Source organism: Bradyrhizobium genosp. L (assembly GCF_015624485.1).
Lineage (GTDB): Bacteria > Pseudomonadota > Alphaproteobacteria > Rhizobiales > Xanthobacteraceae > Bradyrhizobium.
Map to the genome: position 1 here is coordinate 4,182,280 of NZ_CP061378.1, position 226,472 is coordinate 4,408,751.

Below are 226,472 nucleotides of genomic sequence, written 5' to 3' on the forward strand. Positions count from 1 at the left end.
CGCGCCGGCTTGCCGTCGCGCTCCCTGACTGCGACGTCGCGCACGACCGCGCCGGCATAGGCGACTGGATCGATCTTCATGGCAGGCTCCACAATTATATTAGCTACATCTAATATTAGTACCATCTAATATACGAAGGCAAGCCAAAACCCTGCGGCGAGATGCCGCCTGCGAATGGCTTTATAAGACGTTAGAGCGTTTTCGAGCGAAGTGGATTACCGGTTCGCGTGAAGAAAATGCGTCAAAACAAAACCTAGAGCCCCGTTCCGATCCCATTGGAACGGGAAAGGCTCTAGCCCAACGTTCCGCGCATCGTCGCCAGCACGATGTCGGCCGCGCGGACACTTGGCGGCTGATCGCCGGTCGACATTTTCGCGTCCAGCGTCCCGAACGCCACGAGCTGCCGCAGCCGCTCGGGCGTGTCAGCGATCACTTCGCCAAGCGCCGCCGCCAGCTTCTCCGGGGTGCAGTCCTCCTGCAGGAATTCGGGAATGATGTCGCTGCCGATCACGAGGTTGGCAAGGATCACCGACGACACCCGGATCGCGCGGCGCAGGATGAACGCCTCGGCCGCGCCGACGCGATAGGCCGTGACCATCGGAATGCCCGACAGCGCGAGCTCGAGCGTCACGGTGCCCGATTTCGCCAGTGCGGCGCGCGCGATGCGGAACGCGGCGCGCTTCTCGGTCTCGCCGACCGCGATCCGCGGGGCGATCGGCCAGGACGCCACGCCCTCGTGCACCATCACCTCGAGATGCGGCATGGTGGGCAGCACGAGCTCGAATTTGGTTTGCTGGCCAAGCCGGCCGAGCGCGGCACCGAACAGCGCCAGATGATGCCTGATCTCGCTGCGCCGGCTGCCTGGCAGCACCAGCAGCACCGGCCGCTCGCCATCGCGCCGCTGCCGCTCCTCCGCGTTCGGGCGCAGCACGTCCAGTTGCTCGATCAGGGGATGGCCGACATAGCTGCAGGGCGGACCCGCCAGCTTGCGATACTCCTCCGGCTCGAACGGCAATAGCGCCAGCACGTGGTCGACATAGCCCGTCATCGCGCGCGCCCGGCCCGGCCGCCACGCCCAGACCGATGGCGACACGTAGTCGACGACCGGGATCGCAGGATTGCGCGCACGGACCCGGCGGGCGACGCGATGGGTGAAATCGGGACTGTCGATGATGACGAGCATATCGGGCGCATCGTCGAGCACCGCCTCGGTGGTGCGGCGGATCAAGTGCAGGATCTTTGGCAATTGCTTCACGACGGCGGCAAGGCCCACGATCGACAATTCCTCGATCGGAAACAGCGGGACGATCCCCTCCTCGGTCATCGCGCGGCCGCCGACGCCGGAGAACCGCACGGCATCGCCGAGGCGCTGGCGCAGCACCTTCATCAAGGCGGCGCCGAGCCGGTCGCCGGACTCCTCGGTTGCGATGAGGAAGATCTTGCGGGCTCTGGTGGGGTTTTGGGCCTGCATCAGCCGGCCAGACCGATGACGAACAGCCCGCGCGCATCGGCGGCCTCGATCAGCGCCTGCGGCTCGGCGGCGAGCGTGTTGCCGGCGATCACGGCGATCCCCGCGATGCCTGCCGCCGCTGCGCCCTCGGCCGTGCGCGGGCCGATGGTCGGCAGGTCGAAGCGCAGGTCCTGTTTGCTCTTGGGCGCCTTCACCAGCACGCCGCGGCCGGCCCTAGCGCGGATCCGGCCCTCGGCGCGCAGCCGCGCCACGCGCGCGAGCAGCCCGTCGGTGCCTTCGATGTCCTCGACGGCGACCACGTGCCCGTCGATCACGACGGCCGCCTGCCCGATGTCGAACGGGCCGAGCGCGTCGAGCACGCTGCGTCCGCGCGCGATGTCGGCCTGTGCGCTGCTGTCGGGCACGGCGCGGGTGACGGCGCCCTCCGGCATCAAGAGATCGGGCGCGACGTCCCTGATTCCGACCATGCGGAAGCCCTGCTGCTCCAGGATGCGGCCGACGCTCGACAACAGGTGATCGTCGCCGCCGCGGAACGCGCGGACGACATGGCCGAGCAGGCGCAGCGTGCCCCAGTCGAGCCGGATCTCCGACAGCGCCGGACGCACCAGCGTGCCGATGAAGATCAGGTCGCGGCAACCTTCGTCACGGAACAGCCGTGTCGCCCGCCCGAGCTGGCCGACCGAGATCCACCGATGCCGAAACCGCTGTACCCGCGCCGAATCGCAGGCGCCGCGCAGCGCGAACAGCACCGGCGCGATGCCGCGCGCAACGAGCGAGTCCGCCACCGCGAACGGCATGGCGCCGCCGCCGGCGATCACGCCGACCGGCGAAGAGAGCGAGGGCGCCGCTGAAATCATGCTGGCGGCCATCCCATGCTCAGTTGGTGTTGGCGGGAAGACAGAGCGCGCGGTGCCTGGCGCCGTCGATGAAGGCCAGGATCTCGGCGATCGCGGGATCCTCGCCGGCCTGCGGCTGCGCTGCGGCGAGCCGTTCGGCGAAGATGCCGGGACCGTGGAACAGCTTCTGATAGAACGCGCGCACGGTCGCCAGCCGCTGCTTGGTGAACTGGCGACGCTTCATGCCGATCAGGTTGAGGCCGTCGAGCACCGCATGTTGGCCATTGGCGAGCCCGAACGGGATGATGTCGCCGCGCACGCCGCAGACGCCGCCGATCATCACCTGCGGGCCGACGCGGGTGAACTGATGCACCGCCGACAGGCCGCCGATATAGACGAAGTCGCCGATCTCGCAGTGGCCGCCGAGCGTCGCCGAGGTCGCGAAGATCACGTCGTTGCCGACCGTGCAGTCGTGGCCGACATGGGCGTTGTTCATGAAGAAGCCGCGAGCGCCGACCCGGGTCAGCCCGCCGCCCTTCTTGGTGCCGACGTTCATCGTCACGCCCTCGCGGATCGTGCAGGCCTCGCCGATCTCGAGCCGGGTCGGCTCGCCGCGATAGCTGAGATCCTGCGGCGGTCCGCCGAGGGCTGCAAATGGCGAGATGACGCAACCGGCGCCGATGCTGGTATGCCCGCTGACCGTGACATGCGCGACCAGCTTGCAGTTCTCGCCGATCACGGCATTGGGGCCGACGACGCAGTACGGACCGATCTCGGCGCCGGCGCCGATCACGGCGCCATCCGCTATCCGCGCGGTGGGATCGATCTTGCTCATGCAGTTACAGTCCGGAATTCGTTCGGGTTTCGCGGTCGTTAGCGCGACTTCGGCCGGCCTGTCCAGTGACGTATCATGACCACCTGTTGCAGCGGCATCCAACACACGATGTCGTCCCTGCGAAAGCAGAAACCCATAACCACAGGGTCGAGTTGTTGAAGCGTGCTGTGGCCCCAGCGACGCAAACCAATTGGCATTGGTGGCTATGGTTCACTGCTTTCGCAGGGACGACAGCGAATTTTTGCCTCAATCCGTCAGCATGGCGCCGACATCGGCCTCGGCCACCACCTGCCCGTTGACCTTGGCGTCGCCGTGAAACCACCACATCGTCTTGCGGCGGCCGAGCGAGCGCATGTGGTACTCGATGGTGTCGCCGGGCATCACCGGCTTCCTGAACTTGCACTTGTCGATGGTGAGGAAATACACCGCGCGCGGCTTCTCGGTGCCCTCGACCGATTTGATGCCGATCACGCCCGCGGTCTGCGCCATCGCCTCGATCATCATCACGCCGGGATAGACCGGGCGGTCCGGGAAATGGCCCTGGAACGGCGGCTCGTTGAAGGTGACGTTCTTGATGCCGATCCCGCTGTAGTCGGCGCGAATCCTGACGACCCGGTCGATCAGCAACATCGGAAAGCGATGCGGCAGCGTCTTCAGGATATCGTTGATATCCACGAGCTCGAACCTGACCGGCGACTCCTCCATCACTCCTGTTCCTTACCCTTCGCTTCGTTGTCGCCCACCAGGCGCTCCACCGCGATAATTTCCCTGAACCATTGCTTGGTCGGCTTGGCGAAGTGCCCGCCCCAACGGCCGCCGGCGGGGATGTCGTCCTTGACCGCGCTCATCGCCGTCACCTGGGCGCCGTCGCCGATCTTGAGGTGGTTGTTGATGCCCACCTTGGCGCCGAGCGCAACATTGTCGCCGATCGTCAGGCTGCCCGCGAGCCCGATCTGGGCCGCGAGCAGGCAGTGCCTGCCGATGATCACATTGTGGCCAATCTGGACCTGATTGTCGACTTTGGTGCCCTCCCCGATCACGGTGTCGCGCAGCGAGCCGCGATCGATGGTCGAGCCCGCGCCGACCTCGACATTGTTCTGGATCACCACGCGGCCGGTCTGCGGCACCTTGATGTGGCCTGCCGAGCTGAAGAAGATGAAGCCGTAGCCGTCCTGGCCGATATTGCAGCCGGGGTGGATCAGGACATTGTTGCCGATCAGGGCGAACTGGATCGTGGTCTTGGCGCCGACATTGCAGTCGCGGCCGATCTTGACGTCGGCCCCGATCACCGCGCCCGCCCCGACGATGGTGCCCGCGCCGATCTCGACCCGTGGGCCGATCACGACCAGCGGATCGACGATGACGCCGTCCTCGAGGCGCGCGGTGGGATCGATGATCGCGGACGGCGCGATGCCCTCGGTATCGAACCAGGACTGCGGCCGCAGCGCATCGGCGTGCCACTCCCGGGCGATCTGCACGAAGGCGTGGAACGGCTTGGTCGCCCGCAGCACGGCGACCCCCTTGGGCACACTGGCCTCGAACCGCGCGCTGACAAGCAAGGCGCCGGCCTTGGTCGCAGCCAGCTGATCGGCATATTTGAGATTGTCGAAGAAGGCGAGATGCATCGGGCCGGCCTCGTCGAGCGAAGCCAGTCCCCTGATCTGTTGCGCGCCCCTTTCGGGGTCGACCAATTGCGCCTTCGTCAGCGCGGCGATTTCAGCCAGCGTTGACGAAGGAGGACTCTTGAAGAAATTCGGCTGCGCCATTCCATCCGTCGCAGTCCGGGAGGCCAGCGGTCTTAGAACGTCGTACCGCCGCCGAACCGGAATTCTTGCACGCGGTCATACGCGCCCTTGGTGAGCGGAACCGCATAGTCGAAGCGCAGCGGGCCGAACGGCGACTGCCAGATCAGACCAACGCCGACCGAGGAGCGGACGATCTTGCTGTCGTCGTACTGCAGGCCAAGGCAGCTGCCCGGAGACGGCGGGTTCTGCGTCGGCGGCTTGCAGCCGGGCGTGTTGACTTCGCCCGTCGCCGCCCACGAGGTTGGTCCCTGGTAGTCGTAGAGGCCGCCAGCGTCGGCGTAGACCGCGCCCTTGAGCCCGACTTCCTTCGGCAGGAACCAGAACGGCATCTGCAATTCGGCCGACACGCCCCAATACTTGGTGCCGCCGATCGCGTCCTGGGTGCCGTAGGGATTGATGTCACGCGGACCGATGCCGTTCGGCGCGAAGCCGCGGACCAGGTTCGGGCCCATCTGGAAGTGATCCAGCATGCGCAGCTCGTCGCTGCCCAGCTTGTTGAGGATACCGCCCTGGGCGTGGATCACGCCGACGATGTCGGAGACCAGCGGGGTGTAGTACTTCGCATCGATCGCGGTCTTGATGTAGCTGACGTCGCCGCCGACACCCGCGAAGTCCTGCTTGAAGTCGATCAGCAGACCGTCGGTCGGGTTCTTGTTGTTGTCGAGGGTGTTGTAGTTCAGCGTGTAGCCCAGCGCCGAGGTCAGCGACGAGCCGCTAGCCAGCTCCTTGCGGACCGGCAGCGAGGCTTCGCCGTCGCTGTAGCACCACAGACCGAGGGCCGAGGCGTCGGTGGCGGTCTGGCCGTTGAGGGTCGCAGTGCCGCCCGCAGGGTAGCCGTTCGTCGACGCGAAGGCCGGCGTCGGATTGAACGCCAGCAACCCGTTCGAGGTGTTGTTGTTACAGTTCGCCAGCGTCGACGGCAGGGTGATTTCCTGCTGGTAGATCGAATAGCGCAGCTGCAGCGAGAGGTCTTCGCGGAGGCTGAAGCCGAGCCGCGGGCTAAAGCCCAGCGTCTTGGTGCCGTAGGCGATGTAGCTATTGGACAGTTGCTGGCGCTGATAGAAGTCGAGGCCGAGCGCGACGCGGTAGTCGAGCAGATAGGGCTCGACGAACGACAGCGAGTAGCCGCGCGCATACTGGCCGTAGGTCACGCTCGCCTTGGCGAACAGGCCGCGGCCCAAGAGGTTGCGCTCGGAGACCGAGACTTCGGCCAGCGCGCCGTCGGTGGTCGAGTAGCCGCCCGAGATCGAGAAGTCGCCGGTCGACTTCTCCTCGAGATCGACGATCAGGATGACGCGATCGCTCGACGAGCCGGGCTCGGTGGTGATCTTGACGGTCTTGAAGAAGTCGAGGTTCTTCAGCCGGCGCTCGGCACGGTCGACCAGCGCGCGGTTGTAGGCGTCGCCCTCGGAGATGTCGAACTCGCGGCGGATCACGTAGTCGCGGGTGCGGGTGTTGCCGCGGATGTTGATGCGCTCGATATAGGTGCGCGGGCCCTCGTCGATCGCAAAGGTGATCGACACCGTGTGATTGTCGAAATTGCGATCGCCGCGCGGCCGCACCACCGCGAACGCATAGCCGCGACGGGACGCCTCGATCTGCATCTCCTCGACCGACTTCTCCAGCGCTTCGGCATTGTAGAGCGAGCCGACATTGACGCGCGAGAACGAGCGCAGCGCGTTCGGGTCGAGGTTTGCGATCGACGACGTGAAGTTGACGGTCGCGACGCGATATTGCTGGCCTTCCTCGATCTTGAAGGTGACCAGGAAGCCCTTCTTGTCGGGATCGTATTCGGTCAGCGCGGCGACGACCTGGACGTCGGCGTAGCCGTTCTTGAGATAGAACCGGCGCAGCAGATCGCGGTCCGCCTCGACACGGTCGGGGTCGTAGACGTCGTTGCCACCGAGGAAGCTCAGGATGTTCGATTCGCGGGTCTTGATGACGTCGCGCAGGCGGGACGCCGAATAGGCGTTGTTGCCGATGAATTCGATCGAGCGGACGCCGGTCTTCACGCCTTCATCGACCACGAAGATCAGGTCGACGCGGTTGTTCGGCTGCTCGATGATCTGCGGATTGACCCGCACGTCATAGCGACCGGAATGGCGGTAGATGTCGGCGATTCGCAGCGCATCGGCCTGAACCATCGGGCGCGAGAACGTGCCGCGCGGCTTAGACTGGACCTCGGCGGTCAGCTGCTCATCCTTGACCTTCTTGTTGCCCTCGAAGGCGACGCGGCCAATCACGGGGTTCTCGACCACCACCACGACGATGCGGCCGCCGCGCTGCTCGATATGGACGTCCTGGAACAGGCCGGTCTCGATCAGCGCCTTCAGGCCGTCGTCGACATCGGCCTGGCTCAGCCGGCCGCCCGCGCTGGCGTGGAAATAGGAGCGGATGGTCTCCAGCTCGACCCGCCGATTCCCCTCCACGGAGATCGAATCGACGCTCTGAGCGAGCGCAGGCGCAGACATAGCAACGGCCGCCAAGGTGGCAGCCACCGGCACGGCGAACATGATTAGGGCAGCGAACAAGCCCCCCCTCACTCGCATTCCAAACATCATGCGCAACGCGCCCTTATCTTCCGATGCCGTCCCGTTCCCCAACGGTCCGACAGATTCCCAACCTTATGCCCAGCTTGTAACCAAAATTGCCACGGCGGCAAACTTAACAGCCGGCATATTTCCATTTCGTACCAAGACGTTGCCCTTCGGCAACGCCACAAAAAAGCCTACTTTAAGACGCCGCCAAATGCAGGATGTCGTTGTAGGTCGCAAACACCATTAGCATCAGCACCAAGCCCAATCCGATTCGGAACCCCATCTCCTGGGCCCGCTCCGAGAGCGGGCGGCCGCGGATGGCTTCCACCGCATAGAACAGCAGGTGCCCACCATCGAGCAGCGGAACCGGGAACAGGTTCAGCAGGCCGATGGAGATCGAGAGTACCGCAGCCAGGTGAATCAATGCTGCAACGCCGATGGTGGCGACCTGCCCCGAGATCTGGGCGATTCGGAGCGGGCCGCCGACCTGGTCGGCCGCCTCGCGGCCGGTGAAGATGCCGCCGATATAGGCCAGGGTCCGGTCGATCACGAACCAGGTTTCCTTGACGCCCAGCCCGAGCGCGGTGATGGGATCGACCCGCTCGGTGACGGTGTCACCGGGGGTGGTTGCCCGGGTGATGCCCAGCACGCCCTGCCGGTGGGCGTTGCCGAAGGGATCCTTGACCTCGCGCAGTTCCGGGGTGCCTTGCAGCTGGACGGTCGAATCGCCCCGCTTGACCGTGAAGGTGAGCTTGTCGCCGGCATGGACGCTGACGATGCGCTGCATGTCCGAGAAGCTGCCGATCGTGGAACCGTCGATCGCGGTGACGACGTCGCCGACCTGGAACCCGGCGGCCGCAGCGGCACTGTTGGCCTCGATCTTGTCGACCCGCGCCGTCGTGCTCGGCTTGCCGAAGAAGGTGAACAGGCAGGTGAAGATCACGATCGCCAGGATGAAATTGGCAAACGGGCCGGCGGCGACGATCGCGGCGCGCCTGGCGACACTCTTGTGGTGGAATGAGCCGGCGCGCTCCTCCGCGGTCATCGCGGCCAGCGTCTCCATCGCCGGCGTCGAGGCCTCGGTGTCGTCGCCGAAGAATTTCACGTAGCCGCCGAGCGGGATCGCGGAGATCTTCCAGCGTGTGCCATGGCGGTCATTGAAGCCGGCAAGCTCCGGCCCGAAGCCAAGCGAGAAGGTCAGCACCTTCACGCCGGCCCAGCGCGCGACCAGGAAATGGCCGAGCTCATGAAAGAAGACGACGATCGTCAGGACGAACAGGAAGGGAACGATGTAGCCGATGAGCCCATGGCTCAACCAATTGAAACTATGCAGAAAAAACTCAGACATCCGATTCCCCTCGACAAGAGCCGCAAGGCTCCGTCCCCAACCCTCTAGGTTGCCTTTAAGGCAATTTGAGGCAATAGGGCGGCAGCAACATTTCGCGCTTTATGGTCAACGGAAATCGTCTCGTCCGCCGATTCCAGCGGTGCCTGATTCCCCGACCGGATCCAATCGTTCATCGTCGCCTCGACCAGGCGGGCGATCGCGCCGAACTTGATCTTGCCGGCGATAAACGCCGCGACCGCGATTTCGTTCGCGGCGTTGTAGACCGTGGTCGCGCCATTGCCGGTGCGCAGCGCATCGTAGGCCAGCCGCAGCGCGGGGAAGCGGGCGAAATCCGGCGCCTCGAAGGTGAGCTGCCCGATCTTGGCGAGATCGAGCTTGGCCGACGGGCCGACGATACGGTCGGGCCAGCCGAGGCAATGGGCGATCGGAATCCGCATGTCGGGCGTGCCAAGCTGCGCCACCACCGAGCGATCGGAGAACTCGACCATGCCGTGGACGATCGATTGCGGGTGCACCAGCACGTCGATCTCGTCGGGCGCCAGCGCGAACAGATAGGACGCCTCGATCACCTCGAGACCCTTGTTCATCATCGAGGCGGAATCGATCGTGATCTTCTGCCCCATGCTCCAGTTCGGATGCTTCAGCGCCTGCTCCAGGGTCGCCTGCTCGATATCGGCGGGCGCCCAGGTGCGGAACGGGCCGCCGGAGGCGGTGATGATCACCCGCACCAGCTCTTCGCGGTTGCCTGAGCTCAGCGCCTGGAACAGCGCATTGTGCTCGGAGTCCGCCGGCAGGATGCAGGCCCCCGCCTTCTTGGCGCGCTCCATGAAGAAATCCCCGGCGCAGACCAGGCACTCCTTGTTGGCTAGGGCAACCGTGGCGCCGCGATCGACCGCGGCAAGCGCAGGCTTCAGTCCGGCGGCGCCGCTGACTGCGGCCATCACCCAGTCCGCCGGCCGCGCCGCGGCTTCGATGATCGCGCTCTCGCCTGCCCCGCATTCGGTGCGGGTGCCGGCCAGCGCATCCTTCAATTCGGACAGCTTCGCCGGATCGGCAATCGCGGCAAAACGGGCGCCGAATTCCCTGGCAAGCTTGGCAAGCGCTGCGACATTGCTGTTCGCGGTCAGCGCCTCGACGCGATAGCGCTCCCGCGCACCGCGCAGTAGGTCCATGGTGCTGTCGCCGATCGAGCCGGTGGCACCGAGGACCGTCACGGACCGCACGGCTGAGGCCGCGGCCTTGTTGCTACGCAATGGAACTGCGCTCATCTGATCACCAAACCATAAGACCGCGCCCGACGCCATCGGCACCGCCGCGCAGGAAGCCGAAAATCGCCGCCACAATGACGGCTGCGACAAATCCGTCCAGGCGGTCCAGGACGCCGCCATGGCCGGGAATGATGTGACTCGAATCCTTCACCCCGAACCGTCGCTTGACGGCGGATTCGAAGAGATCGCCGAGCTGCGAGACCACCGACAGCACGGCGCCGAGCACAAGCAGCGGCCCGGTCGAGCCGATCTCGAAGGCGGCAAAGCCAAGCGCCACGAGCAGGCTCGCCACGAAGCCGCCGATCGCACCGGCCCAGGTCTTCTTCGGTGAGATCCGCACCCAGAGTTTTGGGCCACCGATGCTGCGGCCGGCGAAGTAGCCGCCGATATCGGTGACCCAGACCACCAGCAGCACGAACATCAGCGCGGCAAATCCCTTGGCCGCATCGAGGCGCACCAGGACCGAGGCGATCTCGGCGCCCGCGGCATAGAGCAATCCCGCAACAGCCCAGTTCCGCTGCTGCCCGGACGTCAGCGCCACCGCGACCGCTCCGATCGCGGCAACGACGAGCGCCGCATCGATCCGCCCGGCCATCAGGCAGGCACCGGCGAGCAGCAGCGCGACAACGCCCGGCACCACGACACGAAGCTCGCGCGCGAGCCCCGTGATCATCAGCCATTCCGCGAACAATCCGATCGCCGCCACCATCACCAGCAGCGACCAGGCGATGCCGCCCGCATAAGCCAGTGCGATCGCAAGCGGCGCCAGCACCAGCGCGGCCACCACGCGCATCACCAGATTGCTGCGCGCGCCCTGCTCGCTTGCGGCTTCAGGCGCGGCTTCCGCTGCCTCAGGCGCGGCTTGCGCTGCCTCGGGCGCGGCTTGCGCTGCCGCCGGCGCGGCTTCGCCCTCGGTCACGAGCCGGTTTTCGCGGCGAGGCCGCCGAACCGGCGCTCGCGCCGGCTATACTCGGCGATCGCGCTTTCAAGTGCCGCCTTGTCGAAATCCGGCCAGTGGATCGGCACGAACACCAATTCGCTGTAGGCGGCCTGCCACATCAGGAAGTTCGACAGCCGCTGCTCGCCGCTGGTGCGGATGATCAGATCGGGATCGGGAATGTCGGGCGCATCGAGATAGTGACCGAGCGTATCGGCGTCGATCGTGTCGGGATCGCGCTTGCCTTCGGCGACCTCGCGCGCAAGCCGGCGCGCGGCCGAGGCGATCTCGGCCCGCGAGCCGTAATTGAAGGCGACGACGAGATTGAGCTTGGTGTTGGCCCTGGTCAGCTCCTCGGCCTCGTTGAGCAGCGCGCAGATGTCGGGCTCGAGCCCGTCGCGCTCGCCGATCACGCGCACCCGCACCCCGTCGCGGTGCAGCGTCGCCAGATCGTTGCGGATGAAGCGGCGCAACAGGCCGAACAGGTCGCCGATCTCGGTCGCAGGCCGCGACCAGTTCTCCGAGCTGAACGAGAAGATCGTCAGATAGAGCACGCCGAGCTCATTGGCCGCGCGCACCACACGCCGCAGCGCCTCGACGCCGCGGCGATGACCCTCGGCGCGCGGCAGTCCGCGCGCTGCGGCCCAACGTCCGTTTCCGTCCATGATAACAGCCACATGCAACGGACTGCCGGAGCGATCCGGTCCGTCGGTTGCGGGGGCGGCGGCATTTGACATGGTGTGTTCCTGGCGTCTCAGACGGTCAGGATTTCCTTTTCCTTGGCGGCCAGCAGCTGATCGATCTCAGTGATCACGCCGTCGGTCGCCTTCTGCACCTCGTTGGAGAGGCGCTCCTGATCGTCTTCGGAGATCTCGTGATTCTTCTCGAGCTTCTTGATGATGTCGAGGCCGTCGCGGCGCACGTGGCGCACCGCGACCTTGGCCGCTTCCGCGTATTTATGTGCGACCTTGACGAGTTCCTTGCGGCGGTCCGCGTTGAGCTCTGGAATCCGCAGGCGCAGCACCGTCCCTTCGGTCGCCGGCGACAGGCCGAGATTGGAATCGACAATCGCCTTCTCGACCGCCTTCACCATCGACTTGTCCCAGACCTGGACCGAGAGCAGCCGCGGCTCGGGCACGCTGATGGTCGCAACCTGGTTGAGCGGCATATGCGAGCCGTAGGCCTCGACCTGGACCGGCTCCAGCATGGAGGCGGCGGCACGGCCGGTGCGCAGGCCGCCGAGCTCGTGCTTCAGCGACTGGGTGGCGCCCTGCATGCGGCGCTTCACTTCGTTGATGTCAAAACCTGGTGCGGCCATGACGTTCTCCCTTCTCAAGAAGCCGGGTAGCTGCGCCCGGAGGCGCTGCAATCAGCCGGCGACAACCGTGCCGTGTCCGGACCCGCGCAGGATGGCTCCGATCGAACCGGGCTCCGCGATCGAGAACACGATGATAGGCAGCGACGTCTCGCGGGCAAGCGCGAAAGCGGTCGCGTCCATGACCTTGTAGCCGCCCTCGATCGCCTGCGAATGGGTCAGGCGGTCGAAGCGCTTGGCCTTGGGGTCCTTCTTCGGATCGGCGCTGTAGACGCCGTCGACATTGGTGGCCTTCAGCACCGCCTCCGCGCCGATCTCGGCCGCGCGCAGCACCGCGGTGGTGTCGGTGGTGAAGAACGGATTACCGGTTCCACCGCCGAGCAGCACGATCCGTCCCTCGGCAAGATATTTGTGCGCCGCAGTGCGGGTGAACAGCTCGGAAATCTCCGGCATCACGAACGCCGACAGCGTTCGCGCCGGCGTCCCCTTGCGCTCGATCGCCGCCTCCAGCGCCAGGCAGTTCATCATGGTGGCGAGCATGCCCATAGTGTCGCCGGTCGGCCGCGACACGCCGCGCGAGGACACTTCGACGCCGCGGACGATGTTGCCGCCGCCGATCACCACGGCGACCTCGATGCCGAGCTTTTGCGCCGCGATCAGGTCGTCGGCGATGCGGTCGATGGTCGGCTGGTCGATACCGAAAGCGTGGGAGCCGGCCAGGTATTCGCCGGACAGCTTGATCACCACGCGACGATAGACCGGCTCAGCCATGATGCGATCGCTTTCTCATCTCGCGCAGGCAAGCCTCTGGCGCACGCCAGAGGCCTGATCTCAACAGCGGTTACTTCTTGCCGCTGGCGGCAGCGACTTCGGCGGCGAAGTCGCTTTCCTGCTTCTCGATTCCCTCGCCGAGAGCATAGTTCACGAAGCCCGCGATCTTGATCGGACCGCCGACCTTACCCTCAGCTTCCTTCACGGCCTGGGCAACGGACTTGCCGCTGTCGTGGATGAAGGCCTGATCGAGCAAGCAGACCTCTTTGTAGTAGGTCTTCAGGCCGGAATCGACGATCTTCTCGATGACGTTCTCGGGCTTGCCGGCCTGACGGTACTTGTCGGCCAGCACGTCCTTCTCGCGCTTGACGGTCTCCGGATCGAGGCCGGCCGGATCGAGCGCCAGCGGCTTGGCGGCGGCGACGTGCATGGCGAGCTGGCGGCCGAGCACCGCGAGCTCGTCGGTCTTGCCAGTGGACTCCAGCGCCACGATCACGCCGATCTTGCCGGCGCCGTCGATGACCGCGTTATGGACATAGCTCGACACCACGCCGTTGCTGACCGCGAGCGAAGCGGCGCGGCGCAGCGACATGTTCTCGCCGATGGTCGCGATCGCGTCCGAGATCGCCCGCTCCACCGTGAACTCGCCGACCTTGGAGGCCTTGATGGTCTCGACGTCGGCGCCGTGCTTCAGCGCGACCTGGGCGATCATCTTGACCAGGCCCTGGAACTGCTCGTTGCGCGCGACGAAATCGGTCTCCGAATTGACCTCGACCAGCACGCCCTTGTTGCCGTGGGTCAGCGCGCCGATCAGGCCCTCGGCCGCGACGCGACCAGCCTTCTTGGCGGCCTTGGAGAGGCCTTTCTTGCGCAGCCAATCCTGCGCGGCCGTCATGTCGCCACTGGTTTCGGTCAGCGCCGCCTTGCAATCCATCATGCCCGCGCCGGTCGACTCGCGGAGCTCCTTGACCATCGCTGCAGAGATCGTTGCCATCGTTCAATGCCCTTCTTGCCTGTCAAGAAACCGCGCGCCCGTGGGCGCCGCCATCAGCGACAGGGAAATCGTTGTTCGTGGAATGGAAGCGGCGGCCGGATCGGATCCGGCCACGCCGCGTAACCTTTATTCCGCTTCGGCCAGCGTCTTGGCTTGGGCGACCCAGGCGTCGGCGCGGCTCGGCAGACCGACTTCTTCGCCGATCTTGTGCGCGGTGTCGTGGTCGAGCTCGGCGAGCTGCCAGTAGTGGAAGATGCCGAGGTCGTTGAGCTTCTTCTCGATCGTACCGGACACGCCGGTGAGCTTCTTGAGGTTGTCGGCGGTGCCGCGCGGACCGGCCAGGCCCTGGAAGCCCGACGGCGCAGCCGCCGGCAGCTCTTCCGGCACGGGAGCCGTGGACGCACCGACGTCGATGCCGGAATCGCCCTGGGCGCGCGAGATGCCGTCGATGGCGGCGCGCGCCACGAGGTCGCAATACAGCGAGATCGCACGGCCGGCATCGTCATTGCCCGGCACCACATAGGTGATGCCCTTGGGGTCCGAGTTGGTGTCGACGATCGCGGCGACCGGGATGTTGAGCCGGGTCGCTTCCTGGATCGCGATGTCTTCTTTGTTGGTGTCGATCACGAAGATCATGTCGGGCAAGCCGCCCATGTCCTTGATGCCGCCGAGCGAGCGATCGAGCTTGTCGCGCTCGCGCTGCAAGGTCAGCCGCTCCTTCTTGGTGTAGGAGGAGGCATCGCCCGAAGCGAGCACCTCGTCGAGGTGACGCAGACGCTTGATCGAGGCGGAGATCGTCTTCCAGTTGGTCAGCGTGCCGCCGAGCCAGCGCGAGTTGACGAAGTACTGCGCCGAGCGCTTGGCCGCGTCGGCAACGCCGTCCTGCGCCGAACGCTTGGTGCCGACGAACAGGATGCGGCCGCCCTTGGCGACGGTATCGCTGACCGCCTTCAGCGCGGTGTGCAGCATCGGCACGGTCTGCGCGAGGTCGATGATGTGGATGTTGTTGCGGGCGCCGAAGATGTAATTCTGCATCTTCGGGTTCCAGCGGTGAGACTGGTGACCAAAGTGAACGCCAGCTTCCAAAAGCTGACGCATGTTGAAGTCGGGTAGCGCCATAGTCGATGATTCTCCGGTTGGTTCCTCCGGAAACGTGTGAGCAAACGAGCCGACTGGCCCGGTTGCCACCGGACGGCCTTTGAGAGCCATGTTTCCGTGTGAGATGGCGCGGTATATAGCGCGATTTGCGCCAGAAGCAAGGAAATAAGGCCGGTTTCGCCGACCTGAACCGCGGAATTCCGGCCAAAACGGCCCGAATCCAGGCCAATCCGGCACCTGCCCTACAGCGTCTGCACGTCGACGACGCCGGCCACCGCCTTGATCGCGCCGGCGATCTGCGGCGAGACCTTGTAGCGGCCAGGCAGCTTCATCTCCACCTCGGTTTCGAGATCGAGCATCATCACCAGCGACACGTCGCCATCGGCGCCCGCAACCGGCGCGGTCGTGGGCGCGGGCTTCATGGCCGCCGGCATCCTCCCGCCGCCGCCAGGCGCGGGCGCGGCGTCCGGCATGTTGAGGCGGCGGGCGATCGAATCGAGCGGCTTGGTGTCGCGCACGAAGATGCGAAGGCCCTTTTGCGTCTTGGCCGCGGCGTGATCGAGCGGCTCGGCGTGCAGCACCCTCGCCCGCACGTCCTCGCCCTGCAGCTCGGCGCCGAGCTGGAGCAGCACGGCAGCGCCTGGCTCCAGCACGTCGCGATATTGCGCGAGCCCCTCGGAGAACAGCACCGCCTCGAAATGGCCGGTCGGATCCGACAGGCCCATGATGCCCATCTTGTTGCCGGTCTTGGTGCGCCGCTCCATGCGCGACACCACGGTCGCCGCGACCTTGCCCGCGGTCGCGCCGGTCTTCACCGCGCGAGAGAAATCCGCCCACGACTGCACGCGCAGCCGCTTCAGCGCGGTGGCGTAGTCGTCGAGCGGATGGCCGGACAGGAAGAAGCCGATCGCGTCGTATTCGCGGCGCAGCCGGTCCGCGGGCAGCCACGGCTCGACCTGCGGCAGCACGATGCTCGGCGCATCCGGCGCGCTGCCGAACATGTCGTTCTGGCCCGACGTGGCGGCCTCGTGGCTGCGCTGGCAGGCGGCGAGGATCGCATCGGCGCCGGCGAACACCCGTGCACGATTGGAATCGAGCGTGTCGAAAGCGCCCGCGGCGGCGAGGCTCTCGATGATCCGCTTGTTGATGGCGCGCGGGCTGACGCGCGCGGCGAAATCGGCGAGCGAGGTGAAGGCGCCCTTCTTGCGCTCCTCGATGATCTGCTCCACGGCCTGGATGCCGACGCCCTTCAGCGCGGCGAGCGCATAGTAGATCGTGTTCTCGCTGACCTCGAAGGTCGCCCCCGAGCGGTTGATGTTCGGGGCCTCGACCTTGATGCCGAGCCGCTGCGCCTCGGCGCGGAATTCTGACAGCTTGTCGGTATTGTTGAGTTCGAGCGTCATCGACGCCGCCAGGAACTCGACCGGGTAATGTGCCTTCATGTAGGCGGTGTGGAACGAGACCAGCGCGTAGGCCGCCGCATGGCTCTTATTGAAGCCGTAGTCGGCGAATTTGGCAAGCAGCTCGAAGATCGTCTCCGCCTGCGCCTTCGGCACGCCGTTCTTGGTCGCGCCGGCGACGAAGATATCGCGCTGCTTGTCCATCTCGGCGCGGATCTTCTTGCCCATCGCGCGGCGCAGCAGGTCGGCGTCGCCGAGCGAATAGCCGGCCATCACCTGCGCGATCTGCATCACCTGTTCCTGGTAGATGATGACGCCGAAGGTCTCCTTCAGGATCGGCTCCAGGATCGGATGTAGATATTCCGGCTCCTCGTCGCCGTGCTTGCGCGCGCAATAGGTCGGGATGTTGGCCATCGGGCCCGGGCGATACAGCGCCACCAGCGCGATGATGTCCTCGAAACGGTCCGGCCGCATGTCGATCAGCGCGCGCCGCATGCCCTGGCTTTCCACCTGGAACACGCCGACCACATCGCCGCGCGCCAGCATCTGGTAGCTTGCCGGATCTTCGATCGGCAGCGTGGCGAGGTCGACATGGACGTCGCGCTGCTTGAGCAGCTTGACCGCGACGTCGAGCACCGTCAGCGTCTTCAGGCCGAGGAAGTCGAACTTGACGAGGCCCGCGGGCTCGACCCACTTCATGTTGAACTGGGTCACCGGCATGTCCGATTTCGGATCGCGGTACATCGGCACCAGTTCGCTCAGCGGACGGTCGCCGATCACGATGCCGGCCGCGTGCGTCGACGCGTGCCGGGTCAGGCCTTCCAGGCGCTGCGCGATGTCGAAGGCGCGCGCCACCACCGGATCCTCGTCGCGGAACGCCTGCAGCTTGGGCTCGCCTTCGATCGCCTGCGCCAGTGTCACCGGCGCGGCCGGGTTCTGCGGCACCAGCTTGGTCAGCTTGTCGACCTGCCCATAGGGCATTTGCAGCACACGGCCGACGTCGCGCAGCACGCCGCGCGCCTGCAACGTACCGAAGGTGATGATCTGCGCCACCTGGTCGCGGCCGTAGCGCTGCTGCACATACTGGATCACCTCGCCGCGGCGATCCTGGCAGAAGTCGATGTCGAAGTCCGGCATCGAGACGCGCTCGGGATTGAGGAAGCGTTCGAACAGCAGCGCAAAGCGCATCGGATCGAGGTCGGTGATGGTGAGCACCCAGGCGACCAGCGATCCCGCGCCGGAGCCGCGGCCCGGGCCGACCGGAATGCCCTGCGCTTTGGCCCATTTGATGAAGTCCGAGACGATCAGGAAGTAGCCCGCATATTTCATGCGGGTGATGACGTCGAGCTCGAAGGCGAGCCGTTTGGCGTAGTCCTCCTCGGTCATTCCCGGCGACAGCCCGTGCACCTTGAGCCGGTTCGCCAGCCCTTCCTCGGCCTGGCGCTTCAGCTCGGCGGCCTCGTCGGCGGCGGCATCCGAGCTCTGCGCGGCACCGACGGTGAAGAACGGCAGGATCGGCTTGCGCGTCTTCGGCCGGAACGAGCAGCGTTCCGCAATCTCCACCGTCGAGGCCAGCGCTTCCGGAATATCGGCGAACAGCACCGCCATCTCGGCGCGGGTCTTGAAGCGGTGATCCGGCGTCAGCTGCTCGCGCTCGGTCTCGGCGATCAGATGGCCGCCGGCGATGCACAGCAGCGCATCGTGCGATTCATAGTCGTCGTTGGAGGCGAAATACGGCTCGTTGGTCGCAACCAGCGGCAGCCCTTTGGCGTAGGCGAGATCGATCAGGCCCGATTCGGTGCGCCGTTCCTTGTCCACGTTGTGGCGCTGCAATTCGACGTAGAGCCGATCGCCGAACAGGCCGGCCAAACGATCGCAGCGCGTCGCCGCCAGCGCGGCCTGATCGGCGCGCAGCGCCAGCGCGATCGGCCCGTCGGGTCCGCCGGTCAGCGCAATCAGGTCCTCGGCGTCATCGGTGAGCCACTCGAACTTGATGTGCGGGGTTTGGTTGACCGGCGTTTCCAGGAACGCCCGCGAGTTCAACCGCATCAGGCTGCGATAGCCACGCTCGCGCGCCGCCAGCAGCACGATGCGCGAGGGCCCCGCCGCCAGGATGCTGCGGGCGTTGGGATCGACGTCGCCGAAATCCACCGCAAGCTCGCAGCCGACGATCGGCTGGATGCCGTAGCCCGCCATCTTGTCGGAGAATTCCAGCGCACCGAACATGTTGTCGGTGTCGGTCAGCGCCAGCGCCGGCTGGCGGTCGGCCTTGGCGAGCTCGCCGAGCTTGGCGATCTTGATCGAGCCCTTCAGCAGCGAATAGGCCGAATGAACGTGAAGGTGGACGAATCCGGGATTCGACATGGCTGCTCGGGGAAACTCTGCGTCAGGGATGGCGCGAGCGGCATGACCGGAAGCCCGCATGCTTCAGACCCGACTCGCTTGCCTCATCGTGAGGCCTGCCCCCTGCCAAGTCCACGCCGAACGCGGCATGGCGGCGGGTCGTCCTGCTTATCCCCAGGGTGACCTACGGGCGGCCTATGCCCATGGTCCTGTTCGCACATTTCAGAACTGGCTGAACAGCTGGGCCCACACCGCGATCATCCCGACGAACAGCGTGATCGATGCCAGTGCTGCCGCCTCTTCCACGAAAACCTTCAACATGGCCGCCTCCCTTGAACTGGAACGTATGCAGAACATTGTTCCTTTTTTGTTCTAGGAGTCAAGCGCACCCAAAGACCGCGCCGCGACGATCGGGACCGATGGTTAACCCGCGTGCCGCAACAGACGAGCCCAACGAAAAAGCCCCGGGCCAAGGCCCGGGGCTTTCGATGTCGCTTGGGACGTTAAGCGAGCGATCAGTACTTCGCGATGATCGGGCCGCCGAACTTGTAGTTCAGACGAACCGTGACGAGGTCCGCATCCTGCTTGATGCTGTCGGTGCGGCTGTTGACGCCGGCCGGGGTGACCAGGGTGTAGCTCTGCGAGTCCATGAACAGATGGTCGTATTCGACCGCAGCCGACCAGTTCTGAGCGAACGCCCATTCCAGACCGACGCCGACCGTGCCACCCCAGCGGGTGTCGGAAGCGCTGTCGACCAGCGCGCCGGCAAAGGAGATGCCCTGGTAACGGTTATCGGTGACCGCAGCACCGCCCTTGACGTAGAGCAAGGTGGTGTTCCAGGCGTAGCCGACCTGGCCGGTGAACAGGCCGAAGGCGTCCATCTTGGTGCGGTTGTTCAGCAGGAACACCGCGCTGGTGTTGGAGCCCTTGAAGTCAGCCCAGTTGCCCTGAGCTTCGAGGCCGAACACCCAGTTGCCGGACTGCCAGCGGTAGCCGACCTGACCACCGACCGTGCCGCCATCCGCATCGTGGCTGCCTTCGCCGGCCGGCGCGAACGGAACGCCACCGATCGCGTTGTTGGTCCAGCTGTTGTGGCTGGAGCCCCAACCGCCGTTGATACCGATGTAGAACCCGCTCCAGTCATAGGCCGTCTGAATCATCGGCGGCGCCTTGGTGTAAGGGCGAGCCGCGAGATCAGCCGCGGAAGCCGGAGCAACCGCGCCCAGCGCGATCAGGCTAGCCGTAGCGAACAAAATCTTTTTCATTTTCCCGTTCCAACTTTTTCTACTGGCCCCCAAGGCCGCGAGACCAAGCTCATAGCAGCCCCGGTCGGAATTGCTGTAACCTCGCTGCAACAGACAGGTCCAAACGACTCCGTTCAAATTTTAAGTTAATGCTGTGTTACAGGCACTTTTTGAATTTTCCGCCACACCATTGCCGCACAAATTTCACAATTCAAATCCGCGTGTACAATTGCGCGTGATCGTGTTGACGGGAACCCGCTTGTCCGATTTGGATCAGTGCCGAAACTGGTCTTCGCAGCAAAGGAAATGCACATGCGGACAATGATTCTTGCTGCGGCGTCCGTGGTTACGCTGGCAGCTCTCGGCACGGTTCCCGCACATGCCGTCGGCGTGCGCTACCCGTTCTGCATTCAGGGCGACCGCTATCCCGGTCTCAGCAACTGCGCGTATCCTTCATATGAGGCGTGCCTGGCCACCGCATCGGGCATCGGGCAGCACTGCATCGCCAACCCCTATTATGTCGGCGACGATAATCCCCGCTCCTATCTCCACATCCCTCCGCGCCGGCGCGATGAGGGCAATTTCCTCGGGCTGTTCTTCAACAATTGACGGCCGAACTGCGGACGCGCGTGTTCGACCACAGGGCGGTTGCATATGGCCCGCCCAAGGCGCCGCACTTGACGATTTCGGAATAATGGAAGAGTACTGCTGAGTTGCCCGACGTGTCAAGTTGCCGTGTCGAAGGCCGGCCACCCGCAGCGGCACCTTTGCATGGGGTTGTTTTTCGATATTTTGGCAGAGCGCCCTGCGGCCGCAGGCGATCGACCGGGAGATACGCGATGCGCAGCCTGTTTCTGGCCACGGTGGCCCTTGGCATCCTGGTGAGCGCGCCGGCGAACGCCCAGAAGTATGATTCGACCTCGCCGGTCTGCAAACGCAACTACCGCTGGGGCGGCGAAGATACCGACTGCGGTTACACGTCGATGGCGCAGTGCCAGGCATCGGCATCGGGCCTCGGCGCGATGTGCATCGATAATCCCTATTACGCCGGACCGTCTCCCGCTCATCCGGGGAAGCCGGCCAGGCGGCACCGCCCTGCCTACTGAAGGCAGATCGTGAATGCGGCCTAATCCAGCTCGACAACCTGGCCGTTCGACAGCGACACCCGGCGATCCATCCGCGCGGCGAGATCCATGTTGTGGGTCGCGATCAGCATTGCGACCCGCGTTGCCTTCACGAGCTGCATCAGCGCGCTGAAGACGTGGTCGGCGGTGGCGGGATCGAGATTGCCGGTCGGCTCGTCCGCGAGCAGCGCCCGCGGCGCGTTGGCCACCGCGCGCGCGATCGCGACGCGCTGCTGCTCGCCGCCGGAGAGCTCGGAGGGGCGATGGGTGATGCGGTCGCCGAGCCCGAGATAGGCCAGGATTTCGGTCGCCCGCTTCACGGTCTCGGAGCGCTTCAGGCCGCGGATCATCTGCGGCAGCATGACGTTCTCGAGCGCGGTGAATTCCGGCAGCAGGCGGTGCTGTTGGTAGACGAAGCCGATGTCGGAGCGCCTGATCTGGGTGCGATCGGTGTCCGATAATTGCGAGGTCGGCGTTCCCGCGACATAGACCTCGCCGTCATCGGGGCTTTCCAGCAACCCCGCGATGTGCAGCAGCGTCGACTTGCCCGATCCGGACGGCGCCACCAGCGCCACCGATTGTCCGGGCCACAGCGCGAGCTTGGCGCCGTTCAGGATCGTCAGCGTCGCTTCGCCCTGCCTGTACTCCCGCTTGATGTCATGGAGATAGATGACCGGTACATCTTCCGCCCCCTCCGCCATCGGTCCCTCACTCGTACCGGAGCGCATCGACCGGATCGAGGCGCGCGGCGCGCCACGACGGGTAGAGCGTCGCGAGGAAGGACAGCGTCAGGGCCATGATCACCACGGCCAGCGTCTCGCCGAAATCGATCTCGGCCGGCAGCTTGGACAGGAAGTAGAGCGTCGGATCGAACACCTCGGTATTGGTGACCCAGGACACGAATTGCCGGATCGATTCGATGTTGAAGCAGATCGTCAACCCGACCAGGAGGCCGACCAGCGTACCGACCACGCCGATCGATGCGCCGGTGATCAGGAAGATGCGCATGATCGAGCCTTGCGACGCGCCCATGGTGCGCAGGATCGCGATGTCCTGCCCCTTGTCCTTCACCAGCATGATCAGGCCCGAGACGATGTTGAGGGCTGCGACCAGCACGATCATGGTCAGGATCAGGAACATGACGTTGCGCTCGACCTGCAACGCGTTGAAGAAGGTCGAATTGCGCTGTCGCCAGTCGACCAGGAACACCGGTCGCCCCGCCGCCTCCGTCACCAGCTTGCGGTAGGTGTCGATCTTGTCGGGGTTGGTGGTGAACACCTCGATCGAGGAGACGTCGTTGTTGCGGTTGAAATAGGCCTGCGCTTCGGCGAGCGGCATGAACACGAAGGTCGAATCGTATTCCGACATGCCGATCTCGAACACCGCAGTGATCTTGTAGGGCTTGATCCGCGGCGTGGTGCCCATCGGCGTCACCGCGCCCTTGGGCGAGACCAGCGTGATCATGTCGCCGGCATGCAGCGAGAGCTGGTCGGCAAGCCTTCGGCCGATGGCGACGCCCTGCCCCTCGTCAAATCCTTCCAGCGTGCCCTGCTTGATGTTGTTGGCGATCGAGGTGAGGTTGTTGAGGTCGTCGGCGCGGATGCCGCGGATGAACACGCCGGCCGCGTTGAACGGCGAGGAGCCGAGCCCCTGCCCGTCGACCACAGGCGCCGCCAGCCGGATACCGGGGACCTGGCTGATGCGGTCGGCGACGTCCTTCCAGTCGGTGAGCGGCGATTCCAGCGGCTGCACCAGCAGATGCCCGTTGAGACCGAGGATCTTGTCGAGCAGCTCCTTGCGGAAGCCATTCATGACCGCCATCACCACAATCAGCGTGGCGACACCGAGCATGATGCCGAGGAACGAAAAGCCGGCGATGACCGAGATGAAGCCTTCCTTGCGGCGTGCGCGCAGATAGCGTCCGGACAACAGCCATTCGAAGGCCGCAAACGGCGGGGTACGGGCTGGCTCGCTCATGGTCTCATCCATCTGTCGATAATCCCATGATTCGGGGCAAATGTGGCCGCATTACCCTGCGGATCAGCGCGTGGTGAATAAACTTTAGTTCGCCAGTTTCGCGACCACGTCAGCAGGGGTCATGTTGTCGCGCGAGCCGTCGCTGCGGCGCTTGACCTCGACCTTGCCGTCCGCAAGCCCCTTCGGGCCGACCAGGATCTGCCAGGGAATGCCGATCAGGTCGGCGGCTGCGAACTTCGCGCCGGCGCGCTGGTCGGTGTCGTCATAGAGCACGTCGACGCCCTTCGCGCTCAGGTCGCGATAGAGTGCCTCGCAGGCCGCATCGACCGCGGCATCGCCCTGCTTGAGATTGAGGATCGCGACGCGGAACGGCGCCACCGCCTCCGGCCATTTGATGCCGGCGTCGTCGTGACAGGCCTCGATGATCGCGCCGACCAGGCGCGATACGCCGACGCCGTAGGAGCCGCCATGGATCGGCACGTCGACGCCGTCGGGGCCCGCCACCAGCGCCTTCATGGTGTCGGAATATTTGGTGCCGAAATAGAAGATCTGGCCGACCTCGATGCCGCGGGTGTTGAGCCGCTTGGCCTCGGGCACCTCCTGCTCGAAGCGCGCGCCATCGTGGACGTCTTCGGTCGCTGCATAGACCGAGGTCCATTGCTTGATGATCGGGGTCAGGTCGCCGTCATAGTCGACGTCCTCGCCCGGCACCGGCAGATCGAGCACATCGCGGTTGATGTAGACGCCGGACTCGCCGGTCTCCGCCAGCACGATGAATTCATGGCTGAGATCGCCGCCGATCGGGCCGGTCTCGGCGCGCATCGGGATCGCCTTCAATCCCATCCGCGCGAAGGTGCGCAGGTAAGCGACGAACATCTTGTTGTAGGAGCGCCGCGCGGCGGCCTCGTCGAGATCGAACGAATAGGCGTCCTTCATCAGGAATTCGCGGCCGCGCATCACGCCGAAACGCGGACGCTGCTCGTCGCGGAATTTCCACTGGATGTGGTAGAGATTGAGCGGCAGGTTCTTGTACGACTTGACGTAGGCCCGGAAGATCTCGGTGATCATCTCCTCGTTGGTCGGCCCGTACAGCAGCTCACGCTTGTGACGGTCGGCGATCCGCAGCATCTCGGGACCATAGGCATCGTAGCGGCCGCTCTCGCGCCAGAGATCGGCGAGCTGCAAGGTCGGCATCAGAAGCTCGAGCGCGCCGGCGCGGTCCTGCTCCTCGCGGACGATCTGCTCGATCTTCTTCAGCACCCGGAAGCCGAGCGGCAGCCAGGCATAGATGCCGGCCGCCTCCTGCCGCATCATGCCCGCGCGCAGCATCAGCCGATGCGAGACGATCTCCGCCTCTTTCGGGTTCTCTTTCAGGATGGGCAGGAAAAACCGCGACAATCGCATGGGCTTACTCGGAGAATCAGTGGGAGCCTGGGAAGCGCTGCAGTGAAACCGGATCGGGTGCGAAAATACAAGGCCAGCACGACTGAAAAACCCGTCAAATCAGGCGAATTTCAGCCATCCCGGCGCATTGCGCCCGACATCACAGAGGCGTCGGCTCATCTGATCTCGAAATCGTCCTCCAATGTCACTTTCTTGAAATCGGTCACCAGGGCATCGATCTGCATGTGCCAGCGGCCGGGGAACGGCAGCGGCACCTTGTGCAGGTGCCAATAGCCGTCGGGACCGAGCGTGGCGCTGCGTTCCATCGGCTCGATGCCGCGATCCGGCAGGGTCAACGTCAATGTCGCCTCCTTGGCGGCGAACGGGCTGGCATCGCCGTTCATCAATTGCAGCGTGAAATCGTTCTGGCCGACCTTGCCGGGCCCGATCAGCACCTGGAACATCGCAGCATCGGTGTGGATGTGGACGGCGAGCGGAACGTCCGACGACATCGCCAGCGCGCGCGGCGGCGGCGTGAAACGCCAGAGCGCAACGAGGCCGAGGATGGCGATCATGAGCACGAATTCAAGCGCGATCGAGCGCTGCAGCGGTCGCGTCCGGTGCAATTCGCGCGCGACCGCTGGCGTGAACACCCATCGATTGAGCGCAGCCAGCCCCAACAGCAGCGACACCAGCACGAGTTTGGCCACCAGGATGTTGCCGTAGCTGGTATCGATCAGCGCGTGAAGGCTTTCGAGCTGAACGACGGCAAGCGCCAGGCCGGACAGCACGATCAACGCGACGACCGGCACCGCTAGTGTCGAGAATCTCCGGAGCACACGCGAGAGCGAATCCTTGCGCTGCCAGGCCAGGACGGCCAGCGGCGCGAGCGCGCCGATCCAGTAAGCCAGGCCAACGCCATGGATGAACAGCGCGGGCTGGGTCAGCCATTGCGGCTCGGCGGTTGCGGCATGGCCGCTGATTGCAAATGACAGCCCGACACAGACCATCGCGAGCGCAGTGCGTCGCCAGGACGCGCCGACCGACGGGCTGCGCCAGGCAATCGCCGCGATCAGCATCGCTGCGATCGCGAGCAACAAGGCCGGAAACAGGCTGGTGCCCATCGCGCTGGCCCACGCAGCCCATGTCAGGACGCCCGACGGCGGCAGGTTCAACAACTCGATGCCCTGCAGGCCGAGCGAGGCGATCGCGCCGATCATGCCGATCAGGAGCGACCACATGATCAGCCGCTCCCCTGCCGGCCCGTGCGAGATCCAGGCCGCGAAGAACACGCCGCCGACGCCGGCAAACAGCCCGAGATAGACACAGATCCGCGCCAGCCAGACCAGTATGTCGACCGTGTCATCGCCGGCCGGCACCGCCGAGCCGGTGACGACGCCGATCGAGAACAGCAGCGAGCCCGCGACGGGGTGGCCATCCTGCGACACGATGCGATAGCTGACCACCTGCGTCCCCTCAGGCAGATCGGCCGGCAGCGTCACCAGCACCGACTGATCGATGGCCTTGACCGCAACGTCGCGCGGCTTGCCTTTGGCGTCGAGCAGGCTGACCGCGGTCGGCGCCACCGCCTCGTTGAAGCGGAGCACCAACGTTTTCGGCGCCTGCTTCAACACGCTGCCGTCGGCCGGCTCGGCGCCGATCAGCACCGCATGCGCATGCGCTGCGGTCGCAAGGCACAGCGCCACGAGCAACGCGGCGAGACTTGCAACGACAGATCTTGCGACCAGCCGCACGGTCTTACGACTTCGGCAGCAGCTTGACGCCCGGCGCGGGCCACTTGCTGCCATGGTCGTGACCGCCCTCTCCGTCGGCTGGAATCTCGATCCAGCGGCTGACGCCCTGCTCGCATTCCTGGACGACCGGGAAATACAGCGTGGTGTTCGGCTTCAGCGCGTCGGTGAGGAAGGTATGCATCACGAACTCGTCGTAGTTCTGGTCGATGAGCTTGCCGCCGCTCCAGGCCACCTCCTTGACTCCCTCGGAGAACTTGCGGCCGTGATACTCATACTCGGTGGCATATTTGCCGGTGATGGACTCGACGTTCCAGCCCGCCTTCGGCATCGGCTTCACCGCGATCACGCCGTCCGGGATCTGCACGCGAAGCTTGATGGTCGCCGAGCCGGCACAGCCATGCGGCACCGCGAATACGGCCTTGTAGGACGCGCCAATGGTCGCCTGCTTTCCTTCCAGGGTGACGTGGGCGATAGCCGGCGACGTCGCGACGACTGCGATGGCGCCAGCGAGGAGCATGCGTTTCATCGTCGGCCTCACATCTTCTTCATCATCATGTGGCCGGAATGGTCGTCCCCGCCGGGAGCCTGCGCGCCGACCGCCTGCACGTCGAGCGAGACCGCGACCTTGCCGGCCTTCTCGAACTCCAGCGTGACCGGCACCTTGTCGCCCTGCTTCAGCGGGTTCTTCAGGTCGAACATCATCAGGTGGTAGCCGCCGGGTGCGAGCTTCACGGTCTTGCCGGGCTCGATGGTGAGGCCCTTGTCGAGCGCGCGCATCTTCATCACGCCGTTGTCCATCGACATCTCGTGGACCTCGACTTTGCCGGCAGCATCGGCCGAGCCGCCGACCAGCCGATCCGGCGCCGTCCCCTTGTTCTCGATCGTCAGGTAGCCGCCGCCGATCTTGGCGCCGTTCGGCGTGGCGCGGGTCCAGGCCTGCGTGATCACGAGGTCGCCGGCCTTGACCTCTTGCGCCACTGCAGGCGCGGCCAGCATGAGGGCAACGATCGCAGCAAGTCCGGCCAGTGTGTTTTTCATGATTGATGCTCCTTTTGTTGGTGCGGACGCCCGCCATTCAGAAGGTGTATTTCCCGGCCAGAACGAAGGTTCGGCCCGGGAACGGGTGGAACAGGAAGTATTGCTCGTTGAAGAGGTTATCGATGCCGAAATCGAACGCGAAATTCTTGGTCGCGTTGTAGTGGACCTTCATGTCGACGACGAAGAAATTGTCGAACGCGCCATAGACGTGGGAAATGCGATCGGTGTTGTCCAGCGTCGAATATTGCTTGCCGCTGTAACGCGCCGCGACCGTGTACGCCCAGCTCTCGTTCGGCCGATAGGTCATGCCAAGCTTGGCGCGCCAGTCCGGCACGTAGGGCACGCGCTTGCCGACCACGGTGGTCGGCACATTTGTCAGCGGATCGCGTCCGGTCCAGCTCGCATCGGCCAGGATTTTCGAATCGACGTAAGTGACGCTGCCGAACAGTTGCAGACCGGTGACGAGCACATTGTCCTTCTCGGCCGACAACTCAACTCCCTGCATCTGGATCGCATCGACATTGCTGACGACCGTGGTCGGTGTTTGCGCGCCGGTGACCGGATTGGTCACAGAATTGGTCTGCGAGATGATCGCATCGTTGGTTCGCTCCGAGAACAGCGTCAGGCGAACGCGGCCGTCGGTCCATTTGCGCTCGATGTTCAACTCGCCGGTAAAATCCTGCTCCGGCTTGAGGAATGGGTTGGCGAAGGTGGCGACGCCGCCGACCGTGACGTTCTGATAGAGCTCGGTCACGGTCGGATAGCGATAGGCCTCGCCGAAGTTCGCCGTGATGTTCCAGTCCTTGTTCGGATCGAACGACACCGATACCTTCGGCGAGAAGTTCGTCGCGTTGAGACTGGGCTGGTTGACCGCGGCGGTCGAGGTGATGACCCCCGCGCTCGTGGTCGTGGTGTTGAGATTGTAACCGTCGAGCGCCTGCCAGCTCTCCAGGCGACCGCCCAGCGTCAGCTTGAGATTCGGCGTGAGCTTCCAGGCATCCTGCAGCCATAGCGCGCCGGTGCGCGTCTCGCCGACACCGGTCGAATACAACGCGCCCGTACCGGTCGATGACGTCGCATTCCAGACCGAGGATGCATAGACCGGATTTTGCAGCTCGTAGCGATCGCCGTGGAGACCAAAACTGATCTCCTGCGGGCCGTCGAAGCCGAACGGCCGCCAGATGCCCTTGGCGTCGGCGTTCTGCCAGTTGGTGCCGTCCATCCGAGTGATCTTGCCGTTCGGCGAATAGCCGATCCCGGAGGCCGCGACCGTGAACGGATTGAGTTGGGTGTCCTGAAGGTAGTTGTAGCTCGAGGCCGAGATGTCGAAATCGTAGACGCCCTTGGTGTCGCTCTTCAGCGAGACCGCGTTGCTGAGATGGGTCTGGTCCCAGATGTACTTGCCGGTGGCGAAGCCCGAGATGCCGGCGAAGGTCGGCGCGCCGGTGGCCGTCGAGCGCAGATAGGTCTGCGGATCGGAGACCTGATGGTTGTTCCAGACGCCGAGCGAATAGGTCGCCTGCACCGGCGGCGACACGTCGTAAGCGAGACGGAGATTGGCAGAGGTCTGCTGCGAATGCGCGAGGATGCCGGTGCCGACGACGTCGGCCTCCTGCCCGACCTTGTTCTTAGCTGCGAACGCGCCAGTGGTGCCCGCGGGGATGCTGCCGTTCGTCGTGTACGTCAGCGGCTGCTGATAGCTGTCGAGATGGTTGGCGGTGACCAGCCACGATAGCTTGCCATCGCGATTGCCCGCCGCGGCGCTGGCCTGGCTGGTCGGATAGACGTCCTTGGTACCGTACTGGCTCCACGGCATCACCGAGACCGTCTCCTTGGCCACTGCGAACGGCTTGTCCGGCATTTTCGAGGAGATCAGCAGCACGCCGCCGATCGAGTTGCCGGGATAGGCGGCTGCGAACGGGCCGTTGAGGAAGTCGATCCGGCCGATCGCCTCCGGCGAGATCAGGTTCCATTTCGGCGACGCCGAGGTGTTGTTGTTGCCGATCAGCGCCGAGACCAGCAGGTCGTCGTAATAGATCAGCGTTCGCGCACTGGAATTGACGCCCCAGCTGCGGGTCGCCAGCACCGCCATGTTGTCGCCGTCGTTGCGCTTCCGCACGAACAGGCTCGGCATGTATTTGACGGCGTCCTCGGGGTCCTTGAGGTTGATGGTCTCGTCGATCTGCTTCGAGGTGACGCTGTAGGACCGTTGCGGCAGCTGGAACCGGGCCACCGCGGGCGGCGTCCCAAGCGCGGCATTGGTGCCCGCCCGCTCCGTGGTGACGACGACGACCGGCCGGTTCTGCCGGGGCGCCGCGACCGGCGCGGTCCGATGCCGGGCCACGGCCATCGGTTTGGCAGGCTTGTGGGCGGCCGGCTTCGGCGGCGGCGCTTCGACGGTGACCGGCGGCAGTTTCTGCTCGCCACCCTGGGCATGGGCGATCTCGGCGGACGCCAGCAGCGCAGCCTGGATGGCAACAACGCTCATGCCACCGACGGCATGATAACGGAACATGGGTGAATCCTGACACCGGCTGTTCGGCCGGCTTGCTCAAGGGCACTGGCCGATGCGCAAGGCGCGCTCCGGCCGCGAGAGACGTCGTCAGGACAAGGATGGCGGGCCGCGGGCCTGCGCGTGGGAGCCGGCATGCGACCGGTCGAGGCGTGAAGCGAAGCCGTGCCAGACGATCGCGCCCGGGACGCGTTCGACGGCGGCTGCTAAGGCTTGCGGGGCGTCGAGCGGCGCACCGGTCTGCAACACGCTGCAGGCGGCGCAGCAGCCATCGTGGGCCTGGTGCCCGGTCTGGTCGTCTTGTCCACTTCCGGGGTTTGCGCCGTGGCAGATGCTGGCTACGGCCAGCGGATCGGACAAAGCGAGGCTCATCGCCCAGCAGGCACCGATCGGTGCGAAAATCTGCACCAACAGGGCAACCAGGACGATTGGCAGGAAATTCTTCAGCCGCCGGCGCATCGCAAAACCCATCCGCAGAGGAACTAATCACCACAGACCTTGGAAGTCGAGACACCGTTCGGCTTCTGTCTATTCCAACGGCAGGAATTGCCCCGTCGTGGCGGTTGCGCCACGGACGTTCGCATCCGCCGTATCCCCTTACCCCACAGCGCGATTTCGGGACCGCACCTGCAACTGGCGGTGGCATCATCCCAATCATTTCGCAAACTGCTCGAAATTTGAACAATCGTTGCCGAAAATGGTGACAAGCCCAGAAAGATGGTCTACCAATTCGGGCTCAGGCCAGCCGTGAGGTGTGTCCTGGTGGTCCAAGTCTCGGGAGGAGCCCGGCGCGCACAAGCAGCGTCACCCCATCAATCAAGATCAAATCGCATTTTTGGGGCAAATAGGGTCGACACAATTTTTGGAGCAGGGCTTGGAGCCCTGCTCTTTTTTTGTGTGATGATCGCGATCGCCAATGACATCATCATCCAATCCGATCGAACAGAGCTTTGAGCTTGCCGCCGCGGTTTGCGATGATCTGACGCCGCTCGTCTATCAACGCCTGCATCGCGAATACCCCGAGACGCGCGCGATGTTTCGCAGCGAAGGCAGCGAACCTGTGAAGGGTTCGATGCTCTCGCTGACCATCGAAGCCATCCTCGATTTCGCAGGCGAACGGCGCGGACATTTTCGCCTGATCGAATGCGAGGTGTCGTCGCATGACGCCGCGTGATCAGCAAAAGTGGAAGCCGGTTTTGCGTCCGATCGCGCGCTAATCTTTAATCGGCGCATGATCTTATCGCCGAACCGCATACACTTCTGCGGATCATGCGCTGGCACGCCGCGCGAGCTGTTCATCGCGTTCTTCGCCGTGATCGCCGATACGCTGCGCGAGCTTCTCGCGGAGCAATGGTCCGACGAGATCGATGCTGCATGGCACAAGCTGTTGCGCGATGTCGAAGCCATCGTGCTGCAGCAGCAACATCTGGTCGGCGAGACACCGTAGCGTCGCCGTTCCGATTGTGACACACTCGCTTGATCCGCGGCGCGTGCAACTGACGCCGACGAGAAAAAACATGAGGGAGCCAACAACGATGCCAGGGATGGACAAGTCGTCGACGACAAGGCGCGACCTTTTGCAGATCGCGGCAGCCGGAGGAGCCGCCGCAGGCCTGTTCGGAATGGGGATGACCTCCGCGCTCGCGGCCGAGATGGGCCGCTCCGAGAAGCCGCTGAAAGCCGCCTTCTCCAACGCCGGATTGCAGGCCACCTGGTGTGCCCAGGGCAAGCAGGCCGCCGAGTTCTGGGGCAAGCTGTTCAATGTCGAGGTGACCTGGTTCGACGGCCAGCTCGATGCCGTCAAGCAGCGCGCCGCGATCGACAACATGGCCTCGCAGAAATGGGACTTCGTCGCGATCCAGGCCTTCGGCATCGGCACCCTCACCCAGCCGGTGCAGAAGATGATCGACGCCGGCACGCCGGTCATCGACATGGACACGCTGATTGCGCCGCTCGATCAGATCAACGTCCACTCCTTCCTCGCCCCCGACAACGAGTTCATGGGCGCCTCGGTGACGCAGGCGCTGTGCAACGCCATCGGCGGCAAGGGCAAGATGATCATGACCCAGGGCGCGCTCGGCCACACCGGCGCGCAGGGCCGCGCCAAGGGCTTCAACTCCGTCGTCAAGCAGTTCCCGAACATCGAGGTGCTGGACACCCAGCCCGGCGACTGGGACGTGTCGAAGACCGCCCGGCTCTGGGAAACCTACCTGACCAAGTATCCGCAGATCGACGCGGCGTTCTTCCACAATGACGACATGGCGCTGGCCGCCGCCAACATCATGAAGGCGCACAACCGCACCAACATCCTGATCGGCGGCGTCGACGCCATGCCGCCGGCGATCCAGGCGGTCAGCGAGGGCCGCATGTTCGCGACCGTCCGCAATCCCTCCTGCCGTATCCATGGCGGTGCGATCGTCGCGGGGGTCGCGGCGGTCGTGAACGGCGAAAAGACCGGCCAGGGCGGCATCCCGAAGAACGTCGTGACCGACGGTCCCGTCGTGACCAAGGCCAATGCCCCGGGCATGCAATGGATGGAGGATCACTTCCTGATTTGAGCGGCCCGCATGTCTGAGGGACGCTCCCCGATCCTCGAGTTGAACCAGATCACGAAGGCCTTCGGCGGTGTCGAAGCCCTTCGTGGGGTCGACTTCGCGCTGCGCGCCGGCGAGATCCACGGTCTCGTCGGCGAGAACGGCGCCGGCAAGAGCACGCTGATGAAGATCATCGCCGGCGTGCATCCGGAATTCTCCGGCCGCTTCATGCTGGACGGCAAGGAGACCCGCTTCCGCTCCACCCGCGACGCGCATGCCGCCGGCATCGGCATGGTGCATCAGGAGCTCAGCGTCGCCCCCGATCTCACCGTCGCCGAGAACGTCTTCCTCGGCAACCAGCCGACCAACAAGCTTGGCGTGGTGCAATGGCGGCGGATGGCGCGCGAGGCCGGCGAGCAGCTCGCTCGCTTCGGCATCGACGTCGATCCGATGAGCAGGCTCGGCGACCTGCCGATCGGGCTGCAGCAGCTGATCGAGATCGCCCGCGTGTTGTTCTCCGGCGCGCGCATCATCATCCTGGACGAGCCGACCTCGGCGCTGTCGCCGCCCGAGGTCGAACGTCTCTTCGCCACGCTCAGGAAGCTGCGTGGCGAAGGCACCAGCATCGTCTTCATCTCGCATTTCATCGAAGATATCCTGCGCGTCTCCGATCTCGTGACGGTGTTCCGCAACGGCCGCAAGGTCGCCGAGACCGCTTCCGCCGACACCAGCAAGGGCGCGCTGATCGAGGCCATGATCGGCCGCGGCGGCGAGGCGCTCGAGCACAGCTATACCGACGATCTGATGCTGCCTGCGCCGAACGCCGGCGCGGTGGTGCTGAAGGTCGACCAGCTCTCGCTCGGCCGCAGCCTGCAGGATGTCTCGTTCGAGGCGCGCTCCGGCGAGGTGCTCGGCGTCTACGGCTTCATGGGCTGCGGACAGCTCGAGCTGTCGCGCATCCTGTTCGGCAAGCTCAAGCCCGACGGCGGCACGCTCGCGGTCGACGGCGCGGCCCGCAGGTTCCGCAGCACTGCCGATGCACGGCGCGCCGGCGTCGCGCTGGTGCCGGAGAGCCGGCGCGCGATGCTGTTTCACCAGGAGCCGGTCTACAAGAACGTCTCGATCAGCATCCTCGACCGCATCTCCGCTTTGCTGCTCAAGCCGATGACCGAGCGCGCGATCGCCCAGCGCCAGGTCGAGCAGTTGCAGATCCGGCCGCCGGTGGTCGGCCTCGACCTCGGCATGCTCTCCGGCGGCAACCAGCAGAAGGTGGCGCTGGCGAAATGGCTGACCTACCCGCCGCGCCTGCTGGTGCTGTGCGAGCCGACCCGCGGCATGGATGTCGGGGCCAAGAACGACGTGATCAACATCGTCCGCGATCTCCGCGCCAAGGGACTGGCGATCATCGTGCTGTCGACCGAGCCGGAGACGGTGCTGTCGCTGGCCGACCGCATCCTGGTGCTGAAGCGCGGCGCGGTGGTGCGTGAATTCGCCGGCGAAGCGGTGAGTAAAGACAGGCTGCTGCAGGCGGCGTGATGGAGTGGCAAGATGGCAAGCAGTGACGGCGCGACGAGGCCGGCGGATCAGAAACGGCCGCGCGGGCTGGCGACCTTCCTGCGCTCGCAGATGCGCAACATCGCGCCGTTCCTCACCCTGATCTTCCTCAGCGCCTTCTTCGCGATCGCGAGCCCGTCGTTCGCGACCATCGACAATGTCGGCAACATCCTGACCCAGGTATCGGTCACCGGCATCATCGCCGTCGGCCTCACCTTCGTCATCCTGTGCGCGGAGATCGATCTGTCGGTCGCCAGCATCGCCAACGTCACCGGGATCGCGGTCGCCTATTTCACGATGCAGGAATCCTACGTCAACATCGCCAACGTCCCGATGCCCGGCTGGGCCGCGATCCTGCTGGCGCTGGCGCTGTGCGCGCTGCTCGGCCTGGTCAACGCGCTCGGGCTGACCATGATCGGCATCCCCTCCTTCATCATGACGCTGGCCATGATGCAGATCGCGGCCGGCGTCTCGGCGCTGCTGGTGCGCGGCCAGATCGCCTACAAGGTGCCGGACCTGATCACGACGCTCGGCTCGGGCTCGATCGGGGGCATCCCCTGGATCGTGATCGTCGCCGCCGTGATGCTGCTCGGCGGCCATCTGGTGCTGACCTACACGCGGTTCGGCCGCTACGTCTACATGGTCGGCGGCAACCGCGAGGCCGCCGAATTCTCCGGCCTCAACGTCAAGCTGATCCTCGGCAGCGTGATGGTGATCTCGGCAGTCTGCTGCGGCATCGGCGGCATGCTCGGCGTCGCGCATTTCGGCAGCGCGCAGCAGAACGAGTTCGATACCTATCTGCTCGACTCCATCGCGGCAGTGGTGGTCGGCGGCACCAGCCTGTTCGGCGGCCGCGGCGGCATCGGCAACACCATCGTCGGCCTGTTCGTGCTCGGCGTGCTCAACAACGGCCTCGACCATGTCAACATCGACAGCTTCCTCAAGATCCTGATCCGCGGCCTGATCCTGCTCGCCGCGCTGATCATCAACGTGTATGCGCAGCGGCTACGGGAGCAAGCGGCGGACTAGGGACGGCATTCGGATCGAATGCGTGCAAGCCGGCACGATGTCGTCCCGGCGAAAGCCGGGACCACCTTGCAACACATTGTACGTCTTCAAACAAACGAGCGCGGTTGGATTTGACGTTCGCCTCGCAGGTCGTCTTCAGCTATTCTCCGCGCCTCGGAACTTCCGGACTCCAATGGAGGGTACGGGAAATGAGGACGCGGGCGCTAGGTGCGATGGTTTCTGGTTCTGAGACTGGGTTTCCCAACCCGAAGATCCGGTCGGTGCCGGAGATCAATTTTATCAACGGCCCGAGCGTGCAATCCGTTCGAACGGGCGGATTGATTGCCCGATGTTTCCGCACGACCTGTCTGGAACCGAAGCCTGACGTTTTCCTCGGCTTTTGCGCCGAAGACACCTACATGGTCAGGCTGTTTCTGAAGGCACATCCGGCAAACACGTTGGTCCGGGGACGGCGACGCATTGACTTGCCTCCGCGGGGCTCGATGGAAAGTGCGATCAGGCACGTTTGCGAGCCCTTCTCCTGGAAGATGAGCCACGCGGTCGATGTCATCAATTTTGAGATTCCAACGATGACAATCCACGATTACCTGCCAAGCCGCCGCTCTCGTTCGGTCGCGCAATTGAAGGTCGATGAAAATTCCAGCCTTACCGATCCGACGATCGCGTCATTCGGCCTTGCAACGCTACAGGTCATCGACGCGGAGAAGGACTTCACTCAGTTCTTTGTCGATCATATCGTCGATGGCCTCTGCAAACACGTCGCGCTCCAATATTTCGGAGCTGACGATCTCGAGGCACGACGCGGCGGATTGGCTCCCTGGCAGGAACGCCGCGCGAAGGACCTGATGCATTCGGCGATCGGTCGAACCCTCTCTCTGCAGGAAGTTGCGGATTTATGCGGATTGTCAGTGGGGCATTTTTCGAAGGCTTTCAAGAAATCGACCGGCTGCTCGCCGCACAAATGGCTCATGGAGCAGCGGATCGAAATGGCGCTGTCCCTCCTGTCGGACGACACGTTGTCTCTGACGGATATCGCAGCACGGTGCGGCTTCGTCGACCAGAGCCACCTTACGAAAACGTGCAACCGCCGCGTCGGAGTGCCTCCGGGCGTCTATAGAAGGCGCGCGGCTTCGGCCTTGGCCGGGTAGCTCGAAAATTCCAGCATCGAAATATCCAAAACGCTCGGCCTCGTACAAGACGGTGACCGGCCAGCGGCCGATATTGCCCCAGGTGGCGGACGTGTTGGTTCCGACTGCCTCCGCCGAAGATTTGTAGGCGGTGTCAATCATCTGGTGTGGGCCTCCTGCGAATCCGGTGTCGGCGGTCAGACCGGGTCAACCTTTGAAAGGGATGGCGAGATGGCCTCGTTCACTGAAGGGACTCCTGCATCCCGCCGCGACTTGCTGCTTGCGAGCGCGGGAGGCCTGGCGCTGGCTTTGGCGAGCCCTTCCCGTGCAACACCGGACAAGCCGAGCATCGAGCCGCCGATGGCTTCGGACGTGCCATATACCGAGCATCGCATATCCAGCGGCGACGGCATGGTTTATGCGCGTGAGTATCCCGGCCAGGATCCCGCGTTCGTCATGATGCACGGATTCCCGGACAACCTTCACATCTACGATTACCTCGTCCCCTATCTGACGCGCGCCGGCAGGCGCGTCGCGGTGTTCGATTTCCTTGGATTCGGTCGGTCGGAGAAGGTCGCGGTCGAAGGCTATCGATACACGTTCAAGCAGCAGGTTGGGGACCTGGCCGCCGTCGTCGATACGCTCAAGATCGACAAGTTCGTACCAGTCGGTCACGACTCCGGTGGACCATGCGCTGCCAACTACGCCCTCGACAATCCCGACCGGGTGGCCTGGCTTTGCCTGATGAATTGCTACTATTCGGACTCTCCGACGTGGCGACTGCCTGAAATCATCGAAGTATTCGGCGACCCCTGGCTCAAGGAGCTTGCCCACGCGTTTCTGAGCGATCCCGACAAGATGGCTTGGCTGATCACGTTCCAGGACAAGCATTTTCAGGTCAACATGCCCGCGGACTTGAGAGAGCGCTTCGACGGCATCGTGCGACCGATCGTCAACGGCAACTTCTCAGGCGGGGCCGGTCCCGCCTTTGCGCAAATGACCGCACAGGTCCGCGACAGCGTGGCCTACAATACGTCACGGCTCCCCGACGTCCGTCGGTTCGGCAAGAAGGTCAACCTGATCTGGGGCGTCCAGGACCCTTATTTGACGTCCGCCACGGCGGCAGCGATCGCCGCGACCTATCCCCAAGGCGGCGTAAAGTCGGTCCAGGCCGGCCATTGGCTGATGATCGACAGACCGGCCGAGGTCGCGCAACTCCTGCTCACATCGAGCTGAGATCCCAGGCCATGCTCCCGCTGTTTCGGAGGTCTGGACTGAGCACACCCGCACGGCTGCGGGAATGGCCAGAGACGGCCATGCGGCGCTGGAAACGAGGTCTGCCATGGACGTAACGAACGCAACTGTCTTCATCACTGGCGCCAACCGCGGCTTGGGCCTGGCTTTTGCTCGGGAGGCAAGACTCCGTGGGGCAAAGAAGGTCTACGCCGGCGTGCGCAACACGGGCGGCTTTCAGGAGCCCGGCATTACCCCGATCAGGATCGATGTCACGGACAAGGCCTCGATCGCCGCAGCCGCCGAACTGGCCGCGGATACGACCCTGCTGATCAACAACGCCGGAATCGCCGCGCTGATCGACGGGCCACTGGCGCCGGATGTCGAAGCGCAGTCGATCCGGATGTTCGAGACGAACTACTATGGCGTCGTGCGCGTCACGCAGGCCTTCGAGCGGACCTTGCTGGCCAAGCCGCATGCCGCCATCATCAACGTGCTTTCCGATATCGTGTGGCTTCCGCGGCCCTATCTGACCCCCTATGCGGCGTCAAAGACGGCGGCATGGAGCTTCACCAACCAGCTTCGCTTTCACCTGCGGGAGCGAGGCGTGCAGGTCCTCGGCCTGCATGTCGGCTTCATGGATACCGACCTGACCAACGGCATCGACGTGGCGAAAGCCAGCCCGGAGGACGTGGTGCGACAGACCTATGATGCTCTCGCGGCCGGCAAGAGCGAGATCATGGCCGACAAGGGAACGGCGGTGCTGAAAGGCACGCTGGCGGCTGAGGTGCCCGGCTACATCACCCCGCCGCCAGGGCTTTGATCACGGGTCCGAAGACCCCAAGAGTGAATTCCAAGGAGAACACATGAAGGCGGCTGTCAGCATCGGGGGCGTTGTCGCTCCAGACTCGGATCTCGCGCGCAAGGCCGCGACGCTCGCGGAGCAGGCCCATTCCAAGGCGCTGCTCAACCACGTGCACCGGACGTGGTGGTTTGCCGAGTTCCTCGGCAGGAAGCGGGAGATGAAATATGATCGCGAGCTCGTCTACATCGCCTCGATGCTCCATGACCTCGGCCTTTCGCCTTTGCACATCGCCGACAAGCGGTTCGAGGTCGACGGCGCCGATGCGGCCAGCCGTTTCTTGCGCGAGAACGATTATCCAAAGTCGAAAACCGAGCTCGTTTGGGATGCAATCGCGCTTCACTCGGTCGTTGACATCGCCGATCGCAGGCAGCCGGAGGTCGCGCTTGTCCATTTCGGCGCTCACGTCGACGTCATGGGACTTCGGATAGAGGAGATCACTCCGTCCCTGATCGACGATACCCTTGCGCTCTACCCGAGGATTGGAATGAAGGCAGCGTTCACGGAAGCCTTGGCTGAAGTCGCCAGGAAGAAGCCGCATACTGCAATCGGGACCGGGCTGGCCGACATTGGCCGGCGCCTCGTGCATGGTCTCGAGATTCCGAACGTCTGCGATATCATTTACGCCGCCCCCTTCGACAGTTGAAGCGCAGCGCTACCCGGCAAATTCAGGCTGCCAGTTACGTACCTCGCGTGCTGCCTTTGTCACCGCTCCGATGGTTGCGAACGACGGCGTTTCCAGCATCATGTCGCGCGCGAGCTTGAGGCTCCTCGCCTCGCAGATCGCGCGCTGCTTCTCGTCGGCGATCCATTCGAAATCGATGTTGTGGGCGAGACCGAGGATGCGGCGGATGGTCTTTGCGGCCGCAAAGCCGACGGTGTCCTGGAACAGCCGAGCCATGTAGGCCTGCCGCTCCGCCTCCAGCCGCGCGGCGCCGGCTTCGCCTGGGAATAGCGAGGCCGGATAGCCGTCGCCCTTGGCTTCGCTGCGCCAGAGTGCCAGGAATTTTCGCGAGAACTCGATCCAGACGCCCTCGGTGATTTCCAGCAGCCAAGCCTCGAACGACGCCCGCTCGCCCGCCGTGCCCTCGTGCCCGGCCGAGGCCAGATAGGCCATCAAGAGATTGCCGATGACGGCGCCGATATCGAACCCCATCGGGCCGTAAAAGGCGAACTCGGGATCGATCACCTTGGTCTCTGTGGCGGTGACCATGATCGAGCCGGTGTGCAGATCGCCGTGCAGCAGCGCCTCCGGGCTCGCCATGAATTTCAGCTTCAGCCTGGAGATCGCGACATGGAGGTCGAGGTCGTCGCGGAAGGCGGCCGCCGTTTGGTCGAGCCAGGGCGCGGTCCAACGGTTCTGCTCGGCGATGCGATAGGGATCGGTGAAGATCAGATCCTCGGTGATCTTGCAGAGTGCATGATTGCCGGCGAAGGCCGCGATCCCCTCCTTCTTCTCCGCGGCCGTGCGTGCGAGGTCGGAGGAGAAGAACAGGGTTTGCGCCAGGAAGGTCGAGATATCCTCGACGAAGCGCGGATAGTGCGTCGCCGCGATTAGCCCCTTGCGCATGATGATGTGCGGCTCGAGCAGTTCCATCGCGGTGAGCGCGAGCGGGCTGTCATGATGCAGCACCGCCGGCACCAGCTTTGGCGCGAGATGCGCCTGATGGACCAGCGCCATGTGCTCGTAATGGGCGCGCGACAGCGGCAGCGGCCAGCTCTCGCCGACCAGCCGTACATAGGGCAGCGCCTGCTTGACCGCCAGCCCGCCGCTTATCCCCTTGACGATGAAGACGAGGTTGAGATTGCCGTCGCCGACCTCGCTGATCGACCAGTCGGCGGGCGCACCGCCGAGTCGCGCGGCGATGGCGGGCTGTGCGGCGAGATAATCCCTGAGGTCGGTCTCGCGCAGGATTCGATATGCACTTTGCCCGGAGGCCGGTTGCGCCTGCAGGTTCATCGTCGTCTCCTCCAGATAGTCCGGGGCGAGGTTCATCCCCACTCCCGCTTTCAGGCATCAATTGTGAAACTCGGGCACTCCCATCAGGCGCGACAACCGGTCGACCGAGAGATAGCCGGCATAATAGGCCCACATCCCGATCGCGAAGAACACCGCCGAGAGCAACGTGGTCCAGAGCAGCTTGCGGCCCATCCGCGCCAGGACCGGCGCGCCGGGGTCGGTGCCGGGGGCGCCGATGCCGTCCTCATGCTGGCTGCGCACGCCGAAGGGCAGCGTCAGGAACAGCACGAGCCACCACAGCACGAAGTAGATCGCAAACCCGGTGGAGATCTGGTAGGCCGAGATCTGGAAGGGCATGGCGGCTCAGGCCTGTTCGATCTCAACCAGCGCGCCGGAAAAGTCCTTCGGGTGGAAGAACAGCACCGGCTTGCCGTGGGCGCCGATCTTCGGCTGGCCGTCGCCGAGCACCCGTGCGCCCTCGGCGACCATGCGGTCGCGCGCCGCGATGATGTCGGGCACGTCGTAGCAGACATGGTGGATGCCGCCATCGGCATTGCGCTCGACGAATTTCGCGATCGGCGAGGCCTCGCCGAGCGGTTCGATGAACTCGATCTTGGTGTTCGGCAGCGTCACGAACACAGTGATGACGCCGTGCTCCGGCAGCGGCACGGCGTCGGACACCTCGGCATTGAAGGCGGCGCCGTAGATCTTCGCGGCCTGCCTGGCGTCCTTCACCGCGATCGCGACGTGATTGAGCCGACCCAGCATGTCTCTCTCCCTTGTCGTTTATACGCGCTCAGACCGTCAGCACGTGCACGAGGCAGATCGGCTTCTTGCCCCATTGCTCGTTCAGGGCGGACCGCACCGCGCGGCGCACCGATTCCGCCAGCGCATCCGGATCGCGCCGGCGCGGCTTCGGCAGGCCTTCGACAGTCGAGACCACCACGTCGAACACGATGTCGTCGAGTGCTTCGCCTGCTGCATTGTTCTCCGGCATGCCGACGAGTTCAACCTCGGGATCGTCGACCAGCTCGCCCTGCCCGGTCATCGCGATGGCGACGAAGGCACACCCGGCAAAGCCCATCCGCCGCCGCTCCACCACCGCGCGCGACTTGGAATCCTCCAGGATGGTTCCGTCCTTGTAGAGCCGGCCCGCCGGCACCTCGCCGATGATGCCGGGCTCGCCGGGACCGAGCTTGACCAGGTCGCCGTTGCGGCAGGTCAAGACCTTCGGCACGCCGGCGGCACGCGCCAGCTTGGCGTGCTCGGCGAGATGCAGCGCTTCGCCATGCACCGGGATCAAAAGCTGCGGCCGCACCCAGGAGATCATGTCGCGCAGCTCGTCGCGGCGCGGATGGCCGGAGACATGCACCAGATGCTCGCGGTCGGTGATGATCTCGACGCCCTGCTCGACCAGCCCGTTGATGATGCTGCCGACCGCCTTCTCGTTGCCGGGAATGGTGCGCGAGGAGAAGATCACGGTGTCGCCCTTGTTCAGCGTCACCTGCGGATGATCGTCATTGGCGATCCGCGCCAGCGCCGCGCGCGGCTCGCCCTGGCTGCCGGTGCACAGCGCCAGCACCTTGTCAGCGGGGAAATGGCCGTAATATTCGGGGCTGCGGAACTTGTGCGAGGCGTCGAGATAGCCGCACTCGCGCGCCACCTGCACGACGCGCTCCATGGCGCGGCCGACCACGACGACCTCGCGACCGACGGCGTTGGCAGCGTCCGCCACCGCCCTGACGCGGGCCACGTTGGAGGCGAAGGTGGTGACGGCGACCCGGCCCTTGGCCGCGCCGACCAGTTTCTTGATGGTGGCGGCAACCTCGGTCTCCGAGGGCGAACGGCCGTCACGCACCGCATTGGTGGAATCGCCGACCAGCGCCAGCACGCCCTCGTCACCGAGCTGGCGCAGCCGCCGCTCGTCGGTCGGCAGCCCGATGATCGGGGTCGGATCGATCTTCCAGTCGCCGGTGTGCAGCACCGTGCCGACGTCGGTCTTGATCGCCAGCGCATGCGATTCCGGAATCGAATGCGCGACCGGGATGAACTCGACATTGAACGGGCCGATGTCGATCCGGCTGCCCGACTGGATCACGGTGACCGGAATTCGCGGCGGGTTGCGCTCTGCGGCGCATTTGGCCTCGAACAGCGCGGCGCTGAACGGGGTCGCGTAGATCTTGCAGCCGAGTTTCGGCCAGAGATCGATGATGGCGCCGAAATGGTCCTCATGGGCGTGGGTCAGCACCAGGCCCATCAAATTGTTGCGTTCCTTCTCCAGGAAGCGGACATCCGGCATGATCAGGTCGATGCCGGGCAGATGCTCCTCGTCACCGAAGGAGACGCCGAGATCGACCGCGAGGAAGGAGCGCTGCTGGCGGTTGCCGAGGCCGTAGATCGACAGGTTCATGCCGATCTCGCCGACGCCGCCGAGCGGTGCAAAGGTCAATTCATCCGGCCGCGCCATCAAACCGCCCTCGCAGAGGCTGCATTGCCGAAATAGACCTCGCCGGCGGTGACCGGCATGCGGCGGCCGTCGGCGGTGCGCACGATCAGGCAGCCGGTATCGTCGATGGTGTCGAACGTGCCTTCCAGCAGCGCTGAGCCGGTCTGGACCGCGACCTTTTCGCCGAGGCCGGCGGCGCGCTCCAGCCAGAGCCGGCGGATCTCGGCAAAGCCGCGGCCATTGTCCCAGATACCGCGGAACTCGACCCAGGCGTCCGACAGCGCGGCAAACAGCTCCTCCGCCCCGATCTGGACGCCGAGCGCCGCGAGCGAGACGGCCGGCGTCGGCGTGCCCTCAGGCGCGGCCACGACATTGGTGCCGATACCGACCACCACGGCGAGCCGGTCGCCGACGGTCTCGGCCTCCAGCAGAATGCCGGAGAGCTTCTTGCCGTCGGCCAGCACGTCGTTCGGCCATTTCAACTGATAGTTCGGGCTGCCCGGGCCGAGCCGCAGCGCCGCCTCGATCGAGACCTTCTGCAGCGCAGCTTCGAGCGAAAGCCCGGCGGCAAAGCCGAGCGTCGCCGCAACCGCGGGCTGCACGTCCATGACCTCGAGGATGCTGCACGGGAGATTGCCGCGCGGCGCGACCCAGGCGCGCTGCCGGCGGCCGCGCCCCGCGGTCTGTTCCACGGTCGCCAACCAGATCGGACCGCGCTCGCCATCGCGGGCGCGCGCAAGCGCCTCAGCGTTGGTCGAGCCGATCCGGTCGAACGCAGCGAGCTGGTGGCCCGCCGCTATGGCTCGGGGTCCGAGCGTGAAGGTCATGCGGGAGTTATGCGCATGATCCGCCCCGAAAGCCAGCTTGTCTGGTTTGGAATCATGTGCGTCAGAACAGGGATTTCGCTGCCGCCGAGGCCGCGCTGACCAGCGGTCCCGGATAGGCCCAGTAGAACACGGTGAAGATGCCGGCGACCGCCAGCACGGTGCGCAGCTCGAAGCGCATCGGGTCGAGCTTGCCGAGCGGCTGGTCGAAATACATCACCTTGACGATCGACAGATAGTAGAACGCGCCCACCACGCTGGTCAGCACGCCGATCACCGCAAGCGTGAACAGGTTGGCCTTGATCGCGGCGACGAAGACGTACCATTTGCCGAAGAAGCCGGCGAGCGGCGGCACGCCGGCGAGCGAGAACAACAGCATCGCGAAGAAGAAGGCGAGCAGCGGATTGGTCCGGGACAGGCCGGCGAAATCGGAAATCTGCTCCACGGCCTGGCCGTTGCGCTTCATGGCGAGGATGATCGAGAAGGTGCCGAGCGTCATCGCGACATAGATCGCGATGTAGACCAGTACGCCCTGCGCGCCCTCGACCGTGCCGGCGGCGAGCCCAACCAGGGCGAAGCCCATATGGCCGATCGAGGAATAGGCCATCAGCCGCTTGATGTTGCTCTGGCCGATCGCCGCAAACGAGCCCAGCGCCATCGAGGCGATCGCCACGAACACCAGGATCTGCTGCCATTCGGTGACGATGCCGGGGAATGCGGTCAGCGTCGCCCGGGTGAACACTGCGAGGGCTGCGACCTTCGGCGCCGAGGCGAAGAACGCCGTCACCGGCGTCGGCGCGCCCTCGTAGACGTCGGGCGTCCACATGTGGAACGGCACCGCCGAGACCTTGAAGCAGAGGCCGGCGAGCAGGAACACCAGGCCGAACACGATGCCGAGGCTGCCCTTGGTCGCGGCCGCGGCGATACCGGCGAAGGAGACCGTGCCGGTGAAGCCGTAGATCAGCGAGGCGCCATAGAGCAGCATGCCCGACGACAGCGCGCCGAGCACGAAATATTTCAGGCCGGCTTCGCTGGACTTGGCGTTGTCGCGCTGGCTGGCGGCGACGACGTAAAGCGCAAGGCTCATCAGCTCGAGGCCGAGATAGAGCGCGATCAAATCGCCGGCCGAGATCAGCACCAGCATGCCGAGCGTCGACAGCAGCACCAGGATCGAGAACTCGAAGTTGCGGTTCGACGGCTGCGACAGGAATTCGGTCGCCAGGATCAACGTCGCGGCCGAGGCGATCAGGGCCAGGATCTTCAGGAAGCGGGCGAAGTCGTCGACGATGAAGCTGCCGCCGAAGGTGATGAGCTTGCCGGCCGGCAGCCACGCCTCCAGCACGCCGGTCAGGATCAGCAGGCAGACCGCGAGCGCGGTGACGAGCCGGGTCGTCCCCTGCCCGCGGAAGGCTCCGATCATCAACAGCACCATCGCACCGACCGCGAGCACCAGCTCCGGCAGCACCGGCTGCAACTGATAACCTGCACTGGAAAAGCTCATGGCATGGTCCTAATCGAGAACCCCGACTTCGATCGAGGTTCTGGCCTTTTTGTTTGGCGCGTTTTCTTCATGCGAACCGGGTCCCACTTCGCTTGAAAACGCTATGTTAATGGACGACCAGCGCAGCAGCCTTAACGGCTCCCACGGCGGTGTTGTAATTGTTGACGAGCTGCTGCACCGAGGCGGCCGACATGTCGAGCACCGGCTTCGGATAGACGCCGAACAGGATGGTCAGCACGATCAGCGGGACCAGCGTCACGCATTCGCGCAGCGTGAGGTCTTTCATCGACATCAGCGACGGCTTGACCAGCGCGCCGAACACCACCTTGCGGTAGAGCCACAGCGCGTAGCACGCCGACAGGATCACGCCCGTGGTGGCGAAGAACACCGTCGGCAGCGACACCTTGAAGGTGCCGAGCAGCGTCATGAACTCGCCGATGAATCCGCTCGTGCCGGGCAGACCGACATTGGCCATGGTGAAGACCATGAAGGTCAACGCGTAGAACGGCATCCGGTTGACCAGGCCGCCATAGGCGGCGATCTCGCGGGTGTGCATGCGGTCGTAGACCACGCCGACGCAGAGGAACAGCGCGCCGGAGACGATGCCGTGCGAGATCATCTGGAACATGCCGCCGGCGACGCCCTGCGTCGTCACCGCGAAGATGCCCATGGTGACGAAGCCCATATGCGCGACCGAGGAGTACGCGATCAGCTTCTTCATGTCCTCCTGCATCAGCGCCACCAGCGAGGTGTAGATGATGGCGATGACGGACAGCGTGAACACGAACGGCGCGAAGTCATGCGAGGCCAGCGGGAACATCGGCAGCGAGAAACGCAGGAAGCCGTAGCCGCCCATCTTCAGCAGGATTGCCGCCAGGATCACCGAGCCCGCGGTCGGCGCCTCGACGTGCGCGTCCGGCAGCCAGGTGTGCACCGGCCACATCGGCATCTTCACCGCGAACGAGGCGAAGAAGGCGAGCCAGGCCCAGGTCTGCAACGAGCGCGGCACCGCGGTGTGCATTAGCGTCGGAATGTCCGTGGTGCCGGCGTTCCAGTACAGTGCCATGATGGCGAGCAACATCAGGACCGAGCCGAGGAAGGTGTAGAGGAAGAACTTGAACGAGGCATAGACCCGGCGCGGGCCGCCCCAGACGCCGATGATCAGGAACATCGGGATCAGGCCGCCCTCGAAGAACAGATAGAACAGCATGAGATCGAGCGCCGAGAAGGTGCCGACCATCAGCGTTTCCAGGATCAGGAACGCCATCATGTATTCGCTGACGCGGCTCGTCACCGACTTCCAGCTCGCGATGATGCAGAGCGGCATGATCGCGGTGGTGAGGACGATCAGCGGCAGCGAGATGCCGTCGACACCCATGTGATAGGTGATGCCGGTGGCGAGCCAGGACGCCTTCTCGACGAACTGGAAGTCGCTCGAGGCCGGATCGAATCGCGCGACCAGGATCAGCGAGATCGCAAAGGTGATCAGCGTGGTCCACAGCGCAATCCAGCGCGCGGTGCGGTTGGCGGCCTCGTCGCCGCCCCTCGCGAGCAGATAGACCAGGATCGCGCCGACGGCCGGCAGGAAGGTGGTGACGGAAAGGATCGGCCAGGTGGTCATTTACTGGCCTCCAAAGCCGAACATGAACCAGGTGATCAATCCGGCAGCCCCGATCAGCATCGCGAAAGCGTAGTGATAGAGGTAGCCGGTCTGTAGCTTGACGACGTTGCGGGTGACGTCGAGCACGCGGGCGGAGACGCCGTCCGGCCCGAAGCCGTCGATGACGAAGCCGTCGCCCTTCTTCCACAGCGTGTAGCCGATCCACTTCGCGGGTCGCACGAAGATCAGGTCATACAGCTCGTCGAAGTACCATTTGTTGAGCAGGAACTGGTACAGCATCGGCTGCTGCTCGGCGAGCTCGACCGGCAGATATGGCCGCGCGATGTAGAAGATGTAAGACAGGATGAAGCCCAGAACCATCATGATGAACGGCAGCTGCCCCAGCAGGAATGGCATGTGCTCCATATCCTCGAGGATATGAGGGTTCATCTTCACGGACTCGCGGAAGAATTCCTCGACGCCATGAGGGCTCGCGAACAGCTCCTTGAAGGGGAAGCCCGCGAAAACCGATCCGACCGCAAGGACGCCGATCGGGATCAGCATCCACATCGGACTCTCGTGCGCCGCCTCGTAGTGCTCTTGATCGTGGGGTTCACCGAAGAACGTCTTCCAGATCAAGCGCCACGAATAGAAGGACGTGAGACCAGCCGCAGCGACGGTGAGCAGATAAGCATAAGTCGCGATCGGGTTATGCGAAGCATAGGCGGACTCGATGATGGCATCCTTAGAGAAGAAGCCTGCGAAGCCAGGCACGCCGGTCAGCGCCATCGTACCCACGGCCATCACCGCGAAGGTGTACGGAATCTTGCGCCACAGGCCGCCCATGTTGCGGATGTCCTGCTCGTGATGCATCGCGTAGATCACCGAGCCGGAGCCCAGGAACAGCAACGCCTTGAAGAAGGCGTGCGTGAACAGGTGGAACATGCCGACCGAATAGGCCCCCGCCCCCATCGCCACGAACATGTAGCCGAGCTGCGAACAGGTCGAGTAGGCGACGATGCGCTTGATGTCGTTCTGCACCAGGCCGATCGTGGCCGCGAAGAACGCCGTGGTCGCGCCGAAGAACATCACCACCGCCTGCGCGGTCGGTGACAGCTCGAACAGCGGCGACAACCGCGCGACCATGAAGACGCCGGCGGTGACCATGGTCGCGGCGTGGATCAGCGCCGACACCGGAGTCGGGCCTTCCATCGCATCCGGCAACCAGGTGTGCAGCAGGAACTGGGCCGACTTGCCCATCGCGCCCATGAACAGCAGGCAGCAGGTCAGGGTCATCGCGTCGACCGGGTGGCCGAAGAAGTCGATGGTCTTGCCGGTCAGGCCGGGTGCGGCGTGGAAGATGGTATCGAAGTCGGTCGAGCCGACCAGCGCGAAGATTGCGAAGATTCCGAGCGCAAAGCCGAAGTCGCCGACACGGTTGACCACGAAGGCCTTGATCGCCGCCGCGTTCGCGGACGGCTTCTGGTACCAGAACCCGATCAAGAGGTAGCTCGCCAGGCCGACGCCCTCCCAGCCGAAGAACAGCTGCACCAGGTTGTCTGCGGTCACCAGCATCAGCATCGCGAAGGTGAACAGGCTGAGATAGCCGAAGAAGCGCGGCCGGTTCGGATCCTCGTCCATGTAGCCGATGGAATAGAGGTGAACGAGCGCGGACACCGTGTTGACCACGACCAGCATCACCGCGGTCAGCGTGTCGACCCGCAGCGTCCAGAACACCTGAAGATCCCCGGACGTGATCCAGGGCAGCAGCTGGACGCGGGCGTCCTCGTGCATGAAGCCGACATTGACCAGCGTGATCCAGGACAGCGCCGCCGAGACGAACAAGAGCGTCGTCGTGATCAATTCGGCCGCCCGCGAACCGGCGGCCGGCGGCTCGGAGACGTGGTGATCGTCGTGGCCGTTGTCGTCATGGCCGTCGTGGCCGTGATCGTCGTGCGCAACAGCGGCATGGGCGTCGCCATGCGCATCGTCATGGTGATCGACGCTGTCGCCGCTCGGGTTGCGCGCATGCGCGCCCGTGAGCGCAATGATGCCTGCGAGGATGGCGCCCAGCAGAGGCAGGAAGACGATTGCCTGTATCATTTGGCGTTCTCTTTGCGCATGATCTTGCCGGAAAACCGGCGTCCACTTTTCCGGATCATGCGTCCTAGCCCTTCATCAGATTGACGTCTTCAACCGCGATCGAGCCGCGGTTGCGGAAATACGTGACCAGCACGGCAAGCCCGATCGCGGCTTCGGCGGCTGCGACCGTCAGCACCAGCAGCGCGAACACCTGGCCGACGATGTCGCCGAGGAAGGTCGAGAACGCCACCAGGTTGATGTTGACCGAGAGCAGGATCAGCTCGATCGACATCAGGATGATGATGATGTTCTTGCGGTTGAGGAAAATGCCGAGGATCCCGAGCGTGAACAGGATCGCGGCGACCGCGAGATAGTGCCCCAAACCGATCGTCATTTCACCCACTCCGCCGCATCGGCGTCCGAGAGCCCCTGCCCCGACGTCACCTTGCGCAGCGCCATCGCCATCTCGGGCGTGCGCGCGTTCTGGACATTGATGTTCTGCCGCTTGACGTTGGACTTGTGACGCAAGGTCAGCACGATGGCGCCGATCATCGCGACCAGCAGCACCATGCCGGCGAGCTGGAAGTAGTGGATGTACTTCGTATACAGCACGAGGCCGAGCGCCTCGGTGTTGCTGACATTGGTGGGGATCGCCGCCGTGATCGTCTTGGTCACGGACGGGTTGATCACCCAGGCACCGACCACCAGCAGCAGCTCGAACAGGAAGATGCCGCCGATCACGATGCCGATCGGCAGATACTGGATGAAGCCCTCGCGCAACTCGACGAAGTCGACGTCGAGCATCATGATCACGAACAGGAACAGCACCGCGACCGCGCCGACATAGACCACGATCAGCATCATGCCGAGGAACTCGGCGCCCATCAGGATGAACAGGCCGGAGGCGTTGACGAAGGCCAGGATCAGGAACAGCACGGAGTGCACGGGATTGCGCGAGACAATCACCATCACCGCCGAAGCCACGCAGATCGCGGCAAACAGATAGAAGAACAGCGCCGGAAGGATCATCGAGCAGCCCCCGTCATTCCGGGGCGCGGCCGCAGGCTGCGAACCCGGAATCCAGAAGTTGTGGCGCGAGATTCCGGGTTCACGCTGCGCGTGCCCCGGAATGACGGCGTGCGACTGGGAAGGATCATGCCCTCACCTCACCGGTACGGCGCGTCGAGCGCGATCGACTTAGCGAGATCGCGCTCCCAGCGGTCGCCATTGGCGAGCAGCTTGGCCTTGTCATAGTACAGCTCCTCGCGGGTCTCGGTCGCGAACTCGAAGTTCGGTCCCTCGACGATGGCGTCGACCGGGCAGGCCTCCTGGCACAGGCCGCAATAGATGCACTTCACCATGTCGATGTCGTAGCGCACCGTGCGGCGGGTGCCATCGTTGCGGCGCGGGCCGGCCTCGATCGTGATCGCCTGCGCCGGGCAGATCGCCTCGCACAGCTTGCAGGCGATGCAGCGCTCCTCGCCGTTCGGGTAGCGGCGCAGCGCATGCTCGCCGCGGAAGCGCGGCGAGATCGGGCCCTTCTCGAAGGGATAGTTCAGCGTCGGCTTCGGCTTGAAGAAATAGCGCATGGCGAGGACGAACGCCGAGACGAATTCAGAGAGCAGAAGCGAGCGGGCTGTTGCGTTGACGTTGACACTCATGACGGCCTCACTTCGGCGCGATGCCGGCGAATTGCAGCACGCCGGCCACAATCACCACCATCGCCAGCGACAGCGGCAGGAACACCTTCCAGCCGAGCCGCATCAGTTGATCGTAGCGGTAGCGCGGCACGATCGCCTTCGCCATCGCGAACATGAAGAACATGAAGAAGACTTTCAGCGCGAACCAGATGATGCCCGGGATCCAGGTGAAAGGCGGCAGGTTCACCGGCGGCAGCCAGCCGCCCAGGAACAGGATCGACGCCAGCGCGCACATCGTGGTGATCGCGACATACTCGCCGAGCATGAACAACAGATACGGCGTCGAGCCGTATTCGGTCATGAAGCCCGCCACGAGCTCGGATTCCGCTTCCACCAGGTCGAACGGCGGACGGTTGGTCTCAGCCAGCGCCGAGACGTAGAATACCACGAACATCGGGAACAGCGGCCACACATACCAGTTCAGGATGGTGAGCTGCGGCAGGCCGATCAGGCTGCCGAGCCCACGGGTGTTCTGCGCCTCCACCACGGCCGACAGGTTCAGCGAGCCTGCGCAGAGCAGCACGGTGATGATCACGAACCCGATCGAGACTTCATAGGACACCATCTGCGCCGCCGAGCGCAGCGCGGCCAGGAACGGATATTTCGAGTTCGACGACCAGCCGGCCATGATGACGCCGTAGACCGACAGCGACGAGATCGCGAAGATGTAGAGCACGCCGACATTGATGTCCGAGATCACCCAGCCGAGATTCATCGGGATCACGGCCCAGGCGGCCAGCGCCAGCACGCAGGAGACCAGCGGCGCCAGCAGGAACACGCCCTTGTTGGCGCTGTCGGGGATGATCGGCTCCTTCAGCACGAACTTCAGCAGGTCGGCGAAGGATTGCAGCAGGCCGAACGGCCCGACCACATTGGGGCCACGGCGGATCTGCACCGCCGCCCAGATCTTGCGGTCGGCGAGCAGGATATAGGCGATCGCGATCAGGAGCGCGACGAGCAGCAACAGGCTCTCCGCGACCATGATGATCGCGGGCCAGAGGAAGCCGGTCCAGAACGAGCTTGCGAAGAAATCAGCCATCAGGTCACGCTCACTCCGCTGCCGCCAGCACGTGCCCCGACGCGAGCCGCGAGCATTCCGCCATCACGGCCGAGGCCCGTGCGATCGGGTTGGTCAGGTAGAAATCCGCAACCGTCGGCTGGAACGCCGCCTTGTCGACGCTGCCGCCCTTCCCCGCCAGCGCCTTGACGCTGTCGGCGGTGCCGGCCTCGATCTGGTCGAGCCGCATCAGATGCGGGGTGGCCTTGAACATCGCCTGGCGCAGCGCCTGCAGCGAGTCGAACGGCAGCTTCTTGCCGAGCACATCCGACAGCGCGCGAATGATCGCCCAGTCTTCGCGGGCCTCGCCCGGCGGGAAGGCGGCGCGGTTGGCGATCTGGACCCGGCCCTCGGTGTTGACATAGATGCCGGACTTCTCGGTGTAGGCCGCGCCCGGCAGGATGACGTCGGCGCGATGCGCGCCGCGGTCACCATGGGTGCCGATATAGACCACGAAGGTGCCATCCGGCACCGTCACCTCGTCGGCGCCGAGCGAGAACAGCACGTCGAGCGTCCCGAACGTCGTCATCTGCGCCGCGGTCAGGCCGCCTGCCGCAGGCGAAAAGCCGATATCGAGCGCGCCGGTGCGCGACGCCGTGTCCTGCAGCACCGCAAAGCCGTTCCAGCCGTCCTTGAGCGCGCCGACATCGACGGCGAGTTTCGCCGCCTGCGCCAGCACCGCCGCGCCGTCATGCCTGGTGTAGGCGCCGGCGCCGACCAGGACGATCGGACGCTGCGCATTCTTCAGCACGTCGGCAAAGGCGTGCTTGCCGGCGGCGAGATCGGCAAGCGTGTCGCTGCCGGCGCCGAGATAGTCGTGCGGATAGGTGAAATCGGCCTTGCTGCCGATCAGGCCGACCTTGACCCCGCCGGCGCGCCAGCGCTTGCGGATCCGCGCGTTCAGCACCGCGGCTTCCTTGCGCGGATGCGAGCCGATGATCAGGATCGCATCGGCCTGGTCGATGCCGGCAATGCCCGGGTTGAAGATGTAGGCGCCGCGGCCGGCCTTGGCGTCGAAGGCGTCGCCGCCCTGCACCGCCAGATTGACCGAGCCGAACTTCGCCAGCAGCTCCTTCAGCGCATACATCTCGTCGACCGCGGCGAGATCGCCGGCGATGGCGCCGATCCGCTTGCCGTCGATGCGGCCGACCTTGGCCGCGATCGCCGCGAAGGCCTGCTGCCACGACGCCGGCTTGAGCTGGCCGTTCTCACGCACATAGGGACGGTCGAGGCGCTGGGTGCGCAGGCCGTCGACGACGTGTCGGGTCTTGTCGGAGATCCATTCCTCGTTCACCGCCTCATTGATGCGCGGCAGGATCCGCATCACCTCGCGGCCGCGGGTGTCGACGCGGATCGCCGAGCCGACGCCGTCCATGACGTCGACCGACTGGGTCTTGCCGAGCTCCCAGGGCCGCGCCGCGAACGCGTAAGGCTTCGAGGTCAGCGCACCGACCGGGCAGATATCGACCAGATTGCCCTGCAGCTCCGAGGAGAGCGCGGACTCCAGATAGGTCGTGATCTCCATGTCCTCGCCGCGGCCGGTCGCGCCCATCTCCGGCGCGCCGCAGACCTCGGCGGAGAAACGGACGCAGCGCGTGCACTGGATGCAGCGGTTCATCGAGGTCTTGACCAGCGCGCCGAGATACTTGTCCTCGACCGCGCGCTTGTTCTCGGCGAAACGGCTGGTGTCGACACCGTAGCCCATCGCCTGGTCCTGCAGGTCGCATTCGCCGCCCTGGTCGCAGATCGGGCAGTCCAGCGGATGGTTGATCAGCAGGAATTCCATCACGCCTTCGCGGGCCTTCTTGACCATCGGCGAACGCGTCGAAATCTCCGGAGGCTCGCCCTTCGGGCCGGGCCGGCAGTCGCGCACGGCCCAGGCGCAGCTCGCGACCGGCTTCGGGCCGCCCTTCACCTCGACCAGGCACATCCGGCAATTGCCGGCGATCGACAGCCGCTCGTGGTAGCAGAAGCGCGGGATCTCGGCGCCGGCCGCCTCGCACGCCTGCAACAGCGTGTACTCCGGCGGGACATCGATCTCTTTGCCATCGATGATGATCTTGCTCATGTCTGTCTCAGGTCTTTCCGAACTTGCAGTCGGGCGGTGCGACGCTGGCTGATGTCAGTGAGGTCTTCACCCATTGCTGGGTCTCAGTGCCGTAGGTCGCGAGATAGGCGGGCTGCGCCTGGTTCTTCTCGCAGAGGAACGGCAAATGCGGCTTCAAATCGTAGTCACAGGACGCCTGCCATTCGCGCTTGTCGGCGAACGCGGCGATGGTTTCCTCGCAGGCATAGAGGAAGTACGAGACGAAGCTCTCATACTGGGCCCGCTCCTCGCGGCTGCCGGCCTTGATCGCCTGATAGTCGGGCTGGGCGAATTTCGGGTTCTTGAAGGCGAGATCGGTGTAGCCCAAATACGCCGTGCGCGCGGCGGACGCGCGGTTCGACGACCGGACCTCGTTGATTTGCAGCAGGACGGCGCCAAAGCCGAGCAGCGCCACGGTCGCGTGCGCCATCTGCGCAAGCGTCCCGTATTTCTGCCACCACGCGGCCTGTTGCACCATTGCCGTCATTACTCCGCAGCCACCATGTGCACGGGATCGCGCACGCCCTGATCGTCGAGATCGGCCTTGCGCGAATACTGATCGATCCGCTCTTCAATCTCATGACGGAAATGCGCGATCAGGCCCTGGATCGGCCAGGCGGCGGCGTCGCCAAGCGCGCAGATGGTGTGGCCTTCGACCTGCTTCGTCACCTCGAGCAGCATGTCGATCTCGCGCTTGTGGGCGCGGCCCTCGGCCATCCGGGTCAGCACCCGCCACATCCAGCCGGTGCCCTCGCGGCACGGCGTGCACTGGCCGCAGCTCTCATGCTTGTAGAAATAGGAGATGCGGGCGATCGCGCGGATCAGGTCGGTCGACTTGTCCATCACGATCACGGCCGCGGTGCCGAGGCCCGAGCGCAGCTTGCTCAGTGAGTCGAAATCCATCGGCGTGTCGATGATCTGTTCGGCCGGCACCATGCGCACCGAGGAGCCGCCGGGGATCACCGCCTTCAGATTGTCCCAGCCGCCGCGGATGCCGCCGCAATGCTTCTCGATCAGCTCGCGGAACGGAATCCCCATCGCCTCTTCGACGTTGCAGGGCCGCTCGACATGGCCGGAGACACAAAACAGCTTGGTGCCGACATTGTTGGGCCGGCCGATAGCGGCGAACCAGGCCGCGCCGCGGCGCAGGATGTCGGGCGCGACCGCGATCGACTCGACGTTGTTGACGGTGGTCGGGCAGCCATAGAGGCCGACATTGGCCGGGAACGGCGGCTTCAGCCGCGGCTGGCCCTTCTTGCCCTCGAGGCTCTCGAGCAGCGCGGTCTCCTCGCCGCAGATATAGGCGCCGGCGCCGTGGGCGACGTAGATGTCGAACGGCCAGCCGTTGATATTGTCCTTGCCGACCAGCTTGGCGTCATAGGCCTGGTCGATCGCGGCCTGCAGATGCTCGCGCTCGCGGATGAACTCGCCGCGGATATAGATGTAGCAGGCATGCGCGCCCATCGCGAAGCTCGCCAGCAGGCAGCCCTCGACCAGGAGATGCGGATCGTGCCGCATGATCTCGCGGTCCTTGCAGGTGCCGGGCTCGGACTCGTCGGCGTTGACGACGAGATAGCTCGGGCGGCCGTCCTTGGACTCCTTCGGCATGAAGGACCACTTCATGCCGGTCGGAAAGCCGGCGCCGCCGCGGCCGCGCAGCCCGGACGCCTTCATCTCGTTGATGATCCAGTCGCGGCCCTTGTCGATGATCCCCTTGGTGCCGTCCCAGGCGCCCCTGCGGCGCGCGCCCTCGAGGCCCCAATCATGCAGGCCGTAGAGGTTCTTGAAGATGCGGTCCTTGTCGTCGAGCATGCTCAAAACTTTCCGAACATCACCGATTGGCTTGGGAATAGGCGACCGCCGCGGCGCAGCAGCCGAAAGCCGCGGCCCACAGCAGGCTGTTTTCCAGCGCGGCGTTCAGCCCGTAGCGTTGCAGCAGAAACATGAAGCAGGCGGCCGCCGCGGTATGCAGCGCGATCGTGCGCCAGGCTTTCATCGCAGCCGCTGCTCCCCGTTCCATTCGCCCGCATCTGAACGCCACCCATCAGGTGACCTCCTTCAGCGTGGTCGGGCCGCCGGCGGGGGCCGAGAACTGACGGTCAACCTGCGGACCGGGCTTCGGCGGATTGCCGGCGGCGAAGCCGTCGAGCACCTTGCCGAAGCTTTCCTTGGTCAGGTCCTCATAGGTGTCCTTCCAGATCAGCACCATCGGCGCGTTCACGCAGGCCCCGAGGCACTCGACTTCTTCCCACGAGAAGGCGCCGTCCTTGGAGAGCTGGAACGGATCGTGATGGATGCGATGCTGGCAGACCTCGATCAGGTCGGCGGCGCCGCGCAGCCGGCACGGCGTGGTGCCGCAGACCTGGACATGCGCCTTCTTGCCGACCGGCGAGAGCTGGAACATGGTGTAGAAGGTCGCGATCTCGAGCATGCGGATATGCGGCATCTCGAGCAGGTCGGCCACCGCACGGATCGCAGCTTCCGACACCCAGCCGTCATGCTGCTCCTGCACGCGCCACAGGATCGCGATCGCAGCCGAGGCCTGCCGACCCGGCGGATATTTCTCGATCTGCTTCTTCGCCCAGGCGAGATTCTCGTCCGTGAACGTGAAGCTCGCGGGCTGCAATTCCTTCGGGGCAAGGCGGCGGACGGACATCGATCAAACTCTCAATTAGCGCGCGGTGCGGATGCGGACATCATCACCGGTCGACCTCGCCGAACACGATGTCGAGCGAACCAAGGATGGCGGAAACGTCGGCCAGCAAATGGCCCTTGCAGATGTGATCCATCGCCTGCAGATGGGCAAAGCCGGGCGCGCGGATCTTGCACTTGTAGGGCTTGTTGGTGCCGTCGGCGACGAGGAAGACGCCGAATTCGCCCTTCGGCGCCTCGACCGCGGCATAGACCTCGCCGGCCGGCACGTGAACGCCTTCGGTGTAGAGCTTGAAGTGGTGGATGAGGGCTTCCATCGAGCGCTTCATCTCGCCACGGCGCGGTGGCGCGACCTTGTTGTCCTCGACGACAACGGGCCCCTGCCCGTCTGATGCCTTCAGCTTCTGGACGCACTGCTTCATGATGCGCACCGACTGGCGCATCTCTTCCATGCGGATCAGGTAGCGGTCGTAGCAGTCGCCGTTCTTGCCGATCGGAATGTCGAACTCCATCTCGGCGTAGCATTCATAGGGCTGCGACTTGCGCAGGTCCCAGGCCGCGCCGGAGCCGCGCACCATCACGCCGGAGAAGCCCCACTCCCAGGCTTCCTTCAGCGGCACCACGCCGATGTCGACGTTGCGCTGCTTGAAGATGCGGTTGCCGGTCAAGAGCGTGTCGAGATCATCGACCACCTTGAGGAACGGATCGCACCAGGCGTCGATGTCGTCGATCAGCTTCGGCGGCAGGTCCTGGTGCACGCCGCCGACGCGGAAGAAAGCCGCATGCATGCGCGAGCCGGAGGCGCGCTCGTAGAACACCATCAGCTTCTCGCGCTCTTCAAACCCCCACAGCGGCGGGGTCAAGGCGCCGACGTCCATCGCCTGCGTGGTGACGTTGAGCAGATGCGAGAGGATGCGGCCGATCTCGCAATAGAGCACGCGGATCAACTGGCCGCGGCGCGGCACCGTGATGCCGAGCAGCTTCTCGGCCGCGAGGCAGAACGCATGCTCCTGGTTCATCGGCGCGACGTAGTCGAGCCGATCGAAATACGGGATCGCCTGCAGATAGGTCTTGTGCTCGATCAGCTTCTCGGTGCCGCGATGAAGCAGTCCGATATGCGGATCGACGCGCTCGACCACTTCGCCGTCGAGCTCCAGCACGAGGCGGAGCACGCCGTGAGCGGCCGGATGCTGCGGTCCAAAGTTGATGGTGAAGTTGCGCAGGTTTTGCGGCTGTTCATTCATGGCTTCGGCTCCGCCTTGGCCTTCTCGTCGCCGGGCAGCGGATAATCAGCGCCTTCCCAGGGCGAGAGGAAATCGAACTTGCGGAATTCCTGGTTGAGCCTGACCGGCTCGTACAGCACCCGCTTCTCCTGGTCGTCGTAGCGGACCTCAACGAAGCCGGTGAGCGGAAAATCCTTGCGCAGCGGATGGCCATCGAAGCCGTAATCGGTGAGCAGGCGGCGCATGTCGGGATGGCCGATGAAGATCACGCCGTAGAGATCGTAGGTTTCGCGCTCGAACCAGTCGGCGCCCGGGAAGACGCTGATGATCGACGGCACCTGGGTGGTCTCGTCGGCCTGGCCGCGCAGCCGGATGCGGGCGTTCAGCACGGGCGACAGCAGATGGTAGACGACGTCGAAGCGCTTCTCGCGGCCGGGATGGTCGACCGCCGTGACGTCGGTGAAGTTGACGAAGCGGCAGTTGGCGTCATCCCGCAGGAATTTGACGACGTCGATGATCTTGCCGATCTCGACATCGATGGTGAGTTGGTTGAACGCGACCGAGTGCGCGGTGGCGGCGCCCGGGAGCGCGCTCACGATCGTCTGCCCAAGGGCGTCGAGCTTGCCGTCGTCCATGACGTAAAACCTTAGCGTTCGATGGTGCCGATGCGGCGAATCTTCTTTTGCAGCAAGAGCACGCCGTAGAGCAGCGCTTCCGCGGTGGGCGGGCAGCCCGGCACGTAGATGTCGATCGGCACGATGCGGTCGCAGCCGCGCACCACCGAGTAGGAATAGTGGTAGTACCCGCCGCCATTGGCGCAGGAGCCCATCGAGATGACGTAGCGCGGCTCCGGCATCTGGTCGTAGACCTTGCGCAGCGCCGGCGCCATCTTGTTGGTCAGGGTGCCGGCGACGATCATCACGTCGGACTGGCGCGGCGAGGCGCGCGGCGCGAAGCCGAAGCGCTCGACGTCGTAACGCGGCATCGAGACCTGCATCATCTCGACCGCGCAGCAGGCGAGACCGAAGGTCATCCACATCAAGGAGCCGGTCCGCGCCCAGGTGATCAGGTCGTCGGCGGCGGCGACGAAGAAGCCCTTGTCGGACAGCTCGTGATTGACCTCGAGGAAGAACGGGTCGTTGGCGCCGACCGGCTTGCCGGTCGACGGATCGAGGATGCCTTTCGGAGCTTGCGCGATCGCCGGCTGCGAAGAGGTAGCGGTGGGGCTCAATCCCATTCGAGCGCGCCTTTCTTCCATTCGTAGGCAAATCCGACGGTCAGCACGGCCAGGAACACCATCATCGACCAGAACCCGGTCGCGCCGAGCTTTCCGAACGCCACGGCCCACGGGAACAAGAAGGCTACTTCGAGGTCGAAGATGATGAAGAGGATGGCCACCAGGTAGAAGCGGACGTCGAACTTCATGCGGGCGTCGTCGAATGCGTTGAATCCGCATTCATAGGCCGAGAGCTTTTCGGGATCCGGCGACTGGAACGCGACCAGGAACGGCGCAATCAGCAGTGCCAAGCCGATCAGGCTGGCGACCCCGATAAAGACCACAAGTGGGAGATAATTCTGCAGGATGCCGGTCATCGGCGAGGCCTTTTTGCTGCGGCTCAGGGGTGCCGCAGATTCGTTGATTGGAATTGTTCTTGAGGCTTTAGCGCAGCGCAACAGGGGGCGCAAGACAAGCTATTTTGACGCTTTTACCGCCGTCTCCACGGGCGCTCGGCCCGATCAAGCGTCGCTGCCCGCCTCACTGGGGCAACGCGGTGACGGCGTCCGGGAGCCCTGCACTGCCCCCATATCAGTCCAGCTCTTTCTCCACGGCGAGCATTTCGGCGGCGGTCGCAGCCAGCTGCTCGATATGTCCAAGCAGAACCTCAAGATCCCGCGGACTGAACTGTTCCAGCAAGCGCCGGTTGCGCTGCTGCGCGCCGGCCACGATGGCATCATGCGCGGCGAGCCCGGCTTTGGTCAGAGAGATCAGTGTCTCACGATTGTCACGCGGATTGGGCGCCTTGGCGACCAGCTTGCGCGCGACGAGTTCGGCGAGCGCCCGGCTGATCTGTCCCTTGTCCATGCCCACGGCCTCCGCCAGCCGAACCACGCTCATCGGCGGCCGACGGCCGAGCGAGGCGACCAGGCCGAACTCGACCGAGGACAGCCCGGTGAGGCGCCTGTAGCGCAGGATGGCGCCGCGCTTGAGCAGGTTCGCCACCACCATCAGCCGCGACGACAGCATGGCGGTGATCGGCGCCAGCTCGGCGTCAATCACGGTGTCCTGCGGCAGGGCCCGCGCGTTCTTCAGCTTCTCGGTCATGACCAATCTCTGCCAACAAAGCCGTGCGCTGCCAAGCTAACCAAGATCGTTGACATTGTCATCGATATATCGTTGATTTGGTCAACGGACCGCGAGCAATGCGGCCGCGGCGGGAGGACACAGCATGACCATCACCCAGCGGGATCGCGATCTCGGGACCGCCTATGCGATGAAGCCGTCGACCAGCCGGACCGAGCTCACCGCGGTGGCGCGCGGCACGCCGATGGGCGAATTGCTCCGTCGCTACTGGCACCCGATTGGCCTCGTCAGCGACGCCACCGATATCCCCAGGAAAGTCCGCGCGCTCGGCGAAGACCTTGTCCTGTTTCGTGACCGGCATGGCCGGATCGGACTGTTGCATGCCCGCTGCTGCCATCGCGGCACCACGCTCTATTATGGCAAGGTCGAGGACGACGGCATCCGCTGCTGCTACCACGGCTGGAAATTCGACACCGAGGGCCATTGCCTGGAGCAGCCCTGCGAGCCCGAGGGCGGCCTGTTCAAGGACAAGGTGCGCCAGCCCTGGTATCCGGTGCAGGAACGCTATGGCCTGATCTTCGCGTACATGGGCCCGGCCGAGAAAATGCCGGTGCTGCCACGCTACGAGTGCCTCGAGACCATGGACGAGGCTGAAATCGTCGAGGCCGACGATTCCTCGATCGGCGGCGGGGGCCCGGCCGTGATCCCCTGCAACTGGTTGCAGCATTTCGAGAACGTGGTCGATCCCTACCACGTGCCCGTCCTGCACGGTTCGTTCTCAGGACCGCAATTCACCACCATGATGGCTTCGATGCCCGAGGTGAAGTTCGAGACGTCGCCGCGCGGCGTCTCGGTGCGCTCGATCCGCAAGCAGGATGACGGCCGCGTGTTCTACCGCGTCACCGAGGCCGCCCTGCCCACGCTGCGCGTCGTGCCCAATCCGCGGGTCGCGCAATTCGCCCGCGTGGAATCGATCGGCTGGACCTTGCCGATCGACGACACCTCGTTCCGGATCTACGTCGCCGGCCGGGTCAAGAATTCCGGCGACATCGGCCGCATGCGCTCGAAGTTCAACGGCAAGTTCTGGTGGGATATGACCGAGCGGGAGCACCAGCAATTCCCCGGCGATTACGAGGCGCAGGTCGGCCAGGGACCGATGACCGTTCATTCGGAGGAGCATTTCGGGCAGAGCGACCGCGGCATCCTGATGATCCGCCGCATGCTGACTGATCAGCTCGAAGCGATGGCCGCCGGCCGCGACCCGATCGGGATCTCGTTCGACGCCGATGCGAAGCCGGTGGAGTTCGAGGCTGGGAACTATATCCGCGAGGCGTAAAGCCCGCGCGACCAAACGACAATAAGGACATCAGGGGGAAGCCATGGTCGACGTCGCACCACAAGCGACTGTGCAAGCGGAGGCCGCGGCACGCCCCTCCGCCCGCCGCTACTATGTGCTCGGCCTACTCACGATCATCTATGCGCTGAACTTCCTCGACCGTACGATCTTCAACGTGCTGATCGAGCCGATCAAGAAGGAGTTTGCGCTCAGCGACACCACGATGGGACTGCTCGCAGGCTTCGGCTTCGTGCTGTTCTATTCGCTGCTCGGCATTCCCATCGCGCGGATGGCCGACCGCCTGAACCGCCGCAACATCGTCGCTTTGGCCTTCGCGTTCTGGAGCGCGATGACTTATCTTTGCGGCATGGCGTCCAGCGTCGGCACGCTGGCGCTGGCACGAATTGGTGTCGGCATCGGCGAGTCCGCCGGCACGCCGGCGTCGCAATCGATGATCGCCGATCTGTTCGACAAGAACGAGCGCCCGCGCGCGCTCGGCATCTATGCCATCGGCACCTATCTCGGCGTCTTCCTCGGCTATTTCATCGGCGGTTACGTCAACCAGCATTATGGCTGGCGGACGGCGTTCTTCACCGCGGGCCTGCCCGGCATCGCGCTCGCGGCGGTGCTGTGGCTGACGATCTCCGAGCCGCGGCGCGGCGCGATGGCCGAGACCTTCAAGGCGGAGCCGATCGGGCCGACGCTGCGCTTCCTTAGTCTCCAGCCGAGCTTCGTCATCGTGCTGATCGGTTTTTGCCTGACGACCTACACCAACTACGCCACCGCGGTCTGGATCCCGCCGTTCCTGGCGCGCATCCATCATCTCACGAGCGCCGAGATCGGCACCTATGCCGGCACCTTCAAGGGCCTCGCCGGGATGGCAGGCACCCTGGTCGGCGGCCTCGTGGTGGCGCAGATCAGCCGCCGCGACGATCGCTGGAAACTATGGGCACCCGCGATCATGTCCGGCCTCGCCGGCCCGGTGTTCGCGCTGTGCATGCTGACGCAGAGCTTCACATTGATGGTTGCGATGCTGGCGCTGACGTCGTTCATGGTCGGCTTCCATCTCGGCCCGATCTTCGCGATCGCCCAGACGGTGGCGAAGCCGAGCATGCGCGCGCTCGCCTCGGCGCTCGTCCTGCTTACCGCCACCTGCTTCGGCCAGGGTGTCGGCCCGCTCGCCGTCGGCATGATCAACGACGCGCTGAAGGGCAGTTACGGCGTCGATGCAGTGCGCTACTCGCTGCTGTCGGCCTCGGTGACGACGACGCTTGGCGCCGTCCTCTTCGTCTGGGCCGCGCGCTGGATCCGATCCGACATCGCGCGCGCGGCCTGATTGGCGACCTCAACTCGCCATGAAGGCGAGCATGTCTGACAGCAGCTGCTCGCTGTGCGTCAGCGGCAGCGCGTGCGGTGCATTCGCATAGACGGTGAGCTTGCTGTCCTTGATTAGCCTCGCCGTCTTGGTGCCGGTCAGGGCGAGCGGTGCGCTGGCGTCGTTGTCGCCGTGGACGATCAGGCTTGGGCGATCAATCTTCGCCGCTGCCGCGCGCAGATCGGCGAAGGAGATCGTCTTGCGGCAGGCCAGCGCGACCGGCAGCGGCACGCTCAGCATCATCTGCCTGATCCAGGCCCGCGTCACCTCCGGCGTATCGGGCATAAAGAACGGCGCTTCGTTGGCGGCGATCCATTTCGAAAAGTCCTGCGCCATGGCCGCGTTCTGCGCGTCGATCATCGGCTGCGGCACCGCGTCGGGATTGTCTTCGGTCTTGACCAGGAACGGCGTCGTCGGCGCCACCAGCACCAGCCGCGCGATGCGCTCCGAGCCGTGGCGCGCGAGGTAGTTCACCGCCTCGATCGATCCCATCGAATGCGCCACCAGCGTGACGTCGCGCAGGTCGCGCTGCTCGATCACGGCGGCGACATCGTCGGTCAACGTCTCCAGATCGTAGCCGGTCATCGGCATCTCGGAGCGGCCGTGCCCGCGCCGGTCAGGCGCGACGCAGCGATAGCCCTTGTCGTTGAGGGCAACGATATGGCTGCCCCAGACGCTGGAATTGAACGTCCAGGCGGCAAGCAACACGACAGGCTTGCCCGCGCCCCAATCCTGCACGAACAGCTTTGTGCCGTCCTTCGCGGTGGCGTGGAGCGGCCGGGTCGCCTGCTGCGCACTGGCCGGTTGCGCACCCGCGACCGACGCCGCCGCCAGCGCGGTGCCGGCCAACGTTGCTTCGAGGACAGTCCGACGGTTCATCTCGCATCTCCCTTGCAGGTCGATCGGCAGCGGCAGTGCCGCCTTCTTGTCGATCATCGCAAAGGAAGATCGTGCGTGCGATTACGCGTCAGGTAATCGCAGGCGCGAGGTCATGTCAGCTTGCCCGTATACTTCTCCAGCGTCGCCCAGGCATCCGCGCCGTAGGTCTTCTGCCACTGGGCATAGAAGCCGGCCTTCACCAGCGCCGCCCTGAACTGCACCGGATCGGGCGTGTTGAAGGTCATGCCCTTCGCCGTCAGTTCGGCCTGCAATGAGCGATCCATCTCGACCAGATCCGCCCGCTCCTTCACCGCCGCGGCGTCGAACGCCGCGTTGATGATCTCGAGCAGGTCGGGCGGCAGGCTCGCCATGGCGCGGCGGTTGCCGAGGATCCAGTAGCCGCTCCAGCAATGGTTCGACAGTGCGCAGTATTTCTGCACCTCGTAGAGCTTTCCAGTCGAGACCTGCGCCAAGGGATTCTCCTGGCCTTCGACGATATGGGTCTGCAACGCCGAATAGAGCTCGTTGTAACTGATACTCGAGGGCAGCGCGCCGAGGCCGGAGAACAACGAGGTCAGCAGCGCGGTCACCGGCACGCGGATCTTGAAGCCCTTGAAATCGTCGATGCTGTTCAGCTGCCGGTTCGACGACGAGGTGATCTGGCGGAAGCCGTTGTCCCAGACCTTGCGCAGCGGCGTCACACCGGTCTTGGTGATGGCGTCGCGCACGAAGTCGCCGACGCCGCCATCCATCGCCGCCCAGACCTGATCGTAGGATTGGAACGCAAAGCCGATGCTGGGCAGGCCCGACAGCGGCACCAGGATCGACAGGGTCAGGCTCGGCGCCGCCATCAATTCGATGCCGCCGGCGCGGACCTGCGACAGCATTTCGGGGTCGCCGCCAAGCTGGCTGTTGGGAAACACCGTGATGTTGACCCGGCCAGACGATTGCGCAGCCACCGCCTTGGCAGCCTCGACCAGGCGAATCGTCAGCGGATGGGTTTCCGGGGTGTCTACGCCAAGCTTAAAATCGAACTCGGCCGCGGCAAGAACCCGTTTGCCAAACATCGTGGCGGCGACCGCACCGGAGCCGCCTGCCAGCAGGCCCCTGCGGGTCATCTTCATTGTTTTCATTATTATTTTTCTCCCAGACGCCTTCCCGCGCCGGCGGCCAATTTCAGCCCTCCGCCTCTGTGACGCAAGACACGGAGAAACCAATCCGCCCGTGGGATGAAACCATTTCCGGGAACCCACGAAACGATCCGGAAACAGATGGGCCTTACGAGTATCTGCAACACATGGCGCATAGACGCCTGGGAGGCGATCATGAACCACTCGATCCATTCAGCGGACCGTTCGACCCACCTCAAGATCGTGGTCGTTGCCCTCGTGGCCGGCATCGCGGTCGCGGCTTTCGGCATTTCGGCCCGCAACGCGGACTTCACCCAGACCGCCCAGTCGACTCAGGTCATCAAGGCCGGCAAGCCGGTGGTGATCACCTCGTCGGGCACCTCGACCGTCCGCTAACGACTTTCCCGACCTCGGCAGACAAAACGGCCGCCTCTGGCGGCTTTTTTGTTGCCTGAACGTCATCCGCTGAATTGACACAGCTGTCTCATTCCGGCGCAGGCATCGATCGGTCATCGGCGGGATCGGCGTCCTCCGTCGGGCAATGAACCAAGCTGCCGCTGGCCGCACGGAGCCAAAAGCCGCCGACGGCCCCGCCTCCCCGCAAGCGTTAACCGCGTTGCGCGCCTTTCCCCCGACTGACCGCCGCTCCGCAAGCCGCGGCACGATCGCTGCCATTCCAAAGCGTCTCCCCCCGCACGCGCCCCGATGCGGGACAGGCAGAGTTTGGAGGAGTGCGATGTCCGTTACCAATCACGCCCAGCCGACCGCCGGGATCGCCGACTACATTGCGATCGCCAGGCCCGACCACTGGATCAAGCATGTGCTGATCATCCCCGGCATCGCCTTCGCGCTGATCATGTCGCAGACCGGGCCGATCGAGGTCACGACGCTCGCCGAGCGCATCATGATCTGCCTGTTCGTCGCGATGGCGCTGTCCTCGGCCAACTACACCATCAACGAATGGCTCGACGCGCCCTTCGACGCCATGCACCCGACCAAGCGTTCGCGGCCCGCGGTGCAGACTGCGATGTCGCCGACCATCGTGTTTGCCCAGTACATCCTGCTCACCGCGGCCGGCATCTGGGCCGCCAACAAGCTCGGCTACGCCTTCGCCACCACCGCCGTCGTCTTCGCGGTGTTCGGCGTGATCTATAATGTGCGTCCGATCCGCGCCAAGGACCGCGCCTTCCTCGACGTCATCGTGGAGTCCCTCAACAATCCGCTGCGCTTCCTGTTCGGCTGGTTCGCCGTGGTGCCGGCGATCGCCCCGCCAACCTCGATCCTGCTCGCCTACTGGTGCGGCGGCGCCTTCCTGATGGCCGCCAAGCGCGTCTCCGAGCATCGCGCCATCGTCGAGGCCGGCGGCACCGCCAACCTTGCCGCCTATCGCCCCTCGTTCGCGGTCTACACCCATTCGAGCCTGGTCACGAGTTGCCTCGTTTATGCCCAGGGCTTCGCCTTCATGATGGCGATCTTCCTGTTGAAGTACCGCATCGAATATCTCGTCGTCGTCCCGATGCTGATCGCGCTGTTCGCTGCCTATATGCGTCTGGCGCTGACGCCGGATTCCGCCGCGGCGCGGCCGGAAGAACTGATGCGGCAGCCGGCGATGCTGATCGCGGCTGCCGTCACGATGGCCTTGTTCGGCGTGCTCACGTTCATCGACCTGCCCTGGCTCAATACGCTGACCAGCTCGGACCTGATCCATCTCAGCGGGATCCGCTAAAATGTCGATCGCAGCCCCGTTCGAGACGTCGAAGACCAATGTCGGCATCGTCACAGCGGCCCTGTTGTTCACAGGGCTGCTCGTGCTGCTGGACGGTCCGATCTGGCTGGTGAAACTGGTGCCGACCCAGGACGGGCCGGTGCATCTCGCGCAGGCCGATCTGATCGCCCGGTTCGGCTGGGGCGGCGCGCTCGCCGAGCCGGCGGCGTCGTTCTATCAGTGGAATCCGCGCATCGAACCGAATTCGGCGATCTATCTGCTGCTCGCCGGCCTGATCCGGCTCACCGGCGATCCCCTGGTCGCGAACAGCCTGTTCCTCAGCCTCTACGGCCTGCTCTGGATCGTCGCAGCGTTCGTCGCAGGCCGAGCCGAGACCGATCGACCAATGTTGCCCGCGCTGCTGTTGCTGCCGATCGCCTTCGGCGTCTTCATCCATTGGGGCTTCTACAATTTCGCGCTCGGCGTCCCGCTGTTGCTGCTGTTCGCGAGCTTCTGGCGCAATCTGGGCGGACGCCGCGATGCGCTCGCCTTCGTCGCGACCGCGCTGTTTCTCGCTACGCTCTACCTCACCCACATCACCTCGGTCGTTGCCGCCTGTCTGCTGCTCGCCGCCGACGGCATCGCGCGGGCGATCGCGACATTGCAGCGGCAGGATGCAAGGGCGGCGATGCGGCGATTGCTGCTCGACGGCGCCTGGGCGGCGGCTGCGGCGTTGCCGATCCTGCTCCTGATCGCAAGCTTCCTGCTCGCCTACCAGAACATTCCCGGCGAGACGGCGAGCGCCGAGGGCGGCATCACCCAGATCATCCGCCGCATCGCGGGTGCGACCTATCTCTACACCTTCACCTGGTGGGAGGTGGTGGCGCTGGCGCCGGTGCTCGGCGCGATCGTCGTGGCTGGCTTTGTGGCGCTGCGGCGCTTTCGATCCGGCGATCTCTTGTGGCCGGCTTTCTTCATCCTCGTGGCCGCGCTCTCGCTGCTCAACCTGAAGACCGGCTCGGCGCTGCTGTCGGAACGGCTTGCCCCCTATAGCGGGATTGCGATCGTGCTCACGATCGCAAGCCGCCAGGCCGCGCCTCGCCTGGTCCGCCTGCTCTGCCTTGCGGCACTGTCCGGCCTGGTCGGACAGACGGCGGTGCGCGCCATCGCCTACAAGAGCTGGGCGCCGGTGCTGGAGAGCGAGCTTGCCGCCGGCCGCGCCAATCCCGGCCAGACTTTTGCCAATGCCGACCTGATCGCCCAGCGCGACAGCCATTTGTTCGCCTGGCGCATCCGCCCGACGTTGCATGCGGCGCAGACCGCGGCACTCGCGGGCGGTGGCGTCAGCCTGTCGTCGACGCTGCCGTCGACGCGGTATTTCGGCTACTTTCCGCTGCAATACAACGAGACGCACGACTTCATGCGCGCCACGCCGGATTGGCAGGACGCGCCCGACGTGGCCTCAGTTGCCAGGTTCCGCGCCGCCAACCGCGGCGCGCCGCAGGTGCTGATCGTCTCGGCCTTGGACGACGACGGCGCCGCGTTTGCCAGCAAGTTCGGCTACGGCGACTGCCGGACCACCGACACCGGCGCGCGCGAGATCAATGTCTGCAAGACATCGACCCAGTTGAGCGCGGCGCATGACTGAGCTCCGACTCGATACCATGACGATCGACCGGCCGGCACCGCGGGCGACAAAGGCCGGCGCATCGAACGCGGTGCTCAGCCTGCCCAACACCGTGCCGCTGGTGCTCGACCTCGACGGCACGCTGATCCGGGGCGACCTGCTCTATCTCAGCTTCTTCTCGATCCTGCGCCGCAATCCGCTCGCCGCGCTGATGACGCCGGTCTGGCTGCTGCGCGGCCGTGCCGCGCTGAAACGGCAGCTCGCGCTGCGCAACCGGATCGCCTGGGACCGCATCATCCTGCACGAGGATGTCGTGGCGCTGGCGCTGCGCGAGAAGGCCACCGGCCGCCGCGTCGTGCTCGCGACCGCGGCCGACGCCGTGCTGGCCAACCAGCTCGCCTCCCGCCTGCCCTGGATCGACGAGGTGTTTGCCTCCGACGGCCGGCACAATCTGAAGGGTGCCAACAAGGCCACTCTGCTCCGCCAGACCTTCCCGCATGGCTTCATCTATGCCGGCGACAGTGCCTCCGACCTTGCGGTCTGGGCGCAGGCTGCGGGGATCATCACCGTCAATGCCAACGAAGCTGTGCGTAAAGCTGTGCGGGCGCTTGGAAAGCCGACCCTGCATCTGCCCGGCCGGCGCCTGATCTGATATCCTAATGACAGCTTAAAGTGACTGTTCGATTGCTACCCAGTCCGCGGCCCCAGTTTTAAAAATTGTTCCCTAAGGTCAGCGTCAACGAAGGCGTAGGCCACAATGAATTTGCAGCAGCAAACCGTTTCGACCGGCTTCAAGATCATCTGCACCGATTGCGGCAGCCTGTCGATCAAGCCGACCGACCCGGCGCGTGCGTCCGACGACACCATCATCGAATGCCGCCGCTGCAATGCCGTGCGCGGCACGATGGCCGACCTGCACGTGCTGGCGCGGCGCGGCCGCGACCTGTTCGAATTCTAACCCGCGCGGTCCGCTGGATGCTGTCAAATCCGAAAGCCGCGACGTCGAGCGACATCCCGATGGACACGATCTGGTCGATCCTCGATGCCGCCAACGAACTGGGCGACACCCACACCGTCGACGCCTGCCGTCGCGTCATCGACGCCAGTCTGCGTGGCGCCCTGCCGGGCCAATCCGACCTCGACGCGATCGCCGCATTCTTTGCCTGACCGCCGGCGCCGCCTTCGCGTAGCCAACAGCGATCGGTCGGATCACGTGTTCGCGAGCCGCGCACACGGCATTGACCCGACCGCGACGTGCGGTGCCGCAAGTGTCGGGAGAACGGGACAATCCGTCGTTCTGTGATCAGCAACACGGAAACAAAACGCACGATTTGGCCTAACTTGCCTCGGCTGAGGTTGCTGGCTATCAGTCCCGAGTCTTGCGGGACTGGACCGGCTGATGAAACTGACGCGCGATGATCTGCTGGTCGGGGCCACCATCCCCGCCTTTTTCATCGCCAGCGTCGTGTCGATGATCGCCTGCGGGCATGTCTTTCCGGCAATGCATTTCTGGCGTTCCGACAGCGTCACCGCCCAGGCCGTTCTCGGCACCGCCGTGATGCTGGTGTTCGTCCCGGCGTTCGTCGCCGCCAGATTCAGCTTCGGCTATCTCGTGGCCTTCTCGCTGCTGTCGGCCGTGTTCGGATTCGTCTGGCTCAGCTTCTTCAGCGCGTTCGATTATCCGCACACGATCGCGCGCTGGGCCATGATCGCCGCGCTGGCCGCATCGATGATCCCGCTGCTGCTGCAGAATTTTCCGCTCTGGCGCCCGGCTTTGTCGGAAGCGGCATGGGAGCGGATCGTCGTGCTGCTGCTCGGCGCGTCGTTTGCCGTGCTGGTCGGAGACGCCTTCTACGGCGTCCATCTCGGCGATCCCTTCGGGGCCGTACGCAGCACCATCACGCGCCCCCTGTTGCTGAACTATCTCACCGGCATCGTCATCGGCGCCGTCCTGCCCTATCTGTTCGCGCACTACGCGACGCGCAAACGATGGGGACTGGCGATCGGCGTGCTGCTGCTCGCGCTCTGCTTCTATCCGGTCGTCATCAACAAGACGGTTCTGCTGCTGCCGGTCTGGCTGCCGTTCCTGTTCTGGCTGTTCGGCCGCGTCAGTCCGCGCCAGGCCACCGTGCTGGCGCTTCTGATCCCGATCATCATCGGCTTGATCGCCTTTACCATCCTGCTCGCCGACCACCGCCTCGTGCTGTTCAGCGCCATCAATTTGCGGCTGATCGCGATCCCGTCGCTGGCGCTCGACCACTATGCGGACTATTTCGCCCACCGCGAGCTCACCCATTTCTGCCAGATCTCGGTCGTGCATTACGTGACGGGTTGCCGCTATGGCGAGCTCGGGCCGGCGCTTGCCCAAGTCTATCAGGACGGCAATTTCAACGCCTCGTTCCTCGCCACCGAGGGCATCGCCTCGGTCGGCCTTGCGCTCGCCCCGCTATCGGCCTTCGTGTGCGGCCTGATCCTGTCGGTCGGATCGATGGTCTCGCGCCATCTGCCGCCGCGCTTCATCGCGGTGTCCTCGGGCATCGCCGTCCAGGCGATCATGAACGTGCCGCTGACGACAGGGTTGCTGTCGAACGGGATCGCGCTGTTGTTTCTGCTGTGGTGGCTGACGCCGGAGCCGCAGACGGAACTGCGTCAGCAACCCGGCTAGCGAGCCGGGCCGATCCACCCGATCATCGCGCGCGGCCCTGGATGGCCACAGGAACTAAGGACGGCGCCGGGCAAAACCCGCGCCCTGTGCAGGATTTGCAACGTCCTTGACTAACGGGATGCAGGCCATTATGCCCTCGGTTCTGCGCGGATCAATCCGATGACCGGCATCCGCGGGAGTAGCTCAGTTGGTTAGAGCGCCGCCCTGTCACGGCGGAGGCCGCGGGTTCGAGTCCCGTCTCTCGCGCCATTCATTTCAATGGCTTAGCACCAAAACTTCCGAACCGGCGTCGACTGCTACAACATCGTTGATGCGGAATGTGGCCTGTTTTCAGGGGAAACAGCGTAGTCAGCCGCGCCCCGAATCGAATAAGGCCTGATACGTCTTGGTTTCCTGACGCTGGTCCGGCGCTGCCGCTGTCAGAACCGCCGGCCTCGGGACTCTTCGGGACACATTCCCGACGCGAACGGCTTCGACCATTCGCATGAAAGCAGCAATCCAGCCATTCAGCACTGAGGAGGGCCACACATGGCGAAGAAAGCAGCGACCCCGGCGACCATCACGCTGAAGCATCTGGCGGCGGCGATCGCCGAGGACCAGGAGCTGTCCAAGAAGCAGGCCGAGGCGATCCTGACCGACATGGTGACCCGGATCACCAAGCACCTCAAGAAGGGCGAGCGGATCCGGATCGTCGGCCTCGGCATCCTCCAGGTCCGCAAGCGCGCCGCCCGCATGGGCCGCAACCCGGCCACCGGCGAGCAGATCCAGATCAAGGCCAGCAAGAAGGTCGCCTTCCGCGCCGCCAAGGAGCTGAAGGAAGCGGTCTGACCCACCGCATCTTTGGATCGACAAGGCGCCATTCCGGCTCGCGGCCCGGACTGGCGCCTTTTTGTTTTGCAACCGACACGCTTATGCTCTGTTGAAGCAGATCGTCCCCTCACCTCGCGCAGGTCTCATGCTGGCACCGGCTCTCGACTTCAAGCACACCGTCACCGAGCGCTTCCTGCGCTATGTCGTGATCGATACCCAGTCCGATCCGGATTCGCCCAGCACTCCGTCGACCGAGAAGCAGAAGGATCTCGGCCGCGTGCTGGTTGCCGAGCTGCAGGCGATGGGCATCTCGGATGCGCATCTCGATGCGCATGGATATGTCTATGCGACGATACCGGCCAACACCGACAAGAAGGTGCCGGTGATCTGCTTCTGCTCGCACATGGACACCTCGCCCGACTGCACCGGCAAGGACGTCAAGCCGCAGATCGTCCGGAACTACCGCGGCGGCGACATCGTGCTGCCAGCCGATCCCGCGCAGGTGATCCGCGCCGCGGAGCATGAGGCGCTGGCCGAGCAGATCGGCAACGACATCATCACGTCAGACGGCACCACCCTGTTAGGGGCCGACAACAAGGCCGGCCTCGCCGAGATCATGGACGCCGCGCACGTCCTCGTCACGAATCCGCAGGTGAAGCACGGCACCATCAAGATCCTGTTCACCCCGGACGAGGAGATCGGCCGCGGCGTCGACAAGGTCGATATCAAGAAGCTCGGCGCGGAATTCGGCTACACCATGGACGGCGAGAGCGCCGGCCACATCGAGGACGAGACCTTCTCCGCCGATGGCGCCAGCATCCTGATCGAGGGCGTCGCGACCCATCCGGGTTTTGCCAAGGGCAAGATGGAGCACGCGATCAAGATCGCGGCCGCGATCGTCGACCGCCTGCCCAAGGATACTTGCTCGCCCGAAACCACCGAAGGCAAGGAAGGCTTTCTGCATCCGGTCGCGATCACGGGCGCGCTGGAGAAGGCGCGGATCGACTTCATCGTGCGCGACTTCACCGAAGACGGCCTGAAGCAGAAGGAAGCACTGCTCGAGACGATCGCGAACAATGTGATGAAAGACTATCCGCGCTCAACTTTCCGCATGGAGGTCAAGCCGCAATACCGCAACATGAAGGAGGTCATCGACCGTCACCCCGAGGTCGTCGCCTACGCGATCGAGGCGATCAGGCGCGCCGGGCTGACACCGGTGAAGACCTCGATCCGCGGCGGCACCGACGGCTCGCGGCTGTCCTTCATGGGACTGCCCTGCCCCAACATCTTCGCAGGCGAGCACGCCTTCCACTCACGCCTCGAATGGGTCAGCCGGCAGGACATGGAAAAGGCGGTGCAGACCATCGTGCATCTGGCGATGATCTGGGAAGAGAAGGCGTAGGGAGCGCGTTAACGCAACTGCGTGGTCCGTCATCCTGAGGCGCGAGCCTTGCGGCGCAATTGCGCCGCTGGGCGAGCCTCGAAGGATGAATCGGCCATAAGCGGGGCCGTGCATCCTTCGAGGCTCGCTGAAGAGGCTCGCACCTCAGGATGACGGGAGACGCAGCGAAGACGCGGGACGCAGTCGCTTCATGGCATTGTGTCGGTGCTAAGACGCCCGCGCCGTCACGATCCAGATCGCGCCGGGCAGCAGCACCGAGTCGCCCTTTGCATATTGCGCCAGCGTCTCGCGCATCGAACTGATGGCGGCGGCGCGCACATCGTCCGGGTGACCATCGAGGGCGCGGCTGGCCGGGCCGATCTCGAGCGCGCTCTGGATCGCCGTGTCCATGCCGCGTCCGATCGCGATATCGAGATCGACCTTGCACGGCTCCATGGCGATGGTGGAAAAACCGGCCTCGCCAAGGATCCGCGTCACCCGCGCTTCGGAGGCAAAGGAAAACGGACCCGGATCCTCGGGGCCCAGTTGCGGCAGCTTCGGCACATGCTTGTAGACGGCCTGCAGCGGCGCCATGAAGAACGGATTTTCGCGCGGCTCTTTCCAGCACGCGAAAGCGAGCCGGCCCGAGGGCTTCAGCGCCTTGCGCAGATTGGCGAACGACGCCACGGGATCGGCGAAGAACATCACGCCGAATCGTGAGGCGAGCAGGTCGACGCTCGCGGGATCGAACGGATAGACCGTGGCATCGGCGAGCGCGTAGTCGACCGGCGCGTCCTTCGGGGTGCTCTGCCTGGCCCGCTCCAGCATCGGGCCGGAGACGTCGACCCCGAACACATGGCCCGACGGCGCGACCTTGTCGGCGAGCGCTTTGGTCGACGCGCCGCTGCCGCAGCCAACATCGAGCACGCGTTCGCCGGCCTTCGGCGCCGCGCGGTCGATGAGGAGGTCGAGCACCGGTTTGAGCACGATGTCCTGCGCGGCCTGGCGGTCGGCCCAACGCTGGCCGCCGGGCCCGTTCCAATAGGCGATCTGATCGGCATTGCGCTCGTGGCCCTGCAAATTGTCCATCAACAGGTCTCTTTGGTTGCGGCGCGCAGCATCGGCATCACCTGATAGGTGAAACCGGCGTCGGCCTTGATGACGGGATCATCGACGATGATCGCCTGCGGATCGGCATCGTCGGGCAGTTGCAGCACGCCGAGCCCCCAGACGCCGGCGGGATCGGCCACGGGGCCGAAGATCAGCGCTTTGCCGGTGCGCAGCAATTCGCCGCAATAGGCGACATGCGCCTGCATGATTGCGGCCTCCTGCGGCGTCATGTCCTGCGGAAACGTCGGACGCGGACCGAGCAGCCTGCAAACGTAATGCTTCATCTGTCCGGCCCGCCTTCCGGGATCAATTGGCGGCGGTGCCCTGCTTCGGCGCGGGCTTCTTCGCGGTCGATTTGGCCGGCGTCTTGGGCGCCGCCGGCTGCGCGCTGTCGCTGCGCGCAATTCCCCACGGATCGCTCTGCTTCTGGTCCGGAACGCTCCTCAGCGCGCGCTGGTAGTTGCGCTGGGCCTGCTTCTCGGCATCGAGCTCCACCTGCGACTTCTCCTTGTCGGGCTCGCGGTATCCCTGAACGTGATCCTGCGCAAAGGCGGGCGTGACGAGCAGGGCGACGGAAGCGATGGAAAAGGCAATAGCGAGTCTGCGCATGGATCGAGTTCCCAAGTTTGCGGCGAACATATCATCGAGCAAAAGCCGGCGCCAATTCAGCGCGGCAACATGGCAGGGATTGGACGACGGGCCCACTTGGCAAATTGGCCAGTTCGGTTGCGCATTGAGAATGTTGGAGCACTTCGACGCGGGCTGCCATGCCGAGACCTAGCCCGAGCGAAGGCTGGTAGGCGGCGAGAGATTCGAACTCCCGACCCTCTCGGTGTAAACGAGATGCTCTAACCAGCTGAGCTAGCCGCCCTTACCTGCCGCGCCTCTTTAGCCTCGCCGGCCCCTGTGGCGCAAGATCGGCGGCCCTAATCCATCGCCCGGCCCGGCAATCCGCTGAGATCATTGATCCATGGCACGGCGGAGCGGCACCAGATTTGTCGCTTTGGGCTCAATTGCCCGCGCTGGCGGATGCTGCCCCAGCGGATGCCCCAATCGTCGGGACCGCCGTCTTCGCCGCTGGTGAACAGCGGGGCGCCGCAATCGCCGCAAAAATGCTGGAAGCGGATCCGGCCATTGTCACCGCGCTTGCCGTACACTTTCGGCGCCAGTCCGGTCAGTCGCACCTGCTCGGCAGCGCAGATCACCGTCACGCGGTAGGGCGAGCCGGTCAGCGTCTGGCAATCGGTGCAATGACAGATCGACACCCGTTCCGGATCGATCTCGGCCTGGTAGGTCACGGCGCCGCAGTGGCATTGCCCGTTGATCCGCATCGCGACTTCCCTCTCCGTTCCTTGCGCGGTGATCATCCTAGCCCATCTGGTGCGCAGGTCGCCCGACCCGGCAATGGGACATATCTCGGTATCCCAGGATGCACTTGTTTGGGATACCAAATCGGGATATGGCCGGATCATGTCGCAGATGCTTCAGATTCACGATCAGCTCCGGGAGATGATCCTCTCGCTCGACCTCGGCCCCGGCGAACGGCTCACCGAACGCTGGCTGGAGAGCCGCTTTGAGGGCTCGCGGACCCCGATCCGCGCCGCGCTGGTGCGGCTCGAGGGCGAAGAACTGGTGCGCCGCGACGGCCGCAACTGGATCGTGGCGCCGATCGACCTCGGCGAGCTGGAGGCATTGGCCGAGTTCCGGCTCCCGCTCGAGACAACCGCGGTTCGCCTCGCCTGCGCGCGGGCTGGCGAGGCCGACATCGCGGGGATCGAAGCGATGCTCAATGCCTGCCAGTCCGGCGCGCCGCGCGAGGAATGGCACCGCGTCGGCACCGACTTCCATGTCGAGATCGCCCGCCTCTCCGGCAATCCCTTCATCGTCAAGGCGATCGCCGGCGCCATGACGCGGCTGTCGCGGGCGCGCTGGCTGGAGGTGTGGACCGAACCGTCGCGCGAGCAGGCCTGGCGCGAGCACCGGCGCATCCTTTCCTTCATCAAGGCGAACGATCCGGACGCCGCCGCGCGCGAGGCGGCCGACCACATCAAGGACACCCGCGATCGCCTGCTGCGCTCGCTCGACGAGGATCGCCGCGGCCTGAAAGCGCGCGGCTTCGCGGTGATCGGGCTGCGCTGACATGAATATCGACATCGATCGCGAAGCGGCCCTCGAGGCGGGCCCCTGGAAACGCAACCTGATCGTCTGCACCTTGGGCTCCTTCACCACCATCGTGGGAATGACGCTGCTGCTGCCGTTCCTGCCGCTCTTCGTCGAGCAGCTCGGCGTCAGCGACCATGCCGCCATCGTGCAATGGTCGGGCATCGCCTACGGCGCGACTTTCTTCACGGCCGCGCTGACCGCGCCGCTGTGGGGCCGGCTCGCCGACCGCTACGGCCGCAAGCTGATGCTGATCCGTGCCAGCCTCGGCATGGCGATCGCGATGTCGCTGATCGGCATGGCGCACAATGTCTATGAGCTGGTCGGCTTGCGGCTGTTGACCGGCTTGCTCGGCGGTTACGCTTCGGGCTCGACCGTGCTGGTCGCTTCGCAGACGCCGAAGGCGCGCTCGGGATGGGCGATCGGCGTGCTGTCGGCCGGCATCATGGCCGGCAGCCTGGTCGGCCCGCTGGTCGGCGGCATCCTGCCGCCTCTGATCGGCATCCGCGCGGCCTTCTTCCTGATCGGGGGCATTATCTTTTTCACCTTCCTCGGCACCACTTTCCTGATCCGCGAGGGCGCACGGTCGAAGCCGAAGGACGGCAGCAAGGCGCGCGGCGGCTGGGCGCTGGTCGGCGACAAGCGGCCGGTGGCCGCGATGTGGGTGACCGGCCTGCTCTTGATGGTCGCCAACATGTCGATCGAGCCGATCATCACGGTCTATGTCGCGCAACTGGTCGAGACGCCGCGGGTGACGTTCGTGGCCGGCCTCGTGATGTCGGCCGCGGCGTTCGGCAGCCTGTTGTCGTCATCGCATCTCGGCAAGCTCGCCGATCGCGTCGGGCACTGGCGGATCATCATTATCTGCCTCGCGGTTTCGGCCGTGCTGTTGATCCCGCAGGCGTTTGTCGTCAGTGGCTGGCAACTGATCGTGCTGCGCTTCCTGATGGGGCTGGCGCTCGGCGGCCTACTGCCGTGCATCGCCAGCGTGATCCGGCACAATGTGCCTGACACGGTCACCGGCAGCATGCTCGGCTATTCAGTCTCGGCGCAATATGCCGGACAGGTGATCGGCCCGCTTGCCGGCGGCTTCGTCGGCGGCCATATCGGCATGCGCGCGGTGTTTCTCGGAACCAGCGTGCTGATGGCGGCAGGCGCGATCGGCAATTTCCTGGTCGAGAAGAGAAAATAGGCAAAACAAAAACGGCGCCCGAAGGCGCCGTTTGATGTTTCAGATCAGAGCTTGCTCAGTGCGCCGTCAGGCCGCCGGAGGCTTCGTCCGACGCGTCCGGCTTGACGTCGACCTTGGTGTCTTCTTCCCAGACGATCGGCGTCGGCACGCGGGTCAGCGCTCGCGCGACGACCTCGTCCAGCCGCGAGACCGGGATGATCTCCATGCCGCCCTTGATCGCATCGGAAATCTCCGTGAGATCCTTGGCGTTGTCTTCGGGGATCAGCACCGTCTTGATGCCGCCGCGCGCGGCAGCCAACAGCTTTTCCTTCAGGCCGCCGATCGGCAGCACGCGGCCGCGCAGCGTGATCTCGCCGGTCATCGCGACATCATGGCGGACCGGGATGCCGGTCATGACCGAGATGATCGCGGTGGCCATCGCCACGCCGGCGGACGGACCGTCCTTCGGGGTTGCGCCCTCCGGCACGTGGACGTGGATGTCGCGGCGATCGAACAGCGGCGGCTCGATGCCGTAGACGATCGCGCGCGAGCGGACGTAGGACGCCGCCGCAGAGATCGACTCCTTCATCACGTCACGCAGGTTGCCGGTGACCGTCATCCTGCCCTTGCCGGGCATCATGACGCCTTCGATTGTCAGGAGCTCGCCGCCGACATCGGTCCAGGCAAGGCCCGTCACGATGCCAACCTGGTCCTCCTCGTCGATCTCGCCGAAGCGATACTTCGGCACGCCGAGGAACTCCTCGATGTTGGCCTCGGTGACCTTGACCGACTTCTTCTTGGAGATCATGAGGTCCTTCACCGCCTTGCGGGCGAGTGTCGAGAGCTCACGCTCCAGGTTGCGCACGCCCGCTTCGCGGGTGTAGCGGCGGATCATCAGAAGCAAGGCCGCGTCGTCGATCGACCATTCCTTGGAGTCCAGGCCGTGCTTGGAGAGCGCGGACGGGATCAGGTGCTTGCGCGCGATCTCGACCTTCTCGTTCTCGGTGTAGCCGGCGATCCGGATGATCTCCATGCGGTCCATCAGCGGGCCCGGAATATTCAGCGTATTCGCGGTCGTGATGAACATCACGTTGGACAGGTCGTAGTCGACCTCCAGGTAATGGTCGTTGAAGGTCGAGTTCTGCTCGGGGTCCAGGACCTCGAGCAGCGCCGACGACGGATCGCCGCGGAAATCGGCGCCCATCTTGTCGATCTCGTCGAGCAGGAACAGCGGGTTCGAGCTCTTCGCCTTGCGCATCGACTGGATGATCTTGCCGGGCATCGAGCCGATATAGGTCCGACGGTGACCGCGGATCTCGGCCTCGTCACGCACGCCGCCGAGCGACACGCGCACGAACTCGCGCCCCGTGGCCTTCGCGATCGACTTGCCGAGCGAGGTCTTGCCGACGCCGGGAGGTCCGACCAGGCACAGGATCGGTCCGGTCAGCTTGTTGGCGCGCGACTGCACCGCCAGATACTCGACGATACGATCCTTGACCTTCTCCAACCCGTAGTGATCCGAGTCCAGGACCGCCTGCGCGGCCTCGAGGTCCTTCTTGACCTTGGACTTCTTGCCCCACGGGATCGACAGCAGCCAATCCAGATAGTTGCGCACGACGGTCGCTTCCGCGGACATCGGCGACATCTGGCGCAGCTTCTTCAACTCGTGCTGGGCTTTCTCGCGCGCTTCCTTGGAGAGCTTGGTCTTGGAGATCTTCTCCTCCAGATCGGCCAGCTCGTCGCGACCTTCGTCGTCGCCGAGCTCCTTCTGGATCGCCTTCATCTGCTCGTTCAGGTAATACTCGCGCTGGGTCTTCTCCATCTGGCGCTTGACGCGCGAGCGGATGCGCTTCTCGACCTGCAGCACCGAGATCTCGCTCTCCATCAGGCCCAGCACCTTCTCCAGGCGCTGCGTGACGGACAACGTCTCCAGGATCGCCTGGCGGTCGGCGATCTTGACCGCGAGATGCGAGGCAACGGTATCACCGAGCTTGGCGAAATCGGTGATCGCCTGCACCACGCCGACGACCTCGGCGGAGATCTTCTTGTTCAGCTTCACATAGTTTTCGAAGTCGGACACGACCGAACGCGACAGCGCCTCGGCCTCGACCGAGGTGGCGTCGGTGTCTTCGAGCGCGACCGCTGTCGCCTCGTAGTACTCGCTGCGATCGGAATATTTCTCGACACGCGCACGCTCTAATCCTTCGACCAGCACCTTGACGGTGCCGTCGGGCAGCTTCAGGAGCTGCAGGACGCTCGCGAGCGTACCGGTCTCGTAAATTGAATCGGGCGCCGGATCATCATCGGACGCATTCTTCTGCGTGGCGAGCATGATGAGCGCGTCGGTCTTCATGACCTCCTCGAGGGCGCGGATCGATTTCTCGCGGCCCACGAACAGCGGCACGATCATGTGCGGGAAGACGACGATGTCGCGGAGCGGCAGCACCGGATAGGAGTGGCTTTCGCCGTGGACGATCGTTGGCCGGGGTTTCGAAGTCGTCATGGCCTAATCCTTTTTGTTTCGCCCCCTTGCACGCAGCCCGCCTGCTTGCGCAACCGCCACAAGGTGCCTTGGTGATCCGGAATAAGTTTGACGTCAGCAGCCGCTTTTTTCCGCATCGTGAAGCGACGAATCTCGACGCACGAGACCCCTCACCGATAGCATTAGGTGGCTATCGGGCACAGGGGTGTCAAGTCTGAGAAGTGCCCGGAAATACGGGCTAAACAGGCATTTGCTGCTGCGCGAAAATAGCCGCTGCTGCTGTGCCGCAACGGCCGCCGGAACTTCCGGCAGCCGTGATTTTTGCGACGATGCGACGAGCGCGGTTACGCGCTCGCGCTGCTTTCGACGGCGCGGTCGGAACGATCCGCGTAGATATAGAGGGGACGCGCCGTTCCCTCGACCACTTCGCGCGAGATCACGACTTCCTCGACCCCTTCGAGGCCCGGAAGGTCGAACATGGTCTCGAGCAGGATGCTCTCCAGGATCGAGCGCAGGCCCCGCGCGCCGGTCTTGCGCTCGATCGCCTTGCGGGCGACCGCGCCAAGCGCCTCGTCGGCGAAGGTCAGCTCGATATTCTCCATCTCGAACAGACGCTGGTACTGCTTCACCAGCGCGTTCTTCGGATCGGTCAGGATCTTCTTCAGCGAGGCTTCGTCGAGGTCTTCCAGCGTCGCGACGACGGGCAGACGGCCGACGAATTCCGGGATCAGACCGTACTTCAGGAGATCCTCGGGCTCGACGTGGCGGAAGATCTCGCCGGTGCGGCGATCTTCCGGCGCCAGCACCTGCGCCGCGAAGCCGATCGACGTGGAACGTCCGCGCGCCGAGATGATCTTCTCGAGGCCCGAGAAGGCGCCGCCGCAGATGAACAGGATGTTGGTGGTATCCACCTGCAGGAACTCCTGCTGCGGATGCTTGCGACCGCCCTGCGGCGGGACCGAGGCCACCGTGCCTTCCATGATCTTGAGCAGCGCCTGCTGGACGCCCTCGCCCGACACGTCGCGGGTGATCGAGGGATTGTCCGACTTGCGGCTGATCTTGTCGATTTCGTCGATGTAGACGATGCCGCGCTGCGCGCGCTCGACGTTGTAGTCGGCGGCCTGCAGCAGCTTCAGGATGATGTTCTCGACGTCCTCGCCGACATAGCCGGCCTCGGTCAGCGTCGTCGCATCGGCCATGGTAAAGGGAACATCGAGGATGCGGGCCAGCGTCTGCGCCAGCAGCGTCTTGCCCGAGCCGGTCGGACCGATCAGCAGGATGTTCGACTTCGCGAGCTCGACGTCGTTGTGCTTGGTCTGGTGGTTGAGCCGCTTGTAGTGGTTGTGGACGGCGACCGACAGCACCTTCTTGGCATGGCTCTGGCCGATCACGTAATCGTCCAGCACCTTGCAGATTTCCTTCGGCGTCGGGATGCCGTCGCGCGACTTCACCAGCGAGGACTTGTTCTCCTCACGGATGATGTCCATGCAGAGCTCAACGCATTCGTCGCAGATGAAGACGGTCGGTCCGGCAATCAGCTTGCGGACTTCATGCTGGCTCTTGCCGCAGAACGAGCAATACAGTGTGTTCTTGGAGTCGCTCGCGCCGACCTTACTCATTCATTATCTCCGTCCGCCGTTCGATCTCGGCCGTTCCGATCTTGTTTGCCAGATCGCCCCATTCCGGCACCAGACCGGGCCAAAGGGGTAGATAGAGCAAATTCCGTACCAAAAAAGACCCTACACAGTAGTGACCGTGCGAATCACGGTTTATTCGAATCCCCCGCGATCATAGTCGATACGTCACAGCCAACCATGCTGGCACCCGACTATCAAGAATTCGCTAATCGGGCGGCTTGCTCAAGACCGTGACAATACCGTGATTTCCACCGTTCGCACGTGGAATACGCGTCGAAATCCTTGAGACGTTGCGGGATTACCACGCCGCCCGGTGAGCACGAAAGAGGAACTTTCCGCCCACGCGCGGGCTTCGGCGGAGGCCGCCACAGCCCTGCTTGCCGCTTATGTGAGGCGTCGATGCGAGGATCACACCGACGCCAATTCGCGCATCCCTCGACTAGGCCGCCTTCGCCGACGCCGGGTCTTCCGGACGCTTGTCGATCACCTTGTCGACCAGGCCGAATGCCTTGGCATCGTCAGCAGTCAGGAACTTGTCGCGCTCCAGCGCATCCTCGATCGCCTTGTAGGTCTGGCCGGTGTGCTTCACATAAATCTCGTTGAGGCGCTTCTTGAGATTTAGGATCTCCTGCGCGTGCAGCATGATGTCGGTGGCCTGGCCCTGGAAGCCGCCGGAGGGCTGATGCACCATGATGCGAGAGTTCGGCAGCGTGAAGCGCATGTCCTTCTCGCCGGCGCAAAGCAGCAGCGAGCCCATCGAGGCCGCCTGCCCGGTGCACAGCGTCGACACCGGCGGACGGATGAACTGCATGGTGTCGTAGATCGCGAGACCCGACGTCACCACGCCACCCGGCGAGTTGATGTACATCGAGATTTCCTTCTTCGGATTCTCGGCCTCGAGGAACAGCAGCTGCGCGACGATCAGCGTCGACATGCCGTCTTCCACCGGACCGGTGACGAAGATGATGCGTTCCTTCAAGAGCCGCGAGAAAATATCGTAGGCGCGTTCGCCGCGATTGGTCTGCTCGACGACCATCGGCACGAGGTTCATGTAGGTTTCAACGGGATCGCGCATTTTGGGACAACCCAGGGGTTAGAGGGTTTGTTAGGGTGATGCAGAATGGGACTCAGCGTTAACCCAGATATAGACCAATTTCCGGCCGACAAGACCGGCACGCGCCTAGCCATCTGGGCAGGTCGAATCGCACGTCGAAGTTCAAACCGATTCGCGCAAATGCGGCCAGCCGAGGCGAACCTCGCCGGCCGCGCTTTTGCCGTTCATCATTAACGCGAGGTGCCGCAATTAAGCGGCAGTTTTCTCGGCGTCTTCATCCCTGAACAGCTCTTCCTTGGTGACGTTCTTCTCGGTCACCTTGGCGAGCTCCAGGATGAAGTCGACCACCTTGTCCTCGTAGATCGGGGCGCGCAGCTGGGCGAGCGCCTGGGCGTTGTTGCGATAGTAATCCCAGACCTCCTTCTCGCGGCCCGGCACCTGGCGGGCGCGCTCGATCACGGCGCGGGAGACCTCGTCGTCGGTGACGGTGATCTTGTTCTTCTCGCCGATCTCCGAGAGCACGAGGCCGAGGCGGACGCGGCGGTCGGCGATCTTCTGATACTCTTCCTTGGCGGCATCCTCGGTGGTGCTCTCGTCGGCAAAGGTCTTGCCGGAGGACTCCATCTCGGCCTTGATCGAGTTCCACATCAGGTTGAACTCCTCCGCAACAAGCGACGGCGGCGCCTCGAACCGGTGGCTCTCGTCGAGACGGTCGAGCAGCGCGCGCTTGACGCGCTGGCGGGTGGCGCCGGCGAACTCGCCCTTCAGGCGCTCGCGCATCAGCTCCTTGAGCTTGTCCAGCGACTCCAGGCCGAGTGTCTTGGCGAAGTCGTCGTCGATCGTGGTTTCGCCGGGCGACTCGACGGCCGTCGCCGTGGTCTCGAACTCCGCCGGCTGGCCGGCGAGCTTCTCGTTGAGGTAATTCTTCGGGAAGCCGACCTTCAGCGTGCGGGTCTCGCCCGCGCCGATCCCGATCAGCTGCTCTTCGAAGCCTGGGATGAACTGGCCGGCACCGATCACAACCTGGATGCCCTCGCCGGCGCCGCCCTCGAAGGCTTCGCCGTTGATGGTGCCCTTGAAGTTGATGGTGACGCGGTCGCCGTTCTCGGCCTTCGCGCCGTCGGACTTGGCATTGTAGGGACGGCCGCCTTCGGCGACCCGCTTGATGGCGTCGTCGACATCGGCGTCGGACACCTCGACCACCGGCTTCTCGACCTCGAAGGTCTTGAAGTCAGCGAGCTGGATCGGCGGCACGACCTCGATCGCGACCGTGTAGGTCAGGTCGGTCTTGCCGGACAGCAATTCCTCGACCTCGGCCTTCTCGGTCGGCATCGTGATCTTCGGCTCGCCGGCGAGACGGAAGCCGCGGTCCTCGAAGATCTTGCGGTTGGTGTCGCTGATGGTCTGGTCGATGGTCTCGGCCATCACCGAGCGGCCGTAGATCTTCTTCAGATGCGCCACCGGCACCTTGCCGGGACGGAAGCCGTTGAGACGGACCTTGTCCTTGAGGTCGACCAGCTTGGCACCCGCCTTGGCATCGAGATCGGATGCCGGAACGCTGATCGTGAACTCGTGCTTCAGTCCCTCGTTGAGGGTCTCGGTGACCTGCATATCAATCTTCTTCCGCTTTCGGCCGCCGGCCTCGCGGCCGTGGCAGTGTTCAATCATGTCGACGCGCGGCCGCTTGGGCCTGACGCCGGTGGTTCGGTGAACCCGCGGCCCCTCAAGGGGCTCAAGGCTCGCCAAGGAATCGTCATGCAAACGCGGTAAGCGCTTGGTGCGGGCGGAGGGACTCGAACCCCCACGACTTTCGTCACTGGAACCTAAATCCAGCGCGTCTACCAGTTCCGCCACGCCCGCGTGAAAAGCATCCAATTCGGCCGCGGTGCCTGAGCATGATTGCCGAAAAGTGCTCTGCGGTTTTCGGGCGGCCAATCATGCTCCAACTAAATGGAATCGATCACGTTTATGGCTTTGGATGCCCGCGTCCAAAGCCATAAACGTGATCGTTGCGGCGGGCTTATAACATGCGCCCACCGGTTCGCAGCAAAAAAATGGCCGGTTTTGCTTCCGTCCTGCGACCGATCGCGACTGGACAGGTTCACTCGAAAATGGTCCGCATCGGTCCGATGGCAAGACCTTTGGCAAGTCCTTTGGAAAGACCTTTGGCAAGCTCCGAACTTCCCCTCACCCGGCGCGACCTGCTGACCGTCCTTGGCGCCACGGCGGTTGGCTCCGGCTTGCCGACCACCAGTTGGGCGCAAGGCCGCACCGCGGTTGCCTTGACCGCCAAGCTGGACCGCATCGCGCTGCGTCCCGGCGGCCCCGAGACACCGGTCACCGCGCTTGCCGGCAGCGACCTCCGCTTCAAGCGGGGCGAGACCCTCGATGTGACCTTTGCGAACGAGCTGAAGCTCCCCGCCGCGCTCGATTGCCGCGGGCTCGACGGCGTGCCGGCCGCGGAGCCGCTGATCTCGCGTGCGCCGATCGCAACGGGGGCAAAGGATAGCTTTCAGCTCCCGCTTCGGCATGCCGGCACCTTCCTCTGCGAGGCCACGCTCGACGGCGACGCCACGCCGGCGCGGCCGCGCGCGCTCGTCGTGACCAGCGCCTCACCGGTCGCGGTCGATCGCGACGAGGTGCTGCTGATCGAGGAATGGCATCTACGTGCCGACGGAATGGCAGTGCCGGCAGGAACCGATCCGAAGGATACTTCGCTAATTCATACAGTTAACGGCAAGACCTCGCTCGATATCTCGGCGCCCGCCAACGCCCGCCTCAGACTCCGCTTCATCAACGGCAGCCCGCGCAGCGTGCTGGCGGTGAAGCTGGAGAACGTCGAAGTCCGGGTGATGGCGATTGACGGCCAACCGGCAGAACCATTCGCGGCCCGCAACGGTGCTTTGGTACTGGCGCCGGGAAACCGCACCGACGTCTTTATCGATGCGACCGGCCCGGCTGGAACCAGCTTTCCGATCCTGATCCATGACGGCAAGCAGGCGAAGCCGGTCGGCAGACTGGTCGTCTCGAACGACCCGACAATCCGTTCTGCGCCATTTCCGCCCGCGCCGCCGCTCCCAGGCAACGACCTGCCGGCGCAGATCGACCTCAAGGCCGCCCTCCGGTTCGATCTCACGCTCGGGACCGAGGCCGATTGGGCCCGGGCCTCCGACTTCAAGCCATCCGCCGCGCCGGCCTTTCAGGCCAAGGCCGGCCGGCCGGTCGTGCTGGCCCTGACCAACCGCAATGCCCTCGCCACCGTGTTCCACCTGCACGGCCATCACTTCCGTCTGCTCGACCGGCTCGACGACGGCTGGAAGCCGTTCTGGCTCGACACGCTGGCGCTCGAGCCCGGCCAGACCCAGCGCATCGCCTTCCTCGCCGAATATCCCGGCCGTTATCTGATCGAGCAGGTCGCGACCGACTGGGCCGCGCCGCGCCTGCTCCGATGGTACAGTGTCCAATAACAACAAGAGGAAACACCCATGAGCCAGACAGTTGCAGCGATCCGCGGAGTTCGTGCGCGAAGCGTCGTGGTGCCGCTCAAGCGCCCCGTGAAGAACGCCTTCGGCGTGATCGATTCCGGCCCGCTGGTGCTGATCGATGTCGAGACCGATCAAGGTGTTACCGGCCGCACCTACATCTTCGCCTATAGCAAGCTCACACTTAACCCACTTTGCTATCTGATCGAGGAGATCGGCCGCGAGCTTGTCGGCAGGCCGGTCGCGCCGTTCGAGCTGATGAAGGCGATGGATGCCAAGTTCCGGCTGCTCGGCTGGCAGGGCCTGGTCGGCATGGCCGTGTCCGGCCTCGACATGGCGTATTGGGATGTACTCGGGCAACTCGCCGGCCGGCCGCTGGTCGAACTGCTCGGCGGCTCGGCAAAGCCGATCAAGGCCTATGACAGCTACGGCGTGGTCGATCCGGTCGCCGACGAGCGCGCGCTGCGCCGGTCGCTCGACCAGGGCTTTCGCGGCATCAAGATCAAGGGCGGCGATGGCGATGCCACCAATGACGAGCGCGTGGTCAGCGGTGTGCGCGCCCTGCTCGGCCCCGACATCGCATTGATGATCGACTTCAACCAGTCGCTCGATCCGGCGGAAGCGACCCGCCGCATCGAACGGCTGGCGCCTTACGATCTGCACTGGATCGAGGAGCCGGTGCCGCAGGAAAACCTGTCCGGCCACGCGCAGGTGCGCGAGCTCTCGCCGACGCCGATCCAGGCCGGCGAGAACTGGTGGTTCCCGCGCGGCTTTGCCGAGGCGATCGCGGCCGGTGCGTCCGACTTCATCATGCCCGACGTGATGAAGGTCGGCGGCGTCACCGGTTGGCTTCAAGTCTCAGGCCAGGCCGACGCGGCAAACATTCCAATGTCGAGCCATCTGTTTGCGGAAGTCAGCTCCCATCTGCTCGCGGTGACGCCAACCGCGCACTGGCTCGAATTCCTCGACTTCGCCGGCGCGATCCTGGACAAGCCCGCCGAGATCGTCGACGGCGCGGTGACCGCCCGCGGCCCTGGCCTCGGCATCAGCTGGAACGAGCCGGCGGTTGCGAAGTATCTGGTGAGTTGAAGTATCTGGTGAGTTAGAGCGCGTAGACCGTAGTAGTCCGTAGGATGGGTGGAGCGAAGCGATACCCATCGACTTTTTTCCACGCGGCGGGATGATCGCTGCGCTCCACCCATCCTACAAACACACTCTCTATCGCTCCGGATTGGTGCCGACGCCGAGCGAGCCGATGCCGGCGTCGGGTGCCGCATCGAGGCCGGCCGCCGTGATCGGCTGATCGACGATGAACAGATAGGATCCCGCCGAGACGACACCAATCAAGGCACCGACGACGAGCGCCGGGACGAACGAGCCGGTCTTCTGCACGATCAATCCGGTCACGGTCGGCGCCAGCGCGCCGCCGAGATAGCCGCCGAAATTCTGCACCGCGCCGATCGAGGCGGTGCAATTAGTCGGGACTGCGACCGAGCTCAGCGCCCAGGCGCAGGTGCTGGTGACATAGACCAGGAACAACGAGATCGAAATGAAGGCGATCGCCAACGTGTTGCTCTCGACATAAGCGGCCGCCACCGTGCAGGCCGCCGTTCCAAGCAGCGAGATCGCCGCCGGATAACGCCGGCTCTTGAGCGGCTCGACGCCACGCCGCACCAGCATGTCGGCGATGTAGCCGCCGAGCACGCCGCCGACGACACCGCAGGCGAACGGGACTGCCGCCGCCCATCCGGTGTATTTCACGCTCATGTGGCGCTCGATCTCGAGATAGCCCGGCAGCCACGCCGTGTAGATCCAGGTCAGATAGATGCAGCCGAAATAGCCGAAGATCATGCCCCAGGTGGCGCGGAAGCGGAACAGCTGGCGCCACTCGCGAAACGTCACCCGCGTGCGCTGGCCGGGCGGATCGCCCTGCGTCCGGTAGGCATTCTCCTGCGACGAGAGCGCAACCTCGTGCGGATTGCGATAGAGCACGCACCACAGCGCGGCGACGATCAGGCCGGCGACGCCCATGATCACGAACATCGCGCGCCAGCCGAACGAGAGCATGAGATAGGTCAGCAGCGGCACGGCGATCGCGGTGCCGAGCGACGACGCACAGTTGAAGACGCCGGTGGCAAGGCCGCGGTCGCGCTGATTGAACCAGTCGCGCACCACCCGCGCACCGGTCGGGAATTGCGGCGCCTCGCCGACACCGAGCAGCACGCGGGCGCCGAAGAATTGTCCGAAATTCTGCACCAGGCCGCCGAGCAACTGCGCCAGCGACCACAGGCTGAGGCCCATGGTCAGCAAGATGCGCGGCCCCAACCTGTCGACCATCGCCCCGGTCGGCAGTTGCGCGAACGCATAGGCCCAAAGGAACGCCGACAACAAATAGCCCATGTCGGCGATCGACAATCCGAGTTCCTCGCGGATCAGCGGATTGGCGACGGCGAGCGTTGCCCGATCGATGTAGTTGACGACGCCGGCAACCACCAGCAGGGCCAGCGCAACGCGCTGAATTGTTTTCAGACGTGGCGTCGCAAGCTCGATCCCGGACATCAACTTCCTCTTCTGCATTTTTTTGCGAGAGGTTATCGGGACGATACGCGATGGACCAGAACGGAACGCGCGGGGCCTCGTTGCATTTCGACATGGGCTGCGCTGCATAGTTCCGCATGCATCGTGCCGAAGCGCGGACACGCAGGATGAATAGAGCGTAGCGAAGCGCCATCAACGATGCGCGTCATCAAGCAGTCGCGCGCGTCCAGAGATAGCGCACGTCCGGTTCTCGCTCCTCGTTGCGGCTGCCGTCGGTCGCCTCGACCAAGCGGAAACCGCGCGCCTCGTAGAAACGCAGCGCTTGCTTGTTGCGCTGAAAGGTCCAGAGCTGCAACCGGTCGGCGCCTTGCCTCGCGATCTCAAGCAGCGCGCTGCCGATGCCGCGGCCCTGCGCTGAAGGCAGCACATAGAGCTGCTCGATCCAGTCGTCATGGAAGGCGATCACGCCGATCATCGCGTCGCCCTCGAACGCGCCCCACAGCGTGCAGGCGGCATACATCCGCTCGCGATAGAACCAGCGGTCCTCATCCGGCGTGTGCAGACCCGTAAGCCACGGCAGCGCCTGATCGAACGCCGTGCGATGCACGCGCGCGGCCGCATCCATGTCGGCGCGTTCGAGCAGCCTAATACTCAATCCCGAACTCGTCATAGAGACGGCGGAACACGGCAGGCAGCACCTCGGTCAGATCCTCCGCGATCAGGCCGGGCCCCGCTTCGCTGGCGCCCTCGCCGTGCATCCAGACGCCGATGCTGGCGGCCTCGAAGGCTGCAACGCCCTGCGCAAGGAAACCCGCGATGATGCCGGACAACACATCGCCGGCGCCGGCGGTCGCAAGCCAGGGCGGTGCGTTGGCGGCGATGGTGGTGCGGCCGTCGGGGGACGCGACCACGGTGTCGGCGCCCTTCAGCAGCACGACGGCACCGGAGCGCTCGGCCGCGGCGCGCACGCGCTCGAGCTTCGAGCGGCCGGGATGCTTGTTTGAGATATCGCTGAACAGCCGCGGAAACTCGCCCTCATGCGGCGTCAGCACTACCTGCTGGCCGTCGGAAGCCTTGATCGCTTCGAACAACCGGTCCGGCGCGCCGGCAAAGCTGGTCAGCGCATCGGCGTCGAGCACGAGATGCCGCTGCGCCGACAGCGCGGTGTGGACGAAGTCACGGGTCCGCGCGCTGACGCCGGCGCCCGGCCCGATCACACAGGCATTGAGCCTGACGTCGTCGAGCAATTCGGCGAACTGGATCGGATTGTCGACCGCGCGCACCATCACCGCGGTGAGCGCCGCCGCGTTGACGGCCAGCGCATCGCGCGGCGAGGCCAGCGTCACGAGCCCCGCACCGGCGCGCAGCGCGCCGCGCGCGGCGAGCCGTGCCGCCCCGGTCGAAGCGATATCGCCGGACACCACGACGGCATGGCCGCGGGCGTATTTGTGGCCGTCGATCCGTGGCACCGGGAACGACCAGCGCCAGGCCTGCGGCGCATTCTCAGCGGTCAGTGGCTTGATCTCGTCGAGCACCTGCGGATCGATACCGATGTCGGCGAGCCGCACCCGGCCGCAATGCATCCGCCCGGGCAACAAGAGGTGCGCCGGCTTCTTGCGGAAGAAGGTCACCGTCTCGGTCGCCTGCACCGCGGTGCCCATCACCGCGCCTGACGTGCCGTTGATGCCGCTCGGCAGGTCGACGGCGAGCACCGGCGCGCCGTTGGCATTGACAGCCGCAATCATCTCCAGGGGATCGCCCTTCACCGGCCGGTTCAACCCGGCGCCGAACAGCGCGTCGATGATCAAGGCGGGCTTGCCGAGCGCCTGCGGGTTGAACGGCAGCACCGGATATTTCCAGCCCTTGGCCGCCAGCGCCGCGTCGCCCTGCAGGCTGTCGCGCTCGCAGAGCAGGATGACCGAGACCTCGCGGCCGCGCGCGGCGAGCTCGGCGGCGGCAACAAAGCCGTCACCGCCATTGTTGCCGCGGCCGGCGACCACGACGATCGGTCCCTCCTCGACCAGCTCCATCGCCGCCTCCGCGACCGCCTGGCCCGCGCTCATCATCAATGCGAAGCCGGGCGTGCCGGCTGCGATGGTCAGCCGGTCGGCACGCTCCATTTCGGTGGTGGTCAGGACGTCCATGCCGAATCCTCAATCGCTTCGCCTTTTCCAGAGGCAATTCCCATGACGTTCCCAAGGTTTCTGCTGGCCGATTGCATACGGATTGATCTATTTGCCTATTCGTTGGGCTTGGCTATCATAGCCCAGCTGGTTCGATATCAGCCGACTGCCTGTTAAAAGGCTGATAACATTTCGAAATCGGGGACCTTAACAACTTGGCATAGACCCTGCTTTTGAGGAAGCCGCGCGCGGCGGCGCTTGCTGCGACCATTGCGCGTGTTTCCGGCCCGCTGCCGGAGGCTTTAGAACCGACCAGACTGCGCCCCACGCGCATCGAAACATGACCTGCAATCTGCAATGCCCGGGAGGCGCTCAGTGAAGAAGATTGAAGCCATCATCAAGCCCTTCAAGCTCGACGAGGTGAAAGAAGCGCTCCAGGAAGTCGGACTGCAAGGTATCACGGTCACCGAGGCCAAGGGATTCGGCCGCCAGAAGGGGCATGCCGAGCTGTATCGCGGTGCGGAATACATCGTCGACTTCCTGCCCAAGGTGAAGATCGAGATCGTGATCGGCGACGATCTGGTCGAGAAGGCAATCGACGCGATCCGCCGCGCCGCCCAGACCGGGCGCATCGGCGACGGCAAGATCTTCGTCTCCAATATCGAGGAAGCGATCCGCATCCGAACCGGCGAATCCGGGCTGGACGCTATTTGAGCCCGGTGCTATCCGGATTTTCCGACGCCAAAAGAGAAAAAAGGCTGCTTCGGCAGCCTGATTTCGTTTGAGCCGTCATACCAGCTCGCCAGAAGCGGGAATAACGTCGCCCACCGCCGGAACCGACCCGCACATCAAAAGGGGTATTCATGAAGACCGCCAAAGACGTCCTGAAATCGATCAAGGACAACGACGTCAAATACGTCGACCTGCGCTTCACCGATCCGCGCGGCAAATGGCAGCACGTGACCTTCGACGTCGGCATGATCGAAGAGGACACCTTTGCCGAAGGCCAGATGTTCGACGGCTCCTCGATCGCCGGTTGGAAAGCGATCAACGAATCCGACATGTGCCTGATGCCCGACCCGGTCACCGCGACGATCGACCCGTTCTTCGCCGAGACCACCATGGTCATCACCTGCGACGTGCTGGAGCCGACCACCGGCGAGCCCTACAACCGCGACCCCCGCGGCATCGCCAAGAAGGCGGAGGCGATGGTGAAGTCGATGGGCGTCGGCGACACCGTGTTCGTCGGTCCCGAGGCCGAGTTCTTCGTGTTCGACGACGTGCGCTATTCGGCCGACCCCTATCACACCGGCTTCCGGCTCGACTCGTCCGAGCTGCCGATCAACTCGGCGACCGAATATGAAGGCGGTAATCTCGGCCACCGCATTCGCACCAAGGCCGGCTACTTCCCGGTGCCGCCGCAGGACTCGGTGCAGGACATGCGCTCGGAGATGCTCGGCGCGATGGCCAAGATGGGCGTCAAGGTCGAGAAGCATCACCACGAGGTCGCGTCCGCCCAGCACGAGCTCGGCATGAAGTTCGACACGCTGACGCTGATGGCCGACCAGATGCAGATCTACAAGTACTGCATCCACCAGGTCGCCCACATCTACGGCAAGACGGCCACCTTCATGCCGAAGCCGGTCTATGGCGACAACGGCTCGGGCATGCACGTGCACCAGTCGATCTGGAAGGACGGCAAGCCGGCCTTCGCCGGCAACAAATACGCCGACCTGTCGGAGACCTGCCTGCACTACATCGGCGGCATCATCAAGCACGCCAAGGCGATCAATGCCTTCACCAACCCGTCGACCAACTCCTACAAGCGCCTGGTCCCGGGCTATGAGGCCCCCGTGCTGCTCGCCTATTCCGCGCGCAACCGTTCGGCCTCCTGCCGCATCCCCTATACGTCGAACCCGAAGGCCAAGCGCGTCGAGGTCCGCTTCCCCGACCCGATGGCCAACCCCTATCTCGGCTTCGCCGCGATGCTGATGGCCGGCCTCGACGGCATCAAGAACAAGATCGATCCGGGCCCGGCGATGGACAAGGATCTCTACGACCTGCCGAAGGAAGAGCTGAAGCAGATCCCGACCGTCTGCGGCTCGCTCCGCGAGGCACTCGAGAACCTCGACAAGGACCGCGCCTTCCTGAAGAACGGCGGCGTGTTCGACGACGACTTCATCGACGCCTATATCGAGCTGAAGATGACCGAGGTCGCCCGCTTCGAGATGACCCCGCACCCGGTCGAGTTCGAGATGTACTACTCGCTGTAAGCCCTACGGCTCACGATTGCGAAAGGCGCTTCCGAAAAGAGGCGCCTTTTGTTTTTTGAGTTGGGTTATCCTGTGATGATGGTGATGCGGCGAATCTCTCCCCTCGGTCGTCCCGGCGAAAGCCGGGACCCATAACCACAGGGTTGGGTTGTTGAAAAAGGCTGTGGCCCCCAGCGCCGCGCAACAATGACCTTTGGTGGTTATGGGTCCCGGCTTTCGCCGGGACGACATCGAATATGTTGCATCGCCGAGCGTCATCCTCGGATGACGGGTCGGGCCGTTACAGCGACCGCACTACACCCGAAACAGCTTCGCGTATCTCGCCTTGATCTCCTCGCTCTGCGCCTGCACCTGGGCCGGATCCGCTTTCAGCATCTTCAGCTTGTCGAGCGGCACGTGGCCGGCCTTCTCCTTCACCTGCGCATGGAACGAACGGTGGGCGAACTCATCGGCCAGCATCTGCTGGGTCTCGGCGCTGAAGAAGAAGCTCTGGAACAGCCGTGCCGCATTCGGGTTCGGCGCAGACTTGAAGATGCCGCTCGGCACGATGATCAGCGGCACGCCCTCGGCCGGATACACCACCTCGACCGGCTTGCCCTGGTCCCGCGCCAGCACGAGATTGTAGTCGTTGCCGTCGGCCATCACGGCGCGCTCGCCGAGCAAAATCTTCTTCGGCGGGTCGGCTGCCGACTGCACCTGCATCACGCGCTGCTGCGCGAGCTTTTCCAGATACGGCCAACCGAGGTCGCGCGCCAGCACGAAGGTCGCGGTCATGATCGCGCCGCTATAACCCGGATGGCCCTTGACGATCTTGCCGCGCCAGCGGGGATCCAGCAGGTCGGCAAAGCTCTTCGGCGCCTCCTCTTGCTTCACCTGCTCGGTGTTGTAGCCGATCACCTCGAACCAGGCGCAGGATGTCGCCGAAGTGCCGTCGGGATCGATCTGGTCGGCCGGAAAGTGTTTTGCGACGTCCTCCGGCAGATAGGCCGCGAGCCAGTCGTTCTTCTTCCAGTCGAGATAATGCGCGGGGTCGGTGGAATTGGCGACGTCGACGGCATTGATGCCGCTGCCCTGCTCCTGCGCGATGCGCTGAAAGATCCGCTCGGCGCCGGAGCGCTCCACCCGGACGCTGATTCCGGGATATTTCTGCTCGAAGTCGCGCGCCAGGCGCTCGGCGGTGTTCAATTCCAGCGCGCTGTAGAACGAGATCTTGCCTTCCTTCTTGGCCGCCGCGATCAGCTCCGGCGTCACCGCTTCGGCCGGCGGCGGCGTGGCGCGCGAAGGTTCGGCGAACACCATGCCGGCCGCGGTCGCCGCCGTCACCTTCAGCCAATCACGCCTCGACCATTTGCGGTCCTGCATCTGCACACTCCCCGAGATCGGGCCGTTGTCCGGCCACGCCATTGTGGGGGCATGATAGCGTGTCGGATGGGTGGAGCGAAGCGATACCCATCAATTCGGACCTGCGGCGAAAAACGATGGGTATCGCTTCGCTCCACCCATCCGACGAAACTGCAGCTACGTCTTGTCCGGCGGGTTCTCGCGCAGGAAGCGTTCGAGATCGGGCTGCACGGAATATGGCTGCGGAACCGGGTCCCCCTGAAAATCGACCTGAAGATCGAGGCAGCGCCGCAGCATCCGCGCCAGCTCGCTGCGCCGGTAGGGCTTTGTCAGCAGCGGAATGCCGTGGCCGGCGCGGCCCGACGGCGCGGCGTCGCGGTAGCCCGAGCGGAACGCGCCGTCGCTGTAGCCTGAGGTGTACAACACCCGCAGCATCGGTCGCCCTTCCATTAGCGTCTCGGCGAGCTGCCGGCCATTCATGCGGCCGGGCATCACGATGTCGGTGAACAAGAGATCGAACGCCGCGCCGCCGGCGGCGATCTCGAGCGCCGCATCCGCGTTCGCCGCGACCAGCACCTTGTAGCCGAGGCTGGCGAGCTGGCCGGTGACGTATTCGCGGATGCTGGCGTCGTCCTCGACGCACAAAATGGTCTCGCTGCCACCGCGGACCGGCTGCTCGTCCTCCCCGGTGGCACGCGGCGCGCTGCCATCGGCCTTGGGCAGGTAGATCCGGAACACGGTGCCGTGCCCCTGCTCGCTCTTGACCTCGATGCCGCCGCCGCTCTGCTTGACGAAGCCGAACACCATGGAAAGACCGAGCCCGGTGCCCTGTCCGACCTCCTTGGTCGAGAAGAACGGATCAAAGATCTTCTCTAGATGCGCTCTTGAAATCCCGACGCCGGTATCGGTCACCTCGATGACGAGATGGTCGCCGGCCCGCTCGACGCCGCGCGCCACCGCTTCGGGAATGCCGAGCTGGATGTTGCGGGTCGCAAACGTCACCGAGCCGCCATCAGGCATGGCGTCGCGCGCATTGATGCCGAGATTGACCAGCGCCGCCGAGAGCTGGCTGCGGTCGACGAAGGCGAGCCAGGCGTCGCGGCCGAGCTCGGTCCGGATCTCGATCTGCGAACCGAGCGTCTGCGACAACAGCCGCACCACCTCGCCGATCAGCTCGTTGACGTCGGTCTCGGCCGGCTGCAGCGGCTGTTTTCGCGCGAAAGCGAGCAGGCTCGACGTCAGCTGCGCGCCGCGGTCGGCGGCATCGCTGATCAGCTTGGCGATGGCGGCAAGCTGAGGGTTGTCGCTGACGCCGTCGGCAAGGATCTCGATCGTGCCCGTTATCACAGTCAGCATGTTGTTGAAGTCGTGGGCGATGCCGCCGGTGAGCCGTCCAAGGGACTCTGTCTTTTGCGCCTGGATCAGCTGCTCCTCGGCGATGCGGCGCTGGGTGACGTCCCGGACGAAGGCGTTGATGACGTAGCCGTCGCCGCGCTTGAGCGCATTGAGCGACACTTCGACGAAGAACGGGTGACCGTCGCGATGCACGGACGGCGATTCATAGCGCATGCCCATGCCGCCGGTCGCGGCCTCCTGCAGGAAGCGGGCGATCCGCTGCCGGTGCGCATCGCGCAGCTCTTCCGGAAACACCAATTGCACCACCCGGCGGCCGATGGCCTCGGATCGGGTCCAGCCGGTCAGTGCCTCGGCCTGCGGGCTCCAGTCGAGCACGACGCCGTCCTGGTCGGTCTGCACGAAGGCATCGAGCGCGGTCTTGACGATGGCCTGCGCCATCTGCTCGCTCTCGACCAGCGCGCGATGCGCCTGCCGTTGCGCGGTGACGTCATGCAGCACGGTGACCGCGCCGCGCAAATTGCCGGCCTCGTCGCGCAGCGGCCGGGCGTTGGCGACGAGGCAGACCTCGGGATGCGGCGGCTGCAGCTTCACGATCAGCTCGCAGTCGTCGACGTCCTCGCCGCGCAGCGCGCGCGCCAGCGGCGTCTCCGGAATCGGCATCGCGGTCTTGCCGTCGGCGTAATAGCACTGAAAGGTTCGGATCCCGGTCAGGCTGTTGAAGCCGGAATCGATGCCGAACATCCGCCGCGCGGTGGCGTTGGCGATCACCACCGCCCCCAGTTCGTCGGCCACCACCACGGGGTCGCGGATGCTTTCGACCGTCTTCTCGAGCAGATGCTGCCTGGTGCCCAGTTGCGACGACAGCTCGGCGAGCGCGGCCGTGAGGCGCGCGATCTCACGGCCGCCGCCTGACGGCGTTGTCTCGCTGCGCGACAGCTCCTGCGCCGCGCGCGTCCTCGACAGCGACCTTGCGATCAACTCAGCGATCATCAGCACCACCGCGATTGCGCCTGCGGCGAGCAGGACACTCGGCCAGTACACACCATCCACAAAGCCCAACGCGAACAGGATCGCGACGATGGCAAGCATCATCACGAGCGCCAGGCGGCTCGACAAATTCATCCCGACCAACTCATCGTGATCAGCCGCACCGGAGAAACAGGAAAAGGGAAACGTATTCTGCAAAAGGTGTCGGCGCCGGGAAATATCCGGTGACTTGCCCATGTTGCTTAGCCGAGTCCGGCGCGCTGATCCGCCAATTTCGTCTCCGTAGAATTACGGAGGCGGATTTCACGGAGACGAGTTCCTGGCACACAAGCCATTGAGCCGAGAAACCACCCACGGTGTCGTCCTGGCTTTCGCCAGGGACGACGGTGAGGACAGAGCTACGCCGCCCGCCGCTCGCGCAGGGCCTCGCCGAAGGCCTCGAACAGCGCGCGGTTGATCGGGTTGCGCTGCGGGTCGTATTCGGCGTGCCATTGCACACCGAGTGCAAAGCCGGGCGCGTCGGCGATACGGATCGCCTCGATGGTGCCGTCCTCCGCGATGCCCTCGATCACGACGCGCTTGCCCGGTTTGAGGATGCCCTGGCCGTGCAGCGAGTTGACGCGGATGGTTTCGCGGCCAAGGATCGTTGCGAATGCGCCGCCCGGCGTCAGCGTGACGTCGTGACGGTCGGCGAACACGACGGTGGGATCGGGATGGATCTCGCCGTTCTCCAGCCGCGGCATCCGGTGATTCATGCGGCCGGGAATCTCGCGGATCTCCGGATGCAGCGAGCCGCCGAAGGCGACGTTCATCTCCTGCAGACCGCGGCAAATGCCGAAGATCGGCACGCCGCGCGCGACGCAGGCCTCCGACAGCGCGAGCGCCACGTCGTCGCGATGCAGGTCGTACGGCTCGTGGGCCTCGCAGGGCTCGGTATTGAAGCGGGTCGGATGGACGTTGGCGCGTGCGCCGGTCAGGACCACGCCGTCGACCACGTCGAGCAACGCCGCGACATCGGTGATCTCGGGGCTGCCCGCGAACATCAGCGGGACGGCGCCCGACACCTCGGCAACCGCGCGAAGGTTGCGCTCCCCGACCATCTGGACTGTGAAACGATTTTCGATGCGATGGGCGTTTCCGATCACGCCGACCACGGGCCGTCTCATTATCTCAAGTCTCGCGCAATGATTCTTCTAAGTTTGCCGTGCTTCGGAGACGATCATGCCTCCGAGTTCCCCAGGGATCAACTGTCTAAATCTGCACAGACAGGCTTGCAGCCCTGCACAAAGCTGGGCCCCAGGGAGGCGCCCCCTGCTCCGCGGCCAGCGGCAAACCGGCACGGGGGCGGGCTGCTTGATCCCGGCGGCGTTTTCGCGAAAGAGTGGCCGGGCACCGGCGCAAGGAGGGAATCACCGTGACCGATCCGGCCGACAGTCGCCTGCAGACCCGCAACGACATGGCTTGGGCGATCGCCGTCGGCGGCATCGGCATCGTGCTGTTCGCGGCGTTGCTGCTGTTCGCCTGGAATTTCGCAGCGACCCTGTTCCTGTTGTTTTCGGGCATGCTGCTGGGCGTCGGGCTGAATGCCATGACCGCCCATCTTGGCCGGCTGATCGGGCTGCCCCACGCGCTGCGGCTCGCGATCGTCTGCGTGGTGCTGGCGGGGCTGCTGGGCGGCATTGTCTTCCTTGGCGGAACCACGATCGCCGAACAGGCCACCGTGCTGAGCAACACCATCAAGTCGCAGCTCGGCAACGTCCGCAGTTTCCTGGAACAGCACGGCGTCGATACCAGCTATCTCGATTTCACCAACGCCGCCGGCGAGGCCAAGCCGGAAGCCGGCGGCGTCGCGACGACGACGCAAGCGCCGGCCCAAACGCATGGCGGCATACCCGGCGCCGGTGCGCTCGCCTCCAGCGGGGGCGCCATCATCAGCCAGACGCTGAAGGTCTTGCTCGGCACCGTCAGCGTGGTCGGCAATTTCTTCATTGTGCTGTTCCTGGGGCTGGCCTTCGCGGCGCAGCCGAGCATCTATCGCGCCGGGCTCTTGTTCATCGCGCCGGCGGAATATCGCGATCAGGCCACACATATCGTCGACCGCATCGGCGAGACGCTGGAGCGCTGGCTGATCGCGCAGATCATCACCATGGTGGCGGTGTTCCTGGTGACCTGGATCGGGCTTCTGATCATCGGGATTCCGAGCTCGTTCATCCTCGGCATCCAGGCCGGCCTGCTGGCCTTCATCCCGACGGTCGGCGCGATCCTCGGCGGGCTGATCGTGGTGTTGGCGAGCCTCGCCACGGGATGGATCGCGGCGCTGTCCGCCTTCATCCTGTTCCTCGGCGTGCACGCGCTGGAAAGCTACGTGCTGACGCCGATCATCCAGCGCCAGGCGCTCGACATCCCGCCGGCGACGCTGTTCGCGTTCCAGATCCTGCTCGGCGTCGTCTTCGGCATCTGGGGGCTGGCGCTGGCGCTGCCACTGATGGCGATCGCCAAGGTGATGATCGACCACTTCAAGGCCGAGGACGGAGCGCCCGCGCAGGCGACGTGAAGCGCCCTTAACTCAACGAAACAGCAGCACGGTGCCAACGACCATCAGCAAGGCGCCGAGCAGCAGCGCCACCGGCCAGCGGCGCCTCGGCTTGACGTAACGGCCCTGCGCGCGGCGCTCCGCGATCAGCGCGCTCTCGTATTCGTCGGAGTTTGAAAACAGGCAGGCAAAGCCGCTTCGCGCCGAGACCGCGTCCGCCTCGAGCGACATCAGGGCTGCCTGCGGATTGCGGATGCGGATCGACTCCATGCCTGAAAGCATGGGATCGAATGGTTAATCGATCGTTACCGCCGCTCAGCCCTGGACAATCACCGGCTTGTGCCGCGCCGACGCCGGCAGCCCGGCCGTCTTGCGCCGCCAGTTCTCCAGCGAGAGCGGCAGCTCTTCGGCGGCCTCGACCCGGTTGCGACCGCCGCGCTTGGCCTGGTACAGCGCGGTGTCGGCGGATGCCAGCAGCACCTCGAGCTCGGTCCCGGCCGGCCCGCCGGCGACGCCGATCGAGACGGTGGTATCGACCGCGCCTTCCTCGCAGACGATGTTGCTGGTCTCGAAGGCCTCGCGCACGCGCTCGGCGACCAGCACGCCCTCCTCCAGCGAGCACGGCAGCAACGCCGCGAATTCCTCGCCGCCGATGCGGCCGGAGAGATCGCTGATTCTCAAATTGTTGACCACGACGGCGGCGAACAGCTTCAAGATCTCGTCGCCCGCCGGATGGCCGAAGCGGTCGTTGATCGACTTGAAGTGATCGATGTCGAAGATCATCACCGTGACCGGGCGGCCGGCATTGGCCTCGCGCTCGATCACCCGCGCGCAGGCCTCCGAGAAGCCGCGGCGGTTGAGCATGCCGCTCAGGGGATCGACCGAGGCCGCGGTCTTGTGCACGGCCACCGCGCGGTCCGACACCATCATGAAGATCACGAACACGGTGCCGATCGCGTACAGCACGAGCTCGATCGAGAACAGCGTGACCCAGACGCTCGATCCGAAATTCTCGTCATGCGGCCGCAACAGGTCGCCGAGCAGGATCGGCAGCATCAGCACGCAGCCATGTGCGACCGGAACGACGATCGCGGGCCAGCGCTTCTGCATCGCGCGGCGGCGCTCGCGCCAGAGCTCGGAGGCGGTCAGCGCGGCGTAGACCGCGACGATCGCAGCGCCAATGGTCAGGCGCAGCGCGGGATTCTCCACCACCGTCACGGCGCCGACCCAGGCGATCGGGCCGAGCACCAGCCCGGGCAGATTGGGCTTGCGGCCGTGGAAGACGCGCGAGGCGTTCCAGACCATGCTGCAGGCGGCAAAGCCGACCGCGTTCAGCGCCAGCGAGATCGGGACGCCAAGCGTCGCGCCTGCGGCGGTCGAGAGCGCCACCGACGTGGCGCCGAGCAGATAGGCGGTGCCCCACCATTTCAGCGCGGGAATGTTCTCCTGCCTGCCGAACAGCAACAGCATGGCGCCGAGCATGCCCGCAACCATGGTGGCGAACAAATAAAGTGTCGACGTGTCGAACGACATAAACTCACCCCAGCCCGGTGATGCAAAACCTCCGCAGGCGCAATTGAAATTGGTGATGCAGCGCTACTGCGAAGTCCGCACGCTAAGACGCGCGCGTTCGAATTTCGTTTGCACGCATACGCAAGTTTTCATGAAAAACTGCGCTAATTCGCTGCGAAGCGCATTGCAACAAAAAGGGCGCCTCGCGGCGCCCTCTTCAACTCGGTACTGGCGGCGATTGCCGCAAATTTTAGGACTCGTATTAGCGCTTCGAGAACTGGAAGGACTTGCGGGCCTTCGCCTTGCCGTACTTCTTGCGCTCGACCGCGCGTGAGTCGCGGGTGAGGAAGCCGCCCTTCTTGAGGACACTGCGCAGCTCGGGCTCGAAGTTGGTCAGCGCCCGGGAGATGCCGTGTCTGACGGCACCGGCCTGGCCGGACAGGCCGCCGCCGGCGACGGTGCAGATCACGTCGTACTGGCCATTGCGGGCGGCCGCGACCAGCGGCTGCTGGATCATCATGCGCAGCACCGGGCGGGCGAAGTAAACTTCGAATTCGCGGGTGTTGACCGAGATCTTGCCGGAGCCGGGCTTGACCCAGACGCGGGCGACGGCGTCCTTGCGCTTGCCGGTGGCGTAGGCGCGGTTGAACTTGTCGACCTTCTTGACATATTTCGGCGCGTCGGGCGCCGCCGGCTTGACCTGCGAGAGCTGGTCGAGGGACTGCAACGTGTCGGACATTAAGCGGCCCTCGTGTTCTTGCGGTTCAGGGAAGCGATATCGACCTTCTCGGGGCTCTGCGCTTCATGCGGGTGCTCGGCACCGGGATAGACGCGCAGATTGCCCATCTGCATGCGGCCGAGCGGGCCGCGCGGGATCATGCGCTCGATCGCCTTCTCGACGACGCGCTCGGGGAAGCGACCCTCGAGGATCTGCTTCGCGGTGCGCTCCTTGATGCCGCCGATGAAACCGGTGTGCTTGTAGTAGGTCTTCTGCTCGCGCTTGCGACCGGTCAGCACCACATGCGCGGCGTTGATGATGACGACGTTGTCGCCGCAGTCGACATGCGGGGTGTAGGTGGGCAGGTGTTTGCCGCGCAGGCGCATCGCAACGAGGGTGGCGAGACGGCCGACGACCAAACCCTTGGCGTCGATCACGACCCACTTCTTCGTCACTTCGGCGGGCTTGGCCGAGAACGTGCTCATGGTGAAATCCGTGAAAAAGGAAATCGGCGCCGAATGCGCCGAACTGGGCGGCTTTCTAGAGAACCCGCGCGTCCACGTCAACGCCTTCGCGCGGCAATTAAATCAATCAGAACAAAAGCTTAGAAATATGGTGCAATAATACCAGTAAAAAGATCACGTATTTGGAATGGAATAGGTCGCCGTGACATGGGCGATCGGATCGGGCGACGTGCCGGACAGCAGATTGACCTCGCCGACCGCAAGCCGCCTGCCGAGCTTGAGCAGTTTCGCCACCGCCATCACATCCTGCCCGGTCTGGCCCTTGCGCAGGAAGTTGATATTGAGGTTGGTGGTGACGGCGAGACCGACCGGCCCGATCGCCGACAGCAGCACCACATACATCGCGAAATCGGCGAGCCCCATCAGGGTCGGCCCCGACACCGTTCCTCCCGGGCGCAGCATGCGCTCGCTGAACTGCTGGCGCAGCAGGGCCGTCTCGCCGTCGGCGCTTTCGATCCTGATGTCGTCGTGGACGAACGCCTGTGGGAATTCCCGCCGCAGGAACTCCTCCACGTCAGCCACGCTCATTTTCGCAATCGCCATGCGGTTCCTGCCCTCGCCTCGCCCTGCCTGTTACATTAAGTTGTCACAGACACAAAAGTGGAATCTTTCCCAGGAACGACCGCAATGTCCGCCCAAGCCGCCCGCGCCGAAGCACCGCACGCCTCGATCCTGCTGCGCGAAACCGTCGGCAGTATCGCGATACTGACGCTCAATCGCCCGGCGGCGCGCAACAGCCTGTCGGAAGGCATGATCGGCGAGCTGCACGCTGCGCTGAACGGGATCCGGGACGACAAGGCCATTCGCGGCGTCGTGCTCGCCGCAAATGGTCCGGCCTACTCCGCCGGCCATGACATGAAGGAATTGACCGCACGCCGCAGCGACGCCGACCGCGGCCGCGGCTATTTTGCGCAGATCATGAACGCCTGTAGCGCGATGATGCAGGCCATCGTGCATCTGCCGAAGCCGGTGGTCGCCGCCGTGCAGGGCATCGCGACCGCGGCCGGCTGCCAGCTCGTCGCGAGCTGCGATCTCGCGATCGCTTCCGAGGCCGCGACGTTTGCGACGCCGGGCGTCGACATCGGACTGTTCTGCTCGACGCCGATGGTGGCGCTGTCGCGCAACGTGCCGCGCAAGCAGGCGATGGAGATGCTGCTGACCGGCGAGCCGATCTCCGCGGCAACCGCGCAAGATATCGGCCTGATCAACCGCGTGGTGCCATCAGGCACCGAGCGCGACGCGGCGATCGCGCTGGCACAGAAGGTCGCGCTGAAATCGGCCTACACCGTCAAGCTCGGCAAGGAGGCGTTCTATCGCCAGGCCGAGATGAGCCTCGCGGATGCCTATCGCTTCGCCGCCGAGGTGATGACCGAGAACATGATGGCGCGCGACGCCGAGGAAGGCATCGGCGCCTTCATCGAAAAGCGCGAGCCGAAATGGCAGGACAAGTAAGAACAACATGAACCACGACGCCTACGACGACAATTACATCCGCAGCATCCTCAACGGCGTGAAGTCGATCGCGATGGTCGGCGCCTCGCCGGTCAATGTGCGGCCGAGCTATTTTGCGTTCAAATATCTGGCGCAGCGCGGCTACGACATGATCCCGGTCAATCCCGGCCATGTCGGCAAGACGCTGATGGGCAAGCCGTTCGTGGCGTCACTCGCCGATATCGGCCGCCCGATCGACATGATCGACATCTTCCGCAATTCGAGCCACATCATGCCCGTCGTCGACGAGGCGCTGAAGCTGTCACCGCTGCCGAAGGTGATCTGGATGCAGCTCGGCGCGCGCGACGATGCCGCCGCCGAAAAGGCCGAGGCCGCGGGGCTGAAGGTCGTGATGAACCGCTGCCCGAAGATCGAGTATGGCCGGCTGTCGTCGGAGATTTCCTGGATGGGGGTCAATTCGCGCACGCTGAGTTCCAAGCGCGCACCGGTGCCGACGCAGGGCATGCGGCTGTCGCTCAACCGCACCAGCTTCGGCGGCGGCCAGACTGCGGCATCCGATCGCGCCGCGAAAAACAAAACCGAGAGGACCTGACGCAGCTGCGGAATAATCGCCGCGATCCGGCGGTATCGCGCAGCATGCCCATTCCAAACACGCTTTCGCCGTTCAACTCAGCTTGACGGCGGAGCGCGCCGCCATCAGCATGCCGCGCGTTTCGACCAGGCCACAACTGGACATCAAGCAGGACATCAAGAATGACCGATCGCCTTCCGGGATTTTCCACCCTCGCCGTGCACGCCGGCGCGCAGCCTGATCCCACCACCGGCGCGCGGGCGACGCCGATCTACCAGACCACGTCATTCGTGTTCAACGATGCCGACCATGCGGCCTCGCTGTTCGGCCTGCAGGCGTTCGGCAACATCTATACCCGCATCGGCAACCCGACCAACGCAGTGCTGGAAGAACGCGTCGCCGCGCTCGAGGGCGGCACCGCGGCGCTCGCGGTCGCCTCCGGCCATGCGGCACAGGTCGTCGTGCTGCAACAGCTGATGCGGCCCGGCGACGAAGTGCTCGCCGCGCGGAAACTCTATGGCGGTTCGATCAACCAGTTCACCCACGCCTTCAAGGCGTTCGGCTGGAACGTGGCCTGGGCCGATCCCGACGACGTCTCGAGCTTCGAGCGCGCGGTGACGCCGCACACCAAGGCGATCTTCATCGAGTCGATCGCCAACCCCGCCGGCAGCATCACCGACATCGAGGCGATTGCGGCGGTGGCGCGCAAGGCCGGCGTGCCCCTGATCGTCGACAACACGCTGGCCTCGCCCTATCTGATCAAGCCGATCGACCACGGCGCCGACATCGTCGTGCACTCCTTGACCAAATTCCTCGGCGGCCACGGCAATTCGCTCGGCGGCATCATCGTCGACGCCGGCACTTTCGACTGGGCCAAGGACAACAAATATCCGATGCTGAGCGAGCCGCGGCCGGAATATCATGGCATCCGGCTCCAGGAGACCTTTGGCAATTTTGCCTTCGCGATCGCCTGCCGCGTGCTCGGCCTGCGCGACCTCGGTCCGGCGCTGTCGCCGTTCAACGCCTTCATGATCCTGACCGGCATCGAGACGCTGCCGCTGCGCATGCAGAAACACTGCGACAATGCCAAGGCGGTGGCGGAATTCCTCTCCGGCCATGCGGCGGTCTCGGCGGTGAACTATGCCGGACTGCCCGGCGACCGGTACAATCAACTCCAGCGCAAATATGCGCCGAAGGGTGCCGGCGCCGTGTTCACTTTCAGCCTCAAGGGCGGCTACGACGCCGGCGTCAATCTGGTGTCGAACCTGAAACTGTTCTCGCACCTGGCCAATGTCGGCGACACCCGCTCGCTGGTGATCCACCCGGCCTCCACCACCCACAGCCAGCTCGACGACGTGGCCAAGGTGAAGTCGGGCGCGGCGCCCGACGTGGTCCGCGTCTCGATCGGCATCGAGGACAAGGAAGACCTGATTGCGGACCTCGACCAGGCGCTCAACGCCTGATCCGGCCGATCCCTCGGGAGCGGTGCGCCGCATCGCTCCCGGCATTTTTGCGACAACGACAAGTCTCTCGTTAACGCTCATTCCGGCATAAGATGGCAGTGATAGGCTCCGGATGATTCGGGAGACCATTGATGCTGCGCCTCATATTGCCGCTTGCGATCGCACTATCGGCGATCCCGCCCGCTGACGCCGCCGACAGCCTCGCCGTTCCCGCCGTCAAGGCCGCACGCCAGCTTCCGCCCGGCCTGCCCCGGCGGCCCTACGCCTACCGCACCACGATCGCGCCGCCGACCTATGTCCGGCGCGGGCGCCAGCTCGTTGTGGTCGAGCCGAAAGTGGTGGTGGTGCCGCTGAACGCGGACCCGCAAATCCCGTTCGTGCGTGGCGAGCCGCTGCTGCCGGGATCCGCCGCACTGCCCGGCTATTACGGCGATGCGCGCTCCTACAGCTATCTCGGCCCGTATTACGGCGGCGCCTATGTCGATTATTCGGACCGCCTGCCCTATGCCTGCGGCATCTACGGCTACTGCTAGCGCGGGACGATCGCGTGGCACGATCGCCGCAGAAACCCAGCATATCAGGCAATGCCATCACCGCCGACCTCGTCGCGGTGCTGGTCGCCGTCACCGACGGCACGCCTGAGATCATGACCATCGCGGGCGGCTCGGCGCTGCCCAGCGGCCCGTTCGAATTCAGCCACCGTTCGCTGCAGACGGCGCTGCGGGCCTGGGTCGAGACCCAGACCGGCCATCCGCTCGGTTATGTCGAGCAGCTCTACACGTTCGCCGACCGAGGCCGCTCCGGCGACGTCAAGGCGCCGCACAGCGTCTCCATCAGCTATCTCGGCCTCACCCGCGAGGACCAGGTCGGTCAGGGTTTCGAGGCGCATTGGTTCGCCTGGTACGACTATTTCCCCTGGGAGGACCATCGCGCCGGCGCACCGGCCTGTATCGCCAAGCTGATTGCGCCGAAGCTGAAGGCGTGGGCGAAAGCGGCACCGTCGCCAACGCTGCAACGCGAGCGCTGGCAGCGCTGCGCCATCACCTTCGGCCTCGACGACCGCGGCTGGAACGAAGAGCTGGTGCTGCAGCGCTATGAGCTACTCTGGGAGGCAGGACTGATCCCGGAGGCAGGCCGCGATACACGGCTCATCCCCGGCAAGCCGATGACCGCAGATCATCGCCGCATCCTCGCCACCGGGATTGCGCGGCTGCGCGCCAAAATCAAATACCGCCCGGTGGTGTTCGAGCTGATGCCGGCAGAGTTCACCCTGCTGCAACTGCAACGCAGTGTTGAGGCGCTCGCAGGCCGGCTGGTCCACAAGCAGAATTTCCGCCGCCTCATCGAACAGCAGGAACTCGTTGAAGAGACTGGCGCAATCGCGGCGGACACGGTCGGCCGCCCGGCCAAGCTGTTCCGCTTCCGCCACGCCGTGCTTGCCGAACGCGCCGTCGCCGGCACCAAGCTGCCGCTAACACGCACTTGACAGGCCTTATGCTCAGGATAAGTATAAGCCATCTTATGCTCATGGAGAGTATAAATGGCATCCCTCGATACCGCACTGCTCGAACGCACGGCGCCGCTCTATGAACGGGTCAAGCGCGTCATCCCGCCCTTCGAATGGGCCACCTTCGCCGAGGACGTCGACGCCATCCTCGACCTGAAACGCCGCCGCAATGCGGTGGTGCTGGCGCACAATTACCAGACGCCGGAGATCTTCCACGGCGTCGCCGATATCGTCGGCGACAGCCTCTTGCTGGCGCGCGAAGCCACGAAAGTCGACGCCGACATCATCGTGCTCGCCGGCGTGCACTTCATGGCCGAAACGGCGAAGCTGCTCAATCCGGCCAAGACCGTGCTGATCCCCGACCTCCGGGCCGGTTGCTCGCTGGCGGATTCCATCACGCCCGCGGATGTGCGGCTGATGCGGGCGCGCTATCCGGATGCGCCCGTGGTCGCCTACGTCAACACCTCGACCGCGGTGAAGGCGGAGTCCGATATCTGCTGCACCTCGGGCAATGCGCTGAAGGTCGTGGAATCGCTGGATGCCGAACGCGTCATCATGCTGCCGGATGAATATCTGGCGCAGAATATCGCCAAGCAGACCAGCAAGAAGATCATCGCTTGGAAAGGCCACTGCGAGGTGCACGAGCTGTTCACCGCCGAGGACGTGCGTCAGCTGCGTGAGGATCATCCCAACGTGACTGTCCTGGCGCATCCGGAATGCCCGCCCGAGGTCGTCGCTGAAGCAGACTTTTCGGGTTCGACGGCTGCGATGCAGTCCTTTGTCGAGACCAAGCGTCCGCCGCGCGTCGTGCTGCTGACGGAGTGCTCGATGAGCGACAACATCGCCGCGGGGCATCCGGATGTCGAGTTCGTCCGGCCCTGCAATCTCTGCCCCCACATGAAGCGGATCACGCTGAAAAACATCCGCCACGCGCTGGAAACCAACCAGCACGAGGTGACGATCGATCCCGCAATCGCCGACCGCGCGCGAAAAAGCGTCGAAAGGATGCTGGCGCTATGAGCACTGATATCTCCGATCTCGCCGACAGTGCCGTCATCATCGGTGGCGGCGCCGCGGGCCTCATGACGGCGCTTGAGCTCGTGCCCAGGCCCGTCGTGCTGCTGTCGAAATCGCCGCTCGGTGCCGAAGCCTCCAGCATGTGGGCGCAAGGCGGCCTCGCGGCTGCTGTCGGCGCCGACGACAGCCCTGCCCTGCACTTCGCCGACACGCTCGCCGCCGGCGCCGGCCTTTGCGACGAGGCGGCGGCATCCAGAATCGTCCATGCTGCGCCCGATGCGGTAGAGCGGCTGGAAAAACTCGGCGTCGCCTTCGATCGTCGCGCCGACGGCAGTTGGCGCCTCGGGCTGGAGGCAGCGCATGGCCGCAACCGTATCGTGCACGCCACCGGCGACGGCACCGGCCGCGAGATCATGCGGGCATTGATCGCGGCAGTGCGCCGCACGCCATCAATCACGCTGCTGGAAGGTATCGAGGCGCGCCGGCTGCTGGTCGAAGACAATGCGGTCAACGGCGTGCTGGCGGCTTCCAGCGATGGTGCGCTGACGCTTGCGACCAATCGCGTGGTGATCGCGACCGGCGGCATCGGCGGGCTGTTCGCCGACAGCACCAATCCGGGCGGCTGCTTCGGTCAGGGCCTCGCGCTTGCAGCCCATGCCGGCGCAAGATTGTCGGACCTCGAATTCGTCCAGTTTCATCCGACCGCCTTCGACGGGCCATCGCGGCCGATGCCGCTGTTGACCGAGGCGATCCGCGGCGACGGCGCTGACCTGATCGACGAGACCGGACGGCGCTTCATGGCGGACCAGGCGGGCGCCGAGCTCGCGCCGCGCGACATCGTCGCGCGCGCCGTGTGGCGCCACCGCGCCGACGGGCATCGCACCTTCCTCGACGCGCGCAGGCATCCGGGTGCGGATTTCGGACAGCGCTATCCCGTGATCAGCGCGTTCTGCAAGATGGCTGGCATCGATCCCGCCAATGATCCGATCCCGATCCGGCCGGCGGTGCATTACCACATGGGCGGTATCGCGGTTGATGGTGAAGGGCGCAGCACGGTGCAGGGTCTCTGGGCCTGCGGCGAAGCGGCCCGCACCGGACTGCACGGTGCCAATCGCCTCGCCAGCAACTCGCTGATGGAAGCGATCGTCTGCGCGCGCTGGGTCGCCGCAAGCGTCGACAGCGTGGATGCAGGCCCGCGCGCGATGCTGCGCGACGAAGCCATGCCGCCGGCCGCCGATCCCTTGGCCGTGCGGCCGATCCTCACCCAGGGATTAGGCGTGCTGCGCGACCGCGACGGCATCGCACGCACGGTCCGCGGCCTCGCTCCGCTTGCCCGCGGTCAGGGCGCGACGTCCGATCCGGCGCTGGTCGGGTTGATGATCGCGGTCGCTGCGATCAAGCGCGAAGAGAGCCGCGGCGGCCATTTCCGCAGCGATTTTCCGGACACGGCGGCGTCGGCCGTCCCGTCGTCCCTCACCCGCACCGAGGCGCTCGCCGCCGTGCGCGACATCGTCGAAACCGTTCTAACCGCCAGGAGTGCCCGCTCATGACCCTCAATCCCCTGTTGCCGCTGTTGTATGAACCGATCGTGCAGGCGGCGCTGCGTGAAGATCTCGGCCGTGCCGGCGACATCACGGCGGATGCGATCGTGCCGGCCGCCCAGCAGGCCCGGCTGGTGATGCGGGCGCGCCAGCCCGGCGTGGTCGCCGGCCTCGACGTCGCGCGTTGCGCGTTCCAGAACGTATCGCCGAGGGTCGAACTTCGCGCCGAGCGGCCCGATGGCAGCGCCGTCGAACCCGACCAGGTGATCGCGATCATCGATGGTCCGGCCCGCAGCCTGCTCACCGCGGAGCGGACCGCGCTCAACTTCCTCTGCCATCTCAGCGGCGTCGCGACCGCAACCGCAACGCTGGTCAAGGCCGTCGCGGGCACCCGCGCGCAGATCGTCTGCACCCGCAAGACCACGCCGGGGCTTCGTACGCTCGAGAAATACGCGGTTCGCGCCGGCGGCGGCGGCAATCACCGCTTCGGGCTCGACGATGCCGTGCTGATCAAGGACAACCACATCGCGCTCGCCGGCGGCATCCGCCCCGCGATCGAGCGTGCCAAGGCGAATGTCGGCCACCTCGTGAAGATCGAGGTCGAGGTCGACACGCTGGCGCAGCTCGAGGAGGCGCTGGGGCTCAACGTGGATGCCGTGCTGCTCGACAACATGACGACCGAGCAGCTTGCGCGGGCCGTCGACATGGCACGGGGCAAGGCGATCACCGAAGCCTCGGGGCGGATCACCGCGGCGACCGCGCAAGCAATCGCTGCGACCGGCGTCGACCTGATTTCAGTCGGCTGGGTGACCCACAGCTCGGCAGCACTGGATATCGGGCTCGACTATCTGTCGTGATCAGCCGGGCTGGCCGGCCGGGACGAGTTTCGGCTGCTCCCGTTCGGTCCGCCGCGCGGCAAGCCGCTCGGCCTGCAGCACCGCAAGCGTCAGCACCAGGATCGCGACCGCCTGGTGCGTCAGCGCCAGATCGATCGGCACCTGATGCAGCAGCGTCAGGATGCCGAGCGTCGCCTGCAGCGTGATCGCTGCAACCAGCCACCACGCACCCGCGATCACGCCGCCCCCGGCGCGCGACCGCACGGCGTCGACTGTGTGCGCGATCGCCAGCGCGAACAGGAGATACGCGGTCATGCGATGCTCGAACTGCACCGTCAGCGTGTTGTCGAACAGATTGCGCCACCATGGCGCCTCGAACCAGAGACGATCAGCCGCCGGAATCAAGCCGCCGTCGATGTCCGGCCAGGTGTTGTAGACCCGGCCCGCACGCAGGCCCGCGACCAGCGCGCCGAAATAGAGCTGCACGAAGGTCAATACCAGCAGCACCGTGCTCGCGATCTTCAGCCTGACCGGCGCGAGCACCGGCGGACGGTCCGTCAACCGCCGCAGCGTCCAGACGATCGCGGCGAAGATCAGGAGCGCCAGCACCAGATGCGTCGCGAGCCGATATTGCGACACCTCGACGCGCTCCGAGAGCCCCGATGCCACCATCCACCAGCCGACCGCGCCCTGCAGTGCGCCGAGACCGAAGATCACCCACAACCGCCGCCCGAGCTCGCCGCTGACGGCGCCGCGCCACAGGAAGAACAAGAACGGCAGCAGATAGGCCATGCCGATGAAGCGGCCGAGCAGCCGGTGGCTCCATTCCCACCAGAAGATGGTCTTGAACTCGGCGAGCGTCATCCCGGCGTTGAGCTCGCGATATTGCGGGATCGCCTTATAGCCGTCGAACGCCTGGGTCCACTGCGCCTCGGTCAGCGGCGGCAGCGCGCCGGTCACCGGCTTCCATTCGACGATCGACAGGCCCGACTCGGTGAGCCGCGTCGCGCCGCCGACCAGCACCATCAGCGCGATCAGGGCGGCGACCGCGATCAGCCAGACCCGGACGGCGTGGAGATGCGATGCTTTTGCTGAAATACAGGCCATTTCGCCCTGGCTTGATTGGATTTTCGCGCCCCTTATAGTCCGCCCCGCACGCGGCGCAAGCGCCGCAGAAATCACGAGTTTGCCCACGATCAGCCATGGCCATACGCACCCGCAAACTGCTCGGAACCATTTTCCTGCTCATCCTGGTGGTGGTGTGGTCGCTGCTCGGCATGACGGTGGCGCAAACGCCGTGGCTCGCCAATTCGGGGCTGTTGCAGGCGATCTTCTACGTGGTTGCCGGCCTCGGCTGGGTGCTGCCCGCGATGCCGATCGTCGCCTGGATGTCGCGGCCCGACCGCGCTTAGGGTGCACTGCCGTCCCGCGCGCTCCGCGTCGGCTGCACTGGCGCGAACATGATGCCGGACAGCAGCACGCGCATCATGCGCAGCGAGCGCTGGCGCCCGTCCCAGGCGATGCGCGGCAGCGCGTGGAGATTGGTGCGTCCCTGCGGCTGGACCACGCCCGGGATCGTCGTAACAGCGCTGGCAAAACCGGCCTCTTCGGCCATCACCACATGCGCCCGCCCAAACGCGCCGCGGTCTCCGAACGGAAAAGCGAAATGCCGGACGTCGCGCCGCAGCGCGCTTTCGGCGACGGCTTTGCCCATCGCCATCTCGCGCCGCGCATCGGCCTCGCCCAAGTTCGACAGCACCGGATAGTTCACGGTCGCGCTGCCGAACGTCACGTTCGGATCCGCCGCGAGCTTTGCCAGATCCTGCCAATCCAGCGATACGCTGCGCGACAACGCGGCGAGATCGACAGCATAGCGCTTGCCGAGATCGTTCATCGCATAGGACAGCTCAGCCGGCGCGAGCTTGCGCATCCCCTCGTACAGGAAATTGAACAGCTCGTATTTGTCCGACACGCCAGGAACGACGAAATGCTGCTCCCTTCCGTCGAGCATCAGGCTGATGCGGCTTTCGCGGGCAATGATGTCCTCGAGCGCCAGCCACCAGGGCTCGCCGACGCCATCGGGAAAGGCGGTCGGCAGATACACCGTGAAGGGAACGCCATGCCCGGCGAGCACCGGATAGGCATGGGTGATGAGATCCTTGCTGGCGCCGTCGAAGGTCAGGCAGGCGAAGCGCCGCCGCTCGGGCAGCGTGACGGCGCGGCGGCAGGCCTCGTCGATCCCGACGATGTCGTAGTTCCAGCGCTTCAGCGCATGCAGCGCGCGGTGCAGGAATTGCGGCGTGATCTCGCGGGACTTCAACGGCTGGAACCGGGCGCGGCGCGCCGGGCGGACCCGCGCGAAGCACAGGATCACGCCGGCACCGCCGATCTCGCGCCGCCGCAGCCGGAAGGCGCCGCTGAAATAGGCGAGCTCCATCCGGGCCCGCCGCAAAATCCCGCTGTCCGCCAAGGTCCCGCCCCCGTGCGGCGGCTCCCACACGCCGCCGCCGCATTGTTATTACTCTTTGTTGACAATTCCCTGCGATGGTCGCCCGAGCCGAGAACTGTAAATAAATAGCTAAAATAACCGGGTTCTGAGATGACCATGGCTGCGGCAGTGGAAGGCCAAACGGCAGGTGCGCGGACGTGGTCGAACGCCATCCGCATTGCGGGCGTCGACATCATTCACGATCTGGCTGCCGCCGAGTCGATCTGGCGCGGCTTTGAAACCTCGCAGCAATCGTTCACGCCCTATCAGCGCTTCGACTTCCTTGCCGCCTGGCAACAGCAGGTCGGCGAGCGCTGTGGCCTGCGCCCCTTCATCGTCGTCGCCCATGACAGCGAACGACGGCCGTTGCTGCTGCTGCCGCTTGCGATCGAATCCCATTTGGGCGCGCGCTGCGCGAGCTTCATGGGCGGCAAGCATGCGACCTTCAACATGGCGCTGTGCGACAAGGATTTCGCCGCCAACGCCACCGAGGCCGACCTCGCCGCCTTGATCACGATGCTGGCGGAACGGTCGCGCGTCGACGCGCTGGTGCTGCATCAGCAGCCGAAGCGCTGGCAGGACCTGCCGAACCCGCTGGCGCTGCTGCCGCACCAGCCTTCGGCCAATGATTGCCCGCTGCTGGTGATCGAGCCCGGAGCCGCGCCCGCGACCCTGATCAGCAACTCGTTCCGCCGCCGGCTGAAGGGCAAGGAACGCAAGCTGCAGCCGCTCGCCGGCTACCGTTATCATGTCGCGACCGAGAGCGTCGATATCTGCCGCCTGCTCGACTGGTTCTTCCAGGTCAAGCCGCAGCGCATGGCGGAGCAGAAGCTGCCGAACGTGTTCGCCGAGCCCGGCGTCGAGCGGTTCATCCGCGCCGCCTGCCTGACGCCGCGCACCGACGGCGGCGGCCGCATCATCGACATCCACGCGCTCGAATGCGACGACGAGGTGATCGCGATCTTCGCCGGCGTCGCCGACGGCCATCGCTTCTCGATGATGTTCAACACCTACACGATGTCGGGCAATGCCAAATACAGCCCCGGCCTGATCCTGATGCGCGACATCATCGATCGCTATGCCGGCGAGAACTACCGCGCCATCGACCTCGGCATCGGCTCGGACGAGTACAAGCGGCTGTTCTGCAAGGACGACGAAGCGATCTTCGACAGCTTCATTCCGCTCAGCCTGCGCGGACGGCTCGCGGGCAGTGCGCTGTCGGGCATCAATCGCGCCAAGCGCGCGGTGAAGCACAATCCCGCACTGCTCGAGATCGCGCAGAACCTGCGCAGCATGTTCCGCTGAAGACGGCGGGCGAGCACGCTTCAGCCGGATCGGCTGCCTGAGGCAGGCGCGCCGTTCGGCACGCCAAGCCGCAGCATCGCATCGAACACCAGCATCGCCGCCGGCGACAATTTGCGCTTGCGCAGCTTCATCAGCCCGTAGCTCTCCAGCATGAGCTGGTCCTTGATGCGCAGCCGCTTGAAGCGCTGCGGATCGACCAGATCGAACACGAGCATGGGGACCGGCACGATCGCGTCGATTCCCGCCGCGATGCCGATCGATGCGAAGAAGGATTCGGTGTTGATCACCCGCCGTGGCGGTGTGACGCCGCGGCTGTAGAACAGCCGCTCCAGCGCCTGGCGCAGGAAGGATTCCCGCGGCTGGCAGATCCATTGCAGGTCGATCATCTCGGCGAGATCGACGCTGTCGCGGCAAGCCAGCGGATGCTCGGCGCGAACCAGCAGTGCCGCCTCCTCGGCGCCGATCTCGTGATAGTCGAACTGGCCGGGATCGACGCCGGCCGGAATCCGCGCAATGACGAAATCGAACTCCAGCGCGAGCAGGCGCTCGACCAGCGGCGGGCTGGTGCTGACGTCGAGCGAGATGTTGACGCGGTCGAGCTTGTTGCCGAGATACTGCATAACATCGATGACGAGATCGGCGCAGGCTCTGGCGACCGTGCCCACGGACACCGTACCGAGCTCGCCCGACTTGTAACCGGCGAATTCATCGGTCACCTGGTCGAGATCGGCCAGCACGCTCCTGCCGCCGCGGACCAGGATCGCGCCATATTCCGTGGGTTCGACCCCGCGCGCGGTCCGCTCGAACAGCGGAACGCGCGCCACCGCTTCGATCTCGGCGAGCATCTTGGATGCCGCCGACTGGGTGATGTTGAGGCGCTCGGCCGCCAGTTGCAGCTTGCGCGCATCGTCGAGCGCGACCAGCAGGCGCAGCTGCCGCAATTTGAGATCTCTGATCACGCCCTGTCACCATCCTCCCCGGCAAGTTCCAGCGTTCATGCCGCGATGCATCATGACAGTTTTGCCGTGGCTCCATTCCCAAATGCCATTAGTCACGCGACCGCCGATTACACAACAATGAACGCATCGCTTGCAAGGGCAAGCGGGCAGACGCAAGCCGTGCGCGAAAGTGCTGCGGCCTTGTGGCATGCCAAACCAAAAACGGGAGGGACGGACACGATGAGCGACGATGTCGAGAGCCGCGCGATCGGAAAGATGATGCGCCGGCTGATCCCGTTCCTAGTGCTGTGTTATTTCGTGGCCTATCTCGACCGCGTCAATGTCGGCTTCGCCAAGCTGCACATGAACACCGCGCTCGGGCTGAGCGAGGCGGCCTACGGGCTCGGTGCGGGCCTGTTTTTCATCGGCTACTTCTTCTTCGAGGTGCCCTCCAATATCCTGCTGGAAAAGTTTGGCGCGCGGCGCTGGATCGCCCGCATCATGATCAGCTGGGGCATCGTCTCGGCGGCGTTCGCGTTCATCCCGTCGATGTCGACGGCGAGCGGCATCTCGAGCGAATGGATCTTCTACTTCCTGCGCCTCCTGCTCGGCGCCTGCGAGGCCGGCTTCTTCCCCGGCATCATCTTCTATCTCACGCTCTGGTTCCCGAGCATCTATCGCGCCCGGGTCATCAGCCTGTTCATGCTGGCGATTCCGTTCTCGAGCATCGTCGGATCGCCGATCTCGGGACTGTTGCTCAATCTGGAAGGCTTCCACCTGCAGGGCTGGCAGTGGCTGTTCATCTGCGAAGCGCTGCCGTCGGTGCTGGTCGGCTTCGCCGTGCTCGTCTTCCTGCCCGACTTCCCGCGCCAGGCGCATTGGCTGCAGCCGGACGAGATCAAGTGGATCCAGAGCACCCTTGACGTCGAGCGGCAGCGAACCGAGGCCGTCGAGCACATCTCGATCATGCAGTCGATGACCGATTCCCGCGTGCTGGCGTGTGCGCTGATCTACTTCTGCCTCAACGCGGCAGGCTATGGCGTGGCATTCTTCCTGCCGACCATCATCAAGGCGTTCGGCGTCACCGACACCCAGACCGGCCTCATCGCCGCTTTGCCCTTCGTGTTCGGGGCGATCGGCATGGTGGTGCTGGGTCGCCATTCCGACAAGACGGGCGAACGGAAGTACCATGTCGCGGGGGCGCTGACGCTCGCGGCGGTCGGCATCGGCCTGGCCGGGCTGGTGTCGAGCCCGGTGCTGATCGTCGGCCTGCTCTGCCTGGCCCAGATCGGCGTCTCGGCGGTGCCGCCGATGTTCTGGCCGATGCCGGCCGGTATCCTGACCGGGGCCTCGGCTGCGGCGGGAATTGCCGCGATCAACTCGCTCGGCAATCTCTCGGGCTTCGCCGGCCCCTTCGCCATGGGCTATCTCAAGGACGTGACGGGCGGATTCACCGCGGGCCTGCTGCTGCTCGCCGTGGTCGGGCTGATCGGCGCGCTGGTCGCAATCCGGCTGCGGATCGATCCGGTGCTCGAGCGAGCCGCGCGCGCTCCCGTGATGGCGCATTGACCTCGGCTGGTGGCGGTCAGGCCGCCACCACCCGCGGGCCCGGTGCGACGACTTCCGATGGCTTGCTCAGCGTCGTGACCTCTGAGAAGCCGACGGCCCGGAGCTGATCGGCCATCAGGCGCCGCGCATCCTGCGCCATCGCGGCGTCGGGCACCACGACGGCCTGCGCGCCCGAGGTCAGCAGATCGGCCGGCAGGTCGACGGCCGATCCGGCGTCGAGCAGCACGTGATCATAGACCCTGAGCAACGCATCGATCGCGACCGTCAGGCGCGGCGACTGCAGATGCGCGCGATCGAAGCCCGGACGTCCGGCGCTGACCAGCTGAACCCGCGACTGCCTATCCCTGGTGATGATCTGCGCAAACGTCGCCTCGCCCAGCATCAGCTCGGCAAGGCCCGGCGCGGCCGGATCGACCGAGGCCGCAGCCAGCGCCGGCGAGGACGCGACGAGATCGACCACCACCACCTTGGCCTGCCGCGCCATCAGGCGGGCCAGCACCAGCGCGGTCTGCGTGACGCTCTCGCCGGCCGCCGTGCCGAGCACCGTGACCTTGCGGGCGGCGGCGCCGGCTTCGAGCAGATGCGCGGCAACGTCGTCGATTTCGCTCGCCAGCGCGGCAGGTGCCGGCGGCTCGCTAAGCGCGCGCTCGGGGACCGCGACCGGTTCGAGCGGCAATTCGGGCTGCCGTGGCAATTCGGGCGCGGCCGCCATTGCGGGCGCGAGTGACGGCTCGGGCCTGAACGAGGGTCTCGGCGCCGGCTCATCCTCGACCACGGTCTCCAAGACCGGCTCGATGACCGGTTCGATGACCGGCTCGCGACGCTTCGCCGTTGCCGCCATGGCGCGGGTGACCGCCGAAGGCGCCGACATCCGCAGCAACTCGCCGGTGATGACGATGCCTGCTGACAGCAGCAGCGTCGCCAGCGTCGCGATCAGCACGATCGGCAGCTTCTTCGGATAGGCCGGGATGTTGGAGACGGTGGCGCGCGAGATGATGCGGCCGTCGGTCGGCGCGGCCTCGATGTTCTCGCGCGCGGTGGCCTCGCGATACTTGGCCAGATAAGCCTCCAGCAGATCGCGTTGCGCCCGCGCCTCGCGTTCGAGCGCACGCAGCTGCACGTCCTGGGTGTTGCTGGACGAGGCCTGCTTCTTCGATTGGTCGAGGCCCGCCTGCAGCGCCTGCACACGGCCGTCGGCGACACGGGCGTCGTTATCGAGCGAGCGCGAGATCTTGCCGGCTTCCTCGCGCAGCTGCCCGTCGAGATCGGCGATCTGTGCCTTCAATTCCTTGATGCGCGGATGGTTGGCGAGCAAGGTCGAGGATTGCTCGGCAAGCTGCGCGCGCAGCGTGCCGCGCTGCTCGGCGAGCCTGCGGATCAGCTCGGAGCTGAGCACCTCGGAGGCCTCGATCGGCTTGCCGCTTTGCAGCATCTCGCGAATCAGCCGCGCCTTGGTCTCGGCATCCGCCTTCAGCGCGCGGGCATTGTTGAGCTGGGTGTTCAGCTCGCCCATCTGCTGGTTCGACAGCGGGATGTTGTTGGTGCCGACGAACAGGCTCGACTTCGAGCGGAATTCCTCGACCTTCGAATCCGCGTCTGCGACCTTGCCGCGCAGCTTGTCGATCTCGCCGAGCAGCCAGGTGCTGGCGGATTTGGCCTGATCCTGCCGCGAGGCCTGCTGCAGCACCAGATAGCCGTCGGCGATCGAGTTGGCGACGCGGGCGGCGAGATCGGGATCCTCGGACTGAAATTCGATCACGATGACGCGCGACTTGTCGACCGCGTAGGCCTGGAAGCGCTCATAATAGGAATCGAGCACGCGCTCTTCGGGCGTCAGCGTGAACGGGTCACGGCCGATGCCGAACAGCGCCAGCACCGATTTCAACGGCGAGAAGCCCTTGAGCACCGGATCGAACTCCGGGCGCTCGGCGAGCTTGTTCTTCTTGATGATCTCGCGCGCGAGGTCGCGCGACAGCAACAGCTGCACCTGGCTGGTCACCGCCTCGGCATCGAGCGCGGTGCGCTCGGTGTCACGCTCGCCGTTCGGCCGGAGGAAGGCATTCTCGCGGTTGTCGACCAGGATGCGCGCTTCGGACTTGTAGCGCGGCGTGACGAGGTTGACGGCGGCGAGCGACAGCGCGAACACCAGCACGGTCGGCACGACGATCCAGCCGCGCCGCCGCGCCAGCGCGCGGCCGAGCACATGCAGATCGAGATCGTTGGTCTCGGATACACGAACGGATCTGGTTGGAGCAGGATCGACCGGCGGTTTCGGCGGCACGAACTTCGCCGCAACAGGCTCGCCGGCAGCGAGCGCCGATTTCGGCAACGCCCGCTGCACGACGGCCTTGTCCTTGTCCCTACGCCAGAATGCAAAGCGCATCACACACTCCCGCGAACGCCGCGACTCCACCTCAACTGGCGCGATTACACTCCATTAAGGTTGCCGCTGGGTTAATCGGCACGCTGGCGGGCAAAGCCGTCGCAGCGATATCCGTCATGCTTTGTTAACCATGAGCGCCGTTAATCAGGGCTGATATTGCCCGCAGGATTCCCCGACATGCGCGGTCCGCGCACCTTCATTCCCTGTCTGATTGCTGCGCTCGCACTGTCGGGCTGCATGAGCACGACCGGCCCGGTCGCGCTTGCGCCCGCGCCGATCGCCTATGCCGATCCCGGCGCCCCGGGCAATGACGGCTATCACCTCGGCCCCGGCGACAGGCTGCGCGTCGTGGTCTACGGCCAGGAAGGCCTCACCAATTCCTACGCCATCGACGCCGCCGGCGCGATCACGATGCCGCTGATCGGTCCGGTGCCGGCGCAGGGCCGTACCCCGGCCGGGCTCGCCGCCGAGATCACCGGTCGGCTGCGTAATGGATTTATCCGTGAGCCGTCGGTTGCGGTCGAGATCGAGGCCTATCGTCCCTTCTTCATCCTCGGCGAGGTCGCAGCCCCCGGCCAATATCCCTATGTGCCCAACATGACGGTCGAGAGCGCGGTGGCAATCGCCGGCGGTTTCACATCGCGCGCCAAGCGCGATGCCGTCACCCTCACCCACACCGATGCGTCCGGCGCCGGCCGTTTCGTGGTGCCGCTCGGCACGCCGATGAGCCCCGGCGACACCGTATTCGTCAAAGAGCGCTGGTTCTGACCATGGCGCAAGACAACCAGGTGCAGACCTCGGACAGGCCGCTGCGCATCCTGCACGTCGTCCGCGCGCCGGTCGGCGGCATCTTCCGCCACATCCTCGACGTCGCCAACGGCCAGATCGAGCGCGGCCATCATGTCGGGATCGTCGCCGACAGCCTCACCGGCGGTTCGCGGGCCGATGTCGCGCTTGCCGAGATCGAGCCGCGCCTGAAGCTCGGCGTGCACCGGGTGGCGATCCGCCGCGAGCCGCGCTTCGCCGATTTCGCAGTCTGGATGCATATCGTTCGCCTGATCTGGAAGCTGAAGCCCGACGTCGTGCATGGCCACGGCGCCAAGGCCGGCGCCTATGTCCGGCTGCGGCGGCGCTCGAAAGAGGTCATCCGGGTCTACACGCCGCATGGCGGCTCGCTGCACTACCCGCTCGATACGCTGAAGGGCATGTTCTACAGCCAGCTCGAGCGCACGCTGAAGGACAGCACCGACCTGTTCCTGTTCGAGAGCGCGTTCGCCCGCAACACCTATCAGCGCACCGTCGGCGTGCCGAACAGCGGCGTCGTGCATTGCGTGTTCAACGGCGTCACGGCCGAGGAATTCGAGCCGATCGTCAAGGCCGACGATGCCACCGACGTGGCCTATGTCGGCGAGTTCAGGCGCATCAAGGGCGCCGACCTGCTGGTCGACGCCATCGCCAAGCTGCGCGCCGACGGCAAGCCGGTGACGCTCACGCTCGGCGGCGACGGCGAGGAGCTCGAGCGGCTGAAGGCGCAGGTCAAACGGCTGGCGCTCGAGGACGCCGTCCGCTTCATCGGCCACGTCAAGGCGCGCTACGGCTTCTCCAAGGGCAGCCTGCTCGTGGTTCCCTCGCGCGGCGATTCGATGCCCTATGTGGTGATCGAGGCCGCCGCCGCCGGCGTTCCGATGATCGCCGCCAATGTCGGCGGCATCCCGGAGATCTTCGACAGCCACACCGACGCACTGTTCGCGCCGAGCAATGTCAACGCGATGGCCGACGCCATCAAGGCCGCGCTCGATGATCCGGCGCGGACCGCGGCGCGGGCGCAAAAGCTGCGCGAGCGGATCTCGGAACATTTCTCGCAGAGCGCGATGGTCGAGGGCGTGCTGGCCGGCTATCGCGACGCGTTTGCGAAAAATTAACCACCCCTCACACCCGTAACCGTTTCTTCCGAATTTGTCCCGTTAAGTCCAGGCGGGGAATTTTGCCGCCGCGCTCGCATGCCCATTTGCATGCGCAGGAATGGACGTGGACACGTGGAACCGCTCAACGCTCGCTCGATGCTGGATGCCGCTGCGTCGGCGACATCAGGCCAGCCGCAGGTCGAACGCCGCAGGCGCCTGTCGCCGGCCGCGCTCGAAATCACCAATCAGAAAGTTCGCGGCGCTTATTCGCCGATCGTGATCGCCGGTGCCGTCCGCCTCGCCGATTTCGCGCTGCTCAGCGTGGTCGGCATCAGCCTCTATCTCGGTTACGTCCGGCCGCACTCCGGATTCTACTGGGGCTATGTCGCCGCAATCCTCGGCGTTGCGCTCGCCGCGGTGATCTGCTTCCAGGCCGCCGATATCTACGAGGTGCAGATCTTCCGCGGCCAGCTCCGCCAGATGACGCGGTTGATCTCGTCATGGACTTTCGTCTTCCTGCTGTTCATCGGCGCATCGTTCCTGGCCAAGCTCGGCGGCGAAGTGTCACGGGTCTGGCTGTCGTCGTTCTTCTTCATCGGCCTCACGGTCCTGATCGTCGAGCGGCTGGTGCTGCGCTCGCTGGTGCGGGCCTGGGCGCATGACGGGAGGCTCGACCGCCGCACCGTCATCGTCGGCGCCGACCAGAACGGCGAGCACCTGGTTTCCGCACTGAACGCGGAAGAGGACTCCGACATCCACGTGCTCGGCGTGTTCGACGACCGCAACGACGCCCGCGCCATGGACACCTGCGCCGGCAGTCCGAAGCTCGGCAAGGTCGACGACATCGTCGAATTCGCCCGCCGCACCCGCGTCGATCTCGTGCTGTTCGCGCTGCCGATCTCGGCGGAGACCCGCATCTTGGAGATGCTGAAGAAGCTGTGGGTGCTGCCGGTCGACATCCGGCTGTCGGCGCACACCAACAGGCTGCGCTTCCGCCCCCGCTCCTACTCCTATCTCGGCAAGGTGCCGACGCTCGACGTGTTCGAGGCGCCGATCACCGACTGGGACCTGGTGATGAAATGGCTGTTCGACCGCGTGGTCGGCGGCCTGGCCCTGCTCGCGGCGCTGCCGGTGCTCGGACTGGTGGCGCTCGCGGTGAAGCTCGACAGCCCCGGCCCGGTGCTGTTCCGCCAGAAGCGCTTCGGCTTCAACAACGAGCGGATCGACGTCTACAAGTTCCGCTCGCTCTATCACCATCAGGCCGATCCCACCGCTTCGAAGGTCGTGACCAAGAACGACCCGCGGGTCACCCGCGTCGGCCGCTTCATCCGCAAGACCTCGCTCGACGAGCTGCCGCAACTGTTCAATGTCGTGCTCAAGGGCAACCTGTCGCTTGTCGGCCCGCGCCCGCACGCCGTGCAGAGCAAGCTAGAGAACCGCCTGTTCGACGAAGCCGTCGACGGCTACTTCGCCCGCCACCGCGTCAAGCCCGGCATCACCGGCTGGGCGCAGATCAACGGCTGGCGCGGTGAAGTCGATACCGACGAGAAGATCCAGAAGCGCGTCGAGTTCGATCTGTATTACATCGAGAACTGGTCGGTGCTGTTCGACCTCTACATCCTGCTCAAGACCCCGTTCTCGTTGCTGACCAAGAACGAGAACGCGTACTGAGACCCGACTGCCGTCATTGCGAGCGCAGCGAAGCAATCCATGCCGCGGCTCGGAGATAGATGGATTGCTTCGTCGCTTCGCTCCTCGCAATGACGAGGCGACGGACTGAGTATTGTACCGAGTTGCGTGAGTATCCGATGGCCTATGCGGCGACAGCCGGGACGTCTTTTTCCGCGACCACGGCGCCGCCGGGCGTGCTGGCGTTGCAGCGGGCGCTGGTGTGGCTGGCCGGCGCCTCCGGCGCGATCGTCTTCATCGAGCCGAGCCCGTACGAGCTCGTCACGCTGACCTCCTGCGTGCTGTTCTTCGCCACCGGCCTGCGCATGCGCGCGGCGTTCATGCCGCTGCTGTTCGCGCTCGTGATCCTCAATGTCGGCTACAGCATCGGCGCCATCCCGTTCTACGACAAGCCGGAGGTGGTGAACTGGATCTTCACCTCCTGGTACATGGCGATAACGGTCGTCTTCTTTGCCATGGTGATCTCCGAGGACACCGAAGCGCGCCTCGACATGCTCAGGCGGGGCCTGATCGTCGGCGCAATGATCGCGGCACTCGCCGGTATCGCGGGCTATTTCCACCTGGTGCCCGGCGGCTACGAGCTGCTGACGCTGTATGAGCGCGCCCGCGGCACCTTCAAGGACCCGAACGTGCTCGGCGCATTCCTGATCCTGCCGGCGCTGTTCGCGCTGCAGAGCGTCGTATCCGACCGCCTCGGCAAGGCGTTTCGCAATGCCATCGCCTTCGCCGTGATGGCGCTGGCGATCCTGCTGGCCTTCTCCCGCGCCGCCTGGGGCGGCCTCCTGATCACGTCGGCCTTCATGCTGGCGCTGATGGTGCTGACCAGCCGCACGCAGGCGCAGCGCTCGCGCATCATCGTGATGGCGCTGATCGCCGTGATCCTTGCCATCGCACTTGTCGGCGTGCTGCTCTCGATCGGCTCGGTCGCCGACATGTTCAAGCAACGCGCGAGCTTCGACCAGAGTTATGACGAGGGCCGCTTCGGCCGCTTCGGCCGCCACATCCTCGGGGCCCAGATGGCGCTGGAGATGCCGTTCGGCATCGGCCCGCTGCAATTCCACACCTACTTTCCCGAGGATACCCACAATTCCTTCCTCAACGCCTTCATGTCGGGCGGCTGGATCTCGGGCCTCTGCTATCCGACGCTGGTGTTCGTCAGCGTCATCATAGGCTTCCGCTACGTCTTCATGCGGGTGCCGTGGCAACGTTCCTATCTGGCGGTATTCTCGGCGTTCCTCGGCACCGTCGGCGAAAGCTTCATCATCGATACCGACCATTGGCGGCACTTCTGGATGATGCTCGGCACGATGTGGGGCATGTACGCGGCGGCGGAGCGCTTCCGCGCCACCTCCGCAGAGCCGGTCAGCGCCGAGGCTTCGGCGGCATCTTGAGACTGGCGCGCTGCTCCGGCGGCGTATCGATGACCGCCTTCAGCGCCTCGGTCGCTTCCAGCACGCCCCTGTAGCCGTCATTGGCGAAGCGCAGCAGCAGGCGCAGCTCGTCGTCGGTGTAGCTGCTCCAGCGCTTGAGCATCGCATTCTGCATCGGCACGTAGAATTTGCCGATCTCGGCGGCGGTCTCCTCCACCACCGAGATGAACACCTTGCGGCGGTCGCTTTCGTCGCGCTCGCGGCGCACGTAACCCGCATTCTCCAGACGATCCACCACACCGGTGATCGCACCGGTGGTCAGCCCGGTGACTTCGGCGAGACGCCCCGCGGTCACCCGCCCCTCGAGGTGGAGAATGTCCATGCATTCCATGTCGGAATTGGAAATTCCGGCCATGTTCGCAACGGCTTGACCATACATCACACCCTGCGCCGAGGACCGCCGCATGGCCTCCTCGAGTTGCTGCATCAGCGCCGCGCGCGATTTCGCGCTTGACAAGGCTCACCTCATACCTTAGTCGATTGATATCTTAGTAACTAAGAGAATTAGCTACTAACCTTTCCTAGCCCACCAGACTGCATGGAGCAAGGCATGATGACCCAACGTCCGCGCAAGGCGCTCATCATCGGCGGCGGCATCGCCGGTCCGGTCACCGCGATCTTCCTGAGACGAGCCGGCATCGAGGTCGAGCTGTACGAAGCCTGGCCCTATTCCACCGGCATAGGCGGCGGCCTCCAGATCGCGCCGAACGGCATGCGCGTGCTGGCCGAGGTCGGTCTCGCCGACGAACTGATCCGCCGCGGTTCGATCGCCGAATCCTTCGATTTCTACTCGCAGGCCGGCAAGAAGCTCGGTTCGCTCAACCGCGACATGGCGAAGCGATTCGGTCAGCCGGCCGTGAACATGTGCCGCGCGACGCTGAATGAAGCCCTGGTCGACGCCGCATGGTCCGCCAGCGTCTCGGTGTTCTTCGAGAAGCGCCTGGTCAAGATCGAGGACCGCGGCGACCAGCCCATAACAGCCTATTTCGCTGACGGCACCACCGCCGAGGGCGATTTCGTGATCGGCGCCGACGGCGTGCACTCGGCGGTACGGCGGCATGTGGTCCCGGACGGGCCTGTGCCGTTCGACACCGGCCTGCTCGGCTTCGGCAGCTTCGTGCCGCGCGCAGTGATCGAAAGCCTGCCGATCGGCCGGAAGGTGGAAACCACATTCGGGCAGAGCGGCTTCTTCGGCTACGGGCTTTGCAGCCCCGATCCGAACGACGGCGTGATGTGGTGGAGCACGCAGCCGGCGCACGGCATGACGGCGGCAGCCTTCCGTCTCCAGAGCCAGGATGCGATCAAGCGGCACCTACGCGATTTCCATGCCGGCTGGCACGATCCGATCCCCGCGATCATCGACGCCGCCGAGAACATCATGGTGACCGACACGCTCGACGTCGCGACGCTGCCGACGTGGTCGCGCAAGCGCACGCTGTTGATCGGCGACGCGGCGCATGCCACCAGCCCGCATGCCGGCCAGGGCGCATCGCTGGCGCTGGAGGACGCGATGCGGCTCGGCATGTTGCTGCGCGACGGTCAGGAGCTCGGCCAGACCTTCCAGGCGTTCGAGCACGAACGGCGTCCCCGCGCCGAGAAGATCGTGGCGATCGCCCGCCGCAACGGCAACAACAAGCGCGAGTTCAGCCCGACCGGCGCCTGGATCCGCGATCACATGATCAAGCTGCTGCTGCCGCTCTCGGCGAAAGGCATGGATTTCATGTACGCCTACGATCCCCGCGCTGCGGCGTAGTCGACGCAAGCGATATGCGTAGGGTGGGCAAAGGAGCGATAGCGACGTGCCCACCATTCACGGCGTGCTCGCGATGGTGGGCACGCTGACGCTTTGCCCACCCTACGAAATGCGACTACTTTTCTATCTCGAACCTCAAGCCGGCGTGATCGACCAGGCGCTTGATCAATTTGTGCTGCATCGCAGCCCCCGGCGTCCAGAAGCCCGCGGGCACATCGGGCGTATCGCGCAACAGGCAGATCGCGCATTCCGAGATCATCTTCGAGGTCGAACCGTAGCCGGGATCGCGGTCGCCCTTGATGCCGGCGCGGACGGCGCGGCCGTCGGGTGCGACGGCGACATAGAGCAGATCGTAGCGTCCGTTCTCGCGCTCTTCCTTCGAGGGCCCCTCGCCCGGCTTCGGCGCGCTGGGGCCGGTCTTCTCGGCATTGAAGGCCATCACGCGCTTGGCGTTGGCTTCGCCCTTCTCGCCCGGACCGGTCAAGACCATCTCGTCGTAGACGAAGTCACGGCCGTAAGGGAATCCCATCAGCATGTTGGAGCGGTGGACGTTGCGGGTGTTGATGAGCGCCATCATGAAGGGCGCGGCCCAGGATTGCAGGTCGTCCTCGTGAAGCGGCTTGTTGCCGCGCGGCTGCTTCGGACCTTCAAATCCCGGGGTCAGCGCGAACGGGTTGTTGAGGATCGCAACCAGGCTCAGATCCTGCGCGACCGCGTCGAACGTCGCCTTGGCGCTCGCCGCGGTGCCGCCGGACATCGTGCCGCGCATGTCGCGCACCCGTCCCTTGACCCGCGGCGCCATCGCGCCGAACGCGCGCTTGGCTTCGTCCTGGACGAAGAACGCGCCGAGCTCGAATGGCACCGAATCGAAGCCGCAGGAGAACACGATGCGGGCGCCGCTCGCCTTCGCCGCGGCCTCATGCTTGTCGATCATCTGCCGCATCCAGACCGGCTCGCCGCAGAGATCGAAATAATCCCTGCCGGTTTCCACGCAGGCGGCGATCAGCTCGTTGCCGTAGTACTGGTACGGGCCGACGGTCGAGATCACCGATCTGGTCTGCGCGAGCATCGCCTTCAACGCAGCGCTGTCGCCGGAATCGGCGACGAGCAGCGGCGTGTCGGCGGGCGCGCCGATCGCATCACGCACCGAGGCGAGCTTGTCCTTGCTGCGCCCGGCCATCGCCCATCTCAGACTCCCATCGCGATAATTCGCGGCGAGATACTCGGCGACGAGCTGGCCGGTGAAGCCGGTTGCGCCATAGACGACGATGTCGAGTTTCGGCGAGGCCATCAGACAGGTTCCCTGCAAAACGAATGGGCGGCCCTTTTGTCATCGCGGCCGGAGCGACGCAACCCGCTTATTTCTTCGCGTACGACACGCCCATCCCGGCGCGCACGTCGGCCTGGATGCCGTAGGCCGCGATCGGATAGCGCAGGCCGTTCTTGGCGAGCTGCTTCATGCCGGCAATCGCCTTCACGAGATAGCCAGGCGGCAGCGCCATCAGCATCTCCTCGTCGGGCACGCCGCCATAGCGGCGCTCGGCGAAGCACGGTAGCGAGAGGCTCGGCTCGCCGGTCTTCAGCGCCCGCCCCCACGAATCCGCGCAAGCCGTTTCGCCGACCACGCCCCATTCGAACTTCTTGTAGCCGGTATATTGCAGCCCGTTGATCAGGATGATCATCTGCCCCGGCGTCGCGTAGACCAGGCAGATATCCGGCGGATCGAGCCGGCCGCTGACGAGCGGGCTCACCGCCATCGCCTGATAACGGCCGTAAGGCACGACATCGAGCGCCTCCTGGCGCTTGCGCGCATCCTCCGCGGTGCCGTGCCAGACGCCGACATAGTTCTCGCCGGCGAGCCATGTCTCGTCCTGCGGCGCGAGCCCGATCACCGCGCGGCATTGCGCGCCGACCAGATCGTCGCCGGTGATGCCGACGGTCCAGCCAAGCCGCGAGGCCATGCTGACGATCTGATCTGTGGTGTGGACCGCAGACGGCCGCCGGATCTTCGGGATCGCCTCCATGTCCTCGACGCGGGCAAACATCTTGATCCCGATCACCGTGGTCTTCAGCCGCAGCAGGCTGTTCAGATCGGCGACGATGGCGGCGAGGTCGAACTGTTCCGGCGGTGTCTGCTGTTGCATGGCGTGAACTCCCGTGACCGGCGGCTTTGCGCCACCTGTTGTGGCGATGTTAGCCGGATTGGCGGGCGCTGGCGACACGCGCCTCAGGGCGCCGTCGGCCCCGGGAACAGGGCATCGGTCTTGCCGTTCACCCTGTAGGCGACGAGGCCGAGCCATTCGCGGATTGCGATGTCGGTACGCGACAGCCCGTCCATCGCCATGTTGATGACGAAGAGATCGCCGAGCTTGCCGACGCGCCAATCGACCGGATAGGCCTCGACCGGAAATCCCGCCTTGCGAAACAGCCCGACCGAACGCGGCATGTGATAGGCCGATGTCACCAGGAGCCAGCGTTCGCCCGGCTGCGGCTTGACCAGCGCCTTGGAGAATTCGGCGTTCTCCACCGTGTTGCGCGACTGCCGCTCGATGGTCAGGCGCGACTTGGCAACGCCGAGGTTCTCCAGCACCTCGCCGGCATAGTCGCCTTCCTTGGCATCGTTCGACAGCAGATTGGCGTTGCCGCCGGTGAAGACGATGCGGGCATCGGGATATTTGCGCGCGAGTTCAGCCGCGACGATGATGCGGTCCGCGGAGTGCGCAACGATGGTGGTTTTATGCGCCAGCGAGACGTCGGGATCGATCGATCCGCCGAGGACGATGATGCCGTCGGGTACGCCATGCGCGGGATTCCACGGCGGAAAGCGGCTCTCCAGCGAGTAGATCAGGAGATTGCCGACCGGCGAAAACGCGATCACCGCCAGCAGCACGGCCGCGCCGACCGTCAACCTGCGACCAAGCACGGCAAACCGCGTCGGCCACAAGGCGGCACCGATCAGGCCGATGCCGATCAGGAAATTCACCGGCAGCAGCATGATGCCGAGCGTCTTGGAGAGCACGAAAAACAAGGGAGGCCTCTGGGAAGTTCTGCCGTCACGTCATACGCTGCCACGACAGCAATCGAAAGACGTCACATGCCCCACCATGACCTGAAGTCCAGTCCCGAAACCTGCCATTGGGGCTTCTTTGAAGCGAAGCTGAAGCCGGTCCTGACGATTGCGAGCGGCGACGAGGTCACGATCGAGACCGTCAGCGGCGGCCCTGACGTCGTACCCGACCGCGGCAAGTTCGTCGTCCCACCGGAGCTCGACGATATCCACGCAAGGTGCGAGCGGATGGTACCCGGGCACATCCTCACCGGTCCGGTCGCGGTCGATGGCGCCGCGCCCGGCGATGTGCTCGAGGTCGATATCCTCGACGTGCAACTCCGCCAGGACTGGGGCTGGAATCTGATCAAGCCGCTGTCCGGCACCCTGCCCGACGATTTCCACGAAACCCGAATCCTCAACATCCCGCTTGATCGCGACCGGATGGTCGGCCGCATGCCGTGGGGACTCGACCTGCCGCTGAAACCGTTCTTCGGCGTAATGGGCGTGGCGCCCCCGCCGGCCTGGGGCCGCATCTCCTCGCTGATCCCGCGCGCGATGGGCGGCAATCTCGACAACAAGGAGCTTGGGGCCGGCGCAAAGCTCTATCTGCCTGTGTTCGTGCCGGGCGCGCTGTTCTCCTGTGGCGATGGCCATGGCGTGCAGGGCGACGGCGAGGTCTGCGTCACCGCGATCGAGACCGCGCTCACCGGCCGCTTCCGCCTGACCTTGCGCAAGGATCTCAAGCTCGCCTATCCGCGCGCCGAGACCGCCGACCACTATATGACGATGGCGATGGATCCCGATCTCGACCAATGCGTGGTGCGGGCGCTGCGCGACATGATCGTGCTGCTCGGAGAGAAGCGCAATCTGTCCCGCGAAGACGCCTACACGCTGTGCAGCCTCGTGGCCGATTTGCGGGTGACGCAGACCGTGAACGGCTCCAAGGGCATTCACTGCATGATCGCGAAGTCGGTGGTCCACGGCTAACCCTCCCATGTCATTCCGGGACTCGCGAAGCGAGAACCCGGAATGACAGGTTGTGTTTTGCGCGGGCGCCTCGATACAATCCGCCCCAACGACCAAAAAGCGATAGGGAAGCGACATGCTGAAGGACAGGCTTTCGCCGGCCGACGAGGCCGCACGCGACAAGGAGATGCGCGAGACGCTGGCGGCCTGCCCGCGGATCCTCGATCTCATCGCCCGCGGTCCGCTCGGCGCGCCGGATGCGGAAGCCGCGATCTATCTGCGGTCGCCGCTCGATCCAAACCCGGTCGTGATTTCCAACGATCACTTGATGGGCTGCGTCAAGGCGGCCGAGACCTATTTCCGCAGCCACGGCATCGGCAAGGACGACGTCGTGGCGCTGCTGCTGCCGGCCTGTCCTGCGACCATGGTCGGGATCTTCGGCGCGGCAGCCTGCGGCATCGCCGAGCCGCTCAATCTGCTGTTCACGCGCGAGGCCATTGTCGCCCAGCTCAATGCCATCAAGGCCAAGCTTCTGCTGGCGCCGCCGCCGGGCATGCCGGGCGGGCTCTATGAGAAGATCGAAGGCTTGCAGCGCGAGGTGCCGAGCCTCAAGCGTATCGTGATCGTCCCGCTCGACGGCACCATCGCCTTCGACGGCGAGGTGCTGCAACCCGATCCAGCCTGGCGCGACGACTACGGCAAGTCGAAAGACGCGAGCGAAGCCGACCGCGTCGCCGTGATGCTGCCGACCGGCGGCACCACCGGCCATCCCAAGGTGGCGCGGCTCACCAACCGTGCGATGGTCGCCTCCACGCTCTCCTCGCGGATGGCGCTCGACTTCCGGCGCGGCGAGCGCGCGATGATCACGCTGCCGCTGTTCCATGTCGGCGGCCTGTTCTGCACCTCGTCGAACTGTCTCGCGGCCGGCACAACCATGTTCATCCCCGGCCCGGCCGGCGCGCGCGATCCCGCATTGATCACGCATTTCTGGAAGATCGTCGAAAAGTACCGCGTCAACATCACGGGCGGCGTGCCGACCACGCTTGGCGCGCTCGCCGACGTGCCCATAGCGGGCAGCGACATTTCGAGCCTGCGCGTCACCGCGATCGGCGCCTCGATCTGCCCGCCGGAGATCGAGCGGCGCTATCTCGCGACCTGGGGCGGCCCCTGCGTCCAGCAGCTCTACGGCATGACCGAACTCGCCGGCGCCATCACCCATGATGTGCACGGCGTGAAGCCGCGGCCCGAGGCCGTCGGCACACGCAATCCGCTGGTCGAGCTTGCGATCCTCGCAGGCGGCACGTTGCACAGGGGACCATGGCCCTCGCCGGTCGGCGAGCTCCTGACCCGCGGACCGCAGGTGTTCGCCGGCTATGTCGACAGGAAGCAGACCGAAGAGGCTTTCCACGACGGCTGGCTGCGCACCGGCGACATCTGCCGGATCGATGCCGACGGCTTCGTCTACATCATAGGCCGCGCCAAGGACGTTATCATCCGCGGCGGCCACAACATCGATCCGCGCGCGATCGAGGACGCCGCGCTGCAGTTTCCGGGCGTCGCGCTCGCCGCGGCGGTCGGCCGTCCCGACGCCTATGCCGGCGAGGTGCCGATGCTGTTCGTCTCGGCGCAGCCCGGCGCCCATATCGATGCGAACGCACTCGCGGCCTTCGTGCAGGACAACATCCTGGAACCGCCGGCGCGGCCGCGGATGGTGTCGGTGATCCCGGACATGCCGGTGACGCCGGTCGGCAAGATCTTCAAACCCAAGCTGCGCGAGATCGCCGCCGGCGAAGCCGCGCGCGAGCTTCTGGCGCTGGAGGGGCTCCGCGGTGTCAGCGTGGACGCGATCACTGACCCCTCCCGTGGGCTTTATCTGAGCGTTTCAGCCCCTCCCGAGCAGGCCGAAATCGCTGAGCGGCTGCTGAAGAGGTTCCCGGTCAAGGTTGAGTTACGGGCCTAAGCTCTTCGCCTGACTGGATAATTGATAGGCATCTACACTGCCGCGGCGCGCCGGAATTGATTTCCGGCGCGCCATTGGGCGCACCCGCATTTCCCCGGCTTGACGGTCTCCTGCATTACCTAATAGAGTCTAAATAGATACTTTTCAGTACACGCGTTCAGAGTTAGCGTTCTCCCATGGCTACGGAAAAGGCCGAAACCGACCGCGTACCGGTCACATTGGCGCTCTCGACCATTGGATATCTCGAGAAGCTGGTGAGACAGGGCACCCACGGCACGAGCGTCCCGGGCGTTGCACGGACATTGATCGAGGAAGGCATTCGGCTCGCCATCAAGGACGGGTTGCTTGCGATCCGCGACAACGGCCGCGCGCCCTGAGGGGGCGCGCCGGCGCGGCGGTTCAACACAGAACGTGGAACCGCAAAATGATTGAACCGACTCTTGAACCGACCTGGACGCCCGAGCGCGTCGACCAGCTCAAAGGCTATTTTGCCGCCGGCCTCTCCTGCCGCGATATCGCGGTCAGCATCGGCGTCAGCCGCAATGCCGTGATCGGCAAGCTGTCGCGGCTGAATCTGACCCGCTCGACGCCCGAGGAGCGCCGCGCACGCAGGAAGCGATCCACACCGCCCGCGCAGAGACCGACACCCAAGCAGCAACTCCGGATGTTGCAGGCCGTCTATCCGCAAGAGCCTGAAGACGCCCCGATCGCCAGCGTCAACAATTGCTCGCTGTTCGAACTGAGCGAGCAGCGCTGCCGCTGGCCGATCTCAACGCCGGGCGCCGACGATTTCTGCTTCTGCGGCAACACCCCGCTCGGCGGCATGCCCTATTGCTCAGGCCATTACCGCCTCGCGTATCAGTCAAACTCGCGCCAGCGCGCGATGCGCGGCTAGAGCATTTTCGGTTCTGATTGAATCAGAACCGAAGCTCTAGACTCTTGTCTTGACGCGTTTTCTTCACGCGAACCGGTATCCACTTCGCTCGAAAACGCTCTAGGTTGAGCGATCAGCCGACCTTCCAGCCGGTGGCCGCGACGAGGCTCTGGTAGAACTCCGGCGTGTAAGCCTGGTCCGGCGTCTTGCGCACGCGCTCATCGAGCATGTGCGCATCGTCGCCGACCAGGATGCGCCAACGATCCGCCTTGACGCCGTCGAGGATGATCTTGGCAGCGGCGGCTGCCGTCGTCGGGGCCTCGTCGTGGAAGATGCGGGCGCGGTCGAGCGCGAGTTGCTGGATGTCAGCGTCTGACATCTTGGCGACGTCGACACCCTGCCCTTGCAGACGCTGCCGCGCCTGCTTGAGCTCGTCGGCGTTCAACTGGTCTGAGCCATTCTGCACCTTGCGCGAGTTCGACACGATCGAGGTGCCGATATGGCCGGGCATCACGACCGAGCATTTGACATGCGGCGCGTTGAGGCGGAGATCGTTGATCAGCGCCTCGGTGAATCCCTTCACCGCGAATTTCGCGGCAGAATAGGCGGTGTGCGACACACCCATGCCGACCGAGGCCCAGAATCCGTTGACGCTGGAGGTGTTGACGATGTGCGCCTCGTCGGCCTTCACGAGCAGCGGCAGGAAGGTGCGGACGCCGAGATAGACGCCGCCCCAGCAGATGTTGAAGGTGCGCTCCCACTGCTCGCGCGTGTTGGTGAACAGGCTGCCGCCGCCGCCGATGCCGGCGTTGTTGAACAAGAGATGGATCCGGTCGGTCGCCTGCTGCTCGATCAGCTCGTCGCGGAAACGCTTGTAGTGGTCCTCGATCGAGACGTCGGCGACGTGGGTCGTGATGCGCAGGCCCTGTGGCAGCTTCTCGACCTCGCACAACCGCTTGGTCTCGGCCATCGCCTCGGCCGAGACGTCGCACATCGCGACATTGCAGCCTTCGGCGATCAGCTGCCGCGCGAGCTCGCGTCCCATGCCCGTGCCGCCACCGGTGATGACGGCAATCTTTCCGGCAAAATCCTTCATGTGAGATCCGTTCGTCCCTGCTTGTTCTTGGTTTTGGTCGGCGCGCGGATCGCGGTCCCAACCATTTGGCCGCGCCACTCTACATCACGGAATCGCATTGCCAACGGCGCAGGAGGGGTCCGCCCGCTGCCCCTCTCCCATCCCGGGAACCAAAATCGCACCTCGTGGTTGAACCTTGTCGGCGCGACCGCGACGTACCCGACAGGGAGGCGTTCTTCCAGGGAGGTTGGAATGACCCACTGGCATGACTCGATGGTCGATCAACCCGAGACGTCGGGCACGGCCTATGCCGCCGGCTGGACCATCAGCGGGCTGGCAGTGCTTGGCCTGGTCGTCTGCGTTTGGGTCCTTGGGATCTAGGCCGGGAGCGGCTTTCTATTGCGATGCAAATCCTGCGGCGGGCTTACGCCCGCGCCGCATTGGGCGATTTCCCGGTTCGCGATCTCCCTTCCCCGATCTATTCGGCCGCCTCAGCGCGCTTGCCAGTGGGCGCACCAAGGCCGTGCAGCGCTTTTGCGATCGCCGCCTGCTGCGCCGGCGACGCCTCGGGCATCGGCGCACGCGGAAAGGTTTGCGGCAGGCCCTGCAGGGTCTGCGCATAGCGGGTGCAGGCCGGCAGGTTGTCGGCAATCACCGCGTTCCACAGCGTCAGCAGCGTCTTGTGCAGATCGAGCGCGCCGGCATGATCGCCCGCCTTCACGGCGTCCCACAGCTTGACCGAGGCGTGCGGCGCGGCGGTGAGGATCGCGGCGATCGAGCCGTGCGCACCGAGGGTGTAGGACGGATACATCAACGCATCGACGGCGCTGTAGATCAGTTTGTCGGGCGCCATCATCATCAGGTCGGCGAACAGCTTGAGGTCACCGGCGCTCTGCTTGACGCCGACCACCAGCGGCACCTCGTTCATGATCCGCGTCAGCAGCGCCGGCGACAGATAGGACCATGGCACGACGTTGTAGATGATGATGGGCATGCCGGTCTCGTCGGCGATGCGGCGGAAATGGCCGACCATCGCCTCGTCGTCGGGCTTGAACAGATAATGCACCGGCGTCACCTGCAGCGCCGCGACATCCATGTCGCGCACCAGCCTGCCGCGCCGGACCGCATCGCGGGTGGAATCGACGATGACGCCGGCGATGACGGGCGCCCGGCCGTTCGCGGCCTCGACCGTCGCCGCGATCAGGTCGCGATATTCCTCGTGATCGAGCGCGTGGCCCTCGCCGGTCGAGCCGCCGGCCGCCATGCCGTGGGCGCCGGCCCCGAGCAGCCAGTCGACCTGCGGCGCGACCAGCTTGAAATCGATCTCGCCGTCCTTCCGGAACGGCGTGGTCATCGGCGGTATCACGCCGGTCGGACGCATCTTCATCGGCAGGCCCTCGCTGTTTCCATCCCGCCTGTCCGGCACCGCTCATTGTCGGCGGTGCTCTCGGGGTCGGCCGATCGAGCCTATCGCGCATCGCTGCGGCGTCCAGCGGCCACGTTGGCGCAGCTGTCCCACAGCCTGGACATGGCCCGGCACCAGGATGCCGGTAAACGTCCTCGCTTACGGAAACAGCAGCCTGAGCAGGCCGCGCCATGAGAGGTCAAGCACCACCTCATGGTGCCGCAAGCCCTTGCCGCCCTTGACCAGGCCGAGGTCCCGTATCAGGCAATAATGGCCGCTGCTCATGCGAGCCAGTCGGCTGTTTCTGAAGCGCCCCATGGCACGCGAGAATGCACCGCGGATCGATTCCGTCAAATCTTGACCTGCTCGAATCGCGCGCGTGACGCGGCGCGTGCGCACCGCGATGCAGAGCCGCGGAATCAAAAACCTCCGGCAGGGCATTGCCGGAGGTTTGGAGGCTTAGCACGAGGCCAAGAGCCATCAATCTATGTGTTGGCCGCCGCTTATATAGTTTAGTAGATCAGGTAAGTAAATAAGTTTGCGGCAAATCAAACGCATGGCACGTCTTCGTGATTTGCGTAAAACCAAGATGATCGCCGCATCGATCATCCCTGCTTACTCAAGAAAAACCCCGGCAGTTGTCTGCCGGGGTTCTGTTGGATCGTGATCAGATCAACCGGGACTTACCAGTTGCGCTGAGCGCGGAACAGCATCTGGACGGTGTCCTGGTCCTTCAGCTCGTAGGTTGCGCTCGGCTTGCCGATCGAGCCCGACGACGTGGTGATGAAGCCCGCATACTTCTGATCGAGATGCGAGTAGGTCACGTCCGCCGAGAAGGTCAGGTTCTTGACCGGGGTCCAGCGGGTGATCACGCCGACCTGCGCGATGTTGTAGTCGGGGTTGCAAGCGGTCACGCCGGCGCCGCCAGCGAACGCGGTGCGGAAGGTACCACCGACGCCACCAACGCCGCAGATGTAGGTCTTGGCCGTGTCATTATACATGATCGCGGCGTAAGCACCGTACAGAGCGGTGTTCCAGTAGGGGTTCCAGTTGTGGGTGTACGCACCGCGCATACCCCAGGTCTTGATGGTCTGCTGCTGACCGCCGGCAATGAACACCGTGTCAGGCGCAGTGCCGAAGCCGACGCTGCCGTAGGCAAGCGGCGAGCTCGAGCCACCGAAGATCGCAACCGAGCCGGCCTGGCTGGCCAGTTCCTGGATGTTGTAACGGGTCGCACCATCCGTATACACGCCCTGGACGTTGATCGTGTCGCCAGGTCCGGTCGGAATGTTCTTGATCGACAGAGCCAGCGCACCAGCCCAGCCCCACTTGTCATCGGGATGACCGGTGACTTCGGTGGCGCCGTAATAGGCCGCGTGGTTGTCATGCGCGGCGAGCGATGCCTGGAACAGACCCCAAGCCTGCTCGACCTTCAACGCAGCGACGAAGTCCGGCGCGACCGTGCCGGCAAAGTCGCTGGCGCCGTAAGCACCACCGGCCGAGAGGTTGTTCACGCCGGCCTGCATGAACGCCGACTGGTCCTGCGCACCGACCGACAGCGAGACGCCGTTGCCGAACTGCGCGGTGTAGGTGAACTGGTTGATGCCGTTGGTGGTGTTCACGCCACCGACGAGACCGTCGTAGTTGTTGCCCGGATAACCGTTCCAAGGAGCGGCGAACTGCGAGACCGCGCGGCCGATCGTGAAGCCGGCGAACTGGATGAAAGCGTAGTAGACGCCGACCGTGCCGTAAGCGACGTTGCCCGCGCCGGCGTTGGCCGGGTTGGAGCCCGGAGCAACCGTGCCGCCGCCACCGAGCGCCGAGTAGATCGTCGCACCCGGAGCAGCGCCGTTCACGGTGTAGCTGTCGGAGGTCCAGGTGAACACCGTGTCGAAGTAGGTGCGGACCACGCCGTATTCGGTCGCGGTGCGCGTGTCGATGTTCAGGTCTTCACGGGAACGCCAGGTGTAGCCGTTGGTAAAACGGTTGTTGGCGCCGCTGGTGCCGTTGTAGTTGTTGCCGTAGACGCTGTTGCCGTTGACCACAACGTCAGCGCGGAGATAGCCGCCCAGCTTGATGCAGGTGTCGGTGCCCGGGATGTAGTAGAAGCCGGGACCATACAGGGAGCAAACCTTCACGTACTCGACCGCCTTGGCCTTGACGGGAAGATCAGCCGCCTGAGCTGCGCCGACTGCGACCAGGGTCGCCGCCGAGCCCAGGATAAGGCTCTTCACCAATTTCATATTAAACCTCCAAGTTGCTCATATGCGGAGAGTCCGGGCCGTTAGCGCCCCGAGATCCTCCCGTATTGCCGATCACCGCTCAGTCCCCAGACGTAAGCGAGCAACACAACGGGACGATCGAGATTCCCCTACCGCCGGGTTCAATATGCATGGGCGAATTGCCTAATCAAAATAGTTTATAAAGTCAGGTTTACGAATGCGGCCACACTGTGTCTCGTTAGCAACGCTTCTCGTAACCCCTTTGTCCGCGTGGGAAAACGTGTCGCACCGAAAAAGTATAATCGTCATCCAACCATCATAATTAATTCAGGTTCACTTGCACTTTTGACCGACTTGGGAGAACAATCGCATTAGCCGAACACACAATTGAAGAATCAAATCAGCGCCAAGCTGGTGTCGGTTGCGAGGAAGGGAAGCCGTGTCAGTGACCAGAAAGGACTCGACGCGTCAGCGCGCCATCGAGAATCTCGACATCATCAAGCGCTTTACGCTCGAAATCTCATCCATCAATTCGCATCTGGAACGGGTCCGCCAGCTTTGGGGCAAGGCGCTCGGCGTCAGCGGTCCGCAGTGGATGATCCTGATCGCAGTCTCGGACCTCGACAAGGATGGCGGGGTGCCGATCAACGTGGTGTCGAAACTTCTTCACGTCGATCCGTCGTTCGTCACCACCCAGTCCAAGCTCTTGGAGCAGAAGGACCTGCTCAGCCGGTCGCCCTCCCCGGACGATGCCCGGGTGGTCCGGCTGTCGCTCACCGACAAGACCCGCAAGCACCTCGCCGGCCTCGCCGAACAGCACAACGCGTTTCGGAAAACCGTGTTCGAGGAGTTCAGTGAAAAGGAGCTCGCCGACTTCACGACCAAGCTCGCCACCCTGACCAACCGCCTGGAAAAGGCCTGCGCCAAGGTCGCGCTGGATTACAGCTTCTGACGTGGTGATTTCCGCGTCGCCGGCCGGATCGGGCGGAACCGGCTCCGATCGAGGCCTTCGAGGCCCGCCACAGCCCTAAGGCCCGCCCACAGCCTTGCGCGAACCCAGGATCGCAGCTAATGGAACGACATCGGAGCGTGGCGCAGCCCGGTTAGCGCACTAGTCTGGGAGACTAGGGGTCGGAGGTTCAAATCCTCTCGCTCCGACCATTTTTTCAAAGAGTTTGGCAGCAGCATCGACGGCGGCACTTGCAGTGACCGCTCAGCCGTCCTTCATCACGGCGTCGATCACCTGCCGGCAAGCGACCAATTCCTGCAGGGCGCGTTCAAGCCGCTCGCGGTCGGCGGGCGGGACTCCGGCGCGGACGGCAGGTGCGGCCGAGGCCTGCGCCTTCGCCGGCTGGGCCTTTGTTGGCTGGGCGCGCGCCTTGTAGGTCGACAGGATGGCGTCCTCGTCGGGATCGACGAAGCGATAGTCGATGCCGCCCTCGTCGCCATCGCCCTCCTCGCCGTCCAGATCGGCATTGTCGGCGACCTCGAAATCGTCGGACTCGGCCATGCTGTGGCCGACCGCCTCCTCGACCGCGCCGAACGAGACCGCGGCGGTCTGGTCGGCGATGCCCTGCACCGACTTGATGCCGTGCTCTTTCAGGATCCGCTGCACGCCGCGGATGGTGTAGCCTTCGCCATAGAGCAGCCGGCGAATGCCCTTGAGCAGGTCGACGTCGTCAGGACGATAGTAGCGGCGGCCGCCGCTGCGCTTCATCGGCTTGATCTGCGCGAAGCGGGTTTCCCAGAACCTCAGCACATGCTGGGGAATGTCGAGCTCATCAGCGACCTCGCTGATGGTACGGAACGCATCCGGCGCCTTGTCCAAATGCCCGCTCCTCTTCGTTCAAGAAAAAAGACCAGAGCATTTTCCGTTCCGATGGAATCGGAACGGAGCTCCAGGTTTTTGTTTTGACGCGTTTTCTTCACGCGAACCGGTATCCACTTCGCTCGAAAACGCTCTAGTCGTCCTTGCCATCGCCATTGGTCACGGCATGGCCGTTGATGCGCTGCTTCAGGATCGCCGACGGCTTGAACACCATGACACGGCGCGGCGAGATCGGCACCTCGGTGCCGGTCTTCGGATTACGCCCGATGCGCTGCCCCTTCTTGCGCACCATGAAGGAGCCGAACGACGACAGCTTCACCGTCTCGCCCTTTTCCAGGCAATCGGTGATCTCCTTCAGCACAAGCTCGACGAACGCCGACGATTCGGTGCGCGACAGGCCTACCTTCTGATAGACCGCCTCGCACAGATCAACGCGTGTGACTGTTTTCCCGGTTCCGTTGGTCATCGCCTGCCCCGCACTCTCGGCGAACAATTTCTTGCCTGAAATTAAAAGCTTAGCGCGCAATGGTCAACAGCGACCAGCACACGGGGAATGAAAGATACCGGCAAAATATCAGGACTTTTGAGTCGTCCGCTCACCAGCGCACGAGCGCCGACCCCCAGGTGAAGCCGCCGCCCATCGCCTCGAACAGCACGAGATCGCCCTTCTTGACCCGTCCGTCCCTCACTGCCGTCGTCAACGCGAGCGGGATCGAGGCGGCCGAGGTGTTGCCGTGCTTGTCGACCGTCAAGACCACCTTCTGCGGCGCAATATGCAGCTTGTTCGCGGACGCATCGATGATTCGCTTGTTGGCCTGATGCGGAATGAACCAGTTGATGTCGTCGGCATTGAAGCCGGTGGCGTTGAAGGCGTCGACGATCACGTCGGTGATCATGCCGACCGCATGCTTGAACACCTCGCGGCCCTCCATCCGCAAATGTCCGACCGTCTTGGTCGAGCCGGGCCCGCCGTCGACGAACAGCTTCGACTTGTGGCGCCCGTCGGAGCGCAGATGCGTGGTCAATATGCCGGGATCCTCGATCGTGCCGGCGTGCGGCTGCGCCTCGAGCACGACGGCGCCGGCGCCGTCGCCGAACAGCACGCAGGTGCCGCGGTCCTCCCAGTCGAGGATCCGCGAGAAGGTCTCGGCGCCGATCACCAGCGCCCGCTTGTGGGCGCCGGCGCGCAGGAAATTGTCGGCCGTGGCGAGCGCAAAGACGAAGCCGGAGCACACCGCCTGCAGGTCGAAGGCGACGCCATGATCGATGCCGAGCCCGTGCTGGACCGCGACCGCGGTGGCCGGAAAGGTGTTGTCGGGCGTCGAGGTCGCCAGCACGATCAGGTCGATCGACTGCGCATCGATCTTCGCATCGGTGAGCGCGGCCTGCGCCGCCTTGATCGCGAGATGCGAGGTGAACTCGTCATCGGCGGCGATGTGGCGCTCGCGGATGCCGGTGCGCTGCACGATCCAGTCATCCGACGTGTCGATTCGCGCAGCCAGTTCGGCATTGGTCAAGACTCGCTCCGGCAGATAAGAGCCGCAGCCGAGCACTACCGAACGGATCGCAGTCACGAGACAGCCTCCTGCGCGGTCTGCGCCTGCACCAGCGCGCTGCCGTCGCGATTAAGCATCTGATTGATCTTGGTGAGGAGATCGTAGTGGGCCATCTCATAGCCAACATCCACCGCATAGGCAAAGCCTTCCGCGTTGATGCCGCCATGGCTCTTGATGACCACGCCCTTGAGGCCGAGCAGCACGCTGCCATTCGACTTGTTGGGATCGAGCTTGTCGCGCAGCTTCTGGAACGCGCCGCGGGCGAGCAAATAGCCGATCCGCGCCAGCAAGCTCGACGACATCGCCTCGCGCAGCAGGGTGAACATCTGGCGCGCGGTTCCCTCGGCGGCCTTCAGCGCGATATTGCCGCTGAAACCTTCAGACACGATCACGTCAGCCGCGCCCTTGCCGATCCCGTCACCCTCGACGAAGCCGACATAGTTGAACTGGGACGAGTTCATCGCTCGCAGCATTCCGGCCGCCTCGCGGATCTCCTCATGGCCCTTCATTTCCTCGGACCCGATGTTAAGCAGGCCGACTGTCGGCCGTTCCAGATTGAACAGCACGCTCGCCATGGCGCTGCCCATCACGGCCAGCGTCGTCAGATGGCGGGCATCGCCGCCGATCGTGGCGCCGAGGTCGAGCACGACCGAGTTGCCGCGCAGCGTCGGCCACACCGCCGCGAGCGCCGGACGGTCGACGCCGGGCAAGGTCCGCAGATTGATCCCGCCCATCGCCATCAGCGCGCCGGTGTTGCCGGCGGACACCGCGACGTCGGCTTCGCCATGCTTCACGGCATCGATCGCAAGCCACATCGACGAGGCCCGGCGCGTGCGCCGAAGGGCCTGGCTCGGCTTCTCGTCGTTCTTCACCGCGACGTCGGTATGGATCACCTTCGACACCGCCTTGAGCGCTGGATGCTTGGCCAGTTCGGCCTCGATCTTGGCCTGGTCCCCGACCAGCAGGAATTCGCTGTCGGGATGGCGGCTGAGCGAGATCGCGGCGCCGGGAACGACAACCGATGCGCCGACATCGCCCCCCATGGCGTCAAGCGCGATTCGAACCTTTTGAGGCATGAACGTCCCGGAAACCTGCTCTCCCACAGCCTTTCAGACCAAGACCGCGAGCTTGAAGTCACCGCTGCTGGCGGCGCGCGGCGAAACGCCAACTCGCGTCCCGGCCGGGCCGCGACAATAGCGTGTCCGCGGTCTGACACAACCTCTTGACGGCAGCGCCCCGGAACCATCGAAGCGCCGCGAGGCACGTCGTAGTATAGCAAAAATATAATGTATTTCAATGCATTGCATCATGTATTTGAAGTGACGACCGACACCTCTTACCGGATGGTGGAGGCAAGCCATCCCCTCAAATGTCGCTACAAATGCCCATGAATTGCGCTTCAGTTGCCTTTGGGCTTCTTGCCGCCAGGCTGTTCCGTCAGCGCCTTGAGCGCCGCGAACGGATGATCTTCGGGATCAGGGACTTCAACCGTCTGTTCAAAGACGGCGTCGGCCTTGCGCGGATAGGGATCGACGCCGAGAAACAGCGCGTCGGTGGCGAGCCGGCCGAGATCGATGAAGCCGCCCGTGATCGGCTCCGGCGGGTCCGGCGTTTCCTCGTCGCCGTCGTCAGCCTCGTCGACCAGATCGGCCATCTCCGGGATCTGCTCCGGTGGCGCGAACATCACGTCGATCTCTTCATCGATGTCGTTCTCGATCGGATCGAGCGTCACCACGCAGGTCTGACCGATTCGGGCCTGCACCCTGCCCGTGACGTGGTAGCTGCCGTCGCGCTTCGGCATGATATCGAACGCCGCATGCGCCGAGACGACCTCGCGCAGCTCCGCGATCCCAGCCATCGCCTTGCGCGCCGCCTCGTCGGCCTCGATCTCGCGGTGCAGCCCGGTATCAGGGATCTGCGCGACATTGACGAGAACTTTCCAGGGGTCGCGCAAAGGGTCGCGCGCGCGCGTGGGATCGCCGCTCATGCCGGGGTGCCCACAGTCTGGGGAATGGGAAAACGCCAGGTGCCGTCAGTCAGCGCGGCCAGACCGGTCCGCGCCAGCTCCGCCATCGCGCGCTTGGCATAGAGGGCGAGCTCGCGCGCCTTGTTCAGATCCTGGCCGTTGAGGATGTTCTTGCAGAATGCGACGGCCAGCGCCTCGTCGCTGTCGGTCAGGGCCAGATCGTAGGCCGCGGTTCGGCCATAGAAGGCCTCGCCGAACGCCTTCATGCGCTTGGGGACCCCCTGATCGCTGACGCCCATCTCGCGCAGATTGTCATCCATGTCGGTGCAGAAATGATCGAACAGGGCCTGCGACAGCTCCGCCCCGGCCTCGGCCGATTTGAGCCGCCGTAGCACCAGCCAAAGGTGCATCAAAAGCAGGTCAAAACGGCCGTTAACCGTGTCCGGAACGCCCAAGTCCCGGTAAAACAACGGTTCTCGTGCCTGCGTCACGATCATGCCATAGATGGTCTCAATGGTGCCCTGCAGGGGCACCCGGGATTTCCTGAAGTGATTGAACGGCCAAAGCATGCTGGGTTCCGGCTGCGAGCCCCGACGGCAAATCTGTTAGGGGTCAGCTTGTTGGAGGCACGGCAATATTGCAATCCATTGAGCTGCCCGGTACGTCAACGCCTCGCGCGACGCAAGGGGACGGATCAGTTCCGCCGATGAACCAGACGATTTCAAAACGCTCCCGCGTGGCCTCCGGCCGCGGGCTCCTCGCGCACTTCCGTGCGATCGCTGTCATCGGCATGGTCTGCGGCGCGTTGGGCGCGTGCACCGGCGAGCAATTCCAGAAGGGCTACATCCTGCCCGAAGGCGCGCTCGAGCAGATCCCGATCGGCGCGAGCCAAGACCAGGTCCTGATCGTGCTGGGCACACCCTCCACCGTCGCCACCCTGGACGGCGAGGTGTTCTATTATATCTCGCAGCGGACCTCGCGCCCGATCGCCTTCATGAACCAGCACGTCATCGACCAGCGCGTGATCGCGGTCTATTTCGACAAGAACCGGCAGGTACGGCGGCTCGCGAATTACGGCATGAAGGACGGCAAGATCTTCGACTTCGTCAGCCGCACCACGCCGACTTCGGGCCAGGAAATGTCCTATCTGGCGCCACTCTTCAAGCTGATGAGCTTCAACTAGCTCCGACCTTTTGCGGGATGCGCGCTACCGCGCGCAATCGTTCCTTGTCGGAAATATCAATTTATAATTGCGTGTAAGATAACTCACACGTACATCGCGTTCCCCCTGCTAGGACAGCGGCGAGCCGGATCGCAGCGGCTCTCGCCAACCGCCATTCAGCAGGAGATACGTCATGGGTTTTTATGGACCAGAACCGTTTGATTCCGCCGAAGCCGTCTACGTCTGGACCGGCCTGGGTTCGCCGGGCTTCTTCTCCGTCACCGTCGAAGGAAACGCACCGAATTTCACATCCGGCATCAAGCTCGTCCGCGACGAGCAGTGGGTCGGCGGCCTGGCCATCAAGGTCATGGGGTGGACCGGTCCGCTCGGCAAGGGCACCAAGCCATACAAGGTCCATGGCTCCTTCCCCGGCTCCTTCCTCAAGGAGATCGTCGTGATCGGCAGCAACAAGCACGAGGTCGTCAAGGTGAAGGAGATTCCGTTCACCAATGACGAAGAGTTCGCCAAGAACGCCGACGCGCTGGTGTAGCCGCGGCGGTTTGCCAGCCGACATTTCCACTCGTGATGGCCGGGCGGAAGCGCATCTCGCGCCAGATGTCCGGCCATCCGCGTCCTGCCCTGCCCGCGCGGCGAGCGCGCCCCTGGGCGACCAGCCTGTGTCAAGTCGTCCGCTTGCCCGCCAGCGTGCATTGGCTACTCTGCCTGCAAAACGAACAATCCGGGCAGGGAGCGAACGGGGTGACCAACAGCGATTATTCTCGCCGCCGGCTGTTGACCGGAGCGGCGGCAGTCTCCGCAGCTGCCATCCTGCCGCGCGCGAGCATCGCGGCCGGCGACTGGCGTCCGACCGAGACGGTGCGGATCATCGTGCCGGCCGCGGCCGGCGGCTCGACCGACGTGATGGGGCGGCTGCTGGCTGCGCATCTGCAGCCGATCTGGGGCCAGTCGGCGGTCGTTGAAAACCGCTCCGGCGCCGGCGGCACCATCGGCACGGCGGAAGTCGCGCGAGCCAAGGGCGACGGCCACACCATCCTGATCGGCAATCCCGGGCCGAACGCGATCGCCTTCAGCATCTTCAAGAACCTCAACTACAAGGCCGACCAGCTGCAGGCGGTCTCCAACATGATCCGGATCCCGAACATCGTGTCGGCGCATCCAGCCACCGGCATCAAGTCGATCGCCGAGCTGATCGCCTATCTCAAGAAGAACCCGGACAAGCTCACCTACGGCTCGTCCGGCACCGGGCAGAGCCCTCACCTCACCGGCGCCTGGTTCCTGCAGCTCACCGGGCTGAAGATGACCCATGTGCCGTTTCGCGGCGCCGGCCCCGCGCTGCAGGCTGCGCTCGCCGGCGACATCCAGATCCTGTTCGACAATCTCTATCCGTCGCTGCCGCAGGTGCTCGACGGCAAGCTCAACGGCCTCTGCGTCACCACGCCTGATCGCAGCGAGGCCATTCCCGCCCTGCCGACCATGCGCGAGGGCGCGCCGGAGCTGGCCAAGTTCGACGTCTCGTCCTGGTTCGGCGTCTTCCTGCCGAAGACCGCGCCCACCGCCGTGCTCGACGAGCTCAACCGTCAGGTCAAGGCGATGCTGGAGCGCGACGACGTTAGGAAGAACATCGCGGGCATGGGCGCGACGGCCGACTACGGCACGCCCCAGCAATTCTCCGACTTCGTCGCCGCCGAGACCACCAAGTTCGCCGCCATCATCGAGAAGGAAGGCTTGCAGATGGAGGTGAAGTGAGGCGGTCATCGAAAGCCGGGCGAAACGCTCCGGCACTAGGCAAGCTTGACCTTTGTTTCGGGAGAAACCTTCGCGGGGAGTTTCGTCAGCACCAGCACGACGCCGACAAGTCCGAAGATGGCAATGACGGCGAGCCCGAGCGGCAGACTTCCGGTTTGCACCTTGAGCCATCCGATGATCGGAGGGCTGATGCCGCTGCCGATCGCGCCCGCCATGCTCACGGCGGCGATGCCGCCGGCAGCACCCTTGCCTTTCAAGTACGAAGTCGGGATCGTCCAATAAAGCGCAACCGCACAGGTATTGCCGACGGCGGCCAGGGTCAGCAGCGCCGCCGTCGCAACCACATCGTCTGCGATAAACGGCAATCCGACGAAACCGATCGCCCCCAGTATCGCGCACCCCGCATAGTGCCAACGCCGCTCCATCATGCGATCTGAACTGCGTCCGACCGCGATCATCGCCAACGCGGAAATTGCCGAGATCAGGCCCGTCGTCCATCCGATACCACCGATGCCGGTCATGCCTGCGGATTTCAGCAGGCTGGGTGTCCAGAAATTCACAGCATTGATGCCGCAATTCACACAGACATTGACCAGCGCCATGACGTAGATCAGGGGGTCGCGGAGCACGCCCACAAAGCTGTGCTGGGTGCCCTTCGGGTTCTGCAGCCGGTCGGCGTCGAGATCGCGCTGCAGCATCCGCTTCTCCGCATCGCTCAGCCAGCGGGCTTTGTCCGGCGCATCATCGAGGTAGAGATAGGCGACGATCCCCATTGCGATGGCCGGCAATCCCTCCAGCAGAAACAGCCACTGCCATCCACGGAGCCCGTGCAGGCCGTCCATGCTCTGCATGATCATTCCGGAGAGCGGCCCACCGACGATCCCGGCCATCGGCACGCCGGCAAAAAACAGGCTGGTCATGCGCGCCTTGTACTGATCCGGAAACCAGTAGGTCAGATAGAGCATGACGCCGGGAAGGAATCCGGCCTCGGCCGCGCCGAACAGCAAGCGCAGCACGTAAAGTTCGCCGGCGCTGCGGATGAACATCTGCATCGCCGTGAGCATTCCCCAGAACACCATGATGCGGAGCAGCGTCTTGCGAACGCCGATCCGAGCGAGCATCAGATTGCTCGGGATGTCGAACAGGCAGTAGGTCACGAAGAACAGACCGCTCGCGACGCCGTAATGGGCATCGTTGAGACCGAGGTCGCTCAGAAACTGCAGCTTCGCAAAGCCGATATTGACGCGGTCGATGTAGCAGATCAGATACAATAGGATAATGAACGGGATGAGGCGCCAGAACACCTTGCGGTACAGGCGCGCGTGGTCGTCGACACTCCGTGCCGTCATGGGCTTCCTCCAATGGCCGGCTTGAACGCCGGCTCCAAGTTCGTTTCGACGCCGTGCAAGGAGGACGCGAGGCGGCAATTCCCTCGCTGCCGCCTGCCCCTTCAAATATCAGTAGAACGAAAGCGATCGCTCGACGTCGGCCCTGATTGCCTCGATCCGCTTCCGGTTGAGTTGCTCTGCGCTGTGCGAATCTCCGCGCTCGATCGCATCCAATAGCCGTCTGTGATCGTCGATCGCCGCGGCCATGCGGCCCGGGATCTGCGCGGTGCGCTGCCCCATCAGGCGCAAGCGGTTTTCAATGCTCATGACATGCTGCTCGAGCGTCTTGCTCTGGCAGCACGAGACGAGGATCCGGCGAAACGCCAGCGCCTCCTCCAGGTAACGTTCGACATTGCCGGCCTTCACGGCGCTCGACATCTGCTTGAACGTCACCCGCAGCCGCGCAAGGTTCTTGGCGTCCATCTGCCGGGTCGCGAGACGGGCGACCAGGCCCTCCAACACCTCCCGAATATCGAGCAGCTCGATGATCTCGGCGGGCGTCAGCTGCCGGACGGTCACGCCGACATAGCGGGTCCGCGCGACCAGCCCCTCCACTTCGAGCTGCCTGATCGCCTCGCGAATCGGGGTTCGGCTCAGCTCGAAGCGTTGCGCGAGCTCTTCCTCGCCAAGCTTGTCTCCCGGCTTGATCTCGCCGTGCAGGATCGAGTCGCGGATCTTCTCGCAGACCTGTTCGGTGGTCAGCGCGACCTGTCGCGGCTTGACACGCTTTATGTCCGTGCTCATGGCGTCCTGTCCGAGAATCTCACCTGCGTTCGCTGTCATTGAGCATCTGCACGATGGACGAAAAGTCCAGCCGTCCCTTCCCTGTCTTGCAGTGGATGTCGTAAAGCGCCGCCGCGGCCGCGCCGAGCGGGGTCGGCGTGCCGCTGCCGATCGCCGCCTGCTCGGCCAGGCGCAGATCCTTGAGCATCAGTTCGGAGGCGAACCCGCCTTGATAGGCGCGATTGGAAGGCGCGGTCGGCACCAGGCCCGGGACCGGCGCATAGCTCGTCAGCGCCCAGCATTGCCCGGAGGAGGCAGCGGAAATCTCGAACAGCTTTCTGGCGTCGAGCCCCAACCGCTGCGCCAGCGTCAGTGCTTCCGACACCGCGATCATCGAAATGCCCGCAATCATGTTGTTGCAGATCTTGGCCACCTGGCCCGCACAGGCCTCGCCGGCGTGGACGATCTTCTTGCCCATGGCGCCAAGCAGCGGCAGCGCCGCATCGAGCGCCGCCTGGCTGCCGCCGACCATGAATGTCAGCGTGCCTGCCGCCGCGCCCTCGACGCCCCCGGAAACCGGCGCATCCAGCGACAACAAGTTCCGAGCGCTCATCGAACGGTGAAATGCGGCACAGGAATTCACGTCGATGGTCGACGAATCGATCACCACGCAGCCGTCGCGGAGCGGCAGCTTCGCCCCGTCGACCCGCTCACCGAAAACCGCCAGAACGTCGCGGCCGCTCGGCAGCATCGAGATCACGACGTCCGCGTCCTGCACGGCGGAGAACACGTCGGTGCAAGGCACCAGACCTCGCGCCGCGGCACGCTCGAGCGCAACCGCGCTGGTGTCATAGCAGCGCACCCGATGCCCGGCATCGAAAAGACGGCCGGCCATGGGCATCCCCATGTTGCCCAGACCAATGAAGCCGACATCTGTCATGGTGTGCCTCCTGCGCGATGAGCGAGCCGCCGATGCGGCTCACTGCATGTTGAAAATCACGGTCTTCTTGTGCGTGAAATGGTCGAGCATGGCTTCGAGCGAGGCTTCCCGCCCCAGTCCCGACTGTTTGACCCCGCCGTAGGACAATCCGGGCTGCACCACGATGTTCTGGTTGATCTGCACAAATCCGGCCTGCAATCGCCGGGATGCATCAAGCGCGGTCTTGAGGTTCGTGGTCCAGATCGTCGCCGCCAGCCCGTAGTCGCTGTCGTTGGCCGCAGCCAATGCGTCTTCATAGTTGCTGAACTTGATGACGCAGGTGACCGGACCGAAGATCTCTTCGCGCGCAAGCCGGCTTTCGTTGCTCAGCCCGGTAAAGATCACCGGACGCACGAACAAGCCGTCGCGCAATGCGGCGTCCCCGGGCAGTGCCGAACATTCGACGGGCTCGGCGCCCGAAGCCGCCTTGCCGTGTTCGATGTAGCCGCACACCTTGTCGTATTGTGCGCGGGAGATGATGGTGCCGATGTCGGTGGCTTCGTCCAGCGGGTCGCCCATCTTCATCAGGTCGACCTTGGCCTTGACCTTGGCCACGAATTCGTCATGCAGGCTTTCGTGCACGAAGATCCGGCTTGCCGCCGTGCAACTCTGCCCCTGCCGCGTGAAGCGCATGCCGGCAATCGCGCCCGCGACCGCCTTGTCGAGATCGGCGTCGTGCATGACGATCATGGGGCTTTTGCCGCCCAATTCGAGCGTGGCCGGAATCAGCTTCTCGCCGGCAGCCCGCGCGACGATCCTGCCGGTCTCGACCGAGCCGGTGAACGTGATCTTGCCGACGGCCGGATGCGCAACCAACGGGCCACCGCATTCCGGACCGAAGCCGGAGACGATGTTGAGCACGCCCGCGGGCAGCAACTGGTTGAGGATTTGACAGACCCGAAGCACGGCCAGCGGCGCCTCCTCGGCGGACTTCACCACCACGCAGTTGCCGGCCACCAGCGCCGGCGCGATCTTCAGCGCCATCAGCATCATCGGGGCGTTCCAGGGGATGATAACGCCGACGACGCCGATCGGCTCGCGCGTGGTGATGGTCAGCATCTCCGGACTGAACGGCACCGACTCGCCCTTCAACTCGGAGGCGACGCCGCCATAGAATTGCAGCGCATCGGCGACGATCGAGGCCTCGACACGGCTCTCGGTGCGCAACGCCTTGCCGGTTTCCAGCGCCACCAGCCGACCGAGCTCCTCGACATGCGCAGCGAGAAGACGGGCGCATTCGCCGACCAGATTGCCGCGCTTGCGCGCCGGCATCGCCGCCCAGTCGACTTGCGCGCGGACCGCAGCCCGCACCGCCTGGTCGACCTCGGAGCGACCGCTGGCCGGGACGCGAGCGATTTCGAGACCGGTCGCAGGGTTGCACACCGCAAACGTGTCCGACGAAGATGCCGGCACGAGCTGGCCGTCGATCAGATTGAAGCCGGATAAGGACCGGGCCAACGCCTTCGGGTCGATGTTTGGGGTCAAGGTTTGACGGGCGGTCATGCGGTTCCTCGATGCTGGAAAGTCAGGCGCCCACGAAGTTGGGGCTTCGCTTGTTCAGGAAGGCGTCAATTCCCTCGGCATAGTCGCGGCTCTGAAAGGCCTGCGCCGCCAGGCGATCTAGTCTTTCATCCAGGTCCAGAATCCCCGGCTGATTGCGCCGGCAGAGACCGAGCTTGGCTCCGGCAAGCGACAGCGGCGCCGCGCGACACAATTGCCCGGCGATCTCGCGTGCGTACAGCATCGGCGCGTCGTCGACGTAATCGACCAGCCCGGCCGCCAGCGCGTCGGACGATGTCAGCGCGCCGCCCAGCATCAGCATCCGTCGGCAAGTCGCGGCGCTGACGACGGATTGCAGGGCCTGCATCGCCACCCGCGGATAGAGCGTGCCGAGCCGCGCCGCCGGAATTGCGAAGCGCGCGCCGCGCCCCGCCACGCGGAAATCGCATGCGCAGGCGAGCGCCACGCCTCCGCCGAAACAATTGCCCTCGATCGCGGCAATGATCGGTTTGGACATGCGCATGGCGAGGTCGAGGCATTGGCCCAGCTCGCGATCATATTCAAGCGCATCATCCAGGCTGGTGCGTAGCCGTGAGAATTCCGAGATGTCGGCACCGGCGCAGAAATGACCGCCGGCGCCGCTCAGGATGACGCAACGCACGGCCGGGTCGGCCGCGCAATCGCCGAGGGTCACGCGCAGCTGGCGCCAGAGCGACAGCGACAACGCATTTCGCCGTTCGGGTCGCTCGATCGAAACGAACCCGACTTCACCCTGAAAGGAGCATACGATATCCATGCTCAACTCTTCATCGAGGCCAACGGAGGCCAGCGCTTCTTGACCTTGATGACGCGCGCGCTGCCGCGACGAACGAAGCGCTTGGTGTCATCCGCCTTCGCCTGGTAGTCCCAGACCGGCTGCATGGCGTCCGGCAGGCCGTTGATGAATTTCCGGCGCGCCTGACTGGCGAGGACCTCGGCTGCAAGTTGCGCCGGATTCCACCGCGCCATGACTTCGCCCTTCAGCTCGGCGACCACCTTCGGCAGTTCGGACGCCAGATTGCGCAGCTCCTGCGGGTCGCTCGCAAGGTCGTACAGGATGTCCGGGTAGCCATGCGTGTAGATGTATTTGTAGCGGCCACGCCGCAGCGCGCAGCACGGCCCGGTGACACCCTCGGCCGTATATTCGACGAAGGCGGAGCGCTCGTCCCGTTCGGGCAAGTCATCGATCAGCGTCTTCATCGACCGCCCGTCGACGGGTTCGACCCAGGCCGGCGAATGCCCGGGATTGGCATAATCCAGCAGGGTCGGCAGGATGTCGACATGCGACACCGGCGCATCGACGCGCCGTTCGCGCCGCAGCCCGGGCTGCGCAATCAGCAGCGGCACCTTGACGGACCAGTCGAAGAACACGCGCTTGAACCACATGCCGCGCTCGCCGAGCATGTCGCCGTGATCCGACGTCACGATGACGATGGTGTTTTCGTCGAAGCCGGTGCGCTTCAGCGTTTCGAGCAGCCGTCCCACCTTGTCGTCGACGTAGCTCACCATCGCGTAATATGCGTGCCGGGCGCGACGGATCTGGTCGTCGGTCGGCGCTGCCTTGTCGAGCCCATGCGCATACTGGATCCAGCGGCTCAGCATGTCCCGCTCTTCGAGCGCGATGTTGCCGGTGAGCGGCAGGTTGATCTCGGCGGGGTCGTAGCGATCGAGGTACTCGGGCAGGATATGGAACGGCGGATGCGGATGCGTGAACGAGACGCACATGAAGAACGGCTGCTCCTCGTCGCGCGCCAGATCATAAAGCCGCTGGATCGACTTCGCTTCGACCTCCTCGTCGTAATCGAGCTGCAGGCTGCGGAAGCATTCGCCGCTTTCGGTCACGGTGCTGAGATTGTGACCGGGTGCGTAGAAGGCGAACTCGCCTTCCGTCCAATCGGCGGTCCAGCCGAAATCGGCGGGATAGATGTCCGTGGTCAGACGCTCCTGGAAGCCGTGCAGCTGATCGGGGCCGACGAAGTGCATCTTGCCGCCGAGGATCGTCTTGTAGCCCAGGCTGCCCAGATAGTACGGGATCGTCGGCGTTGAGGCGGAAAACTCGCACGCATTGTCGAAAGCGCCGATGCGCGTGGCGTACTGCCCTGCCAGCAACGAGAATCGTGCGGGCGCGCAAAGCGGGAAATTGCAGTAGGCGTTGTTGAAGACCGTCGAGCGCGCGGCCAGCGCCTCCAGGTGCGGCGCCTTGACGACGCTGTTGCCGTGAAACGGCAGCGCCGGTCCCGACAATTGATCCGCCATGATCAGCAGGATGTTGGGCTTCTTCTTCATGATTCCTCCCGTGAAAATCCGAACCTGGCAGAACCGGCACGGCTGATATTGCATATTTGTTGTATACAATCTAGACTGCCGCTCCAAGAATGACAAGAGCCTTCGAAGGCGATGTTGCGGGAGAGACGCGTGGGCGCATTGAACGGCATCAAGGTTCTGGACCTCACCCGCGCCCTGTCGGGGCCGTTCTGCACGATGATCCTCGGCGATCTCGGCGCCGAGATCGTCAAGCTCGAGCCCATCCAGGACGGCGATATGAGCCGCGCATGGGGCCCGTTCGACGACGGGGAGAGCGTTTATTTCCTGAGCACGAACCGCAACAAGCGCAGCGTGGCGATCGACTTCCGGTCGCGGGAAGGCCTGGAGCTGATACGCAAGCTCGCTGCCGGCGCGGATGTCGTGGTCAACAATTTCAAGCCCGGCGTGATGGAAGACATGGGGCTTTCGCACGCCGCGCTGCAAGCGCTGAACCCGAAGCTGGTACACGTCACCATCACGGGGTTTGGCACGGATGGCCCCTACGGACGGCGGCCCGGTTTCGATCAGATCGCGCAAGGCATGTCCGGCCTGATGAGCGTCACCGGCTTCGACAAGGAGCTGGGCACCCGTGTCGGCGTTCCGATCGGCGATCTCGTCTCCGGCATGTGGGCCGCGATCGGCACGCTCGCGGCCTTGCAGGCGCGACACACGACAGGCGCAGGCTCCGTGGTCGACACCTCGTTGCTGCGCGGCCTGCTCGCAATCCTCGGCGTCCAGGGACAGCGCTATCTGAGCGTGGGCGAGGTCGCCGAATGTGCCGGCAACAGCCACCCTACCCTTGCGCCCTACGGCACATTTCATTGCAGCGATGGCGCCTTGAACCTGGCGCCCGCGACCCCGGACATGTGGGAGCGATTGTGCCGGTTGCTGGAGCTGACCGATCTGCTTGACGATCCGCGCTTTGCAACCAACACCTTGCGCGTGGCCAACCGCGCACCACTCGAAGCGCGCATCAACCAAGGGCTCCGATCCCGCCGCCGCGAGGACGTCATGGCGATGATGGAGAAAGCCGGCATCCCGGCGGGCCCGATCTACGACATCGCCGAGGCTTTTGCAGACGAGCATGTTCGGGCGAGCGGCCTGATCGAATCGGTCCTGCGCATCGGCAGGCAGGCGACCGAGGTGCTGCCCGTCGGGGTCAAGCTGGCCGGCTCGACCGGACGCCACGCCGCGCCGCCGCTGCTCGGCGAACACACCCGCGACGTGTTGCTCGAAAGCGGGATGAGTTCTGCGGAGATCCAGGACCTGATCGATCGCCGCGTGGTCGGGCAATCGACGAACTGAATCGCCGCCGTTCGGTCGGGGATATGACGTTCAACAATAACGATGGGAGAGAAACATGCACGTGGATCGGAAAATGCCTGAGGCGGCTCGTGCCGGCACGGAATACGACGCTGCGGAGTGGCAGCTCAGATGCGACCTTGCCGCCTGCTTTCAGCTGACCGACCTGTACGGCATGTCGGACCTTGCCTCGACCCACATCTCCGTCAGCCTGCCGGGGCCGCAGCACCATTTCCTGGTCAATCCCCTCGGCACCCTGTTTGACGAGATGACCGCGTCCTCGCTGCTCAAGGTCGATCACAACGGCAAGGTGCAGGACGGCCGCGACCAGGCGTTGCTCAACCCCGCGGGCTTCATCATTCACAGCGCCATCCACATGGCGCAGACCGACCTGGTCTGCGTCATGCACTCACACACCGCCGCCAACAACGCGGTGGCGATGCAGGCCGAGGGCCTGCGGCCGCTCAGCCAGAAGGCCGCGGTCATGCTCGATTTCGTTCGCTATCACGACTACGAGGGCGCCGCGCTGGACGAGGACGAGCGCGAGCGGCTGGTACGCGATCTCGGCCCCGACGGGCGGGTCCTGATCCTGCGCAATCACGGCGCGCTGACGGTCGGCCGCAGCGTGGCAGAGGCGTTCTGCTGGACACACCGTCTCGACACCGCCTGCAAGTATCAGATCGGCGGCCTCTCCGGCAACGTTCCGCTGCACGAGCTCTCCCAGGAAACCATCAGCCACACCCGCGCTCAGGGCTTAAGGATGCTCGGTCCCGGCGGCTTCTTCGAATGCGGCAAGGTCGAGTGGCCCGGCCTGATCCGGAAGCTCGAGCGAGAGCGCGGAACGTCCTATCGGACGTGAAGCGTCGTTGACGCCGGGACGAAAACATTCGCCGCGATCGTCGAGAAGCAGATGGAGGTGAAATGGCGGCGCGTGCGCGCCGACATTACGAAGATTTGTTGATCTTCTTGATCTTGGCGTCGGTTGCTTCGATTGACGTCGCCAGTTCCAGGATTGCCTTCGACAATAACTCGATGGCCTCCGTCTGATCCTGCGACTTGGAGGCGCGGAGCGCATAGTTGCGTGCGGATGAGAGCGACATCGATGGATCTCCGTTTTGTTCGCGTCTGGTTGGCGGCGGACATCGTTGGCCGGGCCGATCAATTCGCCAGTCCACCGAACGACGTCACCGCCGCACGGGGTGCCGAAAGGAGACATCGACGCGGACGCCAATATCCGGGTTGAGGTGTCACCCGTCGCTTGAGTTGTGGATTGATTTCGAAAAATGAACTCGCCCTTGCCCACCTAATTTTAACCACGGCGCGCCCGCGGTTGTGTTGTCGAATTAATGCACGATTTAGCATATTGGCGGTACTGAGCAAATCTAGACAGGCCGCGCACCACCTTCTTAGTCATTTCGGATTATTCGTTAGAGGCATGTTTTGCGGAGGGATCATGCGTTCATTGCGAATTCTTGCGACGCTGATTTGCGGGAGCATTGCGCTGGCGGGCTGCAAGTCGGAGCCCCAGGCAAAAGAGTACCCGTTCGGCGTCGCTGAAGCGGTGCGCCGCCTGGACAATTCCGACAGCGCCGGCTTCCGCTACGCCCGCCATTGCGGCGTGCTGTTCAACTTCGGCAGCAATAAATCCGACGACCACACGGTAACCTGGACAGCGCGGGCGAGCCGCAAGGACGTTTTCACCTTCAACGTCGTTGTGGTCGAATCTCCCAAGGGCGTGACGCTGAAGCTCAGCGTCCCTCTCGAACGCAACGGCCGCGAAATATACGACGGCACCCAGAAATACAATCATCCGTTACTGCGCCAGCCGCTACGTCCGGCGATCACCGAGCTCATCGAGTCGGCAATGGAAAAACGCTCATTCGACAATGAGCGGGTCGAGGCGGACGCGCGCTACCTTGATCGTAGCCCGTCCGGACAGGCCTGCAGCGAGGATGCGCAAATTTTGGCGCAGGGCTTCGCCGCCGATTACGACGGTCCTCCCGGCCCGTCGATGGAGACCGCTCAAAAGCTTGCTGCCAAAAACCATTGGTGACGCTCGTCGATTGCGAAGAAAGGATTTGTCTGATGGGGATTCGAGCCGCGTTCGGGGTGTTGGCGCTTTGCATGTCGCTCGCGGTCTACTTCGGGATCGGGTCGGGCGCGGACAAGAATCGCGTCTATGCGATGCCGGTCTCCGAGGTGAACCGTCTCATCGACGGGATCGATTTGCCGGATGTCATATTCGCGAACCACAAAGCCAGGCATTGGCGGGCGAACGACAGGCTATCGGTCTGGGCGCTGCAGAACGATGCAGGCAAGGAAACGTTTCGCCTGACCGCGACGACCGCCGCCGACAACAAGGGTTCGCTTGTCACGGTCGCCATCCTGCCACCCGACAACGATAAGCGCGACGAGATCAAGAAGATGCTGGATGACAATCCGGCGTTCGTTGATCTGTTCGGTGCAGCCTTGGCCGAACAGATCGACGCCAGGCTGCACAACCGGCTGTTCGCCATCGCCAACATCTCCCGGCCGATGGCGCGTGTCACGATGCACGCTGCTCCGCAAATCCTGCAAATGCGCAAATCCATCGATGCGGAGTACGCACGGAAAGCGCAGGAAGGTCGGGAACGCTACGACCAGCTCTACAAGAGCCGTTAAGCGGGGGTCGCATGATGGGACGTTGGACTGAGCCGTTCGTTGTGGTCGTCGTTGCCGCGCTGCTTGGCATGGCGGCGTTGGTGACCGTGCCATCATCCCCGGCATTGGCTGCCGCGGACGAGCCGCCTGCACCGAATTTGGGATCGTGCTGGCTGAACTTGCCCAAGGACGTCACGACGATCGTTTATTATACTTATGGTGGATCGATGGCGAGCCGCTACCGCCTATTCAACGAACAAGATACCAATCTCAGCCGACAGCCGATCGTCATTCCGAAACGGGATAAGCCACTCTTCATCGTACTCGTTTCCTACGGACCCACCGAATGGGATTTGAGGATCGATCCGGGAGCGGAAGTCGCCGGAGCGCTCGTGCTCGGCTACCGTGACCAGATCGTCAGCAACCTTCCAGCGAACACAAGGCTCGGCTTTTCGATTTTCACGGGTGGCAATGGCCGTGATTGCCCGACCCGCAAGAGCTGGTGGGGTGACGACATGAAGCTATTGAGCCCGATGCTCAACGCCGACTTCGGTCATTACCCGAATGAGCACTACAACAGCGGGTATGAGGATTGCAGCTACTTCCTGTGTGCACGTAGCGGCAAAGTCGCCGACAAGCCCAAGCCTTCGTTCTGGGCCCGCATGTTCGGCAGTGCGAAAGCGGACGAACAGGGTCCCAAAGCCGGTGGTGTTATCAGGACGTCGGCCCGATTGATCTTGCACTGAATATCTTTCGGAGCGAGCCAGAAGCCGCGAATACACGCACGTCGGCGAATGCAATAAAAACCCCCGCGGCTCGCACCGCGGGGGTTTGCATTTTCACGCGGTCGCGCCACTCAGTGCGCCAAGATCGCCAGCAGCAAGAGCGCCACGATGTTGGTGATCTTGATCATCGGGTTCACCGCCGGGCCCGCCGTGTCCTTGTAGGGATCGCCGACGGTGTCGCCGGTCACCGCGGACTTGTGAGCATCGCTGCCCTTGCCGCCGTAGTGGCCGTCCTCGATGTACTTCTTGGCGTTGTCCCAGGCGCCGCCGCCCGAGGTCATCGAGATCGCGACGAACAGGCCGGTGACGATGACGCCGAGCAGCATGGCGCCGACCGCGGAGAACGCTGCCGACTTGCCGGCTGCGCCGCCGCCCGCGATGAAGTAGATCAGGAAGTAGACCACGATCGGCGACAGCACCGGCAGCAGCGAGGGGATGATCATTTCCTTGATCGCCGCCCGGGTCAGCAGGTCGACCGCCTTGCCGTAATCAGGCTTGTCGGTGCCCTGCATGATGCCGGGCTTTTCGCGGAACTGACGACGGACCTCCTCGACGATCGCGCCGGCGGCGCGGCCGACCGCGGTCATGCCCATCGCGCCGAACAGATACGGCAACAGGCCGCCGAACAGCAGGCCGACCACCACGTACGGATTGTTCAGCGAGAAGTCCGGATTGACGCCGGCGAAGTAGGCGTGGTGGGCGGAGTCGGCGATGAAGAATTTGAGATCCTGGTTATAGGCCGCAAACAGCACCAGCGCGCCGAGACCGGCGGAGCCGATCGCGTAGCCCTTGGTCACCGCCTTGGTGGTGTTGCCGACCGCGTCCAGCGCGTCGGTCGATTTGCGCACTTCCTTCGGCAGCCCGGCCATTTCGGCGATGCCGCCGGCGTTGTCGGTGACCGGGCCGAAGGCGTCGAGCGCCACGATCATGCCGGCCAGCGCCAGCATGGTCGCGGTCGCGATCGCGATGCCGAACAGGCCGGCCAGGCTGTAGGTGACCAGGATGCCGGCGATGATGACGATCGCGGGCAGCGCGGTCGCCTCCATCGAGACCGCGAGGCCCTGGATCACGTTGGTGCCGTGACCGGTGACCGAGGCCGCCGCGATCGACTTCACCGGGCGATAGTCGGTGCCGGTGTAGTATTCGGTGATCCAGATGATCAGGCCGGTGACGATGAGACCGACCACGCCGCATTCGAACAGCGCCATGCCGGTAAAGTCGACGCCGTCGAGCTTGCCGAAGCCGATCAGCCAGTTGATGACGACCGCGACGCCGACCAGCGACAGGATGCCGGTGGCGATCAGGCCCTTGTACAGCGCACCCATGATGGACTGGCTGGCGCCGAGCTTGACGAAGAAGGTGCCGATGATCGAGGTGATGATGCAGATGCCGCCGATCGCGAGCGGCAAGGTCATCATGTTGACTAGGATCGGGGTCTTGGCGAAGAAGATCGCCGCCAGCACCATGGTGGCGACCGCGGTCACCGCATAGGTCTCGAACAGGTCGGCCGCCATGCCGGCGCAATCGCCGACATTGTCGCCGACGTTGTCGGCGATGGTCGCCGGGTTGCGCGGATCGTCCTCGGGAATGCCGGCCTCGACCTTGCCGACGAGGTCGCCGCCGACGTCGGCACCCTTGGTGAAGATGCCGCCGCCGAGTCGGGCGAAGATCGAAATCAGCGAGGCGCCGAAGCCGAGCGCCACCATGGCGTCGATCACGGTGCGGCTGCCGGCTTCCAGCCCCATGAACTTGACCAGCACCATGAAGTAGATGGTCACGCCGAGCAGTGCGAGACCTGCGACCAGCATGCCGGTGATCGCGCCCGCCTTGAAGGCGAGCTCGAGGCCGCCGGCGAGCGAGGTGGTCGCCGCCTGCGCGGTGCGGACGTTGGCGCGCACCGAGACGTTCATGCCGATGAAGCCGGCCGCGCCGGACAGGATGGCGCCGATCGCAAATCCGATCGCAACCAGCACGCCGAGGAAGTAGGCCAGCACCACAAAGATCACGATGCCGACGATGCCGATCGTGGTGTATTGCCGGCGCAGATAGGCCTGCGCGCCTTCGGCGACGGCCCCTGCGATTTCCTGCATGCGTGCACTGCCCGCATCCGCACTCAGAACCGATTGCGTCGCCCAGATCGCGTAAACGATGGAAAGCGCTCCGCAGAGCACGATCACCCATAATGCTGTCATGTGAATTTTGCCTCAGATCCTTGATGTAACCCCCGCGCCTTTTGTCCCGCCTGAAGCGGCTGGCGCTTATTCGCTGAGGACCCTCCCTGCCCACAGGGACTGCCTCAAATCGGGCGCGACCTTGCCAAAATCGTCCCCCCCGCGCAACGGCACCAACGGCTGAAAACGCCGCTATCGGCAGCTAATTAGAGGGAAAATCGTCGGCCCCTCGCCCGCAGTTCTAGAAATGGCTGTAGGACAGCCGCTCCAACGCCAGTTCCTGGCCCTGCCCGTCCACGAAACGGGGGCCGGTGCGGCCGGCAACGACACGGCCGATCTCGGTGGCGGCGACGCCGGCCCGCTGCGCCATCAGCGCAAACGCCTCGGCGCGATCCTCCGGCACAGCGCAGAGAATCTCGTAGTCGTCGCCACCGGCGATGAGCACCTCAACACCGACCGTGCTGCGGGCCAGCAGCGCGGCAGCCGCCGGCGAATGCGGGACACGCGGCAGCTCGATCTCGGCCGAGACGCCGGAAGCCGCGCACAGTTTGGCGAGATCGCCCGCCAGCCCGTCCGAAACATCCATCGCGGCGCTGGCATGGTCGCGCACCGCCGGCGCCAGCGCATTGCGCGGCTGCGGCACGCGATACCGGCCGGCGAGGAAATCCCGCGCGGCGGAATCATCAGCCAATGCCTGGGCGGCCGGCCCGCCCCGGAGCACGTCGAGGCCGAGCGCGGCATCGCCGATCGAGCCCGTCACGAACACGCGGTCGCCGACTTTTGCGCCGGCGCGATGCACCATCCGCCCCTCCGGCACGCGCCCGAACGCCGTGATCGAGATCATCAGCGGCCCCGGCGTCGAGACGGTATCGCCGCCAAGCAGCGGGCAGCCGAAATGGACGGCATCCTCACCAAGCGCCTGCGCGAACGGTTTCAGCCAGGTCTCATCCGCCCCGCGCAGCGCCAGCGTCAGCACGAAGCCCGCGGGCGTGGCGCCCTTGGCCGCGATGTCGGACAGGTTCACCCGCAGCGCCTTGCGCGCCAGCGTGTCGGGCGGATCGTTGGGCAGGAAGTGCACGCCTTCGACAATGGCGTCGGTGGTGACGACGATATCCTCGCCCGCGGCCTTCAGGGCGGCGGCGTCGTCGTCGAGATTGAATGCGCCGGGATCGGTCGCGAGCGGCCTGAAATAGCGCGCGATCAGGGAGTCTTCGCCGGATACTCGGTCATTGTCCTGCGTCACGCTACCAGTCCCGTCATCCTGAGGTGCGAGCCTTTTGGCGAGCCTCGAAGGATGCACGGCCCGGATGCAGCCTCCACGTCACGCCGCCGCCCTTCGAGGCTCGCAAGAGCTCGCACCTCAGGGTGACGGCTACGGAGAGGCAAGGCTTACCCTTACCCCCGCACAAACTCGTCGCCGCGGAATTGGCGCGCGATCTGGTCGAGCACGGCATTGACCATGCCGGTCTCGTCCTTCTCGACGAAGGCGTGGGCGACGTCGACATATTCCGACACCACCACCCGGCCCGGCACGTCCTTGCGATGCTCAAGCTCGTAGGACCCGGCGCGCAGCACCGCGCGCAAAATCGCGTCGATCCGTTTCAGCGGCCAGCCCTTCGCCAGCGCGTCGTCGATCAGGGGATCGAGCCTCGCCTGGTCGCGCACCACGCCGGAGACGACGTCGCGGAAGAACGCGGCCTCCGCCGGCAAGTACTTCTCGCCCTCGACCTCGTTGCCGAGCCAATGGCTCTCGAACTCGGCGAAGATGTCGTTCAGGCCGGCGCCGCCGATGTCCATCTGGTACAGCGCCTGCACGGCCGCGAGCCGCGCCGCGCCGCGCCGGTTGGCTTTCCTCTCGGGCGGTTTGCCGGGCTTGCTCTCTGCCATGATCACGCCTTCGCCAAACGGCGCTTGATGCGCAGCATCGCCAGCGCCGCGCGCGCGGCATCGCCGCCCTTGTTCAGTTCGCTGGCGCGCGCCCGCGCCCAGGCCTGCGCCTCGTTATTCACGGTCAGGATGCCGTTGCCGAGCGGAAATTTGCGGGCGACCGCCAGATCCATCAGCCCGCGCGAGGATTCCTGCGAGACGATCTCGAAATGGATGGTGTCGCCGCGCACCACGCAGCCGAGCGCGATCGCCGCATCATAAGGCTTGCCGTTGGTTTCAGCCGCATCGATCGCGATCGCGATCGCCGCCGGGATTTCCAGCGCGCCCGGCACGGTGAGGATGTCGTGGGTGACGCCGGCGGCCTTCAGCTCGGCCAGCGCGCCCTCGAGCAGCGCATCCTGGATGTCGTCATAGAACCGCGCCTCGACGATCAGGACGCGCGCGCCCGTGATGTCGGTGTGGTCCTTGAGAGGTGCGCGCCTCGCGTCAGCCATGGTTACCTTCGTCATTTGCCGGGCTTGACCCGGCAATCCATCGTGCCGGAGGCCCACCTTGTTAAGAGGATGGATACGCGGGTCAAGCCCGCGTATGACACATTTGTGGTCGCTACTTCATCTCCGACAGCCGCGCGGCGTAGCGGGCCATCAAATCGACCTCGATATTGACCTCGGTGCCGGCCTTCCAGCCGCTCAGCGTGGTCACCGAAAGCGTATGCGGGATGATCAGCACCGAAAAGGTCACGTCGTCGACGGTGTTCACGGTCAGCGACACGCCGTCCAGGGTCACCGAGCCCTTTGCCGCGATGAAACGCGCCAGCTCGCGGCTGGTTTTGAGCGTGAAGCGCGCCATGTCGGGCAGATCGTCGCGCGTCACGATGGTGGCGATGCCGTCGGCGTGGCCGGCCACGATATGGCCGCCGAGTTCGTCGCCGATCTTCAGCGCGCGCTCGAGATTGAGCCTGCCGCCCTCACCCCAGTGCTTCGCCGTGGTCATGCCGAGCGTCTCGGCCGCGGCGTCGACGTCGAACCAGGTCTTGCCATCAGACGTGCCGGAGGCGACCACCGTGAGGCAGACGCCGTTGCAGGCGATCGAGGCGCCGTCGGCGATCGTGGCCTGGTCGTAGTCGCAGGCGATCCGCATCCGGTGCAGCTGCCCCTGCGCGACCGGCTTCAGGTTGATGATCTCACCGATATCGGTGACAATTCCGGTAAACACGACAAACCTCACACTATTCGTCATGGCCGGGCTTGACCCGGCCATCCACGGCTTTCTTCATTAATTGCGGTCAAGACGTGGATGCCCGGGTCAAGCCCGGGCATGACGACCTCAAGACCTATCGTAGATCGTCAGACTGTCCTTGCCGAGCGCCTCGCTAGCACGAAGGGCGAAGGCCTGCGACTGCGTGATTGCGGCCAGCGGCAATGCGTGCAGCGCGGGAACCCCGTCGGCGCCCACCGTATCAGGCCCGCGCAACAGCCAGATTTCGTCGACCAGCCCGGCTGCGACGAAAGATCCTGCCACCCGCGCGCCGCCCTCGACCATGAGCCGCGTGATGCCTTTGTCCGCCAGCGCATGCAGCACGGCCGGCAGATCGAGCCCGGGCGCCGCCGATGAGCCGACGCGGATCACCTGCGCTCCGGCAGCGCCGAGCTTCGTCGCGGCCGGCGCGTCGGCCAGATCTGACGTGACCACCCAGAGCGGCGTCTCGCGTGCGGAATGCACAAGGCGGCCGGTGCCCGGCAGCCGCAGCGCGCGGTCCAGCACGATGCGGACCGGCGAGCGCTGTGCCATGCCCGGCAGCCGGCAGGTGAGAAGCGGATCGTCCGCCAAAACCGTTCCGATCCCGACCAGGATCGCATCGCACTGCGCGCGCAACAGATGCACGCGCGTTCGCGCAATTTCGCCCGTGATCGCAACCGGCTCGTGACCGGCGGCGGCGATCTTGTCGTCGGCCGAGACCGCAAGCTTGAGGATGACATGCGGACGCTTGTCCCGGATGCGCCGGAAGTGCCCGGCATGATCGTGCGCCGCTTCCGCCGCGCAGAGCCCGACATCGACCGCGATGCCGGCCGCGCGCAGCCTGGCGTGCCCCTTCCCCGCGACCTCCGGATTGGGATCCTCGATCGCCGACACGACGCGCGCGAGCCCGGCCGCGACCACGGCATCGGCGCAGGGCGGCGAGCGTCCGAAATGCGAGCAGGGTTCGAGCGTCACGTAGAGCGTGGCGCCGCGGGCGGCCGCGCCGGCGCGGCTGAGTGCCTCGACCTCGGCATGCGGACGTCCGCCCGGCTGGGTCCAGCCGCGGCCGACGATCACGCCGTCCTTGACGATGACGGCGCCGACCGCCGGATTGGGCCAGGTCCGCCCCAGCCCGCGCCGGCCAAGCGAAAGCGCGAGCTGCATGAAGCGCTGGTCCGCCGCCTTCGCATCCCGGGATTTCTGCGCGAACTGGTCTTCCAGGATCCGGAAGATCATTTTCGCAACGTCGCGACCCGCGGATCGTCTTCGCCGGACAATTCGCCGAGCACGGCCTCGAAATCCCTGGCCTCGCGAAAGTTGCGATAGACCGAGGCGAAGCGGACGTAGGCGACATCGTCGAGCCCGCGCAGATGCTCCATCACGATCTCGCCGATCGCCTCCGAGGAGACCTCGGCCTCGCCGCCGCTTTCGAGCTCGCGCACGATGGTCGAGACCATCTTCTCCAGCCGCTCCGAATCCACCGGACGCTTGCGCAAGGAGATCTGCAGCGAGCGCACCAGCTTGTCGCGGTCGAACGGCACGCGGCGGCCGTTGCGCTTGATCACCGTGAGCTCGCGCAGCTGCACCCGCTCGAAGGTGGTGAAACGGAAGTTGCAGGCCATGCAGACCCGCCGTCGGCGGATCACGGCGGAATCCTCGGTCGGACGCGAGTCTTTCACCTGCGTATCGAGAGAGTTGCAGCTCGGGCAGCGCATCCGACGGAAACCTTTGAAAGCGAACCTTACTGATAGATCGGGAAGCGATCGGTCAGCGCCTTGACGCGCTCCTTGATCGCGGCCTCGACCAGCGGCGCCTTGCCGTCCGGCGACTGCGCCAGCGCGGTCAGCACCTCCGCGATCATGCCGCCGACCTGCTTGAACTCGGCGACGCCGAAGCCGCGCGTGGTCGCCGCCGGCGTGCCGAGACGAAGACCCGAGGTGACGAACGGCTTCTCGGGATCGAACGGGATGCCGTTCTTGTTGCAGGTGATGGCGGCGCGCACCAGCGCCTTCTCGGAGACGTTGCCCTTCAGCCCCTTCGGGCGGAGGTCGACCAGCATCAAATGATTGTCAGTGCCGCCGGAGACGATATCGAGGCCGTGGCCGCGCAGCGTCTCGGCCAGCGCCTTGGCATTCTCGACCACGTTCCTGGCATAGACCTTGAAGTCCGGCCGCAGCGCCTCGGCGAACGCCACCGCCTTGGCCGCGATCACATGCATCAGCGGACCGCCCTGCAGACCCGGGAAGATCGCCGAGTTCAGCTTCTTGGCCAGCGTCTCGTCATTGCTGAGGATCAGGCCGCCGCGCGGGCCGCGCAGCGACTTGTGCGTCGTGGTGGTGGTGACGTGGGCGTGCGGCACCGGCGAAGCATGCACGCCGCCGGCGACGAGGCCCGCGAAATGCGCCATGTCGACCAGCAGATACGCGCCGACGGAATCGGCAATCTCGCGAAAACGCTTGAAATCCCAGGCCCGCGAATAGGCCGAGCCGCCGGCGATGATCAGCTTCGGCTTGACCTGCTCGGCCTGCCTCGCGACTTCGTCCATGTCGATCAGATGATCGTCGCGGCGCACGGTGTAATGCGCGGCCTTGAACCACTTGCCGGACATGTTGACCGGCGAGCCGTGGGTGAGATGGCCGCCGGCGGCGAGATCGAGACCCATGAAGGTATCGCCGGGCTGCAGCAGCGCCAGGAACACCGCCTGGTTCATCTGGCTGCCGGAGTTCGGTTGCACGTTGGCAAAGCCGGCGCCGAACAGCTTCTTGGCGCGATCGATCGCGAGGTTCTCGGCGACGTCGACCCACTCGCAACCGCCATAGTAGCGCGCGCCCGGATAACCCTCAGCGTATTTGTTGGTCATCACCGAGCCCTGCGCCTCCAGCACGGCGCGGCTGACGATGTTTTCCGAGGCGATCAGCTCGATCTCATGGCGCTGCCGGCCGAGCTCGCCCTTGATTGCGGCGGCGATTTCGGGATCGGCCTCGGCAAGGCCGGCCGTGAAGAAGGAATCGGGCGCGGATGCGGTCTTGGTCGAAGAGGTCATCGGCGAAATATCTCCACCGCCACAAGCCTTTAACAGGGGATGCGGACGGTCACGAGTGGCGATCGAGCTGGTTGCAGAGCGTTACCACATTGCCCCAAAATGGCCAAGCGGTTGCGGTCCCCTGTCGCCAATTATGCCAGATATGGTGGGGATGGCGGGGATTGCGAGGGTTCCCTCTGCTCGCCCCACGCGTCGTCATGGCCGGGCTTGTCCCGGCCATTCCACGTCGTTCCCACACAGAGACCAACGTCGTGGATGCCCGGGGCCAAGCCCGGGCATGGCGAATTTACTGACCGCGCATCCAATGGATGCATTTTATAATAGGCACAACCCGCATCTCCACGCTGAAGAAATCTAAGCGCGCGTGGTTCACGTTCATCGAGCCGTGCTGCGTGAACCAATGAGACGATTTGGAATCCTTCCACACTGGACCGATTCAAAACATGCGCGTCAGGCGCGACAATACTTCGCACTTCTCGCGACAAATCGTTGTCGATCGATCACACACGCGAGCTTCGTGCGCGCCTTGAAGAGGTTCTAAGCGCGCATCGCCGGTTTCTGAAAATCACCGTGATAACGACTCGCTCAACTAAATTTGACGGAGCGTGGATTAATGTCGTTCAGGTGGATGCGGACGAAGCGGCTTGCCGCTTCGAGTGTGGTGGTGCTTTGCGCGATCGGCGCAGACGATGCGTTCGCGCAGTCGCAGTTGCCGCCCGTCACCGTCGATGCGCCGAAGCGGCAAGCGGCGAAACCGCAGCAGACGGCAACACAGCAGGCCACGCGCGCACGAACTGCGGCGCGGCACGCTGCGGCAACGCCGGCGAACACACAGAGCGCTGCACAGCCGACTGCCGGCAGCGGACGCGAGCATGCGGGCGGTCCGGTGAACGGCTACATGGCGCGGCTCAGCGCGAGCGGCACCAAGACCAGCACGCCGATCATCCAGACGCCGCAATCGATCACCGTGATCGGCGCCGAGCAGATCCGCGACCAGAAGATTGTCAGCAAGTTCGACGAGGTGCTGCGCTACACGCCCGGCGTGGTCGGCGGCACCTATGGCTCCGACTTCCGCAACGACTGGTTCCTGATCCGCGGCTTCCCGGCGCAGAACGAGGCGCTGTTCCTCGACGGCCTGCAGCTGTTCTACACCTCCTATGCGAGCTGGAAGCTGCAACCCTTCAATCTCGAACGGGTCGAGGTGCTGCGCGGGCCGTCCAGCATTCTCTATGGCGGCTCGGCGCCGGGCGGCATGGTCAATGCCGTGAGCAAGCTGCCGCAGGCCGAGCCGGTTCGCTATCTCGAGACCGGCGTCAACAATTTCGGCAATGCTTACACCGCGTTCGACATCGGCGGCGCGGTGCCGCAGCCCGGCAACGCACAGCTCTTGTATCGCTTCGTCGGCCAGGTCCAGGGCGGCGGCACCCAGACCGACTACACCTACGACAACAATTTCTTCTTCGCGCCCTCGGTGACCTACAAGCCCGACGCCGACACCCGCCTCACCGTGTACGCCACAGCCGCCAAGAACAACACGCGGGCGGAGAACTTCCTGCCCTATGTCGGCACCGTCACCAACGCGCCGTTCGGCCGCATCCCAACCAGCCTGTTCATCGGCGATCCCAGCGCCGATCAGTTCAAGCGCGAGCAGGAGACGCTCGGCTACCAGTTCGAAAAGAACATCACCAGCGATCTCGACTTCCGCCAGAACGCGCGCTTCGGACATGTCGACGTTTACTATACCGGCCTCTACGGCCTGGGCTGGGCGACGACGCCTTCGGCCGGCGATATCGCACGCGGCAACTTCTATGCCCGCGGGGTCGCCGACCAGTTCAACCTCGACAATCAGCTCGAATACCGCTTCGCCACCGGCGCGCTGCAGCACACCGCGCTCGTCGGCGTCGACCTCAAGCACTACGGCATCGATGACCGGCAGGGTTTTGGCACCGGCACCAGTCTCAACGTGTTCAATCCGGTCTACGGCACCAACGCACCCTTTAGCGGCGCGCTGTACCAGGACACGTATCTCACCCAGAAGATGGCCGGCCTCTATCTGCAGGATCAAGTCAAGCTCGACCGGCTGACCGTGGTGCTGTCGGGTCGCCAGGATTGGGTCGATCTCGACAACCAGAACCGGATCGGTGCCGATCAGAGCCGCCAGGACAGCAAGTTCTCCGGCCGCGTCGGCGCGATCTACAATTTCGACAACGGCGTCGCGCCCTACGCTTCCTACATGACCGGCTACAATCCGATCATCGGCGTCAACGCGGCCGGGCAATTGCTGTTGCCGGAAACCTCGCAGCAGACCGAGGTCGGCGTGAAGTATGAGCCGGTCGGGCTCAACGCACGATTCAGCGTCGCCTGGTTCGACCTGAAGCGCCAGAATGCGCTGACCACCGATCCGAACAACGTCATGTTCCAGACCCAGAACGGCGAAGTCACCTCGCGCGGCATCGAGCTCGAGGCGGTCGCGAACATCACGCGCGACTTCAAGCTGGTGGCGAGCTACACCAATTACGATCTGTTCGTCAGCAAGGACCTCAATCCCGCGCTGATCGGCACCGTCCCGACCAACACGCCGCGCGAGATGGCCTCGGCGTGGGCCGACTACACCTTCCGCGAGGGCCCGCTGAACGGCTTCGGCCTCGGCGGCGGCGTGCGCTATGTCGGCTCGTCATTTGCCGATACCGCCAACACCGCACCGGTGCCGTCGGTCGTGCTGGGTGACCTCGCTTTGCACTACGAATGGGACAACCACTGGCGCGCCGCGCTCAACGTCGTCAACGTGACGGACAAGATCTACGTCGCGAGCTGCGCGGTGATCACCTCCTGCTACTACGGCGACCGCCGCCGCATCACGGCGAGCCTCGCCTATAAATGGTGACGCGCGGACCATGACGCTTCGTTCAAGGAGGGGCTGCCCCGGCCGCCCCTCTTTTGCGTGCAAGGTCGCGCCGCATCTGAAATTCCCGACCTCACCCAACCGGGTGATGTAATCATCCCAAAGATTCAGCCAAATACCGGCGCCATTTTGCGGTGCGTGCGGTGGCATTCCATTGCCGCGACCGGATTGAAGATGCCGATGCATTTCGGGAACGGGGGCTGTTCAGATGCCGGTGATGATCAATTCGCTTGATGGTAATGGTGGCTTTTCAGGATCGCCACCGTCGTCCTTCAATCATGATTATATCGTGCTGTACAATTCGGAGCCGAGGCCGATCGATTTGACCGGATGGTCAATCCAATACGCTACGGCGACCGGAACCAGTTGGCAGGTCACCGATCTTTCCGGAACGATAGATGTGTATGGCTACTTCCTGATTGAAGAGGGAAGCAGCGGCAGCGGCGGAACCGCCCTGCCAACCCCGGACCTGATCGGGACCATCAATCTGGGGGCGTTTGCCGGCAAGGTCGCGCTTGTCACGGACACCACGCCGCTGTCCGGTGCGAAGCCAGTCAGCTTCGACATCCTCGACCTCGTCGGCTACGGCTCGACGGCAAGTGATTTCGAGGGCGCCGGCCCAGCGCCCGGTCAAACGAACGCCGGCGATGCCGCTACGGTACGCCAACAAATCGGCGGGGATACCGATCAGAATGCGTCGGATTTCTCTCTCGGCACGCTCACGCCGCAAAATTCACGCAGCCCAGGCATGTTCCCCTCCTTGCCTGCCACCGCGAACGACTTCGGCGCCAATGGCCACGCCGACATTGTCTGGGTCAACGATGACGGCCGAGTGTCGATGTGGGACAGCGGGATGGTCGCCGCCGCTCACATCACGGCTCCCACCGGCACCATTGCCGATGGCTGGCACTTCGCGGCCACCGGCAACTTCGGTGGCGGCAGCGACATCCTCTGGGTCAATGACAACGGCAAGGTGTCGGTCTGGGATGGTGGCCAAATCGGCGACGCTCATATCGTCGCTGACCTCGGCAGCAACATCCAGGGTTGGCACGTCGCCGGCACCGGCGATTTCAACGGCAACGGCAAGAGCGACATCCTCTGGGTCAACGACAACGGAACGGTGTCGGTCTGGGATGACGGCCAACTCAGCGGCGCGCATGTGATCGCGCCTGTCGGCACCGTCGCCAACAATGGCTGGCATTTTGCCGGCACTGGCGATTTCGCCGGCGATGGCAAGAGCGACATTGCCTGGGTCAACGACGACGGCAAGGTGTCGATCTGGAACGACGGCCAGCTCAGCGGCGCGCACATCACGGCCGACATCGGCAGCCAGATCAACGGCTGGCACTTCGCCGGCACCGGCGATTTCGCGGGCGACGGCAAGAGCGATTTCCTCTGGGTCAACGACAACGGCTCGGTTTCGATCTGGGATAACGGCCAGCTCGCCGGCGCGCATGTCGTTGCGCCCGCGGGCACCATCGCGGGTGGCTGGCATTTTGCCGGCACCAGCGACTTCAACGGCGACGGCAAGAGCGACATTCTCTGGGTCAACGCCAACGGCATGACGTCGATCTGGAACAGCGGCCAGCTCAGCGCCGCACACATCACCGCCCCTGCCGGCACCGTCGCCGACGGCTGGCATTTTGCGGCGTAGCGAGATCTGGTGGCAAACTCCTCGTCGTCCCGGCCTTCGCCGGGACGACGGTAGAGGAATCGTAGGGTGGGCAAAGCGAAGCGTGCCCACCATTACGAGCACAGCGTGAAAGGTGGGCACGTCGCTTACGCTCCTTTGCCCACCCTACGCGGTGTCATCGTCCGGGGTGCCGTCTCCGCTAAAGCTCCGGCGCGCCGGAGCGACGACACCGAGTGTTTGCTGTTTGAAAATTGAATCAGAATCTACGTCGTCCTGGCAACAGACAGGACGACGGATGAATTGGGCAACGCGCGAGCCCTACAGCCCGGTATACCCGGCCTTCACATGGTCGGTGCTGCCGTCGAGCTGGCGCAGATAGGTCAGGCCGCACACGGTCAGCCGATGCGGATCGGTCTCGCCGGCCTCGAACAGCATCCGCACATACTCGGTCACCTTGGTGCGGGCTTCGTCGCTCGCGGCGGCCGTGCGGTTTACCAGCAGATCATAGGTCTGCATGATCCGATCGATAGCGGCTTCCATTGATGTCTCCGGATTGGCGCTCAAGCAACGACCAGCGTCTCGGCCTCGAACTTCGCGATCGCCTTGTTGGCGAGGCGGATCCTGTTCATCTCGCCGCGCTGGAACAGCTTGACGATGATGCTGAGCAGGCGCTCATTGGTGGCGAAATTGTCGGGGATCGCGCCGGATTTGCGCAGGTAGTTGGACGCGATGGCGTAGGCATCGCCCACCACCTCGACATTCACCACCTCAATACCGCGCTCGACCAGCATCCCGCGCCTCCATTGGTCGATGGATAAGTCGCAGGGAACAAGTTGGTTCCTGGTGGCGCTCGGTTTTTTTCGCAGGTGCAGCAGAACGGCTGCGGCAAAACGCGACAAAGCGCATCGGCCGGGCACAGCCGATGCGCTGTCTGGAGGTTGGCTGCCGGTCTTCTGAAGCGGCCGGCTTGGCCATCAGGCGAAGAAGGCTGATTTCAGAGGCGATAGAGGATCTGGTCGGTCCAGAACCGCTCGAGGCGATGCAGCGACTTGTTGAGGCTGGCGAACTCCTCGTTGGAGATGCCACCGACCTGCTCCACCGTCTTGACGTGCTTCTGATAGAGCGCATCGACGATCTTGCGGACTTCCTGGCCCTGCGCGGTCAGACGAATGCGAACAGAACGCCGATCGACGCGGGAGCGCTGATGATCGAGGAAGCCGAGCTCGACGAGCTTCTTCAGATTGTAGGAGACGTTGGAGCCGAGATAGTAGCCGCGGGTGCGCAGCTCGCCGGCGGTCAATTCCTTATCGCCGATGTTGTACAGGAGCAGTGCCTGCACCGAGTTGATGTCGGCGCGGCCGCGGCGGTCGAACTCGTCCTTGATGACGTCGAGCAGCCGGCGATGCAGCCGCTCCACCAAAGTCAATGCTTCCAGATAGAGCGGCTGCACCGGAGCCTGACCGGCAGCGCGATCGGCGGCATCCGCCGCCGTTGTCGCAACGGCTTTCATCATGACACTTCCCCTGTTTGTCGTTTTTATCGACTTATTCGACGAAACTTGTGTCCCGCCTGATAGCCACAACTTAGTGGGGTCGTTTGAAGATCAGCTTAAATAAGACAATAAAGAGATCATGAATTTAAGACAGTGAATGGCGGATTAAGCCCATGGATCAAGCACTTCTCGCAACTTTTCATTGACGGTAGATGGCCCCTGTTCACGCTTCGTCTGCCTCCCCTGTCGCATTCGGAAACAGCGGCGTTCGATTTCGAAACGGTGGCGTAACCGGTGTGAGGGAACCCTTTACGGTGACCGAATGGTGACCGGAAAATTCTCAGAAGATTCTCGGAAAATTTTCGGGATCGCAGCCCGAAGCCTGCGCGATGGCGAGCAGGATCGCGTCCTGCCTGCCTAGAGCCTTTCCCGTTCCGATGGAATCGGAACGGGGCTCTAGATTTTGTTTTGACGCGTTTTCTTCACGCGAACCGGTTTCCACTTCGCTCGAAAACGCTCTAAGAGGTCCCGCCGCCGGCCAGCGCAAAGCCGACTGGCACATATGCCGAGATCCGGTAATCGACCCCGACGGCGGTACCGCAGAGACGCGCGCCGCGACGGGGTGCGCCGGGGTGTGCACGATCTGTGTGGTTCACTTAGCAGACGCAGCAATGCTGTCTTCTCACTGCGTGCACGCACACCATGATGTCAGCGCTTATGGTTTAGATTGATCGCAGTGTCGCCGCGCCGCCACAGTGAGGATCCCGGCACCGCCTATGGCGGCCGTTCGCGCGCCGCCATCCAGGCGAGCGCGAGATAGGCGGCGAGCATCACGGCCTCGAACCCGACCACGGTGAGGCTGCCGCCATAGATGCCGGGAAACATCAGCTCGATCACCGCCATCGACACCACGGTGGTGAGCCACACCACGGCGCCCCACGGCGTCGCCAGCCACAGCCCGACCGCGGCGACGAGCTCGATAACGGCGAAATAGATCGTGGCGGTCTGCCAGGCCATCGACTGGTTCTCGAACGCCTCCTCCTCGCCGCCGACGAAGCCGGTGACCTGGGCCCAGTGGTAGAGACCCTTGGCGATCGAGACCACCGCCATGATGCGCAGGAAGATGACGAGCCGCCGCGTCCACGCATTATCGTCAGGCTCGATGCGGTCGGACGAGATCCCGCCGACCGTCATGGCGCTGTCCCGCGCAGAATCGCGTGCAGAGGTGTCAGACATCCGAATCGCCGCGCAATGGCTGCAGAGAGGTATTCATGGCCGCAGTCTTGGCCCGCCAAGCCCGCAAAATCAATTGCCGTTGCGGCAAATCCGGGGCGCCAAAGGATCCAATCGGGGCGCAATGACGGCGCCCCCTGAAAGGTGCTAGAATTGGACTTATATCAGGTCCAGTCCAATCAGCCGGCCGTCGAGGGAGTAAAGACATGGCGATCAAATTCGGGCGCCCGATCGAATTGCGGGATGCGCCGCGCCGCCAGACCGAGGCCCTCGCCTCGCCGTCGCTGGACCTCACGATCCGCCCGCGCCGCAACCGCAAGTCGGAATGGGCCCGCCGGCTGGTCCGTGAGAACGTGCTGACGACCGACGACCTGATCTGGCCGATGTTCGTGGTCGACGGCCACAACGCGCGCACGCCGGTGGCCTCGATGCCGGGCGTGGAGCGGCTCACCGTGGACCAGATCGTCCGCGACGCCGAGCGCGCCGCCAAGCTCAACATCCCCTGCATCGCGCTGTTCCCGTTCACCGAGCCGGGGCTGCGCGACGAGCAGGGTTCCGAGGCGCTCAACCCCGACAATCTGGTCTGCCAGTCGGTGCGCGCGATCAAGAAGCAATTCCCTGATATCGGCGTGCTCTGCGACGTCGCGCTCGATCCCTTCACCAGCCACGGTCATGACGGGCTGCTCGCTGACGGCAGGATCCTCAACGACGAGACGGTCGCGGTGCTGGTCAAGCAGGCACTGACGCAGGCCCAGGCCGGCTGCGACGTGATCGCGCCGTCGGACATGATGGACGGCCGGGTCGGCGCGATCCGCGACGCGCTCGACGATGCCGGCTTCGGCGACGTGCAGATCATGTCCTATGCGGCGAAATACGCCAGCGCCTTCTACGGCCCGTTCCGCGACGCGATCGGCTCGGCCAAGACGCTGACCGGCGACAAGCGCACCTATCAGATGGACAGCGCCAATTCCGACGAGGCATTGCGCGAGGTCGAGCTCGACATCGCCGAGGGCGCCGACATGGTAATGGTGAAGCCCGGCATGCCCTATCTCGACATCGTCCGCCGGGTGAAGGACACCTTCCAGATGCCGACCTTCGTCTACCAGGTGTCCGGCGAATACGCGATGATCGCAGGCGCCGCCGCCAATGGCTGGATCGACGGCGAGCGCGCCATGATGGAGAGCCTGGTCGGCTTCAAGCGCGCCGGCGCCGACGGCATCCTGACCTACTTCGCGCCGCAGGCCGCCGAGAAGATCAGGGCGGAGCGCTGACGGTTTCCTCCCCTTCGTCATTGCGAGGAGCGCAGCGACGAAGCAATCCATCCATCCGAGCATGCGGCGGGATGGATTGCTTCGCGGAGCCTGTCATCGGGCGGCGCTACGCGCCGACCCGTTGGCTCGCAATGACGGATGGAGGCGGCAGCGGTCAATCCGGCCGCGGAATCGCCGGAATATTTCGGTGAGTTAATGCTTGCCCCCGCTTGGCAGGCGAGCCCCCGGTTCCCATCTCCTGCGCGGGATATCAATCGGAGGTTGGTCATGTCCTACGGCAATGACGGCGGCACGCGGAGCGGCGCGACCTGGCGCAATGACGGCGGCGTTCCCCCGCATGCGTTCGATCCGTACGCGCAGCCGGACCTGTTTCGCGGCGTGCTGACCCGACGCGTGTTCGCCTTCCTGATCGACCTCCTGGTGCTGTCGGTACCGGTGATCCTCGGCGTGATCTTCATCGCCATCTTCGGCGTGGTGACGCTCGGCCTCGGCTGGGCGCTGTTCTGGCTGGTGTCGCCGGCCTCGATCATCTGGGCGATCGTCTATTACGGCGCCTCGATCGGCGGCCCGCATTCGGCCACGCCAGGCATGCGCATGATGGATCTGGAACTGCGCACCTGGTACGGCGCCCCCGGCTACTTCGTGCTCGGCGCCGTCCATGCGGTATTATTCTGGGCGACGATCTCGTTCCTGTCGCCGCTGGTCCTGCTGGTCGGGCTGTTCAACGGCCGCCGCCGGCTGCTGCACGACGTCATCCTGGGAACCGTTGTTATCAACAGCTCGGTCCGCACCGAGATCACACCCGCGGCACGGGCCTATTAGGTCCGCTTAAACCAATTGACCGTTAGCCTTCAGGGGGCGATGCTGAGTTGGCTGCCTGTATTGTTGTGGAGCCCGATTATCCGACGTGACCCAGCACTCGCGTGACACCCCGCAGTTTTATCTGACGGCGCCCTCGCCCTGCCCCTACCTGCCGGGCCGACACGAGCGCAAGGTGTTCACGCATCTGGTCGGCGAAAAGGCCGGCGATCTCAATGATCTGCTCACCCATGGCGGCTTCCGCCGCAGCCAGTCGATTGCCTACCGGCCGGCCTGCGACCAGTGCCGGGCCTGCGTCTCGGTCCGGGTGGTCGCCAACGAATTCCGCCCCTCCCGCAATTTCCGCAAGGTGCTGGCCCGCAACGCCGACATCATCGGCGAGCAGCGCAGCGCGGTGCCGACCTCGGAGCAGTATTCCGTCTTCCGCGCCTATCTCGACCGCCGCCACCGCAATGGCGGCATGGCCGACATGACGGTGCTGGACTATGCGATGATGGTCGAGGACAGCCATGTCGAGACCCGGATCATCGAGTACCGCCGGCGCAATATCGACAGCGGCATCACCGGGCGCGGCGACGAGCTGCTGGCGGTGGCGCTGACCGACGTGCTCAGCGACGGGCTGTCGATGGTCTATTCGTTCTTCGAGCCGTCGCAGCAGCACCGCTCGCTCGGCACCTTCATGATTCTCGACCACATCGCCCGCGCCCGCCGGCAGGGCCTGCCTTACGTCTATCTCGGCTACTGGATCGAGGGCTCCAAGAAGATGGACTATAAGGGCCGCTTCCTGCCGCAGCAGCGCCTCGCCCCGAGCGGCTGGCTGCGCGTCGACGCCTCGGGCGAGGTCCTCGCGGAGCCGCAGGACTGAAGATCGAGACTAGCTGCCGAACAAGGTATCGATCAACAGCTTCACGTTCAGGATCAGGATCAGCCCGGCGACGATCCATGCCGCCGCGGCGACCGGCCACGAGATCGCAAACTTCCCCATCTTGCGCTTGTCGGACACGAACCGCACCAGCGGGATCACCGCAAACGGCAGCTGCATCGACAGCACGACCTGACTGAACACCAAAAGCTGCGCGGTGCCGCTGTCGCCATACAGCGCGGCGACCACGACGACCGGAACGATCGCGATGCCGCGGGTCAGCAGCCGCTGTGCCCAATCGGGCAGCCGCAGATCGAGGAAGCCCTGCATCACGATCTGGCCGGCCAGGGTCGCCGTCACAGTCGAATTGAGTCCGGACGCCAGCAGCGCCACGGCGAACAGCGTCGAGGCGATGCCGAGGCCGAGCAGCGGCGACAGCAATTCAAAGGCCTGGTCGATTTCGGCGACGTCGGAATGGCCGCTCTTGTGGAAGGTCGCAGCGGCCACGACCAGGATCGCGGCGTTGATGAACAGCGCCAGCATCAGCGCGATGGTGGAATCGGCCGTCGCCCATTTGATCGCATCGCGCCGTCCCTCCTCGGTGCGCGGATAGGCGCGGGTCTGCACGATCGAGGAGTGCAGATAGAGGTTATGCGGCATCACGGTGGCGCCGATGATGCCGATCGCGATGTAGAGCATCTCAGGATTGGTGACGATCTCGCCCGTCGGCACGAAGCCGCCGATCACGGCCGCAACCGGCGGCGCGGCGGCGGCGATCTGCACCACGAAGCACACCGCGATCACGATCAAGAGCGCGATCACGAAGGCCTCGAGGAAGCGGAAGCCGCGGTTCATCAGGAGCAGCAGCAGGAACGCGTCGAGCGCCGCCAGCAGCGCGCCGCCGACCAGGGGAATGCCGAACAGCAGCTTCAGCGCGATCGCGGTGCCGATCACCTCCGCAAGGTCGCAGGCGATGATGGCGGCCTCGCAGGCCAGCCACAGCATCAGATTGACCGGGCGCGAATAGGTCGCCCGGCAGGCCTGCGCCAGATCGCGATCGGTGGCGATGCCGAGCCGCGCCGACAGCGCCTGCAGCAGGATCGCCATCAGATTCGAGAGCAGGATGACCGACAGCAGCGTGTAGCCGAACTTCGATCCACCGGCGATGTCGGTTGCCCAGTTGCCGGGGTCCATGTAGCCGACCGACACCAGATAGCCGGGACCGGCGAACGCCAGCAGCCGCCGCCACCACAACCCGCCGGTCGGCACGGCGACGGTCGAATTGACCTCCGGGAGGCTGCGCGCATGCCCGGCGTCGCCGCGCCAGCCCGAGGTGGCGGGGACGGCGGTAGAGAGCGAAACGGGAGGCATTTCAGGCGTTCGGGCGTCCATGCGACCAACATGGCTGATCACGGGCCTTAATGCAACTCATTTGCAACTGCATCTAGCCTCACGAAGATGCTACCGCCGCCGGCATTGTAAAGCACTGAGGAAGTGCTTTAGTCTCTAATCATGATCAAGCTTCCCCTCGAGACGCCGACCGCAACCCTGCGCTACGCCCTCGCCCCCGACCAGGCGAGCACCGATGCGATCGAGGCGACCTTTGCGGCCTATGATCGGATGATGGCGATCCTTGCCGAGGTGGCTCCCGTCGGCGCCAATCTGGTTTCGCTGCACGCCCAGGCCTATGAGCGGATCCGCAAGGAGACCGGCCTGCCGGCGCGGCTGGTGACGCTCGGCCTGCGCGACCGCGCCAGCTACGTCGCCGAGACGGCCATCCGCCGGATACCGCTCGACGACAAGTTGTTCGCGATCAAGGGTCCAACTTCACTGACCATTAGCACTGTCAGCGGACGCGTCTTGGTGCCGTTCGACGTGCCGGGATATGTCTCGGGCTGGGAAAGCCCCTTCCCGGCGCATTTGGTCTCGGATGGACGCGGCTACGAAATCCACATCGCCGTCAAATCCAAATCAGCTCAACCGGAGGAGAAGACCATGCTTCACGAAGGCATCCTTGCGCGCATGGGCCGGCTGCTTGCCGCCATCGCGAGCCAGACCATCGACAACGCCGAGAACGCCAACAAGGTGGCGCTGGTCAAGCAGGCGATCCGCGAGATCGACGCCGGCGCCGACGAGGCGCGCTACGCGCTCGGCAAGTCGCGCGCCGAAGAATTCCGGCTCAAGCGGCGGCGTGAGGAACTGGATACCGAAACGGCTGCTCTCAACGACAAGATCCGTCTCGCACTTGCGGAAAATCGCGACGACCTCGCGCGCGCCGGCGTCGCACGGCAAATTGATCTGGAATCGCAGATGATCGCGCTGGAACGCGCGATGGATTTCATCGAGCTCGAAATCGACGAGCAGACCAAGGCGTTGCAGGCCATGCTCGGCGCGCGGCGCGAGGCTGAGAATAGATTAACCGATCTCGAACAAAGCCTGCTCCGCGAGGCCAAGCATGAAACCAGCCGGGCGCCAGCCGCGACCAATACATTGAGTGCCGATCGCGCCATGGCGGCGATCGCCCGGGTCACCGGCGTTCACGCTTCCAGCGTGCTCGGCGACAAGGAGCTTGACGAACTCGACCGCCTGCACCGCGAAAAGGAAATCGCGGCGCGGCTTGAAAGGATCAAGTCACAGCAATGAGTGCAGTTGGCGACATTCTGCTCGCCCCCGACGTGCGGCCGTTCGCGGTCGCGGCTGCGATCATGGTGACGCTCGGCGGCATCGAGCTGCTGACCACCATGGTCGGACTTTCGATCAGCGAATTCATCGGCAAGGATTTCGCGGTCGAGGCCGAGAGCCACAACGCTCTCAGCGGCCTGTTTCTCTGGATCAACGCCGGGCGGCTTCCCCTCCTGATCCTGATCATCCTGATTCTCGGCATCTTCTCGATCGGAGGCTTTCTGTTGCAGGGCCTCGCGCATGCCACAGGCACCGCCCTTCCCGTCTCGATCGCTGCGGCGGTGACTGCTGCCGGCAGCATCCCCGTGATCAGGAAAGCCAGCCGCGGCCTCGCGCGCATCATTCCGCGCGACGAGAGCTACGCGGTCAGCGAGGACGAGTTCGTCGGCAAGGTCGCGACCGTCGCGGTCGGCCCGCTCGATCAGGGGCTACCCGGCCGCGTCCGTCTCAAGGATGTCTTCGGCAACTGGCACACCGTGTCGGCGCGTGCCGGCGCTGAGTCTGCGGCACTGCCGGTCGGCGCCAGCGTCTTGCTGGTCGATCGCGACGCCAAAAGCTTCATCGCGATTGCCGCTCCCGCCGATCTCATTGAACAACACCAATCTTCCAACAGGGCATAACATATGTGGGAACTTGCTGTACCCGTCGTCATTGGCGTCGTCGTCATCCTCGTCATCGGCCTGCTGTTCGCGAAACTCTACAAGCGCTCGACCCGCGACGAGGCCTATGTGCGCACCGGCCTCGGCGGCCAGAAGGTGGTGCTCGACGGCGGCTCGCTGGTGCTGCCGATCTTCCATTCCACCGCCGCAGTGAATTTGAAGACGCTGCGGCTCGAGGTCGCGCGCGGCGGCCCGGATTCGCTGATCACCAAGGACCGCATGCGCGTCGACATCGGCGCCGAGTTCTATCTGCGGGTCAAACCCGACTCGTCCTCGATCGCGCTCGCGGCGCAGACGCTCGGCAACCGCACCAATGACGCGGCCGAATTGCGCGAGCTGGTCGAAGCCAAATTCGTCGACGGCCTGCGTTCGGTCGCAGCCACCATGAACCTCGAGGAGCTGCAGGAGCAGCGCGCGACCTTCGTCAAGGCGGTGCAGGACGCGGTCGGCGCCGACATCCAGAACAACGGCCTCGAGCTGGAATCGGTGTCGCTGACCAGGCTCGACCAGAGCGACATCAAGCACTTCAACCCGAGCAACTTCTTCGACGCCCACGGTCTCACCACCCTGACCAAGATCACCAAGGAGCGTGAGCAGGAGCGCAACCAGATCGTCCGCACCACCGAGGTCAACATCGCGCAGCAGGACCTGGTGGCGCGGCAGACCACGTTGACGATCGAGACCACCAAGCGCGACGCGGAGCTTGCCCAGCAGCGCGACATCGCCAACAAGACCGCCGCGATGCGCGCGCAGACCGCGCAGGTCGAGCAGACCGCGTTGCAGAACGAGGCCGAATACCGCATCCAGCAGGAACTCGCGGTCGCCAACAAGCAGACCGAGGCCAACCAGGCCCGCGACACCCGCAAGATCGAGGCCGATCTCGCGGTGAAACGGCGCAATACCGAAATGGAGCGCGACCTTCAGATCGTGGCGCAGGAAAGCGCGATCACGGTCGCCAACAAGAGCAAGGAGCAGTCCGAGGCGCAGACCGTCGCCGAGACCGCACGCGCGCTGGCGATCGCAGCCGAGGAAAAGGTCACAACCGCCAAGGCCACCGAAATTGCCGAGCGCGACAAGATCATCAACGTGATCGCGGCGCGCAAGGCTGCCGAAACCAACGCGATGCCGATCACCGTGATGGCGGAAGCCGAGAAGCAGGCTGCCGCCAACAAGGCCGAGGCCACCAACGTGCTTGCGAAGGCAGATGCCAATGCCGCAACCACCCGCGCTGCCGGCGTCAAGGCGCTCGGCCAGGCCGAGGCCGAAGTCGCGACGTTGAAGGCCGAAGCGCGCAACAAGCTCAGCCCCTCGATGATCGATTACGATCTGAACCTCGCGCGCATCAACATCATCCCGAACGCGCTGGCCGAAGCGGTGAAGCCGATCGAGAAGATCTCCGACATCCGGATCTTCGACACCGGTAGCCTGCTCGGCCGCGGCAGCGGCAACGGCCATGCCCAAGGCAATGGTAGCGGCAACGGCGGTCTTGGGCTCGGCGACGGCCTCGCTGCGCAGCTGCTGTCGGTCTCGGCGTTCAAGCCGATGATCGACAAGATCCTCTCCGAAGCCGGCTTCCCCGCCGGACCGGACGCGCTCACCAGCCTGACCAGCGCGCTCGCACAGCGCAAGGCCGAGGCTGCCGCAAGCGACGGAAGCCAGCCCACGGCACTCGTTGGCACGATCACGGGCCAGCTTGCGAGCAGCCCCAATACGCAGTGACGACCTGATCAGAGATCAGGAACAACAACGCAAAGGCCCGCCGAATTCCCGGTGGGCCTTTTGCTTGGCGTTGTCGGGAAACGGGTGGGATCGGACGTCTTCCAACCACACACTATGGCCAGATCGAAATTCTTACAGGATTCTGCCATGTCGTCCGATACACCTCGGCTGCCCGCAACCTTCAACCGCCTGGCCTGGTCCAACCTCGCCGCGCAATCCGCCGAGCAGATCGCGCTCGCAGCGGCTCCGATCGTCGCCGTGCTGCTGCTCGGGGTCGGCGAAGGCCAGACCGGCCTGCTGCAGACCGCGCTGACGCTGCCCTTCATCCTGTTCGCGATTCCGGCAGGGCTGCTCGCCGACCGCGTGTCGCGGCGCTGGGTGATGGCCGGCGCGGAGGCGCTGCGCGCGGCGGCGCTGGTCGCGATCCTGCTCTTGCTCTGGCTCGGTGCGATGACGCTGCCGCTGCTCGCGCTGCTCGGCTTCATCGCAGTCTGCGGCACGGTGGCATACAGCGTCGCCGCGCCGGCGCTGGTGCCGTCGCTGGTCACCGCCCAGCAATTGCCGGCGGCGAATGCGCGCATCGAGCTCGCGCGCACCATCGCCTTCGCCAGCGGCCCGGCGCTCGGCGGCGTGTTGGTCGGCTGGGTCGGCGCGGCCCCTGCCTTCGGCTTCGCCGCGGCGCTGTCGGCGATCGCGGTCGTGCTGCTGGCCGGCATCTATGAGCCGGCGCGTCCGTCGGTGCCGCAGCGCCATCCGCTGCAGGACATCAAGGAAGGCGCCGCCTTCGTGTTCCATCACGCGCTGCTGCGGCCGGTGTTCGTCACCCAGTTCATCTTCAACACCGCATCGTTCCTGGTGCTCGCCGTGTTCGTACCCTATGCGGTGCGTCATCTCGGGCTCAGTGCCACCGGCGTCGGCACCACCCTCGCAATGTATGGCGTCGGCATGGTGGTCGGTGCGCTGTTCGCGACCCGGGTGATGAAGCGGCTGGCATTCGGCACCGTGATCGGGCTCGGCCCGGTGACCGGCTTCGTTGCGGCGGTCGTGATGGCGCTGACCACCTGGATTCCGTCGCCGCTGCTGGCGGGCCTGAGCTACTTCCTGCTCGGCGTCGGCCCGATCCTGTGGGTGATCTCGACCACCACGCTGCGGCAGTCGGTGACCCCACCCTCGCTGCTCGGCCGGGTCTCGGCGATCAACATCATGAGCTACGGCGCCCGTCCGCTCGGCTCCGCGCTCGGCGCCGTCGTCGGCGGCCTCTACGGCGCAGAGACCTGCCTCTACCTCGCGGCCGCGATCTTCGCAGCCCAGGCGCTGGTGATCCTGATGTCGCCCGCGGTCTCGCTGACGCGGCAGCCCGACATGGTCGGCGAGCCGGCGCGGTGCTAACCACACCCGCCGTCATTGCGAGCGAAGCGAAGCAATCCATTCCTTCGCAAGCGGGGAAATGGATTGCTTCGTCGCTTCGCTCCTCGCAATGACAGTAGAGAAACCTCAGCTCGCCAGATACCGCTCATACTTGCCGCCGACCACCTCGTCGGCGGCGACTGCCGGATCCAACGTATACAAATCCTGCGCGTGGCTGATACCGCGCAGCACGAAGCGGCCGGTCGAGACCAGGTAGTTGCGCCCCATCGCATCGAGGCCGGTGCGGAAAGCGGTAGAGGTCAGCAGCTCGCGGCTGACCGATGCGCACATCGAGGCGATCCTGGAGACCTCGTTGACGGCGGGACCGACCACCGTGAAATCGAGCCGGTCCTCGCTGCCGATATTGCCGTAAAAGACCTCGCCGACATGGAGACCGACATAGGCCGACGTGGTCGGCCGCTCCTCGTTCTCGCGGCGATCGTTCAGGACACGAATGTTGTGCCTGAACGTGTGCTCGGCGCGCAGGGCCGCACGCTTGGCAACGGCCATGTTCTCGCTGGTGAACATCGCCAGCACGCCATCGCCGATCAGTTTCAGCACCTCGCCGCCGGCATCGTGGACGGCATCGATGGAGGCCTGCGCATAGTCGTTGAGGAACGGGATGATCTCGTCCGGCCCGATGCGCTCGCTGATCGCGGTCGAACCGCGGACGTCGGAGTACCACAGCACGGCCTTGATCTTCTCGGTGACGCCGCGCGTCATGCGTCCGCGCAACACCTGCTCGGCCGTGTCGCGGCCGAGATAAACCCGTCCCAGCGTCCGGGCGATCTCGGCCTGCGCGGCGGATTTGATCGCAAGCCCGAGCACCGGCACCAGGTCACGCAGCGCCGCCAGCCCCTGCTCGCCAAACCCATCGTCGCGCCGGGTCGTCCAGTAGGAATAAACGCAGTCCATCAGCCCGATCGTCCCGGCTTCGCCGAAATGGTGCACATGGGCCACGAGATGCTTGTGACCGCGATCGACGAGATCGCCGGTGAACTTGAATCTGCGGGAGTCCTCTTCTTCCAGCGCCAGCGGCAATTCGTGATGGCCACTTTCGAGCATGTGATAGAAGATCGACTGCCGCCAGGCATCCGCGGCTTCGCCTTCATTGGTCGGGCCATATTCGAACGCGACGCTTTCGTTGGTCTCGGCGTCGTTCCAGCGAAAGCCGCGGCCCTCGAAAATCGGATGCAGCGTATCGATGAACACCATCGCGCGCGCCACATCGAGCCCCTCGGCGCGACAGCGCTCGCAGAAGCCACGCAGCAGGTCGTTTTCAGGCAGGCCGGTCAGGCCCTGGCGGACCAGCCAATTCATCAGGCGCAGACGGGGGGTCAGTTCCATCGACTAATTATGCCGGGCAATCGGTGCGGGAGGAAGGGCTGGCGAACAGATGCGGACGCGAATGCGACATTGCAAGGGAGGCTTGGCAAGGGAGCCTTGGCAAGGGAGCCTTGGCAAGAGCGCCTTTCCGACCATGCCCGCGATCGGCGATTCCGCTTCCCTTTGGTTCCTCCTTCGCGCACAAACACCGCATGGACAACACCGGCCCAGCCAATCCCATCCGCCGTTTTCTGCAATGGGCGACGACCCCGCCGCAGGCCTACGGGGTCTACCTCGTCGCCCTGTTCCTGGCCTTCACTCTGTCGTTCTATGCCGGCTCGCTGAAGCCGAAGCAGGCGCCCGCCCCGTCCGTGAGCACGCCGACCTCGCCGCGCAATTGATCAGGCCGGTTTGGGCTCCGAGGTCGCGATCCAGATCCCGGCGAACACCGCGACCAGGCCGACCACCAAATTGGGCGTGATCGGCTCGCCGACCAGCTGGGTCGCGAGCAGCCCGGCGGCGATCGGGTTCACCGTCATGGTGTTGGCGACGCGGGTCGGCGACGCCCGCTCCAGTGCCAATACCCACAGGATGAAGGCGAGCGCGCCGCCGGCGATGCCGAGATAGAGACCGGCGATCCATTGCGGCGTGCCGAAATCGCGCAATGTCGCCAGGCTGCCCGTGAACAGCCCCACGATGATCAGCGCGGCCGCGCCCGTACCCATGCCGACGGCGAGGAAACCGAGTGCGCTGGAGCGGCGGATGAACGGCCGCGACAGCACGTTGTAGAACGCCATGCAGAGCACCGCGCCGGCCATGATCAATTCGCCGCGCCAGGCACCGACCGGCGCCGCCGAGAGCCCGTAGGCAAGCGCGGCCGCGACGCCGAGCACCGCGATCGAAACGCCGACCGATTTGCGCAGCGTCAGCGGCTCGACGCCGAGCACGGCGCCGACCACCATGGTCGAGAGCGGCAGCGTCGCCAGCGCGAGGCTGGCGCGCGCCGCCGTCGTGTAGGACATCGCGATGTTGTAGAGCACGAAGAACACGCCGAAGAAGGCCAGGCCGAGGGCCGCTACCGCAAGCCAATCCTCGCGCCGCGGCCATTTTGCGCGCAGCAGCACCGCCGCGGGCAGCACGCAGAGGAAGCCGGTCGCCCAGCGCAGGATCGCCAGCGTCACCGGGTCGGCCGTGCCTGCGAGATAGCGGGTGATCGCCGCCGCGGTGCCGCCGAGGCAGCTCGACACCAATGCGATCGCAACGCCGATCCACTCGCCCATCCCTGCCCCGCTGCATTTCGAGCTGCCTTATGGCATCTTGCCGACCCGGATCATTCCGGCAACTACCTGGCAGGTACTCATGTTGCAGCAGCGCGATTTCGCGGCGAGCCTGCGCTGGTGGCGCCAGCGCAAGGGCATTTCCCAGCTCGAGCTCGCCTTGCGCGCGGATATCTCGCAGCGCCATCTCAGCTTCCTCGAGCTCGGACGCGCTGCGCCGAGCCGCGACATGGTGATCCGGCTGGCCGCGGCGCTCGACGTGCCGCTGCGGCAGCAAAATGCGCTGCTGGTCGCGGCCGGTTTTGCGCCGGTCTGGCGGCAGACCGATCTCGCCGCGCCCGAGCTCGCCCAGATCCGTCACGCACTCGACTTCATGCTGGCGCAGCAGGAGCCGTATCCCGCGGTCGCGGTCGACCGGCACTGGAATCTGTTGCTGGCGAATTCCGGCGCCGCGCGGCTGGTGGAATTCCTGGTCGGGGCGCTTGCTCCTGGTACTCCCATCAATCTCGCGGACGCGCTGGTCGCCCCCGATGTGCTGCGGCCCTATCTCGCCAACTGGACCGAGGTCGCCGGCTATTTCGTCCGCAGCGTCGAGGCCGATGCGGCCGCCGACGGCACCGCGGCGACGGCGGAATTGCTGCAGCGGCTGCTGGCCTATGACGGCGTCGAGGCCGCACTGGCCGCACCGCTTTCGGAGCCGGCCCCCGGGCCGGTGCTGCCGATGCAATTCCACAAAGGCGACGTCCGGTTGCAGCTGTTCACGACCATCGCGACGCTCGGCATCCCGCAGGACGTGACTTTGCAGGAATTACGGATCGAGAGCTTCTTCCCGCTGGACGAGGAGACCGCCCAGGTCTTCAGAACCTGGGCCGAAGCGCAGCCCGCCGAAGCGGCTCAGTCATAGAACTCCGGCGATAGTTTCAGGCCGTCGCGCTGCGCCTTGTCGTGGTTGATCCAGAGCTGCGCCTTCTCCTTCGTCAGCGTGTCCGCGATCTTCTGCATCGAAGCCAGCGTCTCGTCCTTGCTGAAATTGGCGCTCGGCACCCGCCGATTGTCCCAATTATCCCTGAAATGGGCGGCATCGCCTGAGAGCACGATGGCGCCAGTGTGCGGCAGTTTCACCAGCAGCGATTGGTGACCGGGCGTGTGGCCCGGCGTCGACAGGATGGTGACGCTGCCGTCGCCGAACACGTCGCGGTCACCCTCGAGCTTCGTTACCGGATGCTCGGACTTGAAACGCGGCGCGTTGTTGGTGCCGGGCCAGTCATACTCGGCCTTCTGCACATAAAGCATCGCGGTCGGGAACAGCTCGACATTGCCGATGTGATCGGGATGGGTATGCGAGACCGCGATCGCCTTGATGTCGGACGGCTTCACGCCGAGCTGGTCGAGCTGCGCCGCGAGCGTCTTCGGCCGCCGCCAGGTGATCGCCTTGGGATCGGCGGGCGCAAGGCCGTTCGGCATCGCAGCGACCGCGTCGGGGATGCCGGTGTCCCACAGGAACCAGCCCTGCGCGTGCTTGATCAAATAGCAATTGTCGACGAAGTCCATCGACTTGCCCTCGTTCACGCCGGGCGACCAGCGTGAAATGTCACCTGCAACGCCCTCGCCGCAGTTGAGGATATAGAGCTTCTCGACGCCCGCCGCCTCAGCGTCCGCCCACGGCATCACGCCCGCGACCGCGAGCAACAACGCAAGACCGATGACGTTCTTCATGTGACCTCCGTTGCGCGTCAATGCGCGTGCTCGTGATCCGGACAAGTCTCGACCTCGACCGTGACGTGGCTAAGACCGCGCAGCCCGCCGAGCCGGCGCTTGTAGGTCGCGGGCGGCAGCGGATGATCAGACACGACCGAAATCACGGCGGCGCGATGGCCGGGGCCGACCTGCCACAGATGCAGATCGGTGATGCGGTCGCCCTTGGTCTCGATGCGTTCGCGAATGGTGGTTTGCAGGTGATCGTCGGCGTTGACGTCGAGCAGTACGGCACCGGCGGCGCGGATCAGGCCGTAGGCCCAGCTCGCGATCACGATGCTGCCGATGATGCCGACCAGCGGGTCGGCCCAGACCCAGTTCGCGACCATCGCAACCAGCAGCGCGCCGATCGCCAGCAGCGAGGTCGCAGCGTCGGCGAGCACGTGGACATAGGCGGCGCGCAGATTGTTGTCGTGGCGATGATGGTGATCATCATGGTCATCATGATCGTGGCCGTGCGCATGGCCGTGATGATGGTGGTCATGGTCGGCGCGCAGCAGCCAGGCGCTGGTCAGGTTGACGACGAGGCCGAGCGCCGCAACCGCGATCGCTTCCTGATAGGCAATCGCCACCGGATGCAGCAGCCGGTCGATGCTCTCCCAGGCGACCTGGATGGCGACCATGGCGAGGATGATCGCGCTGGAGAACGCGGCGAGATCGCCGAATTTGCCGGTGCCGAACGAGAAGCGTGCGTTGCGCGCCTGCCGCCGCGCCAGCAGATAGGCCAGCCCCGCGATCCCGAGCGCGGCCGCATGCGTCGCCATGTGCCAGCCGTCGGCCAGGAGCGCCATCGATCCGGACAACCATCCGGCGACGATCTCGCCCGTCATCATCACGGCGGTGAGCGCGACCACGATCCAGGTGCGGCGCTCGTTATGAGCATGTTCGGTGCCGAGGAAGACGTGATCGTGGGTCCATTGGTCGATCGAATGGGAATGCATGGCACGTCTCCGAAGGGGTTTCCGCTAGACCGTTTCCGCCGGCGCCAGCCGGCAGGTGTCGCTGCTGATCTCGACCTGCAAGGTCGCATGATGGATCTGGAACCGGTGCGAGAGCTCCGCACAGACCCCGTGCAGGAAGGCGTCGTCATGGCCGCCCGGCCGCACCAGATGCGCGGTCAGCGCGGTCTCGCTCGTGCTCATCGCCCAGATGTGCAAATCGTGAACCTCGGTGACGCCCGCGATGGTGACAAGATAGTCCCTCACCTCTTTGAGATCGATGCCCTTTGGCACGGCGTCGAGTGCCAGATTCACGCTGTCGCGCGCCAGTTCCCAGCCGCTGATGAGCACGACCACGGCGATGGCGAGGCTGATCGCCGGATCGAGCCACTGCCAGCCGGTCGCCATGATCAGGAGCGCCGCGACGACGACGCCGAACGAGACGCCGGCATCGGCCGCCATGTGCAGATAGGCGCCGCGGACGTTGAGGTCGGAGTCGCGGCCGCGCATGAACAACAGCGCGGTGCCGCCATTGATCAGGATGCCGAGCGCGGCGACCCAGACCACGGTCCAGCTTGCGACCTCGGCCGGCTCGCGAAACCGGTTGACCGCCTCGACGGCGATGCCGCCGACCGCGATCAGGAGCAGCCCGGCATTGAACAGCGCGGCCAGGATCGAGGCCCGGCGATAGCCATAGGTGTGGGTGTCGGTCGGCCGCTTGCCGGCGAGCCACGCCCCGGCCCAGGCCAGCAGCAGCGCGATCACGTCGGAGAGATTGTGGACGGCATCGGAGACCAGCGCCAGCGAGTTGGCGCTATAGCCGAAGACCAGCTCGGCGACGACGAACGCGGTGTTCAGCGAGGCGCCGATCGCAAAGGCAGCGCCGAAACTGTCGGGCGCGTGGCTGTGCCCGGCATGGGAATGCGAGTGAGCGTGAGAATGCGAGTGACCGCTGTGGTCATGGTCGTGATTGTGCGCCATGGCAGCGTTATAGCGCGGTCAAATGTGGATACTATCACACAGCCGCGCGCCGGACGTTTGCAAAAATTCGGAATAATGAAAAAGTACGACTGATTTGCCCGACGCGTCAAGCCGCTTTTTTGAATGCTACCGGCCGCCCGCTCCTTTGCATGGGGTTGTTTTCGACAATTTGAGAGCGCGTGCCCGTAGCCCGGACGGAGCGCAGCGCCATCCGGGCTGCCGATGCGCTTACTCCACGCCGCGGCTGAACTTGTTCGACTTCGGCAGGCCGTGGGCGAGCCGGCCGGCGTCGGCGCGGTTGCCGCGCCAGTCGGCCAGTTCCTTGATGGTCATGGAGTGCTCGCGGCCGGCGGAATCCTTCCAGGTCAGGCCGACCTTAGAGTCGAACACTGCGACGTCGGAGAGCTCAGCGCTGGTGTATTTCTGCAACCGCACGCCGCGGCCGCGCGCCATCTCCGGCACCTGGTCAAGGCCAAAGAGCACCATCTTGTGATTGGTGCCGATGACAGCGACGGTGTCGCCGATCACGGTCGCGATCGCGCGGGCTTCATTGGGCATCTCGACATTGAGCACCTGCTTGCCTTTGCGGGTATTGCCGACGCAATCCTCTTCCTTGACGACGAAGCCCTGGCCTTCGCTGCTCGCGATCAGGAACTTGCGTTCGCCCTTGTTGACGAACAGCGAGATGATCGCGGCGTCCTGCTCGAGGTCGATGAACATGCGGATCGGCTCGCCATGGCCGCGGCCACCCGGCAGTTTCGCCACGTCAAGCGAGTAGAACTTGCCGTTGGTGGCGAACAGCAGCAGCTTCGACGTCGTCTCGGCGAAGAACGAATGCTCGAGCTTGTCGTCGGTCTTGAAGGCCAGGCCCGAGAGATCCTCGACGTGCCCCTTCAAGGTGCGCACCCAGCCCTTCTCGGAGATCACGACGGTGCACGGCTCGCGCTCGACGAAGGCCTCCTCGATCGCGGCGAGATCATGCTCGGGCGCGTCGGCAAAGGTGGTGCGGCGCTTGCCGAGCTCGGTCTTGGGACCGAACATGTCGCGGACCTTGGTGACCTGCTCGCCGACCTTGACCCATTGCTTGGCCTCCGATCCGAGCAGCCCCTCGATGCCCTTCAGCTCCTTGCGCAGCTCGGCATCTTCCTCGCGGATCTTCATTTCCTCGAGCCGGCGCAGATTGCGCAGCCGCATGTTGAGGATCGACTCGGCCTGGATGTCGGAGAGCTTGAAGGTCTTCATCAAGACCGGCTTCGGCTCGTCCTCGGTGCGGATGATCTTGATCACCTTGTCGATGTTCAGATAGGCGATCAGCTGTCCGCCGAGCACCTCGAGCCGGTGCTCGATCTCGCCTTTACGGAAATTGGAGCGGCGGATCAGCACGTCGCGCAGATGGTCGAGCCATTCGCGCAGGCATTCGGCGAGGCCCACGACCTTGGGAATGCGCCCCTTGATCAGCACGTTCAGGTTCAGCGGGATCTTGCTTTCCAGCTCGGTCAACCGGAACAGCGATTCCATCATCAGCGCCGGGTCGACGGCGCGCGACTTCGGTTCGATGACGAGACGGATGTCCTCGGCCGATTCGTCGCGAACATCGCCGACCAGCGGCAATTTCTTCTGGTCGAGCAGCTCGGCGATCTTCTCGACCAGCCGCGACTTCTGCACCAGCCACGGGATCTCGGTGACGACGATGATCCAGGTGCCGCGGGCACCCTCTTCCTGGCTCCAGCGGGCGCGGGTGCGGAACGAGCCGCGACCGGTGGTGTAGGCCTCGATGATCGATTCCTTTGAATCGACGACGATGCCGCCGGTCGGGAAGTCCGGTCCTTTCACCCACTTCAAGAGCGCCTTCGACTTGGCGTCGGGCTTCTCGATCAGATGCAGCGCGGCGTCGCAAAGCTCGGCGGCATTATGTGGCGGGATCGAGGTGGCCATGCCGACCGCGATCCCCTGCGCACCGTTGGCGAGCAGGTTCGGGAAACCGCCGGGCAGCACGATCGGCTCTTTCGACTGGCCGTCGTAATTGGCGCGAAACTCGACGCCGTCCTCGTCGATGCCCTCGAGCAGGAGGCGCGCGACGTCGGTCATGCGCGCTTCGGTGTAGCGGTAGGCAGCCGGGTTGTCGCCGTCGATATTGCCGAAATTGCCCTGGCCGTCGACCAGCGGGTAGCGCGAGGAGAAATCCTGCGCCAGGCGCACCATCGCGTCATAAATCGCCTGGTCGCCGTGCGGATGGAACGAGCCCATCACGTCGCCGACGATCTTGGCGGATTTCTTGAAGGCAGTGCCCGGGTCGAGCCGCAGCAGCCGCATCCCGTACAGGATGCGCCGGTGCACCGGCTTCAGCCCGTCGCGGGCGTCCGGCAAGGCGCGGTGCATGATCGTCGAGAGCGCATAGGCGAGATAGCGCTCCTCGAGCGCATCACGCAGCGGCACCTCGTGGATTTCGGCCGGCTTTTCCGGCGGCTTTGGCGGTTTCGGTCGTTTTACCATGGGGAGAGGCGTTAAACCCTGGCGGTGAATCGGGCAAGCCGCGAATCAGCAGGAATTTAGGCTGTGGATTGCGATCTAGGTCCCGACCGCGCGGGTCCGTCGCCTGGTCACCGCGTTGATAAATCCGTCACGCGCATCGGAATGGCCCTGCCCGCGCGGCTCCAGCACGTGGCGGAGCAGAAACAGGCCGGTGATCGCAAAGCCGGCGCGCAGGTCCTCGTCCGACCAGCTGTTAGAGCCGCCCTCGCCTTCGCGCAGGAAGGCCGGCAATGGCAGCAGGCGATCGGCCCACGGCTCGCCGGCCGCCCGCGACACCGCGCCGCCGGATTTCGGCGACACATAGACCAGGTCGGTGGTCGCCCCTGTCGCGGCGCAGTTTCCGAGATCGAGGCCGAAGCCGAGCTCGGTCAGCATCGCGAGCTCGAACCGGATCAAATGCACGGCGGCAACGCCGGCGTCCTCGAAATCATCCAGCGTCCCCTGCAGCATCTCGTAGATGTCTTCATGCGGGTCGCGCTCGGGCAACAGCCGCGCGAGCGCGGCGAGATGGGTGACGCCATAGACCGCATGCGACGCGCCGAGCAAGCTGGCCGCGCGCAGCCGCGTGCCTTCCACCGTGTACATGCCGAGATGCTCGTCGAGCCGCGCGCGCCATACCGCCGTGACGTCATTGCCGGGCTGCAGGATCGGCCGCATCCGCGAGCTGGCGCCGCCGCGCACCAGGCCGAGATGGCGGCCATGCTCGCGGGTCAAGAGCTCGACGATGGCGGAAGATTCGCCATGCCGTCGCACGCCCAGAACGATGCCTTCGTCGGTCCATTCCATGGCGGAGAACGTATCACCGTAGGGCGGATTAGCGCAGCGTAATCCGCCGATATATCCCCGAGACGTGAGATGGCGGGTTACGCCTTCAGCTAACCCGCCCTACGCGTTGAACCAGCCCTGCGCATCGCCGGTGAAGGAGAAATACAGCCCGGCCGAGGTCAGGATGCACGACACCACCTCGATGCCGCTGTCGAGCTCGACGCCGCGCTCCCCGATCACCTGCAGCAGCGAGATCACCGAGAGCGCCAATGCAGCAACCAGCGCCCAGCGCGGCCAGTTCTTGTGGTGCTGGGCCGCAAGCCAGACGAAATACATCAGCAGCAGGATCATGCCGCCCGCCATCAGGGTGGCCACCATGATCATCTGCTCGGTCATCTCGCCGGTCGGCGTGCGGTCCTGGAACGCCACCGACAACGCATCCAGCGTCAGCGAGAGATAAAGCAGCACCTCAAACCACAGCACGTTCTCGGGCACATTCTTGGGCACGTTCATCGCAACGCCAGCTCTATTCCTTGGGGAATTCCAGACCCATTTCCCGGTAGCGGTCCGGATCGTCGCCCCAGTTCTCGCGCACCTTGACGAACAGGAACAGATGCACCGGCACCTCCATGATCTCGGCGATCTCCTTGCGCGCCTGCGCGCCGATCGACTTGATGGTGGCGCCGCCCTTGCCGAGCACGATCTTGCGCTGGCTCTCGCGCTCGACAAAGATCGTCTGCTCGATCCGGATCGAGCCGTCCTTGCGGTCGGTCCAGCTGTCGGTCTCGACCGTCGACTGGTAGGGCAATTCCTGATGCAGATGGCTGTAGATCTTCTCGCGGGTGATCTCGGCCGCCAGATGCCGCATCGGCGCATCCGACATCTGATCCTCGGGATAGAGGAACGGTCCCTCCGGCACCAGTTTTGCGAGTGTCTGGCGCAAATCGGCGACGCCGTCGCCCGACAGCGCTGAAATCATGAAGGTCTGCTCGAAGCGGATCCGCTCGTTGGCGGCCTGCGCCAGTGCCAGCAGCTTTTCGCGCTGGACGAGGTCGACCTTGTTGAGCACCAGGATTTTCGGATGCGCGACGGTCTCGAGCTTGCTCAGAATCGCATTGGCTTCCTCGTCGATGCCCGCCTTGGCGTCGAGCAGCACGCAAACGAGGTCGGCATCGTGGGCGCCGCTCCATGCGGTCGACACCATGGCGCGGTCGAGCCTTCGCCTCGGTGCGAAAATGCCGGGCGTATCGACCAGGATGATCTGGGCGTTGCCCTCGATCGCGATGCCGCGGATCAGCGCGCGCGTGGTCTGCACCTTGCGCGAGACGATCGTGACCTTGGAGCCGACCAGCGCGTTGACCAGCGTCGACTTGCCGACATTGGGGGCGCCGATCAGCGCGACGAAGCCGCAGCGCGTTGCGGTGGGCTCGGCTTTGGCCTCGTCAGTCATTGGTGCCGACGCCCTCACGCTCGATCATCACGGATGCCGCAGCCTTCTCGGCCGCGCGCTTGTTGCCGCCGAGCCCCTCGGCGGAGGCCAGTCCCGGCAGGTCGACGGCGACGCGGAACTGCGGATCGTGGTGCGGGCCGGTGCGCTCGACCTCGCGATAGACCGGCGTCGGCAATCCTTTGCCCTGCGCCCATTCCTGCAGCACGGTCTTGGGATCGCGCAACGGACGGCGCGGCTTGTTCATCCGTTCGGTCCAGTTGCGCTCGACGAACTGGCGCGCGGCCTCATGGCCGCCGTCGAGAAAGATCGCGCCGATCACCGCCTCGCAGATGTCGCCGAGCACGGATTTGCGCAACCGCGCGCCCTCGACCGCCTTCACCGCGCCGAGCTTGATGTCGTCGACCAGCCCGAGCGATTTGGCGACGTCGGCGCAGCTCTCCTTGCGCACGAGGTCGGCGAGCCGCTTCGACAGCTCGCCCTCATCGGCCTTCGGAAAGGCCCGGAACAGCATGTCGGAGACGATCAGCCCGAGCACGTGGTCGCCGAGGAATTCAAGCCGCTGGTAGCTGTCGGCGCGGTTGCGGGTGGCGGGCTTCAGCGCGGAGACGTGGGTGAACGCGGTGGTCAGCAGCGCGGGATCGGCGAACGTATAGCCGATGCGTCCCTCGGTGCCGGCGATCGCAGCCTTTGCTTCCGCGGCCTTGACGGCCTTGCTGCGTCGCTTTTTCGGCGCAGCCGGGCCTTCGGCCGCGGGCATCTGGCTCGGCTCGCCGGGAGGGGCAGGATCCTTGATGGCTCGCGTCTCGTCGGTCATCGCACGATGGAGAATATGCGATTCCACCGCACGGCGGTGGGCCAGCGCCAGAACATCCAGGCCTGTTCACCCTCGGCGATCGAGAAGAAAATCATCTGGGCCCGGCCGACGATGTTCTCGAACGGCACGTAGCCGACCGCCGACAGCACCCGGCTGTCGGTCGAATTATCGCGGTTGTCCCCCATCATGAAGAAGTTGCCTTCGGGCACGGTGTAGACGTTGGTGTTGTCGTAAAAGCCGTTGTCGACGCAATCGAGCGTCTCATAGCTGACGCCGTTCGGCAGCGTCTCCTTCCAGCGCTTGACGCGCGCGGTGGCATCCGAGCCGCACGGGTCCTCCCCGACGAAATCGCTCAGCCTCTCGCGCTTGACCGGCGTGTCGTTGATGTAGAGCAGCCCCTCCTTCATCTGGATGCGGTCGCCCGGCAGGCCGATCACGCGCTTGATGTAGTCGGTGGTGTCGTCCTTGGGCAGCCGGAACACGACGATGTCGCCGCGATTCGGGTTGGAGCCGAAGATCCGCCCCGAGAACAACGGCGGCGACAGCGGGATCGAGTAATGGCTGTAGCCGTAGGAGTATTTGGAGACGAACAGATAGTCGCCGACCAGTAGCGTCGCCTTCATCGATCCCGAGGGGATGTTGAACGGCTGGAACAGGAAGGTGCGGATGACGAGCGCGATCAGCAGAGCGTGGATGACGACGCGGATGGTCTCGCCCAAGCCGCTCTCAGATTTGGTCCCGGTGGTCGCGCTCATTGCTTTCCCAATTCCCGTGAGCCAGACGCCCACGCGGTGACAGAACGTTCTCTCCACGCCAAAGCGCACGGACGCTGGCGTGAGGAAAATGGCCTTGATTCTGATCTTGAGGGCAAATTCCGGCGCAAACCCGAATCCGCGTCTCGCTCGATGTCCTAACCCTGCGGCGTTTTAGACGGTTGTTCGCAGGGGCGCAATCAATGGCCGCGTAAAATCTTCGCAATCCATTGAAATAACTCGGATATTTTAGTTTTCTGAAGTTTTCTGGCGATTCTCGCGCCCGCCGGTCTATTTGGCCGGAATGACGGCCGAAATGATGACGAAGGCCTGCGCCAACGGCCAATCATCCGTGATCGACAGGTCGATCCGGGCTTCCATGCCCTCAGGCGTCAATTCCCTGAGCCGCGCCAGCGCCCCGCCGGTCAATTGCATGGTCGGCCGCCCGCCCGGCAGGTTGACCACACCCATGTCCTTCCACCACACCCCGCGCCGGATACCGGTGCCGAGCGCCTTGGAGCAGGCCTCCTTGGCCGCAAAACGCTTGGCATAGGTCGCCACCACCATCTTCTCGTTGTTGGCGCGGCGCATCGCCTTGGCGCGCTCGGCGTCGGTGAAGACGCGCTCCAGGAACCGCTCGCCGTGGCGACCGATCACCTTGGCGACCCGGGTGATGTCGATCAGGTCGGAGCCGATGCCGATGATCATGCGCGGCCCAGGCCTTCAGCCTTGGCGCGACCGCGCTCCATCGCCGCGCGCATCGCACGCACGGTCTCGGCGATGCCGACGAACAGCGCCTCGCCCATCATGAAGTAGCCGATATTGAGCTCGCGGATATCCGGCAGCGCGGAGATCACCTCAGCGGTCTCGTAGTCGAGGCCGTGGCCGGCATGAACCTCGAGACCCGCGGCATGCGCGAGCTTCGTGCCCTCGACAATGCGCGTCCATTCGGCGTCGGCCTTGTCCTTGTGGCTGTCGACCACGGCATCGCACCAGCCGCCGGTGTGAAGCTCGATCACCGGCGCCTTGAGCTTGGCGGCCATCTCGATCTGCCTGGGATCGGCGGCGATGAACAGCGACACCCTGATGCCGGCATCGCTCAGCTTCGCGATGAACGGCGCCAGCGCATTGTGCTGGCCGACGACGTCGAGGCCGCCTTCGGTGGTGAGCTCCTGGCGCCGCTCCGGCACCAGGCAGACCGCGTGCGGCTTGGTCTTGAGCGAGATCCGCAGCATGTCGTCGGTCGCCGCCATCTCGAAATTCAGGGGCTTCGAGATCTCGGCCTTCAGCCGCGCCATGTCCTCGTCACGGATATGGCGGCGATCCTCGCGCAGATGCGCGGTGATGCCGTCGGCCCCCGCCGCGATCGCGGCCAGCGCCAGCCGCACCGGATCGGGCCGCGCCCCGCCGCGCGCATTGCGCAGGGTCGCGACATGATCGACATTGACGCCGAGGCGCAGCGGAGCAGCTTTTGGCATTTTCATTTCTCTTGAAGACTGAATTGCCGGCTCAAGCCCGGCAACGACAAAAGTTCACCCATTGACGCGCTCGACCCGTGCGACCACGGCCTTGGCGCGCAACTGCGCGATGATAGCGCTGAGATGCTTGAGGTCATAGACCTCGAGATCGATGGTCAGCTCGGTGAAATCGGGCGACTGGCGCGACATGTGGATGTTGTCGATATTGCCGTCGTGCTCGGCGATCACGGTGGCGATCTGCGCAAGGCTGCCGGGCTCGTTGACATTGTGGACCAGGATGCGCGCCGGGAAGCGCTGCGGCATGGTCTCGTCGATGTCCCAGCGCACGTCGAGCCAGCGCTCCGGCTCTTCCTCGAAATCCTTCAGCGCCGGCGACTGGATCGGATAGATCGTGATGCCCTCGCCCGGCGTCACGATGCCGACGATGCGATCGCCGGGCACCGCGCCGCCGTTCGGCGCGAACTTCACTGGCAGGTCGGAATTGATGCCGCGCACCGGGATCACCGAAGCGGCACGCGCCGGGTGCGGCGTCGCCTGCGTCTTCAGCTTGGCGACGAGCCCCTTCTTGGCGCCATAGCGCACCAGCCGCTCTTCCTTGTAGTCGGGATACATCGCGCGCGCGACGTCGGAGGCCTTGATCTCGCCGCGCCCGACCGACGCCATCACATCTTCGATCGAGGTGCGCGCCAGCCGCGGCAGCGCGCCCTTCAGCTTGTCGTCGGCATATTCGATCTTGGCGCGGGCAAACAGGCGGTCGACGATGCGGCGGCCGAGGCCGGCATATTGGTCGCGCACGGCGTCGCGGGTGGCGCGCCGGATCGCCGCGCGCGCCTTGCCGGTGACGGCGAGGACCTCCCATGCCGAGGGCGGCGCCGATTGCGCCTTGGAGGTGATGACCTCGACCTCGTCACCGTTCTGCAGCTCGGACGACAGCGGCGCGAACTTGCCGTTGATCTTGCAGCCGACTGCGCTGTGGCCGACGGCGGTGTGCACCGCATAGGCGAAGTCGATCACATTGGCCTTGCGCGGCAGCGCGATCAGCTTGCCCTTCGGCGTGAAGCAGAACACCTGGTCGTGGAACAGCTCGAGCTTGGTGTGCTCGAGAAATTCTTCCGGGTTGGCGCTCTCCGAGAGGATGCCGATGGTGTGGCGCAGCCAGGCGAAGGCGTTGGATTCGTGCTTCAACCGCTCGTTCGGCGAGCCCATGCCTTCCTTGTAGAACGCGTGCGCCGCGATGCCGAACTCGGCGATCTGGTTCATCTCCTCGGTGCGGATCTGCAGCTCGACGCGCTGCTTGCCCGGTCCAATCACGGTGGTGTGGATCGAACGGTAGTCGTTCTGTTTCGGCGTCGAGATGTAGTCCTTGAAGCGGCCCGGCACCACCGGCCAGGTGGTGTGCACGATGCCCAATGCACGGTAGCATGCACCGACATCGTCGAGGACGATGCGGAAGCCGTAGATGTCGGACAGCTGCTCGAAGCCGACCGATTTGCGCTCCATCTTGGTCCAGATCGAAAAAGGCTGCTTGCGGCGGCCGAACACCCGCGCCGTGATGCCGTTCTTCTGCAAGTTCTTCGAGAGTTGGGTTTCGATCTCGCCGATCAGATTGCGGTTGCGGTCGGCCAGCGCATCGAGGCGCTGCTTGACCACCGCATAGGCCTCCGGATCGAGCACGAAGAACGAGAGGTCCTCGAGCTCCTCGCGCATTTCCTGCATGCCCATGCGGCCGGCGAGCGGCGCATAGATGTCGAGCGTCTCGTCGGCGATGCGGCGGCGCGACGCCGGCGGCATGAACTCCATGGTCCGCATGTTGTGCAGGCGGTCGGCGAGCTTGATCAGGAGCACGCGGACGTCGTCGGCGATCGCCAGCAGCAGCTTGCGTAAATTCTCGGCCTGCTTGGCCTCGCGCGACACCAGCTCCAGCCGCTTCAGCTTGGTCAGGCCCTCGACCAGCGCGCCGATCTCGTGGCCGAAGACGTTGTCGATCTCGGCCCGCGTCGCCTCGGTATCCTCGATCGTGTCGTGCAGCAGGGCCGCGACGATCGTGGCGTCGTCGAGCTTGAGGTTGGTGAGGATCGCGGCGACCTCGAGCGGATGCGAGAAATAGGGATCGCCGGACGCGCGCGTCTGGGTGCCGTGCGCCTTCATCGCGTAGACGTAGGCGCGATTGAGCAGGTCTTCGTTGGTGTCGGGGTTATAGGAGCGCACGCGCTCGACGAGGTCATATTGTCGCATCATTCGCGCCCGCGGCCGCGCCGGCTTCTCACCGGTGGACGAGGCCGGTGCCACCGCGACCGTCTCGGTCGCAGCCTGCATCTGGCTGGAGCTGCGGCGTCGATACGCCATGGACTAGATGCCTCTCACGGGGCCGAACGGCCCTCCCTTTCTCAATCTAGTGTGCTTTCCAATCAAGCAGCACCCCGCGCGGGAGCCGGAAACGTTCAATTTCCCGCGTCCCCATAGGACGCATCGTAACTGCAAAATTGTCAACAAAAGCAAAGGCCCGGAGCGATGTCCGGGCCTTCTGGCAAATCTGTCCGAAATGATGAGCTGGGAAGCGAGGCTTACTCGTCTTCCTCGGGCTGCTCCTCCGGGGGCGCCAGCCCCTCAAGGCCCTTCAGCAGCTCTTCCTCGGTCATCCGCTCGGGCGCGACCTCGGTGTCGTCGGCATCGACGCTGGCGCCGGCGGAACCGATCAGCGGCACCGTGTCCGGCTCGGGCTCGTCGACCTCGACGAACTTCTGCAGCGAGTGCACCAGTTCCTCGCGCAGATCTTCCGGCGAGATCGTGGAGTCGGCAATCTCCCGCAACGAAACGACCGGATTCTTGTCGTTGTCGCGATCAACCGTGAGTTGAGAGCCAGACGAGATCATCCGGGCGCGATGTGCTGCGAGCAGGACGAGGTCGAAACGATTATCGACCTTATCAATGCAATCTTCGACGGTGACGCGAGCCATCTCGAGGCGCTCCGTGGTAAAAGGGACCGAACATGTTGGTTATGAGGGTTAGTTATAGGGCTGGCACCCGTTTCGCAAGGCAAAATTTGTGATTTGCCTTCCGAACAGGCTCTGATAACCCGGTGCGCCGGGGCCAGAATGGCCGGAGCGTCTGGCTATACTGGCCTGGTTGCCGCGTCAGACAAGTAAATCTCTCATTGCAATGTCAAAAGTCTAGGCTTTTTGCCCTCGCCTCACCATAATTGCGTTGGTGACTGTCGTGGGGAAGATTCACCGAACTTTAGACAGCAACGCAGAAAATTGCGCGCGGTCGGTTGCCGCTGCGCTAAGAACACTAACAACCACGCGAGAACCCTTTGATGTCGTCACCTGTTTCCAACAAGATCGCGCTCTTCATCGACGGAGCCAATCTTTACGCAACCGCAAAGACGCTGGGCTTCGACATCGACTACAAGCGCCTTCTCAAGGAATTCCAGGGCCGCGGCACGCTGCTGCGCGCGTTCTACTACACGGCGATCATCGAGGATCAGGAGTACTCGTCGATCCGTCCGCTGATCGACTGGCTCGACTACAACGGCTACACCGTCGTCACCAAGGCCACCAAGGAATTCATCGACGCCAGCGGCCGCCGCAAGGTGAAGGGCAACATGGATATCGAGCTTGCCGTCGATGCCATGGAACTGGCTGAGCATATCGACCAGATGATCCTGTTCTCCGGCGACGGTGACTTCCGCTCGCTGGTGGAAGCCGTGCAGCGCCGCGGCGTCCGCGTCACCGTGATCTCCACCATCGCCAGCCAGCCGCCGATGATCGCCGACGAACTGCGCCGCCAGGCCGATGTCTTCACCGACCTCGTCGAGCTGCAATCCAAGCTCGGCCGCGATCCTTCCGAGCGTCCGGCGCCGCGCGAGCCGCGTGAACCGCGGCACCACTCGCCGCAATTCCTGCAGCGCGCGCCCACCACCGTGGCGTCCCGGGCCGCCGATGACGATTTCGACGAGTAATCTCGTCACCGCCGCCACCCGTCCCGACAGCAACTGTCAGCTCTGTCCAAGGCTGGCCGAGTTTCGTGCGCAGACCCGCGCGCGCCAGCCGGACTGGTTCAACGCGCCGGTGGAGTCGTTCGGCGATCCGAACGCGCGGCTGCTGATCGTCGGCCTTGCGCCTGGCATGCAAGGCGCCAACCGCACCGGCCGTCCCTTCACCGGCGATTACGCCGGTGATTTGCTGTATGCGACGTTGCTCGAATATGGCTTCGCCAGCGGCGTCTATCAGGCACGGCCGGACGACGGCCTCAAGCTGGTCGACAGCCGGATCAGCAATGCGGTGCGCTGCGTGCCGCCGCAGAACAAGCCGCTGCCGGCCGAGATCAACACCTGCCGGCAGTTTCTCAGTGCAACGATCGCCGCAATGCCGAAGGTACGCGCGATCGTGCTGCTCGGTCGCATCGCCCACGAATCAACATTGAAGGCATTGGGGCATCGCCTGGCTGCCGCGCCCTTTAAGCACGGTGCCGTGCATAGCGTCGACAAATACAGGCTCTACGACAGCTATCACTGCTCGCGCTACAACACGAATACGGGCGTGCTGACGACCGACATGTTCCGCGCGGTGTTCGCGCATGTACGGAAGGATCTCGGTTAGTGTCGTAGGGTGGGCAAAGGAGCGTAAGCGACGTGCCCACCCTCCGCATTGTGCTCGTGATGGTGGGCACGCTTCGCTTTGCCCACCCTACGACCTACCACGCCCGCTATCTTTGGTTGTCCCTCAGCCACGCCAGGACATCGCCTGCGTTCCGGTCGGGCGGGAACACCGGATAGAACACATGCGTGATGCGCCCGTCGTCGATGATCAGCGCGAGCCGCTTGATCAGCGTCAGCCCCGCGACCGACATCGTCGGCAGCTGCAACGCCTGCGTCAGCTGAAGCTCCTCGTCCGACAGCACCGGGAACGGCAGATGCAGCCGTGAGGCCATCTCGGTCTGGTATGCATTGCTCTGGGTCGACAGGCCGAACACGTTGGCCGCACCCGCCCCCTTCAGCTCGGCGAACAGGTCGCGGAACGCGCAGGTCTGCGGCGTGCAGCCGCGTGCGCCGGGGATCATGTCCCAGTCCTCGACCAGCCCGATCTTGCCGGGCTCGCCGGTTCGGGGATAGCCGAACACCACCGTGCGCCCTGCCAGCGCCGACAGCATCACCGAGGTGTCGTTGGTGGCGCGCAGGCTGACCGGCGGGAGCGGCAGACCGGCCAGATGCGCTGCGGCGCCATCGTCTTGCGGCGCCGGGATCTTGCTCCAGTCGACGTCAGTCAGGCTCGATTGAGTCATGTCGTGCTCCGGTGCCGTAGGATGGGTGGAGCGAAGCGATACCCATCGGATCTTGCGCGTGCGGCCAGATGATGGGTATCGTTTCGCTCAACCCATCCTACGATCTCCCCTGTTCGCGGCTATCCCCGCGCCCGCATCAGGCGGCCCTTCTCGCGGCTCCAGTCGCGCTTCTTCTCGGTCTCGCGCTTGTCGTGCAGCTTCTTGCCCTTGGCGACCGCGAGCAGCAGCTTGGCACGGCCGCGCTCGTTGAAATACAGCTTTAGCGGAATGAGCGTCATGCCCTCGCGGTCGACGGCGCCGAGCAGCTTGTTGATCTGCTTGCGATGCAGCAGCAGTTTCCGCGGCCGCTTCGGCTCGTGGTTGAAGCGGTTGGCCTGCAGATATTCCGGGATATTGGCGTTGATTAGCCAAATCTCGCCGTTCTTGGAATCCGCATAGGATTCCGCGATCGTGCTCTTGCCGTTGCGGATCGATTTGACCTCGGTGCCGGTCAGCGAAATGCCGGCCTCGATGGTGTCCTCGATGGCGTAGTTGAAGCGGGCCTTCCGGTTTTCAGCGACAACCTTGATCGGGCGTTCGTTCTTGTCGGCCACTTTAGCTCTTCTTGAGGAGGTCGCGGATTTCCGTCAGCAGCACGACCTCGGCCGACGGCTTCGGAGGCTCGGCGGGCGCGGCTGCTTCCTTGCGCTTGAACTTGTTCATGGTGCGAACGACCATGAACAGCACGAAGGCGACGATGATAAAGTTCACGACCAGGGTGAGGAAGCTGCCATAGGCCAGCACCGCCCCCTGCTTCTTGGCGTCGGCGAGGTTAGTCGCGTCCACCCCATGCTTGAGGCCGACGAAGTAGTTGGAGAAATCAAGGCCGCCGGTGACTGCGCCAACGATCGGCATGATGATGTCGTTGACCATCGAAGTCACGATGGCGCCGAAGGCGGCGCCGATAATGACCGCGACGGCGAGGTCGACGACATTGCCTTTCATGGCGAATTCGCGGAAATCCTTCAGCATACCTGTCCCCTTCCTTCGACGTCACGCACCGGACTGCCCGGCGCGAATCCCCGGATCTCAGTTGATCAGCCCAGCATGGACCATGGCGCTGCGTACCGCGGCACGGGTCGATTCCGCGACCGGCACCATCGGCAGCCGCAGCTTCTCGTCCAGCTTGCCGAGCAGCGACATCGCATATTTCACCGGCGCCGGATTGCTCTCGATGAAGAGATTGGTGTGCAACGGCATCAGCTTGTCGTGGATCGCGAGCGCGGCCGTGGCGTCGCCCTTCTGCCAGGCGGCCTGGAACTCCGAGCACAGCCGGGGCGCGACGTTCGAGGTCACCGAGATGCAGCCATGGCCGCCATGCGCCATGTAGCCCAGGATCGTCGCGTCTTCGCCCGACAGCTGGTTGAAGTCCTCGCCCATCGCGGCGCGCTGCTGCGAGACCCGCACCATGCTCGCGGTCGCATCCTTGACGCCGGCAATGTTCTTCAGCTCGAACAGCCGCTTCATGGTGTCGACCGACATGTCGATCACCGAGCGCGGCGGGATGTTGTAGATGATGATCGGAATGCCGATCGCATCGTTGATCGCCTTGAAGTGCTGGTAGAGGCCTTCCTGGGTCGGCTTGTTGTAATATGGCGTCACCACCAGCACCGCGGTGGCGCCCGCCTGCTCGGCATGCTCGGCGAGCTCGATCGCTTCCTTGGTCGAGTTCGAGCCGGCGCCGGCGATCACGGGCACCCGGCCGTTGGCCTCGGCGATGCACCACTCGACGACGCGCTTGTGCTCGTCATGGCTCAGCGTCGGGCTCTCGCCAGTGGTGCCGACCGGCACCAGGCCGTGCGTGCCCTCGCTGATCTGCCAGTTCACGAGGCTGCGGAACGCGGCCTCATCCACCGAGCCGTTCTTGAAGGGCGTCACCAAGGCAGTGAATGACCCCCGGAATTTTGTCTTGGCTGCCATGGACTTCCTCCAAACGCTTCAGGCTTCGTGCTAGGTCGCTCGACCCGGATATTGGCGTGCTTCTGTTGGCGTGCTTCCGTTCGCGCCAGCGGCCCCATACCGCGGAAAAATGCCACCAAAGGCGATTCATACCGGGTCTGGCCCGGCGGCGAAAGGGCCGCATCGTACCTATCCCGGCCCCGATTTCGGTCCAGCCGCGATTTTGCCGCGGTGCTGGCGCAAAGAGCCGCAGGCCGGCGACGCCTTTTTAGCATTTTGTGCACATATTCAATCAAATAAGAACTGATGGCCCTGATGACCAGATGATTCGGCGCCGCAGAGGACCTCCGTGATCCCTTTCAGCCGCGCAGGCACATTGCGATCGACCGCACTGGCGACCAGCCTGGCGCTGGTGGTCGGATTCGCCGCGATCACGGCCGGTGCCCGGGCGGCGGAGGATGCTCCAGCAGCGAAGCCCGCAGCCGAAAGCGCGGCTGCCAAGGCCACCGCCAAGACGACCGCGGCCAAGCACGCTGCTCCCAAGAGCACATCTGCGAAGGCGAGCGAGACCAAGGGCAGCGCTGCCAGATCCGACGCCGCAAAGACAACGTCTTCCAAGACGAGTGCTGACAAGACGAGCGCTTCCAAGGCTGGCGTTTCCAAGGCTGGCGCCGTCAAGCCTGAAAGTTCCAGGACTGGTAACGCCAAGGCTGACAGCACCAAGACGACCGCCGCGAAGACCGGCAAGACGACCTCATCCAAAACCGCTGCGCCCGTCGCGACCGGAGCCTTGCCGCACAAGCCAGCCGCCGTGAGCACCGTCGCACCCGCACTGGTCCCCGCGACCCGCCAGCATGCTGCACCGGCAGTGCGCAAGCCGATCACGCCTGCCGCGGTGGCAGCGACCTCGTCGACCTCGCAAGCCGACAAGGATGCGCTGGAGAACGTCATCGAGCTCCTGCGCAAGCGCAAGGCTTCGGATGCCACCGAGGCCGAGGCCTCGATCTCCGATCCGGTGGCGCGCAAGCTCGCCGAATGGCTGATCCTGCGCAGCGAGGACAATGGCGCCTCGGTCGAGCGGTACCGCGCCTTCCTCGACGCCAATCCGAGCTGGCCGTCGCAGACCTTCCTGCGCCGCCGCATCGAGGCTTCGCTGTGGGATGACAAGCGCGACGACTCCGCCGTCTGGGCCTGGTTCCAGAATGAATCGCCGGTCTCCGCCAAGGGCCGCTTCGCGCTGGCGAAGGCGATGATCGCGCGCGGCGACCGCGGCAATGCCGAGCGTCTCGTGCGTGAGGCCTGGCGCAATGACGGAATGAGCGAGGACACCGAGAACACCGCGCTCGATCTGTTCGGATCGTTCCTGTCCGGCGGCGACCACAAGGCGCGCATGGACGCGATGCTCTACGGCACCGACAATGAGGCCGCAGGGCTGCGTGAGGCCAAGCGGCTCGGCTCCGGCTATGTCGCGCTGGCCAGGGCGCGCATCGCCGCCAACCGCAAGGGCGGAAACCTGCGCGCGCTGCTGGAGGCCGTGCCGCGCGAGCTCTCCGGCGACACCGGCTATCTGTTCGCCAAGATCCAGCTGCTCCGCCGCGAGGAGAAATTTGCCGAGGCCGCGCAGCTGATGCTGGGCGCGCCGCGCGAGCCGGCCCGGATCTTCAACGTCGACGAATGGTGGGTCGAGCGCCGGCTGCTCGCGCGCAAGATGATCGACGTCAACGAATTCCGCACCGCCTATCTGATCGCCCGCGACGCGGCGCTGCCGGCCCGCGACATCTACAAGACCGAGCAGGAATTCACCTCGGGCTGGATCGCGCTGCGCTTCCTCAACGACCCCGCATTGGCCGCGCAGCACTTCGCGCGGATCGGCGTCGGCAGCGCCAACCCGACGGCGCTGGCGCGGGCCGGCTACTGGCAGGGCCGCGCCGCGGAAGCCGCCGGCCGCAGCCAGGAGGCGCGCGCCGCCTATTCGCGCGCGGCCGAGCAATCCACCAGCTATTACGGCCAGCTCGCGCGCGCCAAACTCGGCCTGCCGCAGATCGAATTGAACGGCGCGCCGCGCGGCCGCAGCGCCGAGCGGCTCGAGATCGTCCGCGCCACCACGCTGCTCTACGAGCTCGGCGAGCGCGAGCTGGCGATCCCGATCCTCGCCGACATGGGCGACAATGGCGATCCCGAAGCGCTGGCCGGCCTCGGCGAATTGACCGCGCGCGCCGGCGATGCCCGCGGCATGCTCCTGATGGGCAAGGCCGCGCTCAATCGCGGTCTGCCGTTCGACCACTACGCCTACCCGGTCAACGGCATTCCCTCGTTCCGCCAGGTCGGGCCCGAGGTCGAGCCGAGCATCGTCTACGCCATCGCCCGCCAGGAGAGCGCGTTCAATCCGGCGGTGGTGTCGCCGGCCCAGGCCTACGGCCTGATGCAGGTAACGCCGGAAGCCGGCCGCTATGTCTGCAAGCGCGCCGGCATCGGCTTCGACCTCAGCCGGATGAAGACCGATCCGGTCTACAACGCGACCCTCGGCGCGGCCGAGCTCGGCGGCCTGCTCGAGGACTATCGCGGCTCCTACATCCTCACCTTCGCCGCCTACAATGCCGGCCGCGGCAGCGTGAAGAAGTGGATCGAGCGCTACGGCGATCCGCGCGATCCCAAGGTCGACGCCGTCGACTGGGTCGAGCTGATTCCGTTCTCGGAGACGCGGAACTACGTCCAGCGCATCATGGAGAACCTGCAGGTCTACCGCGCCCGCTTCGGCGGCGGCACCAAATTGCAGATCGAGGCCGATCTGCGCCGCGGCGGCAGCGTCGAGTAATCCGGCACGGCACGATTTATCCGAATTCAATCAATATCTTGAGCCAATCCAAGACGGCTGCGCGCGCCGAACCGTCCCTGCGGTGATGTGCCGGGGGATCTCGTTCCACGTCCGTTCTTTCTCAGTCCGAGAGCATGCCGTTGTGATGGACCCCCACCACCGCAGCATGGCTGAGAATAATCGAGCACAAACACGCCCTTCCAAATTGACCGTGCCGACAAAATCGATGCATAAGGCTCGCACCGGAGAGGTGGCCGAGTGGCTGAAGGCAACGCTTTGCTAAAGCGTCATACGGTCTCAAGCTGTATCGAGGGTTCGAATCCCTCCCTCTCCGCCAAAATGTTTCAAATCACCTTCCGTCGGGGCAAGGCACGGTCTGCTGCATCGGCGCCGCCAGGCCGAACTGCGACATCTTTCCTGCACGCAACATGGCTATCGTCGCTGTTTCGGAGCCGCCGAGGAGCCAGGCCATGAAGCAATATGTGACGGTCGGACTGGCGATCATCGCGGGAGCCGCGCTGATCGAGGTGGCGCTCGTTCCGGGGCTGCTGATCGGCGGCGCGGCGGTGCTCGCACCGAGCTACGTGCCGGGCCTGCGGCGCCGGAAGCGAAAATCTGCGACGGCGTCGCGTCGCGCGACGGCGCCCGCAGCCTCTCTTCTGCGCCAGTTGCCCGTGAGCCTGCCGCGCGCGCTGCTGCCGAAGCTCGTGCTCGGGCGAACCGTCGCCAAGACCATCACGTTCCGGATCATCGTCACGAGCCTCGACTTCACCACCAACTATCTGGTGATTGGCGAACTCGGCACCGCGGCTGGTCTGTCTTCCTTCAACCTGGTGGCTGGCCCCCTCTTCTATCTCGTCCACGAAACCGCCTGGAATTACTTCAGGTCCTCCGCGCTCGCCTCGCCCGCAGCGGACGCCCAATCCGCCGATGACAGCGGCATCGAGGTCGGCGGCATCAAGATCAGCCGCGCACTGGCCAAGACCATCACCTACCGAACCATCGCAACTGTGGTCGACTTCACCACCAACTATGTGGTGGTGCGCAACGTCACCGAAGCGGCGATCCTCTCGGCCAGCGGCTTCATCCTCGGACCCTTCGTCTATTTCGGCCACGAGAAGGCCTGGGACTATTTCACAGCACGTGCCGAGCGCGCCGCTGAGTTGCCGATCGAGACCCGCCTCCTGCCCGCGCCGGGTTGATCGCAGCCTGTGGCTTTCCGCTATTTCGCTGGCGCCGCCTGCGTAGCCGCCTCCAACATCCACTCCCTGAACGCTGCGATCTTCGGCAGCCCCTGCCTGTTGTCGGGACAGACGAGATAATAGGCGAACTCCTCCATATGCACGGTGTCGAGCAGTTGAACCAACCGTCCGCTGCGCAATTCCTGCTCGACCATCGCCGCCGGCAGCAGGCCTGCGCCCTGCCCCGACAGCACGGCCTTCAGCAACAGGCTTGAATCGTCGAACGACGGCCCGCGCGGCGCGCGCACCTCTTCGACGCCCTGGCTCTGAAACCACAGGCTCCATCCCTTGCGATCGGCATCGTGCACCTGCGGCCAGCGCGCGAGATCGGCTGGTGCCTTCGGGCGACCGAGGCGCGCCAGCAGCTCTGGCGCCGCGATCGCCACCATCTCGACCGTGACGACGCGGTCGCTGCGCAGGCCCGGGTAGCGGCCGAGACCGTGGCGCACCGCGACGTCGATGCCGCTGCGGGAAAAATCCACCAGCGTGTTGCTCGTGATGATCTGCAGATCGACCTCGGGATGCGCGCGCTGAAACGACGCCATGCGCGGCACCAGCCAGGCCGATGCGAAGAACGGCGTGACGCTCACAGTCAACGTGCCGACGTCGGCCGATGCCGCGACACGGCGCGAGGCCTCAGCGATCTGACGAAACGCATTGCGCACCGACGGCAGATAGTCGCGGCCGGCATCGGTGAGATAGATGCCGCGTGGCACGCGCTCGAACAACTTCACACCGAGATGCGCCTCGAGCGTCTTCAGCATCTGGCTCACGGCGCCCGGCGTGACGCAAAGCTCCTCGGCCGCGAGCTTCACCGAGAGATGGCGGGCCGCGGACTCGAAGGCCTTCAGGGCATTCAAAGGCGGAAGCTTCTGCTCCATGATTTAGATTTTCTAATCTGAATTGGCCAGCAATTCTGGTTTGTTACGGCGGCATTTCAGCATCATATTTCGCAAACAGCCTGAACGTCAACGCAACCCAACACGTAGCCTAGATTAGATTTTCTATCTGATTGAACGCGATGGAATGAGACAATGCTCGACCACCCGGACGGCTTCGCCTTTCACGGTCTGATCGAAACGGGAACGCAGATCAAAAGCGGGTCCATCTCCTCGCGCGCCGTGACCGAACAACAGCTCCAACGCATCGCGACGCTGGACCAGCGCTTAGGTGCCTTTGTGTACGTGCTCGAGGAAAGCGCGCTTGCGCAAGCCGACGCCGCCGATCGAGAGATCGCGAACGGACATGATCGGGGACCGCTCCATGGCGTCCCCATCGCGGTCAAGGATCTGTGCTGGACCGAAGGTGTGGCGACGGCGGCAGGAACGCTGGTGTGTCGCGACTTCGTCCCGACGCAAGACGCCACGGTCGTTCGACGCCTGAAGGAAGCCGGCGCGATCCTGATCGGCAAGACCCAACTCACCGAAGGCGCGTATTCGGATTACCACCCCTCGATCACGCCGGCAGTCAACCCGTGGAACTCCGATTATTGGACCGGGATTTCGTCGAGCGGTTCAGCCGTTGCCACTGCGGCAGGGCTTTGCTTCGGCTCGATCGCGTCTGATACCGGCGGCTCCATTCGATGGCCCTCCGCGGCAAACGGCGTTACCGGTCTGAAGCCGACCTGGGGACGCGTGAGCCGCCATGGCGTGTTCGAGTTGGCGGCTTCGCTCGATCATGTCGGCACCATCGCGCGCAGTGCGGCCGACAACGGGGCGATCCTCGCAGTTATCTCTGGAAGCGACCCGAGCGATCCGACAGCCAGTCATCTTCCCGTACCGGACTATCTTGCGGCCGCAGAGGCCGGCGCAGACCGGCTGCGTATCGGCATCGACCCGCAATGGAATGCGATTGACGTCGACATGGAGACGCAATCCGCGCTTTCCACTGCGATCGCGGTGTTCGCTCAGCTCGGCGCCGACATCGTCGAGATTACGTTTCCGGACGTTACGCAGATCATCGCCGATTGGGTGCCGAATTGCGCGGTGGAAGCCGCCGTCGCCCACGAGGCCGATTACGCCGCACACAAGGACCTCTACGGCCCAATCCTGTCATCGGTGATCAAGACCGGCGCCTCCATCTCGGGGGTGGAGTATCAGAAGATCCTGTTGCGGCGTGCAGCGTTCCGCGGACAGGTCGAGGCGCTCTTTCAGACCATCGACGTGATCCTGACGCCGATCCAACCGTTCGCGCCCCTGACACTGGCAAAGATCGCCACCCTGGGAGAGCAGCCCGACCTCATTGCCAAGCTGCAGCGCTATGCGTGTCCGTTCGACATGAGCGGCCACCCGACGCTGTCCTTCCCGGGCGGTGTAATGCGCGAGGGCATGCCGATCGGACTGCAATTGGTGGCCGGCCACTTCCAGGAGACGGCCCTGCTACGTGCGGGCTGTGCCTTCCAGGACTCAACGACATGGCATCGACGGCATCCGGTTGTTTTGGCGGCAACCACTTCCGAGGAGGCCACGGCATGACAGCGACGGTCGATCGGATCAACGCCACCCAAGCCGGAAGCCTGCCCGGCGAGCTGGCCTTTCAATGGATTGAAGTCGAGCAGAGTTTTGTGCGCGGCCGCTTCGACATCGGGACAAAACACTTCTCCCCTCATGGACCGCTGCACGGCGCGAGCATCGTCGCCTTGGCAGACTCCGCCTGCGGCTTCGGCTGTCTCGCTTCGTTGCCGGAAGGCGCAAGCGGCTTCGCCACCTCCGAGCTGAAGACCAACTTCATCGGCACCGCGCGCGAAGGCGGCGTGAGCTGTGAGGCGCGGCTCGTGCATGCCGGGCGCACGACACAGGTTTGGGACGCCGTGGTCCGCAGCGAGGTCACGGGGAAGACCATCGCGCTGTTCCGCTGCACCCAGATGCTGCTCACCGCATCGGCGCCCGCTGCCAACCGCTGATCGGACCAATCACAGGGAATGCCACCATGATCATCGAGCAAACCAGAGCGAGGCCGTTCTACGGCTGGTTCGTCGTCGCGGCCGCCTTCGTCATCACCTTCATCGGCTTCGGCAGCGCCTACACTTTCTCGTCGTTCGTGGAGTCGCTGCAGCACGAGTTCGGCGCCTCGCGCGGCGCGGTGTCGCTGGTGTTCTCCTTTGCGGGCTTCCTCTATTTCGGCCTCGGCGTGATCTCGGGCCCACTGGCCGATCGTTGGGGCGCGCGCAATCTCGCGGCGTTTGGCATGGTGCTGATCGGCGTCGGCCTGCTGCTGGCCGGCCGCGCCCGGACCATCATGCAGGTCTATGCCGCCTACAGCATCGGCATCGGCGCCGGCGTCGGCTGCGCCTATGTGCCGACGCTCGGCGCAGTGCAGCGCTGGTTCGTCCGGCGGCGCGGCTTCGTCTCGGGGCTCGCGGTAAGCGGGATCGGCGTCGGGACGCTGGTGATGCCGCCGCTCGCGACCTGGCTGATCGCAAGCCTCGGCTGGCGCGACGCCTATGTCGTGCTCGGCATCGTGGCGGCGGTCACCGGCATCGGCGCAGCGCTGCTGATCGCCGACGATCCGCGCAGGCACGGCACCGGCCCGGACGGCGATCCGCTCGAGGCCGTCACGAGCTCACCGGCCCGCCGCGGCGTCGCGGTCGGCGATGCCGTGCGCACGCCCCGCTTCATTGGCCTCTATGCGGCGTGCCTGATCAGCGCATTCGGCGTGTTCGTGCCTTTCGTGCATCTGGTGCCGTTCGCGCTCGACCATCAGGTGGCGTCCGGCCTCGCAGTGCTGCTGCTCGGCATGATCGGCGTCGGCTCGACCGCCGGACGCTTCTTCCTCGGCGGCATCGCCGACCGCGTCGGTCGCGATGCGTTCCTGGTCGCGATGTATGTCGGGATGGCCATATCACTGGCGATATGGGCGATCGCCGGCGGATTCTGGTCGCTGATATCATTCGCGCTGCTGTTCGGCCTGTTCTATGGCGGTTGGGTCGCGATCCTGCCTGCCGTCGTCACCGACCATTTCGGCGGCCGCCATGTCAGCGGCATCATCGGCATCCTCTACACCAGCGTCGCCGTCGGCACGCTGCTGGGACCGAGCGCGGCAGGCTTCGTGTTCGACATCAGCCACAGCTATGTGATTCCGATCGCGATCAGCGCAGCCGCCAATCTCGTCGCCGCCGTCATCGCAAGGGCCACGATGCGAACCGCATCGCCGATCGCCGCACCGGGCGGCAAAGGCCCCCAATGACCTCAGAGGTAATCGATCCGGTTGGCGGCCGCGCGCATCATTGCCTCGTGGCTGCGAGCCGTGAGGGAAATCAATCGCGATGGCTGTTACTTATCTGATCAAGTTCAATGTCTTGCAGGATCGGCGGGAGCGCTTCCTTGCGCTTCTCGAAGGCGTGCTCGATGCGATGCGCTCGGAGCCCATGTTCCGGGAAGCGATGCTGCATCAAGATCCGGCATCTGATAGCCGTTTCATGCTCTACGAGACCTGGGACAATCACGACGACGTCGTGAACGTGCAGCTTCACCGGCCCTATCGACGGGCCTGGCACGAGGCATTGCCTGCGCTGCTCGCGGAAGATCGCGACATCACCATCTGGCAACCGTTACGCGCCGATCGCGCGCAGCCAAAGGCCTGAAGGATTCTTGGGGCGGCGCCCTCGGGCACCGCGCGACTGTTGAGTGCCCGCGCAGCGGGCGATCGCGTCAGTTCGTCGTCATCCAGGCGCGGGCTTCGCGCTGGGCAACGGCGATCTCGCTATCCGACATCTGCTCGGCGACTTCACGGCGCAGCGCGATCGCCTCGACGCGTCCCTTCAACGCCGCCAGGTTGAACCATTTGTGCGCCGCGACGAGGTTGACCACGCCGGAGCGGCCGCTCGCCCAGTACAGGCCGCGCTCGAACAGCACGTCCTGGATCGCGGTCGCCGCAACCGGAATGGCGCTGTCCTGATCGATGAAACCCTGAAACATGGTCTAACTCCCCTTTTTGTTGTTGCCGCCCTCCCCCGAGCGCGGCCCCCGTCCACTGTCAAAACGCCTTGAAGTCCCCTGCACGATCCGCTGGATCATGTGCTCGCCGTTTGCCGGCTTGTTGGGATGAATATGACCCGGCAAATTTGAAGAGCGGTTTAAGTATCGCGATGAACGGGATGTAAATCGGCTGCCTGCGGCGCGATCGCTGGAATCGCAGAAGTGCCTGTGCCGCAGGCACTTCTCTGCATTCGTGAACGCCGGTTTACCCTTGCTTTTGGGAAGACGATAACCATCGCGGACAATGCCGGCATGGCGCGATCGATGTCGTGCCCGGCATCGCGGGCGATCGGTCTCGGGGCTGACGGAAGGACCGCTTGGGCCGGCTGGCGGTCCACGACCACAGGCCGATGGCGTGGTCAACACGCGCAAGCGCGGTCAGACGAAGCGACGATAATGGACGGGATGTCGGAAAACGGGTGCCGGGGGCGCGGGCTGCGCGAACTGCCGGAACGAGGGGGTCGGCGAACACGTCAGGGCCAGATTTCAACGCGGCATTGGCGCCGGTGAAATTGCGGAACCAAGCGGGCTCCGCACCGAACGAAGAAATCTCGTTTCTTCTGCCGGATCGGTTTTGGAAAGGGGCCCTCTCCGAAATTCGATCCAGCCGTTTGACCTGATGTCTCGCCGACACCCTCTTTCGTCGACCAGGGCTTTTGGAAGGACGTGCCTCTCAGCAATCCGTCCGGCCCTCGCGACGTGCCGGCGTCAAGCCGCCGGCAAGCCTCTCGAGGTGAGAAGCTTACTTCTTCTTCTTGGCGACCTTGCGGGTCTTCTTCGCAGTCTTCTTAACTGCCGACTTCGCCTTCTTCGCCTTCTTTGCCTTCTTAGCCATGTTGCCCTCCAGTGTGTGTGAGATGGCTCTAGTTCGCTGCGTGCACTCGGGAATCGATATGCACTACTTCCCGAATACACCAACAGACCGAAAAAAACAGTGTCCCGCTTAAGGAAGTGTTGACGCAGCGGTGTGCCTGCGCGCAGCGCGCGTCGTCGAACACATCGTCGCCGCATCGATGCGCTGATGCGAGAAGTGCAACAGCCGCCGACATCGGCATTTGTCAACAGTGCAGGAAATGCCTGCACCGCAGGCACTTCTTGAATTCGCATTCGATCGATCAACGCGCGATCGCCGTCGCGTCGAGTCGCGCGCGATGACGAAAAGCGGTACGTCGCGATCGCCGAGTCGCAACTTTTGGCAACGAAAAAATTTTCGTGGGTAAGCTCGCTTTTGCCTCGTCTGAGGTCGTCCGAGGTCGATTCCCGGACGAATCGCGCCTCGGCGATTCGATGCTCGCGGGCGCCGTCGCGGCGATGAATGGACGCTGTGAGGCGAGATCACGTCGCGCTCACGCCGGCGCGACGAGGCTTGGCGACACCCAAAACGACACGAGAGCATGATCCGTCGGGATCATGCTCTCGCAGAAAACGTCGTCGCTGTTGTCGGTTCAGATGCCGAGCTTTGACTTCAGAAGATCGTTCACCGCCTGCGGGTTCGCCTTGCCGCCGGATGACTTCATCACCTGGCCGACGAACCAGCCGACCAGTTGCGGCTTCGCCTTGGCTTGCTCGACCTTGTCGGGATTGGCCGCGATGATGTCGTCGACCACCTTCTCGATCGCGCCGAGATCGGTGACCTGCTTCATGCCGCGCGTCTCGACGAGCGCGCGCGGATCGCCGCCCTCCTGCCAGACGATCTCGAACAAGTCCTTGGCGATCTTGCCGGAAATCGTTCCCTCGCCGATCAGATCGACGATCGCGGTAAGTTGCGCGGCCGACACCGGCGACGCTGCGATGTCGACGCCTTCCTTGTTCAGCCGACCGAACAACTCGTTGATCACCCAGTTGGCGGCGAGCTTGCCGTCGCGCGCCTTGTCCGCGAGACCGGACAGCACGGTCTCGTAGAACTCGGCGCTCTCGCGCTCGGCCACCAGCACGCTCGCATCGTAGGGCGACAGCCCGAAGCCCGTAATAAACCGGGACTTCTTCTCATCAGGCAGTTCCGGCAGCTGCGCCTTCAACTCGTCGACAAAAGCCTGGCTGAACTCGAGCGGCAACAAGTCGGGATCGGGGAAGTAACGGTAGTCGTGCGCCTCTTCCTTGGAGCGCATCGAGCGCGTCTCGCCCTTGTTCGGATCGAACAGCCGGGTCTCCTGGTCGATCGCACCGCCGTCCTCGATGATCTCGATCTGGCGCCGCGCTTCGTACTCGATCGCCTGGCCGATGAAATTGACCGAGTTCATGTTCTTGATTTCGCAGCGGGTGCCGAGCGGTCCGCCCGGCTTGCGCACGGAGACGTTGACGTCGGCGCGCAGGCTGCCCTTCTCCATGTCGCCGTCGCAGGTGCCGAGGTAGCGCAGGATCGCGCGCACTTTGGTGACGTAAGCCTTGGCCTGCTCGGCATCGCGGATGTCGGGCTTGGAAACGATTTCCATCAAGCCGACGCCTGAGCGGTTGAGATCGACATAGGACATGGTCGGTGACTGATCATGCAGCAGCTTGCCGGCGTCCTGCTCCAGATGCAGCCGTTCGATGCCGACCGTGGCGATGCGGCCGCCGTCGAGCTCGAGCACGACCTCGCCCTCGCCGACGATCGGCGACTTGTACTGGCTGATCTGGTAGCCCTGCGGCAGATCCGGATAGAAATAGTTCTTCCGGTCGAACACCGAACGCAGATTGATCTTCGCGTTCAGTCCAAGGCCGGTGCGCACCGCCTGGCGGACGCATTCCTCGTTGATCACGGGCAGCATGCCCGGCATCGCGGCATCGACCAGCGAGACATGGGTATTGGGCTCGCCGCCGAACGCGGTGGAGGCGCCCGAGAACAGCTTTGCGTTCGAGCTGACCTGGGCATGGATCTCCATGCCGATCACGACTTCCCAGTCGCCGGTGGCGCCTTTGATCAGTTTATGGGGTGCGGCTGATGCAGTCATGCTCGTTTTCCGGACAAAGCTATATCTGGGACCGATTGGGCTTCGCGCAACGGGCCGCGTCAGTCAAGCGGGCTTACAGCCCGCGGCGGAACGACTGATACGCCTTGCTCGTCCGCAGCGCGTCCGCACCGCCGGCGATCAGCTGGTCGACCTGCTCCGGTGGCAGCGAGAACCGCGTCGGGATGGCATTGAGGATGCCGGCACGCTCCGGGCCGAGCTGGTCGAAGCTGAGCCGCTCGATGTAGAAGCTGACATCGCCGCATTTCCAGTTGCCGCCGACGCCAAGCCGGGCGCGATCCGCCGCCGACAGGCCGCAGCGCCAGCGCTTCAGCTTGCCGTTCCAGTCATTGGCCAGTGCCGAGAACGCGGCATAGCTCGACCGCACGCTGGAATCGATCGCGGTATCGGCCGCTGCCGATACCAGTTCGACACCGCTCGGTCCTTCCAGTGTCTGCACGAAGTTGCCGGAGATGCCGCGGCCGGCGTCGACCACCAGGAACAGGAGCCGCCGCAGCTTCACCGCCTGACGCTCGGTGAGCGGCTCATAGGGTCGTTGCGCCGCCAGCAGCCCGATGGTGATGCCTGACAGGCCGTAATTGTCGACCAGGCCGCCGTCGAGCAGCTTGACGTACTTCATCGAGCCGTCGCGGTAGCGCGTTTGTGCCTCGGCATAGGAGCGCAGCAGCGGCTGCGCGTTGGGATCGTTGCGCACCCGGTCGAGCCAGGCCGGCAACGGCGCGTTGCAGCCGCCGGGATAGGTTTCCAGCACGATCGGCGCGAAGGCCAGCGGCACGGCGGCGGACGCTGCCACGGCTTCGGCGACACGATAGGAGCGGATGTCGCTGCACAGCGCGTCGAAGGCGGTCTTGCCGAACACGAAGGGCGTGCGGTTGTAGATGTCGGAGGCGTTGATCCAGACCCGCGGCCGGTGGTCGTCCGGCAGCTCGCCGAAGCGCGCGCCGTCGAACAGATTGCGGTCGAGCCAATTGGTGAACTGGCTGTCGTTGACGCCGCCGCTCAGCGCGCGTCCGATATTGCCGAGCGAGATCTGGGTCTTCAGCCCCTCCTCGGCGTTGCGGAGCAGGAAGCGCTCGCGGAAATCGTCGAGCGCGGCGCGCCGCTTGAGACCGAAATAGGCGGCGGTAACCGATCCGCCCGACACGCCGGAGACGAAGTCGACACGGTCGAGCAGCGTTTTCGCGCCGGCGACGCCGGAATGCACCCGGTCGAGCTCCTGCAGCACGCCGAACGAGAACGCTGCCGCACGCGTGCCGCCGCCGGAGAACGACAGCGCCAGCAGATCATCGTCTTCGTAGTTCGGAATGTCGCGCGCGACATTGTTGTCGGCGAGCGCAGCACCAAGCGGCATATTGCCGGGCAGGTTGTAGACGGTCGCGCAGCCGGCCAAGGCCACCGCCGTCACGGCTGCCAGCAGCGCCGACAGCCATCTCCCCCTGCCCAAGCTACGCACGATACTCTCTTGCCCGCTGGCCCCCGCCCCGGTTGCACCAGCCTATCACGGCCAATCTGGGCGGCGGCATGGCGGGCGAAACAGGGTTAATTGACGCGGTGCGCCGGCACCACCACTACGCCGCCGAAAGTGCCGCGACGATCCGCTCCCACTCCGCCTCGAGCGTATCCTTCGCAGCCGGCTGGTTGGCTCTGCGATACCAGTAGCCGGCATTGCCGAGATCACCCTCGACGCGATGCAGATAGGCGTGCACCCAGGCCGAGCTGGCGTCGTCCTCGTCTTGCACGATCCTGTGCGCCTGGTCCCAATCGCCCTTCGCCGCCCACCACAACGCCCTCAGCGGCGGCGACAGCATCGCATCCGGCGCTGTGTCAGTGAGACTGGCGCGGAAATCGGCCATCGCTCACCACCATTTCGGCGGGGTGAAGCGGCCGGCGGCCTGCTCGATCACTCCGCCGAGCGAGAACAGCGTCTCCTCGTCGAAGGCACGACCGATCAGTTGCAGGCCGAGCGGCAGCCCCTGCGCATCCATGCCCGCCGGCACCGCGATGCCGGGCAATCCCGCCATGTTCACGGTCACCGTGAAGATGTCGTTGAGATACATCTCGACGGGATCGTCGCCCTTCTCGCCGACGCCGAACGCCGCCGACGGCGTCGCCGGCGTCAGGATCGCGGTGACCCCCTTGGCGAAGCAGTCCTCGAAATCCTTCTTGATCAGCGTGCGCACCTTCTGCGCGCGGAGGTAATACGCATCGTAATAGCCGGCCGACAGCACATAGGTGCCGATCAGCACGCGGCGGCGCACCTCGGCGCCAAAACCCTCGGCACGGGTGTTCTCGTACATCTCGATGATGTTCTTGGCCTGCTCGCGCAGTCCGTAGCGCACGCCGTCATAGCGCGCGAGATTCGAGGACGCTTCCGCCGGCGCCACGATGTAATAGGCCGGCAGCGCGTATTTGGTGTGCGGCAGCGACACCTCGACGAGCTCGGCGCCCGCCGCCTTCAGCCATGCCGCGCCATCGCTCCAGAGTTTTTCGATCTCCGCCGGCATGCCGTCGAGCCGATACTCCTTGGGGATGCCGATCTTCATGCCCTTGACCGACTTGCCGACCGCGGCTTCGTAATCGGGCACCGCGATATCGACCGACGTGGTGTCTTTCGGATCATGCCCTGCCATCGAGCGCATCAGGATCGCGGTGTCGCGCACGTCACGCGCGATCGGGCCGGCCTGGTCGAGCGAGGATGCGAACGCGACGATGCCCCAGCGCGAGCAGCGGCCATAGGTCGGCTTGATGCCGACGGTCGCAGTGAACGCGGCGGGCTGGCGGATCGAGCCGCCGGTGTCGGTCGCGGTCGCGCCCATGCAGAGCTGCGCCGCCACTGCCGACGCCGAGCCGCCGGACGAGCCGCCCGGCACCAGCGTGGTATTGCTGCCCTCGCGCCGCCACGGATTGGTGACCGGGCCGAAGCACGAGGTCTCGTTCGACGAGCCCATCGCGAACTCGTCATTGTTGAGCTTGCCGAGCAGCACGGCGCCGTCGCGCCACAGCTGCGAGGTAATCGTCGACTCGTAGGGCGGAATGAAATTGCCGAGGATCTTCGAGCACGCCGTGGTGCGGATGTCGCGGGTCGCGAACAGGTCCTTGATGCCGAGCGGGATGCCGGCGAGCGGGCCGCCCTCGCCCTTGGCGATCCTGGCGTCGGCTTCGGCCGCCATCTCGCGGGCGAGGTCCGGCGTCTCCAGCACATAGGCATTGAGCGCGCGCGCGGCTTCGATCGCGGCGAGATGCGCGTCGGTCAGTTCGCGCGCGGTGAAGGACTTTTTCGCCAGGCCTGCGCGGGCCTCGGCGATCGTCATCGATGTCAAATCGGTCATTTATTGATCGGGCTGCAGAAGAAGGGAGACAGGGTCTTGTCATTGGCGGGATCTTCGAGCCGCGCCTTGTTGGCCTTGGCACGCTCGGCGTCGAGCGCCTCGAGATGATCGAGCACGGCGTCCATCGCCGCATTGGGATCGGCGACCTTCCCCTTGCGCTCCATCGCATCGAGGAAATCCATATAGGCCTTGTAGGCCTTCTCGTCGTCGCAGAGCAGACACATGGACGTGGCTTCCAGAAAATAGAGTTACTCGACCACCTTCGGCACCAGGAAGAAATGATCGGTCGTATCGGGCGCGTTGCCGACGATCTCGTCGGCGATCTCGCCGTCATTGACGACGTCGGCGCGCTTCTTCATCTCCATCGGCGTCACCGAGGTCATCGGCTCGACGCCCTCGATATTCACCTCCGACAACTGCTCGACAAAGGCCAGGATCGCGTTCAATTCCCCCTGGAGCGCGGGAACTTCGGCGTCGCTGACCGCGATCCGCGCCAGATGCGCGATGCGGCGGACGGTCGTGGCGTCAACAGACATTATATAGAGCCTCGGGCTGAAAGGTCAGCCCGCCGTATAGCAGAGCCCGGTTTTGCGCCGCAACCGCGGCGCATACCCCGATTCAGCCCGCCAACTGGCCCATTCGCGCCAGTGCTGCCCCGGCCAGCGCCCTTGTCAGCTCGGCGGCGGGCATTTCCTTGCCCATCCGCACCGCCTGCCCGGCCCAGAGATTGGTGAAATCGACCTTGCCCTGTTTTTCGGCAGCCGCCTTCAGCGGGCCGAGCGCAGTGGCTGAGTGAGGAAATGCCGGCGCGTCCGGCGAGATCGGGCCGACCTCGCGCATCACGCGGTTGGCGACGCCGCGCGCCGGGCGGCCGGTCATCACATTGGTGATGACCGTCGATTCGTCACTGGCCTGCGCCAGCACGATCCGGGCCGCCGCGCTCACCTTGGATTCCGGGCAGCGCAGATAGGCCGAACCGATCTGCACGGCGGACGCGCCGAGCGCAAATGCCGCAGCGATCCCGCGCCCGTCGGCGATGCCGCCCGCCGCGACCACCGGCACCTTCACCGCATCGACCACCTGCGGCAGCAGCGAGAACGTTCCGGGTTGCTCGGCGATATTGTCGGTCAGGAACATGCCGCGATGGCCGCCGGCATCGGCGCCTTGCGCGATCACGACATCGGCGCCGGTCTCTTCCAGCCAGATCGCCTCCTTCACCGTCGTCGCCGACGCCATCACGATGGCACCCACCGCCTTCACGCGCCGCAGCAGCTTGGGCTCCGGCAGGCCGAAATGGAAGCTGACGACCTCCGGCTTCAGCTCCTCGACCACCTCGCACAATGCGGCATCAAACGGCGCGCGGTTGGCGGCATTGATCGACGCATCCGGATTGAGGCCGTGCTCGCGATAGTAAGGCGCCAGCCGCTGCCGCCATTTTGCCTCACGTGCGGGATCCGCATCGACGGCCTTGTGGCAGAAGAAATTCAGATTGACCGGCGCGGAGACGCGCTGGCGGATGATGTTGACCTGCTCGCGCGTCTTCTCCGGCGACAGCATCGCGCATGGCAGCGAGCCGAGACCGCCGCCCTGCGCCACCGCGATCACCAGCTCCGCATCCATCACGCCGGCCATCGGCGCCAGCACGATCGGGAATTCAGTCTTGAAGCGATCGATCAATCGACGGTCCGGCCACATGGTGCGTCTCTTTCAAGGCTTGCTCGGAAATCCCCTCTCCCCTTGCGGGAGAGGGTGGCGCTGAAGGCGCCGGGTAAGGCGTTTGTCTCCGCGGAGAGAAACCCCTCATCCGTCGCGGACTGCGTCCGCGCCACCTTCTCCCACAAGGGGAGAAGGAAGAAAGTTGCGCCGCCCCAGCAGCGATTGCTCAGCTTCGGCGACGATGCGGCCGACGATCTCGGCGGCGGGAACGATATCATGGATCAGGCCGGCGGATTCCCCGGCGAACACCGCGGCGACGTCGAAATTCCCGGCGGCCCTCGCCGCGGCATAGTCGACCGCGATCTCGTCCGCCCGCTGCATCAGCTCGATCTCGCGTCCGCTCCAGCGCGTCAGATGGTCGTTGACCAGCGAGCGTGCGGTGAACGGCGCTGGCCACATCAGTCTGCGCGACCAGTCGAACACGACACCGCGCACCGTCTCCCCGCTCTTCGCCGCGCAGATCAGCTGCTTCGCCTTGTCGGCGCCGTCAGCCTCGACGCTGGCATAGAAGCGCGTGCCGAGCAGCACGCCGGATGCGCCGAGCATCAGCATCGCGGCGAGCCCGCGTCCGTCGGCGATGCCGCCCGCGGCAACCACCGGCACGCGGCCCGCCGCGAAATCGATGATCGCGGGCACGATGTCGAGCGTGGTGCGCGCGGCGCCGTGGCCGCCCGCCTCGGTGCCCTGCGCGATCAGGATGTCGGCGCCGCAATCGAGCGCCTGCTTTGCCATCTCCTCACTCTGCACCTGGCAGATCATGAGCCCGCCCGCGGCCTTGATCTTTGGTGCGAACGGCGCCGGATCGCCGAAACTCAGCATGATCCCGCGCGGTCGGACGTCGAGCGCGATATCGAGCAGCTCGGGTTGCTTCGCCAGGCTCCAGGTGATGAAGCCAATGCCGAACGGTTTTGCAAAGCCGTTCAGCTTCGCGGTCTCGGTCTCGAGCCGGGTCCTGTCGCCATAACCGCCGCCCAGAATGCCAAAGCCGCCGGCCTCGCTGACCGCTCTGACCAGCCTGCTCCCGGAAATCGTATCCATCGGCGCGAGCAGGATCGGATGTTCGATGCAGAGCCGCGTCGTCAATCCGGTCGAGATCGCCATGGGTTTGCTCCCTGTTCTGGACACCGAGCCTAAGCGGGCCTAACATTCTCTGAAAATGAATACTAGAGAACGCTACCATCTCTAAAATGGAACGGTGGTCCCAGATGGAATTGACCGACCTCCTCACCTTCTCCACCGTCGCCCGGCTCGGCGGCATCACCCGCGCCGCCGACGAGCTGCACACGGTGCAGTCCAATGTCACGCAGCGCATCAAGGCGCTGGAGGCCGAGATCGGCACCGCGCTGTTCGAGCGCCACAGCCGCGGCATGACCTTGACCGGCGCGGGCCGCCGCCTGCTGCCCTACGCGCAACGAATGGCGGCGCTGTCGCGTGAAGCGGTGCTCGCCGCGCGCGACGATGGCGAGCCGAAGGGCCCGCTCTCGATCGGCTCGATGGAGACCACGGCCGCGGTGCGGCTGCCGACCCTGCTCGCGGAATTCCATCGCCGCCATCCCGCCGTACGCCTGACGCTGCGCACCGCGCCGACCGCCGATCTCGTCGCCGCGGTGCTCGATGGTTCGCTCGACGGCGCCTTCGTCGCCGGGCCGATCGAACACGCCGAGCTCGCCTCGACCATTGCCTTCACCGAGGAGCTGGTGCTCGTCACCGCGCCGCGCTGGCCCTCGCTCGCCGCGTTGCGCGCCGGCACCCCGGAATCGGGCCCGACCGCGCTGGTGTTCCGCACCGGCTGCACCTACCGGCAGCGTCTCGAGCAGGTGTTCGCCGAGTTCGGCTGGCCGTCGGCGGCTCGTTTCGAGCTCGGCACGCTCGACGGCATGATCGGCTGCGTCGCCGCCGACATGGGCGTGACGCTGCTGCCGCGCGCCGTGGTCGAGCGCGACCACGTCCAGCGCGACGTCACCATTCACAAGCTCAAGGCGCAGCACGCGCGCGTCGAGACGCTGTTCATCCAGCGCCGCACCGCGCATCAGTACAGCGCGCTGGCCGGATTTGCCGCCTGCCTCGGCGGCGACGACCGTGTGATCGCCGCCTGAGGCGGCAATCGGGTCTCCAGCAGCGATCATCTGGTCAAAAACAGGTTGATCTCGTCGAAGAACCGGGCTGTGGCGGGTTCGTGCTTCAGAAAGAGGTGATTGCGTCCTGGAAGCGCGACGAAACGCGCGCCCGGGATCGCGGCCGCCATGTGACGCCCCGCATCGATCGGGACCATGAGATCGTCGCGCACATGCATCACCAGCGTCGGCACCCGAAGTTGCGGGAGCAATTCGCGCACATCGAGATTTCCAACCGCGTCAAAGTACCGAGCCGCGCATTCCGGCGACGTGGTCTTGCGTTGAAGGTCGTTGAACCAATCAGCCTGCTCCTTCGTGGCCTCCGGGATGAATTGCGAGGTGAACATCTGCCGGAACGCCGGGTCATCCGTGCCCCAGCCAAGGCGCATCAAGGTGCCCATCGCCTTGCGCTTCTCGTGCTCCTGAGGCGATCGCTTGGCACCACCCAGCGCAAAGCCACCGTACAGGATCAAATGAGACAGGCGCTCCGGATGCCGCGCCGCATAGGCAACGGAAATCGCACACCCCTGCGACACGCCCAAGAGCGGAAAGCGCTCCATCCCCATGGCGTCGACCACGGTTTCCAGATCGCTGACCCACGCGTCGAGTGACAGTTCATCGACATCCCAGTCCGATAACCCGTTACCTCGCGCGTCGTATCGAACCAGCGTGTGATCTTTCGCCAATCCCTCCAGCAAATGATGCCAGATCGGGCTCTCCCAATCGTATTCGAGGTGGTTCATCCAATTCGCCGCCTTGACCAGAGGCGACCCCTGCCCCACCGAGGCGTAGGCAAGGCGCACCCCATCGGGCGCCCGGCAATAATTGATGTCCTGCGTCAGGCTGACGGAACTGAAATTGACCGAGAAGACCTCGACGGGCTTGGCGATGTTCTTAAGGTTGCGAAACCCCATCTTCTCGCAAGTGAACGAAAGCCTCTCGACCAAATGATCGCGTGCCTGGCGTGAAATGCAGATTCCGCCTGGTTCGGCGATCCCCTCGAGCCGCGCGGCAATGTTGACGCCATCGCCATAGATGTCGTCATCCTCGATCATGATGTCGCCGAGATTGATGCCGATGCGAAATTCGATCCGCTTGTCGACATTGACCCGCGCGTTCCGCTCGCTCATGCCGCGCTGCACTTCGACGGCGCATCGCACCGCATCAACCACGGAGGCGAACTCGACCAGCACGCCGTCTCCGGTCGACTTGACGATACGACCCCGGTGTTCCCAGATCTTTGGATCGAGCAATGCCTGGCGATGCCCCTTCAGTTGGGCGTGCGTGCCTTCCTCGTCGATGCCCATCAGGCGGCTGTAGCCGGCCACATCTGCAGCCAGAATTGCCGCAAGCCTGCGCTCCAAGATGCGTCCTCCGATAGTCGTCCGTTACCGTCCACGAACTTCAGAAGCCGTCAGCTTTCCAGCCTCCCGGGAGGCTGGACCAAACATAATCGCGCTGCGCCGCCGAGTAGAGCAGCAAAGATCGGCGGCGACAACGTCCTAAAGCCTGATGTCGTCGACCGTCTCGATCAGGCGCGGCCCGACGGCGGTGGCCTCGTGGGTATCGGCCGAACCGAGATTGCCGAAATCGAGCTTGGTCAGTTTCGTCAGGTCCGCGATCGAGACCTGGAAGACCTTGACGTCCGCCTCCGACAGCTTCTCCTGGATCCGGCTGATGTCCATGATCAGGTCGCGCTGGCTCATCAGGAACGCGGCGCACTTCAGGCCGCCATTGTCGTCGTCCTCGGTGATCAGGATCTTCCAGAAATATTTCGGGATCTGCACGCCGCCGAATCTCGGATCCTTGTGCGGCTTGCCGGCCGGACTGGGCAGGTCACTGCCATCGGCGTCGGGCCCGTCGAACACCGGCCCGTTCATGACGATGCCCTTCTTCTCGTCCTTGAGCAGCACGTCGCGCGTGTAGTCCTCGAGCCCGGCCCACAATTGCTTGCCCTGGTTGAAGCGGAAGAACTGCGGCGAGCAATTGGTGAAGTGGAAGGAATCGTCGCCGTGCTCCTTGGCCTCATCAACCGTATCGCCCCAGGTGGCGTCGAGGCGGCGAACCAAATGGCCGCGATCGAACGGATTGTCGCTGCGGTCGGCTTCGAAGGTCGATTGCTTCTTGTAGAACTCGTCGCCGACCTGGAATTCGGCGTCGATGCGCGGATCGCGCAGCCACGAATCGCCTTCGCGCTTGCCGACATCCTGCTGCTTGCCGCCGTCGATATTGACGCAGCTGAAGAAGGCGAGCTTGCGCTCCTTGTTCATCACCACGCTGTAGTTGAAGTACTTCAACTCGGACTGCCCGCCCTTCAGCGTCGCCACCTTCGACTTGAGTGCGGCCGGCAGCTTCGGCAGCGCTACCGACAGCTTGCCACTGCCGATGAAATTGGGCTTGTAGCCGGGGCGCGAGCCGAGCGTGGTCTGGTCGATATGGACCGCCTCCATCACCATGCCCGTGGCGATCCCGACCTATCCCGACCTGCGGTCCGGCAGGGATGATCGCAGGCATCGTGGCCGGAGACGGCGGTGCCGAAGGCGGCGCCTGTCGCTTGATCACGGGCATGGGAACGCGGATCGGCACCACCAGCGTGGTCGCATCGTCAGTCTGCTCCAGCCACACATTCGAGCCGTAGACGGGCGCAAGCAGCCCGAGGGTCTCGCGCCCCGGCGACGGCGCGGGCGGTGGAGGCGGCGGCGGCGCCTGCTGATCGAGCACCGGCTTGATCAGCGGGTTCGAGCCGACCGCGACCTTGAGGTCGGCGACGATCGAGCTGACGCGGACGCCCTCGTTGGCGACCCAGTCGATCGACGTCTCGTCCATCGAGGTGTCCCACACCTTGCCTTCCGTGGTCAGGATGTGGCCGGCCGAGTCCTTCTTCGGGACGCCGCTGTGGTGAAGCGCGATCACCTGCCAGAACCGGTTGAATGCGGGGGAACCGGACGAGCCACCCGTGGTGTCCGTCTTGTACCAGACGTAGTCGCCGACATATTGCAGCAATTTGTTCTCGCGGACGCAGACCTGCTTGAGCTCGCCGCCCGGATGCTGAACGATGGTGAGATATTCGCCCGGATCGCCCTTGCCCGGCTCGCCGCTCAGCGGCAGCCATCCCCATTCGGTCAGATCCCTGTCGCCGGTCAGTGATTTCGGGCCCACGGCGACGATCGAATAATCCAGCTTGATATTGGTGTAGAAGAACCGTCCGGGCTCGAAGCCGAACCTGACCGCTGGGCGCTCCATGCCGGCGACATCGAGCTCGTAGTCGAAATCGGCAATCGAGGTTGCGGCGTCGCCGGGACCGCCGAACACATGATGATTGGTCATCAACAGGCCGGGCCCGATCAGGAAGCCGGACGCGTAACCGATCAGATTGGCGCGCGCATCCTTGAGCTGGATGCGGCAGACCGAACGCGACGCCAGCATGCCCTTGGCCAGATAGTTGATGCTGTCGAGATCATTGCCCTCGATGATCCGTTCCAGTCCGATCTGGACCGCCTGGACGTCGTCGGTTTGCTGCAGCAGTTGCCGCTGCCGCATCTGCTTCTTTTCAGGCGACAGCTTGAGCGGGCCGTCGCCCAGCTTCTTGTCCAGAGCGGTCGGTGAAATATCGGCCTGCTTGAGGCGTTGCTCCGAGGCGGCGATGAGGGTCGGTTTGATCAGCATGATGCTCTCCGCTCAAAAATGACAAAAGAATATTTCGCGCCGGATCGGCGAAGCGCGCGTCCGTAAATTCGCATGATCGAAATGGATCGGCTGTTGCCGGGGCCACAACCTGAAGGAATATTCTATTTCACGTTCGCTCTTGTCGAGAACAGATTCCGATGAAGGAAACGCGACATCCGGAACGACAATTTGCCGCACCGGTGGCACGCGTGCTAAGCGCTTGCGCCATGCCTGCCCCCATCCTTCCCCTGATCGAAGCCGCCCCGCTCTGGCCCGCGCGCGGCGCGCTTGTTGGCCTCGATCTTGGCACCAAGACCATCGGCGTCGCGGTCTCCGATCCGGATCGGCGGCT

Annotated in this window: 218 protein-coding genes, 5 tRNA genes and 2 pseudogenes (2 of these 225 only partly in view); 84 read left to right on the forward strand and 141 right to left on the reverse strand. The window is 64.8% G+C overall.

What is annotated here, in order from left to right; translation table 11 throughout:
• From IC762_RS19740 to IC762_RS19820, 17 genes are all read right to left on the reverse strand, one after another.
• A protein-coding gene (locus tag IC762_RS19740) for an SRPBCC family protein (RefSeq protein WP_195783930.1) crosses the window boundary here: on the reverse strand, positions 1-80 show its beginning. 577 nt of this gene lie to the left of the window's left edge; only the first 80 of its 657 coding nucleotides appear in the window; it begins with the start codon at positions 78-80; the stop codon falls past the left edge of the window.
• Positions 81-292: 212 nt separating this feature from the next.
• Positions 293-1,471, reverse strand: coding sequence for a lipid-A-disaccharide synthase (gene lpxB, locus IC762_RS19745; protein WP_433995839.1), 1,179 nt, complete (start codon positions 1,469-1,471; stop codon positions 293-295).
• The gene (locus IC762_RS19750) at positions 1,471-2,328 is read right to left on the reverse strand and encodes an LpxI family protein (protein ID WP_195790201.1); all 858 of its coding nucleotides are present in this window, start codon (positions 2,326-2,328) and stop codon (positions 1,471-1,473) included. The genes lpxB and IC762_RS19750 overlap by 1 nt, the downstream gene beginning before the upstream one ends.
• Before the next feature lie 19 nt (positions 2,329-2,347).
• A complete protein-coding gene (gene lpxA, locus IC762_RS19755) occupies positions 2,348-3,142 on the reverse strand; it encodes an acyl-ACP--UDP-N-acetylglucosamine O-acyltransferase (RefSeq protein ID WP_195783931.1) in 795 nt (264 codons plus the stop codon).
• A gap of 246 nt (positions 3,143-3,388) precedes the next feature.
• A complete protein-coding gene (fabZ, locus tag IC762_RS19760) occupies positions 3,389-3,847 on the reverse strand; it encodes a 3-hydroxyacyl-ACP dehydratase FabZ (RefSeq protein WP_195783932.1) in 459 nt (152 codons plus the stop codon).
• Positions 3,847-4,908 (reverse strand): UDP-3-O-(3-hydroxymyristoyl)glucosamine N-acyltransferase, encoded by a 1,062-nt coding sequence (gene lpxD / locus IC762_RS19765; protein WP_195783933.1) that lies wholly within the window; start codon positions 4,906-4,908, stop codon positions 3,847-3,849. Before lpxD ends, fabZ begins: the two co-directional genes overlap by 1 nt.
• 32 nt (positions 4,909-4,940) lie before the next feature.
• Positions 4,941-7,508, reverse strand: coding sequence for an outer membrane protein assembly factor BamA (gene bamA, locus IC762_RS19770; RefSeq protein WP_195783934.1), 2,568 nt, complete (start codon positions 7,506-7,508; stop codon positions 4,941-4,943).
• 172 nt (positions 7,509-7,680) lie between these two features.
• Entirely contained in the window at positions 7,681-8,832 is a 1,152-nt protein-coding gene (gene rseP, locus IC762_RS19775; RefSeq protein WP_195783935.1) for an RIP metalloprotease RseP, read from the reverse strand.
• Positions 8,833-8,876: 44 nt separating this feature from the next.
• Positions 8,877-10,100 carry a 1-deoxy-D-xylulose-5-phosphate reductoisomerase gene (dxr, locus tag IC762_RS19780; protein WP_195783936.1) on the reverse strand — a complete coding sequence of 408 codons (1,224 nt, stop codon included), beginning with the start codon at positions 10,098-10,100 and terminating at the stop codon, positions 8,877-8,879.
• A gap of 4 nt (positions 10,101-10,104) precedes the next feature.
• Positions 10,105-10,893 carry a phosphatidate cytidylyltransferase gene (locus tag IC762_RS19785; protein ID WP_195790202.1) on the reverse strand — a complete coding sequence of 263 codons (789 nt, stop codon included), beginning with the start codon at positions 10,891-10,893 and terminating at the stop codon, positions 10,105-10,107.
• Positions 10,894-11,015: 122 nt separating this feature from the next.
• Positions 11,016-11,774, reverse strand: a complete 759-nt coding sequence (locus IC762_RS19790; RefSeq protein ID WP_195783937.1) for an isoprenyl transferase — start codon at positions 11,772-11,774, stop codon at positions 11,016-11,018.
• 17 nt (positions 11,775-11,791) lie between these two features.
• Complete coding sequence (gene frr, locus IC762_RS19795; protein ID WP_195783938.1) at positions 11,792-12,355, reverse strand: ribosome recycling factor; 564 nt, start codon at positions 12,353-12,355, stop codon at positions 11,792-11,794.
• A 51-nt stretch (positions 12,356-12,406) separates the two neighbouring features.
• Positions 12,407-13,123: a UMP kinase gene (gene pyrH / locus IC762_RS19800; protein WP_195783939.1), complete on the reverse strand. Its 717-nt coding sequence runs from the start codon at positions 13,121-13,123 to the stop codon at positions 12,407-12,409.
• A gap of 70 nt (positions 13,124-13,193) precedes the next feature.
• Complete coding sequence (tsf, locus tag IC762_RS19805; protein ID WP_195783940.1) at positions 13,194-14,117, reverse strand: translation elongation factor Ts; 924 nt, start codon at positions 14,115-14,117, stop codon at positions 13,194-13,196.
• 126 nt (positions 14,118-14,243) lie between these two features.
• Complete coding sequence (locus tag IC762_RS19810; RefSeq protein WP_195783941.1) at positions 14,244-15,236, reverse strand: 30S ribosomal protein S2; 993 nt, start codon at positions 15,234-15,236, stop codon at positions 14,244-14,246.
• A 221-nt stretch (positions 15,237-15,457) separates the two neighbouring features.
• Positions 15,458-18,979 carry a DNA polymerase III subunit alpha gene (dnaE, locus tag IC762_RS19815; protein ID WP_195783942.1) on the reverse strand — a complete coding sequence of 1,174 codons (3,522 nt, stop codon included), beginning with the start codon at positions 18,977-18,979 and terminating at the stop codon, positions 15,458-15,460.
• A gap of 494 nt (positions 18,980-19,473) precedes the next feature.
• Positions 19,474-20,223, reverse strand: coding sequence for an outer membrane protein (locus tag IC762_RS19820; RefSeq protein ID WP_195783943.1), 750 nt, complete (start codon positions 20,221-20,223; stop codon positions 19,474-19,476).
• A 291-nt stretch (positions 20,224-20,514) separates the two neighbouring features.
• On the opposite strand from IC762_RS19820, the gene IC762_RS19825 reads away from it, so the two are divergent.
• Both IC762_RS19825 and IC762_RS19830 read left to right on the forward strand, forming a co-directional pair.
• On the forward strand, positions 20,515-20,811 hold the full coding sequence (locus IC762_RS19825; protein WP_246801099.1) for a DUF3551 domain-containing protein: 297 nt from the start codon (positions 20,515-20,517) through the stop codon (positions 20,809-20,811).
• A gap of 230 nt (positions 20,812-21,041) precedes the next feature.
• On the forward strand, positions 21,042-21,308 hold the full coding sequence (locus IC762_RS19830) for a DUF3551 domain-containing protein (protein ID WP_195783944.1): 267 nt from the start codon (positions 21,042-21,044) through the stop codon (positions 21,306-21,308).
• 20 nt (positions 21,309-21,328) lie between these two features.
• On the opposite strand, the gene IC762_RS19835 is transcribed toward IC762_RS19830, so the two are convergent.
• The 8 genes from IC762_RS19835 to IC762_RS19870 form a co-directional block, all read right to left on the reverse strand.
• Positions 21,329-22,027 (reverse strand): ABC transporter ATP-binding protein, encoded by a 699-nt coding sequence (locus IC762_RS19835; protein ID WP_195783945.1) that lies wholly within the window; start codon positions 22,025-22,027, stop codon positions 21,329-21,331.
• A gap of 7 nt (positions 22,028-22,034) precedes the next feature.
• Positions 22,035-23,315 carry a lipoprotein-releasing ABC transporter permease subunit gene (locus IC762_RS19840; protein WP_195783946.1) on the reverse strand — a complete coding sequence of 427 codons (1,281 nt, stop codon included), beginning with the start codon at positions 23,313-23,315 and terminating at the stop codon, positions 22,035-22,037.
• Positions 23,316-23,387: 72 nt separating this feature from the next.
• Entirely contained in the window at positions 23,388-24,707 is a 1,320-nt protein-coding gene (gene proS / locus IC762_RS19845) for a proline--tRNA ligase (RefSeq protein ID WP_195783947.1), read from the reverse strand.
• 155 nt (positions 24,708-24,862) lie between these two features.
• Complete coding sequence (locus tag IC762_RS19850; protein ID WP_246801101.1) at positions 24,863-26,440, reverse strand: copper resistance CopC/CopD family protein; 1,578 nt, start codon at positions 26,438-26,440, stop codon at positions 24,863-24,865.
• Between the two features lie 4 nt (positions 26,441-26,444).
• Positions 26,445-26,966, reverse strand: a complete 522-nt coding sequence (locus tag IC762_RS19855) for a YcnI family copper-binding membrane protein (RefSeq protein ID WP_195783949.1) — start codon at positions 26,964-26,966, stop codon at positions 26,445-26,447.
• An 8-nt stretch (positions 26,967-26,974) separates the two neighbouring features.
• Complete coding sequence (locus IC762_RS19860; protein ID WP_195783950.1) at positions 26,975-27,478, reverse strand: copper chaperone PCu(A)C; 504 nt, start codon at positions 27,476-27,478, stop codon at positions 26,975-26,977.
• A gap of 37 nt (positions 27,479-27,515) precedes the next feature.
• Entirely contained in the window at positions 27,516-29,993 is a 2,478-nt protein-coding gene (locus IC762_RS19865) for a TonB-dependent receptor (protein ID WP_195783951.1), read from the reverse strand.
• 87 nt (positions 29,994-30,080) lie between these two features.
• On the reverse strand, positions 30,081-30,449 hold the full coding sequence (locus IC762_RS19870; protein ID WP_195783952.1) for a DUF2946 family protein: 369 nt from the start codon (positions 30,447-30,449) through the stop codon (positions 30,081-30,083).
• A 457-nt stretch (positions 30,450-30,906) separates the two neighbouring features.
• On the opposite strand from IC762_RS19870, the pseudogene IC762_RS19875 reads away from it, so the two are divergent.
• From IC762_RS19875 to IC762_RS19915, 9 genes and pseudogenes are all read left to right on the forward strand, one after another.
• A pseudogene (locus IC762_RS19875) lies at positions 30,907-31,158 on the forward strand (globin); the annotation flags it as partial.
• 15 nt (positions 31,159-31,173) lie between these two features.
• On the forward strand, positions 31,174-31,437 hold the full coding sequence (locus tag IC762_RS35670; RefSeq protein ID WP_349629719.1) for a hypothetical protein: 264 nt from the start codon (positions 31,174-31,176) through the stop codon (positions 31,435-31,437).
• A gap of 97 nt (positions 31,438-31,534) precedes the next feature.
• Positions 31,535-32,548: a sugar ABC transporter substrate-binding protein gene (locus tag IC762_RS19885; RefSeq protein WP_433995840.1), complete on the forward strand. Its 1,014-nt coding sequence runs from the start codon at positions 31,535-31,537 to the stop codon at positions 32,546-32,548.
• Positions 32,549-32,557: 9 nt separating this feature from the next.
• Positions 32,558-34,060 carry a sugar ABC transporter ATP-binding protein gene (locus IC762_RS19890; RefSeq protein WP_195783954.1) on the forward strand — a complete coding sequence of 501 codons (1,503 nt, stop codon included), beginning with the start codon at positions 32,558-32,560 and terminating at the stop codon, positions 34,058-34,060.
• Positions 34,061-34,072: 12 nt separating this feature from the next.
• Complete coding sequence (locus IC762_RS19895; protein ID WP_195783955.1) at positions 34,073-35,107, forward strand: ABC transporter permease; 1,035 nt, start codon at positions 34,073-34,075, stop codon at positions 35,105-35,107.
• 260 nt (positions 35,108-35,367) lie between these two features.
• On the forward strand, positions 35,368-36,255 hold the full coding sequence (locus tag IC762_RS19900) for a helix-turn-helix transcriptional regulator (protein WP_195783956.1): 888 nt from the start codon (positions 35,368-35,370) through the stop codon (positions 36,253-36,255).
• Between the two features lie 210 nt (positions 36,256-36,465).
• The gene (locus tag IC762_RS19905; protein ID WP_195783957.1) at positions 36,466-37,470 is read left to right on the forward strand and encodes an alpha/beta fold hydrolase; all 1,005 of its coding nucleotides are present in this window, start codon (positions 36,466-36,468) and stop codon (positions 37,468-37,470) included.
• A 64-nt stretch (positions 37,471-37,534) separates the two neighbouring features.
• Entirely contained in the window at positions 37,535-38,290 is a 756-nt protein-coding gene (locus IC762_RS19910) for an SDR family NAD(P)-dependent oxidoreductase (RefSeq protein WP_246801102.1), read from the forward strand.
• 43 nt (positions 38,291-38,333) lie between these two features.
• The gene (locus IC762_RS19915; protein WP_195783958.1) at positions 38,334-38,975 is read left to right on the forward strand and encodes an HD domain-containing protein; all 642 of its coding nucleotides are present in this window, start codon (positions 38,334-38,336) and stop codon (positions 38,973-38,975) included.
• Between the two features lie 9 nt (positions 38,976-38,984).
• On the opposite strand, the gene mtnK is transcribed toward IC762_RS19915, so the two are convergent.
• The 22 genes from mtnK to IC762_RS20025 form a co-directional block, all read right to left on the reverse strand.
• Positions 38,985-40,289 carry an S-methyl-5-thioribose kinase gene (gene mtnK, locus IC762_RS19920; protein WP_195790205.1) on the reverse strand — a complete coding sequence of 435 codons (1,305 nt, stop codon included), beginning with the start codon at positions 40,287-40,289 and terminating at the stop codon, positions 38,985-38,987.
• A gap of 57 nt (positions 40,290-40,346) precedes the next feature.
• Positions 40,347-40,646 (reverse strand): DUF1467 family protein, encoded by a 300-nt coding sequence (locus IC762_RS19925; protein ID WP_195783959.1) that lies wholly within the window; start codon positions 40,644-40,646, stop codon positions 40,347-40,349.
• Between the two features lie 6 nt (positions 40,647-40,652).
• Entirely contained in the window at positions 40,653-41,057 is a 405-nt protein-coding gene (gene mce / locus IC762_RS19930) for a methylmalonyl-CoA epimerase (RefSeq protein ID WP_195783960.1), read from the reverse strand.
• A 28-nt stretch (positions 41,058-41,085) separates the two neighbouring features.
• Entirely contained in the window at positions 41,086-42,756 is a 1,671-nt protein-coding gene (locus IC762_RS19935; RefSeq protein ID WP_195783961.1) for a ribonuclease J, read from the reverse strand.
• The gene (locus tag IC762_RS19940) at positions 42,756-43,562 is read right to left on the reverse strand and encodes a biotin--[acetyl-CoA-carboxylase] ligase (RefSeq protein WP_195783962.1); all 807 of its coding nucleotides are present in this window, start codon (positions 43,560-43,562) and stop codon (positions 42,756-42,758) included. The genes IC762_RS19935 and IC762_RS19940 overlap by 1 nt, the downstream gene beginning before the upstream one ends.
• A 61-nt stretch (positions 43,563-43,623) precedes the next feature.
• On the reverse strand, positions 43,624-45,060 hold the full coding sequence (gene nuoN, locus IC762_RS19945) for an NADH-quinone oxidoreductase subunit NuoN (protein WP_195783963.1): 1,437 nt from the start codon (positions 45,058-45,060) through the stop codon (positions 43,624-43,626).
• A 106-nt stretch (positions 45,061-45,166) separates the two neighbouring features.
• Positions 45,167-46,681, reverse strand: a complete 1,515-nt coding sequence (locus IC762_RS19950; protein WP_195783964.1) for an NADH-quinone oxidoreductase subunit M — start codon at positions 46,679-46,681, stop codon at positions 45,167-45,169.
• A complete protein-coding gene (gene nuoL / locus IC762_RS19955) occupies positions 46,682-48,763 on the reverse strand; it encodes an NADH-quinone oxidoreductase subunit L (RefSeq protein ID WP_195783965.1) in 2,082 nt (693 codons plus the stop codon). It lies immediately after the preceding gene.
• A gap of 64 nt (positions 48,764-48,827) precedes the next feature.
• A complete protein-coding gene (nuoK, locus tag IC762_RS19960) occupies positions 48,828-49,136 on the reverse strand; it encodes an NADH-quinone oxidoreductase subunit NuoK (protein WP_195783966.1) in 309 nt (102 codons plus the stop codon).
• The gene (locus tag IC762_RS19965; protein WP_195783967.1) at positions 49,133-49,771 is read right to left on the reverse strand and encodes an NADH-quinone oxidoreductase subunit J; all 639 of its coding nucleotides are present in this window, start codon (positions 49,769-49,771) and stop codon (positions 49,133-49,135) included. Before IC762_RS19965 ends, nuoK begins: the two co-directional genes overlap by 4 nt.
• Positions 49,772-49,908: 137 nt before the next feature.
• Positions 49,909-50,403: an NADH-quinone oxidoreductase subunit NuoI gene (gene nuoI / locus IC762_RS19970; RefSeq protein ID WP_195783968.1), complete on the reverse strand. Its 495-nt coding sequence runs from the start codon at positions 50,401-50,403 to the stop codon at positions 49,909-49,911.
• Between the two features lie 7 nt (positions 50,404-50,410).
• A complete protein-coding gene (gene nuoH / locus IC762_RS19975; RefSeq protein ID WP_195783969.1) occupies positions 50,411-51,481 on the reverse strand; it encodes an NADH-quinone oxidoreductase subunit NuoH in 1,071 nt (356 codons plus the stop codon).
• 10 nt (positions 51,482-51,491) lie between these two features.
• Positions 51,492-53,567 carry an NADH-quinone oxidoreductase subunit NuoG gene (gene nuoG / locus IC762_RS19980; protein WP_195783970.1) on the reverse strand — a complete coding sequence of 692 codons (2,076 nt, stop codon included), beginning with the start codon at positions 53,565-53,567 and terminating at the stop codon, positions 51,492-51,494.
• A 7-nt stretch (positions 53,568-53,574) separates the two neighbouring features.
• Positions 53,575-54,063, reverse strand: coding sequence for a hypothetical protein (locus tag IC762_RS19985; protein WP_195783971.1), 489 nt, complete (start codon positions 54,061-54,063; stop codon positions 53,575-53,577).
• An 8-nt stretch (positions 54,064-54,071) separates the two neighbouring features.
• Positions 54,072-55,397 carry an NADH-quinone oxidoreductase subunit NuoF gene (gene nuoF, locus IC762_RS19990; protein WP_195783972.1) on the reverse strand — a complete coding sequence of 442 codons (1,326 nt, stop codon included), beginning with the start codon at positions 55,395-55,397 and terminating at the stop codon, positions 54,072-54,074.
• Positions 55,398-55,416: 19 nt separating this feature from the next.
• Positions 55,417-55,581: a hypothetical protein gene (locus IC762_RS19995; RefSeq protein WP_195783973.1), complete on the reverse strand. Its 165-nt coding sequence runs from the start codon at positions 55,579-55,581 to the stop codon at positions 55,417-55,419.
• A gap of 48 nt (positions 55,582-55,629) precedes the next feature.
• The gene (gene nuoE / locus IC762_RS20000; RefSeq protein WP_195783974.1) at positions 55,630-56,241 is read right to left on the reverse strand and encodes an NADH-quinone oxidoreductase subunit NuoE; all 612 of its coding nucleotides are present in this window, start codon (positions 56,239-56,241) and stop codon (positions 55,630-55,632) included.
• A gap of 43 nt (positions 56,242-56,284) precedes the next feature.
• Positions 56,285-57,481 (reverse strand): NADH-quinone oxidoreductase subunit D, encoded by a 1,197-nt coding sequence (locus tag IC762_RS20005; protein WP_195783975.1) that lies wholly within the window; start codon positions 57,479-57,481, stop codon positions 56,285-56,287.
• Positions 57,478-58,095, reverse strand: coding sequence for an NADH-quinone oxidoreductase subunit C (locus IC762_RS20010; RefSeq protein WP_195783976.1), 618 nt, complete (start codon positions 58,093-58,095; stop codon positions 57,478-57,480). The genes IC762_RS20005 and IC762_RS20010 overlap by 4 nt, the downstream gene beginning before the upstream one ends.
• An 11-nt stretch (positions 58,096-58,106) precedes the next feature.
• On the reverse strand, positions 58,107-58,697 hold the full coding sequence (locus IC762_RS20015; protein ID WP_433995841.1) for a NuoB/complex I 20 kDa subunit family protein: 591 nt from the start codon (positions 58,695-58,697) through the stop codon (positions 58,107-58,109).
• Positions 58,688-59,053 (reverse strand): NADH-quinone oxidoreductase subunit A, encoded by a 366-nt coding sequence (locus tag IC762_RS20020; RefSeq protein WP_018271860.1) that lies wholly within the window; start codon positions 59,051-59,053, stop codon positions 58,688-58,690. The genes IC762_RS20015 and IC762_RS20020 overlap by 10 nt, the downstream gene beginning before the upstream one ends.
• Positions 59,054-59,267: 214 nt before the next feature.
• A complete protein-coding gene (locus IC762_RS20025; RefSeq protein WP_195783977.1) occupies positions 59,268-59,783 on the reverse strand; it encodes a MarR family winged helix-turn-helix transcriptional regulator in 516 nt (171 codons plus the stop codon).
• A 124-nt stretch (positions 59,784-59,907) separates the two neighbouring features.
• On the opposite strand from IC762_RS20025, the gene IC762_RS20030 reads away from it, so the two are divergent.
• Together IC762_RS20030 and IC762_RS20035 are read left to right on the forward strand one after the other, a co-directional pair.
• A complete protein-coding gene (locus IC762_RS20030) occupies positions 59,908-61,098 on the forward strand; it encodes an aromatic ring-hydroxylating dioxygenase subunit alpha (protein ID WP_195783978.1) in 1,191 nt (396 codons plus the stop codon).
• Between the two features lie 43 nt (positions 61,099-61,141).
• Positions 61,142-62,434: a spinster family MFS transporter gene (locus IC762_RS20035; protein WP_195783979.1), complete on the forward strand. Its 1,293-nt coding sequence runs from the start codon at positions 61,142-61,144 to the stop codon at positions 62,432-62,434.
• Positions 62,435-62,443: 9 nt separating this feature from the next.
• On the opposite strand, the gene IC762_RS20040 is transcribed toward IC762_RS20035, so the two are convergent.
• A complete protein-coding gene (locus IC762_RS20040; RefSeq protein ID WP_246801110.1) occupies positions 62,444-63,409 on the reverse strand; it encodes an alpha/beta fold hydrolase in 966 nt (321 codons plus the stop codon).
• A 53-nt stretch (positions 63,410-63,462) separates the two neighbouring features.
• Positions 63,463-64,476: a TRAP transporter substrate-binding protein gene (locus tag IC762_RS20045; protein WP_246801668.1), complete on the reverse strand. Its 1,014-nt coding sequence runs from the start codon at positions 64,474-64,476 to the stop codon at positions 63,463-63,465.
• Between the two features lie 201 nt (positions 64,477-64,677).
• Here IC762_RS20045 and IC762_RS20050 point away from each other — a divergent pair, with 201 nt between their 5' ends.
• The 10 genes from IC762_RS20050 to pepT all read left to right on the forward strand — a co-directional run bounded on the left by IC762_RS20050 (position 64,678) and on the right by pepT (position 72,691).
• Positions 64,678-64,878: a hypothetical protein gene (locus IC762_RS20050; RefSeq protein ID WP_195783980.1), complete on the forward strand. Its 201-nt coding sequence runs from the start codon at positions 64,678-64,680 to the stop codon at positions 64,876-64,878.
• Positions 64,879-65,218: 340 nt separating this feature from the next.
• Positions 65,219-66,208, forward strand: coding sequence for a UbiA family prenyltransferase (locus tag IC762_RS20055; protein WP_195783981.1), 990 nt, complete (start codon positions 65,219-65,221; stop codon positions 66,206-66,208).
• A 1-nt stretch (position 66,209) separates the two neighbouring features.
• The gene (locus IC762_RS20060) at positions 66,210-67,835 is read left to right on the forward strand and encodes a hypothetical protein (RefSeq protein ID WP_195783982.1); all 1,626 of its coding nucleotides are present in this window, start codon (positions 66,210-66,212) and stop codon (positions 67,833-67,835) included.
• Positions 67,828-68,466, forward strand: coding sequence for a haloacid dehalogenase-like hydrolase (locus IC762_RS20065; protein WP_195783983.1), 639 nt, complete (start codon positions 67,828-67,830; stop codon positions 68,464-68,466). Before IC762_RS20060 ends, IC762_RS20065 begins: the two co-directional genes overlap by 8 nt.
• 105 nt (positions 68,467-68,571) lie before the next feature.
• Positions 68,572-68,772: a hypothetical protein gene (locus IC762_RS20070; RefSeq protein ID WP_195783984.1), complete on the forward strand. Its 201-nt coding sequence runs from the start codon at positions 68,572-68,574 to the stop codon at positions 68,770-68,772.
• Between the two features lie 17 nt (positions 68,773-68,789).
• On the forward strand, positions 68,790-68,981 hold the full coding sequence (locus IC762_RS20075) for a hypothetical protein (RefSeq protein ID WP_195783985.1): 192 nt from the start codon (positions 68,790-68,792) through the stop codon (positions 68,979-68,981).
• Between the two features lie 232 nt (positions 68,982-69,213).
• Positions 69,214-70,479 carry a hypothetical protein gene (locus IC762_RS20080; RefSeq protein WP_195783986.1) on the forward strand — a complete coding sequence of 422 codons (1,266 nt, stop codon included), beginning with the start codon at positions 69,214-69,216 and terminating at the stop codon, positions 70,477-70,479.
• Positions 70,480-70,651: 172 nt separating this feature from the next.
• A tRNA-Asp gene (locus IC762_RS20085) sits at positions 70,652-70,728 on the forward strand.
• Positions 70,729-71,007: 279 nt separating this feature from the next.
• A complete protein-coding gene (locus IC762_RS20090; RefSeq protein ID WP_195783987.1) occupies positions 71,008-71,307 on the forward strand; it encodes an HU family DNA-binding protein in 300 nt (99 codons plus the stop codon).
• 127 nt (positions 71,308-71,434) lie between these two features.
• Entirely contained in the window at positions 71,435-72,691 is a 1,257-nt protein-coding gene (gene pepT / locus IC762_RS20095) for a peptidase T (protein WP_195783988.1), read from the forward strand.
• A 207-nt stretch (positions 72,692-72,898) separates the two neighbouring features.
• Here the strand turns inward: pepT and IC762_RS20100 are convergent, their stop codons facing one another.
• From IC762_RS20100 to IC762_RS20120, 5 genes are all read right to left on the reverse strand, one after another.
• Positions 72,899-73,759: a class I SAM-dependent methyltransferase gene (locus tag IC762_RS20100; RefSeq protein ID WP_195783989.1), complete on the reverse strand. Its 861-nt coding sequence runs from the start codon at positions 73,757-73,759 to the stop codon at positions 72,899-72,901.
• Positions 73,759-74,064 (reverse strand): YciI family protein, encoded by a 306-nt coding sequence (locus IC762_RS20105; protein ID WP_195783990.1) that lies wholly within the window; start codon positions 74,062-74,064, stop codon positions 73,759-73,761. Before IC762_RS20105 ends, IC762_RS20100 begins: the two co-directional genes overlap by 1 nt.
• Positions 74,065-74,086: 22 nt before the next feature.
• On the reverse strand, positions 74,087-74,389 hold the full coding sequence (locus tag IC762_RS20110; protein WP_195783991.1) for a hypothetical protein: 303 nt from the start codon (positions 74,387-74,389) through the stop codon (positions 74,087-74,089).
• Positions 74,390-74,574: 185 nt separating this feature from the next.
• Positions 74,575-74,651 (reverse strand) — tRNA-Val (locus IC762_RS20115).
• Between the two features lie 55 nt (positions 74,652-74,706).
• The gene (locus IC762_RS20120; RefSeq protein WP_195783992.1) at positions 74,707-75,111 is read right to left on the reverse strand and encodes a GFA family protein; all 405 of its coding nucleotides are present in this window, start codon (positions 75,109-75,111) and stop codon (positions 74,707-74,709) included.
• A 139-nt stretch (positions 75,112-75,250) separates the two neighbouring features.
• On the opposite strand from IC762_RS20120, the gene IC762_RS20125 reads away from it, so the two are divergent.
• Entirely contained in the window at positions 75,251-75,919 is a 669-nt protein-coding gene (locus IC762_RS20125; RefSeq protein WP_195783993.1) for a GntR family transcriptional regulator, read from the forward strand.
• Position 75,920: 1 nt separating this feature from the next.
• The gene (locus tag IC762_RS20130) at positions 75,921-77,132 is read left to right on the forward strand and encodes an MFS transporter (RefSeq protein WP_195783994.1); all 1,212 of its coding nucleotides are present in this window, start codon (positions 75,921-75,923) and stop codon (positions 77,130-77,132) included.
• Between the two features lie 55 nt (positions 77,133-77,187).
• On the opposite strand, the gene lon is transcribed toward IC762_RS20130, so the two are convergent.
• The 5 genes from lon to IC762_RS20155 all read right to left on the reverse strand — a co-directional run bounded on the left by lon (position 77,188) and on the right by IC762_RS20155 (position 84,144).
• Complete coding sequence (gene lon, locus IC762_RS20135; RefSeq protein ID WP_195783995.1) at positions 77,188-79,614, reverse strand: endopeptidase La; 2,427 nt, start codon at positions 79,612-79,614, stop codon at positions 77,188-77,190.
• Positions 79,615-79,937: 323 nt separating this feature from the next.
• Positions 79,938-81,212 (reverse strand): ATP-dependent Clp protease ATP-binding subunit ClpX, encoded by a 1,275-nt coding sequence (clpX, locus tag IC762_RS20140; RefSeq protein ID WP_195783996.1) that lies wholly within the window; start codon positions 81,210-81,212, stop codon positions 79,938-79,940.
• A 457-nt stretch (positions 81,213-81,669) separates the two neighbouring features.
• Positions 81,670-82,305, reverse strand: coding sequence for an ATP-dependent Clp protease proteolytic subunit (locus tag IC762_RS20145; RefSeq protein WP_195783997.1), 636 nt, complete (start codon positions 82,303-82,305; stop codon positions 81,670-81,672).
• A gap of 228 nt (positions 82,306-82,533) precedes the next feature.
• On the reverse strand, positions 82,534-83,895 hold the full coding sequence (gene tig, locus IC762_RS20150; RefSeq protein WP_195783998.1) for a trigger factor: 1,362 nt from the start codon (positions 83,893-83,895) through the stop codon (positions 82,534-82,536).
• Between the two features lie 164 nt (positions 83,896-84,059).
• Positions 84,060-84,144, reverse strand: a tRNA-Leu gene (locus IC762_RS20155).
• 305 nt (positions 84,145-84,449) lie between these two features.
• Here IC762_RS20155 and IC762_RS20160 point away from each other — a divergent pair.
• Together IC762_RS20160 and IC762_RS20165 are read left to right on the forward strand one after the other, a co-directional pair.
• A complete protein-coding gene (locus IC762_RS20160; RefSeq protein ID WP_246801111.1) occupies positions 84,450-85,751 on the forward strand; it encodes a multicopper oxidase family protein in 1,302 nt (433 codons plus the stop codon).
• 18 nt (positions 85,752-85,769) lie between these two features.
• Positions 85,770-86,855: an enolase C-terminal domain-like protein gene (locus IC762_RS20165; RefSeq protein WP_195784000.1), complete on the forward strand. Its 1,086-nt coding sequence runs from the start codon at positions 85,770-85,772 to the stop codon at positions 86,853-86,855.
• A gap of 129 nt (positions 86,856-86,984) precedes the next feature.
• Here IC762_RS20165 and IC762_RS20170 read toward each other — a convergent pair whose 3' ends face one another.
• The 3 genes from IC762_RS20170 to IC762_RS20180 all read right to left on the reverse strand — a co-directional run bounded on the left by IC762_RS20170 (position 86,985) and on the right by IC762_RS20180 (position 90,448).
• On the reverse strand, positions 86,985-88,325 hold the full coding sequence (locus IC762_RS20170) for an MFS transporter (protein WP_195784001.1): 1,341 nt from the start codon (positions 88,323-88,325) through the stop codon (positions 86,985-86,987).
• Positions 88,326-88,512: 187 nt separating this feature from the next.
• On the reverse strand, positions 88,513-88,974 hold the full coding sequence (locus tag IC762_RS20175; protein WP_195784002.1) for a GNAT family N-acetyltransferase: 462 nt from the start codon (positions 88,972-88,974) through the stop codon (positions 88,513-88,515).
• Complete coding sequence (locus IC762_RS20180; RefSeq protein WP_195784003.1) at positions 88,949-90,448, reverse strand: NAD(P)H-hydrate dehydratase; 1,500 nt, start codon at positions 90,446-90,448, stop codon at positions 88,949-88,951. Before IC762_RS20180 ends, IC762_RS20175 begins: the two co-directional genes overlap by 26 nt.
• A 354-nt stretch (positions 90,449-90,802) precedes the next feature.
• On the opposite strand from IC762_RS20180, the gene IC762_RS20185 reads away from it, so the two are divergent.
• Together IC762_RS20185 and glnA are read left to right on the forward strand one after the other, a co-directional pair.
• Positions 90,803-91,141 carry a P-II family nitrogen regulator gene (locus tag IC762_RS20185; RefSeq protein WP_011441447.1) on the forward strand — a complete coding sequence of 113 codons (339 nt, stop codon included), beginning with the start codon at positions 90,803-90,805 and terminating at the stop codon, positions 91,139-91,141.
• Between the two features lie 149 nt (positions 91,142-91,290).
• Positions 91,291-92,700: a type I glutamate--ammonia ligase gene (glnA, locus tag IC762_RS20190; protein ID WP_195784004.1), complete on the forward strand. Its 1,410-nt coding sequence runs from the start codon at positions 91,291-91,293 to the stop codon at positions 92,698-92,700.
• A gap of 294 nt (positions 92,701-92,994) precedes the next feature.
• Here glnA and IC762_RS20195 read toward each other — a convergent pair whose 3' ends face one another.
• From IC762_RS20195 to IC762_RS20205, 3 genes are all read right to left on the reverse strand, one after another.
• Entirely contained in the window at positions 92,995-94,062 is a 1,068-nt protein-coding gene (locus tag IC762_RS20195) for an ABC transporter substrate-binding protein (RefSeq protein WP_195784005.1), read from the reverse strand.
• A gap of 156 nt (positions 94,063-94,218) precedes the next feature.
• Positions 94,219-96,519, reverse strand: coding sequence for a hybrid sensor histidine kinase/response regulator (locus tag IC762_RS20200; protein ID WP_246801113.1), 2,301 nt, complete (start codon positions 96,517-96,519; stop codon positions 94,219-94,221).
• Between the two features lie 263 nt (positions 96,520-96,782).
• Complete coding sequence (locus IC762_RS20205; RefSeq protein ID WP_195784006.1) at positions 96,783-97,550, reverse strand: gamma-glutamyl-gamma-aminobutyrate hydrolase family protein; 768 nt, start codon at positions 97,548-97,550, stop codon at positions 96,783-96,785.
• Positions 97,551-97,798: 248 nt separating this feature from the next.
• On the opposite strand from IC762_RS20205, the gene IC762_RS20210 reads away from it, so the two are divergent.
• The gene (locus IC762_RS20210; RefSeq protein ID WP_195784007.1) at positions 97,799-98,938 is read left to right on the forward strand and encodes an AI-2E family transporter; all 1,140 of its coding nucleotides are present in this window, start codon (positions 97,799-97,801) and stop codon (positions 98,936-98,938) included.
• A 12-nt stretch (positions 98,939-98,950) separates the two neighbouring features.
• Here the strand turns inward: IC762_RS20210 and IC762_RS20215 are convergent, their stop codons facing one another.
• The 4 genes from IC762_RS20215 to rplM all read right to left on the reverse strand — a co-directional run bounded on the left by IC762_RS20215 (position 98,951) and on the right by rplM (position 101,632).
• Positions 98,951-99,187, reverse strand: a complete 237-nt coding sequence (locus IC762_RS20215) for a hypothetical protein (protein ID WP_195790210.1) — start codon at positions 99,185-99,187, stop codon at positions 98,951-98,953.
• A gap of 45 nt (positions 99,188-99,232) precedes the next feature.
• A complete protein-coding gene (locus IC762_RS20220; RefSeq protein ID WP_195784008.1) occupies positions 99,233-100,450 on the reverse strand; it encodes a GGDEF domain-containing protein in 1,218 nt (405 codons plus the stop codon).
• 241 nt (positions 100,451-100,691) lie between these two features.
• Positions 100,692-101,168: a 30S ribosomal protein S9 gene (gene rpsI, locus IC762_RS20225; RefSeq protein WP_195784009.1), complete on the reverse strand. Its 477-nt coding sequence runs from the start codon at positions 101,166-101,168 to the stop codon at positions 100,692-100,694.
• A complete protein-coding gene (gene rplM / locus IC762_RS20230) occupies positions 101,168-101,632 on the reverse strand; it encodes a 50S ribosomal protein L13 (protein WP_195784010.1) in 465 nt (154 codons plus the stop codon). Before rplM ends, rpsI begins: the two co-directional genes overlap by 1 nt.
• Here rplM and IC762_RS20235 point away from each other — a divergent pair.
• Complete coding sequence (locus tag IC762_RS20235; protein WP_195784011.1) at positions 101,631-101,771, forward strand: hypothetical protein; 141 nt, start codon at positions 101,631-101,633, stop codon at positions 101,769-101,771. The genes rplM and IC762_RS20235 overlap by 2 nt on opposite strands.
• Positions 101,772-101,785: 14 nt before the next feature.
• Here the strand turns inward: IC762_RS20235 and IC762_RS20240 are convergent, their stop codons facing one another.
• Positions 101,786-102,214, reverse strand: a complete 429-nt coding sequence (locus tag IC762_RS20240) for a PaaI family thioesterase (protein ID WP_195784012.1) — start codon at positions 102,212-102,214, stop codon at positions 101,786-101,788.
• An 84-nt stretch (positions 102,215-102,298) separates the two neighbouring features.
• Here IC762_RS20240 and IC762_RS20245 point away from each other — a divergent pair, with 84 nt between their 5' ends.
• The 8 genes from IC762_RS20245 to nadC all read left to right on the forward strand — a co-directional run bounded on the left by IC762_RS20245 (position 102,299) and on the right by nadC (position 110,079).
• Positions 102,299-103,123 carry an enoyl-CoA hydratase gene (locus tag IC762_RS20245; RefSeq protein ID WP_195784013.1) on the forward strand — a complete coding sequence of 275 codons (825 nt, stop codon included), beginning with the start codon at positions 102,299-102,301 and terminating at the stop codon, positions 103,121-103,123.
• A 7-nt stretch (positions 103,124-103,130) separates the two neighbouring features.
• Positions 103,131-103,715, forward strand: a complete 585-nt coding sequence (locus IC762_RS20250; RefSeq protein WP_195784014.1) for a CoA-binding protein — start codon at positions 103,131-103,133, stop codon at positions 103,713-103,715.
• A gap of 161 nt (positions 103,716-103,876) precedes the next feature.
• Entirely contained in the window at positions 103,877-105,157 is a 1,281-nt protein-coding gene (locus IC762_RS20255) for an O-acetylhomoserine aminocarboxypropyltransferase (protein WP_195784015.1), read from the forward strand.
• 131 nt (positions 105,158-105,288) lie between these two features.
• Positions 105,289-105,690 carry a hypothetical protein gene (locus IC762_RS20260; protein WP_195784016.1) on the forward strand — a complete coding sequence of 134 codons (402 nt, stop codon included), beginning with the start codon at positions 105,289-105,291 and terminating at the stop codon, positions 105,688-105,690.
• A gap of 14 nt (positions 105,691-105,704) precedes the next feature.
• Positions 105,705-106,643 (forward strand): NUDIX hydrolase, encoded by a 939-nt coding sequence (locus tag IC762_RS20265; RefSeq protein WP_195784017.1) that lies wholly within the window; start codon positions 105,705-105,707, stop codon positions 106,641-106,643.
• A gap of 54 nt (positions 106,644-106,697) precedes the next feature.
• On the forward strand, positions 106,698-107,684 hold the full coding sequence (gene nadA / locus IC762_RS20270) for a quinolinate synthase NadA (RefSeq protein WP_195784018.1): 987 nt from the start codon (positions 106,698-106,700) through the stop codon (positions 107,682-107,684).
• Positions 107,681-109,231: an L-aspartate oxidase gene (locus IC762_RS20275; protein ID WP_195784019.1), complete on the forward strand. Its 1,551-nt coding sequence runs from the start codon at positions 107,681-107,683 to the stop codon at positions 109,229-109,231. Before nadA ends, IC762_RS20275 begins: the two co-directional genes overlap by 4 nt.
• Complete coding sequence (gene nadC / locus IC762_RS20280; RefSeq protein ID WP_195784020.1) at positions 109,228-110,079, forward strand: carboxylating nicotinate-nucleotide diphosphorylase; 852 nt, start codon at positions 109,228-109,230, stop codon at positions 110,077-110,079. The genes IC762_RS20275 and nadC overlap by 4 nt, the downstream gene beginning before the upstream one ends.
• On the opposite strand, the gene IC762_RS20285 is transcribed toward nadC, so the two are convergent.
• Positions 110,080-111,165 (reverse strand): COX15/CtaA family protein, encoded by a 1,086-nt coding sequence (locus tag IC762_RS20285; protein WP_195784021.1) that lies wholly within the window; start codon positions 111,163-111,165, stop codon positions 110,080-110,082. It lies immediately after the preceding gene.
• A 95-nt stretch (positions 111,166-111,260) separates the two neighbouring features.
• Between IC762_RS20285 and IC762_RS20290 the strand changes: the two genes are divergently transcribed.
• A complete protein-coding gene (locus tag IC762_RS20290; protein WP_016844954.1) occupies positions 111,261-111,470 on the forward strand; it encodes a DUF2842 domain-containing protein in 210 nt (69 codons plus the stop codon).
• On the opposite strand, the gene IC762_RS20295 is transcribed toward IC762_RS20290, so the two are convergent.
• Positions 111,467-112,495: a polysaccharide deacetylase family protein gene (locus IC762_RS20295; RefSeq protein WP_195784022.1), complete on the reverse strand. Its 1,029-nt coding sequence runs from the start codon at positions 112,493-112,495 to the stop codon at positions 111,467-111,469. The genes IC762_RS20290 and IC762_RS20295 overlap by 4 nt on opposite strands.
• Before the next feature lie 162 nt (positions 112,496-112,657).
• Here IC762_RS20295 and IC762_RS20300 point away from each other — a divergent pair, with 162 nt between their 5' ends.
• Positions 112,658-113,851, forward strand: a complete 1,194-nt coding sequence (locus tag IC762_RS20300; protein WP_195784023.1) for a GNAT family N-acetyltransferase — start codon at positions 112,658-112,660, stop codon at positions 113,849-113,851.
• Between the two features lie 20 nt (positions 113,852-113,871).
• On the opposite strand, the gene IC762_RS20305 is transcribed toward IC762_RS20300, so the two are convergent.
• The gene (locus IC762_RS20305) at positions 113,872-114,810 is read right to left on the reverse strand and encodes a LysR family transcriptional regulator (RefSeq protein ID WP_195784024.1); all 939 of its coding nucleotides are present in this window, start codon (positions 114,808-114,810) and stop codon (positions 113,872-113,874) included.
• Between the two features lie 219 nt (positions 114,811-115,029).
• Here IC762_RS20305 and IC762_RS20310 point away from each other — a divergent pair, with 219 nt between their 5' ends.
• Positions 115,030-116,358 (forward strand): MFS transporter, encoded by a 1,329-nt coding sequence (locus IC762_RS20310; protein ID WP_195784025.1) that lies wholly within the window; start codon positions 115,030-115,032, stop codon positions 116,356-116,358.
• Between the two features lie 16 nt (positions 116,359-116,374).
• Here IC762_RS20310 and IC762_RS20315 read toward each other — a convergent pair whose 3' ends face one another.
• Positions 116,375-118,741 (reverse strand): GumC family protein, encoded by a 2,367-nt coding sequence (locus IC762_RS20315; RefSeq protein WP_195784026.1) that lies wholly within the window; start codon positions 118,739-118,741, stop codon positions 116,375-116,377.
• A gap of 177 nt (positions 118,742-118,918) precedes the next feature.
• Here IC762_RS20315 and IC762_RS20320 point away from each other — a divergent pair, with 177 nt between their 5' ends.
• The 4 genes from IC762_RS20320 (at position 118,919) to IC762_RS20335 (ending at position 123,725) form a co-directional block, all read left to right on the forward strand.
• Positions 118,919-119,509, forward strand: coding sequence for a polysaccharide biosynthesis/export family protein (locus IC762_RS20320; protein ID WP_195784027.1), 591 nt, complete (start codon positions 118,919-118,921; stop codon positions 119,507-119,509).
• A 2-nt stretch (positions 119,510-119,511) separates the two neighbouring features.
• Positions 119,512-120,663: a glycosyltransferase family 4 protein gene (locus IC762_RS20325; RefSeq protein ID WP_195784028.1), complete on the forward strand. Its 1,152-nt coding sequence runs from the start codon at positions 119,512-119,514 to the stop codon at positions 120,661-120,663.
• Between the two features lie 114 nt (positions 120,664-120,777).
• On the forward strand, positions 120,778-122,316 hold the full coding sequence (locus IC762_RS20330) for an undecaprenyl-phosphate glucose phosphotransferase (protein WP_195784029.1): 1,539 nt from the start codon (positions 120,778-120,780) through the stop codon (positions 122,314-122,316).
• A gap of 137 nt (positions 122,317-122,453) precedes the next feature.
• Positions 122,454-123,725, forward strand: coding sequence for an O-antigen ligase family protein (locus tag IC762_RS20335; protein WP_195784030.1), 1,272 nt, complete (start codon positions 122,454-122,456; stop codon positions 123,723-123,725).
• On the opposite strand, the gene IC762_RS20340 is transcribed toward IC762_RS20335, so the two are convergent.
• The gene (locus tag IC762_RS20340; RefSeq protein WP_246801670.1) at positions 123,697-124,170 is read right to left on the reverse strand and encodes a MarR family transcriptional regulator; all 474 of its coding nucleotides are present in this window, start codon (positions 124,168-124,170) and stop codon (positions 123,697-123,699) included. The two genes, IC762_RS20335 and IC762_RS20340, sit on opposite strands and share 29 nt — an antisense overlap.
• Before the next feature lie 147 nt (positions 124,171-124,317).
• On the opposite strand from IC762_RS20340, the gene IC762_RS20345 reads away from it, so the two are divergent.
• Positions 124,318-125,517 carry an FAD-dependent oxidoreductase gene (locus tag IC762_RS20345; protein WP_195790212.1) on the forward strand — a complete coding sequence of 400 codons (1,200 nt, stop codon included), beginning with the start codon at positions 124,318-124,320 and terminating at the stop codon, positions 125,515-125,517.
• 115 nt (positions 125,518-125,632) lie between these two features.
• On the opposite strand, the gene IC762_RS20350 is transcribed toward IC762_RS20345, so the two are convergent.
• From IC762_RS20350 to IC762_RS20360, 3 genes are all read right to left on the reverse strand, one after another.
• Positions 125,633-126,808 (reverse strand): saccharopine dehydrogenase family protein, encoded by a 1,176-nt coding sequence (locus IC762_RS20350; protein WP_195784031.1) that lies wholly within the window; start codon positions 126,806-126,808, stop codon positions 125,633-125,635.
• 67 nt (positions 126,809-126,875) lie between these two features.
• Complete coding sequence (locus IC762_RS20355) at positions 126,876-127,661, reverse strand: DUF169 domain-containing protein (protein ID WP_195784032.1); 786 nt, start codon at positions 127,659-127,661, stop codon at positions 126,876-126,878.
• A gap of 83 nt (positions 127,662-127,744) precedes the next feature.
• Positions 127,745-128,545, reverse strand: coding sequence for a YdcF family protein (locus IC762_RS20360; protein ID WP_195784033.1), 801 nt, complete (start codon positions 128,543-128,545; stop codon positions 127,745-127,747).
• A gap of 66 nt (positions 128,546-128,611) precedes the next feature.
• Between IC762_RS20360 and IC762_RS20365 the strand changes: the two genes are divergently transcribed.
• The 4 genes from IC762_RS20365 to IC762_RS20380 all read left to right on the forward strand — a co-directional run bounded on the left by IC762_RS20365 (position 128,612) and on the right by IC762_RS20380 (position 132,387).
• Positions 128,612-129,553, forward strand: coding sequence for an acetamidase/formamidase family protein (locus IC762_RS20365; RefSeq protein WP_195784034.1), 942 nt, complete (start codon positions 128,612-128,614; stop codon positions 129,551-129,553).
• A gap of 115 nt (positions 129,554-129,668) precedes the next feature.
• Complete coding sequence (locus IC762_RS20370; protein WP_195784035.1) at positions 129,669-131,492, forward strand: AMP-binding protein; 1,824 nt, start codon at positions 129,669-129,671, stop codon at positions 131,490-131,492.
• Between the two features lie 176 nt (positions 131,493-131,668).
• Positions 131,669-131,869 carry a hypothetical protein gene (locus tag IC762_RS20375; protein WP_066514059.1) on the forward strand — a complete coding sequence of 67 codons (201 nt, stop codon included), beginning with the start codon at positions 131,669-131,671 and terminating at the stop codon, positions 131,867-131,869.
• 47 nt (positions 131,870-131,916) lie between these two features.
• A complete protein-coding gene (locus IC762_RS20380) occupies positions 131,917-132,387 on the forward strand; it encodes a GcrA family cell cycle regulator (protein WP_195784036.1) in 471 nt (156 codons plus the stop codon).
• Positions 132,388-132,499: 112 nt separating this feature from the next.
• On the opposite strand, the gene IC762_RS20385 is transcribed toward IC762_RS20380, so the two are convergent.
• The gene (locus IC762_RS20385) at positions 132,500-133,462 is read right to left on the reverse strand and encodes an SDR family oxidoreductase (protein WP_195784037.1); all 963 of its coding nucleotides are present in this window, start codon (positions 133,460-133,462) and stop codon (positions 132,500-132,502) included.
• 231 nt (positions 133,463-133,693) lie between these two features.
• On the opposite strand from IC762_RS20385, the gene IC762_RS35605 reads away from it, so the two are divergent.
• Entirely contained in the window at positions 133,694-133,822 is a 129-nt protein-coding gene (locus IC762_RS35605) for a hypothetical protein (protein ID WP_283816262.1), read from the forward strand.
• A gap of 97 nt (positions 133,823-133,919) precedes the next feature.
• Here the strand turns inward: IC762_RS35605 and IC762_RS20390 are convergent, their stop codons facing one another.
• The 3 genes from IC762_RS20390 to IC762_RS20395 all read right to left on the reverse strand — a co-directional run bounded on the left by IC762_RS20390 (position 133,920) and on the right by IC762_RS20395 (position 137,089).
• Positions 133,920-134,828 carry a dihydrodipicolinate synthase family protein gene (locus IC762_RS20390; RefSeq protein ID WP_195784038.1) on the reverse strand — a complete coding sequence of 303 codons (909 nt, stop codon included), beginning with the start codon at positions 134,826-134,828 and terminating at the stop codon, positions 133,920-133,922.
• 177 nt (positions 134,829-135,005) lie between these two features.
• A complete protein-coding gene (locus IC762_RS35610) occupies positions 135,006-135,131 on the reverse strand; it encodes a hypothetical protein (RefSeq protein ID WP_283816263.1) in 126 nt (41 codons plus the stop codon).
• A 398-nt stretch (positions 135,132-135,529) separates the two neighbouring features.
• Positions 135,530-137,089, reverse strand: a complete 1,560-nt coding sequence (locus tag IC762_RS20395; RefSeq protein ID WP_195784039.1) for a porin — start codon at positions 137,087-137,089, stop codon at positions 135,530-135,532.
• A gap of 418 nt (positions 137,090-137,507) precedes the next feature.
• Here IC762_RS20395 and IC762_RS20400 point away from each other — a divergent pair, with 418 nt between their 5' ends.
• Complete coding sequence (locus IC762_RS20400) at positions 137,508-138,020, forward strand: MarR family winged helix-turn-helix transcriptional regulator (RefSeq protein ID WP_195784040.1); 513 nt, start codon at positions 137,508-137,510, stop codon at positions 138,018-138,020.
• 131 nt (positions 138,021-138,151) lie between these two features.
• A tRNA-Pro gene (locus IC762_RS20405) sits at positions 138,152-138,229 on the forward strand.
• Between the two features lie 52 nt (positions 138,230-138,281).
• On the opposite strand, the gene IC762_RS20410 is transcribed toward IC762_RS20405, so the two are convergent.
• From IC762_RS20410 to IC762_RS20435, 6 genes are all read right to left on the reverse strand, one after another.
• Positions 138,282-138,896 (reverse strand): MerR family transcriptional regulator, encoded by a 615-nt coding sequence (locus IC762_RS20410; RefSeq protein WP_195784041.1) that lies wholly within the window; start codon positions 138,894-138,896, stop codon positions 138,282-138,284.
• 133 nt (positions 138,897-139,029) lie between these two features.
• Positions 139,030-139,362: an integration host factor subunit alpha gene (locus IC762_RS20415; RefSeq protein ID WP_195784042.1), complete on the reverse strand. Its 333-nt coding sequence runs from the start codon at positions 139,360-139,362 to the stop codon at positions 139,030-139,032.
• A gap of 130 nt (positions 139,363-139,492) precedes the next feature.
• Positions 139,493-140,470: a beta-ketoacyl-ACP synthase III gene (locus IC762_RS20420; protein WP_195784043.1), complete on the reverse strand. Its 978-nt coding sequence runs from the start codon at positions 140,468-140,470 to the stop codon at positions 139,493-139,495.
• Positions 140,467-141,528, reverse strand: a complete 1,062-nt coding sequence (gene plsX, locus IC762_RS20425; RefSeq protein WP_195784044.1) for a phosphate acyltransferase PlsX — start codon at positions 141,526-141,528, stop codon at positions 140,467-140,469. The genes IC762_RS20420 and plsX overlap by 4 nt, the downstream gene beginning before the upstream one ends.
• A gap of 323 nt (positions 141,529-141,851) precedes the next feature.
• Positions 141,852-142,439: a YceD family protein gene (locus tag IC762_RS20430; RefSeq protein WP_195784045.1), complete on the reverse strand. Its 588-nt coding sequence runs from the start codon at positions 142,437-142,439 to the stop codon at positions 141,852-141,854.
• A complete protein-coding gene (locus IC762_RS20435; RefSeq protein WP_195784046.1) occupies positions 142,436-142,987 on the reverse strand; it encodes a ubiquinol-cytochrome C chaperone family protein in 552 nt (183 codons plus the stop codon). Before IC762_RS20435 ends, IC762_RS20430 begins: the two co-directional genes overlap by 4 nt.
• A gap of 137 nt (positions 142,988-143,124) precedes the next feature.
• Between IC762_RS20435 and IC762_RS20440 the strand changes: the two genes are divergently transcribed.
• The 3 genes from IC762_RS20440 to IC762_RS20450 all read left to right on the forward strand — a co-directional run bounded on the left by IC762_RS20440 (position 143,125) and on the right by IC762_RS20450 (position 145,347).
• Positions 143,125-143,601: an outer membrane protein assembly factor BamE gene (locus tag IC762_RS20440; RefSeq protein ID WP_195784047.1), complete on the forward strand. Its 477-nt coding sequence runs from the start codon at positions 143,125-143,127 to the stop codon at positions 143,599-143,601.
• 172 nt (positions 143,602-143,773) lie between these two features.
• Positions 143,774-144,130, forward strand: coding sequence for a hypothetical protein (locus IC762_RS20445; RefSeq protein ID WP_195784048.1), 357 nt, complete (start codon positions 143,774-143,776; stop codon positions 144,128-144,130).
• Between the two features lie 209 nt (positions 144,131-144,339).
• Positions 144,340-145,347, forward strand: a complete 1,008-nt coding sequence (locus IC762_RS20450) for a Bug family tripartite tricarboxylate transporter substrate binding protein (protein ID WP_246801117.1) — start codon at positions 144,340-144,342, stop codon at positions 145,345-145,347.
• Between the two features lie 35 nt (positions 145,348-145,382).
• On the opposite strand, the gene IC762_RS20455 is transcribed toward IC762_RS20450, so the two are convergent.
• From IC762_RS20455 to betC, 6 genes are read right to left on the reverse strand one after another with little or no spacing between them, the layout of a single operon-like run.
• Positions 145,383-146,774 carry an MFS transporter gene (locus IC762_RS20455; protein WP_246801119.1) on the reverse strand — a complete coding sequence of 464 codons (1,392 nt, stop codon included), beginning with the start codon at positions 146,772-146,774 and terminating at the stop codon, positions 145,383-145,385.
• Between the two features lie 30 nt (positions 146,775-146,804).
• Positions 146,805-147,479, reverse strand: coding sequence for a GntR family transcriptional regulator (locus IC762_RS20460; protein ID WP_195784049.1), 675 nt, complete (start codon positions 147,477-147,479; stop codon positions 146,805-146,807).
• A 19-nt stretch (positions 147,480-147,498) separates the two neighbouring features.
• Positions 147,499-148,398 carry a 3-hydroxyisobutyrate dehydrogenase gene (mmsB, locus tag IC762_RS20465; protein WP_195784050.1) on the reverse strand — a complete coding sequence of 300 codons (900 nt, stop codon included), beginning with the start codon at positions 148,396-148,398 and terminating at the stop codon, positions 147,499-147,501.
• 39 nt (positions 148,399-148,437) lie between these two features.
• Positions 148,438-149,940, reverse strand: a complete 1,503-nt coding sequence (locus IC762_RS20470; protein WP_195784051.1) for an aldehyde dehydrogenase family protein — start codon at positions 149,938-149,940, stop codon at positions 148,438-148,440.
• 22 nt (positions 149,941-149,962) lie between these two features.
• Positions 149,963-150,733 carry an enoyl-CoA hydratase/isomerase family protein gene (locus IC762_RS20475; RefSeq protein WP_195784052.1) on the reverse strand — a complete coding sequence of 257 codons (771 nt, stop codon included), beginning with the start codon at positions 150,731-150,733 and terminating at the stop codon, positions 149,963-149,965.
• A 2-nt stretch (positions 150,734-150,735) separates the two neighbouring features.
• Positions 150,736-152,262 (reverse strand): choline-sulfatase, encoded by a 1,527-nt coding sequence (betC, locus tag IC762_RS20480; RefSeq protein ID WP_195784053.1) that lies wholly within the window; start codon positions 152,260-152,262, stop codon positions 150,736-150,738.
• 129 nt (positions 152,263-152,391) lie between these two features.
• On the opposite strand from betC, the gene IC762_RS20485 reads away from it, so the two are divergent.
• The gene (locus IC762_RS20485) at positions 152,392-153,585 is read left to right on the forward strand and encodes a CaiB/BaiF CoA transferase family protein (RefSeq protein WP_195784054.1); all 1,194 of its coding nucleotides are present in this window, start codon (positions 152,392-152,394) and stop codon (positions 153,583-153,585) included.
• Positions 153,586-153,658: 73 nt separating this feature from the next.
• Positions 153,659-154,441 (forward strand): class II aldolase/adducin family protein, encoded by a 783-nt coding sequence (locus IC762_RS20490; RefSeq protein ID WP_195784055.1) that lies wholly within the window; start codon positions 153,659-153,661, stop codon positions 154,439-154,441.
• An 85-nt stretch (positions 154,442-154,526) separates the two neighbouring features.
• Here IC762_RS20490 and IC762_RS20495 read toward each other — a convergent pair whose 3' ends face one another.
• On the reverse strand, positions 154,527-154,682 hold the full coding sequence (locus IC762_RS20495) for a hypothetical protein (protein WP_195784056.1): 156 nt from the start codon (positions 154,680-154,682) through the stop codon (positions 154,527-154,529).
• A 353-nt stretch (positions 154,683-155,035) separates the two neighbouring features.
• Here IC762_RS20495 and IC762_RS20500 point away from each other — a divergent pair, with 353 nt between their 5' ends.
• The 3 genes from IC762_RS20500 to IC762_RS20510 are packed head-to-tail and all read left to right on the forward strand — an operon-like array spanning position 155,036 to position 156,968.
• Entirely contained in the window at positions 155,036-155,635 is a 600-nt protein-coding gene (locus IC762_RS20500; RefSeq protein ID WP_195784057.1) for a hypothetical protein, read from the forward strand.
• The gene (locus IC762_RS20505; protein ID WP_195784058.1) at positions 155,632-156,243 is read left to right on the forward strand and encodes a hypothetical protein; all 612 of its coding nucleotides are present in this window, start codon (positions 155,632-155,634) and stop codon (positions 156,241-156,243) included. The genes IC762_RS20500 and IC762_RS20505 overlap by 4 nt, the downstream gene beginning before the upstream one ends.
• A gap of 11 nt (positions 156,244-156,254) precedes the next feature.
• The gene (locus tag IC762_RS20510; protein ID WP_195784059.1) at positions 156,255-156,968 is read left to right on the forward strand and encodes a hypothetical protein; all 714 of its coding nucleotides are present in this window, start codon (positions 156,255-156,257) and stop codon (positions 156,966-156,968) included.
• Between the two features lie 110 nt (positions 156,969-157,078).
• Here IC762_RS20510 and IC762_RS20515 read toward each other — a convergent pair whose 3' ends face one another.
• From IC762_RS20515 to glyA, 8 genes are all read right to left on the reverse strand, one after another.
• Entirely contained in the window at positions 157,079-159,199 is a 2,121-nt protein-coding gene (locus tag IC762_RS20515; RefSeq protein ID WP_195784060.1) for a sodium-translocating pyrophosphatase, read from the reverse strand.
• Positions 159,200-159,419: 220 nt separating this feature from the next.
• Positions 159,420-160,421, reverse strand: coding sequence for a thiamine-phosphate kinase (gene thiL, locus IC762_RS20520; RefSeq protein WP_195784061.1), 1,002 nt, complete (start codon positions 160,419-160,421; stop codon positions 159,420-159,422).
• 152 nt (positions 160,422-160,573) lie between these two features.
• On the reverse strand, positions 160,574-161,065 hold the full coding sequence (gene nusB / locus IC762_RS20525) for a transcription antitermination factor NusB (protein ID WP_195784062.1): 492 nt from the start codon (positions 161,063-161,065) through the stop codon (positions 160,574-160,576).
• A gap of 2 nt (positions 161,066-161,067) precedes the next feature.
• Positions 161,068-161,559, reverse strand: a complete 492-nt coding sequence (gene ribH, locus IC762_RS20530) for a 6,7-dimethyl-8-ribityllumazine synthase (RefSeq protein ID WP_195784063.1) — start codon at positions 161,557-161,559, stop codon at positions 161,068-161,070.
• 112 nt (positions 161,560-161,671) lie between these two features.
• The gene (locus IC762_RS20535; protein WP_195784064.1) at positions 161,672-162,280 is read right to left on the reverse strand and encodes a riboflavin synthase; all 609 of its coding nucleotides are present in this window, start codon (positions 162,278-162,280) and stop codon (positions 161,672-161,674) included.
• A 111-nt stretch (positions 162,281-162,391) separates the two neighbouring features.
• On the reverse strand, positions 162,392-163,540 hold the full coding sequence (gene ribD, locus IC762_RS20540) for a bifunctional diaminohydroxyphosphoribosylaminopyrimidine deaminase/5-amino-6-(5-phosphoribosylamino)uracil reductase RibD (protein WP_195784065.1): 1,149 nt from the start codon (positions 163,538-163,540) through the stop codon (positions 162,392-162,394).
• Complete coding sequence (gene nrdR / locus IC762_RS20545; protein WP_195784066.1) at positions 163,537-164,019, reverse strand: transcriptional regulator NrdR; 483 nt, start codon at positions 164,017-164,019, stop codon at positions 163,537-163,539. Before nrdR ends, ribD begins: the two co-directional genes overlap by 4 nt.
• A 26-nt stretch (positions 164,020-164,045) precedes the next feature.
• Positions 164,046-165,347 (reverse strand): serine hydroxymethyltransferase, encoded by a 1,302-nt coding sequence (gene glyA, locus IC762_RS20550; protein WP_195784067.1) that lies wholly within the window; start codon positions 165,345-165,347, stop codon positions 164,046-164,048.
• A gap of 613 nt (positions 165,348-165,960) precedes the next feature.
• On the opposite strand from glyA, the gene IC762_RS20555 reads away from it, so the two are divergent.
• Together IC762_RS20555 and IC762_RS20560 are read left to right on the forward strand one after the other, a co-directional pair.
• Complete coding sequence (locus tag IC762_RS20555; RefSeq protein ID WP_195784068.1) at positions 165,961-168,231, forward strand: TonB-dependent siderophore receptor; 2,271 nt, start codon at positions 165,961-165,963, stop codon at positions 168,229-168,231.
• A gap of 418 nt (positions 168,232-168,649) precedes the next feature.
• The gene (locus IC762_RS20560) at positions 168,650-169,903 is read left to right on the forward strand and encodes an FG-GAP repeat domain-containing protein (protein ID WP_195784069.1); all 1,254 of its coding nucleotides are present in this window, start codon (positions 168,650-168,652) and stop codon (positions 169,901-169,903) included.
• Positions 169,904-170,200: 297 nt separating this feature from the next.
• Here IC762_RS20560 and IC762_RS20565 read toward each other — a convergent pair whose 3' ends face one another.
• The 4 genes from IC762_RS20565 to IC762_RS20580 form a co-directional block, all read right to left on the reverse strand.
• A complete protein-coding gene (locus IC762_RS20565) occupies positions 170,201-170,422 on the reverse strand; it encodes a hypothetical protein (RefSeq protein WP_195784070.1) in 222 nt (73 codons plus the stop codon).
• Between the two features lie 20 nt (positions 170,423-170,442).
• Complete coding sequence (locus IC762_RS20570) at positions 170,443-170,673, reverse strand: hypothetical protein (protein ID WP_195784071.1); 231 nt, start codon at positions 170,671-170,673, stop codon at positions 170,443-170,445.
• 203 nt (positions 170,674-170,876) lie between these two features.
• The gene (ldtR, locus tag IC762_RS20575) at positions 170,877-171,395 is read right to left on the reverse strand and encodes a transcriptional regulator LdtR (protein WP_195784072.1); all 519 of its coding nucleotides are present in this window, start codon (positions 171,393-171,395) and stop codon (positions 170,877-170,879) included.
• Positions 171,396-172,148: 753 nt separating this feature from the next.
• Positions 172,149-172,610: a DUF6163 family protein gene (locus tag IC762_RS20580; RefSeq protein ID WP_195784073.1), complete on the reverse strand. Its 462-nt coding sequence runs from the start codon at positions 172,608-172,610 to the stop codon at positions 172,149-172,151.
• Between the two features lie 203 nt (positions 172,611-172,813).
• On the opposite strand from IC762_RS20580, the gene hemB reads away from it, so the two are divergent.
• The 3 genes from hemB to IC762_RS20595 all read left to right on the forward strand — a co-directional run bounded on the left by hemB (position 172,814) and on the right by IC762_RS20595 (position 175,562).
• Positions 172,814-173,878: a porphobilinogen synthase gene (gene hemB, locus IC762_RS20585; protein WP_195784074.1), complete on the forward strand. Its 1,065-nt coding sequence runs from the start codon at positions 172,814-172,816 to the stop codon at positions 173,876-173,878.
• A gap of 267 nt (positions 173,879-174,145) precedes the next feature.
• Entirely contained in the window at positions 174,146-174,700 is a 555-nt protein-coding gene (locus IC762_RS20590) for an RDD family protein (RefSeq protein ID WP_195784075.1), read from the forward strand.
• Between the two features lie 85 nt (positions 174,701-174,785).
• Positions 174,786-175,562 carry an arginyltransferase gene (locus IC762_RS20595; protein WP_195784076.1) on the forward strand — a complete coding sequence of 259 codons (777 nt, stop codon included), beginning with the start codon at positions 174,786-174,788 and terminating at the stop codon, positions 175,560-175,562.
• Between the two features lie 9 nt (positions 175,563-175,571).
• On the opposite strand, the gene IC762_RS20600 is transcribed toward IC762_RS20595, so the two are convergent.
• Complete coding sequence (locus IC762_RS20600) at positions 175,572-176,951, reverse strand: Nramp family divalent metal transporter (protein ID WP_195784077.1); 1,380 nt, start codon at positions 176,949-176,951, stop codon at positions 175,572-175,574.
• Positions 176,952-177,071: 120 nt separating this feature from the next.
• Here IC762_RS20600 and IC762_RS20605 point away from each other — a divergent pair, with 120 nt between their 5' ends.
• The 4 genes from IC762_RS20605 (at position 177,072) to IC762_RS20620 (ending at position 182,008) form a co-directional block, all read left to right on the forward strand.
• Positions 177,072-178,202, forward strand: coding sequence for a PspA/IM30 family protein (locus IC762_RS20605; protein ID WP_195784078.1), 1,131 nt, complete (start codon positions 177,072-177,074; stop codon positions 178,200-178,202).
• Entirely contained in the window at positions 178,199-178,861 is a 663-nt protein-coding gene (locus IC762_RS20610; protein WP_195784079.1) for an OB-fold-containig protein, read from the forward strand. Before IC762_RS20605 ends, IC762_RS20610 begins: the two co-directional genes overlap by 4 nt.
• Positions 178,862-178,864: 3 nt before the next feature.
• Positions 178,865-180,619 (forward strand): flotillin family protein, encoded by a 1,755-nt coding sequence (locus tag IC762_RS20615; protein WP_195784080.1) that lies wholly within the window; start codon positions 178,865-178,867, stop codon positions 180,617-180,619.
• 147 nt (positions 180,620-180,766) lie between these two features.
• Positions 180,767-182,008 carry an MFS transporter gene (locus IC762_RS20620; protein ID WP_195784081.1) on the forward strand — a complete coding sequence of 414 codons (1,242 nt, stop codon included), beginning with the start codon at positions 180,767-180,769 and terminating at the stop codon, positions 182,006-182,008.
• A 105-nt stretch (positions 182,009-182,113) separates the two neighbouring features.
• Here IC762_RS20620 and IC762_RS20625 read toward each other — a convergent pair whose 3' ends face one another.
• Entirely contained in the window at positions 182,114-183,373 is a 1,260-nt protein-coding gene (locus tag IC762_RS20625) for an adenylate/guanylate cyclase domain-containing protein (protein ID WP_195784082.1), read from the reverse strand.
• Positions 183,374-183,564: 191 nt separating this feature from the next.
• On the opposite strand from IC762_RS20625, the gene IC762_RS20630 reads away from it, so the two are divergent.
• Entirely contained in the window at positions 183,565-183,753 is a 189-nt protein-coding gene (locus IC762_RS20630; protein WP_195784083.1) for a hypothetical protein, read from the forward strand.
• Here the strand turns inward: IC762_RS20630 and IC762_RS20635 are convergent, their stop codons facing one another.
• Positions 183,754-184,632 (reverse strand): DMT family transporter, encoded by an 879-nt coding sequence (locus IC762_RS20635; protein WP_195784084.1) that lies wholly within the window; start codon positions 184,630-184,632, stop codon positions 183,754-183,756.
• Between the two features lie 79 nt (positions 184,633-184,711).
• On the opposite strand from IC762_RS20635, the gene IC762_RS20640 reads away from it, so the two are divergent.
• Complete coding sequence (locus IC762_RS20640) at positions 184,712-185,533, forward strand: helix-turn-helix domain-containing protein (protein WP_195784085.1); 822 nt, start codon at positions 184,712-184,714, stop codon at positions 185,531-185,533.
• Here IC762_RS20640 and IC762_RS20645 read toward each other — a convergent pair.
• The 13 genes from IC762_RS20645 to rpoZ form a co-directional block, all read right to left on the reverse strand.
• Positions 185,524-186,297, reverse strand: a complete 774-nt coding sequence (locus IC762_RS20645; RefSeq protein WP_246801672.1) for an N-acyl homoserine lactonase family protein — start codon at positions 186,295-186,297, stop codon at positions 185,524-185,526. The two genes, IC762_RS20640 and IC762_RS20645, sit on opposite strands and share 10 nt — an antisense overlap.
• A gap of 65 nt (positions 186,298-186,362) precedes the next feature.
• Positions 186,363-187,325 carry a CDF family Co(II)/Ni(II) efflux transporter DmeF gene (gene dmeF / locus IC762_RS20650; RefSeq protein WP_195784087.1) on the reverse strand — a complete coding sequence of 321 codons (963 nt, stop codon included), beginning with the start codon at positions 187,323-187,325 and terminating at the stop codon, positions 186,363-186,365.
• A 24-nt stretch (positions 187,326-187,349) separates the two neighbouring features.
• Positions 187,350-188,303, reverse strand: coding sequence for a cation diffusion facilitator family transporter (locus IC762_RS20655; RefSeq protein ID WP_195784088.1), 954 nt, complete (start codon positions 188,301-188,303; stop codon positions 187,350-187,352).
• 228 nt (positions 188,304-188,531) lie between these two features.
• The gene (parC, locus tag IC762_RS20660) at positions 188,532-190,796 is read right to left on the reverse strand and encodes a DNA topoisomerase IV subunit A (RefSeq protein ID WP_195784089.1); all 2,265 of its coding nucleotides are present in this window, start codon (positions 190,794-190,796) and stop codon (positions 188,532-188,534) included.
• 75 nt (positions 190,797-190,871) lie between these two features.
• On the reverse strand, positions 190,872-191,621 hold the full coding sequence (gene recO, locus IC762_RS20665; protein WP_195784090.1) for a DNA repair protein RecO: 750 nt from the start codon (positions 191,619-191,621) through the stop codon (positions 190,872-190,874).
• 99 nt (positions 191,622-191,720) lie between these two features.
• The gene (locus IC762_RS20670) at positions 191,721-192,113 is read right to left on the reverse strand and encodes a hypothetical protein (protein WP_195784091.1); all 393 of its coding nucleotides are present in this window, start codon (positions 192,111-192,113) and stop codon (positions 191,721-191,723) included.
• 13 nt (positions 192,114-192,126) lie between these two features.
• Positions 192,127-193,050 carry a GTPase Era gene (gene era / locus IC762_RS20675; protein ID WP_195784092.1) on the reverse strand — a complete coding sequence of 308 codons (924 nt, stop codon included), beginning with the start codon at positions 193,048-193,050 and terminating at the stop codon, positions 192,127-192,129.
• Positions 193,043-193,864: a ribonuclease III gene (gene rnc, locus IC762_RS20680; protein ID WP_195784093.1), complete on the reverse strand. Its 822-nt coding sequence runs from the start codon at positions 193,862-193,864 to the stop codon at positions 193,043-193,045. The genes era and rnc overlap by 8 nt, the downstream gene beginning before the upstream one ends.
• Positions 193,861-194,619, reverse strand: coding sequence for a signal peptidase I (lepB, locus tag IC762_RS20685; RefSeq protein WP_195784094.1), 759 nt, complete (start codon positions 194,617-194,619; stop codon positions 193,861-193,863). Before lepB ends, rnc begins: the two co-directional genes overlap by 4 nt.
• Positions 194,620-194,907: 288 nt before the next feature.
• Positions 194,908-195,324 (reverse strand): holo-ACP synthase, encoded by a 417-nt coding sequence (gene acpS, locus IC762_RS20690; RefSeq protein ID WP_195784095.1) that lies wholly within the window; start codon positions 195,322-195,324, stop codon positions 194,908-194,910.
• Positions 195,321-196,094: a pyridoxine 5'-phosphate synthase gene (locus IC762_RS20695; protein ID WP_195784096.1), complete on the reverse strand. Its 774-nt coding sequence runs from the start codon at positions 196,092-196,094 to the stop codon at positions 195,321-195,323. Before IC762_RS20695 ends, acpS begins: the two co-directional genes overlap by 4 nt.
• A 54-nt stretch (positions 196,095-196,148) precedes the next feature.
• Positions 196,149-198,440, reverse strand: coding sequence for a RelA/SpoT family protein (locus IC762_RS20700; protein WP_195784097.1), 2,292 nt, complete (start codon positions 198,438-198,440; stop codon positions 196,149-196,151).
• Between the two features lie 218 nt (positions 198,441-198,658).
• Positions 198,659-199,051: a DNA-directed RNA polymerase subunit omega gene (gene rpoZ, locus IC762_RS20705; protein ID WP_195784098.1), complete on the reverse strand. Its 393-nt coding sequence runs from the start codon at positions 199,049-199,051 to the stop codon at positions 198,659-198,661.
• A 359-nt stretch (positions 199,052-199,410) separates the two neighbouring features.
• On the opposite strand from rpoZ, the gene IC762_RS20710 reads away from it, so the two are divergent.
• Together IC762_RS20710 and IC762_RS20715 are read left to right on the forward strand one after the other, a co-directional pair.
• Positions 199,411-200,055, forward strand: a complete 645-nt coding sequence (locus IC762_RS20710) for an NYN domain-containing protein (RefSeq protein WP_195784099.1) — start codon at positions 199,411-199,413, stop codon at positions 200,053-200,055.
• A complete protein-coding gene (locus IC762_RS20715; protein ID WP_195784100.1) occupies positions 200,036-200,695 on the forward strand; it encodes a uracil-DNA glycosylase in 660 nt (219 codons plus the stop codon). Before IC762_RS20710 ends, IC762_RS20715 begins: the two co-directional genes overlap by 20 nt.
• Positions 200,696-200,801: 106 nt before the next feature.
• Here the strand turns inward: IC762_RS20715 and IC762_RS20720 are convergent, their stop codons facing one another.
• The 5 genes from IC762_RS20720 to IC762_RS35300 all read right to left on the reverse strand — a co-directional run bounded on the left by IC762_RS20720 (position 200,802) and on the right by IC762_RS35300 (position 204,116).
• Positions 200,802-201,377, reverse strand: coding sequence for a peroxiredoxin (locus IC762_RS20720; protein WP_195784101.1), 576 nt, complete (start codon positions 201,375-201,377; stop codon positions 200,802-200,804).
• 119 nt (positions 201,378-201,496) lie between these two features.
• Complete coding sequence (smpB, locus tag IC762_RS20725) at positions 201,497-201,970, reverse strand: SsrA-binding protein SmpB (protein WP_195784102.1); 474 nt, start codon at positions 201,968-201,970, stop codon at positions 201,497-201,499.
• A gap of 1 nt (position 201,971) precedes the next feature.
• Positions 201,972-202,388 (reverse strand): large conductance mechanosensitive channel protein MscL, encoded by a 417-nt coding sequence (mscL, locus tag IC762_RS20730; protein WP_195784103.1) that lies wholly within the window; start codon positions 202,386-202,388, stop codon positions 201,972-201,974.
• Positions 202,389-202,445: 57 nt separating this feature from the next.
• On the reverse strand, positions 202,446-203,336 hold the full coding sequence (gene dapA, locus IC762_RS20735; RefSeq protein WP_195784104.1) for a 4-hydroxy-tetrahydrodipicolinate synthase: 891 nt from the start codon (positions 203,334-203,336) through the stop codon (positions 202,446-202,448).
• Positions 203,337-203,603: 267 nt separating this feature from the next.
• Complete coding sequence (locus IC762_RS35300; RefSeq protein WP_246801121.1) at positions 203,604-204,116, reverse strand: hypothetical protein; 513 nt, start codon at positions 204,114-204,116, stop codon at positions 203,604-203,606.
• A gap of 10 nt (positions 204,117-204,126) precedes the next feature.
• Here IC762_RS35300 and IC762_RS20740 point away from each other — a divergent pair, with 10 nt between their 5' ends.
• The 3 genes from IC762_RS20740 (at position 204,127) to IC762_RS20750 (ending at position 207,332) form a co-directional block, all read left to right on the forward strand.
• Positions 204,127-206,130 carry a lytic transglycosylase domain-containing protein gene (locus IC762_RS20740; RefSeq protein ID WP_246801123.1) on the forward strand — a complete coding sequence of 668 codons (2,004 nt, stop codon included), beginning with the start codon at positions 204,127-204,129 and terminating at the stop codon, positions 206,128-206,130.
• Positions 206,131-206,374: 244 nt separating this feature from the next.
• Positions 206,375-206,467 (forward strand) — tRNA-Ser (locus IC762_RS20745).
• A 133-nt stretch (positions 206,468-206,600) separates the two neighbouring features.
• Positions 206,601-207,332: a DUF2061 domain-containing protein gene (locus tag IC762_RS20750; protein ID WP_195784106.1), complete on the forward strand. Its 732-nt coding sequence runs from the start codon at positions 206,601-206,603 to the stop codon at positions 207,330-207,332.
• 20 nt (positions 207,333-207,352) lie between these two features.
• On the opposite strand, the gene gcvA is transcribed toward IC762_RS20750, so the two are convergent.
• Complete coding sequence (gene gcvA / locus IC762_RS20755; RefSeq protein WP_210338383.1) at positions 207,353-208,252, reverse strand: transcriptional regulator GcvA; 900 nt, start codon at positions 208,250-208,252, stop codon at positions 207,353-207,355.
• A gap of 153 nt (positions 208,253-208,405) precedes the next feature.
• Here gcvA and IC762_RS20760 point away from each other — a divergent pair, with 153 nt between their 5' ends.
• The 4 genes from IC762_RS20760 to IC762_RS20775 all read left to right on the forward strand — a co-directional run bounded on the left by IC762_RS20760 (position 208,406) and on the right by IC762_RS20775 (position 211,953).
• On the forward strand, positions 208,406-209,845 hold the full coding sequence (locus IC762_RS20760) for an amidase (RefSeq protein ID WP_195784107.1): 1,440 nt from the start codon (positions 208,406-208,408) through the stop codon (positions 209,843-209,845).
• Positions 209,842-210,273, forward strand: coding sequence for a PaaI family thioesterase (locus tag IC762_RS20765; RefSeq protein WP_195784108.1), 432 nt, complete (start codon positions 209,842-209,844; stop codon positions 210,271-210,273). The genes IC762_RS20760 and IC762_RS20765 overlap by 4 nt, the downstream gene beginning before the upstream one ends.
• 26 nt (positions 210,274-210,299) lie before the next feature.
• Positions 210,300-211,556, forward strand: a complete 1,257-nt coding sequence (locus IC762_RS20770; protein WP_195784109.1) for an MFS transporter — start codon at positions 210,300-210,302, stop codon at positions 211,554-211,556.
• 79 nt (positions 211,557-211,635) lie between these two features.
• Positions 211,636-211,953, forward strand: a complete 318-nt coding sequence (locus IC762_RS20775) for a putative quinol monooxygenase (protein WP_195784110.1) — start codon at positions 211,636-211,638, stop codon at positions 211,951-211,953.
• 67 nt (positions 211,954-212,020) lie between these two features.
• On the opposite strand, the gene IC762_RS20780 is transcribed toward IC762_RS20775, so the two are convergent.
• The 9 genes from IC762_RS20780 to IC762_RS20820 form a co-directional block, all read right to left on the reverse strand.
• Positions 212,021-212,287, reverse strand: a complete 267-nt coding sequence (locus IC762_RS20780; protein ID WP_195784111.1) for a hypothetical protein — start codon at positions 212,285-212,287, stop codon at positions 212,021-212,023.
• Between the two features lie 1,505 nt (positions 212,288-213,792).
• Positions 213,793-215,277, reverse strand: coding sequence for an Asp-tRNA(Asn)/Glu-tRNA(Gln) amidotransferase subunit GatB (gene gatB / locus IC762_RS20785; protein WP_195784112.1), 1,485 nt, complete (start codon positions 215,275-215,277; stop codon positions 213,793-213,795).
• A 73-nt stretch (positions 215,278-215,350) separates the two neighbouring features.
• Positions 215,351-216,712 (reverse strand): patatin-like phospholipase family protein, encoded by a 1,362-nt coding sequence (locus IC762_RS20790; protein WP_195790216.1) that lies wholly within the window; start codon positions 216,710-216,712, stop codon positions 215,351-215,353.
• 151 nt (positions 216,713-216,863) lie between these two features.
• Positions 216,864-217,148: a hypothetical protein gene (locus IC762_RS20795; RefSeq protein ID WP_195784113.1), complete on the reverse strand. Its 285-nt coding sequence runs from the start codon at positions 217,146-217,148 to the stop codon at positions 216,864-216,866.
• A gap of 3 nt (positions 217,149-217,151) precedes the next feature.
• A complete protein-coding gene (gene gatA / locus IC762_RS20800) occupies positions 217,152-218,624 on the reverse strand; it encodes an Asp-tRNA(Asn)/Glu-tRNA(Gln) amidotransferase subunit GatA (RefSeq protein ID WP_195784114.1) in 1,473 nt (490 codons plus the stop codon).
• The gene (locus tag IC762_RS20805) at positions 218,621-218,848 is read right to left on the reverse strand and encodes a hypothetical protein (RefSeq protein WP_195784115.1); all 228 of its coding nucleotides are present in this window, start codon (positions 218,846-218,848) and stop codon (positions 218,621-218,623) included. The genes gatA and IC762_RS20805 overlap by 4 nt, the downstream gene beginning before the upstream one ends.
• A gap of 24 nt (positions 218,849-218,872) precedes the next feature.
• The gene (gene gatC, locus IC762_RS20810; RefSeq protein WP_195784116.1) at positions 218,873-219,160 is read right to left on the reverse strand and encodes an Asp-tRNA(Asn)/Glu-tRNA(Gln) amidotransferase subunit GatC; all 288 of its coding nucleotides are present in this window, start codon (positions 219,158-219,160) and stop codon (positions 218,873-218,875) included.
• Positions 219,161-219,242: 82 nt separating this feature from the next.
• Positions 219,243-220,319, reverse strand: a complete 1,077-nt coding sequence (locus tag IC762_RS20815) for an NAD(P)H-dependent flavin oxidoreductase (protein ID WP_195784117.1) — start codon at positions 220,317-220,319, stop codon at positions 219,243-219,245.
• A 105-nt stretch (positions 220,320-220,424) separates the two neighbouring features.
• A complete protein-coding gene (locus IC762_RS20820; protein ID WP_195784118.1) occupies positions 220,425-221,441 on the reverse strand; it encodes an NAD(P)H-dependent flavin oxidoreductase in 1,017 nt (338 codons plus the stop codon).
• 104 nt (positions 221,442-221,545) lie between these two features.
• Here IC762_RS20820 and IC762_RS20825 point away from each other — a divergent pair, with 104 nt between their 5' ends.
• On the forward strand, positions 221,546-222,436 hold the full coding sequence (locus IC762_RS20825; RefSeq protein ID WP_195784119.1) for a LysR family transcriptional regulator: 891 nt from the start codon (positions 221,546-221,548) through the stop codon (positions 222,434-222,436).
• 26 nt (positions 222,437-222,462) lie between these two features.
• Here the strand turns inward: IC762_RS20825 and IC762_RS20830 are convergent, their stop codons facing one another.
• From IC762_RS20830 to IC762_RS35675, 3 genes and pseudogenes are all read right to left on the reverse strand, one after another.
• The gene (locus tag IC762_RS20830) at positions 222,463-223,818 is read right to left on the reverse strand and encodes an alpha/beta fold hydrolase (RefSeq protein WP_210338384.1); all 1,356 of its coding nucleotides are present in this window, start codon (positions 223,816-223,818) and stop codon (positions 222,463-222,465) included.
• 138 nt (positions 223,819-223,956) lie between these two features.
• The gene (locus IC762_RS35305) at positions 223,957-224,910 is read right to left on the reverse strand and encodes a DNA/RNA non-specific endonuclease (RefSeq protein ID WP_349629722.1); all 954 of its coding nucleotides are present in this window, start codon (positions 224,908-224,910) and stop codon (positions 223,957-223,959) included.
• Positions 224,911-225,415: 505 nt separating this feature from the next.
• Positions 225,416-226,120: pseudogene (locus tag IC762_RS35675) on the reverse strand (trypsin-like serine peptidase); the annotation flags it as partial.
• 227 nt (positions 226,121-226,347) lie between these two features.
• On the opposite strand from IC762_RS35675, the gene ruvX reads away from it, so the two are divergent.
• On the forward strand, positions 226,348-226,472 hold the start of the coding sequence (ruvX, locus tag IC762_RS20845) for a Holliday junction resolvase RuvX (RefSeq protein WP_195784121.1). Its footprint extends 358 nt past the window's final position; only the first 125 of its 483 coding nucleotides appear in the window; it begins with the start codon at positions 226,348-226,350; the stop codon falls past the right edge of the window.

Bases quoted from the DNA above. Each gene is read 5' to 3' on its own strand.
- IC762_RS20655 (WP_195784088.1), bottom strand. From the start codon at position 188,303: ATGGCGCACAATCACGACCATGACCACAGCGGTCACTCGCATTCTCAC.
- hemB (WP_195784074.1), top strand. From the start codon at position 172,814: ATGGCGATCAAATTCGGGCGCCCGATCGAATTGCGGGATGCGCCGCGC.
- nadA (WP_195784018.1), top strand. From the start codon at position 106,698: ATGGCATCCCTCGATACCGCACTGCTCGAACGCACGGCGCCGCTCTAT.
- IC762_RS19965 (WP_195783967.1), bottom strand. From the start codon at position 49,771: ATGATCCTTCCGGCGCTGTTCTTCTATCTGTTTGCCGCGATCTGCGTG.
- IC762_RS20430 (WP_195784045.1), bottom strand. From the start codon at position 142,439: ATGAGCGGCGATCCCACGCGCGCGCGCGACCCTTTGCGCGACCCCTGG.
- IC762_RS20570 (WP_195784071.1), bottom strand. From the start codon at position 170,673: ATGCTGGTCGAGCGCGGTATTGAGGTGGTGAATGTCGAGGTGGTGGGC.
- IC762_RS20590 (WP_195784075.1), top strand. From the start codon at position 174,146: ATGTCCTACGGCAATGACGGCGGCACGCGGAGCGGCGCGACCTGGCGC.
- IC762_RS20005 (WP_195783975.1), bottom strand. From the start codon at position 57,481: ATGAATGAACAGCCGCAAAACCTGCGCAACTTCACCATCAACTTTGGA.
- IC762_RS19840 (WP_195783946.1), bottom strand. From the start codon at position 23,315: ATGGATGAGACCATGAGCGAGCCAGCCCGTACCCCGCCGTTTGCGGCC.
- nuoF (WP_195783972.1), bottom strand. From the start codon at position 55,397: ATGCTCGACGACAAGGACCGCATCTTCAAGAACCTCTACGGCCTGCAT.
- nuoN (WP_195783963.1), bottom strand. From the start codon at position 45,060: ATGAGCTTTTCCAGTGCAGGTTATCAGTTGCAGCCGGTGCTGCCGGAG.
- IC762_RS20695 (WP_195784096.1), bottom strand. From the start codon at position 196,094: ATGCCAAAAGCTGCTCCGCTGCGCCTCGGCGTCAATGTCGATCATGTC.
- IC762_RS20020 (WP_018271860.1), bottom strand. From the start codon at position 59,053: ATGACCGGCATCCTGCAGAATTATCTCCCACTTGTGGTCTTTATCGGG.
- rpsI (WP_195784009.1), bottom strand. From the start codon at position 101,168: ATGTCCGACACGTTGCAGTCCCTCGACCAGCTCTCGCAGGTCAAGCCG.
- IC762_RS20070 (WP_195783984.1), top strand. From the start codon at position 68,572: ATGAATTTGCAGCAGCAAACCGTTTCGACCGGCTTCAAGATCATCTGC.
- IC762_RS20175 (WP_195784002.1), bottom strand. From the start codon at position 88,974: ATGACGAGTTCGGGATTGAGTATTAGGCTGCTCGAACGCGCCGACATG.
- IC762_RS20130 (WP_195783994.1), top strand. From the start codon at position 75,921: ATGAATATCGACATCGATCGCGAAGCGGCCCTCGAGGCGGGCCCCTGG.
- IC762_RS20090 (WP_195783987.1), top strand. From the start codon at position 71,008: ATGGCGAAGAAAGCAGCGACCCCGGCGACCATCACGCTGAAGCATCTG.
- IC762_RS35305 (WP_349629722.1), bottom strand. From the start codon at position 224,910: ATGGTGATGGAGGCGGTCCATATCGACCAGACCACGCTCGGCTCGCGC.
- mscL (WP_195784103.1), bottom strand. From the start codon at position 202,388: ATGCTGAAGGATTTCCGCGAATTCGCCATGAAAGGCAATGTCGTCGAC.
- nuoH (WP_195783969.1), bottom strand. From the start codon at position 51,481: ATGGCTGATTTCTTCGCAAGCTCGTTCTGGACCGGCTTCCTCTGGCCC.
- IC762_RS20490 (WP_195784055.1), top strand. From the start codon at position 153,659: ATGCCTGAGGCGGCTCGTGCCGGCACGGAATACGACGCTGCGGAGTGG.
- bamA (WP_195783934.1), bottom strand. From the start codon at position 7,508: ATGATGTTTGGAATGCGAGTGAGGGGGGGCTTGTTCGCTGCCCTAATC.
- IC762_RS19925 (WP_195783959.1), bottom strand. From the start codon at position 40,646: ATGCCCTTCCAGATCTCGGCCTACCAGATCTCCACCGGGTTTGCGATC.
- IC762_RS20605 (WP_195784078.1), top strand. From the start codon at position 177,072: ATGATCAAGCTTCCCCTCGAGACGCCGACCGCAACCCTGCGCTACGCC.
- nusB (WP_195784062.1), bottom strand. From the start codon at position 161,065: ATGGCAGAGAGCAAGCCCGGCAAACCGCCCGAGAGGAAAGCCAACCGG.
- IC762_RS20250 (WP_195784014.1), top strand. From the start codon at position 103,131: ATGAACCACGACGCCTACGACGACAATTACATCCGCAGCATCCTCAAC.
- IC762_RS20515 (WP_195784060.1), bottom strand. From the start codon at position 159,199: ATGACAGCATTATGGGTGATCGTGCTCTGCGGAGCGCTTTCCATCGTT.
- IC762_RS20715 (WP_195784100.1), top strand. From the start codon at position 200,036: ATGACGATTTCGACGAGTAATCTCGTCACCGCCGCCACCCGTCCCGAC.
- IC762_RS20720 (WP_195784101.1), bottom strand. From the start codon at position 201,377: ATGACTCAATCGAGCCTGACTGACGTCGACTGGAGCAAGATCCCGGCG.
- IC762_RS20050 (WP_195783980.1), top strand. From the start codon at position 64,678: ATGAACCACTCGATCCATTCAGCGGACCGTTCGACCCACCTCAAGATC.
- IC762_RS20510 (WP_195784059.1), top strand. From the start codon at position 156,255: ATGATGGGACGTTGGACTGAGCCGTTCGTTGTGGTCGTCGTTGCCGCG.
- acpS (WP_195784095.1), bottom strand. From the start codon at position 195,324: ATGATCATCGGCATCGGCTCCGACCTGATCGACATCACCCGGGTCGCC.
- nadC (WP_195784020.1), top strand. From the start codon at position 109,228: ATGACCCTCAATCCCCTGTTGCCGCTGTTGTATGAACCGATCGTGCAG.
- IC762_RS20335 (WP_195784030.1), top strand. From the start codon at position 122,454: ATGGCCTATGCGGCGACAGCCGGGACGTCTTTTTCCGCGACCACGGCG.
- IC762_RS20380 (WP_195784036.1), top strand. From the start codon at position 131,917: ATGATTGAACCGACTCTTGAACCGACCTGGACGCCCGAGCGCGTCGAC.
- IC762_RS20295 (WP_195784022.1), bottom strand. From the start codon at position 112,495: ATGGAGCTCGCCTATTTCAGCGGCGCCTTCCGGCTGCGGCGGCGCGAG.
- IC762_RS20820 (WP_195784118.1), bottom strand. From the start codon at position 221,441: ATGGCGATCTCGACCGGATTGACGACGCGGCTCTGCATCGAACATCCG.
- IC762_RS20275 (WP_195784019.1), top strand. From the start codon at position 107,681: ATGAGCACTGATATCTCCGATCTCGCCGACAGTGCCGTCATCATCGGT.
- IC762_RS19985 (WP_195783971.1), bottom strand. From the start codon at position 54,063: ATGGTGCAACAGGCCGCGTGGTGGCAGAAATACGGGACGCTTGCGCAG.
- IC762_RS20795 (WP_195784113.1), bottom strand. From the start codon at position 217,148: ATGGCCGATTTCCGCGCCAGTCTCACTGACACAGCGCCGGATGCGATG.
- ribD (WP_195784065.1), bottom strand. From the start codon at position 163,540: ATGATCTTCCGGATCCTGGAAGACCAGTTCGCGCAGAAATCCCGGGAT.
- IC762_RS20435 (WP_195784046.1), bottom strand. From the start codon at position 142,987: ATGCTTTGGCCGTTCAATCACTTCAGGAAATCCCGGGTGCCCCTGCAG.
- IC762_RS20375 (WP_066514059.1), top strand. From the start codon at position 131,669: ATGGCTACGGAAAAGGCCGAAACCGACCGCGTACCGGTCACATTGGCG.
- gatC (WP_195784116.1), bottom strand. From the start codon at position 219,160: ATGTCTGTTGACGCCACGACCGTCCGCCGCATCGCGCATCTGGCGCGG.
- IC762_RS20170 (WP_195784001.1), bottom strand. From the start codon at position 88,325: ATGTCCGGGATCGAGCTTGCGACGCCACGTCTGAAAACAATTCAGCGC.
- nuoE (WP_195783974.1), bottom strand. From the start codon at position 56,241: ATGTCCGTCCGCCGCCTTGCCCCGAAGGAATTGCAGCCCGCGAGCTTC.
- IC762_RS20075 (WP_195783985.1), top strand. From the start codon at position 68,790: ATGCTGTCAAATCCGAAAGCCGCGACGTCGAGCGACATCCCGATGGAC.
- lon (WP_195783995.1), bottom strand. From the start codon at position 79,614: ATGACGACTTCGAAACCCCGGCCAACGATCGTCCACGGCGAAAGCCAC.
- rplM (WP_195784010.1), bottom strand. From the start codon at position 101,632: ATGAGCACGTTCTCGGCCAAGCCCGCCGAAGTGACGAAGAAGTGGGTC.
- dmeF (WP_195784087.1), bottom strand. From the start codon at position 187,325: ATGCATTCCCATTCGATCGACCAATGGACCCACGATCACGTCTTCCTC.
- IC762_RS20200 (WP_246801113.1), bottom strand. From the start codon at position 96,519: ATGAATTTGTCGAGCCGCCTGGCGCTCGTGATGATGCTTGCCATCGTC.
- IC762_RS20440 (WP_195784047.1), top strand. From the start codon at position 143,125: ATGAACCAGACGATTTCAAAACGCTCCCGCGTGGCCTCCGGCCGCGGG.
- IC762_RS19810 (WP_195783941.1), bottom strand. From the start codon at position 15,236: ATGGCGCTACCCGACTTCAACATGCGTCAGCTTTTGGAAGCTGGCGTT.
- IC762_RS19895 (WP_195783955.1), top strand. From the start codon at position 34,073: ATGGCAAGCAGTGACGGCGCGACGAGGCCGGCGGATCAGAAACGGCCG.
- IC762_RS20105 (WP_195783990.1), bottom strand. From the start codon at position 74,064: ATGAAGCATTACGTTTGCAGGCTGCTCGGTCCGCGTCCGACGTTTCCG.
- plsX (WP_195784044.1), bottom strand. From the start codon at position 141,528: ATGCCTCAAAAGGTTCGAATCGCGCTTGACGCCATGGGGGGCGATGTC.
- IC762_RS19915 (WP_195783958.1), top strand. From the start codon at position 38,334: ATGAAGGCGGCTGTCAGCATCGGGGGCGTTGTCGCTCCAGACTCGGAT.
- gatA (WP_195784114.1), bottom strand. From the start codon at position 218,624: ATGACCGATTTGACATCGATGACGATCGCCGAGGCCCGCGCAGGCCTG.
- IC762_RS20615 (WP_195784080.1), top strand. From the start codon at position 178,865: ATGTGGGAACTTGCTGTACCCGTCGTCATTGGCGTCGTCGTCATCCTC.
- IC762_RS19890 (WP_195783954.1), top strand. From the start codon at position 32,558: ATGTCTGAGGGACGCTCCCCGATCCTCGAGTTGAACCAGATCACGAAG.
- IC762_RS20040 (WP_246801110.1), bottom strand. From the start codon at position 63,409: ATGATCGACAAGAAGGCGGCACTGCCGCTGCCGATCGACCTGCAAGGG.
- IC762_RS19830 (WP_195783944.1), top strand. From the start codon at position 21,042: ATGCGCAGCCTGTTTCTGGCCACGGTGGCCCTTGGCATCCTGGTGAGC.
- IC762_RS20080 (WP_195783986.1), top strand. From the start codon at position 69,214: ATGAAACTGACGCGCGATGATCTGCTGGTCGGGGCCACCATCCCCGCC.
- IC762_RS20670 (WP_195784091.1), bottom strand. From the start codon at position 192,113: ATGAACGTGCCCAAGAATGTGCCCGAGAACGTGCTGTGGTTTGAGGTG.
- IC762_RS20015 (WP_433995841.1), bottom strand. From the start codon at position 58,697: ATGGGATTGAGCCCCACCGCTACCTCTTCGCAGCCGGCGATCGCGCAA.
- IC762_RS20325 (WP_195784028.1), top strand. From the start codon at position 119,512: ATGGCGCAAGACAACCAGGTGCAGACCTCGGACAGGCCGCTGCGCATC.
- IC762_RS19940 (WP_195783962.1), bottom strand. From the start codon at position 43,562: ATGACCTTCACGCTCGGACCCCGAGCCATAGCGGCGGGCCACCAGCTC.
- ribH (WP_195784063.1), bottom strand. From the start codon at position 161,559: ATGGCTGACGCGAGGCGCGCACCTCTCAAGGACCACACCGACATCACG.
- IC762_RS20635 (WP_195784084.1), bottom strand. From the start codon at position 184,632: ATGGGCGAGTGGATCGGCGTTGCGATCGCATTGGTGTCGAGCTGCCTC.
- IC762_RS19910 (WP_246801102.1), top strand. From the start codon at position 37,535: ATGGCCAGAGACGGCCATGCGGCGCTGGAAACGAGGTCTGCCATGGAC.
- recO (WP_195784090.1), bottom strand. From the start codon at position 191,621: ATGGAATGGACCGACGAAGGCATCGTTCTGGGCGTGCGACGGCATGGC.
- IC762_RS20500 (WP_195784057.1), top strand. From the start codon at position 155,036: ATGCGTTCATTGCGAATTCTTGCGACGCTGATTTGCGGGAGCATTGCG.
- nuoI (WP_195783968.1), bottom strand. From the start codon at position 50,403: ATGAGTGTCAACGTCAACGCAACAGCCCGCTCGCTTCTGCTCTCTGAA.
- IC762_RS19825 (WP_246801099.1), top strand. From the start codon at position 20,515: ATGCGGACAATGATTCTTGCTGCGGCGTCCGTGGTTACGCTGGCAGCT.
- nuoG (WP_195783970.1), bottom strand. From the start codon at position 53,567: ATGAGCAAGATCATCATCGATGGCAAAGAGATCGATGTCCCGCCGGAG.
- glyA (WP_195784067.1), bottom strand. From the start codon at position 165,347: ATGACCTCTTCGACCAAGACCGCATCCGCGCCCGATTCCTTCTTCACG.
- IC762_RS19950 (WP_195783964.1), bottom strand. From the start codon at position 46,681: ATGACCACCTGGCCGATCCTTTCCGTCACCACCTTCCTGCCGGCCGTC.
- IC762_RS19905 (WP_195783957.1), top strand. From the start codon at position 36,466: ATGGCCTCGTTCACTGAAGGGACTCCTGCATCCCGCCGCGACTTGCTG.
- dnaE (WP_195783942.1), bottom strand. From the start codon at position 18,979: ATGTCGAATCCCGGATTCGTCCACCTTCACGTTCATTCGGCCTATTCG.
- IC762_RS20145 (WP_195783997.1), bottom strand. From the start codon at position 82,305: ATGCGCGATCCCGTTGAAACCTACATGAACCTCGTGCCGATGGTCGTC.
- nrdR (WP_195784066.1), bottom strand. From the start codon at position 164,019: ATGCGCTGCCCGAGCTGCAACTCTCTCGATACGCAGGTGAAAGACTCG.
- IC762_RS20750 (WP_195784106.1), top strand. From the start codon at position 206,601: ATGAAGCAATATGTGACGGTCGGACTGGCGATCATCGCGGGAGCCGCG.
- ldtR (WP_195784072.1), bottom strand. From the start codon at position 171,395: ATGATGAAAGCCGTTGCGACAACGGCGGCGGATGCCGCCGATCGCGCT.
- IC762_RS20620 (WP_195784081.1), top strand. From the start codon at position 180,767: ATGTCGTCCGATACACCTCGGCTGCCCGCAACCTTCAACCGCCTGGCC.
- IC762_RS19785 (WP_195790202.1), bottom strand. From the start codon at position 10,893: ATGCGCGTGGTGGCCGCGCTGGTGCTGGCGCCGCTTGCGATCGCACTG.
- IC762_RS19855 (WP_195783949.1), bottom strand. From the start codon at position 26,966: ATGAAACGCATGCTCCTCGCTGGCGCCATCGCAGTCGTCGCGACGTCG.
- glnA (WP_195784004.1), top strand. From the start codon at position 91,291: ATGAAGACCGCCAAAGACGTCCTGAAATCGATCAAGGACAACGACGTC.
- IC762_RS20235 (WP_195784011.1), top strand. From the start codon at position 101,631: ATGGTGAAATCCGTGAAAAAGGAAATCGGCGCCGAATGCGCCGAACTG.
- IC762_RS20205 (WP_195784006.1), bottom strand. From the start codon at position 97,550: ATGAGACGGCCCGTGGTCGGCGTGATCGGAAACGCCCATCGCATCGAA.
- IC762_RS20495 (WP_195784056.1), bottom strand. From the start codon at position 154,682: ATGTCGCTCTCATCCGCACGCAACTATGCGCTCCGCGCCTCCAAGTCG.
- IC762_RS20310 (WP_195784025.1), top strand. From the start codon at position 115,030: ATGAGCGACGATGTCGAGAGCCGCGCGATCGGAAAGATGATGCGCCGG.
- pyrH (WP_195783939.1), bottom strand. From the start codon at position 13,123: ATGGCTGAGCCGGTCTATCGTCGCGTGGTGATCAAGCTGTCCGGCGAA.
- IC762_RS20125 (WP_195783993.1), top strand. From the start codon at position 75,251: ATGTCGCAGATGCTTCAGATTCACGATCAGCTCCGGGAGATGATCCTC.
- IC762_RS20565 (WP_195784070.1), bottom strand. From the start codon at position 170,422: ATGGAAGCCGCTATCGATCGGATCATGCAGACCTATGATCTGCTGGTA.
- tsf (WP_195783940.1), bottom strand. From the start codon at position 14,117: ATGGCAACGATCTCTGCAGCGATGGTCAAGGAGCTCCGCGAGTCGACC.
- IC762_RS20460 (WP_195784049.1), bottom strand. From the start codon at position 147,479: ATGAGCACGGACATAAAGCGTGTCAAGCCGCGACAGGTCGCGCTGACC.
- pepT (WP_195783988.1), top strand. From the start codon at position 71,435: ATGCTGGCACCGGCTCTCGACTTCAAGCACACCGTCACCGAGCGCTTC.
- IC762_RS20245 (WP_195784013.1), top strand. From the start codon at position 102,299: ATGTCCGCCCAAGCCGCCCGCGCCGAAGCACCGCACGCCTCGATCCTG.
- IC762_RS20065 (WP_195783983.1), top strand. From the start codon at position 67,828: ATGACTGAGCTCCGACTCGATACCATGACGATCGACCGGCCGGCACCG.
- era (WP_195784092.1), bottom strand. From the start codon at position 193,050: ATGACTGACGAGGCCAAAGCCGAGCCCACCGCAACGCGCTGCGGCTTC.
- IC762_RS20120 (WP_195783992.1), bottom strand. From the start codon at position 75,111: ATGCGGATCAACGGGCAATGCCACTGCGGCGCCGTGACCTACCAGGCC.
- IC762_RS20395 (WP_195784039.1), bottom strand. From the start codon at position 137,089: ATGAAATTGGTGAAGAGCCTTATCCTGGGCTCGGCGGCGACCCTGGTC.
- IC762_RS20780 (WP_195784111.1), bottom strand. From the start codon at position 212,287: ATGTTTCAGGGTTTCATCGATCAGGACAGCGCCATTCCGGTTGCGGCG.
- IC762_RS20355 (WP_195784032.1), bottom strand. From the start codon at position 127,661: ATGCAACAGCAGACACCGCCGGAACAGTTCGACCTCGCCGCCATCGTC.
- IC762_RS20100 (WP_195783989.1), bottom strand. From the start codon at position 73,759: ATGGACAATTTGCAGGGCCACGAGCGCAATGCCGATCAGATCGCCTAT.
- nuoK (WP_195783966.1), bottom strand. From the start codon at position 49,136: ATGACGATCGGTTTGGGGCACTATCTCGCGGTCGCCGCGATCCTGTTC.
- IC762_RS20220 (WP_195784008.1), bottom strand. From the start codon at position 100,450: ATGTCGTTCGACACGTCGACACTTTATTTGTTCGCCACCATGGTTGCG.
- IC762_RS20700 (WP_195784097.1), bottom strand. From the start codon at position 198,440: ATGGCGTATCGACGCCGCAGCTCCAGCCAGATGCAGGCTGCGACCGAG.
- IC762_RS20255 (WP_195784015.1), top strand. From the start codon at position 103,877: ATGACCGATCGCCTTCCGGGATTTTCCACCCTCGCCGTGCACGCCGGC.
- IC762_RS20825 (WP_195784119.1), top strand. From the start codon at position 221,546: ATGGAATTGACCGACCTCCTCACCTTCTCCACCGTCGCCCGGCTCGGC.
- tig (WP_195783998.1), bottom strand. From the start codon at position 83,895: ATGCAGGTCACCGAGACCCTCAACGAGGGACTGAAGCACGAGTTCACG.
- rseP (WP_195783935.1), bottom strand. From the start codon at position 8,832: ATGTCTGAGTTTTTTCTGCATAGTTTCAATTGGTTGAGCCATGGGCTC.
- IC762_RS20180 (WP_195784003.1), bottom strand. From the start codon at position 90,448: ATGGACGTCCTGACCACCACCGAAATGGAGCGTGCCGACCGGCTGACC.
- IC762_RS20240 (WP_195784012.1), bottom strand. From the start codon at position 102,214: ATGGCGATTGCGAAAATGAGCGTGGCTGACGTGGAGGAGTTCCTGCGG.
- IC762_RS20645 (WP_246801672.1), bottom strand. From the start codon at position 186,297: ATGCCGTGGGCGGACGCTGAGGCGGCGGGCGTCGAGAAGCTCTATATC.
- IC762_RS19935 (WP_195783961.1), bottom strand. From the start codon at position 42,756: ATGGCGCGGCCGGATGAATTGACCTTTGCACCGCTCGGCGGCGTCGGC.
- IC762_RS20215 (WP_195790210.1), bottom strand. From the start codon at position 99,187: ATGGAGTCGATCCGCATCCGCAATCCGCAGGCAGCCCTGATGTCGCTC.
- IC762_RS20290 (WP_016844954.1), top strand. From the start codon at position 111,261: ATGGCCATACGCACCCGCAAACTGCTCGGAACCATTTTCCTGCTCATC.
- betC (WP_195784053.1), bottom strand. From the start codon at position 152,262: ATGAAGAAGAAGCCCAACATCCTGCTGATCATGGCGGATCAATTGTCG.
- IC762_RS19865 (WP_195783951.1), bottom strand. From the start codon at position 29,993: ATGTTCCGTTATCATGCCGTCGGTGGCATGAGCGTTGTTGCCATCCAG.
- IC762_RS20805 (WP_195784115.1), bottom strand. From the start codon at position 218,848: ATGTGTCTGCTCTGCGACGACGAGAAGGCCTACAAGGCCTATATGGAT.
- IC762_RS20045 (WP_246801668.1), bottom strand. From the start codon at position 64,476: ATGAAGATGACCCGCAGGGGCCTGCTGGCAGGCGGCTCCGGTGCGGTC.
- IC762_RS20625 (WP_195784082.1), bottom strand. From the start codon at position 183,373: ATGGAACTGACCCCCCGTCTGCGCCTGATGAATTGGCTGGTCCGCCAG.
- dxr (WP_195783936.1), bottom strand. From the start codon at position 10,100: ATGAGCGCAGTTCCATTGCGTAGCAACAAGGCCGCGGCCTCAGCCGTG.
- IC762_RS20775 (WP_195784110.1), top strand. From the start codon at position 211,636: ATGGCTGTTACTTATCTGATCAAGTTCAATGTCTTGCAGGATCGGCGG.
- IC762_RS20770 (WP_195784109.1), top strand. From the start codon at position 210,300: ATGATCATCGAGCAAACCAGAGCGAGGCCGTTCTACGGCTGGTTCGTC.
- IC762_RS20600 (WP_195784077.1), bottom strand. From the start codon at position 176,951: ATGGACGCCCGAACGCCTGAAATGCCTCCCGTTTCGCTCTCTACCGCC.
- IC762_RS19995 (WP_195783973.1), bottom strand. From the start codon at position 55,581: ATGAAAGCCTGGCGCACGATCGCGCTGCATACCGCGGCGGCCGCCTGC.
- nuoL (WP_195783965.1), bottom strand. From the start codon at position 48,763: ATGATACAGGCAATCGTCTTCCTGCCTCTGCTGGGCGCCATCCTCGCA.
- IC762_RS20035 (WP_195783979.1), top strand. From the start codon at position 61,142: ATGGTCGACGTCGCACCACAAGCGACTGTGCAAGCGGAGGCCGCGGCA.
- IC762_RS20350 (WP_195784031.1), bottom strand. From the start codon at position 126,808: ATGGCCTCGCCGAAACTCGACATCGTCGTCTATGGCGCAACCGGCTTC.
- clpX (WP_195783996.1), bottom strand. From the start codon at position 81,212: ATGAGTAAGGTCGGCGCGAGCGACTCCAAGAACACACTGTATTGCTCG.
- IC762_RS20580 (WP_195784073.1), bottom strand. From the start codon at position 172,610: ATGTCTGACACCTCTGCACGCGATTCTGCGCGGGACAGCGCCATGACG.
- IC762_RS20010 (WP_195783976.1), bottom strand. From the start codon at position 58,095: ATGGACGACGGCAAGCTCGACGCCCTTGGGCAGACGATCGTGAGCGCG.
- IC762_RS19820 (WP_195783943.1), bottom strand. From the start codon at position 20,223: ATGAAAAAGATTTTGTTCGCTACGGCTAGCCTGATCGCGCTGGGCGCG.
- gcvA (WP_210338383.1), bottom strand. From the start codon at position 208,252: ATGGAGCAGAAGCTTCCGCCTTTGAATGCCCTGAAGGCCTTCGAGTCC.
- IC762_RS20165 (WP_195784000.1), top strand. From the start codon at position 85,770: ATGAGCCAGACAGTTGCAGCGATCCGCGGAGTTCGTGCGCGAAGCGTC.
- lpxB (WP_433995839.1), bottom strand. From the start codon at position 1,471: ATGCAGGCCCAAAACCCCACCAGAGCCCGCAAGATCTTCCTCATCGCA.
- lpxD (WP_195783933.1), bottom strand. From the start codon at position 4,908: ATGGCGCAGCCGAATTTCTTCAAGAGTCCTCCTTCGTCAACGCTGGCT.
- IC762_RS20030 (WP_195783978.1), top strand. From the start codon at position 59,908: ATGACCATCACCCAGCGGGATCGCGATCTCGGGACCGCCTATGCGATG.
- IC762_RS20630 (WP_195784083.1), top strand. From the start codon at position 183,565: ATGGACAACACCGGCCCAGCCAATCCCATCCGCCGTTTTCTGCAATGG.
- frr (WP_195783938.1), bottom strand. From the start codon at position 12,355: ATGGCCGCACCAGGTTTTGACATCAACGAAGTGAAGCGCCGCATGCAG.
- IC762_RS20345 (WP_195790212.1), top strand. From the start codon at position 124,318: ATGACCCAACGTCCGCGCAAGGCGCTCATCATCGGCGGCGGCATCGCC.
- lepB (WP_195784094.1), bottom strand. From the start codon at position 194,619: ATGAGCGCGACCACCGGGACCAAATCTGAGAGCGGCTTGGGCGAGACC.
- IC762_RS20765 (WP_195784108.1), top strand. From the start codon at position 209,842: ATGACAGCGACGGTCGATCGGATCAACGCCACCCAAGCCGGAAGCCTG.
- IC762_RS20285 (WP_195784021.1), bottom strand. From the start codon at position 111,165: ATGGCCTGTATTTCAGCAAAAGCATCGCATCTCCACGCCGTCCGGGTC.
- IC762_RS20445 (WP_195784048.1), top strand. From the start codon at position 143,774: ATGGGTTTTTATGGACCAGAACCGTTTGATTCCGCCGAAGCCGTCTAC.
- mmsB (WP_195784050.1), bottom strand. From the start codon at position 148,398: ATGACAGATGTCGGCTTCATTGGTCTGGGCAACATGGGGATGCCCATG.
- IC762_RS20260 (WP_195784016.1), top strand. From the start codon at position 105,289: ATGCTGCGCCTCATATTGCCGCTTGCGATCGCACTATCGGCGATCCCG.
- IC762_RS20110 (WP_195783991.1), bottom strand. From the start codon at position 74,389: ATGCGCAGACTCGCTATTGCCTTTTCCATCGCTTCCGTCGCCCTGCTC.
- IC762_RS19870 (WP_195783952.1), bottom strand. From the start codon at position 30,449: ATGCGCCGGCGGCTGAAGAATTTCCTGCCAATCGTCCTGGTTGCCCTG.
- IC762_RS19835 (WP_195783945.1), bottom strand. From the start codon at position 22,027: ATGGCGGAGGGGGCGGAAGATGTACCGGTCATCTATCTCCATGACATC.
- IC762_RS20315 (WP_195784026.1), bottom strand. From the start codon at position 118,741: ATGCGCTTTGCATTCTGGCGTAGGGACAAGGACAAGGCCGTCGTGCAG.
- gatB (WP_195784112.1), bottom strand. From the start codon at position 215,277: ATGACTGCATCAGCCGCACCCCATAAACTGATCAAAGGCGCCACCGGC.
- IC762_RS20710 (WP_195784099.1), top strand. From the start codon at position 199,411: ATGTCGTCACCTGTTTCCAACAAGATCGCGCTCTTCATCGACGGAGCC.
- dapA (WP_195784104.1), bottom strand. From the start codon at position 203,336: ATGGCAGCCAAGACAAAATTCCGGGGGTCATTCACTGCCTTGGTGACG.
- IC762_RS20415 (WP_195784042.1), bottom strand. From the start codon at position 139,362: ATGACCAACGGAACCGGGAAAACAGTCACACGCGTTGATCTGTGCGAG.
- IC762_RS20385 (WP_195784037.1), bottom strand. From the start codon at position 133,462: ATGAAGGATTTTGCCGGAAAGATTGCCGTCATCACCGGTGGCGGCACG.
- IC762_RS20390 (WP_195784038.1), bottom strand. From the start codon at position 134,828: ATGAAGATGCGTCCGACCGGCGTGATACCGCCGATGACCACGCCGTTC.
- IC762_RS20060 (WP_195783982.1), top strand. From the start codon at position 66,210: ATGTCGATCGCAGCCCCGTTCGAGACGTCGAAGACCAATGTCGGCATC.
- IC762_RS20470 (WP_195784051.1), bottom strand. From the start codon at position 149,940: ATGACCGCCCGTCAAACCTTGACCCCAAACATCGACCCGAAGGCGTTG.
- IC762_RS20640 (WP_195784085.1), top strand. From the start codon at position 184,712: ATGTTGCAGCAGCGCGATTTCGCGGCGAGCCTGCGCTGGTGGCGCCAG.
- parC (WP_195784089.1), bottom strand. From the start codon at position 190,796: ATGGTAAAACGACCGAAACCGCCAAAGCCGCCGGAAAAGCCGGCCGAA.
- IC762_RS19790 (WP_195783937.1), bottom strand. From the start codon at position 11,774: ATGTCAAATGCCGCCGCCCCCGCAACCGACGGACCGGATCGCTCCGGC.
- IC762_RS20475 (WP_195784052.1), bottom strand. From the start codon at position 150,733: ATGGATATCGTATGCTCCTTTCAGGGTGAAGTCGGGTTCGTTTCGATC.
- IC762_RS20370 (WP_195784035.1), top strand. From the start codon at position 129,669: ATGCTGAAGGACAGGCTTTCGCCGGCCGACGAGGCCGCACGCGACAAG.
- IC762_RS20195 (WP_195784005.1), bottom strand. From the start codon at position 94,062: ATGCAGGACCGCAAATGGTCGAGGCGTGATTGGCTGAAGGTGACGGCG.
- IC762_RS19885 (WP_433995840.1), top strand. From the start codon at position 31,535: ATGGACAAGTCGTCGACGACAAGGCGCGACCTTTTGCAGATCGCGGCA.
- IC762_RS20365 (WP_195784034.1), top strand. From the start codon at position 128,612: ATGCCCCACCATGACCTGAAGTCCAGTCCCGAAACCTGCCATTGGGGC.
- IC762_RS20555 (WP_195784068.1), top strand. From the start codon at position 165,961: ATGTCGTTCAGGTGGATGCGGACGAAGCGGCTTGCCGCTTCGAGTGTG.
- fabZ (WP_195783932.1), bottom strand. From the start codon at position 3,847: ATGGAGGAGTCGCCGGTCAGGTTCGAGCTCGTGGATATCAACGATATC.
- lpxA (WP_195783931.1), bottom strand. From the start codon at position 3,142: ATGAGCAAGATCGATCCCACCGCGCGGATAGCGGATGGCGCCGTGATC.
- IC762_RS20055 (WP_195783981.1), top strand. From the start codon at position 65,219: ATGTCCGTTACCAATCACGCCCAGCCGACCGCCGGGATCGCCGACTAC.
- rpoZ (WP_195784098.1), bottom strand. From the start codon at position 199,051: ATGGCTCGCGTCACCGTCGAAGATTGCATTGATAAGGTCGATAATCGT.
- IC762_RS20025 (WP_195783977.1), bottom strand. From the start codon at position 59,783: ATGACCGAGAAGCTGAAGAACGCGCGGGCCCTGCCGCAGGACACCGTG.
- IC762_RS20760 (WP_195784107.1), top strand. From the start codon at position 208,406: ATGCTCGACCACCCGGACGGCTTCGCCTTTCACGGTCTGATCGAAACG.
- mtnK (WP_195790205.1), bottom strand. From the start codon at position 40,289: ATGAACCTGCAGGCGCAACCGGCCTCCGGGCAAAGTGCATATCGAATC.
- IC762_RS19860 (WP_195783950.1), bottom strand. From the start codon at position 27,478: ATGAAAAACACACTGGCCGGACTTGCTGCGATCGTTGCCCTCATGCTG.
- IC762_RS19750 (WP_195790201.1), bottom strand. From the start codon at position 2,328: ATGATTTCAGCGGCGCCCTCGCTCTCTTCGCCGGTCGGCGTGATCGCC.
- IC762_RS20340 (WP_246801670.1), bottom strand. From the start codon at position 124,170: ATGCGGCGGTCCTCGGCGCAGGGTGTGATGTATGGTCAAGCCGTTGCG.
- IC762_RS20815 (WP_195784117.1), bottom strand. From the start codon at position 220,319: ATGTGGCCGGACCGTCGATTGATCGATCGCTTCAAGACTGAATTCCCG.
- IC762_RS35610 (WP_283816263.1), bottom strand. From the start codon at position 135,131: ATGAGCAGCGGCCATTATTGCCTGATACGGGACCTCGGCCTGGTCAAG.
- IC762_RS35605 (WP_283816262.1), top strand. From the start codon at position 133,694: ATGACCCACTGGCATGACTCGATGGTCGATCAACCCGAGACGTCGGGC.
- IC762_RS20610 (WP_195784079.1), top strand. From the start codon at position 178,199: ATGAGTGCAGTTGGCGACATTCTGCTCGCCCCCGACGTGCGGCCGTTC.
- IC762_RS20320 (WP_195784027.1), top strand. From the start codon at position 118,919: ATGCGCGGTCCGCGCACCTTCATTCCCTGTCTGATTGCTGCGCTCGCA.
- proS (WP_195783947.1), bottom strand. From the start codon at position 24,707: ATGCGATTGTCGCGGTTTTTCCTGCCCATCCTGAAAGAGAACCCGAAA.
- IC762_RS20300 (WP_195784023.1), top strand. From the start codon at position 112,658: ATGACCATGGCTGCGGCAGTGGAAGGCCAAACGGCAGGTGCGCGGACG.
- mce (WP_195783960.1), bottom strand. From the start codon at position 41,057: ATGCTGGGTCGGCTCAATCACGTCGCGATCGCGGTGAAGGACGCCAGG.
- rnc (WP_195784093.1), bottom strand. From the start codon at position 193,864: ATGACCGACGAGACGCGAGCCATCAAGGATCCTGCCCCTCCCGGCGAG.